175 protein-coding genes, 1 tRNA gene and 1 riboswitch (1 of these 177 running past the window's edge) are annotated in these 189,868 nt (G+C 70.3%); of the genes, 87 read left to right on the top strand and 89 right to left on the bottom strand.

The annotated features are described in order from the left end of the window. Positions 1–272 (top strand): ISAs1 family transposase (locus ACP56T_RS04460; protein ID WP_430910894.1); only part of this gene is annotated, 272 nt, incomplete at its 5' end. Positions 273–494: 222 nt separating this feature from the next. On the opposite strand, the gene ACP56T_RS04455 is transcribed toward ACP56T_RS04460, so the two are convergent. The 8 genes from ACP56T_RS04455 to ACP56T_RS04420 form a co-directional block, all read right to left on the bottom strand. After that, complete coding sequence (locus tag ACP56T_RS04455; protein ID WP_430910919.1) at positions 495–980, bottom strand: F0F1 ATP synthase subunit B family protein; 486 nt, start codon at positions 978–980, stop codon at positions 495–497. 19 nt (positions 981–999) lie between these two features. After that, positions 1,000–1,581 (bottom strand): F0F1 ATP synthase subunit B family protein, encoded by a 582-nt coding sequence (locus ACP56T_RS04450; RefSeq protein WP_430910893.1) that lies wholly within the window; start codon positions 1,579–1,581, stop codon positions 1,000–1,002. A gap of 119 nt (positions 1,582–1,700) precedes the next feature. After that, positions 1,701–1,928 carry a F0F1 ATP synthase subunit C gene (locus ACP56T_RS04445; protein ID WP_007566773.1) on the bottom strand — a complete coding sequence of 76 codons (228 nt, stop codon included), beginning with the start codon at positions 1,926–1,928 and terminating at the stop codon, positions 1,701–1,703. 68 nt (positions 1,929–1,996) lie between these two features. Then, positions 1,997–2,782, bottom strand: a complete 786-nt coding sequence (locus ACP56T_RS04440) for a F0F1 ATP synthase subunit A (protein ID WP_430910892.1) — start codon at positions 2,780–2,782, stop codon at positions 1,997–1,999. A gap of 71 nt (positions 2,783–2,853) precedes the next feature. Next, complete coding sequence (locus ACP56T_RS04435) at positions 2,854–3,252, bottom strand: AtpZ/AtpI family protein (protein ID WP_430910891.1); 399 nt, start codon at positions 3,250–3,252, stop codon at positions 2,854–2,856. Positions 3,253–3,449: 197 nt separating this feature from the next. Continuing rightward, on the bottom strand, positions 3,450–4,103 hold the full coding sequence (locus ACP56T_RS04430) for a DsbA family protein (protein ID WP_430910890.1): 654 nt from the start codon (positions 4,101–4,103) through the stop codon (positions 3,450–3,452). 103 nt (positions 4,104–4,206) lie between these two features. After that, complete coding sequence (locus ACP56T_RS04425) at positions 4,207–4,683, bottom strand: DUF721 domain-containing protein (protein WP_430910889.1); 477 nt, start codon at positions 4,681–4,683, stop codon at positions 4,207–4,209. A gap of 70 nt (positions 4,684–4,753) precedes the next feature. Next, positions 4,754–5,044, bottom strand: coding sequence for a TM2 domain-containing protein (locus ACP56T_RS04420; RefSeq protein WP_430910888.1), 291 nt, complete (start codon positions 5,042–5,044; stop codon positions 4,754–4,756). Positions 5,045–5,184: 140 nt separating this feature from the next. Between ACP56T_RS04420 and mutY the strand changes: the two genes are divergently transcribed. Beyond that, positions 5,185–6,480 carry an A/G-specific adenine glycosylase gene (gene mutY, locus ACP56T_RS04415; protein ID WP_430910918.1) on the top strand — a complete coding sequence of 432 codons (1,296 nt, stop codon included), beginning with the start codon at positions 5,185–5,187 and terminating at the stop codon, positions 6,478–6,480. A gap of 12 nt (positions 6,481–6,492) precedes the next feature. On the opposite strand, the gene ACP56T_RS04410 is transcribed toward mutY, so the two are convergent. Then, on the bottom strand, positions 6,493–7,686 hold the full coding sequence (locus ACP56T_RS04410) for a site-specific DNA-methyltransferase (protein WP_430910887.1): 1,194 nt from the start codon (positions 7,684–7,686) through the stop codon (positions 6,493–6,495). A 605-nt stretch (positions 7,687–8,291) separates the two neighbouring features. Between ACP56T_RS04410 and ACP56T_RS04405 the strand changes: the two genes are divergently transcribed. The 6 genes from ACP56T_RS04405 (at position 8,292) to ACP56T_RS04380 (ending at position 13,839) form a co-directional block, all read left to right on the top strand. Beyond that, positions 8,292–8,645: a septal ring lytic transglycosylase RlpA family protein gene (locus ACP56T_RS04405; protein ID WP_430910886.1), complete on the top strand. Its 354-nt coding sequence runs from the start codon at positions 8,292–8,294 to the stop codon at positions 8,643–8,645. An 89-nt stretch (positions 8,646–8,734) separates the two neighbouring features. Further along, entirely contained in the window at positions 8,735–9,049 is a 315-nt protein-coding gene (locus ACP56T_RS04400; protein ID WP_430910885.1) for a polyhydroxyalkanoic acid system family protein, read from the top strand. Between the two features lie 79 nt (positions 9,050–9,128). After that, positions 9,129–9,362: a hypothetical protein gene (locus tag ACP56T_RS04395; protein WP_430910884.1), complete on the top strand. Its 234-nt coding sequence runs from the start codon at positions 9,129–9,131 to the stop codon at positions 9,360–9,362. 57 nt (positions 9,363–9,419) lie between these two features. Next, complete coding sequence (locus tag ACP56T_RS04390) at positions 9,420–11,243, top strand: ABC-F family ATP-binding cassette domain-containing protein (RefSeq protein ID WP_430910883.1); 1,824 nt, start codon at positions 9,420–9,422, stop codon at positions 11,241–11,243. Positions 11,244–11,315: 72 nt separating this feature from the next. Beyond that, positions 11,316–13,460 carry a hypothetical protein gene (locus ACP56T_RS04385; protein ID WP_430910882.1) on the top strand — a complete coding sequence of 715 codons (2,145 nt, stop codon included), beginning with the start codon at positions 11,316–11,318 and terminating at the stop codon, positions 13,458–13,460. Positions 13,461–13,545: 85 nt separating this feature from the next. Further along, positions 13,546–13,839 (top strand): hypothetical protein, encoded by a 294-nt coding sequence (locus tag ACP56T_RS04380; protein ID WP_430910881.1) that lies wholly within the window; start codon positions 13,546–13,548, stop codon positions 13,837–13,839. 1 nt (position 13,840) lies between these two features. Here ACP56T_RS04380 and ACP56T_RS04375 read toward each other — a convergent pair whose 3' ends face one another. Further along, complete coding sequence (locus tag ACP56T_RS04375) at positions 13,841–16,150, bottom strand: lytic transglycosylase domain-containing protein (protein ID WP_430910880.1); 2,310 nt, start codon at positions 16,148–16,150, stop codon at positions 13,841–13,843. 150 nt (positions 16,151–16,300) lie between these two features. Here ACP56T_RS04375 and dapA point away from each other — a divergent pair, with 150 nt between their 5' ends. The 3 genes from dapA (at position 16,301) to ACP56T_RS04360 (ending at position 18,353) form a co-directional block, all read left to right on the top strand. Beyond that, complete coding sequence (dapA, locus tag ACP56T_RS04370) at positions 16,301–17,200, top strand: 4-hydroxy-tetrahydrodipicolinate synthase (RefSeq protein WP_430910879.1); 900 nt, start codon at positions 16,301–16,303, stop codon at positions 17,198–17,200. Between the two features lie 90 nt (positions 17,201–17,290). After that, positions 17,291–17,764 carry an SsrA-binding protein SmpB gene (smpB, locus tag ACP56T_RS04365; protein WP_430910878.1) on the top strand — a complete coding sequence of 158 codons (474 nt, stop codon included), beginning with the start codon at positions 17,291–17,293 and terminating at the stop codon, positions 17,762–17,764. A gap of 19 nt (positions 17,765–17,783) precedes the next feature. Beyond that, positions 17,784–18,353 carry a peroxiredoxin gene (locus tag ACP56T_RS04360; protein ID WP_430910877.1) on the top strand — a complete coding sequence of 190 codons (570 nt, stop codon included), beginning with the start codon at positions 17,784–17,786 and terminating at the stop codon, positions 18,351–18,353. Positions 18,354–18,360: 7 nt separating this feature from the next. On the opposite strand, the gene ACP56T_RS04355 is transcribed toward ACP56T_RS04360, so the two are convergent. From ACP56T_RS04355 to rpoZ, 4 genes are all read right to left on the bottom strand, one after another. Then, a complete protein-coding gene (locus ACP56T_RS04355; protein WP_430910876.1) occupies positions 18,361–19,020 on the bottom strand; it encodes a LabA-like NYN domain-containing protein in 660 nt (219 codons plus the stop codon). 307 nt (positions 19,021–19,327) lie between these two features. Beyond that, the gene (gene pyrE / locus ACP56T_RS04350; RefSeq protein ID WP_430910875.1) at positions 19,328–19,912 is read right to left on the bottom strand and encodes an orotate phosphoribosyltransferase; all 585 of its coding nucleotides are present in this window, start codon (positions 19,910–19,912) and stop codon (positions 19,328–19,330) included. A gap of 74 nt (positions 19,913–19,986) precedes the next feature. Continuing rightward, entirely contained in the window at positions 19,987–22,248 is a 2,262-nt protein-coding gene (locus tag ACP56T_RS04345) for a RelA/SpoT family protein (RefSeq protein WP_430910874.1), read from the bottom strand. A gap of 249 nt (positions 22,249–22,497) precedes the next feature. Continuing rightward, positions 22,498–22,908: a DNA-directed RNA polymerase subunit omega gene (gene rpoZ / locus ACP56T_RS04340; RefSeq protein ID WP_430910873.1), complete on the bottom strand. Its 411-nt coding sequence runs from the start codon at positions 22,906–22,908 to the stop codon at positions 22,498–22,500. Positions 22,909–23,109: 201 nt separating this feature from the next. Here rpoZ and fabD point away from each other — a divergent pair, with 201 nt between their 5' ends. The 4 genes from fabD (at position 23,110) to fabF (ending at position 26,687) form a co-directional block, all read left to right on the top strand. Continuing rightward, positions 23,110–24,051 carry an ACP S-malonyltransferase gene (gene fabD / locus ACP56T_RS04335; protein WP_430910872.1) on the top strand — a complete coding sequence of 314 codons (942 nt, stop codon included), beginning with the start codon at positions 23,110–23,112 and terminating at the stop codon, positions 24,049–24,051. 15 nt (positions 24,052–24,066) lie between these two features. Then, on the top strand, positions 24,067–24,807 hold the full coding sequence (fabG, locus tag ACP56T_RS04330; protein ID WP_430910871.1) for a 3-oxoacyl-[acyl-carrier-protein] reductase: 741 nt from the start codon (positions 24,067–24,069) through the stop codon (positions 24,805–24,807). A 299-nt stretch (positions 24,808–25,106) separates the two neighbouring features. Next, positions 25,107–25,343, top strand: coding sequence for an acyl carrier protein (locus tag ACP56T_RS04325; protein ID WP_018044468.1), 237 nt, complete (start codon positions 25,107–25,109; stop codon positions 25,341–25,343). Between the two features lie 81 nt (positions 25,344–25,424). Next, positions 25,425–26,687: a beta-ketoacyl-ACP synthase II gene (gene fabF / locus ACP56T_RS04320; RefSeq protein ID WP_430910870.1), complete on the top strand. Its 1,263-nt coding sequence runs from the start codon at positions 25,425–25,427 to the stop codon at positions 26,685–26,687. Positions 26,688–26,771: 84 nt separating this feature from the next. On the opposite strand, the gene ACP56T_RS04315 is transcribed toward fabF, so the two are convergent. Then, complete coding sequence (locus ACP56T_RS04315; protein ID WP_430910869.1) at positions 26,772–27,473, bottom strand: YidB family protein; 702 nt, start codon at positions 27,471–27,473, stop codon at positions 26,772–26,774. A gap of 627 nt (positions 27,474–28,100) precedes the next feature. On the opposite strand from ACP56T_RS04315, the gene ACP56T_RS04310 reads away from it, so the two are divergent. Beyond that, positions 28,101–29,240: an acyltransferase family protein gene (locus ACP56T_RS04310; RefSeq protein ID WP_430910868.1), complete on the top strand. Its 1,140-nt coding sequence runs from the start codon at positions 28,101–28,103 to the stop codon at positions 29,238–29,240. A gap of 21 nt (positions 29,241–29,261) precedes the next feature. Here the strand turns inward: ACP56T_RS04310 and uvrB are convergent, their stop codons facing one another. Continuing rightward, positions 29,262–31,916: an excinuclease ABC subunit UvrB gene (uvrB, locus tag ACP56T_RS04305; RefSeq protein WP_430910867.1), complete on the bottom strand. Its 2,655-nt coding sequence runs from the start codon at positions 31,914–31,916 to the stop codon at positions 29,262–29,264. 132 nt (positions 31,917–32,048) lie between these two features. On the opposite strand from uvrB, the gene ACP56T_RS04300 reads away from it, so the two are divergent. From ACP56T_RS04300 to ACP56T_RS04285, 4 genes are all read left to right on the top strand, one after another. Beyond that, positions 32,049–32,561, top strand: a complete 513-nt coding sequence (locus tag ACP56T_RS04300; RefSeq protein ID WP_430910866.1) for a DUF3617 domain-containing protein — start codon at positions 32,049–32,051, stop codon at positions 32,559–32,561. Positions 32,562–32,614: 53 nt separating this feature from the next. Then, positions 32,615–33,106, top strand: coding sequence for a VOC family protein (locus ACP56T_RS04295; RefSeq protein ID WP_430910865.1), 492 nt, complete (start codon positions 32,615–32,617; stop codon positions 33,104–33,106). Positions 33,107–33,146: 40 nt separating this feature from the next. Next, entirely contained in the window at positions 33,147–33,674 is a 528-nt protein-coding gene (locus ACP56T_RS04290; protein WP_430910863.1) for an ankyrin repeat domain-containing protein, read from the top strand. Positions 33,675–33,759: 85 nt separating this feature from the next. After that, positions 33,760–34,170 (top strand): acyl-CoA thioesterase, encoded by a 411-nt coding sequence (locus ACP56T_RS04285; protein WP_430910862.1) that lies wholly within the window; start codon positions 33,760–33,762, stop codon positions 34,168–34,170. A gap of 4 nt (positions 34,171–34,174) precedes the next feature. Here the strand turns inward: ACP56T_RS04285 and ACP56T_RS04280 are convergent, their stop codons facing one another. Continuing rightward, entirely contained in the window at positions 34,175–35,518 is a 1,344-nt protein-coding gene (locus ACP56T_RS04280; RefSeq protein WP_430910861.1) for an O-antigen ligase family protein, read from the bottom strand. 221 nt (positions 35,519–35,739) lie between these two features. On the opposite strand from ACP56T_RS04280, the gene ACP56T_RS04275 reads away from it, so the two are divergent. Beyond that, positions 35,740–36,864: an endo-1,4-beta-xylanase gene (locus ACP56T_RS04275; RefSeq protein WP_430910860.1), complete on the top strand. Its 1,125-nt coding sequence runs from the start codon at positions 35,740–35,742 to the stop codon at positions 36,862–36,864. Between the two features lie 3 nt (positions 36,865–36,867). Here the strand turns inward: ACP56T_RS04275 and ACP56T_RS04270 are convergent, their stop codons facing one another. Both ACP56T_RS04270 and ACP56T_RS04265 read right to left on the bottom strand, forming a co-directional pair. Further along, entirely contained in the window at positions 36,868–37,773 is a 906-nt protein-coding gene (locus ACP56T_RS04270) for an alpha/beta hydrolase (RefSeq protein WP_430910859.1), read from the bottom strand. Positions 37,774–37,848: 75 nt separating this feature from the next. Beyond that, the gene (locus ACP56T_RS04265) at positions 37,849–38,775 is read right to left on the bottom strand and encodes a lytic transglycosylase domain-containing protein (RefSeq protein WP_430910858.1); all 927 of its coding nucleotides are present in this window, start codon (positions 38,773–38,775) and stop codon (positions 37,849–37,851) included. A 120-nt stretch (positions 38,776–38,895) separates the two neighbouring features. Here ACP56T_RS04265 and ACP56T_RS04260 point away from each other — a divergent pair, with 120 nt between their 5' ends. From ACP56T_RS04260 to ACP56T_RS04250, 3 genes are read left to right on the top strand one after another with little or no spacing between them, the layout of a single operon-like run. Continuing rightward, on the top strand, positions 38,896–40,530 hold the full coding sequence (locus ACP56T_RS04260; protein WP_430910857.1) for an ABC transporter ATP-binding protein: 1,635 nt from the start codon (positions 38,896–38,898) through the stop codon (positions 40,528–40,530). A gap of 5 nt (positions 40,531–40,535) precedes the next feature. Beyond that, positions 40,536–41,759 carry a phosphopentomutase gene (locus ACP56T_RS04255; protein ID WP_430910856.1) on the top strand — a complete coding sequence of 408 codons (1,224 nt, stop codon included), beginning with the start codon at positions 40,536–40,538 and terminating at the stop codon, positions 41,757–41,759. Positions 41,760–41,782: 23 nt separating this feature from the next. Continuing rightward, complete coding sequence (locus tag ACP56T_RS04250; RefSeq protein WP_430910855.1) at positions 41,783–41,968, top strand: DUF1192 domain-containing protein; 186 nt, start codon at positions 41,783–41,785, stop codon at positions 41,966–41,968. Here ACP56T_RS04250 and ACP56T_RS04245 read toward each other — a convergent pair. Continuing rightward, entirely contained in the window at positions 41,965–42,282 is a 318-nt protein-coding gene (locus ACP56T_RS04245; protein ID WP_430910854.1) for a hypothetical protein, read from the bottom strand. The two genes, ACP56T_RS04250 and ACP56T_RS04245, sit on opposite strands and share 4 nt — an antisense overlap. 3 nt (positions 42,283–42,285) lie before the next feature. Further along, complete coding sequence (gene zigA / locus ACP56T_RS04240; RefSeq protein WP_430910853.1) at positions 42,286–43,500, bottom strand: zinc metallochaperone GTPase ZigA; 1,215 nt, start codon at positions 43,498–43,500, stop codon at positions 42,286–42,288. Positions 43,501–43,711: 211 nt separating this feature from the next. On the opposite strand from zigA, the gene ACP56T_RS04235 reads away from it, so the two are divergent. The 5 genes from ACP56T_RS04235 (at position 43,712) to ACP56T_RS04215 (ending at position 47,155) form a co-directional block, all read left to right on the top strand. Further along, entirely contained in the window at positions 43,712–44,338 is a 627-nt protein-coding gene (locus ACP56T_RS04235) for a TetR/AcrR family transcriptional regulator (protein WP_430910852.1), read from the top strand. 89 nt (positions 44,339–44,427) lie between these two features. Beyond that, positions 44,428–44,901 (top strand): DUF2852 domain-containing protein, encoded by a 474-nt coding sequence (locus ACP56T_RS04230; protein ID WP_430910851.1) that lies wholly within the window; start codon positions 44,428–44,430, stop codon positions 44,899–44,901. Positions 44,902–45,034: 133 nt separating this feature from the next. After that, entirely contained in the window at positions 45,035–45,667 is a 633-nt protein-coding gene (gene upp, locus ACP56T_RS04225; protein WP_430910850.1) for a uracil phosphoribosyltransferase, read from the top strand. A gap of 66 nt (positions 45,668–45,733) precedes the next feature. Then, on the top strand, positions 45,734–46,744 hold the full coding sequence (locus ACP56T_RS04220; protein ID WP_430910849.1) for an NAD(P)H-quinone oxidoreductase: 1,011 nt from the start codon (positions 45,734–45,736) through the stop codon (positions 46,742–46,744). Positions 46,745–46,870: 126 nt separating this feature from the next. After that, positions 46,871–47,155, top strand: a complete 285-nt coding sequence (locus ACP56T_RS04215) for a hypothetical protein (RefSeq protein WP_430910848.1) — start codon at positions 46,871–46,873, stop codon at positions 47,153–47,155. A gap of 27 nt (positions 47,156–47,182) precedes the next feature. Here ACP56T_RS04215 and ACP56T_RS04210 read toward each other — a convergent pair whose 3' ends face one another. From ACP56T_RS04210 to ACP56T_RS04180, 7 genes are all read right to left on the bottom strand, one after another. Beyond that, the gene (locus tag ACP56T_RS04210; RefSeq protein WP_430910847.1) at positions 47,183–48,064 is read right to left on the bottom strand and encodes a 3-hydroxybutyryl-CoA dehydrogenase; all 882 of its coding nucleotides are present in this window, start codon (positions 48,062–48,064) and stop codon (positions 47,183–47,185) included. A 161-nt stretch (positions 48,065–48,225) separates the two neighbouring features. Beyond that, positions 48,226–49,176 (bottom strand): electron transfer flavoprotein subunit alpha/FixB family protein, encoded by a 951-nt coding sequence (locus ACP56T_RS04205; RefSeq protein ID WP_430910846.1) that lies wholly within the window; start codon positions 49,174–49,176, stop codon positions 48,226–48,228. Positions 49,177–49,228: 52 nt separating this feature from the next. Then, the gene (locus ACP56T_RS04200; RefSeq protein WP_430910917.1) at positions 49,229–49,978 is read right to left on the bottom strand and encodes an electron transfer flavoprotein subunit beta/FixA family protein; all 750 of its coding nucleotides are present in this window, start codon (positions 49,976–49,978) and stop codon (positions 49,229–49,231) included. Positions 49,979–50,157: 179 nt separating this feature from the next. Then, on the bottom strand, positions 50,158–50,733 hold the full coding sequence (locus tag ACP56T_RS04195) for a cob(I)yrinic acid a,c-diamide adenosyltransferase (protein ID WP_430910845.1): 576 nt from the start codon (positions 50,731–50,733) through the stop codon (positions 50,158–50,160). A gap of 109 nt (positions 50,734–50,842) precedes the next feature. Beyond that, positions 50,843–51,478 carry an acyloxyacyl hydrolase gene (locus ACP56T_RS04190; protein ID WP_430910844.1) on the bottom strand — a complete coding sequence of 212 codons (636 nt, stop codon included), beginning with the start codon at positions 51,476–51,478 and terminating at the stop codon, positions 50,843–50,845. A gap of 156 nt (positions 51,479–51,634) precedes the next feature. After that, positions 51,635–51,820 (bottom strand): twin transmembrane helix small protein, encoded by a 186-nt coding sequence (locus tag ACP56T_RS04185; RefSeq protein ID WP_430910843.1) that lies wholly within the window; start codon positions 51,818–51,820, stop codon positions 51,635–51,637. An 81-nt stretch (positions 51,821–51,901) separates the two neighbouring features. After that, entirely contained in the window at positions 51,902–54,538 is a 2,637-nt protein-coding gene (locus ACP56T_RS04180) for a TIGR02302 family protein (protein WP_430910842.1), read from the bottom strand. A gap of 169 nt (positions 54,539–54,707) precedes the next feature. Here ACP56T_RS04180 and ACP56T_RS04175 point away from each other — a divergent pair, with 169 nt between their 5' ends. Further along, positions 54,708–55,757 (top strand): threonine aldolase family protein, encoded by a 1,050-nt coding sequence (locus ACP56T_RS04175; protein WP_430910841.1) that lies wholly within the window; start codon positions 54,708–54,710, stop codon positions 55,755–55,757. A gap of 128 nt (positions 55,758–55,885) precedes the next feature. Further along, entirely contained in the window at positions 55,886–56,719 is an 834-nt protein-coding gene (locus tag ACP56T_RS04170; RefSeq protein ID WP_430910840.1) for a DUF6270 domain-containing protein, read from the top strand. A gap of 85 nt (positions 56,720–56,804) precedes the next feature. On the opposite strand, the gene lysA is transcribed toward ACP56T_RS04170, so the two are convergent. The 5 genes from lysA to ACP56T_RS04145 all read right to left on the bottom strand — a co-directional run bounded on the left by lysA (position 56,805) and on the right by ACP56T_RS04145 (position 60,427). Further along, complete coding sequence (lysA, locus tag ACP56T_RS04165) at positions 56,805–58,076, bottom strand: diaminopimelate decarboxylase (RefSeq protein ID WP_430910839.1); 1,272 nt, start codon at positions 58,074–58,076, stop codon at positions 56,805–56,807. A gap of 62 nt (positions 58,077–58,138) precedes the next feature. Then, positions 58,139–58,480 (bottom strand): hypothetical protein, encoded by a 342-nt coding sequence (locus ACP56T_RS04160; protein WP_430910838.1) that lies wholly within the window; start codon positions 58,478–58,480, stop codon positions 58,139–58,141. 128 nt (positions 58,481–58,608) lie between these two features. Next, entirely contained in the window at positions 58,609–58,902 is a 294-nt protein-coding gene (locus tag ACP56T_RS04155; protein WP_430910837.1) for a 3',5'-cyclic-nucleotide phosphodiesterase, read from the bottom strand. A 110-nt stretch (positions 58,903–59,012) separates the two neighbouring features. After that, entirely contained in the window at positions 59,013–59,714 is a 702-nt protein-coding gene (locus tag ACP56T_RS04150) for a hypothetical protein (protein WP_430910836.1), read from the bottom strand. Positions 59,715–59,815: 101 nt separating this feature from the next. After that, positions 59,816–60,427: a DUF1134 domain-containing protein gene (locus ACP56T_RS04145; protein ID WP_430910835.1), complete on the bottom strand. Its 612-nt coding sequence runs from the start codon at positions 60,425–60,427 to the stop codon at positions 59,816–59,818. A 305-nt stretch (positions 60,428–60,732) separates the two neighbouring features. On the opposite strand from ACP56T_RS04145, the gene ACP56T_RS04140 reads away from it, so the two are divergent. Continuing rightward, positions 60,733–61,128: a YHS domain-containing (seleno)protein gene (locus tag ACP56T_RS04140; RefSeq protein ID WP_430910834.1), complete on the top strand. Its 396-nt coding sequence runs from the start codon at positions 60,733–60,735 to the stop codon at positions 61,126–61,128. On the opposite strand, the gene ACP56T_RS04135 is transcribed toward ACP56T_RS04140, so the two are convergent. After that, the gene (locus tag ACP56T_RS04135) at positions 61,129–61,971 is read right to left on the bottom strand and encodes a 3'(2'),5'-bisphosphate nucleotidase CysQ family protein (RefSeq protein WP_430910833.1); all 843 of its coding nucleotides are present in this window, start codon (positions 61,969–61,971) and stop codon (positions 61,129–61,131) included. It lies immediately after the preceding gene. A 172-nt stretch (positions 61,972–62,143) separates the two neighbouring features. Between ACP56T_RS04135 and chpT the strand changes: the two genes are divergently transcribed. The 6 genes from chpT to ACP56T_RS04105 all read left to right on the top strand — a co-directional run bounded on the left by chpT (position 62,144) and on the right by ACP56T_RS04105 (position 68,672). Beyond that, a complete protein-coding gene (gene chpT / locus ACP56T_RS04130; protein ID WP_430910832.1) occupies positions 62,144–62,824 on the top strand; it encodes a histidine phosphotransferase ChpT in 681 nt (226 codons plus the stop codon). Between the two features lie 118 nt (positions 62,825–62,942). Beyond that, the gene (locus ACP56T_RS04125) at positions 62,943–65,609 is read left to right on the top strand and encodes a hybrid sensor histidine kinase/response regulator (protein ID WP_430910831.1); all 2,667 of its coding nucleotides are present in this window, start codon (positions 62,943–62,945) and stop codon (positions 65,607–65,609) included. A gap of 26 nt (positions 65,610–65,635) precedes the next feature. Then, positions 65,636–66,124 (top strand): chemotaxis protein CheW, encoded by a 489-nt coding sequence (locus ACP56T_RS04120; protein WP_430910830.1) that lies wholly within the window; start codon positions 65,636–65,638, stop codon positions 66,122–66,124. 23 nt (positions 66,125–66,147) lie between these two features. After that, the gene (locus tag ACP56T_RS04115; protein ID WP_430910829.1) at positions 66,148–66,531 is read left to right on the top strand and encodes a response regulator; all 384 of its coding nucleotides are present in this window, start codon (positions 66,148–66,150) and stop codon (positions 66,529–66,531) included. Between the two features lie 111 nt (positions 66,532–66,642). After that, complete coding sequence (locus tag ACP56T_RS04110; protein WP_430910828.1) at positions 66,643–67,797, top strand: protein-glutamate methylesterase/protein-glutamine glutaminase; 1,155 nt, start codon at positions 66,643–66,645, stop codon at positions 67,795–67,797. Continuing rightward, positions 67,794–68,672 (top strand): CheR family methyltransferase, encoded by an 879-nt coding sequence (locus ACP56T_RS04105; protein WP_430910827.1) that lies wholly within the window; start codon positions 67,794–67,796, stop codon positions 68,670–68,672. Before ACP56T_RS04110 ends, ACP56T_RS04105 begins: the two co-directional genes overlap by 4 nt. A gap of 224 nt (positions 68,673–68,896) precedes the next feature. Here the strand turns inward: ACP56T_RS04105 and ctrA are convergent, their stop codons facing one another. Further along, positions 68,897–69,598 carry a response regulator transcription factor CtrA gene (gene ctrA, locus ACP56T_RS04100; protein ID WP_238274571.1) on the bottom strand — a complete coding sequence of 234 codons (702 nt, stop codon included), beginning with the start codon at positions 69,596–69,598 and terminating at the stop codon, positions 68,897–68,899. A gap of 432 nt (positions 69,599–70,030) precedes the next feature. On the opposite strand from ctrA, the gene fliI reads away from it, so the two are divergent. From fliI to ACP56T_RS04085, 3 genes are all read left to right on the top strand, one after another. Further along, on the top strand, positions 70,031–71,386 hold the full coding sequence (fliI, locus tag ACP56T_RS04095; RefSeq protein ID WP_430910826.1) for a flagellar protein export ATPase FliI: 1,356 nt from the start codon (positions 70,031–70,033) through the stop codon (positions 71,384–71,386). A gap of 61 nt (positions 71,387–71,447) precedes the next feature. Then, positions 71,448–71,855, top strand: a complete 408-nt coding sequence (gene fliJ / locus ACP56T_RS04090; protein ID WP_430910825.1) for a flagellar export protein FliJ — start codon at positions 71,448–71,450, stop codon at positions 71,853–71,855. Between the two features lie 178 nt (positions 71,856–72,033). Then, positions 72,034–73,104, top strand: a complete 1,071-nt coding sequence (locus ACP56T_RS04085; RefSeq protein ID WP_430910824.1) for a lysylphosphatidylglycerol synthase domain-containing protein — start codon at positions 72,034–72,036, stop codon at positions 73,102–73,104. Between the two features lie 282 nt (positions 73,105–73,386). On the opposite strand, the gene ACP56T_RS04080 is transcribed toward ACP56T_RS04085, so the two are convergent. The 4 genes from ACP56T_RS04080 to ACP56T_RS04065 form a co-directional block, all read right to left on the bottom strand. Further along, complete coding sequence (locus ACP56T_RS04080) at positions 73,387–75,591, bottom strand: 3-hydroxyacyl-CoA dehydrogenase NAD-binding domain-containing protein (RefSeq protein WP_430910823.1); 2,205 nt, start codon at positions 75,589–75,591, stop codon at positions 73,387–73,389. A gap of 39 nt (positions 75,592–75,630) precedes the next feature. Continuing rightward, positions 75,631–76,113, bottom strand: coding sequence for a hypothetical protein (locus ACP56T_RS04075; RefSeq protein WP_430910822.1), 483 nt, complete (start codon positions 76,111–76,113; stop codon positions 75,631–75,633). Positions 76,114–76,217: 104 nt separating this feature from the next. Next, a complete protein-coding gene (locus ACP56T_RS04070; protein WP_430910821.1) occupies positions 76,218–77,426 on the bottom strand; it encodes an acetyl-CoA C-acetyltransferase in 1,209 nt (402 codons plus the stop codon). A gap of 241 nt (positions 77,427–77,667) precedes the next feature. Then, entirely contained in the window at positions 77,668–79,461 is a 1,794-nt protein-coding gene (locus ACP56T_RS04065) for an acyl-CoA dehydrogenase C-terminal domain-containing protein (RefSeq protein WP_430910820.1), read from the bottom strand. Positions 79,462–79,756: 295 nt separating this feature from the next. On the opposite strand from ACP56T_RS04065, the gene ACP56T_RS04060 reads away from it, so the two are divergent. Together ACP56T_RS04060 and ACP56T_RS04055 are read left to right on the top strand one after the other, a co-directional pair. Continuing rightward, positions 79,757–83,059, top strand: a complete 3,303-nt coding sequence (locus ACP56T_RS04060) for an SEL1-like repeat protein (protein ID WP_430910819.1) — start codon at positions 79,757–79,759, stop codon at positions 83,057–83,059. Between the two features lie 111 nt (positions 83,060–83,170). Further along, positions 83,171–83,608: a DUF3429 domain-containing protein gene (locus tag ACP56T_RS04055; protein WP_430910818.1), complete on the top strand. Its 438-nt coding sequence runs from the start codon at positions 83,171–83,173 to the stop codon at positions 83,606–83,608. Between the two features lie 6 nt (positions 83,609–83,614). Here ACP56T_RS04055 and pdeM read toward each other — a convergent pair whose 3' ends face one another. The 3 genes from pdeM to ACP56T_RS04040 are packed head-to-tail and all read right to left on the bottom strand — an operon-like array spanning position 83,615 to position 87,944. Beyond that, positions 83,615–84,328 (bottom strand): ligase-associated DNA damage response endonuclease PdeM, encoded by a 714-nt coding sequence (pdeM, locus tag ACP56T_RS04050; RefSeq protein WP_430910916.1) that lies wholly within the window; start codon positions 84,326–84,328, stop codon positions 83,615–83,617. Between the two features lie 32 nt (positions 84,329–84,360). Next, positions 84,361–86,985 (bottom strand): ligase-associated DNA damage response DEXH box helicase, encoded by a 2,625-nt coding sequence (locus ACP56T_RS04045; RefSeq protein WP_430910915.1) that lies wholly within the window; start codon positions 86,983–86,985, stop codon positions 84,361–84,363. Continuing rightward, positions 86,982–87,944, bottom strand: coding sequence for an alpha/beta hydrolase (locus tag ACP56T_RS04040; RefSeq protein WP_430910817.1), 963 nt, complete (start codon positions 87,942–87,944; stop codon positions 86,982–86,984). The genes ACP56T_RS04045 and ACP56T_RS04040 overlap by 4 nt, the downstream gene beginning before the upstream one ends. Before the next feature lie 278 nt (positions 87,945–88,222). On the opposite strand from ACP56T_RS04040, the gene ACP56T_RS04035 reads away from it, so the two are divergent. Together ACP56T_RS04035 and ACP56T_RS04030 are read left to right on the top strand one after the other, a co-directional pair. Next, positions 88,223–88,573, top strand: a complete 351-nt coding sequence (locus ACP56T_RS04035; protein ID WP_430910816.1) for a DUF6460 domain-containing protein — start codon at positions 88,223–88,225, stop codon at positions 88,571–88,573. Between the two features lie 72 nt (positions 88,574–88,645). Continuing rightward, complete coding sequence (locus ACP56T_RS04030) at positions 88,646–90,025, top strand: MATE family efflux transporter (protein ID WP_430910815.1); 1,380 nt, start codon at positions 88,646–88,648, stop codon at positions 90,023–90,025. A 27-nt stretch (positions 90,026–90,052) separates the two neighbouring features. Here ACP56T_RS04030 and ACP56T_RS04025 read toward each other — a convergent pair whose 3' ends face one another. Both ACP56T_RS04025 and ACP56T_RS04020 read right to left on the bottom strand, forming a co-directional pair. Continuing rightward, a complete protein-coding gene (locus ACP56T_RS04025) occupies positions 90,053–90,412 on the bottom strand; it encodes a hypothetical protein (protein ID WP_430910814.1) in 360 nt (119 codons plus the stop codon). Between the two features lie 77 nt (positions 90,413–90,489). Next, positions 90,490–90,879, bottom strand: a complete 390-nt coding sequence (locus tag ACP56T_RS04020; RefSeq protein WP_430910914.1) for a tautomerase family protein — start codon at positions 90,877–90,879, stop codon at positions 90,490–90,492. 202 nt (positions 90,880–91,081) lie between these two features. Between ACP56T_RS04020 and ACP56T_RS04015 the strand changes: the two genes are divergently transcribed. Then, positions 91,082–91,966 (top strand): HpcH/HpaI aldolase/citrate lyase family protein, encoded by an 885-nt coding sequence (locus ACP56T_RS04015; RefSeq protein WP_430910813.1) that lies wholly within the window; start codon positions 91,082–91,084, stop codon positions 91,964–91,966. Positions 91,967–92,017: 51 nt separating this feature from the next. On the opposite strand, the gene ACP56T_RS04010 is transcribed toward ACP56T_RS04015, so the two are convergent. The 3 genes from ACP56T_RS04010 to ACP56T_RS04000 all read right to left on the bottom strand — a co-directional run bounded on the left by ACP56T_RS04010 (position 92,018) and on the right by ACP56T_RS04000 (position 93,871). Next, on the bottom strand, positions 92,018–92,323 hold the full coding sequence (locus ACP56T_RS04010; RefSeq protein WP_430910812.1) for a GCG_CRPN prefix-to-repeats domain-containing protein: 306 nt from the start codon (positions 92,321–92,323) through the stop codon (positions 92,018–92,020). Positions 92,324–92,453: 130 nt separating this feature from the next. Continuing rightward, positions 92,454–93,527: a quinone-dependent dihydroorotate dehydrogenase gene (locus tag ACP56T_RS04005; protein WP_430910811.1), complete on the bottom strand. Its 1,074-nt coding sequence runs from the start codon at positions 93,525–93,527 to the stop codon at positions 92,454–92,456. Then, on the bottom strand, positions 93,524–93,871 hold the full coding sequence (locus tag ACP56T_RS04000) for a DUF952 domain-containing protein (RefSeq protein ID WP_430910810.1): 348 nt from the start codon (positions 93,869–93,871) through the stop codon (positions 93,524–93,526). Before ACP56T_RS04000 ends, ACP56T_RS04005 begins: the two co-directional genes overlap by 4 nt. A 278-nt stretch (positions 93,872–94,149) precedes the next feature. Between ACP56T_RS04000 and ACP56T_RS03995 the strand changes: the two genes are divergently transcribed. The 3 genes from ACP56T_RS03995 to ACP56T_RS03985 all read left to right on the top strand — a co-directional run bounded on the left by ACP56T_RS03995 (position 94,150) and on the right by ACP56T_RS03985 (position 97,200). Continuing rightward, complete coding sequence (locus ACP56T_RS03995) at positions 94,150–94,782, top strand: S24 family peptidase (protein ID WP_430910809.1); 633 nt, start codon at positions 94,150–94,152, stop codon at positions 94,780–94,782. 85 nt (positions 94,783–94,867) lie between these two features. Beyond that, positions 94,868–95,959 carry an ATP-binding protein gene (locus tag ACP56T_RS03990; RefSeq protein ID WP_430910808.1) on the top strand — a complete coding sequence of 364 codons (1,092 nt, stop codon included), beginning with the start codon at positions 94,868–94,870 and terminating at the stop codon, positions 95,957–95,959. Positions 95,960–96,180: 221 nt separating this feature from the next. After that, complete coding sequence (locus tag ACP56T_RS03985; RefSeq protein ID WP_430910807.1) at positions 96,181–97,200, top strand: TIM44-like domain-containing protein; 1,020 nt, start codon at positions 96,181–96,183, stop codon at positions 97,198–97,200. Between the two features lie 37 nt (positions 97,201–97,237). Here the strand turns inward: ACP56T_RS03985 and rsmA are convergent, their stop codons facing one another. The 5 genes from rsmA to lptF all read right to left on the bottom strand — a co-directional run bounded on the left by rsmA (position 97,238) and on the right by lptF (position 104,187). Further along, positions 97,238–98,104: a 16S rRNA (adenine(1518)-N(6)/adenine(1519)-N(6))-dimethyltransferase RsmA gene (gene rsmA, locus ACP56T_RS03980; protein ID WP_430910806.1), complete on the bottom strand. Its 867-nt coding sequence runs from the start codon at positions 98,102–98,104 to the stop codon at positions 97,238–97,240. Further along, a complete protein-coding gene (gene pdxA / locus ACP56T_RS03975) occupies positions 98,101–99,228 on the bottom strand; it encodes a 4-hydroxythreonine-4-phosphate dehydrogenase PdxA (protein WP_430910805.1) in 1,128 nt (375 codons plus the stop codon). Before pdxA ends, rsmA begins: the two co-directional genes overlap by 4 nt. 64 nt (positions 99,229–99,292) lie before the next feature. Next, a complete protein-coding gene (locus ACP56T_RS03970; RefSeq protein WP_430910804.1) occupies positions 99,293–101,860 on the bottom strand; it encodes an LPS-assembly protein LptD in 2,568 nt (855 codons plus the stop codon). Between the two features lie 79 nt (positions 101,861–101,939). Beyond that, positions 101,940–103,028 carry an LPS export ABC transporter permease LptG gene (gene lptG / locus ACP56T_RS03965; RefSeq protein WP_430910803.1) on the bottom strand — a complete coding sequence of 363 codons (1,089 nt, stop codon included), beginning with the start codon at positions 103,026–103,028 and terminating at the stop codon, positions 101,940–101,942. Positions 103,029–103,041: 13 nt separating this feature from the next. Then, a complete protein-coding gene (lptF, locus tag ACP56T_RS03960; RefSeq protein WP_430910802.1) occupies positions 103,042–104,187 on the bottom strand; it encodes an LPS export ABC transporter permease LptF in 1,146 nt (381 codons plus the stop codon). 189 nt (positions 104,188–104,376) lie between these two features. Here lptF and ACP56T_RS03955 point away from each other — a divergent pair, with 189 nt between their 5' ends. The 4 genes from ACP56T_RS03955 (at position 104,377) to msrP (ending at position 109,398) form a co-directional block, all read left to right on the top strand. Continuing rightward, positions 104,377–105,873, top strand: coding sequence for a leucyl aminopeptidase (locus ACP56T_RS03955; RefSeq protein ID WP_430910801.1), 1,497 nt, complete (start codon positions 104,377–104,379; stop codon positions 105,871–105,873). Between the two features lie 15 nt (positions 105,874–105,888). Further along, on the top strand, positions 105,889–106,587 hold the full coding sequence (locus ACP56T_RS03950; protein ID WP_430910800.1) for a hypothetical protein: 699 nt from the start codon (positions 105,889–105,891) through the stop codon (positions 106,585–106,587). Positions 106,588–106,675: 88 nt separating this feature from the next. Beyond that, the gene (locus ACP56T_RS03945; protein ID WP_430910799.1) at positions 106,676–108,370 is read left to right on the top strand and encodes an AMP-binding protein; all 1,695 of its coding nucleotides are present in this window, start codon (positions 106,676–106,678) and stop codon (positions 108,368–108,370) included. 74 nt (positions 108,371–108,444) lie between these two features. Beyond that, a complete protein-coding gene (gene msrP, locus ACP56T_RS03940; RefSeq protein WP_430910798.1) occupies positions 108,445–109,398 on the top strand; it encodes a protein-methionine-sulfoxide reductase catalytic subunit MsrP in 954 nt (317 codons plus the stop codon). Between the two features lie 47 nt (positions 109,399–109,445). Here the strand turns inward: msrP and ACP56T_RS03935 are convergent, their stop codons facing one another. The 7 genes from ACP56T_RS03935 to carB all read right to left on the bottom strand — a co-directional run bounded on the left by ACP56T_RS03935 (position 109,446) and on the right by carB (position 117,553). After that, positions 109,446–109,778 (bottom strand): hypothetical protein, encoded by a 333-nt coding sequence (locus tag ACP56T_RS03935; RefSeq protein WP_430910797.1) that lies wholly within the window; start codon positions 109,776–109,778, stop codon positions 109,446–109,448. A gap of 114 nt (positions 109,779–109,892) precedes the next feature. Beyond that, complete coding sequence (locus tag ACP56T_RS03930) at positions 109,893–110,783, bottom strand: LysR family transcriptional regulator (RefSeq protein WP_430910796.1); 891 nt, start codon at positions 110,781–110,783, stop codon at positions 109,893–109,895. Positions 110,784–110,906: 123 nt separating this feature from the next. Continuing rightward, entirely contained in the window at positions 110,907–111,884 is a 978-nt protein-coding gene (gene trxB / locus ACP56T_RS03925; RefSeq protein ID WP_430910795.1) for a thioredoxin-disulfide reductase, read from the bottom strand. Between the two features lie 24 nt (positions 111,885–111,908). Next, entirely contained in the window at positions 111,909–112,940 is a 1,032-nt protein-coding gene (locus tag ACP56T_RS03920; RefSeq protein ID WP_430910794.1) for a mitochondrial fission ELM1 family protein, read from the bottom strand. A 2-nt stretch (positions 112,941–112,942) separates the two neighbouring features. Further along, complete coding sequence (locus tag ACP56T_RS03915) at positions 112,943–113,464, bottom strand: hypothetical protein (protein WP_430910793.1); 522 nt, start codon at positions 113,462–113,464, stop codon at positions 112,943–112,945. Between the two features lie 26 nt (positions 113,465–113,490). Beyond that, positions 113,491–113,964, bottom strand: a complete 474-nt coding sequence (gene greA, locus ACP56T_RS03910) for a transcription elongation factor GreA (protein ID WP_430910913.1) — start codon at positions 113,962–113,964, stop codon at positions 113,491–113,493. A 115-nt stretch (positions 113,965–114,079) separates the two neighbouring features. Continuing rightward, positions 114,080–117,553: a carbamoyl-phosphate synthase large subunit gene (gene carB, locus ACP56T_RS03905; protein WP_430910792.1), complete on the bottom strand. Its 3,474-nt coding sequence runs from the start codon at positions 117,551–117,553 to the stop codon at positions 114,080–114,082. A gap of 294 nt (positions 117,554–117,847) precedes the next feature. Between carB and ACP56T_RS03900 the strand changes: the two genes are divergently transcribed. Continuing rightward, positions 117,848–118,294 (top strand): pseudoazurin, encoded by a 447-nt coding sequence (locus tag ACP56T_RS03900; RefSeq protein WP_430910791.1) that lies wholly within the window; start codon positions 117,848–117,850, stop codon positions 118,292–118,294. 46 nt (positions 118,295–118,340) lie between these two features. Here ACP56T_RS03900 and ACP56T_RS03895 read toward each other — a convergent pair whose 3' ends face one another. Then, positions 118,341–118,718 (bottom strand): hypothetical protein, encoded by a 378-nt coding sequence (locus ACP56T_RS03895; RefSeq protein ID WP_430910790.1) that lies wholly within the window; start codon positions 118,716–118,718, stop codon positions 118,341–118,343. A gap of 119 nt (positions 118,719–118,837) precedes the next feature. Next, on the bottom strand, positions 118,838–120,061 hold the full coding sequence (gene carA, locus ACP56T_RS03890; protein ID WP_430910789.1) for a glutamine-hydrolyzing carbamoyl-phosphate synthase small subunit: 1,224 nt from the start codon (positions 120,059–120,061) through the stop codon (positions 118,838–118,840). Between the two features lie 178 nt (positions 120,062–120,239). On the opposite strand from carA, the gene ACP56T_RS03885 reads away from it, so the two are divergent. The 8 genes from ACP56T_RS03885 to ACP56T_RS03850 all read left to right on the top strand — a co-directional run bounded on the left by ACP56T_RS03885 (position 120,240) and on the right by ACP56T_RS03850 (position 129,659). Next, positions 120,240–120,701: a GatB/YqeY domain-containing protein gene (locus ACP56T_RS03885; protein WP_430910788.1), complete on the top strand. Its 462-nt coding sequence runs from the start codon at positions 120,240–120,242 to the stop codon at positions 120,699–120,701. 139 nt (positions 120,702–120,840) lie between these two features. After that, entirely contained in the window at positions 120,841–122,739 is a 1,899-nt protein-coding gene (gene dnaG, locus ACP56T_RS03880) for a DNA primase (RefSeq protein ID WP_430910787.1), read from the top strand. Between the two features lie 197 nt (positions 122,740–122,936). Further along, positions 122,937–124,940 carry an RNA polymerase sigma factor RpoD gene (gene rpoD, locus ACP56T_RS03875; RefSeq protein ID WP_430910786.1) on the top strand — a complete coding sequence of 668 codons (2,004 nt, stop codon included), beginning with the start codon at positions 122,937–122,939 and terminating at the stop codon, positions 124,938–124,940. Positions 124,941–125,272: 332 nt separating this feature from the next. Then, on the top strand, positions 125,273–126,577 hold the full coding sequence (locus ACP56T_RS03870; protein ID WP_430910785.1) for an adenylate/guanylate cyclase domain-containing protein: 1,305 nt from the start codon (positions 125,273–125,275) through the stop codon (positions 126,575–126,577). 12 nt (positions 126,578–126,589) lie between these two features. Then, positions 126,590–126,719: riboswitch (TPP riboswitch) on the top strand. Between the two features lie 66 nt (positions 126,720–126,785). Continuing rightward, positions 126,786–128,012: a glycine oxidase ThiO gene (thiO, locus tag ACP56T_RS03865; protein ID WP_430910784.1), complete on the top strand. Its 1,227-nt coding sequence runs from the start codon at positions 126,786–126,788 to the stop codon at positions 128,010–128,012. Beyond that, on the top strand, positions 128,009–128,221 hold the full coding sequence (gene thiS, locus ACP56T_RS03860) for a sulfur carrier protein ThiS (RefSeq protein WP_430910783.1): 213 nt from the start codon (positions 128,009–128,011) through the stop codon (positions 128,219–128,221). The genes thiO and thiS overlap by 4 nt, the downstream gene beginning before the upstream one ends. A gap of 5 nt (positions 128,222–128,226) precedes the next feature. Then, complete coding sequence (gene thiG, locus ACP56T_RS03855) at positions 128,227–129,027, top strand: thiazole synthase (protein ID WP_430910782.1); 801 nt, start codon at positions 128,227–128,229, stop codon at positions 129,025–129,027. Further along, positions 129,024–129,659, top strand: a complete 636-nt coding sequence (locus tag ACP56T_RS03850) for a thiamine phosphate synthase (protein WP_430910781.1) — start codon at positions 129,024–129,026, stop codon at positions 129,657–129,659. The genes thiG and ACP56T_RS03850 overlap by 4 nt, the downstream gene beginning before the upstream one ends. A 231-nt stretch (positions 129,660–129,890) precedes the next feature. Here the strand turns inward: ACP56T_RS03850 and coaE are convergent, their stop codons facing one another. The 8 genes from coaE to map all read right to left on the bottom strand — a co-directional run bounded on the left by coaE (position 129,891) and on the right by map (position 137,309). Further along, positions 129,891–130,502 carry a dephospho-CoA kinase gene (gene coaE / locus ACP56T_RS03845; RefSeq protein WP_430910780.1) on the bottom strand — a complete coding sequence of 204 codons (612 nt, stop codon included), beginning with the start codon at positions 130,500–130,502 and terminating at the stop codon, positions 129,891–129,893. A gap of 10 nt (positions 130,503–130,512) precedes the next feature. Next, complete coding sequence (locus tag ACP56T_RS03840; protein WP_430910779.1) at positions 130,513–131,379, bottom strand: shikimate dehydrogenase; 867 nt, start codon at positions 131,377–131,379, stop codon at positions 130,513–130,515. A gap of 20 nt (positions 131,380–131,399) precedes the next feature. Continuing rightward, positions 131,400–132,146: a proteasome-type protease gene (locus ACP56T_RS03835; protein WP_430910778.1), complete on the bottom strand. Its 747-nt coding sequence runs from the start codon at positions 132,144–132,146 to the stop codon at positions 131,400–131,402. Between the two features lie 101 nt (positions 132,147–132,247). Beyond that, the gene (locus tag ACP56T_RS03830; RefSeq protein WP_430910777.1) at positions 132,248–133,075 is read right to left on the bottom strand and encodes a transglutaminase family protein; all 828 of its coding nucleotides are present in this window, start codon (positions 133,073–133,075) and stop codon (positions 132,248–132,250) included. Positions 133,076–133,114: 39 nt separating this feature from the next. Then, complete coding sequence (locus ACP56T_RS03825) at positions 133,115–134,059, bottom strand: alpha-E domain-containing protein (protein WP_430910776.1); 945 nt, start codon at positions 134,057–134,059, stop codon at positions 133,115–133,117. Between the two features lie 76 nt (positions 134,060–134,135). Beyond that, a complete protein-coding gene (locus ACP56T_RS03820; protein WP_430910775.1) occupies positions 134,136–135,575 on the bottom strand; it encodes a circularly permuted type 2 ATP-grasp protein in 1,440 nt (479 codons plus the stop codon). A 132-nt stretch (positions 135,576–135,707) separates the two neighbouring features. Then, entirely contained in the window at positions 135,708–136,424 is a 717-nt protein-coding gene (radC, locus tag ACP56T_RS03815; RefSeq protein ID WP_430910774.1) for a RadC family protein, read from the bottom strand. Positions 136,425–136,466: 42 nt separating this feature from the next. Next, positions 136,467–137,309, bottom strand: coding sequence for a type I methionyl aminopeptidase (gene map, locus ACP56T_RS03810; RefSeq protein WP_430910773.1), 843 nt, complete (start codon positions 137,307–137,309; stop codon positions 136,467–136,469). A 233-nt stretch (positions 137,310–137,542) separates the two neighbouring features. Between map and ACP56T_RS03805 the strand changes: the two genes are divergently transcribed. From ACP56T_RS03805 to eda, 7 genes are all read left to right on the top strand, one after another. Next, entirely contained in the window at positions 137,543–137,797 is a 255-nt protein-coding gene (locus ACP56T_RS03805) for a zinc-finger domain-containing protein (protein ID WP_430910772.1), read from the top strand. A 31-nt stretch (positions 137,798–137,828) separates the two neighbouring features. Continuing rightward, complete coding sequence (locus tag ACP56T_RS03800; RefSeq protein ID WP_430910771.1) at positions 137,829–139,016, top strand: FAD-dependent oxidoreductase; 1,188 nt, start codon at positions 137,829–137,831, stop codon at positions 139,014–139,016. Positions 139,017–139,050: 34 nt separating this feature from the next. Next, a tRNA-Leu gene (locus ACP56T_RS03795) sits at positions 139,051–139,137 on the top strand. A 15-nt stretch (positions 139,138–139,152) separates the two neighbouring features. Further along, on the top strand, positions 139,153–139,881 hold the full coding sequence (locus ACP56T_RS03790) for a sulfite exporter TauE/SafE family protein (RefSeq protein WP_430910770.1): 729 nt from the start codon (positions 139,153–139,155) through the stop codon (positions 139,879–139,881). 101 nt (positions 139,882–139,982) lie between these two features. Further along, positions 139,983–141,104: a type II asparaginase gene (locus ACP56T_RS03785; RefSeq protein WP_430910769.1), complete on the top strand. Its 1,122-nt coding sequence runs from the start codon at positions 139,983–139,985 to the stop codon at positions 141,102–141,104. Between the two features lie 156 nt (positions 141,105–141,260). Continuing rightward, a complete protein-coding gene (gene edd, locus ACP56T_RS03780; RefSeq protein ID WP_430910768.1) occupies positions 141,261–143,084 on the top strand; it encodes a phosphogluconate dehydratase in 1,824 nt (607 codons plus the stop codon). Between the two features lie 37 nt (positions 143,085–143,121). After that, a complete protein-coding gene (gene eda / locus ACP56T_RS03775; RefSeq protein ID WP_430910767.1) occupies positions 143,122–143,739 on the top strand; it encodes a bifunctional 4-hydroxy-2-oxoglutarate aldolase/2-dehydro-3-deoxy-phosphogluconate aldolase in 618 nt (205 codons plus the stop codon). A gap of 68 nt (positions 143,740–143,807) precedes the next feature. Here the strand turns inward: eda and ACP56T_RS03770 are convergent, their stop codons facing one another. The 3 genes from ACP56T_RS03770 to ACP56T_RS03760 form a co-directional block, all read right to left on the bottom strand. Next, positions 143,808–144,104: a hypothetical protein gene (locus ACP56T_RS03770; RefSeq protein ID WP_430910766.1), complete on the bottom strand. Its 297-nt coding sequence runs from the start codon at positions 144,102–144,104 to the stop codon at positions 143,808–143,810. Between the two features lie 219 nt (positions 144,105–144,323). Continuing rightward, positions 144,324–146,438 (bottom strand): ABC transporter ATP-binding protein/permease, encoded by a 2,115-nt coding sequence (locus ACP56T_RS03765; protein ID WP_430910765.1) that lies wholly within the window; start codon positions 146,436–146,438, stop codon positions 144,324–144,326. Positions 146,439–146,618: 180 nt separating this feature from the next. Then, positions 146,619–146,918: a hypothetical protein gene (locus ACP56T_RS03760; protein ID WP_430910764.1), complete on the bottom strand. Its 300-nt coding sequence runs from the start codon at positions 146,916–146,918 to the stop codon at positions 146,619–146,621. Positions 146,919–147,184: 266 nt separating this feature from the next. On the opposite strand from ACP56T_RS03760, the gene ACP56T_RS03755 reads away from it, so the two are divergent. Then, positions 147,185–147,817 (top strand): 2OG-Fe(II) oxygenase family protein, encoded by a 633-nt coding sequence (locus tag ACP56T_RS03755; protein WP_430910763.1) that lies wholly within the window; start codon positions 147,185–147,187, stop codon positions 147,815–147,817. A gap of 22 nt (positions 147,818–147,839) precedes the next feature. Further along, a complete protein-coding gene (locus ACP56T_RS03750) occupies positions 147,840–148,586 on the top strand; it encodes a peptidase inhibitor family I36 protein (RefSeq protein ID WP_430910762.1) in 747 nt (248 codons plus the stop codon). A gap of 223 nt (positions 148,587–148,809) precedes the next feature. Here ACP56T_RS03750 and ACP56T_RS03745 read toward each other — a convergent pair whose 3' ends face one another. From ACP56T_RS03745 to groES, 3 genes are all read right to left on the bottom strand, one after another. Continuing rightward, positions 148,810–149,586: a Stf0 family sulfotransferase gene (locus tag ACP56T_RS03745; RefSeq protein WP_430910761.1), complete on the bottom strand. Its 777-nt coding sequence runs from the start codon at positions 149,584–149,586 to the stop codon at positions 148,810–148,812. A gap of 108 nt (positions 149,587–149,694) precedes the next feature. Next, positions 149,695–151,335, bottom strand: a complete 1,641-nt coding sequence (gene groL, locus ACP56T_RS03740; protein WP_430910760.1) for a chaperonin GroEL — start codon at positions 151,333–151,335, stop codon at positions 149,695–149,697. 89 nt (positions 151,336–151,424) lie between these two features. Further along, entirely contained in the window at positions 151,425–151,712 is a 288-nt protein-coding gene (gene groES / locus ACP56T_RS03735; protein ID WP_430910759.1) for a co-chaperone GroES, read from the bottom strand. 166 nt (positions 151,713–151,878) lie between these two features. On the opposite strand from groES, the gene ACP56T_RS03730 reads away from it, so the two are divergent. Next, entirely contained in the window at positions 151,879–152,877 is a 999-nt protein-coding gene (locus ACP56T_RS03730; protein WP_430910758.1) for a magnesium transporter CorA family protein, read from the top strand. Between the two features lie 6 nt (positions 152,878–152,883). On the opposite strand, the gene ACP56T_RS03725 is transcribed toward ACP56T_RS03730, so the two are convergent. Continuing rightward, positions 152,884–153,780: a DUF6492 family protein gene (locus tag ACP56T_RS03725; RefSeq protein WP_430910757.1), complete on the bottom strand. Its 897-nt coding sequence runs from the start codon at positions 153,778–153,780 to the stop codon at positions 152,884–152,886. A gap of 380 nt (positions 153,781–154,160) precedes the next feature. Between ACP56T_RS03725 and ACP56T_RS03720 the strand changes: the two genes are divergently transcribed. Then, a complete protein-coding gene (locus ACP56T_RS03720; RefSeq protein WP_430910756.1) occupies positions 154,161–155,732 on the top strand; it encodes a glycosyl hydrolase family 28-related protein in 1,572 nt (523 codons plus the stop codon). Between the two features lie 12 nt (positions 155,733–155,744). Here the strand turns inward: ACP56T_RS03720 and glyS are convergent, their stop codons facing one another. The 3 genes from glyS to ACP56T_RS03705 form a co-directional block, all read right to left on the bottom strand. After that, positions 155,745–157,994: a glycine--tRNA ligase subunit beta gene (gene glyS, locus ACP56T_RS03715; RefSeq protein ID WP_430910912.1), complete on the bottom strand. Its 2,250-nt coding sequence runs from the start codon at positions 157,992–157,994 to the stop codon at positions 155,745–155,747. A gap of 222 nt (positions 157,995–158,216) precedes the next feature. Further along, positions 158,217–158,654, bottom strand: coding sequence for a DUF3828 domain-containing protein (locus ACP56T_RS03710; protein ID WP_430910755.1), 438 nt, complete (start codon positions 158,652–158,654; stop codon positions 158,217–158,219). 11 nt (positions 158,655–158,665) lie between these two features. After that, a complete protein-coding gene (locus ACP56T_RS03705) occupies positions 158,666–159,601 on the bottom strand; it encodes a glycine--tRNA ligase subunit alpha (protein ID WP_430910754.1) in 936 nt (311 codons plus the stop codon). 224 nt (positions 159,602–159,825) lie between these two features. Between ACP56T_RS03705 and ACP56T_RS03700 the strand changes: the two genes are divergently transcribed. Continuing rightward, on the top strand, positions 159,826–160,065 hold the full coding sequence (locus tag ACP56T_RS03700) for a hypothetical protein (RefSeq protein WP_430910753.1): 240 nt from the start codon (positions 159,826–159,828) through the stop codon (positions 160,063–160,065). 1 nt (position 160,066) lies between these two features. Here ACP56T_RS03700 and ACP56T_RS03695 read toward each other — a convergent pair whose 3' ends face one another. Continuing rightward, positions 160,067–160,924 (bottom strand): S49 family peptidase, encoded by an 858-nt coding sequence (locus ACP56T_RS03695; protein WP_430910752.1) that lies wholly within the window; start codon positions 160,922–160,924, stop codon positions 160,067–160,069. Positions 160,925–161,121: 197 nt separating this feature from the next. Between ACP56T_RS03695 and ACP56T_RS03690 the strand changes: the two genes are divergently transcribed. Continuing rightward, positions 161,122–161,400 carry a hypothetical protein gene (locus ACP56T_RS03690; protein ID WP_430910751.1) on the top strand — a complete coding sequence of 93 codons (279 nt, stop codon included), beginning with the start codon at positions 161,122–161,124 and terminating at the stop codon, positions 161,398–161,400. A gap of 53 nt (positions 161,401–161,453) precedes the next feature. Here ACP56T_RS03690 and ACP56T_RS03685 read toward each other — a convergent pair whose 3' ends face one another. Further along, positions 161,454–162,200 carry a tRNA1(Val) (adenine(37)-N6)-methyltransferase gene (locus ACP56T_RS03685; protein ID WP_430910750.1) on the bottom strand — a complete coding sequence of 249 codons (747 nt, stop codon included), beginning with the start codon at positions 162,198–162,200 and terminating at the stop codon, positions 161,454–161,456. Then, positions 162,193–162,417: a putative signal transducing protein gene (locus ACP56T_RS03680; RefSeq protein WP_430910749.1), complete on the bottom strand. Its 225-nt coding sequence runs from the start codon at positions 162,415–162,417 to the stop codon at positions 162,193–162,195. The genes ACP56T_RS03685 and ACP56T_RS03680 overlap by 8 nt, the downstream gene beginning before the upstream one ends. Positions 162,418–162,596: 179 nt before the next feature. Between ACP56T_RS03680 and ACP56T_RS03675 the strand changes: the two genes are divergently transcribed. Beyond that, positions 162,597–163,619 (top strand): polyprenyl synthetase family protein, encoded by a 1,023-nt coding sequence (locus ACP56T_RS03675; RefSeq protein ID WP_430910748.1) that lies wholly within the window; start codon positions 162,597–162,599, stop codon positions 163,617–163,619. 41 nt (positions 163,620–163,660) lie between these two features. Here the strand turns inward: ACP56T_RS03675 and ACP56T_RS03670 are convergent, their stop codons facing one another. From ACP56T_RS03670 to ACP56T_RS03660, 3 genes are all read right to left on the bottom strand, one after another. After that, the gene (locus tag ACP56T_RS03670; RefSeq protein ID WP_430910911.1) at positions 163,661–164,536 is read right to left on the bottom strand and encodes a 4-(cytidine 5'-diphospho)-2-C-methyl-D-erythritol kinase; all 876 of its coding nucleotides are present in this window, start codon (positions 164,534–164,536) and stop codon (positions 163,661–163,663) included. Between the two features lie 95 nt (positions 164,537–164,631). After that, positions 164,632–166,506 (bottom strand): tetratricopeptide repeat protein, encoded by a 1,875-nt coding sequence (locus ACP56T_RS03665; protein WP_430910747.1) that lies wholly within the window; start codon positions 166,504–166,506, stop codon positions 164,632–164,634. Between the two features lie 148 nt (positions 166,507–166,654). Next, on the bottom strand, positions 166,655–168,328 hold the full coding sequence (locus ACP56T_RS03660) for an electron transfer flavoprotein-ubiquinone oxidoreductase (protein ID WP_430910746.1): 1,674 nt from the start codon (positions 168,326–168,328) through the stop codon (positions 166,655–166,657). A gap of 178 nt (positions 168,329–168,506) precedes the next feature. Between ACP56T_RS03660 and ACP56T_RS03655 the strand changes: the two genes are divergently transcribed. Both ACP56T_RS03655 and ypfJ read left to right on the top strand, forming a co-directional pair. After that, positions 168,507–169,376, top strand: a complete 870-nt coding sequence (locus tag ACP56T_RS03655; RefSeq protein ID WP_430910745.1) for a uracil-DNA glycosylase — start codon at positions 168,507–168,509, stop codon at positions 169,374–169,376. A gap of 87 nt (positions 169,377–169,463) precedes the next feature. Beyond that, positions 169,464–170,366, top strand: coding sequence for a KPN_02809 family neutral zinc metallopeptidase (gene ypfJ / locus ACP56T_RS03650; RefSeq protein WP_430910744.1), 903 nt, complete (start codon positions 169,464–169,466; stop codon positions 170,364–170,366). Positions 170,367–170,375: 9 nt separating this feature from the next. Here ypfJ and ACP56T_RS03645 read toward each other — a convergent pair whose 3' ends face one another. Beyond that, entirely contained in the window at positions 170,376–171,623 is a 1,248-nt protein-coding gene (locus tag ACP56T_RS03645; RefSeq protein ID WP_430910743.1) for a molybdopterin molybdotransferase MoeA, read from the bottom strand. Positions 171,624–171,843: 220 nt separating this feature from the next. On the opposite strand from ACP56T_RS03645, the gene ACP56T_RS03640 reads away from it, so the two are divergent. From ACP56T_RS03640 to ACP56T_RS03620, 5 genes are all read left to right on the top strand, one after another. Continuing rightward, entirely contained in the window at positions 171,844–173,502 is a 1,659-nt protein-coding gene (locus ACP56T_RS03640; RefSeq protein WP_430910742.1) for a caspase family protein, read from the top strand. A 257-nt stretch (positions 173,503–173,759) separates the two neighbouring features. After that, the gene (locus ACP56T_RS03635) at positions 173,760–174,392 is read left to right on the top strand and encodes an OmpA family protein (protein WP_430910741.1); all 633 of its coding nucleotides are present in this window, start codon (positions 173,760–173,762) and stop codon (positions 174,390–174,392) included. Between the two features lie 197 nt (positions 174,393–174,589). Beyond that, positions 174,590–175,609 (top strand): efflux RND transporter periplasmic adaptor subunit, encoded by a 1,020-nt coding sequence (locus tag ACP56T_RS03630; RefSeq protein WP_430910740.1) that lies wholly within the window; start codon positions 174,590–174,592, stop codon positions 175,607–175,609. Beyond that, positions 175,609–178,743: an efflux RND transporter permease subunit gene (locus ACP56T_RS03625; protein ID WP_430910739.1), complete on the top strand. Its 3,135-nt coding sequence runs from the start codon at positions 175,609–175,611 to the stop codon at positions 178,741–178,743. The genes ACP56T_RS03630 and ACP56T_RS03625 overlap by 1 nt, the downstream gene beginning before the upstream one ends. Before the next feature lie 78 nt (positions 178,744–178,821). Continuing rightward, entirely contained in the window at positions 178,822–179,166 is a 345-nt protein-coding gene (locus ACP56T_RS03620) for a hypothetical protein (protein ID WP_430910738.1), read from the top strand. A 9-nt stretch (positions 179,167–179,175) separates the two neighbouring features. On the opposite strand, the gene ACP56T_RS03615 is transcribed toward ACP56T_RS03620, so the two are convergent. Further along, entirely contained in the window at positions 179,176–183,348 is a 4,173-nt protein-coding gene (locus ACP56T_RS03615) for a glycosyltransferase (protein WP_430910737.1), read from the bottom strand. A gap of 158 nt (positions 183,349–183,506) precedes the next feature. Then, positions 183,507–184,778, bottom strand: a complete 1,272-nt coding sequence (locus tag ACP56T_RS03610; protein WP_430910736.1) for a glycosyltransferase — start codon at positions 184,776–184,778, stop codon at positions 183,507–183,509. Between the two features lie 216 nt (positions 184,779–184,994). On the opposite strand from ACP56T_RS03610, the gene ACP56T_RS03605 reads away from it, so the two are divergent. From ACP56T_RS03605 to ACP56T_RS03590, 4 genes are read left to right on the top strand one after another with little or no spacing between them, the layout of a single operon-like run. Then, a complete protein-coding gene (locus tag ACP56T_RS03605; RefSeq protein WP_430910735.1) occupies positions 184,995–185,198 on the top strand; it encodes a hypothetical protein in 204 nt (67 codons plus the stop codon). A gap of 48 nt (positions 185,199–185,246) precedes the next feature. Further along, on the top strand, positions 185,247–185,462 hold the full coding sequence (locus ACP56T_RS03600) for a ferredoxin (RefSeq protein WP_430910734.1): 216 nt from the start codon (positions 185,247–185,249) through the stop codon (positions 185,460–185,462). Further along, a complete protein-coding gene (locus tag ACP56T_RS03595) occupies positions 185,459–186,763 on the top strand; it encodes an NAD(P)/FAD-dependent oxidoreductase (protein WP_430910733.1) in 1,305 nt (434 codons plus the stop codon). Before ACP56T_RS03600 ends, ACP56T_RS03595 begins: the two co-directional genes overlap by 4 nt. Positions 186,764–186,768: 5 nt before the next feature. Continuing rightward, positions 186,769–188,007 (top strand): cytochrome P450, encoded by a 1,239-nt coding sequence (locus ACP56T_RS03590; protein ID WP_430910732.1) that lies wholly within the window; start codon positions 186,769–186,771, stop codon positions 188,005–188,007. A 244-nt stretch (positions 188,008–188,251) separates the two neighbouring features. Here ACP56T_RS03590 and ACP56T_RS03585 read toward each other — a convergent pair whose 3' ends face one another. Further along, positions 188,252–189,868, bottom strand: the 3' portion of a protein-coding gene (locus ACP56T_RS03585; RefSeq protein ID WP_430910731.1) for a patatin-like phospholipase family protein. It continues 117 nt past the right edge of the window; the window shows 1,617 of its 1,734 coding nt (coding positions 118–1,734); its start codon lies beyond the right edge, outside the window — the gene reads right to left on this strand; its stop codon occupies positions 188,252–188,254.

Genomic DNA, 189,868 nt, shown 5'->3' with positions numbered 1-189,868 from the left:
TCTCGCGCCAGCTCACGCCAAGCCGGCTCGCGATGCTGGTTCGCGCGCATTGGGGGATCGAGAACCACCTCCACTGGACGCTGGACGTCGTCTTCCACGAGGACGATGCGCGATCGAGAAAGAACTATGGCCCGGAGAATCTCGCCCTGCTCCGCCGCCTCGCGCGCAACATCTTGGAGTCACACCCGTCCGACCTGCCCATCCGCAAGAAGATGAAGCACGCCGCGTGGAGCAAAGACTATCTCTTCAATCTCTTTACTCATGTGCGATAGCCCTGCCTTTGCGGGGGAGGGTGGGCCTCGCGTCAGCGAGGGTCGGGAGAGGGGAGCGACATATCCGGAAAGGGCGCGCCCCTCTCCCGACCCGCTTCGCGGGCCACCCTCTCCCGCAGAGGGGAGAGGGAGAAAGAGCGCTGCCGGAAACCGTATGAAACGAAGAAGGCCGCCCCCGTTGAGGGGCGGCCTTTGGCTTGAACGCGGAAAGAAGCGTGGTCTTCAGCGCGCCAAGCGGTTGCGGACCTCGCCCAGGCTCGACCGGACCAGGTTTTGGGCGGCGTCGCCCTGCATGCGCTCGCGCAGGATGGTCTCGGAGACCTTGACCGCTGCCTCGGCGGCGGCGGCGCGAACCTGGGCGGCGGCCTGGACCTCGGCCTGGGCGATCTTGGTCTCGGCCGCCTTGGTGCGACGGGCGATGAAGTCGTCGAGGCGCTTGTGGCCCTCGGCGGCGATGCGCTCGGCCTCCTCGCGGGCGCTGGCCACGATGGCCTCCGCCTCGCGCTCGGCCTCCGTCTGGCGGCGCTTGTAGTCGGCGAGCACGGCGGCGGCCTCCTCGCGCAGGCGGCGCGCCTCGTCGAGCTCGTGGCGCACGCGCTTGGCGCGGCCGTCGAGGCCCTTGGTCATCGCGCCGAAGCCGCCGACCTTCCAGACGATCGCCATGAACACGACGAACGCGACGGCGACCCAGAATTCCGCTGTCATCAACATTGTTCGGCGGTCCCTGTCAGTGCGCGGTCGCGGCGCTGTCGAGCGCGCGGTCGAGGGAGGCCTGGTCCGGGGCGTGTCCCGTCAGGCGTTCGACGATGGCGGAGGCCGTGTCGGAGGCGATGCCGCGCACGTTGCCCATGGCCTCTGCTGTGCGGGCGCGAATGGTCGCCTCGGAGGCCGCGATCTTCTCGTTGAGCTGCGTCTCGAGGGCCTTGCGCTTGGTCTCGGCCTCGGAGGAGAGCGCGTTGCGGGTGCCCTGCGCGATCTCGCGGGCCTTGGCCTGCGCGTCGGCGAGGGACTTCTCGTAGGCGGCGCCGGCAGCGTCGGCCTCGGCCTTCATCCGCTGGGCCTCGTCGAGGTCCGCGGAGAGGCGGTTGGCGCGGTCGTGCAGGATCGACTGGATGCGCGGCAGCGCGATCTTGTCCATCAGGTAGTAGAGCAGGCCGAAGGCGAGGGCGAGCCAGATCAGCTGCGAGAGAAAGGTGTGGGTTTCGAAGGGCGGGAAGGCGCTGCCATGCGGGGCGGCCTGCTGGGTATGGGCGCCCGCGTGCATGTCCGCGGCCGGCTTCGGGTGCGGGGGGGGATTGGGCTGCGCCATGACCTCGTCCGGTTCGATCCAGAAAGACGGAGCGCCCCATCGCATGAGGGGCGCATCCGGTACGCTCGCTCAGGCCGCCGGCTTCCACTGTGGGAAGCGCGGCGACGGTGTCCGAAAGATCAGACGGCGAAGAGCAGCAGCAGCGCGATCAGCAGCGAGAAGATGCCGAGCGCCTCGGTGAGGGCGAAGCCCAGGAGCAGCGTGGCGCGCTGGCCGTCGGCGGCCGACGGGTTGCGGAGGGCACCGGCGAGGAACTGGCCGAAGAGGTTGCCAAGGCCGATACCCGCGCCCGCCATGCCGAGGCAGGCGAGGCCGGCGCCGATGTACTTCGCAGCGACGGGATCCATGTCTTACTCCTGATCAGTTCTTCTATCGACGTGTCGAGTGTCGGTGGGATGGAGCCGGCCGCCAGTGGTCAGTGGCCGGGGTGAAGGGCATCGTTGAGGTAGATCGCCGTCAACGTCGCGAAGACGTAGGCCTGAAGGGCCGCCACCAGGAACTCCAGGGCGGTCAGCGCGATGGTGAGGACAAGCGGCAGGGGCGATAGCACGCTCCAGGCGCCCGCGGAAAGCAGGCCCACCACGAAGAAGGCGAAGATCTTCATGGCGATGTGGCCGGCGAGCACGTTCGCGAAGAGACGCACCGAGAGGCTGATCGGACGCGAGATGAACGAGATCACCTCGATCGGCACCAGCAGCGCCAGCAGCGGCTTCGGCACGCCCGACGGCACGAACAGGCCGAAGAAATGCGTGCCGTGCTTCATCACGCCGTAGACCACCACGACGCTGATGACGAGGAAGGCGAGCCCGAAGGTCACGATGAGATGGCTCGTCACCGCGAAGGCGTAGGGGATCATGCCGAACAGGTTGAGCACCAGCACGAACATGAACAGCGAGAACACCAGCGGCATGAAGCGCTTGCCGGAATCCCCGGTGGCCTGGTGCAGCGTGTCGGCGATGAACTCGTAGAAGATCTCGGCGAGCGACTGGAGCCGGCCCGGCACGATCGAGCGGCCCGAGGTGGCCACGATGGTGAGCAGCGCGATCACCGCCACGGCGGCGAACATGTACAGCGCCGACTGCGTGAAGGCGATCTCCTGGTGGCCGATATGCCCGAACGGCAGGATCGACTTCAGCTCGAACTGATGGATCGGGTCCGGTCGCAGGGCGACCGAATGCGCCGGGTCGATGTTGCCCGCCATACCTGCTTTCGCCCCTCAAGCCCGCGCCGGTCCCGACCGGGGTTCCGCCCCGGTGCCGCCGCGCTCCAAAACTAGTCCCCTCGTGGCTCCTGGCCGTCTCCCCCGGAGCGGGACCGGCTGAAGCCGGACAACCGCATCACGTTGTAGACGCCCGTGACGAAGCCCAGCATCAGGAACACGATCAGCCCCCACGGCTTGGTGCCGAGGAAATGGTCGAAGATCCAGCCGAGGATTCCCCCCGCGGCGACGCCCGCGACGAACTCCGTGGAGATCGTCATGGCTTGCCCGAGCGGGGATGGCCCTCCAGCCGGCCCGGAACGCGACGAAGGACCGGGAGGGGCCTTGGGCCGCTTCCGTTCGATCTGCGTTTCGAGACGTCTGAGCCTCGCGGAGAGATCGCTATCCGGGGCCGCCCGACCGTCGCCTCGTCCGCCGTCTGCTCCGTCCTCGCCAGATCCGTTCGAACCCACGGCGAAAACTCACATTTCGGAGAGAGGAACCGGCCCGAATGCCCCCTTCAAGCGCGGCGCACCATAGTTTCGCCCCCCTTGGGTGTCAAGGCGGGCGAAATTGCCATCAAGTCCTTGTCGAACAATAAGAATTCCAATTCCGGGCCGGCGTCTCCGCCGCTTCTTTCCAAGGTGCTTTCGGAGCCGCCCCGCCGGGGTCAGGCGCCGAGGATCGGCTTGATGATCTTTTCCATGCCCTCGAGCGTCATCTCGCCCTTGTAGCGCTCGCCGTTGATGAAGAACGTCGGCGTCGAATCGACGTTGAAGGTGTCGAGCCCGCGCTGCTTCACGGCATTGACGCCCTCGTAGAGCTTCTTGTCCTTGAGGCAGGCCTCGAACTTCTCCTTCGAGAAGCCGGCCTGCCGCAGGAGCTGCTCCATGGCGTCGACGGGCGATTGCGGCTTCTGCACATAGGCCCAGGCTGGCTGCTGGTCGAAGAGCAGGTCGGTGATGGGGAAGTATTTCGCGTCGCCGTCGCAGCGCGCCAGCATGAAGGCGGCGGTGGCCAGCGGGTCGAGGGGGAACTCGCGCAGGGTGAAGCGCACCTTGCCGGTGTCGATGTAGCGGCTGCGCAGCTCCGGCCAGGTGAACTTGTGGAAGGCCGCGCAATGCGAGCAGGTCATCGAGGCGTATTCGATGATCGTCACCTTGGCGTCGGCGGGTCCGAGCCAGACGTCGCCGAGCGGGCCGGGCTCCATCAGGCCGGCGACGGCCTGACTCTGTGCCAGCGCCGACACCGACAGCTTCGGCAGGACCAGGGCCGCGCCGAGCGCGAGGCCGGTGGCTTTGAGTGCGTCGCGCCGCGTGATCATGGTCTGTCCGAGCTCCGGTGGCGTCCGTGTCGATATCGGAGCGTGCGGTAGGATCAAGGGCGCCGTGTGGCAAGCGCAGCGGAGGCCCGCGCGCGGCTTTGCCTCAGCGATCCTGCGTCGCGACGGCGATTCCAAGCCGGTCGAGGGCGTCGCGCAGGCGCTCGTCCTCGATCCGCGCGACGGCGAGCGCGATGCCGCCGCGCCGGGCGGGATCGAGCGGAACCGGCTGCGGCCGCCTCGGCGCGCGCGAGATCCGATCCTGCTGGAGCACGATCCGGCCGATGCAGGCCCAGCCGTAATAGGCGTTCACCCGCTCCACGAGCACGGGGGCGAGATGCTGGAGATCGAGGGCGAAGGCGCTCTCCACCCGCACCACGAGGGTGCCGGGCTGGGAACGACCCTCCTCGCCGCGCCGCCGCTTCGGCCATTCGAGCTTGGAGGGGCGGGAATGGCGCGCGAGCCGCTCGCCGACGATGCCGTCCCAGGCCGCCAGGATATCCGTCGAGGCGAAGCCCTGCGCCGCGAAGGCGGGCCCGACGCAGGACTCGATCAGTTCGGCGAGCGGCTTGATCCGCGCCATGTCAGCAAGTCCCCGAAGCGCTCACGCTCCACCATAGCGCGGCCGATGGCATCGCGGGAGGCCGTTCCGCTCAGGCGCCCCCCGCCGCGATGGCGGCCTGCGTGAGCCGGTCCCGGATCTCGGCCTGCCTCGCCCGGACCATGCCGGGGATGAGGAAGAGATCGACGAGGATCCAGACGAAGCCGATCAGCACGAGGTAGGAGAGGATCTGGAGGATCGCCGTGCCGGGGCGTCCGAGATAGAAGCGGTGCGCCGCGACGATGCCGAGGAAGAACCACAGCACGTAGGCGACGGCGACGCTCGGACCGTCATTGGCGACGCGGGTCTCGATCAGGATCCGGTCCTGGGTCGTCAGCGTCATCGCGAAGGTCCGTTCATGAGATTGCGCTTGGCTAGCACGCTGGAGCGGGGCCGGTCGAGCGAGAACCGTTCGCCAATTGTTCGCAAGCCGCCTGCGAAGCCTTGGAGGCGCCGGAGCGTACGGCTATGACCGGCTCCAGCATGGCAGCGCCCGAGCCTCCGAAAACCCCGCCGCGGGCCGCCGACCTCCTCGCCTGGTACGACCGGCATCGCCGGGTGCTGCCGTGGCGGGCGCTGCCGGGGGAGCGGCCCGATCCCTACCGGGTCTGGCTCTCCGAGGTGATGCTCCAGCAGACCACCATCGCGGCGGTGAAGCCTTACTTCGAGCGCTTTCTCGCGCGCTTTCCGGATGTCGCCGCGCTCGCCGATGCGCCCGAGGAGCAGGTGATGTCGGCCTGGGCCGGTCTCGGCTACTATTCCCGCGCCCGCAACCTCCATGCCTGCGCCAGGGCGGTGGCGGCGGCCGGCGCCTTTCCCGACACGGCCGAGGGCCTGCGCAAGCTGCCGGGGATCGGCGCCTATACGGCGGGCGCCATCGCCGCCATTGCCTTCGACCGGCGGGAGGCCGCCGTCGACGGCAATGTCGAGCGGGTGGCGACGCGGGTCTTCGCCATCGAGGAGCCTCTGCCGGGGAGCCGCCCGGCGATTCGCGCCCTGGTGCAGGATCTCGTCCCCGCCGACAGGCCCGGCGATTTCGCGCAAGGCCTGATGGATCTGGGCTCCACGATCTGCACGCCGAAGCGTCCGGCCTGCGCCCTCTGCCCCTGGATGTCGCCCTGCGCGGCACGGGCGCGCGGCCTCCAGGAGACGTTTCCGAGGAAGCTCAAGAAGGAGAAAGGCATTCTGCGCCGTGGCGCGGCCTTCGTCGCGATCCGCGCCGGGGACGAGGCGCTGCTGCTGCGGACCCGGCCGGCCTCGGGCCTCCTCGGCGCCATGGCCGAGCCGCCGACGAGCGAGTGGACGGTCGATTACGATCCGGCCATGGCGCTCCTCGACGCGCCGCTCGACGCGCGATGGAAGCGGCTGCCGGGCATCGTGCGCCACGTCTTCACGCATTTCCCGCTGGAAATGACGGTTTTTTCCGCCCGCGTCGGCGCTTCGACGCAGCCGCCGGACGGCATGCGATTCACGGCGCCGGGCGAGCTCGATTCGGAGCCGCTGCCGGGGGTGATGAGGAAGGTGCTGGCGCACGCCCTCGACCCGAAGCCCGAGGCGCCGAAACGCGGGCGGCCGAGAAAGCCGCCGGAGCCGGCCCCTCTCCTGGCCGCCACCGAGGACATGGCCGAGGCGCAGCCGGTGTTCCGCCCGGTTCCGAAACCGGCCCCTCGCGTGGTCGCCAGGATACCGGAGTCGGACGAGCCGGAGCCTGCCGCGCCGGCTCCCAAAGCGACACGGCGGAAGGCGTCCACCGCCCCCCGCCGCCCGTCGCGTCGCTAAATCGGCAAAAAATCAGCCGGCCGTGCCCATCTGCGCCCGCATGGAGGCGCGGAAGCTGTCGATCACGACCCGCTGGCCGCCGCGCTCGGCGTGCCAGAACTCCCAGCCGTTGCAGGCCGGCAGGCCCTGCACGAGGGCGCCGATCTTGTGGATCGAGCCCATGGCGGGCCCGGCCATCAGGGTGCCGTCGGGGCGCACCACCGCCTGGAAGCGGCCGCGCGCGTCGCTGAGCGTCTCGCCGGCGCGCACATGGCCCGCCTCGATGACGCTGAGGAAGGGCACGCGCGGCTCGGCGCGCTTGGCCGGGGCCAGCATCAGGGCGGCCTGCGAGATCGGCTCGACCGCGTCGATGCGGGCGCGCGCCGCCTCGGCGTAGACCGTCTCGCGCTCGATGCCGATGAAGCGGCGGCCGAGCCGGCGGGCGACGGCGCCGGTGGTGCCGGTGCCGAAGAACGGGTCGAGGATCACGTCGCCGGGATTGGTCGCGGACAGGATGGTGCGCGCGAGCAGCGCCTCGGGCTTCTGGGTCGGGTGGACCTTCTGGCCGTCCTCGCCCTTCAGGCGCTCGTCCCCCGTGCAGAGGGGGATGAACCAGTCCGAGCGCATCTGGAGGTCCTCGTTACCCCCTTTGAGCGCCTCGTAATGGAAGGTGTAGCCCTTCGAGTCGGCCGAGCGGGAGGCCCAGATCAGCGTCTCGTGGGCGTTGGTGAAGCGCTTGCCGCGGAAGTTCGGCATCGGGTTGGCCTTGCGCCAGACGATGTCGTTGAGGATCCAGAAACCAAGATCCTGGAGCGCGGACCCGACGCGGAAGATGTTGTGGTACGAGCCGATGACCCACAGGGTGGCGTTCGGCTTCATCACCCGGCGGGCGGCGGCGAGCCATTCGCGGGTGAAGGAATCGTAGGTCTCGAAGCTGGCGAACCGGTCCCAGGCGTCGTCGACCGCATCGACACGGCTCTGGTCGGGGCGCAGCAGCGAGCCCTCACCGAGCTGGAGGTTGTAGGGCGGATCGGCGAAGACGCAGTCGACGCTGGCCGGCGGCAGGGCGTTCATCGCCGCGATGCAGTCGCCGACGAGGACCTCGTCGAGGGGGAGGCGCTGGGAGACGGGGGTGGGACCCATCCGTGGCGCCGACGCGACCCGCCCGGTACGCGAGACAAGTTTCCGGGAGGTGGCGCCGGCGGCCACGGTACGCAGGGAAGCCATGGCGAACTCGGTTACGCGACTGACCGGCAGACCATGGGGCCGTTAGGGTAAAGGTCGGGTTGAGCGTTTCAGGAAATTGCGTCTCAGTTTGGGGCTGCAATTTTTGCCTAGTCGCGCCCTTACTCTTGCATTCCTCCCGTCGCGCCAACGGCTAAGTCGTTGCCGCCGCGTGCTTTGTCTTGGTCGTCCTAACGCTATGCTTGGCCGCTGTCCGAGAGCGGCGAACTATTCGTGCCGTTCTCGCAAGATGACGATCCCCCGCGCCTCGATTGCCCACGGTTTCGCGCGTCGGTGCCCCGAATGCCCCCGGTTCCCTGCGGCGGGCGGGAGGCTGGGTTTCGCTGAGCGCAGGTCTGGGCCCCCGCGGCCCGGCAAAGCTTAGCCGTCTCGATCACTTGCGGTTTCTGACATCGCAAGTCGTCAGCTTAGAACCGCGAGACAAACGCCCGGTTCGATTTCTATCGCAATACATCTCCACATTCGTGGCGATCGCGCCCGTCGATATGCGGATCAGACAGGCTCGCGGCCAGTCGAACATCGCGTCTCATTTCGGCCGTCATCGGCTTCATTTTCCGCGGCCCTCGACAACAACTCAGGGAATGCGAATGAACTCGAAGACCGTCCGCCGGAATGCAGCACTCGCCATTGGTTCGATCGCCGCCGTCACCGCCTTGTCCGCCCCCGCCTCCGCCGGCGGCAACGCCTCCTGGTACGCCAGCGGCCACCGCACCGCGAGCGGAGAGCGCTTCAATCCGAACGGTTTGACCGCCGCCCACCGCAGCCTGCCCTTCGGCACCCGCGTGCTGGTCCAGAACAAGAGCAACGGCCGCTCCGTGGTGGTGCGCATCAACGATCGCGGGCCTTTCGTGCACGGCCGGGTGATCGATCTCGCGCGCGGCTCGGCCCGCGCCATCGGCATGACCGGCACCAGCTACGTCTCGCTTCAAGTGATGCGCTGATCGCGCGGGGTCGCGCCCGGCCGGCGTTGTCCGCTGCCCGACCCGACCCCATCTCGGGGAACGAACCTCACGGAGATCGTTCCGCCCCGATGGCCAAGCCCCTGATCGTCGAACTGCCCCACGAACTCGGCCAGGCCGAGGCGAAGCGGCGCATCGAATCCGGTGTCGATCAGGGGCGGGCCCTGCTCGCCAAGAGCGGCGTCACCATCGGAAATCTCGCCTGGACCGGGGACCGGCTCGACTTCGCCCTCTCGGCGCTCACGCAGAGCGTCGACGGCTCCATCGATGTCGGTCCCCAGAGCGTGCGCATCGAGGTGCGCCTGCCGCTGCTGCTCGCGCTGTTCGCCGAGAAGGTGAAGAAGTCGCTCGGCAAGGAGGGCACCCTGCTCCTCACCAAGAAGTAGCGGGCCTCCGCCAGGAACCGGGCCGCCGCACGCTCCGTTGGCTGGAAAAGCTCCCGCCATGAAACGAGCAGCGCACGCCATGTCCAATCCCGGCCCGATCCCCGAGATTCCTGTCCCCGAGACGCCGCTCCCGGAGACTCCTCGCGAGGCGCCGGACAGCCCGCAGGTTCCCCCTCCGGCGCCCGGCCCCGAGATTCCCGACAATTCTCCTTCCGAGTCGCCCGGCGGCCAGCCGACCGAGATCCCCGTGAACGATCCCGGCGCTCCCATCGAGACGCCGTCCCCCACGGGACCCGCCAATCCGACGATGTGAGCCGGGGCGGCCGGCCGTGAGTTGTTCTGAGCGGCCGCTCTGCCATAAGCACGGCCCATGGCCGCCCCCCCGCTACTGACCCTTCAGGACGTCGCCCTCACTTTCGGCGGCACCCCGCTCATCGAACGGGCGGAGTTCGCCGTCTCCCCCGGCGAGCGCACCTGCCTCGTCGGCCGCAACGGCTCGGGCAAATCCACGCTGATGCGCATCGCCGCCGGGCTGATGGAGCCCGATCGCGGCACCCGCTTCGTGCAGCCGGGGACGACGATGCGCTATCTCGCGCAGGAGCCGGATTTCTCCGGCTTCGCCACGACGCTCGCCTTCGTCGAATCGGGGCTGGCGGCGGACGGCAGCGAATCGCACCGCGCCCGCTATCTCCTCGAAAGCCTGGGGCTCACCGGAGAGGAAAACCCCGAAAAGCTCTCCGGCGGGGAAGGGCGGCGCGCGGCGCTCGCCCAGGCGCTCGCCCCCGAGCCCGACATTCTGCTGCTGGACGAGCCCACCAACCATCTCGACCTGCCGGCCATCGAGTGGCTGGAGACGGAGTTGCGCAACACCCGCGCCGCGCTCGTCCTCATCAGCCACGACCGGCGCTTCCTCTCGGCCCTGTCGCGGACCACGATCTGGCTCGACCGCGGCGTCACCCGCCGGATCGAGCAGGGCTTCTCGCAGTTCGAGGCGTGGCGCGACGCCTTCTTCGAGGAGGAGGAGCGCGACCTGCACAAGCTCGACCGCAAGATCGCGGCGGAGGAGCACTGGCTGCGCTACGGCGTCACCGCGCGGCGCAAGCGCAACGTCCGGCGGCTCGGCAACCTGCACGACCTGCGCCGGCAGGCCCGCGAGACGCGGCGCCCGCTGGGGAGCGCCACCATGACCTCGACGGAGGCCGAATCGTCGGGCGCCCTCGTGGTCGAGGCGCGCGCCGTCTCCAAGGCCTATGGCGAGCGCAGGATCGTGGACCGGCTGTCGCTGCGCGTCATGCGCGGGGACCGGCTCGGCATCGTGGGCGCCAACGGCGCGGGCAAGACGACGCTGGTCAACCTGCTCACCGGCAAGTCCGACCCCGATTCGGGCGCCGTCGTGCTCGGCACGAACCTCAAGCTGATGCTGCTCGACCAGGCCCGCGCCGTGCTGGAGCCCACCATGACGGTGAGCGACGTGCTCACGGGCGGACGCGGCGACCACGTCATGGTCGGCGGCCAGAGCCGGCACGTCGTCGGCTATCTCAAGGACTTCCTGTTCGCCCCCGAGCAGGCCCGCACCCCGGTGAGCGTGCTCTCGGGCGGCGAGCGCAACCGCCTGCTCATCGCCCGCGCCCTGGCGCAGCCGGCCAATCTCCTCGTCCTCGACGAGCCCACCAACGATCTCGACCTCGAGACCCTCGACCTCTTGCAGGAGATGCTCGGCGACTATGCCGGCACGCTGATCCTGGTCAGCCACGATCGCGACTTCCTCGACCGAGTGGTCGGCAGCGTGCTCGTCAGCGAGGGGGAGGGCCGCTGGATCGAGTATGCCGGGGGCTATTCGGACATGCTGACCCAGCGCGGGCAGGGCGTGCAGGCGCGCACCGTGGCCGGCGCCGCGAAGCCCGCCTCCGGCGCGGCCAAGCCCAAGCCCGCCGCCGAGCCGCCGCCGGCCCGCAACCGCCTCGGCTTCAAGGAGCAGCACGAGCTCAAGACGCTGCCCGAGCGCATGGGCAAGCTCGAGACGGCCATCGCCAAGCTCCGCGTCGTCCTCGACGATGCCGATCTCTACGCCCGCGATCCGGCCCGCTTCGAGAAGGCGTCCGCCATGCTCGCCCAGGCCGAGACCGAGCTGTCGGCCTGCGAGGAGCGCTGGCTCACCCTCGAGATGCTGCGCGAGGACGGTCCGGCGGCGTGAGGCGGACATCAAGATGCCGTGAAACCGGCGCTTCCTGACCATCCCCGAACGGCCGTGCCGACGAGTTCCTCCGTGCTTTCGCGCCTGCGCCCTCTCACCGGCCCCCGCTACGGCTGGCTCGCCGGGCTTCCCGTCCTGGCGCTGGTCTGGGTGGGCGCGGCCTCGTTCGCGGCGCCCTCCGTCGAGCAGGCCCTGGAGAGCGCGGGCGCGCGGATCGGCGCCGAGGCGTCGGCGGGCAGCCCCGAGCCCTGGCTCAGGGTCTCCGCCTTCGGCCGCGACCTGATCGCCAAGGGCGAGGCACCGGGGCCGGCCCAGGAGGACGCGGCGTTGCGGCGGCTCGCCGCCCTGTCCGGCCCCCGGCTGATCCGCTCCGAGGTGTCGTTGATCGGGGAGGCGTCGCCCTTCGTCTGGACCGCGACGCGCGGCGGCGGCGACGCCATCGCGCTCTCCGGGAGCCGTCCCGCCGAGATCGGCCGCGCCGCGCTCGCCGCCCTCGTCACCGCCGACCTGCCGGCGACGACGCGGCTCTCCGACGAGGCGAAGGCCGCGCGCGGCGCGCCGCCCGGCTTTCCGGCGGCGGCCGCCTTCTCGCTCGCCCGCCTGCGCGAACTCGCCAAGGGCGGCACCGCGACGCTCACCGGCAGCGTCATCGAGATCAAGGGTGAGGCGTTGAGCGTCGCCGCCTACGACGCGCTGCGCACCGCCTTCGCCGAGCCGCCGCGCGGCTACAGCTTCGGGCGCCTGGAGATCCTGCCGCCGACCGTCGCCGATGCCCGCTTCGGGGTCGAGCGCCGTCCCGACGGCGGGCTGGTGCTGACGGGGCACGTCCCCACCGAGGCGGCCCGCGCCGGCATCCGCGCGGTGGCCGCCGAGACGGCGGAGGGCGCGTTCGTCGACGACCGCACGCAGACGGCGCGGGGCCTGCCGGCCGCCGTCGACGCGGATGCCCTTGCCCGTTTCAGCCTCCGCCTCGCCGGGCTGCTGCGGCAGGGCGAGGTCCGGTTCGCGGACGGGCGCGTCTCCGTCTCCGGCGACGCCCTCGATTCCCAGGCCCGCGAGGAGATCGCCGGGCTGCTGCGCGATGCGCGGCCGGCGGGGGTCGGGGCGGGGAGCGTCGCGGTCGGCGCCTCGCCGCTCTCGCCCTACAAGGTCGCCATCCGCCGCGAGGCGGATGCCGTGGTGCTGACCGGGCATCTGCCGGATGCCGCCGCGCGCGAGCGGCTGCTCGCCGCCCTGCGACCGCGCTTCTTCCGCGAGCGCATCGTGGACCGCACCCGCCTCGCCGAGGGCGCGCCGGCCGGTCTCGCCGAGGCGCTGGAAGCGGCGGTGCCGTCGCTGGCGACGCTGGCCTCCGGGGAGGTCGCCGTCGCCGATTCCGTGCTTACGCTGTCGGGCGAGAGCCTCTACCGCCAGAGCGCGCAGCGCCTGACCGACTCGCTTCCCCGCGCCCTTCCCCCCGCCTGGACGGGGCGCGTCACCGTCCAGGCGCCCGGCGCGCCTTCGCAGTCCGACGCGGAGACCTGCCGCAGCCGCTTCGCCTCGGAGACGGCCAGGCCCCTGGTCTTCGAACCCGGCAGCGCGCTTCTGAAGACGGGCTTCTATCCGCAGCTCGACGCCCTGGCCGCGCTGGTGAAGGCATGTCCCGGTCTGCGCATCGCCGTCAGCGGCCATGTCGATCCGCCCGGCACCAAGCCGAAGCCCGCCACGGACCCCGCCGTCCCGCAGACGGCATCGATCGCCAAGAACGCGGCTTCCAAGAACGCGGCCGCCAGGAATGGCGCGGCCAAGAGTGCCGTCGCCAAGAACACGGTCACGAAGAGCGTCGCCAAGGATGCCGCGCCTGGCAAGGCGCCCGCCCCGAACGCCTCGAAGGACGCCAAGCCCGGCGCGAAACCCGGCCCGTCGAAGAAACCGGAGACCGCCGCGAAGGCCGCGGCCGCGCATGGCACCGTCGCGACGAACGCCGTCGCCCCGGTGCCGCCCGCGACGACCGATGGCGCCGGGACGGCCGCTCCGGCCGAGGACAAGGCCGAGACCAAGGCGGCCGCGACGGTGGCGTCCTCCGACCTCGCCGCGCCGGAACCCGATCTCGCGCGGCAGCGGGCGCTCGCGATCCTCGACTATCTGCTCGCCGCCGGCGTTCCCCTCGACCGGATCGTTGTCGGCGAGGCGAGCCGGCCGGCGGCGCTGGGCATCGGCTTCGAGCCGCGCCCGTGAGGACGACGAGAAAGACGACCACGAGAAAGACGGTGGCGGAACAAGCCGCGCCGACGCTCACTCGGACGGGAACCGGCCTCGCATCATGATCCTGCTGCTGACCTTTCTGTGGCCGGGGCTCGCCGGGGCCGTGGCGCTCGGGCTCGGCGCGGGCCGGCTCTCCGGCCTGCCGCGCGGCGCCGTGGCCCCGGCGATCCTCACCGTCGCCGTGGCGGTCCTGTGGGGCGCGGCGCTGTCCGGGGTCGTGCCGGGGCGGGCCGGGCTATGGGTCGAGAGCGCGGCCCTGATGCTGCCTGCCTATCTCGCCGGCTGCCTCGCGGGGGCCCTCGTCGGGCGGATCTCGCGCCGCAAGCCCGAGCCGGCCGCCGTCGGAGGGTAGCTCAGCGCGCGCCCCGGTGGAGATCGCCGTCGATGAGCAGCGCGCTCGTCGCGTCGAGGCGGTTCCGGTAGACTTGAAGGTTCTCCATCACCCGCTGCACGTAGTTGCGCGTCTCGGTGAAGGGGATGCGCTCGACCCAGTCGACCGGGTCGACATCGGCCTTGCGCGGGTCTCCGTAGGCGTCGATCCACTTCTTCACGTTGCCGCCGCCCGCGTTGTAGGAGGCGAAGGCGAGGATGTAGGAGCCCTTCCAGTCCTCCATCAGCTCGCCGAGATGGGCCTGGCCGAGGCGGGCGTTGTAGGCGGGGTCGCTCGTCAGCCGGTCCTGGTCGTAGGAGGCGCTGACGCGGCGCGCCGTGCGCTGGGCGGTGGCCGGCATCATCTGCATGAGCCCGCGCGCGCCGACGCCGGACTGGGCGCGGGGATCGAACTGGCTCTCCTGCCGGGCGATGGCGAAGACCATGGCCCGCTCCACCAGCGGCACCGCCGAGAACGCCTCGAAGGCCGGGATGCCGATGGTCGGATAGGCATGCGCGTCCAGCGGCAGGCCGCGCTGCACGGCGAGCTTGCCGACCGCGACGAGGGCGCGCGCGTCCTTCATCTCGGTGGCGAGGTCGCCGAGCGCCTGCAACTCGGCCGGATTGGTGAGCTTCTGCGCCGTGTCGATGTAGAGCGGCAGCGCCAGCTCCTTGAGCGACGCCTCTCCGAGCAGGCGCAGCGCCCGCACGCAGAGCCGGCCCTCGAACGCCTTTCGCGAGGCCGCGTCGAGCTCGGAGGGGCTGCGCAGGGGCAGGTCCTTCTGCCCGAGCTTGGCGCGGGCGAGCTGGCCGTAATAGGCGATGGGTTGCAGCGCCGCCTTCTCGTAGAAACCGCGCGCCCGATCCGTCTCGCCCGCCGCCTCCGCCGCCCGGCCGCGCCAATAGGCGGCCCGCGCCAGCGAGATCGGCGTCTCGGCGATGGCCAGCGCGCGGTCGAAATGGGCGGTGGCGACGGCCGGTTCGTTCGTGAAGCGCAGCGCGATCCAGCCGGCGTGGAACTCGGCCTCGATGCGCTTCTCCACCGTGCGGGCGCTGTGGGCGTCGGCGACCGTATAGGCGGTCCTGGCGTCGCCGAGGTCGAGGAGCTTGCGGGCGACGATCCGGCGCTCGACCCACCATTCGTCGCCGTCGACCAGGACCTCGCCGTTCGAGGGTGCCGTGGCGAGCACGGCCGCCGCCTCGGCGGGCTTGTCGGCGCGGCGCAGGTATTGGGCCCGCGAGAAGATGTAGGACGAGTCGTTGCGCAGGCTCGGCGGCACGGCGGCGAGCGCGGCGGCGGCGCCCGAGCTCTTGTCCTCGACGGCGCGGCGGGCGCGCACCAGGGTGGCGTAGCCCCCGCCGGCATAGGAGGCGGCGCGACCGGCGGTCTCCCAGTCCTCCTTCAGGAGCGCGCGCTCCATGCGGAAGCGGTGGTCGATCCGGGTCAGCACGCCGGGGAAGGCATCCGTGACCTTGGCCTCCAGCGATCGTCCGAAGGTCTCTGCGCGCCAGAGGTCGCGCACGAGATCGGCGGCGTCGGCGTCGAGTCCCTCCGCCTTGAAGGCCAGCGCCAGGGCGAACTTGCCCGGCGCGCTCGCGGGCTTCGAGGCGCCGAAATAGGCGCGCACCACCGCCGGGGACTTGCGCTCGCTGAGCAGCGCCTCCTCGGCCCGCCGCCGCAGCATCGGACCGGCCGGCCAGTCGGGATTGGCGCGGGCGAAGGCGACGGTGCGCTCGAAACCGATGCCGGCCCCGGCCCGGATCGCCAGCCATTCGAGCAGCGCCTTCGCGGCCGGGTCGCCGAAGCCGTCGCGCAGGCGGTCGCCGTCCGCGACCTTGCCCTTGCGGTAGAAATCGATGGCCTGCCGCAGCAGCGTGACGTCGGTGTCGCCGGAGCGGGCGGCGCGGGCGGGGTCCGGCACCTCGGGGATCGGCGCCGGAGGCGTCGCCGACAGGCCCGGCGCCGGGAAGGCGATGGGCGTCTCGGGATCGGCGGAGGCATAGGCGGAAGCGCGCAGCGGCATCGCCGCATCGTCCCTGCCCTCGACGGCCTTGCTCTCGGACGCCTTCGATTCGTCGATCTTCGCGTCGCCGGCGGCCGGCTCGGGCCGGGTCGGGAGAGCGACGGCCTTCGCCGCCTCGGAGGTCGCGGCCAGGATCGGCGCCGCCGGAGCGCCCGCGTCGCCCGAGGGGGCGGCGAGGCTCACGCCGGCGGTGAGCAGGAGGGCGGAGGCTGCGAGCTTCGCGTGGCCGAGGGGCACCATGACTTTCGTCGTCCCGAGCGGATTCGACATGCGTTAAGCTCCGCCCGACATCGTTAAGAAGCGATTAACCGTGCCGGCTTCGCGTTTGCGCGGCGCTGTGGGAAGCCCTATGTCTCGCCCGCCGCACGCGACGGACCGCCGGACAGCCGGCACGCGAGAAGACCCGCCGGGACCAAGACGATGACCGATACGCACGCGCGACGCCTCAGAGGCTCGATGACCGCGCTGGTGACGCCGTTCCGCGACGGCGCCCTGGACGAGGCCGCCTTCACCGCCTTCGTGGACTGGCAGATCGCGCAGGGCACGCACGGTCTCGTCCCCGTCGGCACCACGGGCGAGAGCCCGACGGTCAGCCATGCCGAGCACGACCGCGTGGTCGCGCTCTGCGTGAAGGCCGCGGCCGGCCGGGTGCCGGTGATCGCCGGCGCCGGCTCGAACTCGACCGCCGAGGCTGTCGAGCGCGCACGTCATGCGGAGGAGGCCGGCGCGGACGCGGTGCTCATCGTCACGCCGTATTACAACAAGCCGACGCAGGCCGGCCTGTACGCCCACTTCAAGGCCGTCAACGACGCCATCGGCATTCCGGTCATCATCTACAACATTCCCGGCCGCTCGGTGATCGACATGAGCGTCGACACCATGAGGCGCCTCTACGAACTCAAGAACATCGTCGGCGTGAAGGACGCCACGGCCAAGATCGACCGTGTCAGCCTCCAGCGCCAGGTTCTGGGAGAAGGCTTCATCCAGCTTTCGGGCGAAGATGCGACGGCGCTCGGCTTCAATGCCCAGGGCGGCGTCGGCTGCATCTCCGTGGTCTCGAACGTGGCGCCCCGGCTCTGCGCCGACCTCCAGGAGGCGACGCTGAAGGGCGACTACGCCAAGGCGCTCGAGATCCAGGACCGGCTCTTCCCGCTCCAGACCACGCTCTTCCTCGAGACCAACCCCTCGCCGGTGAAATACGCGCTGGCGCGGCTCGGCCTGATGAGCGAGGAGGTGCGCCTGCCGCTCCTTCCCGTGGGTGACGAGACCCGCGCGGCGGTGGACGCGGCGCTCCGCCATGCCGGCCTGATCGAGGCCTGACACCCCCGCGTCTCGCCGGAATGGGCGAGCGTCACCATATCGACATGACGAGAGCGGGCGCATCGGGCGCCCGCCACAGCCGGCGTAGCGATGGCCCCGAAACCCGATCCGTCCCGCCGCGTCGTCGCCGACAACCGCGCCGCCCGCTACCACTACGCCATCGAGGACACGCTCGAGGCCGGCATCGCGCTCACCGGCACCGAGGTGAAGTCGCTGCGCGGCGGCAAGGCGACCATCGGCGAGTCCTATGCCGGGCCCTCCGGCAACGACATGATGCTGTTCAACGCCTATATCCCGGAATACCTGGAGGCGAACCGCTTCAACCACGACACCAAGCGTCCGCGCCGGCTGCTCCTGCACCGCAAGCAGATCGACAAGCTCATCGGCGCGACCCAGCGCCAGGGCTACACGGTGATCCCGCTGAAGATCTACTTCAACGATCGCGGCCGGGCGAAGGTCGAGCTCGGCCTCGGCAAGGGCAAGCAGCTTCACGACAAGCGCGAGACCAGCAAGCAGCGCGACTGGGACCGCGACCGCGCCCGCATCCTGCGTGACAAGGGCTGAGCCCGGAGGGAGGAAGAGAATGCAGCCGACCTATACGGACCTGCCCGCCGATCTTCCGGTACCCGTTGACGACGGCGCCGCCGCCCATCTCGCCGGACGCCGCCTGCCGGACGTGTCCCTCGCCGCCACCGATGGAAGCCGCGTGTCGCTGGCCCGCCTGACGGGGCGCACGGTGGCCTATGCCTATCCGCGCACCGGCGAGCCGGGCCAGCCGAACCTCGTGCCCGACTGGGACGCGATCCCCGGAGCCAGGGGCTGCACCCCGCAATCCTGCGGTTTCCGCGATCACCATGCCGATCTGAGGGCGCGCGGCGTCGCCCATCTCCACGGGCTGTCGACCCAGACCAGCGTCTACCAGAAGGAGGCGGCCGAGCGGCTGCACCTGCCCTTCACACTGCTGGCCGATCCGCATCTCGCCTTCGCCAAGGCGGCGGGGCTGCCAACCTTCGAGGCCGCCGGGCTGACCCTGCTGCGCCGGCTGACCCTGGTGATCGACGACGGTGTCGTCACCAAGGTGTTCTATCCGGTCTTCCCGCCCGACAGGAGCGCGGACGAGGTCATCGCCTGGCTCGACGGCGCGGGCGCCTGAGCGGCGCTCAATCCCCGGCGGGTTCGTCCGCCGCGCTGGACTGGCGGATGCCGTAGCGGCTTTCCAGGGCCGGGCCCGGCCGTGCCGCCGGGCGGTCGTCGCGGTTCCGCCCGCCATCGGCGGAGCTGCGCTGGGGGCGTTCGCCGGGCTCGCGGCCGATCTTCGAGCCGAGATGGACGAGGTCGATGAACTCGTCGGCCTGCCGGCGCAGATCGTCGGCGATCATGGCCGGCTGCGTCTGGATGGTGGAGACCACGCTCACGCGCACGCCCTTGCGCTGCATCGCCTCGACCAGGGACCTGAAGTCGCCGTCGCCGGAGAACAGCACCATGTGGTCGATATGCGGGGCGAGCTCGAGCGCGTCGATGGCGAGCTCGATGTCCATGTTGCCCTTCACCTTGCGGCGCCCGGCGGAGTCCGTGAACTCCTTGGCGGGCTTCGTCACCACCCGGTAGCCGTTGTAGTCAAGCCAGTCGACCAGCGGCCGGATCGAGGAGTATTCCTGATCCTCGATCATGGCCGTGTAGTAGAACGCACGCATCAGGAAATCCCTGGACTGGAACTCCTTCAGCAAGCGCTTGTAATCGATGTCGAAGCCGAGGGCCTTCGTAGTCGCGTAGAGGTTCGCGCCGTCGATGAAGAGCGCGCTGCGCTGGCGAAATGTCATGTTCGTGATCCGAATCCGGTTGGGACAGGCTGGAACGACGCGGGCCGCGCGTGGCGCATCGCATCGCTCATCGTGTCAAAAAAGATAACGTGAAGTTGATTTCATAAAACGGAACGAAGAAATTCGGCACTCGATCCGTGCCTTGTCGCAGACAATCCGCTTTTCAGTATGTTTCCCGGCCGGCGAAGATCTTCGCGACCGTGCGAATGTCTTGGGTACGGGTGCGGCGCCTGTCAAGCAGGACGCCGGATCCCGCCGCGCCGATGCGAATCGCGGCGGCAGAATATTCCGCGCGATCCGAGCGGTTTCAGCCGATCGCCCGGCTGCCCGGCTTCACCGGCGGGATCGCCGCGAGTTCCGGCGGCAATGCGTCGGCCGGGTAGGCGGGGATGTCGAGGCTCACGAGGGAGAGGAGCGGCAGGCCAATCTCGCCGCGCCCGCCCGAGCGGTCGATGAGGCAGGCCGCGCCGATCACCTCGCCCGGCTCGTCCTTCAGCGCCGCGAGGCATTCGCGCGCCGACAGCCCCGTGGTGACGATGTCCTCGACGATCACCGCTCGGGTGCCGGCCGGGATGCTGAAGCCTCGCCGCAGGGAGAACGGGCCGCCGGGGTCGCGCTCCACGAAGATCGCCCTGGCGCCGAGATGCCGGGCGGTCTCGTAGCCCGGCACGATGCCGCCGATGGCCGGCGAGACCACGATGTCGATCTTGCCGAAGCGCTCCTCGATGACGCGGGCGAGCTGGCGGCAGAGCCGCTCGGTGCGGGCCGGCTCGGAGAAGATCGCCATCTTCTGGAGGAAGACCGGCGAGCGCAGGCCGGAGCTGAGGATGAAATGCCCCTGGAGCAGGGCGCCGGCGTCGCGGAATTCGTCGAGCACCTGATCGGGCGTCATGATGTCCTCGTCCGCGTCGGGGGATGCCGGCCGCTTCTGGCAAAGCGAGCCGGCTCAGGCAAGGGCGCGGGAGCCTATCCCGTGATGCGGTCGACCCGGCTCACCGCGCGCTTGGCCCGCAATTCCTGCACGATGGCTGTGAGATGCTGGAGATCCCAGACCGCGAGGTCGATGACGATATCGGTGAAGTCGGCCGTGCGGCGCTTCATCGAGACGTTGTCGATGTTGCCGTCGTGGTCGGCGATCACCTGGGCGATCTGGGCCAGCGTTCCGGGCTCGTTGATCGATTGCAGGGCGAGGCGCGCCGGGAAGCGCTCCGTCGAGCCGGCCTCCACCTCCCAGCGCACGTCGAGCCAGCGCGCCGGCTCGTTGTCGAACGCCGCCAGCGCCTGCGACTGGATCGGATAGATGGTCACGCCGATTCCCGGCGTCAGGATGCCGACGATGCGGTCTCCCGGCACCGCGCCGCCGTTCGGCGCGAAGCTCACCGGCAGGTCGCCGTCGAGGCCCCGGATCGGGATCGCTGCCGGATCGGAGCCGTCGGCGGAGGCGGGCGTCCCGGCCGCCTGGGCGCCCGGAAACGTGATCCGCATGGTCTGGTCCTTCGAGCGGCTGAGCCGTCCGGCGCCGTTGAGCGGCATGGCCGAGGTGGTGCCGGGGCTGCCCGTGCGGCGCTCGTCCTTGTAGTCGGGATAGACCGCCTTCACGACGTCGCCCGAGAACATCTCGCCGCGCCCCACGGCCGCGAACACGTCGTCGGTGGAGAGGCGGGCGAGACGCGGCAGGGCCGCCCGCAGCTTGTCCTCGGTGAAGCTCTTGGCCGCCCGCTCGAAGGCGCGGTCGAGGATCTGGCGGCCGAGCCCGGCATATTGCCGGCGCACCGCCGAGCGCGTCGCCCGGCGGATGGCCGAGCGCGCCTTGCCGGTGACGACGAGGGATTCCCAGGCTGCCGGCGGCGACTGCCCGTCCGAGCGGGCGATCTCCACCTCGTCGCCGTTGGTCAGTTCGTGGAGCAGCGGCGCCATGCGGCCGTTGATCTTGGCGCCCACCGCCGTATTGCCGACATCGGTGTGCACGGCATAGGCGAAGTCGATGGGCGTCGCCCCGCGCGGCAGGGCGATGAGCCGGCCCTTCGGAGTGAAGCAGAACACCTGGTCCTGGAACAGCTCGAGCTTGGTGTGCTCCAGGAACTCTTCCGGCGAGTCGCCCTCGGCCAGCAGCTCGATGGTCCGGCGCAGCCACTGGTAGGCGCCGCTCTCGGTGGCCAGCCGCGGATGCACGCCGCCGGGATCGTCGCGCTTGGCCGATTCCTTGTAATGGGCGTGCGCCGCGATGCCGTATTCGGCGATCTCGTCCATCGCCTCGGTGCGGATCTGGAGCTCGACGCGCTGGCTCTTCGGCCCGATCACCGTGGTGTGGATCGAGCGGTAGTCGTTCTGCTTCGGGGTCGAGATGTAGTCCTTGTAGCGCCCCGGAACCATCGGCCAGGTGGTGTGGACCACGCCGAGCGCCGCGTAGCACGCGTCCGTCGAATCGACGACGATACGGAACCCGAAGATATCGGAGAGCTGCTCAAAGGCGACGGATTTGCGCTCCATCTTCGACCAGATCGAGAAGGGCCGCTTGCGCCGTCCCGTGACCGCCGCCGCAATCCCGCGCGCGGCGAGCTTGGCGGTGAGGTCGTTCTCAATGCTCTCCACCAGCCGCTCGGATTTCAGCGAGAGATCGGCCAGCCGCTGGGTGATGGTCTTGTAGATCTCGGGCTTCATGTTGCGGAAGGCGAGGTCTTCCAGCTCGTCGCGCAACTCCTGCATGCCCATGCGGCCGGCGAGCGGCGCGTAGATGTCGAGGGTCTCCTGGCCGATGCGCTCGCGCTTCTCCGGGATCATGTGGTGGAGCGTGCGCATGTTGTGCAGGCGGTCGGCGAGCTTGACGAGCAGCACGCGCACGTCCGCCGCCACGGCGAGCAGCAGCTTGCGGAAATTCTCGCCCTGCGCCGCGCGCTTCGAGACGAGATCGAGCTTCTTCAGCTTGGTCAGCCCGTCGACCAGCGCCCCGATCTCCGGCCCGAAGATCGCGCCGATCTCGTCCAGCGTCGCGGAGGTGTCCTCCACCGTATCGTGGAGTACGGCGGCGATGATGGTGGCGTCGTCGAGCCGGAGATCGGTGAGGATCGCGGCGACTTCGAGGGGGTGGGCGAAGAACGGATCGCCCGAGGCGCGCTTCTGCGTGCCGTGGGCGCGCATGGCGTAGACATAGGCGCGGTTCAGGAGGTCCTCGTTCGCGGCCGGGTTGTAGCGCTTGACCCGTTCCACGAGCTCGTACTGGCGCATCATCCGCCGGTTGACCCTTCCTGACGCGAACCCGCGGCTCCCGGTCTCCGTACCGGACGGCCGTCCGGGGTCACGCGCGAGCCTTTAGGAATCGAAGTGTCCCGCATCGGGCGGGCGAGCGCCAGACCCGCATCGCCGCAGCGACGCGAATTCCGGCGTTTCGGGGGCCCGAAGGGCGGTCGAACGAGAACGGGCCGCCCCTCCGGGCGGCCCGCGCGTCGTCCGTTCGCGGCCTCGACGGGCGCGGAGGGCTCAGTCGCCCTCGTCGTCGGTCTCCACCGGGGGAGCGAGGTTCTCGAGGCCCCGGAGCAGGTCCTCTTCGCTCATGCGGTCGAACTGCACGGCGCCGTCGTCGCTGGAGGACTGCGGCGCCACGGCGGCGGCGGCCGGCGAGCTGGAGAGCAGCGGCACGGTCTCGGCCTCGGGCTCGTCGACCTCGACGTATTTCTGCATCGAGTGGATGAGCTGTTCCTTGAGGTCGTCGGCGGTGATGGTCTCGTCGCCGATCTCGCGGAGCGCCACCACGGGGTTCTTGTCGCGGTCGCGGTCCACCGTGAGGGGAGCGCCGGCGGCGAGCAGGCGCGCGCGGTGGCTAGCGAGCAGAACCAGCTCGAAGCGGTTCTCGACCTTCTCGATGCAATCTTCGACGGTAACGCGAGCCATGCGCGGCGGCTCCTCTGACGCGAAAAAAACGAAATATCCGGATGCGAGCGGGTTCTTACACCGCCCGTCGCCCTGCAACAAGCTTTTCGCCTCGCCGCCCTGCGCGGGTGCTGCGGCGCATTGTTGACACCCACCGCCTTGCGGTGCGACTGCCGCGCCCTCTTTCCCAAGCGGCAGGACGCGGAACACGCGGTAGGGGCCATGACGCGCGCACTCCTCTTTCCCGGACAGGGCAGCCAGGCCGTCGGCATGGGCAAGGCGCTGGCGGACGCGTTCCCCCAGGCGCGCGCGGTGTTCGACGAGGTCGACGCGGCGCTCTCGCAGAACCTCTCGCGGCTGATGTTCGAGGGGCCCGTCGAGGAACTGACCCTCACCGCCAACGCCCAGCCCGCGCTGATGGCCGCGAGCCTCGCCGTGGTCCGGGTGCTCGAGGCCGAGCGCGGTCTCGACATCGCCCGCGACGTGGCCTTCCTCGCCGGTCATTCGCTCGGCGAATATTCGGCGCTCGCCGCCGCCGGCACCTTCTCGATCGGCGACGCGGCGCGGCTCCTGAGGATTCGCGGCGAGGCCATGCAGCGGGCCGTCGCCCCCGGCGAGGGCGCCATGGCGGCGCTGATCGGGGCCGAGGTCGAGGTCGCGGCGGGCATCGCCGGGGAGGCGGCCGAGGGCGCCGTGCTCGACGTGGCCAACGACAACGGCGCCGGTCAGGTCGTCGTCTCCGGGGAGCGCGCCGCCGTGGAGCGCGCGGTCGGCCTCGCGCAGACGCGCGGGATCAAGCGCGCGGTGATGCTCAACGTCTCCGCGCCGTTCCATTGCCGCCTGATGGCGCCGGCGGCCGACGCCATGCGCGAAGCGCTCCAGTCCGTCGCCATGACGGCGCCGCGCGTGCCGGTCTACGCCAACGTGCTCGCCGCCCCGATCAGCGATCCCACCGCCATCCGCGAGGCCCTGGTCGAGCAAGTGACGGGCACGGTGCGCTGGCGCGAGAGCGTCGCGGCGATGGCTGGGGCCGGCGTCGACACGTTCTACGAGGTCGGCTCTGGCAAGGTGCTCAGCGGGCTGGTGAAGCGGATCGCGGCGGGAGCGGCCTGCACCCCCGTCGGCACGCCCGACGACGTGGCCGCGTTACCGGCGCTCGCCTGACGAAAAGGACCGCCCATGTTCGATCTCACCGGCAAAAAAGCCCTCGTCACCGGCGCCACCGGGGGCCTCGGCGGCGCCATAGCCAAGGCTCTGCACGCGCAGGGCGCCTCCGTGGCGCTCTCCGGCACGCGGGTCGAGGCCCTGGAGGCGCTCGCCGCCGAGCTCGGCTCGGAGCGCGTCCATGTGGTCGCCACCAACCTCGCCGAGAAGGAGGCCGTGGAAGCCCTGGTGCCGGCGGCGGAGGCCGCGCTCGGCGGGCTCGACATCCTCGTGAACAATGCCGGCATCACCCGCGACAACCTCTTCATGCGCATGAAGGACGACGAGTGGGACGCGGTGATCGCGGTCAACCTCACCGCCGCCTTCCGCCTGTCGCGGGCCGCCGTGAAGGGCATGATGCGCCGCCGGCACGGGCGCATCGTCAATATCGGCTCCGTGGTCGGTACCACGGGCAATCCGGGGCAGGGCAACTACGCCGCCGCCAAGGCCGGCCTCGTGGGGCTGACCAAGGCCCTCGCGGCGGAGGTCGCCTCCCGCCAGATCACGGTGAATTGCATCGCGCCGGGCTTCATCACCTCCCCGATGACGGACGAGCTGAACGAGAAGCAGCGCGAGGGCATCCTCGGCCGCGTGCCCGCCGGCCGGCTCGGCCAGGGCGCCGAGGTGGCGGCGGCGGCGGTCTATCTCGCCTCCGACGAGGCGGCCTACGTCACCGGCCACACCCTCCACGTCAACGGCGGCATGGCCATGGTCTGAGCCGCCGCGACAGGGCGGCCGCGAACCGTCAATCGCCTCTCGCGCCTCGCGAAACCGCTCGCTGAACGCTTTGTGAACCGGCTCTCGCCAGCGCCGGAACCCTGTGTTAACAACCCGCGGCAGTCGGGCAGGGGGGTTGACGGTTCAGCGGGGCGCGGCGTCCAAGACGGCATGTCGAGGACGCGCTTCAAGACACCCGGACGGATACCGGCCGAACCCGGTCCACGAGGACCGGCGGCGACGAGCAGCCACGGCGCCATCACACTCAAACGCTTAAAGACCAACGAGGACGGACAACGATGAGCGATATCGCTGAGCGCGTGAAGAAGATCGTCGTCGAGCACCTGGGCGTCGAGCCCGAGAAGGTGGTCGAGGGCGCGAACTTCATCGATGATCTCGGCGCCGACAGCCTCGACACGGTCGAGCTCGTGATGGCGTTCGAGGAGGAATTCAACGTCGAGATCCCCGACGACGCGGCCGAGACGATCCAGACGGTCGGCGATGCCGTGAAGTTCCTCGAGAAGAACTCCGCGTAAGAGTTTTTCGGCGGCGCCGGCGGGGCCAATCGCCCCCGGCGTCGTTATTCGTTTTGGACAGGGAAGTTTCGGGATAGCACGATGCGTCGGGTGGTGGTCACGGGTCTCGGTATGGTCACGCCGCTCGGCAGCGGGGTCGAGCACACCTGGAGCCGGCTGGTTGCCGGGGACAGCGGTGCGGCGACCGTCCGGGGTTTCGAGAGCGACGATCTCGCCTGCCGCATCGCCTGCCAGATCCCGCTCGGCGACGGCTCCGACGGCACCTTCGATCCCGACACGTGGATGGAGGCGAAGGAGCAGCGCAAGGTCGACCCCTTCATCGTCTACGCGATGGCGGCGGCGGGACAGGCCCTCGACGATGCGAACTGGCACCCGACTGCTTACGAGGACCAGTGCGCCTCCGGCGTGCTGATCGGCTCCGGCATCGGCGGCATCGGCGGCATCTACGACGCCTCCGTCACGCTCCACGAGAAGGGGCCGCGCCGGATCTCGCCCTTCTTCATTCCCGGCCGCATCATCAACCTCGCCTCCGGGCAGGTCTCTATCGCGCATGGGCTGAAAGGCCCGAACAACGCCGTCGTCACCGCCTGCTCCACGGGCGCGCACGCCATCGGCGACGCCTCCCGCCTGATCGCGCTGGGCGACGCGGACGTGATGGTCGCGGGCGGGGCCGAATCGCCGGTGAACCGGCTTTCGCTCGCCGGCTTCGCGGCTTGCCGGGCGCTCTCCACGGGCTTCAACGACCAGCCGACCCGCGCCTCGCGCCCCTACGACAAGGACCGCGACGGCTTCGTCATGGGCGAGGGCGCCGGCATCGTCGTGCTGGAGGAATACGAGCACGCCAAGGCGCGCGGCGCGAAGATTTATGCCGAGATCGTCGGATACGGCCTCTCGGGCGACGCCTATCACATCACCTCGCCCGCCCCGGACGGGGACGGCGCCTTCCGCAGCATGAGCGCCGCCGTGAAGCGGGCCGGCATCACCCCCGGCGACATCGACTACATCAATGCGCACGGCACCTCGACGCCCATGGGCGACGAGCTGGAGCTGAAGGCCGTCGAGCGCCTGCTCGGCGACGCCGCCCCGAAGGTGTCGATGTCCTCGACCAAGTCCGCCATCGGGCACCTCCTCGGCGCCGCCGGCTCGGTGGAGGCGATCTTCTCGATCCTCGCCATCCGCGACGGCATCATTCCGCCGACGCTCAACCTCGACAACCCTTCCGTCGAGACGAAGATCGACCTCACGCCCCACGAGGCGAAGCGCAAGCGGGTGGATATCGCCCTGTCGAACTCCTTCGGCTTCGGCGGCACCAACGCGTCGCTGGTGATGCGCCGGGTGGACTGAACCGCCCTTCGATCGAAAGCGGTCGACAGGAAGCCCCGGCGCCGGCGCCGGGGCTTCGTCGTATCTGGCGCGGTTTTCGGCGACCTACCAGCCCCGGCGCTCGCTCTCGTCCGGGGCGCGACCGTGCGGCGTCAGCTTGTCGACGACCTCCGGGAGGATCTGGGCGAGCTGGGTCGCGAGGGTATCGCGGTCCATGCCGGTCTGGCGCTCCAGGGCGTCGAGGGTGTCCGCTCCGAGGGCGGCGGCGAGCTGGTTCGGCTGGACGGGCCGGTTGCCGCCATGCCCGATCCAGGAGCCGATGACGTCGCCGAGGCCGCTCTGCTGAAAGCGCTCCACGAGTCCGTCGAGCCCACCGAGATCGGAAGCGCCGGGCTCCTCCTGCCCGGCATTGCGCGCATAGGAACCGGCGCCGCCCGAATCGGGCGCCGCTCCGCCCGGCCCGTCGAGCATCCCGGAGAGGTCGCCGAATTCACCACTGTCCGCCCGCCCCGGAGCGCGGTCCTGACCGCCGCCATACTGGTCGAAACCGCCCATGTCGCCGTCGTCGCGGGGCTCGGGACGCAGGCCGCCCCCCGCGCGTCCGCCTGGCTCGGGTTGGGGCACCGACCGCTGGCCTCCGCCCCGCCCGAAGATGTCGCCGAAGCCGCCGCTCATGCCCTTGGCCAGGAGCAGCATCAGGAGCGCCTTGACCAGGGGCGACATGCCGGACGAGCCGGAGCGCGAACCGCCGCCCCCGCCGAGAACCTGTCCCACCACGCCGCCGATGACGGATTCGAGCAACCCCATGACGCGATCTCCCCGCGCGCTTGCCGCGCTGCGGCGCATCAACGGCCGTCGCGGCCGCCGGGTTGCGCCGGGGCTATACGATACGTGCTGCGCGCGCGTTCAGGAACGGCGTTCGGCCGAAATCGGATCGGTGCTCGGAGATGCCGCATCGAGATGCGCGCCGATCACGGCAGCGGCTGGCTCGGCGGTCGCGGGCCTCTGGGCATCCGTCCCGACGAACCCTGCCGCGAAGGCCGAGACCGCCAGCCCGCCGATGAACAGCGCGGTGACGCCGGCTCCCGCCCGAGGTCTGGAGCGGATGGATCGGGACATGGCTTTGCGGGCTGGCGCTGGGCGAGATGGCGCGAACGTCATCGGGGCCGCTCTTTGCTCTTGAATCTTCGGGGGCGAGGACAGTGCCTCTGATTGCAGGGAAAAAGCCGGAAAGGGTCGCCGGGTTCCATCGTCGCAAGGGGACGGATGCCGTTCGGTAAGCCTAACGACCGAAACGAGGGGAGGCCTCGGTGTCTGAGTAGTCCATACATGCTTTGTCGATGAGTGCCGGTGTACCCTTGTGACGAATACTGTAATGCTCCGTAAAGCATGGCGCCGTCCTCGATGTACGACCCCAGCACGCGAATTGCCGCCTTGCCCCACCCCAAGGTGGAGGCTCTCGACGCGCTGACCTCGCTGCGGTTCCTCGCGGCGGCCTATGTCGTCGCCTTCCACTACGACCGTTACTTCTTCGCTGCTGCGCCGCGCCTCGACGCGGTGCTGCTGGGTTTTTCCGGGGTGACGTTCTTCTTCGTGCTGTCGGGCTTCATCCTGGCCTACAACTATCGCGCGGTGGACTTCGCCGCTCCGCGGGCGAAATCGCGGTTCTACCTGGCGCGGGTGGCGCGGATCGCGCCGGTGTTCCTGCTGGCTCTGGCGGTTCATCTGCCGTGGTTCGTCGGCTGGGTGCTCAAGACGCCCCAGCCGTTGCAGGGGCTGATGGCCTCGGGCGCGGTGCTCGCCCCGCTCGGGCTGCATGCCTGGGTGCCGGGGGCGGCCTGCTCCCTCGACTGCCCGAGCTGGTCGATCTCGGTGGAGATGTTCTTCTACGCGCTGTTCCCGGTCCTGCTGCCCCTGGTGCTGCGCAGCCCCCTGCGCGTCGCGCTCGCGACGCTGGGGCTGTGGGCGATGCTCACGGCGCTCGCGACGATGCTGTGGACCGGCTATGGCGGCGGCGTCTCGCTCATCGAGCCCGAAGCGGGCGGGCTCGTGCCGGTGCTGCTGGCGCAGTTCATCAAGTATTTCCCGCTGATGCACCTGCCGGAGTTCGTGGCCGGCCTGCTCCTCTTCGCGTTCTGGCGGCAGGTGCGGATTCCGGTCTGGGCGCTTCTGGCGGCCTTCGCCGTGGCCGGAGCGATCCTGCTCGCGAGCTTCCACGCGGTGCCGCCGGCAGTGCTGCATAACGGCCTGACGGTGATCGCGTGGGCGCCGCTGATCCTGGCCGGGGCGGCGATGCGCGGCGGCCCGCTCTGCGCGCGACCGCTGATCTTCCTCGGCAAGATCTCATTCGCGCTCTACCTGCTGCACATCCCCGTCTACGCGATGGTGAACACCCTCGACCGGGCCGTGCTGAAGGGCGCTCTCGTGGATCATCCCTGGCTCGGCATCGGGCTCACCAGCCTCGCCGCGCTGGCGGCGGCGGCGGCGGCCCATCTCCTCGTCGAGGAGCCGGCGCGCAAGCTGATCCTGCGCGGCGGATGGCGTGTTCCGCGCCTGCCGTCCTCGGTTCTCTGAGGAGCGGCCTTCTCGGCGGCGCTACCGCCCCCCCTTGCCCGAGCCGCGTCCCTTGTATTTCGGGCGCTGACCGCCGAGCCCCTGCGTCGAGCGCGGCTTAGGCCGCTCCTGCCAGACCGGGGCCGCGCCGCCCACCGGCAACTCGCGGTCCGTCCCCGGCCCCATGTTGTCGAGGGTCGGTTTGGAGATGCGGCTTCCCGAAGCGCGGGGGGCCTTCTCGCCGAAGCGTCCGGCGCCGCGCTCGACATCGCCCTGCCGGGCCATGGGATCGTCGGCGACCAGCAGCTCCGTCGCCTGGAGGCGCTTGAGTTCGTCGCGCAGGCGCGCGGCCTCCTCGAAATCGAGATCGGCGGCCGCCGCGCGCATGCGCTTTTCGAGATCGGCCATCACGGCCTTGAGGTTGTGGCCGACGGTCGCCGCATTCTTGGCGAGGCCGGTATCGACGCGGACATGGTCGCGCTCGAACACGCTGTCGAGGATGTCAGCGATGCCGCGCTTTACGCTCTGGGGCGTGATGCCGTGCTCCGTGTTGTAGGCGACCTGCTTCTGGCGGCGGCGCTCGGTCTCCGCCATCGCCCGCTCCATGGAGCCGGTGATGTTGTCCGCGTAGAGGATGCAGCGGGCATCCGCGTTGCGGGCGGCGCGGCCGATGGTCTGGATCAGCGAGGTCTCGGAGCGCAGGAAGCCCTCCTTGTCGGCATCGAGAATGGCGACCAGCGCACATTCGGGGATGTCGAGCCCCTCGCGCAGAAGGTTGATGCCGATCAGCACGTCGAAGGCGCCGAGCCGCAGGTCGCGGATGATCTCGATGCGCTCCAGCGTGTCGATGTCCGAGTGCATGTAGCGCACGCGCACGCCGTTCTCGTGGAGGTACTCGGTGAGGTCCTCGGCCATGCGCTTCGTCAGGGTGGTGACGAGGGTGCGGTAGCCGGCCTGCGCCACCTCGCGGACCTCGCCGAGCAGGTCGTCCACTTGCGAGCGGGCCGGGCGCACCTCGATCACCGGATCGATCAGGCCGGTGGGGCGGATGACCTGCTCGGCGAAGACGCCGGCCGTGCGCTCCATCTCCCACTTGCCGGGGGTCGCCGAGACATGGACGGACTGGGGCCGCATGGCGTCCCATTCCTCGAAGCGCAGGGGGCGGTTGTCGAGGCAGGAGGGCAGGCGGAAGCCGTATTCGGCCAGCGTCGCCTTGCGGCGGAAGTCGCCCCGGTACATGCCGCCGATCTGCGGTACGGTGACGTGGCTCTCGTCGGTGAAGACGAGGGCGTTGTCCGGCAGGTACTCGAACAGGGTCGGCGGCGGCTCGCCGGGCTTGCGGCCCGTGAGATAGCGCGAGTAGTTCTCGATGCCGTTGCAGGCCCCCGTGGCCTCGATCATCTCGATGTCGAAGGTGCAGCGCTGCTCCAGGCGCTGCGCCTCGATCAGGCGGCCCATCTTGGTCAGCTCGTCGACGCGCAGCTTCAGCTCGGTCTTGATGCCCTTGATCGCCTGCTGGAGGGTCGGGCGCGGCGTGACGTAGTGCGAGTTGGCGTAGACCTTCACGAACTTGAGCTCGTTGATCTTCTTGCCGGTCAGCGGATCGAACTCGACGATGGCTTCGACCTCGTCGCCGAACAGGCCGATGCGCCAGCCGCGATCCTCCAGGTGGGCGGGCCAGAGTTCGATGGAATCGCCGCGCACCCGGAAGGTGCCGCGCGCGAAATCGGACTGGATGCGCTTGTACTGGAGCGCCACCAGATCGGCGATGAGCTGGCGCTGCTCGATCTTCTCGCCGAGGCTCACGGTGAAGGACATCGCCGTGTAGGTCTCGACCGAGCCGATGCCGTAGATGCACGACACCGAGGCGACGATGATGACGTCGTCGCGCTCCAACAGGGCGCGCGTCGCCGAGTGGCGCATGCGGTCGATCTGCTCGTTGATGGAGCTTTCCTTCTCGATGAAGGTGTCCGAGCGCGGGACGTAGGCCTCCGGCTGGTAGTAGTCGTAGTAGGAGACGAAATACTCCACCGCATTGTCGGGGAAGAAGCTCTTGAACTCCCCGTAGAGCTGCGCGGCCAGCGTCTTGTTGGGGGCCAGGATCAGGGCCGGGCGCTGCGTCTCCTCGATGACCTTCGCCATCGTGAAGGTCTTGCCCGAGCCGGTGACGCCGAGCAGCACCTGATCGCGCTCCGCCTGGCTCACGCCGGCCACCAGCTCGGCGATGGCGGTCGGCTGGTCGCCGGCGGGGGTGAAGTCGGACGCGAGCCGGAACGGGACGCCGCCCTCCGATTTCTGCGGCCGCTCCGGCCGGTGCGGCACCCAGGTCTGCCCGTTCTTGAACAGCGGGTTGCCTTCGGTCAGCAGCCGCTCCAGCGCCTGCATGGTGGCGGACACGCCTTCCGTGGCCACGGAGGGCGCATCGTCCTCCGCAGCCTCGGCCGGCGCGGGGGCGTCCTCGGGGGCGCTCAGGCCGAGGGCCTGGGCCAGGCGCGGATCGACCTCGACGGCATCGCTGACCGCGTAGCCCGCTTGCGGGGCTTCCGCGAAACCGGACGACCGGCCGCCCTTGGCCGGCTTCGGCCGCTCGCGGTTGAGCGCGGGGTTGAGCAGCGCGGCGAGATGCTCGTCGAGCGGCTTCAACTCGGGCTTCTCGGCCTTTCCCGAGGCGGGGCGGGGCTTTTTCGGACTCGGCATGGGCAAGATATGGCCGCTTCCGCGCCTCCCGCAAAGGGTTGTCGGGCCGGCGGAAGCTTGTCCGGCCCGGCGGGCCGGGTTAGCCCTCCGCCCCGCCGGGCGCTCCCCCGGCCGAATCGGAAAGGGTGTCTCATGCTCCGATCGTTCGCTCGCCTGAGCCTCTCCATCGCCCTGACGGCCGGCGCCTCCGGCATCGCCCTCGGCGAGGACAGCCTGCCGCCGCGCAAATCCGGTCTCTGGGAATCGAAGGTGACCTCGGAGGGCGGCGACTCGACGGTCCGCCAATGCATCGACGAGAAGACCGACACGCTCGCCCAATCCGGCATGGCCGGGGCCGCGACCTGCTCCAAGAAGACCCTCACCAAGACGAGCGCCGGCTACGAGACCGAGAGCGACTGCAAGATCGGCCCGATCTCGGCCTCTGGAAAGGGGCTCATCTCCGGCGATTTCGAGAGCAAGATCCGGGTCGAGACCACCAGCGTCCTGTCCGGCCTGCCGAGCCAGAAGGAGCCGGTGACGCGCAAGATGGTCATCGAGACGCGCTGGGTCGGTCCCTGCGAGAAGGGCCAGAGCCCCGGCGACATCATCCTGCCGGGCGGCAAGATCGTGAAGATGCCGGGCGGCGCGCCGACCCCCGCCAAGTAGGCACCCCGCCCATTGGGCACGAGGACAAGTAGGCACAAGGACGGGAGGCGGGCATGGACGATCCGATCCATCCTGAGACCCGCATCGGCCATGTCCACCTCAAGGTGGCGGAGATCGATCGGGCTCTTGGGTTCTATTGCGGCGTGCTCGGCTTCGCGCTGATGCAGCGGCTGGGGACACAAGCCGCCTTCGTCTCGGCGGGCGGCTACCATCACCATATCGGGCTCAACACCTGGGAGAGCGCCGGAGGGCGCCCGCCCGCGCCCGGCACCACGGGCCTCTATCACCTCGCCATCCTCTATCCGACACGCGCGGCGCTGGCCGATGCCCTGCTGCGGCTCGACGCGGCGGGCATTCCCCTCGACGGCGCCAGCGACCACGGCGTCAGCGAGGCGCTCTACCTGCGCGACCCCGACGGCAACGGGGTCGAGCTCTACCGCGACCGGCCGCGGGAGGACTGGCCGCGCGACGCCGACGGCGACCTCGTCATGGTGACGCGCCGGCTCGATCTGGCGGATCTGCGCCGGGCCGCGTCTTTACCCTGAGCCGGCCAGCCCCAGATTCGGCGCCAATCGAGGAGCCGCGATGACCGAGCCGACGCTGCCGACCCTGGACGACGAGACCCTGGCCTTCGCCGGCCGGGTCTTCCAGTTCGCCCGCATGGGCCATGCGGCGGAGCTCGCGGAGCTGTTCGGCCAGGGCCTGCCGGCCAACCTGCGCAACGACAAGGGCGACAGCCTGCTGATGCTGGCCGCCTATAACGGCCAGTGGGAGGCGGCGCGCGTGATCCTGGAGGCCGGCGGCGATCCCGAGCTCGCCAACGATCGCGGCCAGACGCCGCTTGCCGGGGCGGCCTTCAAGGGTGACATCGACATCGCCAGCCTGCTGCTCGCGAAAGGCGCTGCCGTGGACGGCACGGGCGACGGCAGCCGCACGGCGCTGATGACGGCGGCGATGTTCAACCGCACCGAGATGGTGGCGCTGCTTTTGGAGCACGGCGCCGATCCGTCCCTGCGCGACGCCGCCGGCCAGAGCGCGGCGGACATGGCCCGCGCGATGAACGCGCCGGACACGCCGGCCCAGCTCGACGCGGCCGAGAAGGCGCGCGGCTGAGAGCGACGAAAAAAGACGGATCGACGCACGCGCGGCACGCTCATGGCATAGGAGGCCCCGACGCAACCTGTGAGCGGCGAATGCCATGAACGACGACAGCGCCCCGAGGATCCCGGCCGAGTCCGGCGTCTGCGACACGCCGGTGATCCGTACGATCGCCATGCCGGCCGATACCAACCCGGCCGGCGACATCTTCGGCGGCTGGCTGATGGCGCAGATGGACCTCGCGGCGGGCAACATCGCGGCCCGGCGCTCGCGCGGGCGCTGCGCTACCATCTCGGTCGAGGCGATGACCTTCCACAGCCCGGTCTTCGTCGGCGACGAGGTCAGCCTCTACGGCTGGATCCTGAAGACCGGCCGCACGTCGCTGCGCATCCAAGTCGAGGTCTGGCGGCGGGAGCGGGAGAGCGAGGAGACCAGGAAGGTCACGTCCGGCATCTTCACCTTCGTCGCCATCGGCGCCGACCGGCGGCCGCGCCCGCTGCCGGAGCTGTAGCGGTTCAGCCCGCGATCGTGCGGTGGCGCGCCCTCAGCCTCAGGCCGAAGACGGCGAGGATGAACAGGCACCAGGGCGGGCTGTTCGGGCTGTAGAGGGTCGATTCGAACGAGGCCGCCGTCAGCCCGAACATCCACAGGCGCAGGAAGAGCATCGTCGCCGGGTCGATGCGGGTGGAGGGCGCGGCGCGGTTCAGGTCGCGCAGCGGCATCAGCGCGAAGGCGATCAGCGTGAGGGCGAGACCCGGCAGGCCGGTGACGAGGGCGGTGTCGAGGAAGGCGTTGTGGCCGTGGTCGGCGGTGTTGACCCAGCTGTTCTCGGCGGCGCCTCCGTACATCGTCCGCTCGGTCCGCCAGAAGGCGCCGTAGCCCCAGCCGGTGATCGGTCGCTCGGCGATCTTGTCCGCGGCGAAGTCCCAGATCTCGGTGCGGCCGGTGAAGGAGGTGTCGGGCAGGACGCGCCCCACCGTCTCCTGGATCGCGGGCACGAAGGCGGAGCCGAGGGTCGCCACCGAGAGCAGCAGGACCGGGCCGAGCAGGATCGCCGCGCGCGCCAGCGGCCCGGTGACGAAGCGGCACAGGCTCGTCGCGCCGAGCACCATGGGCAGCAGCATGATCGAGGTCTTCGACATCGTGGCGGCGAGGAAGACGCCCGCGCCGATGGCCACGGTCCAGCCGAGGATCCGCTCGCCCGCCCCCGCCGCGAACAGCCCGGCGATGACGAGCATCGCCATCACGCCGCCGGCCTCGTTCTTGTGGGCGAAGATGCCCCGCCACAGGCCGTTATGCTCGGGCTCGTTCAGCAGGTCGAAGGCGTTGTGGATCGCGAGATTCGGCACGAGGGCCACGGCGAGATAGGACGAGCCGACGAGGATCAGCGCCGCACCGCCCATGGTCAGCGCGAATTGCCGGACCGAGCGCATCAGCACCAGCACGCCTGCCGCGAGCATCGCCACGATGGCGAGCAGCACGGCCCGGCGCATCGAGAGCAGCGGGTCGGCGGAGGTCAGCAGCGTCGCCCCGAGCCAGCCGGCGCAGGCGATCAGCGGCCATGCCAGGAGCGGGCGCAGCCGCTCGATCCCGAGCCGCCGCAGCGCCCAGCCCATCGCCAGCGCGAGCCCGATGAACAGCACCTGCGTCGTGGTGTTGCCGCTCTCCCAGGCGTCGAGATGGCCCGGATCGCTGAGATCGGTGAGCGGCGTGTGGTTCCAGAAGGCCAGCAGGCAGGCCCCGCCGAGGGCCATGCGCAGCCCGTCCGGGATATCGCGCGAGATATCGTGCTTGTCGCCGGAGCGGGTTTCGGCGCGCACGGCATAGTCGGCAGCCGAAGACACGGGGAGCAGCCTCATCGATCGATCGTCGAGGACTATAGCGCGGAAACGAATTTTCCGTTGCGCGGAAGATATCGCTGACGAGGACTCTCTGCCCGTAAGGTTGACGGCGCCGGACGCAGCCGTTCGTTCGCGGTCCCGCAAGGTCTGGTGCGCTAGATGTCTCCGGGGACGAAGCGGGGCTCGCACGCGGCGGACCCGTTCACGGCTCGGGCAGACGCATGGCGAAGGGATCGGCCGTGGTTTCATCGCTGAGCCGCCGGGAGCTCCTCTCGGTCGCGGCGGCGTCCTTCGCCGTGGGCCCGGCATCCGCCTTCGCAGCCGACGCGCTCGCGGCGGCGGCGGCGCGGGTCGGCGTCGCCTACGGCAGCGCGGCGGTCTACCCGTTCCTCGCGCGCGATGCCGGCTACCGCCGGGCGCTGCTGCGCGAGTGCGCGATGCTCGTCTGCGAGAACGCCAACAAGATGGACGCCGTTCTGCCGCGTCCCGATCTCGTGACCTACGAGGGCGCCGATGCGACCCTCGCGCTCGCCGCCGCCGGCGGGATGCGCATGCGCGGCCACACCCTCGTCTGGCACGAGGCCATCCCCGACTGGGTGCGCCCGCGCATCGCCGGTCCGGGAGCCGAGAGCTTCCTGCGCCAATGGATCCGGTCCGCCGCCGGGCGTTACCGGGGCCGGTTCGAGGCCTGGGACGTGGTCAACGAGATCGTCGCGCCGGAGGAGGGCAGGGCGGACGGCCTGCGCCGCTCCCCCTGGCTCGCCGCGCTGGGGCCTCGCTACATCGATCTCGCCTTCGCGATCCTCGACGAGGTCGACCCCTCCGCCGCCGGCGTCTGGAACGAGAACGACTGCGAGCAGGCCGCCCCCTGGATGGACGCGCGCCGGAGCCTCGTCCTGCAGACCCTGGAGGGGCTGAAGCGCCGGGGCGTGCCGATCCGCCGCTTCGGGATGCAGGCGCATCTCTACAGCACGTTTCCGCTCGATCAGGAGAAGCTGCGCGCCTTCCTCAGGGAAATCGCCGGGATGGGGCTCGCCATCGAGATCACCGAGCTCGACGTGGACGACCGGGCCTTTCCCGCCGATATCGCGGCCCGCGACCGGGGCGTGGCCGATCTCGGCCGCCGTTTCCTCGACGTGGTGCTGGACGAGCCGGCCGTGCTCAACGTCGTGACCTGGAACCTCACCGATCGCGGCACCTGGCTGAACGCGTCGCCGATCCGCCGCCGCCCGGACGGCCTGCCGCAACGGGCGCTGCCCCTCGACGACGCGTTCCGCCCGAAGCCTCTCCGGGAGGCGATGAAGCGCGCCTTCGAGGGGGCGCCGGACCATTCCAAGGCACGGGCCGCGCTGCGGAAGACCTGAGGATCAGCGATGGCGCGCGAGGCTGCGCGCCCGCTGCATGGTCCGGCCCCGGATGAAGGCCGCCATCTCGGCGAGCTCCGGCGCCTTCGAGCGGAACGTCACCGAGAGCGCGAGCAGCGTGTCGGTGTGGTCGAGGCCCGGATAGATCCGCTCCTGCACGGGGATGTTGGCGGCCCGCAGCTTCGCGGCGAGGCTCTGGGTGTTGCGCGGCCGCACGACCGTGTCGGCCTCCCCGGTGGCGAGGAAGGCGGGCGGCGAGTGCGGCCCGGCGAAGGCGACGGGCTGGGTCGCCGTCTTGTCCGGCGCCTGTCCGAACACTTTCACGGTGGTGTCGGTGTCGAGCGGCAGGAAGTCGTAGGGACCCGAGAGCCCCGCCACCGCGCGCACGACCTTCGGATCGACGCCGGCCGCGCGCAGATAGCGCGGGTCGAGCCCCAGCATCACCGCGTTGTAGGCGCCGGCCGAATGGCCCGCCAGCACGATGCGGCTGGGATCGCCGCCGAAGCGGGCGATGTTGGCGTGGACCCAGGCCACCGCCGCCGCGCCGTCCTCGAGGAAGCCCGGAAAGGCGACCTCGGGATGGAGCCGGTAGTCCGGCAGCACGGTCACGAAGCCCTGGGCGGCCAGCGCGTGCCCGACGAAGGCGTAGTCCTCCTTGGCGCCGGAGGACCACGAGCCGCCGTAGAAGAACACCACCACTGGGGCCGCCTCGGGCATCGCGTCGGGGGCGTAGACGTCGAGGCGCTGGCGCGGGTTCGCCCCGAAGGGCTGGTTGCGCAGGACCTGCCGCCCGCCGCCGTCGCGGGGGCCGATGGCGTCGAACAGCCCCAGGGGCGAGCAGCCGGACATCCCGACGGCGCCGAGCACGAGGCAGGCGAAGCTGGCGAGGGCCGTGAGGAAGCGTGTCATTCCGGTCCGGGACGAGCCGCGAGGCAGCGTGAGATCGCACGCACCTCGGGGCGGTTTCATGACGAGGATGCGGCTTTACGTTCGCAGCACGATGCAGGCGCCCCCCACGGCCCTGATCCTGTTGCAGAGCGCGTCGCCCGCCTGCCGGCTCTGGGCCGGGATGCGGACGCGGTAGAAGGCGCGGGTGCCGCGAAACCTGAGGCGCGTCCCGACGATCATCGGGCGCACCTCGCCGATCACGCTGGCATAGCGCGAGCGGGCCTGGGAGAAACTGCGCAGCGCCAGCGCCTTCGAGAAGTTGCCCGCGAGCTGGATGCCCCAGGGCGCCGCCGGCCCTTCGTTGAGCCCCAGGGCGAAGCGGTCTCCGCGCGACGGGATGCGCAGCGCCGCCGTCACCTGGAGGCAGGTCTGCGGCCCTTCCGCCGCCGGCTCGGGCTTCTCGGCCCTGGTCTCGGCGGGTTTCTCGGGCGCCTTGTCCTTGCCGTTGCCGCCTTCGGGAGGGCCGATCTCAACCCCGCCGCCGGGACGCCAATCCTCGGCGAGGCGGCCGGTGATGCCGTAGACGTAGTTGCGGGTCTCCGCCGGCAGCCCGCCCGATCCGGCGAGCCAGTTCGAGACCCGTGTCGGGCCGCCGTTATAGGCCGCCGCCGCCAGCCCGAGATTGCCGAACTGGCGCTTCAGGTCGGCGAGCAGATGCGCCGCGTGCGGGATCGCCTGCTCGGGATCGAAGGGATCGAGGAGCCCGCGCTCGCGTGCCGTGCCCGGCATGAACTGGGCGACGCCCTGCGCGCCCGCCGGGCTGACGACGCCGACCTTGAAGCTGCTCTCGCGCCAGATCAGCCGGGTCAGGAACGGCACCGGCAGCGCGTGGGTGCGCGCCGAGCCCTCGATCAGCCGGCAGAGCGCCTGCTCCACGGTCTCTCCGGCGCCGTCCGAGGGCGCGGCGTCCGCCGCCGTCGCGAGCAGGAGGGCAGCGAGTGCCGGAAGAGCGAAGCGGATCACGCCGCGCTTCTAGCGCCCGGCGCGTGCGCTGCAAACACTCCGATCGGCCATTCGCCGCCGGGGATCGCCCGCGCTATAACGAGGCCGCCCGGCGCGCCGCCGGGGCCAGCCCGGTTGCCGATGACCGAACCGCTCCTGTCCGTCGAGGACCTCTCCGTCGTGTTCCGCTCGCGAGACGGCGACACCACGGCCGTCGACCGGGTGAGCTTTTCCATCGCGCCCGGCGAGACGGTGGCGCTGGTGGGCGAATCCGGCTCGGGCAAGTCGGTGACGGCGCTCTCGATCCTGCGCCTCCTCGATGGCGCGGCGCATCATCCGGGCGGACGCATCGTCTTCAAGGGCCGCGATCTCCTGAGCCTGCCAGAGCGCGACATGCGCAAGGTGCGCGGCGCCGACATCACCATGGTTTTTCAGGAGCCGATGACCTCGCTGAACCCGCTGCACACCATCCAGCGGCAGATCGGCGAGGTGCTGGCGCTGCATCGCGGGCTCTCGGGCAAAAAGGCGCGGGCGCGCATCCTCGAACTGCTCGACCTCGTCGGCCTGCGCGACGCCGAGCGGCGCATGGGCGCCTATCCGCACGAGCTTTCCGGCGGCCAGCGCCAGCGCGTGATGATCGCCATGGCGCTCGCCTGCGAGCCCGACCTTCTGGTCGCCGACGAGCCGACCACCGCCCTCGATGTCACCGTGCAGGCGCAGATCCTGTCGCTGCTGGCCGATCTCCAGGCGCGACTCGGCATGGCGATGCTGTTCATCACCCACGATCTCGGCATCGTGCAACGGATCGCCTCGCGCGTTTGCGTGATGCTCAAAGGTCGGATCGTCGAGGCAGGGCCGGTGGCGGAAGTCTTCGCCCGGCCGCAGCACTCCTACACGCAGCGCCTCATCGCCTCCGAGCCGGAGGGGCGCGGCAACCCCGTCGCCGGCGATGCGCCGTTCCTGGTGGAGGCAGGACCGCTCAAGGTCTGGTTCCCGATCAAGGAAGGATTGTTGCGGAGGACCACCGGCCATGTCCGCGCCGTCGACGGGGTGAGCCTCCGCATCCGCGAGGGCGAGACCATCGGGGTCGTCGGCGAATCGGGCTCCGGCAAGACCACGCTGGGGCTGGCCCTGCTGCGCCTGACCGGATCGGAGGGGCGGATCGTCTTCCTCGGCCGTGAGATCGAGGGCTACGGCGCCGCCGCCATGCGGCCGCTCCGCAAGGACATGCAGGTGGTCTTCCAGGACCCCTACGGCTCGCTCTCGCCGCGCATGTCGGTGGCCGACATCGTCGCCGAGGGGCTGGTGGTGCAGGGCGAGATTCGCTCGAACGCCGAGCGCCGGGCCGTGGTGGCGCAGGCGCTCGTCGATGTCGGGCTCGATCCGGCAACCATGGACCGCTACCCGCACGAGTTCTCCGGCGGCCAGCGCCAGCGCATCGCCATCGCGCGGGCCATGGTGCTCAAGCCCCGCTTCGTCGTGCTCGACGAGCCGACCTCGGCGCTCGACCGCTCGGTGCAGGCCCAGATCGTGACGCTGCTGCGCCGTCTCCAGGCCGAACGGAAGCTCGCCTATCTGTTCATCAGCCACGACCTCAAGGTGGTGCGCGCCCTGGCGAACTACGTCATCGTCATGCAGAACGGGCAGGTGGTGGAGGAGGGGCCGGCCGAGCGCATCTTCGCCGAGCCGGTGACGCCTTATACCCGCGAGCTGTTCGCCGCCGCCTTCGCCCTGAAGGCCGAGACGGTGGCCGACAAAGAGCCCGAGACGGTCTGACCACGATGGCGCGGGTTCTCCTCATCGTCCTCGATTCCGTCGGCATCGGCGGCGCGCCGGATGCGGGTCGCTACGGCGATGCCGGCGCGGACACCCTCGGCCATATCGCCGAGCGCTGCGCCGAAGGAGCCGGCGACAGGGCCGGCCTGCGCTCGGGGCCCCTGCGCCTGCCGCATCTCGCGGCCCTCGGCATCGGCCTCGCCGCGGAGGGCGCGACCGGCCGGATCCCGTCGGGGCTCGCGCCGGAGGGCGCGCCGCGCGGCGCCCATGGCCATGCCGTCGAGACGGCGGCGGGCAAGGACACCCCCTCGGGCCATTGGGAGATCACCGGCCTGCCCATGCGGGAGGACTGGGGCCATTTTCCCGACACGCGGCCGGCCTTCCCGGCGGAACTGGTGGCGGCGCTGGTCGCGGAGGGCGGTCTTCCCGGCATCCTCGGCGACCGCCACGCCTCGGGCACCGCCGTCATCGAGGAGCTGGGGGCCGAGCACGTCCGCACGGGAAAGCCCATCTGCTACACCTCAGCCGACAGCGTCTTCCAGATCGCCGCCCACGAAGAGGCGTTCGGGTTGGAGCGGCTATACGGGCTCTGCCGCACGGCCCGCGCCCTGTGCGACGCCTATCGGATCGGCCGCGTCATCGCGCGGCCCTTCACCGGCTCGGCGGAAACCGGCTTCCGGCGCACCGGCAACCGCAAGGACTTTTCCGTGGCGCCCCCCGGCGACACCCTGCTCGACATCGCCGGGCGCGAGGGACGGGCGGTGGTGAGCGTCGGCAAGATCGGCGACATCTTCGCGCACCGCGCCACCGGCCGCGAGATCAAGCCCTCCGGCAATGCCGCCTGCCTCGATGCGGCGCTCGCCGCCTTCCGCGACCTGCCCGAGGGCGGCCTCGTCTTCCTCAACCTCGTGGATTTCGACACCGAGCACGGGCACCGCCGCGACGTGCCGGGCTACGCCGCCGAGCTCGAAGCCTTCGACGCGCGCGTCCCGGAGATCGAGGCGCTGCTGCGCGTGGGCGACCTCTGCATCGTCACCGCCGACCACGGCAACGACCCGACCTGGACCGGCACCGAGCATACCCGCGAGCAGGTGCCGATCCTCGCCTTCGGGCCCGGCATCGCGGCGGAGGATATCGGCCGGCGCGAGACCTTTGCCGATATCGGCGCCACGGTGGCGCGCCACCTCGGACTGCCCGCGCTCAGTGCGGGCGTATCGTGGTGGGCCTGACGCGCGGAGGGAGAGACGCCCGCATGGACGAGGACATCTGGCGGCCGAAGCGCGCCGTCCACGAGATCGGCCAGAAGCTCGACGATCTGTCCGTCGACGACATCGACTCGCGTATCGCCGCCCTTCGCGAGGAGATCGCGCGGCTGGAGCAGGCCCGCGAGGCCAAGCGCGCCGCCCTCGACGCAGCCGGCTCGATCTTCAAGCGTTAAGGAGGCGGCGCCTCGACGGTGCCCGCCGCCCGCCGCAGCCGCTCGTCTTCCGCCAGCAGCGCGAGATCGTCCGGGCCGATCAGGTCCATGGTCTTGCGGATGCGGAAGGCGCGGGTCGGCTCGGCGGCGCGCATCACCAGCACCACCGTCTCCATGTCGGGACAATCGGGGTCGGGACAGGCGATCTCGTTGAGATGCACGGATTCGTCCTCACCCAGGGCGAGCGCCGCGCCGAGATCGGCCTTGAGCCGGCCGGACAGCGCCGCCTTCTCCGACGAGCGCGCCCGCCACGCTTTCAGGCTGACGAAGGCCATGCCTCAGGCGGCGTCCCGTTGCCAGGCCGGGAACGGATCCGGCAGGCCCGCGAAGGCCGCCGGCTCGAAGCGCTTGGTCGGCACCGATCCGACGAGGCATGCGTCGAGCGCCGCCGTGATCGCGGCCTGGTCGAGCCCGGTGCCGATGAAGACCAGCTCCTGCCGGCGGTCGCCCCAGACCTCGCTCCACACGCTCGCCATGCGCTCCTTGAACTCCTCGTGCTCGGGCCAGCGGCCGCGCGGGACCGCGCTCCACCAATAGCCCATCGCGCTGACGCGGGCGACGGCGCCGGCCAGCGAGAACTCGCCGACCCAGTTCGGCCGCGTCGCCAGCCAGAAATGGCCCTTGGCGCGGATCAGCCCCGGCCAGGTCCGGTTGATGAAGGCGTTGAACCGCTCGGGATGGAAGGGCCGCCGCGCCCGGTAGACGAAAGAGCCGATGCCGTATTCCTCGGTCTCGGGCACATGCTCGTGGGCGCCGTAGAGCTCCTTGAACCAGAGCGGGTGCTCCTGCGCCTTCTCCTCGCTGAAGCGGCCGGTATCGAGCACGGCGTCCAGCGGCACGCGGCCGTGGCTCGCCTCGATGATGGCGGCGTCGGCGTTCAGCCCGCGCACGACGCTGCGGACCAGGGCGAGCTCTTCGGCCGACACGTCGGCGGCCTTGTTGACCACCACCACGTCGGCGAACTCGATCTGCTCCACGAGGAGATCGACGAGGGTCCGCGTGTCCTCGGCGCCCGCCGTCTCGCCACGGTCGCGCAGGAAGGCGTTGGAGCCGTAGTCGCGCAGCAGGTTCACCGCGTCGACCACCGTCACCATGGTGTCGAGCCGCGCCACGTCCGATAGGGAGGCGCCGTCCTCGTCGCGGAAGGAGAAGGTGCTCGCCACCGGCAGCGGCTCGGCGATGCCGGTCCCCTCGATCAGCAGGTAATCGAAGCGGCCTTCCTCGGAGAGCCTGCGAACCTCGGCGAGGAGGTCGTCGCGCAGGGTGCAGCAGATGCAGCCGTTGGTCATCTCCACCAGGGTCTCGTCGGTGCGCGACAGCCCGGCGCCGCCCTCGCGCACGAGGTTCGCGTCGATGTTCACCTCGCTCATGTCGTTGACGATCACCGCCACGCGCCGGCCCTCGCGGTTGTTGAGGACGTGGTTGAGCAGCGTCGTCTTGCCCGCGCCGAGGAAGCCGGACAGCACGGTGACGGGCAGGCGGGTATCGTTCACGGGGACCGGCTCCAGATTATGAATGTAATAACATTACATATCTCTGTGCCGCCGCCGTCAAGCTCCGAGGGCCGAGGTCGCGACCCCGGCTGTCGACAAGTCGACATTCGCCGCGCCGCTCATCGGCGGTATGCTAGAAAGGCGGGGCGCGGACGAAACCAACCCGGTCCCTCGCCCGTCAACGCTGGCGCGGCGTCGTGAGGAGCAGAGCGTGCGACCCTGGCGGGAAGGTCCCGGAGACCGTCGAAGCTACCACCACGGCAACCTCAAGGAGGCGCTGATCGAGGCGGCGCGCCGCTTCATCGCCGAGCGCGGCGTCGGCGGCTTCACCCTCGTGGACGCGGCCCGTCTCGTCGGGGTCACGCCCGCCGCGCTCTACCGCCATTTCCGGGGACGGGAGGCGCTGCTCGAGGAGGTCGCGGGCCGGGGCTTCGCGGATCTCGCCGAGCGGCTCTCCCGCGCCCTGACCTCCAAGGGGACGCCGCTGGAGCGCTTCACCCGGATGGGGGAGGCGTATCTCGCCTTCGCCGAGGAGGAGCCGGGCTATTACGCGGCGATCTTCGATACCCGCTGCGGAACCGCCGCCGCGCCGCCGGGGGGCCGGCCGGGACCGTTCGACCTGCTGGTGGAAGCCCTGCAATCGACCTTTCCCGATGGGTTCGGCGGCATCGATCCGCGCTTCATCGCGCTCGAGGTCTGGGCCCTCTCGCACGGTCTCGCGACGCTGGCGGCGGCGGGCCAGCTCCCGAAGGGGCCGGGCGTTCCCGACAAGTACGAGCTGTTGCGCGCGGGCGTGCTGGCCCTCGTCCACGGGGCAGGGGCCGCCCCGCGAAGGTGAGCCGGCGCGATCATGGTGAACGGGCCCTTGAAAGCGCCTCGAGGCATCCGCATGTGAATGACGTTCACATAACCCCGGAGCCGTGAACCGTGAGCATTTCCTCCTCTTCTCCCTGGACCGGCGGCAAGGCATGCCGCTCCGGCCCCTTTCCCCGGCGCTCGCTGGAGATCGGCGCCATCGTCGTGAGCTTCGTCTACTGGTGGCCGCTGGGTCTCGCCCTCGTCGCCTGGAAGGTGGCGGACTACCCGGCGCTCTCCGAACTGCGCGGCCTCGCCCAGCGCGCCGCCGCGAACTGGACCAACAGCGATGCCGGACGCCCGGCCTCGCGCTTCGCCCGTGCCTTCGAGGCGGCCGGCAAGGGCGGCGTCACCGGCAACTGGGCCTTCGACGAGTACCGCAAGGCCGAGCTCGACCGCCTGGACGCGCAGCGCCGCGCCCTCCAGGAGGAGAGCCGCGCCTTCGCCGAGTTCGTCGAGGAGCTGAAGCGGGCCAAGGACCGCGAGCAGTTCGATGCCTTCATGGCCAAGCGCCGCGGGCAGGATGGCGGCGGCACCGCCGTCTGACGGCACTCGGCCTTGCGACACGACAAGGGGCTTCCCGCCGCGAGGTGGGGAGCCCTTCTTGCATGCGCTGCCCCGGACGCGCCGGCCTGCTATGGATGGCCGCGAGCGGGATCTTCGTGGCGAGGGAGCGGGCATGGCGGCGTCGGTGACGGTGGTGGGGCATCCCCTGGTGCAGCACAAGCTGACGCTGCTGCGCGACCGCGAGCGGTCGACCCAGGGCTTCCGCCAGCTCCTCAACGAGATCGGGATGCTGCTGGCCTACGAGGTCACGCGCGACCTGCCCCTCGAACCCGTGACGATCGAGACGCCGATCCAGCCGATGGAGGGGCGTCAGATCCAGGGGAAGAAGCTGGTGCTCGCGCCGATCCTGCGCGCAGGCGTCGGCTTCCTCGACGGGATGCTGTCGCTGGTGCCCTCGGCCCGCGTCGCGCATGTGGGCATCTATCGCGATCCGGCCTCGCTGGAGGCGGTGGAATACTACTTCAAGGCGCCCTCGGACCTCGCCGACCGCACCGTGCTGGTGCTCGACCCCATGCTCGCCACCGCGAACTCGGCGGTCGCCGCCATCCAGCGTCTGAAGGAGCGCGGCGCGCGCGACCTGCGCTTCGTCTGCCTGCTCGCCGCCCCGGAGGGGATCGCGCGGTTGCAGGCGGCCCATCCCGAGGTGCCGATCTGGACGGCCGCGGTCGACAGCCATCTCAACGACCACGGCTACATCGTGCCGGGCTTAGGGGACGCCGGAGACCGCATGTACGGCACCCGCTGAACGGAGGAAGCCCTTGCCAACAAGGGGCCGGGCCGCAACTAGGGTCTCGACAAGGAGAGACGCCCGATGCCCGCCACGCTGCCCGAGACCATGCGCCGGATCCGTATCGACGGAGCCGGCGGACCGGAGGTGCTCAAGATCGAGACGGCGCCGCTCCCCGTGGCGGGGCCGGGCCAGGTCCTGATCGAGGTGGTCGCCGCGGGGGTGAACCGCCCCGACGTGATGCAGCGCCAGGGCAACTACCCGCCGCCGAAGGGCGCCACCGAGATCCCCGGCCTCGAGATTTCGGGCCGCGTCGTGGCGCTCGGCGAGGGCGTGACCGCGCCGGCCGTCGGCGATGAGGTCTGCGCCCTCGTCATCAGCGGCGGCTATGCGGAATTCGCTCTCGCCGAGGCCGCGCAGTGCCTGCCGCGCCCGAAGCCGCTCTCGCTGGCGGATGCCGGCGGCCTGCCGGAGACCTTCTTCACGGTCTATTCGACGGTGATCCAGCGCGGCCGCCTGCAAAAGGGCGAGACCTTCCTCGTCCATGGCGGATCGAGCGGCATCGGCTCGACGGCGATCCAGATCGCCAAGCGCCACGGCGCGCGGGTGCTGGCGACGGCGGGGTCGGCCGAGAAATGCCGCTTCTGCGAGGAGCTCGGTGCGGATGCCGCCATCAACTACAAGGAGGCGGATTTTGCCGAGGAGGTGAAGCGCCTCACCGAGGGCAGGGGCGTCGACGTGATCCTCGACATGATCGGGGCGAGCTATCTCCAGCGGAACATCGCCTCGCTCGCCGTCGAGGGCCGGCTGGTGCTGATCGCGCTGATGGGCGGCTACAAGGCCGAGACCGTCAACATCACCCCGATCATGCTCAAGCGCCTGACCTTCACAGGCGCGACGCTCCGCGCCCGCCCCAACGCCGACAAGGCGCGGATCGCCGAAGGGCTGCGGCGCGATGTCTGGCCCGATCTCGATGCGGGCGCGATCCGTCCCGTCATCCACGCGACCTTCCCCCTGGAGGAGGCCGGCAAGGCCCATGCGCTCATGGAGACGAGCGCCCATTCGGGCAAGATCCTGCTGCTCACGGGCCGCTGACGGTCCTTCTCGCCGGACAACAACGCCAGGAACATCCCGTCGATTCCTGGCGTTCCACCCTCGAACCGGCTTCGCGCCGAACGCGGATCGGCCCCGCTCACGGGGCCAGGCGACACGAGGGACACCATGGCGGAACGTCTACCGGAAACCGATGCGCGCCAGGGCGCCAAGGGCAAGCCGATGCTCTACGTCCTGCTCGCGAGCCTGCTGCTGATCGCGGTGGCCGCGGCCGGGCTCCTCACCTGGAACGGCGCCAAGTCGCCGAACGACTACGCGGCGAAGAGCACCGATGCCATGCGCCAGGAGACCACCGGCTCGGTCACGGGGAGCAAGACCACGGCGCCGGCCGCCACGGGCGCGACCGGCAACCCGCAATCGCCCCCGCCGGCTTCCGACAAGCCGAACCCTTAAGAGGGACACCGCCGTTCCGGCTCGCCCTCAGCGGGTCGGAACGGGGTGCTCGCCGCGATAGTCGTAGAAGCCGCGCTTGGTCTTGCGGCCGAGCCAGCCGGCCTCGACGTATTTCACCAAGAGCGGGCAGGGGCGGTACTTCGAATCGGCCAGCCCCTCGTAAAGTACCTGCATGACGGAGAGGCAGGTATCGAGGCCGATGAAATCGGCGAGCTGAAGCGGGCCCATCGGATGGTTGGCGCCGAGCTTCATCGCTGTGTCGATGGATTCCACCGATCCGACGCCCTCGTAGAGCGTATAGATCGCCTCGTTGATCATCGGCAGCAGGATGCGGTTGACGATGAAGGCCGGAAAATCCTCCGACATCGTCGAGATCTTGCCGAGCTTGGCGATGAACGCCTTGGCCGACTCGTAGGTCGGGTCTTCCGTGGCGATGCCCCGGATCAGCTCCACGAGCTGCATCACCGGCACCGGGTTCATGAAATGGATGCCGATGAAGCGCTCCGGCCGGTCCGTCGAGGCGGCGAGCCGCGTGATCGAGATCGAGGACGTGTTCGTCGCGACCAGCGTGTCCGGCCTGAGCTGCGGACAGAGCGCGGAGAAGATCTGGCGCTTGGTGCCTTCGTCCTCGGTGGCGGCCTCGATCACGAGATCGCAGGGGGCGAGGTCCGCGAAGGTGGCGGCCGCAGCGATCCGGTCCCGCGCGCCGCGCCGCTGCGCCTCGTCGATGGTGCCCTTGGAGACCTGCCGGGCGAGGTTGCCGTCGATCGTGGCGAGCCCCGAATGCAGGCGCTCCGTCTCGCGGTCGTTCAGCAGGACGTCGAGGCCCGCCATGGCGCAGACATGAGCGATGCCGCTGCCCATCTGACCCGCGCCGATGATCCCGACCGTCTTGATGTCGATTCCCATCTGCTCAACCCGCGCCCCACGGCGGCCGGCGGGGCCGCCAAGATCTGTTCACGACGCCACGCCGCGTACCGGCGAAAGAAACGCCGGTTCAGACTTCTAGACCATTCCCGCGCGGCGGTGCAGCCCTCCCGCCGCGCGCGATACGGCCTTTGAGAGCAGATTCAGCCCTTCGCCTTGGCGAGTTCGGCCTGAAGCTCGGGCACGATCTGGAAGAGGTCGCCGACGAGGCCGTAATCCGCCACCTGGAAGATCGGCGCGTCCTCGTCCTTGTTGATGGCGACGATGACCTTCGAATCCTTCATGCCGGCGAGATGCTGGATCGCCCCGGAGATGCCCACCGCCACGTAGAGGTCGGGGGCCACGACCTTGCCGGTCTGGCCGACCTGCCAGTCGTTCGGGGCGTAGCCCGCGTCCACCGCCGCGCGCGAGGCGCCGACGCCCGCGCCGAAGGCGTCGGCCAGGGGCTCGATGACTTCCTTGAACTTGTCGGAAGAGCCGAGCGCGCGTCCGCCGGAGACGATGATCTTGGCCGAGGCCAGCTCCGGCCGGTCGGACTTGGCGATCTCCTCGCCCTTGAAGGACGCGCCGGCGGCATCGGGAGCCGCCGCCGAGACCGCTTCCACGGACACCGCCGCCCCGCCTTCGCCGGTCGCCTTGAAGGCGGCGATGCGCACGGTGACGACCTTCTTGGCGTCGCCCGCCTGGACGGTCTGGATGGCGTTGCCGGCGTAGATCGGCCGCTCGAAGGTGTCGGGGGAGACGACCTTGATGATGTCGGAGACCTGCGCCACGTCGAGGAGCGCGGCGACGCGCGGCAGGATGTTCTTGCCGGTGGTCGAGGCCGAGGCGACGATGGCGTCGTAGGGGCCGGCGAGGGACACGATCAGCGCCGCCGTGGTCTCGGGCATGAAGTGGTCGTAGGCGGCGTCCTCGGCCAGCAGCACCTTCTCGATGCCGTCGAGCTTGGCGGCCGCCTCGGCGGCGGCCTGTGAGCCGGCGCCGACCACGAGCCCGTGCACCGGGGCGCCGAGATCCTTGGCGGCGGTCAGCGCCTTGAGGGTGGCGTCCTTCACCGTCGTCTTGTCGTGCTCGATGAGCAGGAGGGTGGTCATCGTCAAAAATCCTGAGCGGGCGTCGCGAGGGAGGCGGTCGGCGGTCGCGGGGTCAGATGACCCCGGCCTCGCCCTTCAGCTTCTGCACCAATTCGGCCGGAGAGCCGACCTTGATGCCGGCGCTGCGGCCCGGCGGCTCCGTGGTCTTGAGGACCTTGAGGCGGGGGGCCACGTCGACGCCCAGCGCGTCGGGGGCCAGCTCCTCGAGGGGCTTCTTCTTCGCCTTCATGATGTTGGGGAGCGAGGCGTAGCGCGGCTCGTTGAGGCGCAGGTCCGTCGTCACGATCGCGGGCAGCTTGAGGCCGACCGTCTGGAGGCCGCCGTCGACCTCGCGGGTGACGGCGATCTCGCCCTCGCCGAACGCGATCTTGTAGGCGAAGGTGCCCTGCGGCCAGCCGAGCAGCGCGCCGAGCATCTGGCCGGTCTGGTTGGAATCGTCGTCGATCGCCTGCTTGCCGAGGATGACGAGCTGCGGGCTCTCCTTCTCGACCACGGCCTTGAGAATCTTGGCGACGGCGAGCGGCTCGCAGTTCACGTCGGTCTTCACCAGGATCGCGCGGTCCGCGCCCATGGCGAGCGCCGTGCGCAGGGTCTCCTGGGCCTGCTGCGGGCCGATGGAGACGGCGACGATCTCGCTGACCTTGCCCTTCTCCTTCAGGCGGATCGCCTCCTCGACGGCGATCTCGTCGAAGGGGTTCATCGACATCTTGACGTTGGCCAGTTCGACACCCGAGCCGTCCGCCTTGACGCGGATCTTGACGTTGTAGTCGACGACCCGCTTGACGGGCACCAGTACCTTCATGGCGGTCACGATCCTCCGCGGGAAACCATCGACCGCGCCGCGCCGCGCGGGCACGGCGTCTTGGGGGAGAGCTGCGGTCGATCAGGCCCCGAAATCCAGGGCGGCGGACCGTAACGGCCACATTTCCGCCTTGTCAACGCGAGGTGTCGGACGAAAAAGTTCATATGTCAACAGTTTAGTTATGAACGGTTCTTGCCGGGCACCCAGAGCACGTCGCCAGCGCCGTTTCCGTTGGCGGCGCGGCTCGCCACGAACAGGAAGTCCGACAGCCGGTTGAGATACTGCAACGCCGCCGGCGAGACGCTCTCGCCCTCCACCTGGGAGAGTTCCACTGCGAGGCGCTCGGCCCGCCGCGACACGGTGCGGGCGAGGTGCAGCGCCACCGCCGCCGGCGAGCCGCCGGGCAGGACGAAGGATTTCAGCGGCGGGATCGGGGCGTTGAGCGTGTCGATGTCGGATTCGAGCCGCTTCACCTGGGCCGCGACGATGCGCAGCGGCTCGTAGGCCGGCGGCTCGGGCCCTTCCGGCGTGGCGAGGTCGGCGCCGAGATCGAAGAGGTCGTTCTGGATCGCCGCCAGCATGGCGTCGAGGGCCGGCTCGGCATGAAGCCGCGCGAGCCCGACGCAGGCGTTGGTCTCGTCGACGGTGCCGTAGGTCTCGACCCGCAGATCGGTCTTCGAGCGCCGCTCGCCATTGGCGAGCGCCGTCGTGCCCTTGTCGCCGGTGCGGGTATAGATGCGATTGAGCGTGACCACGGGTTCTTCCAGGCTGCCGGCGGGAGCCCAACCCTGGAGAAAACCCGGCCGTCCGGCAAGACGGACCGGAAGACGCGGCGGCGCGAAGGCGGCCCCGCGTGCCGTTGCGTCAGAAGGTGTAGCCGAGCTTGCCGCCGTAGTTCGTCAGGCCGCGATTATTCGCGCAGAGGCCGGCATTCGACATGTGCTCGACGGTGGCCATCACGCTCCAGTGGTCGGTGATGCGGAAGCCGAGGGCCGCCGCTTCCCGGAACATCGGCGAGCAGCCGAGCGTGTTGAAGCCGTAGGGCGTCTGCGCCTTGGGGCCGGTATAGCCGTTATGGGCGACGCCGCCGAAGAAGCCGTCGAGGAAGACGCGGCGGCCCAGGGTCTCGGGGAAGAGATCCACCGACCAGGTGGCGCCGAGATAGGCGTAGCTGGTGCGGCCGCCGGTGTTGTAGCTGCCGCCCACCGTCGCGCGCGGCACGAAGGCCTGCCAGAACGGATCGGAGCTGACGAGCGGCTTCGAGAACAGGATCTCGCCGTTGATGTTCTCCTTGGAGAAGCCGCGCGCCTTGCCCTCGGCGCTGCCGGGGTCCTGCACGGCGCCGCCGAGGCGGATCTCGGAGAAGATGTTCCAGGTGGGCGTCGGCGCCATGTAGACCGCCGGCGGCACGGTGGTGCGCGGCAGGTCGGCGGCGCCGGCGGCGGTCGCCATGCCGAGCGCGGCCAGGCCGGCGAAAAGGCGTGTCGTGATGGCGTGCATGCGGCGCGTGTTCCGTGACAACCTCACATGCCTAGCATGGGGCCGCACCGCCCGAGAGATCGCGCGCTCCGCAGGGCCGGGAAAATCATCCCTTCGCCGCGCGATAGCGGTCCGGTGCGGCGCTCCCGCAACACCCGGATTTCCGCCCCCGGACCGTCAGGCCGAGCGCCACCAGACCACGCCCATGATGACGAGGATCGCCACGAACTGGAGCAGCACGCGCAGCCGCATGAGCCGCTGCGACAGGTTCGCGCTGCCGCCGCGCATCATGTTGGCGAGCCCGAACAGGAGCACGAGCGCCACCGCGAGGCAGGCGAGGAGGACGAGGGTATCGGCGGACATGGGACCGGCTTTCGGACGCGTATCGGAATGAGCCGCATCCTATAGCCGGCCGGGGCCGCCGGCATCAGGGACGGCGGTCGATCAATTGCGGCGCAGCAGCCGCTCGAAATAATCGAGCTCCTCGCGCGGGCGGCTCGGGTCGCCGAGCTTGCGGCGCAGCTCCTCCATGATGCGGCGGGCCCGCTGCACGGCGGATTCCTCGGCGCCCGGCACCTTCACGCGGCCGTCCGAGGTGTCCCGGCCCCTGGTCGGGCGGCCGAGGGGATCGTCGTCGCGGTTGCCGGCCTGTCCCTGCTGGCCGGGCTGCTGGCCCTGCTGGTCGCCCTGGCTCTCGCCTTCGCCCTCGGCCATCTCCTGCGCCTGCTTGGCCATGCCCTCGGCGCCCTTCTTGAGCCCTTCGAGGGCGCGTCCCTGCGCGTCCACGGCGTCGCCCTCGCGGCCCTCGCGGAGCGCCTGCTCGGCCTCCTTCATGGCGTCCTCGGCATCGGCGAGGCCCTGCTCGCCCTGCGCGCCGTTCTCCTTCATCCGGCGTTCGAGGTCCTCGAGGCGGCGGCGCAACGCCTGCTGGCGCTCGCCCGTGCCGCCCTCGGCTTGGTCCTGGCCGCGGCCGCCCTTGCCCTGCTTCTGGCCGCCCTGCTGCTGCTCGCCGCCTTGGCCCTGCTGCTGCTCCTGGCCGCCCTTCGGCTGGCCGCCCTGGCCCTGCTGCTTCTGCGGGCGGCCCTGCGGACGCGGCTTGCCCTGCTGGCCCTGCTTGTCCTGGCCTTCCTTGAAGGTGTCGTCGCGCAGGGCCTGCTGGTCGCGGGCCATCTGGTCGAGCTCCTTCATCTGCTTCTGCATCTGGCGGGCGGTCTCGCCGCTCTTGCCGCCCTGCTCGGCGCTCTGGAGATTCTCGAGGATGTTGCGCAGCTCCTCCATCAGGCGCTGCGCCTCCGCCGTGTCGCCGCGCTTCATCGCCTCGGCCATGTCCTGGAGCATCTTCTCCAACTGATCCGGGGTGACGGTCTTGGCGCCCTTCTGGTTCTGGCCCTGCGGCCGCTCGCCCTGCTGGCGGGGATCCTGATTCTGACGCTGGGCGAACTCCTTCATGAAGCGCTCCAGCGCCTGCTTCAGGTCCTGGGTCAGGCGCTTGATCTCGTCGTCCGAGGCGTTGCGGTCGATGGCCTCCTTGAGCCTGTCCTGCGCCTGGCGAAGCTGCTTCTCCGCATCGGAGAGATCGCCGTCCTCGATCTTGAGCGCCATCTCCCAGAGCAGATCGGCAACGCCGGTGAGGGCCTCGTCGTCGCGGGCCGCGCGCAGGCGCCGCGCGGCGGCCTTGAGCCCGAGGAAGACGCCCGGCTGCGGCGTGAAGATGTCCGGCGCGATGAGCAGGGCGTCGAGCGCGGTCTGGACCCGCTGGCGGCTCTCGTCGGGGCCCGTGACGAGCCGGCGGCGCTCCTCGGCGAGGGCGCGCGCCAGCGGATCCTTGAAGGGCCGCGCCGGCAGGGTCATCTCGACGGTCTTGGTGCGGCCCTCCTGTCCGGCCTCGTCCTTGACCACGATGGTGAAGCGCACCCGCGCGCCCGACCACGGGTTCTCGGTGAGGTCCACGAGGGTCTTGGTGTCGGTCTCGCCGCTCGAATCCGAGGGCAGCGCCAGGGAGATCCTGGGCGGGGGCGCGAGCGAGCGCCCGCCCTTGAGGGGCTCGACCAGCCCTTCGGCGGAGGCGATGCCGTAATCGTCCTTGGCGCGGTAGGTGAGGTTGAAGGTGCCGCGCCCGTTCACCTCGGGGCCGCCGACGCTTCTCACCTCGGGCGGGGTGTCGGGAATCGCCTCGACGGTCAGCCGCTGCGTCTTCCCCGCCGTGGCGACGGACAGTTCGGCGATGGGGCCGACGATTTGGAAGCGGTCCTCGCGCAGGTCCGGCCGCGCCTCCTTGCCGGGCAGGGGCTTGAGGCCGGGATTGGGGGTCAGGACGGCCTCGCCCTCGCCGGCGACGCGGATGATAAGCTGCGCGTTCACCGGCGCCCGCAGGCGCTGCTCCGTGCCGTTCAAAGCCACGATGAGCGGCGGCATGCGCGTGTAGAGCGGCGGGTCGATCCAGCCGTCGACGCGGAAGCTGGGGCCGGCGGCGGGCGGCTCGCGCCAGTCGAAGGCGCTCGTCACCCGCGAGCGCCACTCCGAGCCCGCCGCGAACAGGCTCGCGACCGTCGCCAGGATCAGCGCGGCGCGTAGCGCGTAGGGGTCGTGCCGGGGCATCATCGGGCGCGGCCGTCCGACCCGCAGGCGGCTCACGGCGTCCGCCGCGCGCTTCTGGTGGAGCGCCCAGAGCGCGCGCGTGGCGGGATCCTCCGTGCCGACGGCCAGGGTGTCCTCCACGGCGGAGGCCGGATCGTGCAGCGGCGCGCCGCCGCGCTCGGCGGCCTCCCGGTCGATGCGGGCGAGGGACGCGCGCCGGCCGGGCCGCCTCAGGCGCAGCAGCGGGACGAGGGTGGCGAGCAGCAGCACGGCGAAGGCGGCGAGCCCCGCCATCCGCCAGACGGGCGCGAGATCGAGCCAGAGGCCGAGCCAGGAGGCGGCGAGGAAGGCGAGCAAGACGGCGAGCGGCCGCCAGAGCAGCGGCCACGCCGTCTCCCAGAGGCCGGCGGCGGCGGCCCGCGCCACCAGACGGTCGAGCCGGACCTTCGCCGGGTTCGTGGCCTCTCCGTCCGTGCCGCCCGCCTTGGGTGTCTGCCTGCTCACGCCGTCGGTCGCCCCGCTCGCGCAGAATTCGGTCTTCCAAGTCCCGAGGCTAGCACGGTGCCCGTGGCGGGCCGCCGGGTCAAATCGGCCCAGGAGGGAAGCCGTGGGCGCAACCTGTGCAGGGGCCCCGGCAGGCCCATTTGACACGCAACGGCATGACGGACCGCGCATGATGACGAGCGACGCCCAGCAATTCGCCAGCGACAACTATTCCGGCATCTGCCCGGAGGCGTTCTCGGCCATGGAGGCGGCCAATCGCGGGCACGCGGCGGCCTATGGCGAGGATGTCTGGACCGCGCGCGCCGCCGACAGCCTGCGGCGCCTGTTCGAGACGCCCTGCGAGGTGTTCTTCGCCTTCAACGGCACGGCGGCGAACTCGCTGGCGCTGGCCTCGCTCTGCCAGTCCTATCACAGCGTCATCTGCGCCGACGCCGCCCATGTGGAGACGGACGAATGCGGCGCGCCGGAGTTCTTCTCCAACGGCTCGAAGCTCCTGACCGTGCGCACGCAAAGCGGCAAGCTCGACCCGGCGGCGATCCGCGCCACGGCGACGGCGCGCAGCGACATCCATTTCCCGAAATGCCGGGTCGTCACCATCACGCAGCCGACCGAGACGGGGCAAGTCTACAGCCTCGACGAGATCCGGGCGATCGCCGCGACCTGCCGGGTGCTGGGCTTGAGCCTGCACATGGACGGCTCGCGCTTCGCCAATGCCTGCGCCAGCCTCGGATGCAGCCCGGCCGACATGACCTGGCGGGCAGGGGTCGACGTGCTCTGCTTCGGCGGCACCAAGAACGGCATGCATGCGGGCGAGGCGGTGCTGTTCTTCGATCCGAGCCTCGCCGTCGATTTCGGCTATCGCTGCAAGCAGGCGGGGCAGCTCGCCTCGAAGATGCGCTTTCTCGCTGCGCCCTGGGTCGGGATGCTGGAGGGCGGAGCCTGGCTCAGCAACGCCGAGCACGCCAACGCCTGCGCCCGAGATTTCGCCGAGGCGGTGGCGGGACTGCCGGGAATCGAGCCGATCTTCCCCGTCGAGGCGAACGCGGTGTTCCTGCGCATGCCGCCCGCCGCCATGGAGGCCCTGCGCGAGCGCGGCTGGCGCTTCTACACCTTCATCGGCGGGGGCGCCCGCTTCATGTTCGGCTGGGACGCCCTGCCGGAGCGGGTGGCCGAGCTGGTACGCGACCTGCACGAGATCGGCGCGCCCCGCGCCGCCTGATCCGGGATCGGCGCTCGGCGCGGCCGATACCGTCATCCCGCGTCGATGTTCCGGCCCTACACGGTCGGACGCACCATCGACCGGAACGGCGGCAGCGGCTCCGTTCGAGGATCGGACCCAAGGCTGGAATGTCTCGGATCAAGATCGCGATTCTCGGGAGTTGCGTCACGCGTGACGCCTTCCTGCTGCCGCGCGGCAAAGCGTACCGAATACCGGCCTATGTCGCGCGCACGTCCTTTGTCAGCCTCACTTCGCCACCGGTGCCCTTGGCCGAGGGGACGATCCAGGCGCCGCACCGGTTCGACGTGAACTGTATCCGGCACGACTTCGAGAAGACCGCCATCGACACGATCCTCTCGAGCGCGCCCGATTATCTCATCCTCGATTTCATCGACGAACGGTTCGATCTGATGAAGATCCAGGACTCGATGATCACCGATTCTCGATATCAGAAGGATTTTGGCGTCCTCAACAACAACCATTTCGTCGTCGAGGGTGTCGTTCCGCGTTCCGATCCGGCAACGACGGAGCTTTGGAAGCAGAGCTGCACGGCGATCATCGAAACGCTCCTGTCGCGCCTGAAGCCGGAGCAGATCATTCTGCACAGGTGCCGTCTGGCGTTGGAGTATCAATCGGCAGGCGAGCGCAAGACATTTTCCGGCTATCATGCCAAGTTGACCGAGACCTTCAATCCGATCTTCCAGGAATACGAGGCTTTCTTCCTGTCGCAGCTTCCGGGCTGCCGGACGATCAGGGTGACGGACGATCTCGTCGTCGGCGACGACGATCACCGCTGGAAGCTCCAGCCATTTCACTATGTGCCGGCCTATTACGAAGCGTTCCTCGATCGGCTCGTCGCGATCACCGGAGACGGGGGCGTGTCCGGCAAGCTGGGTCGGCTGGCCGGAGAGTTGGCTCTACGCTTCTCGGCGCTGGGCAGCACATTGGGCCTGACACGATGACACGCGAGCACGACGGTCGGCTCGCAGGGCCGGGCCGAGACTGTCGGACCGCACTTCTTTTCGAGACGGGCCGCGCTCCCCCGGCCTAACCGCCGAGCCAGTGCGGCACGCGGTCGAGGCCGATCAGCTCGTCGTAGGTCTGGCGCGGGCGCACCAGGGCGCTGGCCGCGCCCTTCACCAGCACCTCCGGCACGAGGCGCCGGCTGTTGTAGGTGCCCGCCTGAACCGCTCCGTAGGCGCCGGCCGTCATCACCGCGAGGAGATCGCCGGGGGCGGGCTCGGGCATCTCGCGGTTGAGCGCGAGGTAATCGCCGCTCTCGCAGACCGGGCCGACCACGTCCGCCACGATGCGCGGCGCGTCCTCCGCCGGCTCCGCGACCGGACGCAGGGCATGGAACGCCTCGTAGAGGGTCGGGCGGATGAGGTCGTTCATGGCCGCGTCCACGATGACGAAGACGCGCCCCTCGGAGCGCTTCACGTAGATCACCCGCGTCACCAGGATGCCGGCGTTGCCGGCGATCATGCGGCCGATCTCGAAGACCGGGCGCAGGCCGAGCCCCGAGAAATGCGGGCGCAGCACCGCCGCCAGCGCCGCCGGGTCCGGCGGCGGGGCGTTGTCGTCGCGATAGGGGATGCCGAGGCCGCCGCCGAAATCGATGTGGCGGAGCGCGTGCCCGTCGGCGATCAGCTCGCCCGCGAGCCCGGCGAGCAGCCTGGCGGCGGATTCGAAGGGCGCGAGGTCGGTGATCTGGCTGCCGATATGCGCGTCGACGCCGTGGACGGACAGGCCCGGCATCCGCGCCGCCTCCGCATAGACGGCGCGCGCCCGGCTGATCGGGATGCCGAACTTGTTCTCGTACTTGCCCGTCGAGATCTTGGCGTGGGTGCCGGCGTCGACGTCCGGGTTCACGCGGATCGAGACCGGCGCCGCGATGCCCAGGCTCGTCGCCACCTCCGACAAAGCCGCAAGCTCCGGCTCGCTCTCGACGTTGAAGCAGTAGATGCCGGCCTTCAGAGCGGCGGCCATCTCGTCGCGGGTCTTGCCGACGCCGGAGAAGACGATGCGCCGCGCCTCGACGCCGGCCCTCAGCGCCCGGATCAGCTCGCCTTCGGAGACGATGTCCATGCCCGCGCCGAGCCGGGCGAGGGTGGCGAGCACGCCCTGGTTCGAGTTCGCCTTCATGGCGAAGCAGACCAGCGCGTCGTCCCCGGCGAAGGCCTCCGCGAAGACGCGGTAGTGCCGCTCCAGGGTGGCGCTGGAATAGCAGTAGAACGGCGTGCCCACCTCGTCCGCGAGGCGCGACAGATCGACGTCCTCCGCGTGCAGGCGTCCGTCGCGGTAATGGAAATGATGCATCGTCAGGCCTGGAGGATTTCAGGTCGCCCGCGCGGATGACGGCGCCGGCCCCCCAGCGCCTATCACAGCAGCGGATCGAGGATGAAGCTCTGCTTCGGGATGGTGTAGCCGCGCTTGGCCCCTCGGGCCGTCTCCACGGGGGCGGCCCCGGAGGCGGGCGAGACGGCGGTCGGCGACAGCTCGTCCCCGGCGCTCACGGCCGCCTGATCGGAGACCGCCTCGCCCCCCGTCCCCACGGTGGAGGGCAGGGCGCGCGTGGCGGAGGGGCCGGTGGCGGAGGTCTTTGTCGGCGCGTTCGGCGGCTCCAGGGCGCCGCGACGGCCGCAGGCCGAGGCCGAGATCACCAGGGGCAGCAGCAGGGCCGCCGCCAGGATCCGGGGGGCGGGGAAACGCTTCGTCTTCACGGCGGCGGAGCCCATCTCGACAGGAACGCGCCCTCGCGAGCGGGGAGGGCGGGGCACCTTAGCCGTTGAGGGCGGGGGAGGCGAGCGCCCCCGCGCAACAGCCTCGCGGCAACCGGCCCCCTGGGCCGTCAGCCCTTCTTCTTGGCATCGGCCGCCTTGGCGTCGTTGGCCTTCTCGTAGGCGTCGATGGCGCGGCGGCAGTTCTCGGTGAGCTTGGTCCAGTTCTTCTGGAAGCAGGCGTCGGTGGCCGGGTCCTCGGGGGCGAGGTTGCCGCAATAGGTCAGGTAGTCCCCGGTGCAGTACTTCTTCAGGGTCTCGTTGCCGCGCTTGGTCTGGGGGGCCGGGTCGGCGGAGGCGGACGTGCCGGCGGCGAACGCGGCGAGGCCGGCGGCGAGCACGAGGGACGTCAGCTGAAGGGACATGAAAGATCGTTCCGTCTTCGAAAGAGGGGATATGGCTTCCCGATGATGCCTCGGCGTGGTCGAAACAAGGCGGGCGCCGGAAGCCGTCCTTAAGCCCGCCCGCCTGACTTTCAGGTGAGCGCCTTCATCGGGAACGCGGCCGCCGAAGGCAGACGTTCGCGCCCGGTCAATGCATCCGCGACCTCGCCGATGCGGCGGCGAAGCTCAGCGTTCTCGCTCCGCATCTCGGCCGCCGCCGCCTCTCGTGCTCCGGCGAGCGCCGTCTCGGCGGCGGCGAGCCGCTCGCTCAGGGCGTCCCGTTCCGCCTGGAGACCGGCGGTCTCCCCGGCGGCGGCCGATGCGGCCTTCCGCTCCGCGCGCATCTCGACGAGGGCGTCGAGCAGATCGGCATGGGCCTCTTCCAGCGCCGTGAGGGTGGAGGCCGCCGTGGAGCCGTCCGAGAGGGCCGTGTCGCGCTCGCCCTCGACGCGGGCGATGGTGGCCTTGTCGGTGGCGATCACCGCGTCCCGCGCCCCGAGGTCGCGGGTCAGGGCGGCGACCTCCATGGTGCGCGCGCCGATGGCGGCGAGGTCCTTGTGGCGGCCGGCCACCGCCGTCTCGACCTTGCGCTCCAGCCGGCGCTGCTCGACGGCGAAGACGGCGCGCAGGTGGTCGCGCTCGGCCACGATCTCGCGCGGCGAGAGCGGCAGCATCGCCTCCACCCGGCGGCGGGCGAGGCGGGCGGCCCGCGCGTTCAGGGTCGGCAGGAACAGCAGGGCGCACAGGCTGGCGGCGAGGAAGCCCAGCGCGAAGATCATCACCGTCTCGATCACGCCGTACCGCCGTCCCTCGCTGTCGGGGCTTTCGCCGCAAGGCCAAGGGTCCCTTTAACCCATCTCCTGGCCGAAGAGGCAATCGCCGGAGGGCAAGAAGCTCAGAAGGGATTCCAGGTCGGCCGGGCGGTGAACTTGAGATAGCCGATATTGATCCCGAGCCGGGCGCCGACGCCGGTCCTGATCGGCACCACGACGATGCCGTCGGAGGTCACGGCGGTCATGCCGAAGCCGCCGACGAAATAGGCGGAGCCGTCGAGGCCCCCGAAACGCCGGTAGAGATCCTTCACGCTGGAGAGGTTGTAGACCAGCATCATGGTGCGGTCGCCGTCGCCGCCGACGTCGAAGCCGAGCGAGGGGCCCTGCCAGTAGACCCGGCGCTGGCCGGCGTTGCGGGTGTAGAGCGTGCCCTCGCCATAGCGCAGGCCGCCGACGATGGCGCCGGAGGCTTCCTGGCCGAGGATGTAGCCGTTGGGCTCGCCCCAGCGGCGCGTCGCCTCCTGGACGGTGATGGCGAGCCCCCGCGACATCGTGCCGAAGAAGCGATGGCCGGAATCGACGATCTCGGAGGGGCTGAAGGAGGCGGGATTGCCGGGATCGCCGCGCGAGGGCAGCTCGGAGGCGCCGCCGAGCATCAGCGAGCCGGCGATGGCGGCGGCGGCCAGGAAACCGGCGTTGAGCGCGCGGCGCGACGGGGCGGGGGCCTTCGACATGCGTCCTCCTCGGCGGCGGTGCCGCCCCGTGGGGCCCGCCGGAGCGCCGTGGCGCTGCCCTCGGGCTTCCTTGCGCCATTTCGCCCGACGATTGCGGCGAAACCGGTCTCGGGCCGATCGTTCGGCCGCGCGGCGCGGACTTGGCGGCTTGCCGCGGGTTGCGCCCTCGGGCGTGTTGGGTTCGAACCGGACGCGTGCCGGAACGCGGGATCCCGCGATTCGGCGAACATCGCCCGGACGGTCGCAGGATGTGGTTAACGCGCCGTAAATTCGTCGTCCTCGCCGCCGCCGCGACAGGGCCCGCCATGGCCGGGGTCCCCACCGTCGACCTCCTCGCGCTCCGTGGGTTCGACGCGGTGAGCTACCATCTGCCGAACGGCCCGAAGGCGGGCCGCGCGGAGCACGAGGTCTCCTGGCGGGGGCGGGTCTGGCGGTTCCTCGGGCCCGCGAACCGCGAGATCTTCCGGCGCGATCCCGAAGCCTACGCCCCCCGGCTCGGCGGCTTCGACCCCGTCGGCGTGGCCGAGGGGCGGCTGGTCGAGACCGATCCGCTGGTCTTCGCCGTGGCCGCCGGTCGGCTCTACCTGTTCCGCGACGCGGGGCGCCGCGAGCGCGCCGCCGTCGAGGCCGCCCTCCTCGGGGAGGCGGAGGCGCGCTGGCCCGGCCTGAGCGGGCTGACCGACGGCCTTCCGCCGGGCTGATCAGGCCGTGGCCTGGGGCCGGACCATCGGCCCGCGATCGGGCAGGGCGACGCGGCCGGCATAGCGCCGGTCCCCATAGGCCGCGAAGGGGCCGTTGCGGTAGGAAAGGGCGTGGCGCCCGTAGACCAGGGGCCGCCCGCCGGGCGCCAGCACGCAGCCGCCCGCCGCCGTGAGGACATGGTCCCCGGCCGCCGTGTCCCATTCCATGGTCGGGCCGCAGCGCACGTAGATGTCGGCCTCTCCGGCCGCGATGAGGCAGAACTTGAGGGCCGAGGCGGTCGGCCGCCTGGCATGGACGGGCAGGCCGCCGAGGCAGGCGTCGGTCTCGCGGTCGCCGTGGCGGTTGCTGACCAGGGCGACGAGCCCGTCCGCCGGCGCCTCGCGGACATGGATCGGCGCGGGCGAGAGCGGCCGGTCGTCGCGGACGGCCGCTTCGCGGGCGGTCTCGCCCGCGTACCAGACGCGGTTCAGGCCGGGGGCCGCGAGCGCCGCCGCGACGGGACGGTTGCCCTCGATGAGGCCGATATTGACCGAATATTCCGGGCTGCCGGCGAGGAAGTCGCGCGTGCCGTCGAGGGGATCGACCAGGAAGAACAACTCGGCCGGCTCGCGGTCGTGGCTCGATTCCTCCGCCACCACCGGGATGCCCGGATAGAGGCGCGCGAGCGCGGCGAGGATCAGCGCCTCGGCCTGCGTGTCGGCGATGCTCGCGGGCGAGCCGTCCGGCTTGAGCACATGCGCGCAGTCCGTCCGATGATGTCCGCGCAGGATTCCGCCGGCCTCGCACGCGATCTCCGCGAGGCTCGCGGCGATGCGGTCCCGCTCCGCTGCCGAGAGTGTCATGCAGCCGTCATGCCCGAGCCCTTTCGCGATGTCGACCGATCGCGCGGGAACGGGGCCGCTTTTCAAAGCGGGACGCGCCGTCTATCCGTGGCCGAATCCATCGGCCGGAGATCGCCAACCGGACATGGGCCCTCGACTTCCATCCCCGTCGACGCCTTGCGCGGAGCGCGCCATGACCACAGTGACCCTCGATTCCCTCGATCTGTCGGCGCTGCTCTGCTCGCGCGTCTGCCATGACGTGATCAGCCCGGTCGGCGCCATCGTGAACGGGCTCGAGGTGCTGGAGGACGATTCCGATGCCTCCATGCGCGAGTTCGCCCTCGACCTGATCCGCAAGAGCGCCAGGACCGCCTCCGCCCGGCTCCAGTTCGCGCGCATCGCCTTCGGGGCGGCGGGCTCGGCCGGCTCCTCCATCGACCTCGCAGACGCCGAGAAGGTCTCGCGCGGGATGTTCGCCGACGAGAAGACGCAGCTCACTTGGAGCGCGCCGCAGGCCCTGTTCCCGAAGAACAAGGTCAAGCTGCTCCTCAACCTCGTGATGATCGCCACCAACGCGATCCCGCGCGGCGGCCTCCTCGACGTCGTGGTCGAAGGCACCGCCGAGGCCGCGACGATGACCATCAAGGCCAAGGGCGGCTATGCCCGCATCCCGCCTCATGTCGAGGATCTGATCGCCGGCCGCTCCGAGGGCGGCGTCGACGCCCACGGCATCCTCGCCTACTACGCGGGCCTCGTCGCGCGGGCGGCGGGCATGGGCGTCACCCTCTCCATCGAGGGCGACACGGTGACGATCGCGGCCGCCCCCGAGACGCCGGCCGCCGGCGCGGAGACCTCGGAGACGGCGCTCGCCTGAGGGGCGGTGACTTCACTTCGGGATTCACCAAAACAGATCCGCTCAACGCTTCACTAACCTATCGCAGTCATCTTTGCGTCTGCACGAACGTGTCGTGCTGCGTGAACGAGTACCGTCGATGGACGATCTGCTGCGTGAATTTCTGACCGAGAGCGGAGAGCACCTCGATACGGTCGACACCGAGCTCGTGAGGTTCGAGCAGGATCCGAACAACCAGCGGATCCTGAGCAACATCTTCCGGCTCGTTCACACCATCAAGGGCACCTGCGGGTTCCTCGGCCTGCCGCGCCTCGAAGCGCTGGCGCATGCCGCCGAGACCCTGATGGGCAAGTTCCGCGACGGCCTGCCGGCGACCTCGGCGAGCGTCACCCTGATCCTCTCGACCCTCGACCGCCTGAAGGCGATCCTGGCCGATCTCGAGGCCACCGGCGCCGAGCCGGCCGGATCGGACGAGGACCTGATCGGCGCCCTCGAGCGCATGGCCGAGGCGCCCCCCGAGGCGGCGGCGCCCAAGCCCGAGATCGTGCTGCCGGCCCCCGTCGAGCGCGAGTTGAAGCCCGGCGAGGTCTCTCTCGACGACCTGGAGCGCGCCTTCAACGAGGCGCCCGGCCCGGACGACTTCCCGGCGCCCGTGATGGAGGCCGCCGCCCCGCCGCCTCCGCCCGTCGTCGAGGCGCCCGTTCAGCACAAGGCGCCCGCCGCCGAATCCGCGCCGGCCTCGGGGGAGGGCGAGGGCGGTGCGCTGGCGAAGGTCCAGACCATCCGCGTCAACGTCGACACCCTCGAACACCTGATGACCATGGTGTCCGAGCTGGTGCTGACGCGCAATCAGCTCCTCGAGATCGCCCGCAAGCACGACGACACCAGCTTCAAGGTGCCGTTGCAGCGCCTGAGCCACGTCACCGCCGAGTTGCAGGAAGGCGTGATGAAGACGCGCATGCAGCCCATCGGCAGCGCCTGGCAGAAGCTGCCGCGCGTGGTGCGCGACCCCTCGGCCGAACTCGGCAAGCAGATCGACCTCGTGATGGTCGGCGCCGAGACCGAGCTCGACCGTCAGGTGCTGGACCTCATCAAGGACCCGCTCACCCACATGGTCCGCAACTCGGCCGATCACGGCCTGGAGCCGACCTCGGAGCGCGTCGCCGCCGGCAAGCCCGGACGCGGCACCATCCGCCTCGCCGCCTATCACGAGGGCGGCACGATCACGATCGAGATCGCCGACGACGGGCGCGGCCTCAACCTGCCGGTGATCCGCAAGAAGGCGGTCGAGCGCGGCGTCGCGACGGCGGCCGAGATCGAGAAGATGAGCGACGCGCAGGTCGCGAAGTTCATCTTCCATCCCGGCTTCTCGACGGCCAAGGTCATCACCTCGGTGTCCGGCCGCGGCGTCGGCATGGACGTGGTCAAGACCAATATCGAGACCATCGGCGGCATCATCGACATCAACACCGAGCTCGGGCGCGGCACCACCTTCACCATCAAGATCCCGCTCACCCTCGCCATCGTCGCCGCCCTGATCGTGCGGGCCGGCGCGCAGCGCTTCGCCGTGCCGCAGGTGGCCGTCCTCGAACTGGTGCGGGTCGGCGACGGCTCGAGCCAGCGCGTCGAGCGCATCAACGGCTCGCCGGTGCTGCGCCTGCGCGAGCGGCTGCTGCCCATCGTGACCCTGACGGGCTTGCTCGGACAGAGCGGCGACGCCCAGGCTGAGAGCGGCTTCGTGGTGGTGGCCCAGGTCGGACGCCAGCGCTTCGGCATCCTCGTGGACGAGGTCTTCCATACGGAGGAGATCGTCGTGAAGCCGATGTCGACCAAGCTGCGGCACATCCCGCTGTTTGCCGGCAACACCATCCTCGGCGACGGCGCCGTGGTGCTCATCGTCGACCCGAACGGCATCGCCCGGCAGGTCAGCCAGGGCGCCCAGGGCGCCGCCGCCATGGGCGAGGCCGAGACCGAGGAGGCCGCCGCCGGCGACGCCACGGCGACGCTGCTGGTCTTCAAGGGCGGCGTCGGCGCCTACAAGGCGGTCCCGCTCTCGCTGGTCACGCGCCTCGAGGAGGTCGACGCGAGCAAGGTCGAGTGGCTCGGCGGACGGCCGCTCATCCAGTATCGCGGCCGCCTGATGCCGCTGGTGCCCGCCGACAAGGACATCCAGATCCGCACCGAGGGCACCCAGGCGCTGGTGGTCTTCTCGGACGGCGACCGCTCCATGGGCCTCGTGGTCGACGAGATCGTCGACATCGTCGAGGACCGGCTCGACATCGAGATCACCACGGACCGCTCCGACCTCATCGGCTCGGCGGTGCTGCGCGGCCGGGCGACCGACATCATCAACATCGCCCACTTCCTGCCGCTCGCCTACGACGACTGGGCCAAGGGACCGGCCAAGGCCGAGAAGCGCGGCGCGACCCTGCTGCTCGTGGACGATTCCTCGTTCTTCCGCGACATGCTGACCCCGGTCCTCAAGGCCGCCGGCTTCACGGTGCTGGCCGCCGCCAGCGCCGAGCAGGGGCTCGCCATGCTCAAGGCCGACGCCCGCATCGACGTGGTGGTGGCCGATGTCGAGATGCCCGGCCGGGGCGGCCTCGATCTCGTCGCCGACATGCGCGCCGGCGATCCCCGCCTCGCCGGGATGCCGGTGGTCGCCCTGTCGAGCGCCATCGGCAACGACCTGATCGCGCGGGCTCGCGGCCTCGCGGTCGCCGACCTCGTGGCGAAGTTCGACCGGAGCGGCCTGATCGCGGCGCTCTCCGAGATCGGCGGCGCCGACATGGCGCAGGCCGCCTGATCCCACCCATCCGGAGCACGACGCCCATGCAGGCCGCCAACGCCAACGCCTCCCAGGAGGCCGGTGCCACCAACGACTACGTGACCGTCTTCATCGGCGAGACCATGTTCGGGCTCGCCATCGACCGGGTCCACGACGTGTTCATCCCCGCCGGCATCACGCCCGTGCCGCTGGCGCCCCCGGAGATCGTGGGGCTGCTCAACCTGCGCGGACGGGTGGTCACGGCGATCTGCCTGCGCCGCCGGCTCAGCCTGCCGCAGGCCGAGACCGGCACGGGGGGGATGGCCATCGGCCTGGAGCAGGCCGGCGAGACCTTCGCCCTCGTGGTCGACGGGGTCGGCGAGGTGCTCAAGCTCGGCGCCGACACCCACGAGCCGGTGCCGATCAACCTCGACGCCCGCTGGCGCGGCGTGGCGCTCGGCGTCCACCGCCTCGACGGACGCCTGCTCGTCATCCTCGACATCGACGCCGTGCTGGCCTTCGCGACGGACGGATCCGTCGCCAGCGCCGCCTGATCCCGGCCAGAGAGACAGAGACCATGCAGACCTGCCTCATCGTCGACGATTCTGCCGTCATCCGTAAGGTCGCCCGCCGGATCATGGAGGGCCTCGGGCTGACGGTCAGCGAGGCGGAGGACGGCGTGAAGGCCCTCGCGCTCTGCGCGCAGGCCATGCCGGACGCCGTTCTGCTCGACTGGAACATGCCCAACATGGACGGCTACGCCGTGCTCAAGGCGCTGCGCCAGTCGCCGGACGGCCACCGTCCCAAGGTCCTGTTCTGCACCACGGAGAACGATGTCGGCGCCATCGCCCGCGCGCTGCATGCGGGCGCGGACGAGTACATCATGAAGCCCTTCGACCGCGACATCCTGCGCGACAAGCTGGAGCAGGTCGGCCTCGCGCGCGAGGCCGACGCCGCCTGATCCGGCCGCAAGGCCCAAGGGTCGGGCGTCCTCGGCGCCCGGCCCGTTCGACCGCGACACCGGCGGCCGTTCCATAGCGGTGGCATTTCCAGAAAAAGAAAGTCGAGACAGATGCTGGCCGCCCCCGTCATGCCCACCCACGACGCCGGATCGGCCAGCCGAATCCGCGTGCTGATCGCCGACGATTCCGCGGTGGTGAGGGGCCTCGTGGCCCGCTGGATCGGGGATGCCGGCTTCACCGTGGTGGGCACCGCCGCCAACGGCCGCCTCGCCATCGAGATGATGGCGCGCCAGGACCCCGACGTGGTGCTGCTCGACATCGACATGCCCGAGCTCGACGGCACGCAGGCGCTGCCGCGCATCCTCGCGATCAGCCCCGGCGTGCAGGTCGTGATGATGTCGACCCTGACGACGCGCAACGCCGACATCTCCCTGAAATGCCTGGCGCTCGGCGCCGTCGACTACATCGCCAAGCCCGAGAGCAATCGCGGCGTCACCACCTCCGACGCGTTCCGCAACGAGCTCGTCGAGCGCGTGCGCACCTTGGGAAGCGCGCGCGGCGCCAGGCGCGCTCCGGCGCCGGTCTCCGCGCTGGCCCCCCGCCCCGGAACGCCCGCTCCCGCGCCCGTCTCGCGCCTCTCCGGCGCCACCACCCTGCGGCCCAAGCCCCGCACCGTGACGCCCCCGAAGGTGCTGCTGATCGGCTCCTCGACGGGCGGCCCGCGCGCCGTGGGCGAGGTTCTGGAGAAGATCGGCGCGGCGACCCTGCGGCGGATCCCGACCCTGATCGTCCAGCACATGCCGCCGGTGTTCACGGCGGTGTTCGCCGAGCATCTCGGCGCCCGCACCGGCATTCCCGCCGCCGAGGGCAAGGCCGAGGAGCGCCTGGTGCCCGGACGCATCTACGTGGCGCCGGGAGGCCGCCACATGAAGCTCGCGGGAGGCCGCGAGCCGGTGATCCGCCTCGACGACGGGCCGCCCGTGAATTTCTGCCGCCCGGCCGTCGACGTGCTCTTCAACGACGCGGCCGCCCTGTACGGCCCGGCCACCCTCTCCGTGATCCTGACCGGCATGGGCTCGGACGGCACCAACGGCGTGCGCTCGCTCGGCGACGCCGGCGGCATGGTCCTCGTCCAGGACGAGGCGACGAGCACCGTCTGGGGCATGCCGGGCAGCGCCGCGAAGGCGGGCCTCGCCCACGCCATCCTGCCGCTCGGCGAGATCGGCGCGGCCCTGCGCTCCCTCATCGGCGGAGGCGCAGCATGACCGATCTCGATTTCGACTTCATCCGCACCTACCTGAAGCAGCGCTCCGGCCTCGCGCTCACGCACGAGAAGCGCTACCTCGTGGAGAGCCGCCTCGGGCCCGTCTGCAAGCGCTTCAACCTCGCCTCGCTGAGCGACCTCGTGGGGGCGCTGCGGCTCTCCCGCGACACCGCCATGGAGCGGGCCGTGGTCGAGGCGATGACCACCAACGAGACCTTCTTCTTCCGCGACCGGGTGCCGTTCGACCTCTTCCGCGACGTGCTGCTGCCGCAGGCGATCCAGCGCAAGGCGGCCCAGCGGCGCCTGCGCATCTGGTGCGCCGCCTCCTCCACGGGGCAGGAGCCGTATTCCCTTGCCATGCTGGTGCAGGAGGCCGCTCCCAGGCTCTCCGGCTGGCAGGTCGAGATCGTGGCCACCGACCTCTCCACCGAGGTTCTGGAGAAGGCCAAGCTCGGGCTCTACAGCCATTTCGAGGCGCAGCGCGGGCTGCCGGTCCAACTCCTGCTGAAATACTTCGCCCAGGTCGGCGAGCAGTGGCAGATCTCCCCTGCGATCCGGCAGATGGTCGGCTACCGGCAGCTCAACCTGCTGCACGGGTTCGAGGCGCTCGGCGCCTTCGACATCATCTTCTGCCGCAACGTGCTGATCTATTTCGACGCCCCGACCAAGGCCGACATCCTCGGCCGGCTCGCCGCGAGCCTCCAGCCCGGCGGCGCGCTGCTGCTCGGCGCCGCCGAGACGGTGATCGGGCTCACCGACAAGCTCGTGCCGAACCCCGATCATCGCGGGCTCTACGTCCACGGCCAGTCCGGGACGGTCGCCGCCGGCGCCGCTCCGGCGACCGTTCCTCCGCTGCGGGCGGTCGGCTTCCGCTGATCCCGTCGCCGGCCACGCGCCGGCCGGTCCTTCCTCCAAGCCGACTCCGCTTCCTCCGCCGGGCGCGCCCTTCTCCTCAAAGGCGCGCCCGGTGCGTTTTGCGGGGGCCGCCACCCGGACCGTCACGCGGGGACTTTTCCATCTGCGCCGCCCAGCAAAAAGCCCCGCCGAAGCGGGGCCGATGCAGTCGCGAAGGCTGGGGGGAGGGGAGTGCGCCGGGCGGCTCAGACCGCCATGCGCTCCTCGCCTTCGACCGGCTCGCGGAGCACGTAGCCGCGTCCCCACACGGTCTCAATGTAGTTCTTGCCCTGGGAGGCGTTGGCGAGCTTCTTGCGCAGCTTGCAGATGAACACGTCGATGATCTTGAGCTCCGGCTCGTCCATGCCGCCGTAGAGATGGTTCAGGAACATCTCCTTGGTGAGGGTGGTGCCCTTCCGCAGCGAGAGGAGCTCCAGCATCTGGTACTCCTTGCCGGTGAGGTGGACGCGCGATCCCGCGACCTCGACGGTCTTCTGATCGAGGTTCACGATCAGGTCGCCGGTGGTGATGACGGACTGGGCGTGGCCCTTCGAGCGGCGCACGATCGCGTGGATGCGGGCGACGAGCTCGTCCTTGTGGAAGGGCTTGGTGAGGTAGTCGTCGGCGCCAAAGCCGAGGCCCTTCACCTTGTCCTCGATGCCGGCGAGGCCGGACAGGATCAGGATCGGGGTCTTCACCTTCGCCACGCGAAGGCTGCGCAGAACCTCGTAGCCCGACATGTCGGGAAGGTTCAGGTCGAGCAGGATGATGTCGTAGTCGTAGAGCTTGCCGAGATCGACGCCCTCCTCACCGAGATCGGTGGTGTAGGTGTTGAAGTTCTCGGACTTGAGCATCAACTCGATGCTCTGCGCCGTGGCGCTGTCGTCCTCGATCAGAAGTACGCGCATCGTCGATCCCCAGCCCAGCTCAGCGCGACCGTGTCTGCGTTCGGACACGTCCTGCCCGTCGCCCGCCACCGGCCTGTGGACGGACGTCCTTTCGTCATTGACGTGAAACGCTATGCGTTAATCGTTAACAAAACCTGATTCTCGTCCGCAAGCGCTCGTTTCGATTTTCGTGGTCGCGGAGGGTAATTTGTCGGCTGTCCGGGAGTTCCGGATCGGTCCGCGCGCCCCTGCCGCGCCGCTGTCCCGACGCAAGTGCCTCAACCGACTCGATCCGCTCCGTCCCGCCGCGGAGTGTTGCTCGAATGCAATACTCCTCCGGCGATTTGAAGCGGGGTGGAAGACCCCCGCTCCGGTCCGACGAAACGGCCCGCTGTCGGCCTGTTCGGGGCAGTGTTAAGGAGCCCGGTAAACGAAACGTTGAGAGGCGCGTCGATGTCCGACGATCGGCCGGGTTTCGCGGGCATAAGCCTCGGCTCCGCCCTGGCGGCCCTCGAACGCGTCTCGACGCTCGAGACCTACGGGCGGGTGGTGGCCATTCGCGGCCTGCTGGTGGAGGTCGCGGGGCCGGTCTCGGCCATGCGGCTCGGCGGGCGTCTCGACATCGAGGGCGCCGGCAAGGCGGGCCTCGTGCCCTGCGAGATCATCGGCTTCTCGGGGGACCGGGCGCTCGCCATGCCCTTCGGCTCCCTGGAGGGGGTGCGGCGCGGTTGTCCCGCCTTCGTGCGCGACGAGGCGGCCGGCGCCATCCGCCCGTCGTCCGGCTGGCTCGGGCGGGTCGTCGACGCGCTGGGAAGGCCCGTGGACGGGCTCGGGCCGCTGCCCCAGGGCCCGGACATCTACCCGCTGCGGGCGGACCCGCCGCCGGCCCATGCGCGCCGCCGCGTCGGCGCGCCGCTCGATCTCGGCATCCGCTGCATCAACACCTTCCTGACCATGTGCGCCGGGCAGCGCATGGGTATCTTCGCGGGCTCGGGCGTCGGAAAGTCCGTGCTGCTCTCGATGCTGGCGCGCTACACGGCGGCGGACGTGGCGGTGATCGGCCTCGTCGGCGAGCGCGGCCGCGAGGTGCAGGAGTTCCTACAGGACGATCTCGGTGCCGCGGGCCTCGCCCGCTCCGTGGTGATCGTGGCGACCTCCGACGAGCCGGCGCTCATGCGCCGCAACGCGGCTTATGTGACCCTCAGCGTCGCCGAGCATTTTCGCGATCAGGGCGCCAAGGTGCTGTGCATGATCGACTCGATCACGCGCTTCGCCATGGCCCAGCGCGACATCGGGCTCGCGGCGGGCGAGCCGCCCACCGCCAAGGGCTACACGCCGACGGTGTTCAGCGAGCTGCCGCGCCTGCTGGAGCGGGCCGGCCCAGGCGTAGGGGAGGGGACGATCTCGGCCCTGTTCACGGTGCTGGTCGAAGGCGACGACCACAACGAGCCGGTGGCGGACGCCGTGCGCGGCATCCTCGACGGCCATATCGTCATGGAGCGGGCCATCGCCGAGCGCGGGCGCTATCCGGCCATCAACGTGCTGCGCTCGGTCTCGCGCACCATGCCGCGCTCCTGCGATCCGGGCTTCCTGCCGGTGGTGCGGCGCGCCCGGCGGGTGCTCTCGACCTATGCCGACATGGAGGAGCTGATCCGTCTCGGCGCCTACCGGGCCGGCGCCTCGCCCGAGGTCGACGAGGCGGTGGCGCTGATGCCCGATCTGGAGGCTTTTCTCGGGCAGGGTAAGGAAGAAGCAACCTCCATCGGCGAGGGTTACGCACGGCTCGCCTCGATCGTGGGCGGTCCGTGAGCGGCTCCTCGGGCGTAGAAGACCCCGCGGGGCGCGCCTGTTGCGTGGAGTGTGCGTTCCCATGAAATCGCGAGACACGCTGATCCGGCTGCGGCGCTTCCAGGTCGACGAGAAGCGTCGCCGGGTGACGCAGATCGAGATGATGATGGCCGACTTCAACCGGATGGCCACCGAGCTCGACCGCGAGGTGACGCACGAGGAGAGCCGCGCCGGCATCACCGACGTCGCCCATTTCGCCTACCCGACCTATGCCCGCGCTGCCGCCACGCGCCGAGACAACATGCGCCAGTCCGCCGCCGCCCTCGAAGGGCAGCTCGCCGAGGCCAAGGCCGAGTTGGGCGAGGCGTTCGAGGAGCTCAAGAAGGTCGAGATCCTCGAGGATCGCGAGCGCGGCGCCGAACGCGCGGCGGAAGCCGCCCGCGAGCAGGCCGCCATGGACGGCATCGGGCTCTCGCGCGCCCGCGCCTGATCCTCGAAAGGCTGTCCTCCGCCGAATCCGAACTCTCCTGCCGCGGCGAGGCGCCACGGCACGAAACCGTCATGATCGCCTGACAAGACGCCCCCCACCGGGGCCGCAGGGGCTCGCTTGCGGTTCGCGCGGGCGTGGCGCATCAGAGGGGCCCGATCCGCAGGCGCGTCCCGTATCCATGAAGAAGATCAGCGAATTCCTCTGGCCGCTCGTCGGCCTCGCCGCGGTCGTGATCTCCGGATACTTCCTCTACCAGGAGCTGAAGACCACCTCGCTCTCGGCGATCTGGGCGGCGATCCAGGCGATCCCGCCGCACCGCATCCTGCTGGCCGCCCTCTCGACGCTGGTCGCCTACGCGGCACTCGCCTGGTACGACCGCATCGCCCTGATGCATCTCGGCGTGCGCCACATCTCGTGGTTCTTCGTCTCGGTCTGCTCCTTCACCACCTACGCGCTCTCGCACAATATCGGCGCCTCGGTGTTCTCGGGGGCGCTGGTGCGCTACCGGGCCTATACCGCCAAGGGCCTGAGCGCCGCGCAGGTCGCCGTGCTGGTGGCGCTGTGCTCCTTCACCTTCTTCCTCGGCACGGTGCTGCTCGGCGGCATCGTGCTGGTGATCGACCCGCAGCTTCTCTCCCGCCTCGAAGGCCGGCTGCCGGGCTTCCTCACCGATCCGAAGACCGCGCTTGTGGTCGGCTGCGGCATGCTCGGCTTCGTGGCGCTCTACGTGGTCGGCTCGATCCTGCACATGCGGCCGCTGACGATCCGGTCGTTCAAGCTCGAATATCCGCGTCCGGCGATCATGGGGCGCCAGCTTCTCGCCGCGCCGCTGGAGCTGCTGGGTGCCGCCGGCATCCTCTACTTCGCCCTGCCGGAGGGCATGAACCCCGGCTTCATTCCGGTGCTGGCGATCTTCCTCGCCTCGTTCTCGGTGGCGCTCGCCTCGCACGCGCCGGGCGGGCTCGGCGTGTTCGAGATCGTCTTCATCACGGCGATGCAGATCACCGACGCGGCCCAGAAGGACGCCATCATCGCGGCGGTGATCGTCTTCCGGATCTTCTACTTCTGGATCCCGGCGGTGATCTCGGTGATCGTCGTGCTGCTCTACGAGCGCGGTCGGCTGGCGAACGCCATCGGCGGAGCCGCCGTGGTGCCCAGCTCCGTGCCGGACGCGCCTGTGGTGGCGCCGGGTGTCGAGCACATGGACCCGCACCGCATCGAGGAACGGCTCGAGGAGAAGGCCGTCTGATAGCCGTTTCCGGTCGGGGCGTTCGGCTACGCGCGCCTTCCCTCCCCCCTCTGCGGGGGAGGGTGGCCCTTGCGTCAGCGAGGGTCGGGTGAGGGGAGCGACCTTTCCGGATGCGGCGCTCTCCTCACCCGACCCGCTTCGCGGGCCACCCTCTCCCGCAGAGGGGAGAGGGAGAAGGAGCGACAATCGATCAAATCGTCTCGCCACCTCTGCCGGCAAAACGAAAAAAAGCCGCCCGATCGGGCGGCCTTTCTCGTTCGCGGATGCTCGAAGCCGCCTTCCTCAGGCCGCCTTCGCGCGGGCGGCGTCGCCGTAGAAGCTGCCGCCCCGCTCGGCCATGTCGAGGAGGTTCTGCGGCACGGCGAAACGCTCGCCATGCTTGGCCTCCAGGTCGCGGGCAATCTCAACGAAGCGCTTGGCGCCCATGAAATCGATATAGGACAGCACGCCCCCGGTGAACGGCGCGAAGCCGAAGCCGAGGATCGAGCCGACATCCGCCTCGCGCGGGTCGGTCACGACGCCCTCGCCCACGGTGCGGGCGGCTTCCAGCGCCTGCACCACGAGGAAACGGTGCTTCAGCTCGGCGACGTCGATCCCGTCGGGGTCGAGATGGGTCGGCTGCATCTCCTTGAGGCCGGGCCAGATGCGCTTCGACGCACCTTCCGGGTAGTCGTAGAAGCCCTTGCGGTTCTTGCGGCCGAGCCGGCCCTGGCCCTCGACCATCTCCTCCAGGAGCGCCTTCTGGCCGCCGTCGACCGCGCCGGCGCCGAGCTGCGCCTCCGTGGCCCTGGCGATCTTGAGGCCGAGATCGAGCGCGACCTCGTCGTTGAGCGAGAGCGGACCCACCGGCATGCCGGCCATCTTGGCCACCGTCTCGATCATGGTGGCGGGCACGCCCTCCAAGAACATCTTGTGGCCTTCTAGCAGGTAGGCCGTGACGCAGCGGTTGGCGAAGAAGCCGCGCGAGTCGTTGACGACGATGGGCGTCTTCCTGATCGCCCGCACGTAGTCGAGCGCCACCGCCACGGCGCGGTCGCCGGTGGCCTGTCCCCTGATGATCTCGACGAGCATCATCTTCTCGACCGGCGAGAAGAAGTGGATGCCGACGAACTGCTCCGGCCGCCCGGACGCCTTGGCGAGGCCGGTGATCGGCAGGGTCGAGGTGTTGGAGGCGAAGACCGTCTCCGGCGAGATCACGGCCTCGACCTTGGCGATGACCTCGGCCTTCACCTTCGGATCCTCGAACACCGCCTCGACCACGAGGTCGCAGGAGGCGAGGTCCGCGTAGTCGGCGCTCGCGGTGATGCGGGCGAGGAGCGCGTCGCGGTCGGCGGTCTTGGCGCGGCCCTTGTTGATCTGGTTGGTGACGAGGGTGTGCGCGTAGGACTTGCCCTTCTCGGCCGCCTCGACCGACTGGTCGACGAGCACCACCTCCATGCCGGCATTGGCAGTGACATAGGCGACGCCCGCGCCCATGAAGCCGGCGCCGACGACGCCGACCTTGCGGATGCTCGTCTGCGGCACGTCCTTCGGGCGGCGCGCGCCCTTGTTCAGCTCGCCCATGGAGAGGAACAGCGTCCGGATCATCGCGGCCGCCTCGCTCGTGCGCAGGATATGCGCGAAGTAGCGGCTCTCGACCTTGAGGCCGAGATCCATGGGAAGCTGGAGACCCTCGTAGACCGCGTGCAGGATGGCCTTGGCGGCCGGGTAGTTGTCATGCGTCTCGCGGCGGTAGATGGCGTTGGCCGGGGGCCAGATCATCATGCCGGCGGGCGAGTAGACCTTGCCCGAGGGGGCCTTGAACTTCGGCACGTCCCAGGGCGCCACCGCCGAGCCGCCGCCGAGGATCCAGGCCTTCGCCTTCGCGACGATCTCGGCCTTGGGGGCGACCTCGTGGACGAGGCCCATGTTCTTCGCCATCAGCGGGCGGAGCTGCTCGCCCTTGAACAGCATCTGAAGGGCATCGCCCGTCTGCATCAGGCGTGCGACGCGCTGCGTGCCGCCGCCGCCGGGGAAGAGCCCGACCTTGATCTCCGGCAGGCCGACGCGGGTCTTGTCGTCGTCCGACAGCACCCGGTGGTGGCAGGACAGGGCCAGCTCGAAGGCGCCGCCGAGGCAGAGGCCGCTCACCGCCGCCGCGAAGGGCTTGCCGCAGGTCTCCAGCTTGCGGAAGACCAGCGACAGGCGCCGCGAGCCGTCGAAGAGATGGGTCATCGCCGCCTCCTCGCCCTTCTCGCGCTTGAGCCGGGCGAACTCGCCGCCGAGGCTCTGGAGCATGGTGAGGTCGGCGCCGGCGGAGAAGTTGTCCTTCCCCGAGACGATGACGCAGCCCTTGATCGCGGGATCGGCGACGACCGCGTCGACGATGCGCTCGAGCTCGTCCATCACCTCCATGGAGATGACGTTCATGGAGCGGCCGGGCATGTCCCAGGTCGCCAGCGCGATCCCGTCCGTGTCGGTCTCGAAGCGGAAATTCGTCAGGTTCATCGCTGGTCCTCGGGGTTGGGCCGGCCGTCCGTCGCGCGCTCAGCGCGCGGGCACGGGGGGAGCGCCGGCCTTGCTCGGATCGTCGCCGGCGGCGGCGAGGGTGAGCAGGTTGATGAGCTGGGTCACGGAGTTCTGGGAAATCGCCGTCACCGTCGAGGACGGGTCGGCGTTCAGCGTCTGGAACTTCTGGTAGGTCTTGTCGTCATAGATTTCGTTGAGATGCTTCAGCTCGTCGAGGCTGAACTTGTCGGCGTATTCCTTCGACAGGCCGTCGATCATCAGCGTGCGCTGCTTGTCGAACTCGGCATTGGCCTGCTTGCGGACCTCCTCCGCCTTGGCGTCGGGCATCGAGGCGATGGTCTTCGACAGGGCGACCGAGAATCCGCTCTCGAGGTTCTTGATCACGGTCTTGCCGACGAGGGTCTTGGCCTGGGCCGTGCGGTCGGCGGCGTCGTCCGCGCGGGCGGCGAGAGGGGCGGCGAGGGCGGCGGTCAGGCAGAGGGCGGCGAACAAGCGGGCCATTGCGGCGTGTCTCCCGGTTTCGTTCTTGGGTTCGACCGCGCCCGTCGGGGCGCGGCCGGGCCGCCTCTATCAGTGTTCCCAGGCCATTGGGAGGCCGCGCCCCCTCACACCCGCTCGATGACTGTGGCGGTGCCCATGCCGGCGCCGATGCAGAGCGTCACCAGGGCGCGCTCCTTGCCGGTGCGCTCCAGCTCGTCGAGCACGGTGCCGAGGATCATCGCGCCGGTGGCGCCGAGCGGGTGCCCCATGGCGATGGCGCCGCCGTTGACGTTCACCTTCGCCGGGTCGAGGTCGAAGGCCTGCTGGAAGCGCAGCACCACCGAGGCGAAGGCCTCGTTGATCTCGAACAGGTCGATATCCGACAGCTGCATGCCGGCGCGGGCCAGGACCTTGCGGGTGACGTCGACGGGGCCGGTGAGCATCAGCGCCGGGTCCGAGCCGATATTGGCGAAGGCGCGGATGCGGGCGCGGGGCTTCAGCCCGGCCGCCGATCCGGCCTCCTTCGAGCCGATCAGCACGGCCGCCGCGCCGTCCACGATGCCCGACGAGTTGCCGGCGTGGTGGACGTGGTTCACCGCCTCGACATCCGGGTGCGCGTCGACGGCGACGGCGTCGAAGCCGCCCATCTGGCCCATCTGGACGAAGGATGCCTTGAGCTGGCCGAGGGACTGCATGTCGGTCGAGGGCCGCATGTGCTCGTCGCGGTCGAGCAGCGTCAGGCCGTTGATGTCCTTCACGGGCACGACGGAGTTCTTGAACAGGCCCTGCTCCCAGGACTTCGCCGAGCGGGTCTGCGACTGCACCGCGTAGGCGTCGCAATCGTCGCGGGTGAAGCCGTACTTGGTGGCGATCAGGTCGGCCGAGACGCCCTGCGGCATGAAGTAGGACTTCACCGCGATGGCCGGATCGACGGGCCAGGCGCCGCCCGAGGCGCCGAGCCCCACGCGGCTCATGGATTCGACGCCGCCGCCCACGGTCATGTCGTGCTGGCCTGCCATCACCTGCGCCGCGGCGAAGTTGATGGCGTCGAGACCGGAGGCGCAGAAGCGGTTGATCTGGATGCCAGGCACATGGTCGCCGTAATCGGCTACCAGCGCGGCGGCGCGGGCGATGTCGCCGCCGGCCTCGCCGACCGGATCGACGCAGCCGAGCACCACGTCGTCGACGCGCCGGGTGTCGAGCCCGTTGCGGTCCTTCAGGGCGCGCAGCGCCACCTCGGCGAGCCGCAGGGCCGTGACCTCGTGCAGGGACCCGTCCGGCTTGCCGCGCCCGCGCGGGGTGCGGACGTGATCGTAGATGTAGGCCTCAGGCATGTGCGTTTCCTTGTTCCCTCGTCGATGGAGCGGGATCCCCTCTCCCCTCTGCGGGAGAGGGTGGCCCTCGCCTCGGCGAGGGTCGGGAGAGGGGAGCGCCGTATCCGGAGAGGGCGTTCCCCTCTCCCGCCCGCTCCGCGGGCACCCTCCCCACACTCAAGCCGGGTATACCCGACTTGAGAACCAAGTTTGCACATCTCAGGCAAGCCCGAGATATGACGGGCGGAGGGCCGGTATCGTCTCAGAACGCGTCGGCGGCGAGCGCCATGGTCGCGTCCGAACCGGTCTTGATCCGGGCGAGCCGCAGGGCGGTCTCGGGCAGCATCCGCTCCATGTAAAAGCGGCCGGTGACGAGCTTGGCCTCCATGGCGGCGAGGTCGCCCTCGCCGGACGCCTTCTTGGCGTTGGCCGCCTTGGCGATCCGGCCCCACATGTAGCCCATCGCGACGAGGCCGAGGAGATGCATGTAGTCGGTGGCGCCGGCGCCGGCGTTGTCGGGCTTAGCCATCGCGTTCTGCATGAGCCACATGGTCGCCGCCTGGAGGTCGTTGAGCCCGGCCTGAAGCGGGGCGGCGAAGCCCTTGAGGGCCTCGTCCTCGGCGTTGTCCTTGATGAAGGTCTGCACCTCGCCGAGGAAGCCCATCATCGCCCGGCCGCCGTCCTTGGGCAGCTTGCGGCCGATGAGGTCCATGGCCTGCACGCCGTTGGCGCCCTCGTAGATCATGGCGATGCGGGCATCGCGCACGAACTGCGACATGCCCCATTCCTCGATGTAGCCGTGGCCGCCGAACATCTGCTGGGCCTCGACGGCGTTGGCGAAGCCCCGGTCGGTGAAGACGCCCTTCACCACCGGCGTCATCAGGCCGAGGAGGTCGTCGGCCGCCTGCCGCTCCTTGGCGTCGGGGGAGCGGTGGGCGATGTCGGACTGGAGTGCGGTCCAGAGCATCAGCGCGCGGGCGGATTCGTTGAAGGCGCGGATGGTCATCAGGGTGCGGCGCACGTCCGGGTGGACGATGATCGGGTCGGCGGACTTCGCCGGCTCCTTGGCGCCGGTGAGCGCCCGGCCCTGGAGCCGGTCCTTCGCGTAGGCGACGGCGTTCTGGTAGGCGACCTCGGACTGGCCGAGACCCTGCACGCCCACCGCCAGGCGGGCCTCGTTCATCATCACGAACATGGCGTTGAGGCCGCGATTCGCCTCGCCGACGAGCCAGCCCTTGGCCCCGTCGTAGTTCATCACGCAGGTCGAGTTCCCGTGGATGCCCATCTTGTGCTCGATGGAGCCGCAGGAGACGGCGTTGCGCTCGCCCACGGAGCCGTCCGCGTTCACCAGGAACTTCGGCACCACGAAGAGCGAGATGCCCTTGGTGCCGGCCGGCGCGCCCTCGATGCGGGCGATGACGAGGTGGACGATGTTCTCGGAGAGGTCGTGCTCGCCCGCCGAGATGAAGATCTTGGTGCCGGTGAGGCTGTAGGAGCCGTCGCCGTTCGGGACCGCCTTGGTCTTGAGGAGCCCGAGATCCGTGCCGCAATGGGGCTCGGTGAGGTTCATGGTGCCGGTCCAGGTGCCGGCAACCATCTTCGGCAGGTAGATGGCCTTCTGCTCCTCGGAGGCGTGCACCAGCAGCGCCGCCACGGCGCCCTGCGTCAGGCCCGGATACATGCTGAGCGCGAGATTGGCGCCTGAGGAGAACTCCTGGATCGCGGTGCTGAGCGTCAGCGGCAGGCCCTGGCCGCCGAACTCCTCGGGGACGGAGAGGCCCATCCAGCCGCCCTCGGCGAAGGCGTCGTAGCCGGCCTTGAAGCCCTTCGGCGTCGTCACCGATCCGTCGGCGTTGCGGGTGCAGCCTTCGGCGTCGCCGACCCGGTTCAGCGGCGCCAGCACGTTGCCGGCGAGCTTGGCGCCTTCCGACAGCACCGCCTCGACCACGTCGGGCGACGCGTCGGAGAAGCCAGGCAGGTTGTCGCGGTTGTGGAAGCCGAGCACGTCGTTCAGCAGGAACAGCACGTCCTCGACCGGGGCGCGATAGCTCGGCATCGTCTTCTTCCTCCGCCTGCGGCCGCCGGATCTTGGATGTCCGCGGCCGGCGACTCTCGATAGTTCATATATAAACTATCATGCGCGCGCCACGCAAGACCCCACGCCGGGGATCTTCGCGAATCCCGCCGGCCGTGGGGCTCCCGATTTGGGGCAGCCCTTAACCCGCCGTTTACCAAGAAAGTTAATGGTCGACCGAACCGATCCGGTTTGTCGTTTCAGGTCGGGGCCTTCGGGCCTTTCCCAAAAGGCAGATCGGACCGGGCGACGGAAGCCGCTGCCCCCAGGTCCGATCATGCGCCGTACCGCGACCCCGAGCCTCGAAGCCCTCGACCCGGACGTGCTCGCCGCCGCCCGCGACGTGGCGCGCCGCGCCGGCATCCCGGTGGAGAGCTGGATCGCCTCCGTGCTGCCCACCGAGGGGCGCCGGGCAGGGGATGCGAAGGCCGCCCCGCGCCGCCGCAAGCCGGCCGCCCAGGAGCCCGCGCCGCAGGTCGATGTGCACGCGCCGCAGGCCGATTCGCCCGCGCCGCCGGCCGCCGGGCAGCAGCTCGACCATATCCTCGACGCGCTCATCCAGCGCCTCGACACCATCGACCGCGCCATCGCCACCGAGCGCGAGACCGCCCAGGAGGAGGCCAGCCGCCGCATCGAGAGCCTGGAGGCGCGGATCAGCGACGTGCTCGATTCGCGGGCGACACCCGTCCGGCAGGTGAGCGACCGGCTCGGCGAGATCGAGCGCCGGATGAGCGAACTCGGGGAGCAGTTCGCCGCCTCGCGCCCGCCGGGCCGCCGGGGCCGCGCCGCCATGGAGGAGGTCCGCGAGGCCGTCGAGGAGATCCGCCAGCGCCGCCGCGAGATCGAGGGCGCGAGCCCGCCCGCGCAAGCTCCCGCGCCCGCCCACGACCCGGTGGCCGCCATGCGCCGCGACCTCGCGCGCCGGCTCGACGCCGCCGTCGAGGAGGAATCGAAGCCGTCCTCGTCCGCCGCCATCGCCGAACTCCGGCAGGAGATCGGGCGCCTGCGCGAATCCGTGGGGTCCCTGGCCACGGGCCGGGACGTCGGCGCCCTCGAACAGGCGATGCTGGCGCTGGCCGGCGACGTGAAGCGCGCCCAGCAGCCCGCCGACCTCGCCGCCATCGCCGAGCCCATCGAGGCGATCCGCGCCCAGGTCGAGCGCCTTGCCGGGGACGTGTCCGACAATGTCTACGCGCGGGTGGCCGGCGAGTTCGAGCGCGTCGCGGGGCGCATCGACGCCGCCATGGCGGGCGGGGCCGGCGGCTCCGTCGATGCCGAGGCGGTGCGCGCGCTGTTCGGCGAGCTCGAGGAGATCCGCCACGTCACGGCGGCGCTGGCGGGCCCCGAGCGCATCCAGGGGCTGGTCCAGGCCGTCCAGGCCGTGAGCGGCCAGATCGAGGGCCTGCGCGTCAGCTTCGGCGCCGCGGATTCCGGCGTGGCCCAGCTCCGGCCCCTGCTGGAGGAGATCCGCGCCGGTCTCGACGCCCGCCGTCCGCAGGACGTGACGGAAGAGTTCAAGGCCATCCAGAAGCGGCTCGACGCCCTCCAGAGCGCCGGGACCGGCATGGACGCGGCCGAATCGAGCGCCATCATCGGCCGCATCGACGCGCTTGCGGAGAAGGTCGAGCGCGTCGGCGGCGAGGGCCTGCGCCAGCCGTCCGCCGCCGGCGAGTTCGCCTCCATCCAGGCCATGCTGGGCAGCCTCGCCGAGAAGGTCGACACGGTCGGCCGGCGCGCCGGCGCGGGGGAGGGGCTCGACGCCCTGGAGCGGCAGGTCCTGGCCATCGCCAGCCGCCTCGATTCCCGTGGCGCCGATCCGGCCATCGCCGGGCTCGAGCGCACCATGACCGACCTGATGGGCCAGGTCGCCGCCCTTCGCGACGAGACCGCTACGGTCACGGCCGTGGAACGGGCCGCCCGCACGGCCGTCGCCGACAGCAGCGGCGAGACCCCCGAGCTCGGGCTGCTGCGGGCGGGCCTCGCCGACCTCCAGGCCCGTCAGACGGCCTCCGACGATCGCATGCACGCCACCCTCGAAGGGGTGCGCAGCTCCATCGACCGGCTGGTCTTCCGCCTCGGCGAGCCGGGCGAGATGCCGCGTCCCCTGCCGGACGCCCCCTCCCTCGACGAGCGGCTGCTGTCCTCCACCGGCATGCCGTCGCCGCGCGCCCGCGCCGCCGAGCGTCATGAGGCGCCCCGCGCCCCGGCCTCCCTCCAAGCCTCTTTGCAAGCCTCCCTCCAGGCATCCTTGCCGGAGGCCGGGCGGATGACCGACGAATTGCTGGAGCCCGGCGCCAGCCGGCCCCAGCGCAGCCGCATCTCTGCTCCGTCGACGCAGGACGGCGAGGCGGCCGAAGGGGCGGCCGACATCAAGACGAGCTTCATCGCCGCCGCGCGCCGCGCCGCCCAAGCCGCGCATGCCGAGGTCGCGCAGGAGGCCGCCGAGGCGGCCGCGCGGACGGACAAGCCCCGCTCCCCCCGCAAGGGCCTCCTGGCCGAGCTTCCCGAACAGGCGGCGGCCCAGCGTAGCCCCGGCCTGCGCGCCACCATCGAGAAGCGCCGCAAGCCGCTGCTCCTCGGGCTCGCCGCCGTGGTGCTGATTCTCGGCGCGCTCCAGGCGCTCACCATGAGCTCCGACCCGGCGCCGATCCCCGCGCCCCGGCCGCCGATGGCGGATGTGCGCGCGCCCGCTCCGGCCCCCGCCATGGAGGCGCCGCGTCCGGCCCCGGTCGATCCGCAGACCACGCAGGCCATCGGCGAGCGGGCCCCGCCGAGCGTGGCGCCGTCCGCGCCTGCGCCCGCACCTGCTCCGGCGAAGAGCGCCCTGCCGCGCGTCTCCAACATGCAGACGCTGGCCGGCGACCTCGCCGGACTGCCCGCCGGCATGTCCGCCCTGAAGCAGTCCGCCCTCGACGGCGACGGCGCCGCCGTCTTCGAGCTCGCCGTGCGCGAGGCGGACGGACGCGGCATGCCGCGCGATCTCGCCGTCGCCGCCAAGCTCTACGAGAAGCTCGCCTCCGAAGGCTACGCTCCGGCGCAGTACCGCCTCGCCGGCCAGTACGAGAAGGGCTCCGGCGTGGTCCGCGACCTCGCCCAGGCGAAGCTCTGGTACGCCCGCGCGGCCGAGCAGGGCCACGCCCGCTCCATGCACAACCTCGCGGTGATCTACGCCGAGAATCCCGGCCCCTCGGGCAAGCCGGATTTCGCCTCCGCCGGATCATGGTTCCGGCAGGCCGCCGAGCACGGCGTGCGCGACAGCCAGTACAACCTCGCGGTGCTCTACGCCCGCGGCCTCGGCGTCGGACAGGACCTCGTGCAGTCCTATGCCTGGTTCTCCGCCGCCGCCACGCAGGGCGACACGGAGGCGGGCAAGAAGCGCGACGACGTGGCGACCAAGCTCGGCCCCGACGATCTCGCCAAGGCCCGCACCATCGCGGCGAACTACAAGCCCCGCAAGCTCGACGCCGCCGTCAACGAGCCGCCCGCGCCCAAGGAGGCGCCCTCGGCCGCGATGACCCTCCTCGGCGCGCCGACGCCGGGCACCGTGTCGCAGGGTTTCGTCCCGCCCGCGAAGCGCTGACCGCGCCTCCCGAGCCGGCAAGGCGGCATTGACGCGGGCGCCCGCTTGCGGGAACGCTCGGTGCCGGATGGCGTCCGGTGACGGGATTGCGCCGCGCCGAGGGGAGGAGCCATGCCCCGCGGGTCACAGGTGCCGGTGGGCGCCGTTCTCCTCGGCGTCGCCGGGCTGGTTCCCTTCGTCGGCTTCTCGGTGCTTGCCGTGAGTGGCAGCGACGGCGGCCTCGGCAGCATCGGCCTGATGCCGCGCACCCTGCTCTCCGCCTATGGCGCGGTGATCGCCTCGTTCCTCGGCGGCATCCGCTGGGGCGCGGCGGCGGCGCGGGGCGGCGGCAATGCCGACTATCTCCTCGCCATCGTGCCCTCGCTGCTGGCCTGGACGGCGCTCGCCGCCCCGGCGCCCTGGGACCTGCGGGTGCTCGGGCTGCTCGTGTTCGCCTGGGGGCTGATCGATCAGGACCTCGCGCGTCGCGGCCTCGTGCCGGTCTGGCTCGGCCGGCTGCGGCTCGGGCTGTCGAGCGTCGCCGGGCTCGCCCTGCTCATCGCGGCGTGAGGACGCTCAGTCGCGTGCCAGCATCGCGCGGCCGATGGCGAAGACGCGGCCGTCGCCGAGGAGATGCGCCGTGAAGCCGCCCGGAAACAGCGGGTCGAAGGCGGGGTTGCGCACGTTGAGCCCGCCCGCATAGGCGCCGAAGGCCGGCATCACGAGGCGGCTGCCGTCCGTGACGAAGCAGCGGCGGCGCACCGCCCGGCCGCGCATGGCGACCTTGCCGCAGGGATGGAGATGGCCGGCGATCTCGCCCTCCGGGGCGCCGGGCAGCGGCTCGTGGCGCAGCGTCAGGCCGCCGATCGCGAGCGTCTCCGCATAGCGCCCGCCGACGCCCTCGTTGACGGCGGCATCGTGGTTGCCGGCGATCCAGACCCAGTCGCGCCCCTCCTGAAGGGCCGCGACGAGGGCTCGGTCGCCCGGCGCCATGCGTTCCGGCCCGCGCGCGTCGTGGAAGGAATCGCCGAGCGCGACGACGCGTGCCGGATCGTGCCGCTGGATCGCCTCGTGCAGGCAGGCGAGCGTCTCGGCGGTGTCGTAGGGCGGCAGGAACTGCCCCGACCGCGCGGCGAAGGCCGAGCCCTTTTCGAGATGCAGGTCGGAGACGATCAGCGTGCGGTGCGCGCCGAGCCAGATGCCGCCGCAGAGATCGAGGGTGAGCGTCTCGCCGGCGAGCGACAGGGTGGTGGGTTTTTGAGTCTTCTCGAGTCTCAGGCCGAGCGCCACGGTCGCGTCCTCAATGAGCGAAGAGGGAGCGTTCACCCCAGCGCCTCTTCGAGAAGCTGCGCCTCGGCCTCGGCCAGAATCTCGTCGGCCCCCTCGCCGTAGACCCGCTCGCGCCCGATCTCGAGCATGACGGATACGGAGAGCGGCGAGACGCGGTCGAGCGCCTTGTGGGTGATTCGCCCCTGGATGCGCTCAAGCATCACACCGAGGCGCCTCACGTCGAGGAGTCCGGTTGCCGCATCCTGGCGCGCGGCGCGCAGGAGCAGGTGGTCGGGCTGGTGCTTGCGCAGCACGTCGTAGATCAGGTCCGTCGACATCGTGACCTGCCGGCCGGTCTTCTTCTGCCCCGGATAGCGCCGCTCGATCAGCCCGGCGATGACCGCGCATTGCCGGAAGGTGCGCTTCATCATGGCGCTCTCGTCGAGCCACGCTTCGAGATCGTCGCCGAGCATGTCCTGCGCGAACAGGCCCGCCAGGAAGCCGGGCTCCCGGCCGATGCGCTCGGACAGGTCGCGGGTGGTCCAGATGGCGATGCCGTAATCGTTGGCGGCAAAGCCCAGCGGGCGCAGGCCCGCCCGTTCGAGCCGGCGCGTGAGCAGCATGCCCAGCGTCTGGTGCGCCAGCCGGCCCTCGAAGGGAAAGGCGGTGAGGTAGTAGCGGTTTCCCCTCGGGAAGGTCTCCACGAGGAGGTCGCGCTCCCCCGGCAGCACCGAGCGGCGGCGCTGCTGAACCAGATAGTCGGAGAGCTGCCCCGGCAGCCGGCCCCACGCGAACGGGTCGGCGATGATGGCGCGCACACGCGCGGCGAGGAAGGTCGAGAGCGGGAACTTCGCGCCCGCATAGGAGGGGATCGCCGGATCGGTGCCGGGACCGGCCCGCGTCGCCAGCGCCTCGTCCTCGAACAGGCCCTCGAAGCGCAGCACCTCGCCCGCGAACAGGAAGGTGTCGCCGGGGCTCAGGGTCTCGGCGAAATCCTCCTCGACCTCGCCCAGCACCCGGCCGGTCTTCGGAAGCGCGGTGCCGGGCTTGCCGCGAAGGGAGCGCGCGAGCCGCACCTTCACCCGCGTCGCCTCGACGATGGTGCCGACATTCATGCGGTATTGCTGTGCCGTGCGCGCATCGCGGACGCGCCAGAGCCCGTCCGGCCCGCGCAGGATCTTGGCGAAGCGCTCGTAGGCGCGCAGCGCGTAGCCGCCCGTCGCCACGTAGTCGACGACCTGCTCGAAATCCTCCCAGGACAGGGCCGCATAGGGCGCCGCCGAGACGATCTCCTCGTGGAGCGACACCGGATCGAAGGCATCGGCGCAGGCCATGCCGAGGACGTGCTGGGCGAGCACGTCGAGCGCGCCGATACGGGCGTCGGGGGTGTCCTGCGCCGCCTCCTCGACGGCATCGAGGGCGGCGCGGCATTCGAGCATCTCGAAGCGGTTGCCGGGCACCAGCACCGCCTTCGAGGGCTCGTCCATGCGGTGGTTGGCGCGGCCGATGCGCTGCATGATGCGGCTCGCGCCCTTCGGCGCGCCGACATTCACGACGAGATCGACGTCGCCCCAGTCGATGCCGAGATCGAGGGTCGCGGTGCAGACGATGGCGCGCAGCCTCCCCTCGGCCATGGCCGCCTCGACCCTGCGCCGCTGGCCGGCATCGAGCGAGCCGTGATGGAGCGCGATGGGCAGGCTGTCGTCGTTGATCTTCCAGAGCTCCTGGAAGGTGTATTCCGCCTGGAGCCGCGTGTTGACGAAGACCAGCACCATGCGGTGCTCCCGGATCAGCGCGTAGATCGCCGGCATCGACTGCCAGGCGGTGTGGCCCGAGAGCGGCAGCGTCTTGCCGATCTCCAGCATGGACAGGTCGGGCCGGGCGCCGCCCTTCACCACCACGAGGTCGGCCATGGGGGGCGCGGATTCCCTCCCCCTTGCGGGGAGGGGTAGGGGTGGGGGTGGTGCCGAGAAAGCCAGCGCGGTGCCTTCTGCTCCACCCCCACCTCCGGCTCCTCCCCGCAAGGGGGAGGAGGGGGGGGCCGACAGTGCCCGCTGCGGCACGAGGTACTTCCGCAACTCGTCCGGCTCGCGCACCGTCGCGGAGAGGCCGATGGCGGTCAGTCCGGGGCTCAGCCGGTGCAGGCGCGCCACGGCGAGCGCGAGCAGGTCTCCGCGCTTCGAGGTCACGAGGGCGTGGAGCTCGTCGAGGATCAGGCAGCGTAGGGAGCCGAAGAGGTCCGCCGCCTGACGGTTGGCGATGAGCAGCGAAAGCTGCTCGGGCGTGGTCAGCAGGATATCGGGCGGGCGCTCCACCTGGCGGGTGCGCTTGTGGGCCGGGGTGTCGCCGGTGCGGGTCTCGACGCGGATCGGCAGGCCCATCTCGGCGATGGGCGTGTCGAGATTGCGCGCGATGTCGACGGCCAGCGCCTTCAGCGGCGACACGTAGAGCGTGTGCAGGCCCTTCGCCCGCGTCGGACCTTGCGAGAGCGAGACGAGGCTCGGCAGGAAGCCGGCCAGCGTCTTGCCGGCCCCTGTCGGGGCGACGAGCAACGCCGAGCGTCCGGCGCCGGCGATGCGCAGCAGGTCGAGCTGATGGGCCCTCGGCGTCCAGCCGCGCGAGGCGAACCATTGCGTGAAGCGCGGCGGCAGGCCGCCGCCTTCCGGCTCGGCGCTCAGGCGAGGGCCGTGAGGAAGCGGTCGATGAGTTCGAGCGCCCGTTCGCTCATCGAGCCGGGATAGCGGACGAAGACGTGGCAGCCGCCGGGATAGATGGCGGTGTGGCCGCCATTCCCGGCCGCCGCCCAGCGGGAGGACATGAAGAGCGTGTCGTCGAGGAGCGGATCGGCGGTGCCCACCGTGAACAGGGCCGGCGGCAGCCCCTTCAACTCCGCATAGATGGGCGAGACGTCGGGCCGGCGCCGATCGGTTCCGTGGCGGACGTAATCGTCGGCGAAGCGCGTCAGGTCGGTGGTGTTCACCACCAGCCGCTCCTCGCCCCAGTTGCGCACGCTCGGCGTCAGGCCGAGATCGTAGAACCCGGCATTGAGGTTGGCGCCCCGGAAGGCGCGGGTCAGGCCGTGGCGGTCGCGCAGGCGCAGCAGCACCATCACGGCGAGATGCGCGCCCACCGATTCGCCGCCGATGGTGAGCGCCGAGACGCCGAGCTGCGCCTTGCCGGGGCCAGCGAGCCACACCGCCGCCGCCTCGCAATCCTCCAGCGCCGCCGGATAGGGATGCTCGGGGGCGAGACGGTACTCCACGGAGAGGCAGACGAAGCCGCAGGAATCGGCGATGCGCTCCAGCCACGGATCCTGCTCGTCGGCCGAGCCCCAGACCCAGCCGCCGCGGTGGATGTGCAGATACGCGCCCCGCACCGGACGGCCCGGCGGGAGGAGCGGGCGTATCACGCGCAGGGCCAGCGGTCCGCCGGGACCGTCGATGGTCATGGTCTCGGCACGCGCGCTGCGCGGCATCGCGGGGGAGGCCTGGGTGCCGCGCCGCCGCCGCGCCCGCACCTCGGCGATCGGCAGCGACCAGGGATCCTCCTGCGCCGCATGCGCCGCGACGATCTCGGCGTTGAGCTGCTTCGTCTCGGAATCGATCATTCCCGGATCGAAGAGGGCGTGGTCGATCATGGCTCCGTCCGTTCCGAGACACTTTTTCCGATCGCTGCGGATACGGCGCAAGATGGCTGCCGGTCCATGCCGCCTCGGGTGTCAGGTTGTGCACATTTCACGGTCGTCACGCCCCCGTTTCCGGCAGCGATGCCGAGCTTGGACCGCGATGCCATCGCGGCAAGCGGCACGGAACGGCGTAACGCGGGAAGCCGCGTCGGGTTTCGCGCGGGTGTGACGCGTCCGTCACGCTTCCGCCCGGTTCAGGCGCTTCCAAGGCGGCACGAGAGGACACGAGCATGATCGTCGAGAACGACCCGCGCCGCCAGGCACCCCACGGCGAGCGCAGCTATGGCGGGCCCCTTTCCTTCGACGTCCGGTCCCGAGGGGGCGCCCTGCGCCGGTTCCTCGGCGGCTCCCCGGCCGCCGTCTTCATGCGGCTCCTGTTCCTGTCGGTCCTCGTCGGCGCCACCATGGCGATGTTCGGGCTGACGCCGGAACGTCTGTTCTGGCACGCCTACGACACCGTCCGCGCGCTGATCGATCTCGGCTTCTCGACCTTCCACGATTTCGGCCGCTGGATCATCGCCGGGGCGCTGGTGGTGGTGCCGCTGTGGCTGATCTCGCGGCTCTTCGCGGTCTCGCGCTGACCGCCGACGCAACCGTGCCCCCGCGGATCGGCGCTTCACAGGGCCGGCCGCCGGTGTAAGCGGTCCGGTATCATGATGACGACCGGCGACGAGCGAGCGATCCCCACCCATCGGCGCGTGCTGGCGCTGGCGCTGCCGATGACGCTCGCCAACGTGACGACGCCGCTGCTCGGCTTCGTCGGCGCCAGCGTCGTCGGCCGGCTCGGCGACGCGGCGCTGCTCGGCGCCATCGCCCTCGGCGCCGTGATCTTCGACGCGATCTTCTGGTCCTTCGGCTCGCTGCGCATGGCCACCGCCGGGCTCACCGCGCAGGCGGCGGGCGCGCGCGATTCGGCCGAGGTCGACCGCACCCTCGCCCGCGCGCTCGCCGCCGGTGGGCTCGCCGGGCTGGCGCTCGTGGTCCTGCAATGGCCGATCGGCTGGCTGGCCTTCGCGGTGGCCGGCGCCAGCCCGGCGGTGACGGCGGGGCTCGCGACCTATTTCCACATCCGCATCTTCGCCTCGCCCTTCACGCTCGCGAACTACGCCGTGCTCGGCTCGGTGCTCGGGCGTGGGCGCACCGATCTCGGGCTGCTGCTCCAGGTCGCGATCAACCTCGCCAACATCGCGTTGACGCTGTTCCTTGTGCTCGGGCTCGGCTGGAGCCTCGCGGGGGCCGCGCTCTCGGCGGTGACGGCGGAAGCCTTCGGGCTCGGCCTCGGCCTGCTGCTCCTGCGCCGTCTCGGCTCGCGGCCGTTCTCGGTGGCGTGGGCGGAGATCCTCGACGGGCCCGCGATGAAGCGGACCCTCGCCGTCAATGTCGACGTGATCGTGCGGACCCTGGCGCTGGTCTCGGCCATCGTACTGTTCTCGGCGCTCGGCGCGCGCTTCGGCGATGCCATCCTCGCGGCGAACGCCGTCCTCTGGAATCTCTTCCTGATCGGCGGGTTCTTCCTCGACGGCTTCGCCACCGCCGCCGAGACCCTGTGCGGGCAGGCGGTGGGCGCGCGCGACGAGGCGGGCTTCCGCCGCGCCGTGCATCTGAGCCTCGGCTGGTGCCTCGCCTTCGGAATCGGGGTGAGCGCGCTCGCCTATGCCGGCGGCGGCCTGTTCATCGACGCGGTGACGACGAGCGCCGAGGTCCGCGAGGTCGCCCGCCGCTATCTCGCCCCGGCGGCGCTGGCGCCCTTCGTGGCGGCGCTGCCCTTCGCCTTCGACGGCATCTATGTCGGCGCCACCTGGACGCGGGCCATGCGCAACCTGATGCTCGCCGCGCTCCTCGCCTACGGCATGGTGCTGGCCTTCGTCCGCTGGTCGGATCTCGGCAATGGCGGGTTGTGGGCGGCCTTCCTGTTCTTCCTCGCCGCGCGGGGAATCGGGCAGGCGATCGCCTATCCGGGAGAGGCCCGCAGGACGTTTCCGGTATCGGCGGACCGGGGCGGCTTCGAGGTCGCGGCCGCCGAGCGGCGCTGAGCGTCCGGGCTCAGTGCCGGGTCGGGCTCAGTGCGGGTCTTGCCAGGGTGTGCCGGTCGCGCCCGTGGCGGTGGGGCCGCTCCGTGCCGGCTCGCCGCCGCGCTGCGCGACGCGCACGGGTGCCTGCGCGGGTCTCGGAGACGCTGCGGCCTGACGCCGGTGGCGCGCGGCGCGGGTGTAGCGTCTGCGCGGGGCGCGGGCCCGTTCGGTCGAGGAGCCGACCACGCCGCCGACCACAGCGCCGACGACGGCTCCGATCGGGCCTCCGACGAGGGCCCCCGCCACCGCGCCGCTGCCGACGCCGACCACCGTGTTGTCGGCCGCGACGGCGAGGTTCGGCGCGCTCAGCGCCGTGGCCAGCATCAGGCCGAAAAGGGCATGTCTCATGTCGTTTCGTCCTCCGTCCGGCGCCCGCCTTGGCCGTCAACCGTGACGAAAGGGGGGCGCCGGGTTCGGAGGACGCGCTACAGCTCGCCGGTGAGGAACTGCGCCCGGCCGTGTCCGAAGGACCAGTCCTCGTCGGTGTTCTCCACCGTGGAGACCATCACGTCGGCCGGCGCGATGCCGCAGGCCGCCTCCAGCTTCTCGGTCAGCAGGCGGTAGAACAGCTCCTTCTTCTCCTTGCCGCGCGGGCGGGTGGTCATCTGCACCACCACGACGTTCTTCGTGCGCGGGATGTCGAGCCCGGTGTCCTCGACGATCATGCGCGAGGGCTTGTACTCGCTGACGATCTGATAGCGGTCGCCGGGGGGCACCTTGAAGGCTTCCAGCATCGCCTCGTGGGCGGCGTCGAGGAGTGTCTTGAGTTCGGCGTCGGTGCGCCCTTCGATGAGGTGGAAGCGGAGGAGCGGCATGAGCTTCGCTTGATGTCCCTGGAGGATGGCGGGGGCGCACAAGTCGAACATCGCCCATCGGCGCGTCCGACCTTGCATCACGACCGTCGACCCTGCACAGGGCCGGTGTCAAACGGTGCAGTTTCTTGCATATGCGCGGCTCCCCGCTCTGGCTTGTGCGGTGCGGTGGGCTAGGTTCGCGCCGAGTCACAGGGAGTGCGACATGTCCGATCTCCGTCTTCGCCGAAGCGTCCTCTACATGCCCGGCTCGAATCTGCGGGCGCTGGAGAAGGCGAAGACGCTGGCCGCGGACTGCCTGATCCTCGACCTCGAGGACGCCGTCGGCCCCGAGGAGAAGGAGCTGGCGCGCCAACAGGTCTGCGCGGCGGTGAAGGGCGGCGGCTACGGCGACCGCGAGCTCGTCATCCGCGTCAACGGCCCCCAGACGCCCTGGGGCGAGTCCGACCTGCGCGCCGCCATCGAGGCGCGGCCGGACGCCATCCTGATGCCGAAGGTGTCCTCGCCCGCCGTGCTGGAGAGCATCGCCGACCATCTCGAGGCCCTCGACGCCCCGGAGGGCATCGCCATCTGGGCGATGATCGAGACCCCCGCCGCCATCCTCAATATCCAGGAGATCGCCAAGGCCCGGCGCGACCGGCGCTCGCGGCTGACCTGCTTCGTGCTCGGCACCAACGATCTCGCCAAGGACACCTGGGCCCAGCTCGTGCCCGGCCGTGTGCCGATGCTGCCCTGGATCATGTTCACGCTGGCCGCCGCCCGCGCCGAGGGGCTGACCATCCTCGACGGCGTCTGGAACGACATCTCCGACGTCGAGGGCTGCCGCGTCGAGTGCCGTCAAGCCCGCGACCTCGGCTTCGACGGCAAGACCCTGATCCATCCCAACCAGATCGAGCCGGCCAATACCTGCTTCGCGCCCACGGAGGAGGAGGTGCGCCGCGCCCGCCTCGTGATCGATGCCTTCGACCAGCCCGAGAACGCCAAGCGCGGCGCCATCAAGGTCGAGGGCCGCATGTACGAGCGCCAGCATATCGGCATGGCCAAGCGCGCCGTGACCTGGTCCGAGGCCATCGCCGCCAAGGGGCAGTAGCGGGAACCGCCGCCCGGCGGCCGGGAACGAGACCGGCCGCCGGTTCCCGTGTCACCAGCGGTGATGCCAGCCGCCGTGATGCCACCCGGCATGACGCCAGCCGCCGCCCCAATGGCGGTGCCAGCCGGCATGATGGTGCCATCCGCCCCAACGGCGGTGCCATCCGCCATGCCAGCGGGGTCCGTAGAAGGCCGGGCGGTAGCCGTGGAAGCGCGGTCCGTAGAGGTTCGGGCGGCAATAGCCGTAGAACCCGCGATGGAAACCGGGTCCGCAGCCGTCGCGGGCCTCGGCGCTGCCCGCCGTGCCGGCGAGCGTGCCGAGGGCGAGGAGGGCGGCTCCCGCAAGCTTCAAGCGCATGATCGACTCCTTTCCGAGAAAGATCGCCGCCCGTGCGGCGTCATCGGAAATGCCGAGCCCGAAGCATCCGTTTCAAGATGACGGGAATTTCATGTTTCCCATCCTGTCCGTCGTCTTGCGGATGGACGGATCACGACTTCGAGAGCGCCGCCGCATCCCTGCCGACTGCCTCGCGCAGGCTCGATAGACCTTCCGCCGTCAAGCGCGAGACGAGGCCCCGCTTGATCTCGTCCACGAGCCCCGGCCCGGCATAGACGAGCGCCGAATAGAGCTGCACGAGGCTCGCCCCGGCGCGGATCTTGGTCCAGGCGGCCTCGGCCGAATCGATCCCGCCCACGCCGATCAGCGGGATCCTGCCGCCGACCCGCAGGTGGGTCTCGGCCAGCAGCCGGGTCGCCGGGCCGAAGAGCGGGCGGCCGGAGAGGCCGCCGGTCTCGCCGGCCAATGCCGTCTCCCGGAGCGAGGCCGGCCGGGCGATGGTGGTGTTCGAGACGACGAGCGCCGCGACCCCGCGCGCCAGCACCGTGGCGCAGATCGCATCGAGGGTGTCCAGGGTGATGTCGGGGGCGATCTTCAGCAGGATAGGCGTTGCCGTGCCGGCCTCGTCGCGGGCCGCCGCGACGCGGGCGAGCAACGCGTCGAGGAAGGCTTCCCCTTGCAGGTCGCGCAACCCCGGTGTGTTGGGGGAGGAGACGTTGACGGTGATGAAATCCGCCAGCGGCGCCAGCCTGCGGGCGCAGGCGGCGTAGTCGGCGAGGCGGTCGGCCGCCTCCTTGTTGGCGCCGATATTGACCCCGACGATCCCGCCGCGATGCCGCCTTGCGGCGAGACGGCCCGCGACCACGTCGAGCCCCTCGCTGTTGAGGCCGAAGCGGTTGATGACCGCCCCGTCGCGCGGCAGCCGGAACACGCGCGGCTTCGGATTGCCCGGCTGCGGCAGCGGCACCACGCCGCCCACCTCGACGAAACCGAAGCCGAGCCCGAGGAGCGCGTCCGGCACCACGGCGCCCTTGTCGAATCCGGCGGCGAGCCCGACCGGGTTCGGGAAGCGCAGGCCGAGCAGGTCGACGGCGAGACAGGGATCGTCGGCGCCGGGCCGCGCGGGCGGCAGCAGGGAGAGCCCGCGCAGGGTCAGGCCGTGGGCGGTTTCCGCGTCGACGGCGTGCAGCAGGGGCCGCACCAGCGGGAAGAGCGCGCCGATCACGCCGCGACCTCCGCCGGGAAGGCGTGCCGCCCGTCGTCCGACAGGGGCAGGTCGCGGACCCAGGCCACCGCCGAGAGCGGCAACGGGCCGTAGAGATGGGGGAAGAGATCGCCCCCCCGCGACGGCTCGTGGCGCAGGGCCTCCCCGAGCGCCGCCTCGTCCACCGCGACGAGCAGGAGGTCGGCCTGCCCGGCGAAATGCCGGGCGGCGGTCTCGGGCGCCTGGGCGGCGGTGGAGAGGTGGATGAAGCCGTCGGCATGATCCACGGGCGAGCCGGAAAAGCCTCCGGCCTCCTCGGCTTCGGCCCACAGGGCCTTGGGGCAGATCTTGTAGAGGAGGGGCATGGCGGCGGGTCCCGGACTGCCGGGTTGCGATAGGGCCCCCGCGCGGCGGCCGCAACCGCGCCCGGCGCCGGCTTTCGCCAAGCGGCCCGCCACGGCCGCCTCCCTGGCGGAGATGGATTTCCGAACGCCCCGTCGAGGACCGCCGATTTTCTTCGCCGAAGGGCGGCCAGAGGCCCCTCGAAGGGGCGGCGCTCGATTGCCTTCGCCGGCGTCTAGTTCTACTTTCCTACGCGTAGGCCGTCCGTCTTAGGCGGCCTCGCGCCTTGCCCGAGACCGTCATGCTGTCCCACGAGCAGATCTGGACCGCGATCGACCGTCTGGCCGAACGCCACGGCTTCTCCCCGTCGGGACTCGCGCGCCGCGCCGGGCTCGACGCGACGAGCTTCAACCGTTCGAAGCGGATCGGGCCGGACGGGCGCAAGCGCTGGCCCTCCACGGAATCGGTCTCGAAGGTGCTGGCCGCCACCAACGCCACGCTCGACGATTTCCTGCGCCTGATCGAGCCGCGCGAGAGCGCGCCGCGCATGACGATTCCCCTCGTCGGCATGACCCAGGCGGGGTCCGGCCGGCTGTTCACGGACGAGGGCATGCCCGCCGGTGGCCCCGGCTGGGAGGAGATCGAGTTTCCCGATCTCGGCGAGGACCGGGCCTTCGCCCTCGAGGTGCAGGGCGATTCGATGCAGCCGCTCTATCGCGACGGCGACATCCTCATCGTCTCGCCCTCGGCGGACCTGCGCAAGGGCGACCGCGTCGTCGTGCGGCTGCGGGAGGGCGAGGTGCTCGCCAAGGAATTGAAGCGGCGCACCGCCCGCACCATCGAGCTCGTCTCGCTCAACCCGGCCCACGAGGACCGCGTCATCGGCGTCGCCGAGATTGCCTGGATCGCGCGGGTGATGTGGGTGCGCCAATAGGGCGCCAGCTTGGCCGGCCGGGCGGATGGGTCTATCGATTCCCGCGCCGGCTCCTTTCCGCCGGGCAGCATCCGACGATGGTGCGATGGCCGAGCCCGCAGCGGACCGCCCCGATCCGACCCCGTCGACGCGCGCCGCCGTGTCCGTCGATCCGGCGCATAAGGCCGTGCTCGACGCCTGCGCCGTGCCGGCCTTCCTCGCCGATCCGGCGCGGGAGGGGGCGCCGCTGGTCTATGCCAACCCGGCGCTGCTCGCGCTCACCGGCCATGCCGCCGAGGACCTGATCGGGCAGGGCATCCGCCAGGCGATCGCCGCGGAGCGGACCGGCAGCGGCGACGGCGAGTTCCTGGCCCGCCGCAAGGGGGGCGCCAGCTTCTGGGCCGCGCTGACGACGGCTCCCGTTGCCGGCACCGGCCTCGTCCTCGGGCAGATCGTCGACGTCACCCGGCGCCGGGACGCCGAGGGCGCGCTCACCCTGTCCCGGCAGCGCGAGGCGCTCGGCCTCCTCACCAACAGCGTCGCGCACGAGTTCAACAACTTCCTCCAGATCCTCATCGGCTATATCGACGGGCTGAAGCGTCGGCTCGGCGGCACGCCCGATCCCTTCATCCAGCGCGCCGTGCTGCGCTCGACGGATGCCGCCGAACGCGCGGCGATCCTGACGCGCCAGCTCCTCGCGTTCTCCCGCCGGATCGCGCCGGACGTGCGCCCGGTGGATCTCGATTCGCTGGTGGCCGAGATCGCGGAGCGCCTCGCGCCGTCCCTGCCGGCCGGCGTGCGGCTCGACATCCATGCGACCCCCGGCCTGCCGCCCGCGCTCAGCAACCCGACCCAGGTCGAGCTGGCCCTGTCCCACATCGTCGCCAATGCCTGCGAGGCGATGCAGGGCGGCGGCACCCTGACGCTCGCCACCTGCCGGATCGACGGCGGCGACCGCGCCGCGCAGGCCCATCCGCAGGGGGCCGTCGGCATCGTCGTCACCGATACCGGCTCGGGGATGTCGCCGGAGATGCTGGCCCGCGCGCTCGCGCCCTTCGCCACCAGCCGGGAGGCCGGGCGCGGCGCCGGTCTCGCCATCGTCCACGGGCTGATGAAGCGCCAGAACGGCACCATCGCCCTCGACAGCCGGCCGGGCGAGGGCACCAGCGTGAGGCTGATCTTTCCGGCGGCGGCCTAGATCCGCATCCGATCGCCTTGCGACGCATTGCGTCTCCAGGCCCTCGTCTCGCCGCGCGCTCTCGCGCCGAACCGGCATCCACTTCGGCGGAGCGCGCTCTGGCCATCGGCGATACAGAGCGGAAACCTTTCCGGAAGGATGGACTAAAACGCCCGCTGGCGCGTCACCATATGGACGGAGCGGATTGCTCCGCGACGTGTTCATTCTTCAGGGGCCAACAGATGTCGACCTCCACCACCCGACGCAGACGCGGTGCCGCCGTCCTGGCGCTCGCAGCGACGCTGACGGTTCTGGCGCCCATCACCCTGGTATCTTCGGCCGAAGCCCGGCCGGGCGGCGGCGGCAGCTTCGGCTCGCGCGGCAGCAAGACCTTCAACGCGCCCTCGGCCACCACCACGGCGCCGAGCGCCGCGCCGATCCAGCGCAGCCAGACGCCCCAGCCGGGCCCCGGCATGGGCAATCCCGGCATGCAGGCTCCGGCGGCCCAGGGCCGACGCTTCGGCGGCGGCTTCTTCGCCGGCCTGCTCGGCGCGGGCCTGCTCGGCGCGCTGCTCGGCGGCGGGTTCTTCGGCGGGCTCGGCGGAATCGCCTCCTTCCTCGGCCTGCTGCTCCAGGTCGGCCTCGTCGTCCTGCTGGTCTCCTTCGCCGTGCGCTGGTTCCGCCGGCGCCAGGGCGAGCCTGCGGCGGCGGGCGCGGCTCCCTATGCCCGCACCCAGACGGGCGGCGGCAACGGCCCCAGCGGCGGCGGTCTCGGTGGAGGTCTCGGCGGCGGCTTGGGCGGCATGGGCTTCGGCGGCGGATCGCCGGCCGGCGCCGCGCCCCGTCCTGTGCAGACGCGGTCCGTGAAGGTCGCGCCGGAGGATTTCAACGCCTTCGAGCGCCTGCTCGGCAAGGTGCAGGACGCCTTCTCGCGCGAGGACATGAGCGACCTGCGCGTGCTCGCGACGCCCGAGATGGCGGGCTATTTCGAGGAGGAGCTGCGCGACAACGCCGCCCGCGGCATCGTCAACCGGATCTCGGACGTGAAGCTCTTGCAGGGCGACCTTTCGGAAGCCTGGGCCGAAGGTGATCTCGAATACGCCACGGTGGCGATGCGCTACGCGCTCAACGATGCCAAGCTCGACCGCAAGACGAACCGCGTGGTCGAGAACGAGCCGGCGGAGGCCGTCGAGCTCTGGACCTTCGTGCGCGGCCAGGGCCACGACTGGACCCTCTCCGCGATCCAGCAGACCGGGCGCTAAACCGCCCGCAGTCCTATCGACAGGAGCGCCGGCCCGCCTAACGCGGGCCGGCTTTTTTCTGCTCGTCCAGGGCGTTGGCGAGCGCCACGAAGCCCTCGACCGGAACTTCCTCCGCCCGCGCCGTCTCGGCGATCCCGACGCTGCCGAGGGCCGGCACGGGGTCGAGGAAAAGCCCCTTCAGGCTCTGGCGCAGCATCTTGCGGCGCTGGCCGAAGGCGGCGCGCGTCACAGCCTCTAGGGCACCGATCCGGCAGGGCAGGGGGGCGGCGCGCGGCACCAGCCGCACCATGCTCGACGTCACCTTCGGCGGCGGCACGAAGGCCGAGGGCGCCACGTCGAACAGGATATCCGCTTCCGTCCGCCAGCCGCAGAGCACCCCGAGCCGGCCGTAATCGGCCCGCTCCTCGGGCGTCGCGACGATGCGCTCGGCGACCTCCCGCTGGAACATCAGCGTCAGCGACTCCCACCAGGGCGGCCAGGCATCGCCGTCGAGCCAGTTCGTCAGCAGCACCGTGCCGACATTGTAGGGGAGGTTGGCCACCACCCGCGCCGGGCCGTCGCCGAGGAGCGGGCGCGGATCGAAGGCGAGCGCATCGGCGTCGACCACCTCCAGGCGGCCCGGATAATGCGCGGCGATCTCGGCCAGCGCCGGCAGGGCGCGGGGATCGCGCTCGATGGCGACGACGCGCCGGGCGCCCTCCGCCAGCAGCGCCCGCGTGAGGCCGCCCGGACCGGGGCCGACCTCGACCACCGTCACGCCCTCCAGCGGCCCGGAGGCGCGCGCGATGCGGCCCGTGAGGTTGAGGTCGTAGAGGAAGTTCTGGCCGAGCGCCTTCTTCGGCTCGAGGCCGTGGCGCGCCACCACATCGCGCAGGGGCGGCAGGCCGTCTGGGCTGAGGCTCACAGCTCGTCGGTCGCGTCGAAATGGGTCGGGCGCGCCGGCCGGGGCCGGTTGGCATAGGCGCTGATCGGGATCACCTCGGCGGTCGCCGGCCGCGCCTCGCGGGCCGCGACGTTGCGCGCCAGCCGGTCGGCGAGGCGGATCGCGGCGATCAGGCTGTCGGGCCGGGCCACACCCTTGCCGGCGATGTCGAAGGCGGTGCCGTGATCGGGGGAGGTGCGGATGAAGGGCAGCCCCAGGGTGACGTTGACGCCCTCGTCGAAGGCGATGGTCTTGATCGGGATCAGGGCCTGATCGTGGGTCGGCGCGAGCGCCACGTCGTAGGTGGCGCGGGCGCGGGCGTGAAAGAGCGTGTCGGCCGGCAGCGGGCCCCGGATGTCGATCCCTTCCGCGCGCAGCATGTCGACGGCGGGCGCCAGCACGTCGCGGTCCTCGGTGCCCATGGTGCCGGCCTCGCCCGCATGCGGGTTGAGCCCGGCCAGAACGAGGCGGGGCCGCTCGATGCCGAAGCGCTCGGCGAGGTCGCGGGCGACGATGCGGGTGGTGCGCTCCACCAGATCGCGGGTCAGCAGGCGCGGCACTTCCGCGAGCGGGACATGGATGGTGACGGGCACCACCGCGAGATCCTCGCTCCAGATCATCATCACCGGCAGGGGCGGCGTCGCGCCGGGTGGGACGGAGAGGGCGGCCAGGAACTCGGTATGGCCGGGATGGGCGAAGCCCACCGAAGTCAGCACGTATTTCGCGATCGGGTTGGTGACGATCGCCGAAGCGCGGCCCGCCCGCACGAATCCCACGGCGGCGGTGATCGATTCGATGGTCGCGCCGGCATGCGCCGGGTCCGGCCGGGCGGGCTCGGCCGCGACGGGTGCGCCGCTCGGCAGAGGCACGACGGGCAGCGCGCGGGAAAACACCTCCGCCGCCGTCTCGGGATCGACGGCCGCCACGGGCACCGGAAGGCCGAGGCGTTCGGCGGTACGCTCGACGAAATCGGGGTCCGCCACGAGGAAGAACGGCGGCAGCCGGGTCTGCCCGATCCGCGCGCGCCACGCGGCGAGCGCCAGTTCGGGGCCGATGCCGGCGGGGTCGCCAAGGGTCAGGGCGAGGGGAGGGAGGTCGATGTCCATCGGCCTCATCTGGCCCAACTCGGCGGCCGGACTCAACCCGCCGCGACGCGCGCGTCCGGCGGGATCAGCGGATGGCCGAGATGCCGTCCGCCGTGGTCGCCTCGCCGACGTTCTGGCGCAGGTTCGCCTCGCCCAGCGTCTTCAGCTCGATCCGCAGCAGCACGGTCTGGTTGCGCTCGCGTACGCCGATCGCGGTGGCGATGGGCGAGACGATGTAGTTGAGCGAGACCGTGTTGCACTCGTCCTGATAGCCGACGCCGAAGCTCATGCCCGACAGGTAGAAGCGGCCGGGGTTCTGGTAGATCGGCGCAATGCCCACGGGATTGGCGAGATAGGCGTTGAAGGCGTCCGCGTAGACGTTGCGGGTGTCGAGATAGTGGGTGAGGTCCACGAGCGCCGAGCCGGTGACGAACCAGTTCGGCGTCACGTTGTAGGTGCCGGCGATGGTCACACCCTCGCGGCGATGGGCGAAGCCGAGGAGCGGCTGCGCCTCGTAGTACGAATAGAAGGCCGAGAGCGACAGCGGCAGGAACGGCGCGAAGCGCGCCGTCACGCCCGACTCGAAGCGGTTGACCTTGAAATCCGCCTGATCGAACCGGGCGCGGGTGATGAAGCTGATGTTCTGGTTCGGCGAGACCTGGAAGCGGCCGACGAAATCCGACCGGCGGTTCTCGAGCCCCGATTCGAGGCCGACATTGGCGATGTCGCCCCGCCGGAACGAGTTCACGCCCGCGACCTGGACCGACTCGCCGAAGAGCACGTTCGTGTACCAGCCGGCGGGGGTGACGACGGAGTACTGGCCGCCGAGATTGGCGCGCACGCCGCCCTCGACTCGGTCGTAGCCGGAGAACTTGTCCCACTCGAACAGCGAGGTGTCGTCGAAGACGAGGCTCTGCGCGTCCTCGTTCGGCAGGCGGCCGATGCGGGTCTCGGAGGGCCGCGCGACCACCTGCGCGATGGGCTCCAGCGTGTGCACGCCGAACTGCCCGAAATTGCCGACGAAGGGATAGCGGTAGTCGAGCCCGATGGCCGGCATCACCCGGCCCGAGGCGCCGTCCGCGACGTTGGCGATCGTGGGTACCAAGCCGTTCTGATAGTTGGAAAAGCTGGGGTTCACGAAGAACGCGTCGGTGCGCAGATACGCGAACGGCGTGAACATCTGCCCCGACGACGAATCGATGAAGGTGCGCCGCCAGGAGAGGTTGGCGGAAGCGCGCGTGTCCGTCCCAGCCAGCCCGCGGATCAGGCAGGAGGCCCGGTTGAAGGTCGTGCAGGTCTCGTAGAGCGGATAGCTGACGCCGTTGACGCTCGGGCTGAACAGGTAGCTGCCGGTGCGCGGCAGGCCCTGGAAATCCGTCGCCTGACGGGTGAGGCTGGTGATGTTGGCCTCGAAGCGCACCTCGCCGCCGAGCGCGCCCGGCCCGTTGATGCGCTTGTCATAGTCGATCACCGGGGCGACGATGGGCTGCTCCTTCTGCCAGTCGAAGCTCGACAGGCCCTTGAAGTAGTAGCCCCGCGCCTCGAACCAGGAGCGGTCGCCCTGGCCGATCAGGTAGCCGGTGGAGACCGCCTCGCGGAAATAGTCCGTGGTGATGTTCTGGTTGCGGATCCGGTAGTTGTCGAGGAACCACTTGTCGGTGACGCCGACCACGTCCCAGCCGGTGCGCCAGCGGTCGTTGATGTAGAAGCGGCCCTTCGATTCGATGGAGCCGCGGAAGTCGCGGTCGCCCGCGCCCAGCGGGCCCGGCAGGAAGGCGGAGGGCGTCGTCTGGAAGATGCCGGACAGGCGCAGGTTGTAGGAGCCGGTCTCCAGCCGGTGCCGGAACTCGCCCTGCCCGAGCACGCCCTGGCGGCTGAGGAAGGCCGGCGAGAGGGTCAGGTCGTAGTTCGGGGCGAGGTTGAAGAAATACGGCACCGAGGCGCCGGTGCCGAGCGCCGTCGAGGAGATGAAGCGCGGGGTCAGGAAACCGGACTTGCGCTTCACGGTCGGGTCGGCCGACTCGAAATAGGGCAGGTAGGCCACGGGGATGCCCGCCACCTCGAGGCTCGAATCCTCGAAGTAGATGGTGTGGCTGACGTTGTCGTGGATGATCTTGGCGGCGCGCACCTGCCAGAGCGGCGGCTTCTCGGGATGGTCCTTGCAGGGCTCGCAGGCCGTGTAGGTGCCGTATTCGAAGGTGGTCTGGTCGCCGTTCACGCGCTCGGCGCGCGGGGCTGAGAACCGGGTGCGGACGGTCTCGCCCTTCTGCTCGACGGTCTGCTGGATGCGAAGCGCGTCGATGAAGCCGTTCTTGAAGTCGTCCGTCAGCTCCATCCTGTCGCCGGTGACGACGGCGCCGTCCTGGTCGGTCAGGCGCACGTTGCCCTCGGCGAAGACGCGCGAGGAGGCGCGGTCGTAGCGCACGCTGTCGGCCTGGAGGGTGCGCGGGCCGTAATGCAGCTCGGCGTTGCCGCGCGCGGTGACGGTGTTCTTGTCGTTGTCGTAGATCAGCTCGTCCGCCTCGACGAGAAGCTTGTCGCCGGGCTTGCCGGCGATTCCCTGGCCGGCCTTCGCGAATCCCTGGGCAAGACTCGGCGTCGCCGTCGCGAGGGGCGCGACGACCAGGGCCAGCGCCAGAAATCCGGCGGCCATCGCTATGTCGGCGACCCTACGCAACGCGTGTCCCAGCTCCTGCCACGGTTCGATCCTCGTCCTGCCCGGCCCCCGAGCCTCAGCCGTCCTCCTGGTATAGAAGCGTGAGCGTACCGAGAAGACTCCCTACCACGGCCGGGAACCACGCGGCCACCGGCGGCGAGACGATCCCCGAGGCCCCGAGACCCTCCATCAACTGCCGGACGACGTAGAGCGCGAACCCCGCAGCCACCCCGCCGAGCACCAGCTTTCCCACTCCACCAAAGCGGAAAAACCGTAAGGAAACGGTTGCCGCCACGAGGACCATGGCCATGAAGAGCACCGGCCTCGCCAGGAGCACATCATACTGGAGTCGGTAGCGGGTGGCATCCAAGCCGGCCCTCTCCTGGCGCGCGATGGTCTCGGGAAGTTGCCAGAAAGGCACAGATTCCGGGGGGGTGAAGCGCTGCCGGATCTGGCCCGGATCGAGGGTCGAGGCGATGAGGTAGGTGTCGAAGCTCTCGGGCGGGGAGCCGGGCACGAGCAGGCGCGTGTCGGTCAGCTCCCAGTAGCCGTCATGGAGCTTGGCCCGCGCCGCCTCGATCTGCGAGACGAAGAGGCCGGCGTCGTCGAAGGTGAAGACCGAGACGCCGGCGAGCGTCGTCGTGCCCTCGATGGCGGTCTCGGCGCGGATGATCGCCTGCCCGTCGAGGCTCTTCTGGCGGATCCAGAGGTCCTTGCCGGAACTGGCCTTGGTGGCCTTGGCGAAGATCCTCGCCTCGATCTCGGTGGAGCGCTGCTTCAGCACCGCCGAGAGGGGGTTGTAGGCCCCCACCGTCACCGCCCCGACGAGCAGCGCCACGAACAGGCCGGGCTGGAGGAACTGCCAAGCCGAGATGCCGGCGGCGCGCGCCACCACCAGCTCGAGCTTGCGGGACAGCTGGAGCAGGGTCGCCATCGAGCCGAACAGCACGGCGAAGGGCAGCACGGCTTCCGCGACGGCAGGGGTGCGGTAGAGGGAGAGCTGCGCCATCAGCCCGGTCGTCGCCCCCTCCGCCTCGCCGGCACGGCGCAGCAGCTCGACGAAATCGAGCGTGTAGACCAGCGTGAAAACGGTCACGAACACGCCGAGGATGGTGCGCACGAAGCGCATGGCGAAGTAGCGCCCGAGGGTCGGCCCGATCAGCACGGCGGCGCGCCCCTCAAGCCGGCTGCGGAGGGCGGCGGCGGAAGGAACGCGCGAGGCGCTCCCGCCAGGCCCGCACCGCCCGCCCGTGGAAGATCAGCAGCGAGGACAGCCCGATGGCGATCAGCGGCACCGCGTAGACGGCGGCGACCGCCCCCTGGCTGCGCGCGGCGGCGCTCGTCGCGGCGAATCCCGCCACGCGCAAGACCACCACGGCGAGCACCGCTCCGGCCACCGCGAGTCCCCGGCCCTGGCGCGTGGTGCGCGGATCGCCCAAAGCGGCGAAGGCGATGAAGGCGAGCGCCAGCGGATAGAGCCAGATCGAGAGCCGGTCGTGCAGCTCGGCCCGGAAGCGCCCCTTCTGGAGCTGGAAATAGCCCTCCGTCCGGTCGGGGAAGAGGAGTTGCAGGGTCGAGCGCTCGCGCGGCTTGTAGACCACGTCGGAATCCGGCGGCGCGAAGGCGGCCAGGTCGATGGTGTAGCGCTCGAAGGTCAGGATCGAGGAATCGCGGCTGTCCTTCTGCTGCTGGTGGACGCTGCCGTTCTCCAGGGCGAGATAGCTCTGGCCCTCGACCTCCACCGCCTGCCCGCGCTCGGCGAGGTAGACCTTGGTCTTCCCGGCCTCGCGGCGGTCCTGGATGAACAGGCCGAGCAGCGTCCCGTTCTGCCCGCGCTCGCGGAAGTGGAAGGTGATGCCGTTGTCGAGCGTCGTGAACTGGCCCTCCTTGACCACGTTCGCGATGAAGTCGCCGCGCACCCGCGTGATGACGTCGCGCAGCTCCTGGAAGCTCGCCGGCATCACTTGGATCACCAGGAAGGCGAGCACCAGGCTCACCGCCATGGCGAGCGTCAGGAAGGGGCGGAAGATGCTGCGCGGGGTCATGCCGGCCGCCGACATCACGATCAGCTCGGAATCGCCGTTGAGCTTGTTCAGCGCGTAGACCACCGCGATGAACAGCGCGACGGGGGCGATCACCACCACCAGCGTCGGCAGCGACAGCCCGGTGATGAACAGGAAGATCAGGATCGTCTGGCCCTTGGCCGTGATGAGGTCGAGCTCGCGCAGGGCCTGCGTCACCCAGATCGTGCCCGTCAGCCCGACGAGGCAGGCGAGGAAGGCCGAGAGCGCGATGCGGAAGATATAGCGCTCGATCTGCGTCATCGGGTTCCGGGCAAGGACTGCGGGGTCGCCCCCGCACCCACGTCGATAGGCCCCGACACGCCCGAACTGGGGCGGTTTTAAGGGCGCGGCGGTCGCGTTGCGTTCTGCGCCTCAGGGGCTACACAGGAAAGGTCGCGCGGGCCACAGGACCCGCCGAAGACCAGTCCCACACCACGGAAAGCGCAAGGCATGGCGGACGGCATCACCATCACCTTCGGGCCTCAGCGTCCGGGGGGCGCCGGCGATCTCGTCGTGTTCGTCGGCGACGACCTCGCGCTCGGCGAGGCGGCCCGGCGCATCCTCGGCCGCGAGGGCGTGGACCTCGTGGCGCGCGCCGCCGGAAGCGAGCGGTTCAAGGGCCGCTCGCTCTCCGCCCTGAGCCTGCCGGCGCCGGCGGGCGTCGAGGCGTCGCGGCTCGTGGTGGTCGGGCTCGGCTCGGACAAGGACCGCGCCAAGATCGACTGGCCGGCGCTCGGCGGCTTCACCGCCGGCAAGGTCTCCGGCCGCCAGGCGCGGGTGGTGCTCGACTGGCCGGGCATCGGCGGCTCGGCGAAGGAGACGGCGGAGTTCGCCCTCGGGGCGCGCCTGCGCGCCTACGGCTTCGACCGCTACAAGTCGGCCAAGAAGGCCGACGCCGAGGAGAGCGCCGTTACCGCGCTGGAGATCCTGGTCGCCGATCCCGCCGCCGCCGAGGCCGCCGCCGCCGCGACGACGGCCGTGGCCGAGGGCGTGGTGATCGCCCGCGACCTCATCAACGAGCCGCCGAACGTGCTCTTCCCCGAGGAGTTCGCGCGCCGTGCCTCCGAGCTGACGAAGCTCGGCGTCGAGGTCGAGGTGCTCGACCTCGCAAAGCTGCGCGAGATCGGCATGGGCGCGCTGCTCGCCGTGGCGCAGGGCTCCGCCCGCGAGCCGCGCGTGGTCATCATGCGCTGGAACGGCGGCGAGGCGTCCGAGGCGCCGGTGGCCCTCGTCGGCAAGGGCGTCGTCTTCGATTCCGGCGGCATCTCCATCAAGTCGGCCGGCGGCATGGAGGACATGAAGGGCGATATGGGCGGGGCAGCCGCCGTCGTCGGCACGCTGCACGCGCTCGCCTCCCGCAAGGCCAAGGCGAATGTCGTCGGCGCCATCGGCATCGTCGAGAACATGCCGGACGGCGCCTCCTATCGGCCTTCCGACATCGTCACCTCCCTGTCTGGCCAGACCATCGAGGTCATCAACACGGACGCGGAAGGCCGGCTCGTGCTCGCAGACGTGCTCTGGCACGTCCAGAAGACCTATTCGCCCAAGCTGATGATCGATCTCGCCACGCTGACCGGCGCGATCATCGTCGCGCTCGGCCAGGACATCGCCGGGCTCTTCTCCAACGACGACGAGCTCGCCGCCAGGATCGCGGCGGCGGGCGAGCTGACCGGCGAGAAGGTCTGGCGGATGCCGCTCATCCCGGCCTTCGACAAGGCCATCGAGTCGAAATTCGCGGACATGAAGAACACCGGCGGCCGCCACGGGGGCGCGGCCACCGCCGCCGCCTTCATCAAGCGCTACGTCAACGACCTGCCCTGGGCCCATCTCGACATCGCGGGCGTCGGCATGTCGTCGAGCCCGAGCGAGATCAACCGGAGCTGGGGCGCCGGCTGGGGCGTGCGCCTGCTCGACCGCTTCGTGCGCGACAATCACGAGGCGAAGTAGCGCGGGCGGCGGGCGGTGGTCCTGTCACGGATCGTTACGGCGGCCGCGCCCCTCGTCGCGGTCCTGGCCGTGCTCGCGCTCGTCGCGGCGACGGGGTTCAGCCAGCGCACCGGCCTGCCGGCCGGGCTCGACGAGCGCTTCTACGGCTTCTTCCTCGACCGCTATCCGCTCTATGCGGCGGCCATCGTCTACGCCCTGGCGAGACTGCTGAGCGTCGCTCTCGCGCCGGGGCGCGCCTCCGTGGCGCGGCGTATCGCCGGCTGCGCGTTCGGCGTGGCGCTGGTGCTCGCCCTCAGCCTGCATCCGACCTTCGGCGGCATCGTCCTGCGCTCCGGTTTCGCCACGGGTGGGATCGCCTTCCTTCAGAAGGCGCCGATGTGGGCGGCCTACGGTCTCGGCGCGGCGGCGGCGGCCTTCAGCTACGGCGCGGCGCTCGGGGCTGGGGCATTCGCCACGGCCGGCGGACTGCCGGCCGGCCGGACTCGGTGGCGGCGGCTGCTCGCGGCGGGGGGACGCGCGATCCTGCGCCTCGCGGCCCTGTGGTTCGCCTTCCTCGTCCTGGGCCTCGCCCGCGACGCCGGCATCGGAGCATGGCCGCGACAGGCGATGAGCGGGGCCGGTTTCGCCGTCGCAGCCGGGCTGAGCCTCTGCGCCTTCCTCCCGCATGCGATCCTGGTGGGAATCGGAGGACCGCCTGTAACATCCCGATCTTGATCTCTAGGATGCGATCCCGCTACCCCGGTCGACGGGGAGGCAAGAACAGGATGTGGCAGATCATGCCGCACCGTCAGGGAGGATCGTCGTGATCCAGGATTACAGAGCGCCCCGGCCGTGGCTGGCGGATTATCCGCCGGGCGTGCCCCAAGACATCGACGTCGATTCCCTCGGCACCCTGGCCGATCTGTTCGAGACCAGTACCGCCGCCTTCGCCGACCGGCAGGCCATCACCTGCTTCGGCTCGTCCCTGACCTACCGGCAGCTCGGCGCGGATGCCCGCGCGGTGGCGGCGTGGCTCGCGGCGCAGGGGATCGGCAAGGGCGACCGCGTCGCGATCATGATGCCGAACGTGCCGGCCTATCCGATCGCGCTGTTCGGAGTGCTGGCGGCGGGCTGCACCGTGGTCAACGTCAACCCGCTCTATACCCCGCGCGAGCTTGCCGCGCAGCTTTCCGATTCGGGCGCCAAGGCGCTGTTCGTACTGGAGAATTTTGCGCACACGGCCGCCGCGTCGCTCACCGGCCTGCCGCTGGAGCGCATCGTCGTCGCCGCCCCCGGCGACGGGCTCCGGCTGAAGGGCCGCCTGATCACGCTGGCCTCGCGCCATCTCAAGAAGGCGGTGCCCGCCTACGCGCTTCCGCCGGCCCTCGTCACCCGCTTCGATGCCGTCGTCGGCGCCGGCCGCAAGCTGCCGAAGCCGAAGGTGTCCGTCACGCAGGACGATATCGCCTTCCTGCAATATACCGGCGGTACCACGGGCATCGCCAAGGGCGCGATGCTGACCCACCGCAACATCATGGCCAACGTGGTCCAGAGCCAGGTCTGGTTCAACGCCACGGATACCGAGATCCGGCGCACCATGGTGACGGCGCTGCCGCTCTACCACATCTTCGCGCTCACCTGCTGCTTCTTCTTCTTCATGCGCATCGGCGGCACCTGCCTGCTGATCCCGAACCCGCGCGACTGCGACGGCTTCGTCAAGACGCTGGCCGGATCGCGCTTCACCCATTTCGCCGGGGTGAACACGCTCTTCAACATGCTGGTGAACCACCCGAAGATCGGCACCGTCGACTTCTCGAAGATCGATTACGTCGTGGCGGGCGGCATGGCCGTGCAGAAGGCCGTCGCGACGCGCTGGCAGGAGGTGACGGGGCACGTCATCATCGAGGGCTACGGTCTCTCGGAGACCTCGCCGGTGGTCTGCGTGAACCCCTACCGGCTGAAGGCATGGTCGGGCACCATCGGCTTCCCCCTCTCCTCGACCGAGGTCTCGATCCGCGATGCGGACGGGATGCCGGTCCCGCTCGGGGCGGCAGGGGAGATCTGCGTGAAGGGCCCGCAGGTGATGAAGGGCTACTGGAAGCGCCCTGACGAGACCGCGAAGGCGACCACGGCGGACGGCTTCTTCCGCACCGGCGACGTGGCGGTGATGGCGCCCGACGGGCAGGTCCGCATCGTCGACCGGATGAAGGACATGATCATCGTCTCGGGGTTCAACGTCTACCCGAACGAGGTCGAGGATGTGCTCGCCTGCCATCCCGGCATCCTCGAATGCGCCGTGGTGGGGGCGCCCTCGGTGGAGACCGGCGAGACGGTGGTGGCCCACATCGTCCTGAAGGACAAGAGCGTGACCGCCGAGGCGATTCGCCTCCACGCGCGCGAGCAGCTCACGGCCTACAAGGTGCCCCGGAAGGTGATCTTCCACGACGCCTTGCCGAAGACCAATGTGGGCAAGGTCCTGCGGCGGCTCCTGCGCGACGGGGAAACCCCGGCGGCCTGAGCGGCGTAACCCGGCAGCGCCTTTCGCCGAAAGGCATGCCGGGGCGGCATCGCGGCCCGATCGAGGAGACGACCATGCTCATCAAGCCGCGCCGCGCCTGGGACATGCCCGAGCGCCTCGCCACGCCGGAAGACGTCTTCCTCTACCGGCGCGCCCTGCTCGGGGCCGCCGGCGGCCTGATCGCGGGAAGCCTGCTCGGGCGAGGCCCGGCCCTCGCGGCGGCGGAGACGGGATCTGCCTATCCGGCGCCCCGCAACGGTGCCTACACCCTCGACCGGCCGGTGACGCCGGAGGCGTCCAGCGGCGCCTATAACAACTTCTACGAGTTCGGCACCTCGAAGACCGTGCTGCCGGCAGCCGACGCCCTCAAGACCCGGCCCTGGACCGTCAGGATCGACGGGCTGGTGGAGAAGCCCTTCGAGATCGGCGTCGACGATCTCGTGAGGAAGATGGGGCTCGAGGAGCGGCTCTATCGGCACCGTTGCGTCGAGGCGTGGTCCATGGCGGTGCCCTGGACCGGGTTCCCGCTCGCGAAGCTGGTGGCGCTGGCCAACCCCGCCTCGGGGGCGAGATACATCCGGTTCGAGACCTTCCTCGACAAGGCCGTGGCGCCGGGGCAGCGGCAGTTCTTCTATCCCTGGCCCTATGTCGAGGGGTTGACCCTGGAGGAGGCCGGCAACGATCTCGCCTTCATGGTCACCGGCGTCTACGGCAAGCCGCTGCCGAACCAGTTCGGCGCGCCGATCCGCCTCGCCGTGCCGTGGAAATACGGGTTCAAGTCGGCCAAGTCGCTGACGCGGATCTCCTTCGTGGCCGAGCGCCCGAAGACCTTCTGGGAAGGGCTGCAAGCCTCCGAGTACGGTTTCTGGGCCAACGTGAACCCGGCGGTGCCGCATCCGCGCTGGAGCCAGGCGAGCGAGCGCGTGCTCGGCACCGACAACCGCGTGCCGACCCTGATCTACAACGGTTATGGCGAGCAGGTCGCCGGTCTCTACAAGGGGCTGGAGAAGGAGCGGCTGTTCGTCTGACCCCGATCCGGCGCCGGGGTTCTCCCACCGGCGTTACTCTGGGCGGACTACTTGGGCAGGACGAGGCCCGGAACCACCTTGCCGTCCGGTCCGAACAGCTCGGTCGCGCGCTTGCAGCTCGCCGGGATGTCCTGGCGATAGGCGTCGAGATAGGAGCGGGCCTTCAGCATCAGCTCGCCCTGATCGAGATCGGTCAGGGTGACGCCCATGCTGCCGATCACGTCCTTGAAGCGCTCGGGGTCCGTGCGAAGCGCGTCGCAGGAGACATTCACGAAGCCCACCAGCCCGGCGATCTTGGCGGCGTTGTTCTTCTTGCTGTCGAGGTTTCCCGCCGGTTTCTCCTGGGCAAGCGGCTGAGCCGATACCTCGCACGCAGTCACGCAGCACAAAGCCATCAGCGCAAGTCTTACGAAATTCATAGAATCCACCCTGTCGGATCGTTTTTTGACGCAGCGGCTGTGCCGGATGTCGGGCCGACGCCGTTTTGCGCGCCCTCAATACGTCCAGCGTTGGGCCTTGGACACCAGGAAATCGCGGAACGCCTGCACGCGGGCGACCGAGCGCATCTCCTCGGCATAGACGAGATAGCTCTCCAGGCTCGGCATCTCGCTTTCGCGCAGCACCTGGACGAGGTTCGAGGTGCCGTCGAGCGCATAGTCCGGCAGGATGCCGATGCCGGCCCCGCTCTCCATGGCGCGCTGGAGCGCGGCGATGTTGTTGACGGTGAAGTGGATCGGCCGGCGGTCGCCGGCCTCGCGCCCGACGCTGGCGAGCCAATGCGTCGCCAGCAGGTAGGACGGCTCGTTGCCGCCGAAGGAGACCAGCCGGTGCTCGTCCAGCGAGGCGATGGTGGTCGGCTCGCCGAAGCGCTGCACGTACTCCTTGCTGGCGAAGGCGTGGTAATGGACCGTGAACAACCGCCGCTGGATCAGGTCCGGCTGCGAGGGACGCCGCATGCGGATGGCGATGTCGGCCTCGCGCATGGCGAGATCGAGCTCCTCGTTGGTCAGGATCAGCTCGATGCGCACGTCCGGGTAGAGGTCGAGGAACTCGGCCACCCGCTGCGCGAGCCAGGCCGCGCCGAGCCCCACCGTCGTCGTCACCTTGAGGTCGCCCGTGGGGCGCTCGCTGGTCTCGACGAGGCGGGCCTGGGTGTTCTCGAGCCGCAGCTTCATGTCCCGCGCGGCGCGGAACAGCAGGTCGCCCTGCTCGGTGAGGATCAGGCCGCGGGCGTGGCGGTGGAACAGGGGCGCCTTCAGCTCACGCTCCAGGGCGCTGATCTGGCGGCTCACCGCCGACTGGCTCAACCCGATGTCGTCGCCGGCCTTGGTGAAGCTGCCCGCTTCCGCGACGTTCAGGAAGATCCGGATCTTGTCCCAGTCCACGCCATCGTCTCCCGCCGAGGGATCGGCATCAGCCATGCAGCCGAAGCATAGGGGATCTCTCTTGGAAGCGGGAGTGGCCGAAAGGCAAGACCGGCGGCGAAGAATTTCGCCGCCTTCGACCGGTTATTCCGCCGCGGCCTGCCGGGGGCTCTCGCCGATGTCGAGATTGGCGAGGAACTTCTCCGCCTCCAGCGCGGCCATGCAGCCCATGCCGGCGGCGGTGATCGCCTGGCGGTAGACGTCGTCGGTGACGTCGCCCGCGGCGAAGACCCCCGGAATCTCGGTCTCGGCGGTGCCCGGCTTCACGGCGAGGTAGCCGCCGTGCCGGAAGGGGAGCTGCCCCTCGAACAGGGCCGTGGCGGGGCTATGGCCGATGGCGACAAAGACGCCGTCGGTCCTCAGCTCCTCCACCGCGCCCGTGGCGGTGTCCTTCAGGCGGATATGGGTGACGCTCGGCGCCGGGCTCTCGACGCCGCAGATCTCCTCGACGGTGCGGTGCCAGCGCACGGCGACGTTCGGGTGCTTGAACAGGCGCTCCTGAAGGATGCGCTCCGCCCGGAACTCGCCCCGGCGATGCACCACCGTCACCTTCGCGGCGATGTTGGCGAGGTAGAGCGCCTCCTCGACGGCGGTGTTGCCGCCGCCGACCACCACGACCTCCTTGCCGCGATAGAAGAACCCGTCGCAGGTGGCGCAGGCCGAGACGCCGCCCGCCTGGAACTTCGTCTCGGAGGGAAGCCCGAGCCACTTCGCCTGGGCGCCCGTGGCGATGATGAGCGCGTCGCAGGAATAGGTCTCGCCGGAATCGGCCTCCAGCCGGAAGGGCCGAGCCTTCAGGTCGACCCGCGTGATGTATTCCGAGAGGATCGTGGTGCCGACATGCTCGGCCTGGGCGCGCATCTGCTCCATCAGCCAGGGGCCCTGGATGGCCTCGGCGAAGCCCGGATAGTTCTCGACATCCGTGGTGATGGTGAGCTGGCCGCCGGGCTGGAGGCCCGAGATCAGCAGGGGCTTCACCATGGCGCGGGCGGCGTAGATCGCGGCCGTGTAGCCGGCCGGGCCCGACCCGATGACGATCAGCTTGGCATGGGTATGGGCCATGGCTTCCGGTTTCCTCTGAGGCAGTTAACGCCGCGCGCGATGCGCCCGGTAGGCGTCCGCCAGGGCCTCTGCGACCACGGGCGTGGCGTCGATGGGCTCGTAGGACAGGATTTCGAGCTTTCCAACGAAGGGTTTCAGCGCGCCGCCCATGGCGAGGCCGGCAAACATCCGCCGGTGCCTGATATAGGTGCGCGGCAGGTCGAACAGCAGGACCGGCACGCCGGTGCTCACCGCCTCGCTGACCATGTTGGCGGAATCGGAGGTGACGACCACCGTCTCGGCCAGCGCCAGCATGTCGACATAGGGGTTCGGCTCGGTGCCTCCCTCCCAGAAGAAGCCGCCCGTGTCGGCGACGAGCTGGCGCACGGCGTCGCGCAGCGCCACCGGGGTGCGGCGCGAGACCGTCACCATCAGGCGGCAGCCGCTCCCGGCGAGCTTGCGCAGATCGGCCACCAGCCGGCGCATGTCGGCTTTGCGGTAGCTGAGATGCCGGCTGTCGCCGCCGATCAGCACGGCCACCCGCCGCCCTTCGAGGGCGGTCAGCCGGGGATCGGGCAGGGCGCGGGCGGCGGCGAGCCGCGCGCTCGTGACGAGATGGGGCGCCGTGAGGGTGGTGAAGACGTTGGGCCCGCGCAGGTCGTCGTAATCCGGCACCCAGATGAAGTCCGCGCTGTCGTGCCCGGTGCGCGGATCCTTGAGGAAGGCGGTGAAGGTTTTGCCGCCCGTGGCCTTCCGCACCGCGCGCAGATACGGCACCGAGCGCCGCCCCGATGCGAGCAGGATGTCGGGAAACGGGCCGGCGAGCGCGCCGTCGCGGCGCCTCGGCCCCTGTCGCGGGTCGATCGGCCCCCAGGGCGCCGTCCAGCCGAAGGGACCGGTCGCCGGGATGCGGCGGGTCTCGTAGGCGAGGCCCAGCGTCTCGATGACGCCGACGCACTGGTTCTCGTCGCCGGCCTTGCCGTCGGTCACGATCCAGGCGCGGGCGTGCGGCAGGTCGGGCAGCGCGGGGGCCTGCCCCGGACCCGCGACGGGCCCGGCGGTGTCGCTGTGGCTCATCGTCAGTCCGCCGGGAGCGCCCGGCGCAGCCATTCGGCATAGATGTCGGCGATGGCCGTCACCCGCCGCCGCTCGGAATCGGGATCGTACCAGGCGCCACCGTAGCTCGCCGGCGTCGCCGTAAGCTGCGGATGCCGCGCCAGCACCGCGCCGCCGCGGCCGACGAGCAGCGCTTCGCCGTCGAGATAGTCCGTCTGGCTGCCGCCGCCGCCGAAGCCGCGTCCGCCGCCCTGGCCGCCCGAATAGGGACGCATCGACAGGGATTTCACCACGACGACGAGGGCGGGGCCGCGCCCGCCGATGCGATCGGCGAAGCTGCGCCGGAGGGCGGCCGTCAGATCGGCCCGCAGCGCCTCAGCCTGCGCCCCGCCGCCGAGGGCAAGGAACGGGCGCACGTCGACGCGCAGGTCGGAATAGCCGCCGGCGGCGAGGCTGGCGAAGCTGCCGCCGGCCCGCTCCTGGGCGGAGACGGGTCCGGCGACGAGCGTCAGTCCGAGCAGGCCGGCAAGCCGGAGCGGACGCATGCGAAAAAAGCTCACGGCGCGCCGGATCAGCCGAAGCGGATCCCGACGACCTCGTACGACTTGCCGCCGCCGGGCGTCGTGACCTCGACCGTGTCGCCGACGCTCTTGCCGATCAGCGCCCGCGCGATGGGGGAGGTGATGGAGACGCGGCCCTTGTGCACATCGGCCTCGGGCTCGCCGACGATTTGGTAGGTCTTCTCTTCCTCGGTATCGTCGTCGACGAGCTTCACCGTGGCGCCGAACTTGATCTTGTCGCCCGAGAGCTTGGTCACGTCGATGATCTCGGCGCGCGAGATCATGCTCTCCAGCTCCAGCACCCGCCCCTCGTTGTGGGACTGGGCCTCCTTGGCGGCGTGATACTCGGCGTTCTCGGAGAGGTCGCCATGGGCGCGCGCCTCGGCGATGGCGGCGACGATGCGCTGCCGCTCGACCTGCTGGCGGTGCTTGAGCTCCTCCTCCATGGCAGCGAAGCCGCGCACCGTGATCGGAACCTTGTCTATGCTCATCGTCTCGCGCCACAACGAAGAGGCCCGGCCGGGAACGACGCTGTTCCCTCCGGGCCAGATAAAATGATCCCGAGCCGCGGGGGCTCGAAGCACCCGCTGCTTGTTCGGCTCAGGCCGCGAAATAATCCTGCAAGGCCCGCACCTGAAGGTCGTCTCCGAGATAGGCTCGGATGCCTTCGGCCGCCGCCATCGCGCCGGCTAGAGTGGTGTAGTACGGCACTTTATGCAAGAGGGCCGCCCGCCGCAGCGAGCGCGAGTCTGAGAGCGCGCCCGCCCCCTCGGTGGTGTTGAAGACGAGCTGCACGTCGCCGTTCTTGATGGAATCGACGACGTGCGGGCGGCCTTCCAGCACCTTGTTGATGCGCTGGGCCGGCACCCCGTTCTCCACCAGGAAGCGCTGCGTGCCGCCGGTGGCCAGCACCGTGAAGCCGATCTCGGACAGTGAGCGGATGGCCGGCAGGATGCGATCCTTGTCGGCGTCGCGCACCGAGACGAAGACGGTGCCCTCGCGCGGCACCTGGGTGCCCGAGCCGAGCTGGCTTTTGGCGAAGGCGACGCCGAAGCCCGTGTCGAGGCCGATGACCTCGCCGGTGGAGCGCATCTCGGGCCCGAGCAGCACGTCGACGCCGGGGAAGCGCGCGAAGGGGAACACCGCCTCCTTCACGGCAATGTGAGAGAGGCTCTTCGGCGTCAGCCCGAAATCGGCCAGCGGCTCGCCCGCCATGACGCGGGCCGCGATCTTGGCGATGGGCTCGCCGATGACCTTGGCGACGAAGGGCACCGTGCGCGAGGCGCGCGGGTTCACCTCCAGCACGTAGATGACGCCGTCCTTGATGGCGTACTGGACGTTCATCAGACCGCCGACCTTGAGCGCCAGCGCCATGGCCTTGGTCTGTCGCTCGAGCTCCGCCATGATTTCGGGGGAGAGCGAGCGCGGCGGCAGCGAGCAGGCGGAATCGCCGGAATGGATGCCGGCCTCCTCGATATGCTCCATGATGCCGGCGATGAAGACGTCCTTGCCGTCGCAGACCGCGTCCACGTCGACCTCCACCGCGTCCGACAGGTAGCGGTCGAACAGGAGCGGGTTCTTGCCCAGCACCGTGTTGATCTGGCCGGTCTTGTCGTTGGGGTAGCGGGCCTTGACCTCGGACGGGATCAGGCTCGGCAGGGTATCGAGCAGGTAGTCGGCGAACTGGGTCTCGTCGCGGATGATCGCCATGGCCCGGCCGCCGAGCACATAGCTCGGGCGCACCACGAAGGGCAGGCCGAGATCGGCCGCCACCAGGCGCCCCTGCTCGACGGAATAGGCGATACCGTTCTTCGGCTGCTTCATCCCGAGCTTGTCGAGGAGCCGCTTGAACTGGTCGCGGTCCTCGGCGAGGTCGATGGCGTCGGGGGAGGTGCCGAGGATCGGCACGCCGGCCGCTTCCAGCGCGCGGGCGAGCTTCAGGGGCGTCTGCCCGCCGAACTGCACGATGACGCCGTGGAGCGTGCCGTTCTGCCGCTCGGTCTCGATGATCTCGAGAACGTCTTCTTGAGTCAGCGGCTCGAAATAGAGCCTGTCGGAGGTGTCATAGTCGGTGGAGACCGTCTCCGGGTTGCAGTTGACCATGATGGTCTCATAGCCGGCCTCGGTGAGCGCGAAGCAGGCGTGGCAGCAGCAATAGTCGAACTCGATGCCCTGGCCGATGCGGTTCGGGCCGCCGCCGAGGATGACGACCTTCCTCTTGTCCGACGGCAGCGCCTCGTCGGCCACCGTGCCGGCGAAGGGCGCGACATAGGTCGAGTACATATAGGCGGTGGGCGCCTTGAACTCGGCCGCGCAGGTGTCGATGCGCTTGAACACCGGCCGCACGCCGAGCGACTTGCGAAGCGCCGTCACCTCGTCGTCCTGCTTGCCGGCCAGCACCGCGAGGCGCGCGTCGGAGAAGCCCGCCGCCTTGAGCTGGCGGAAGGCACCGGGCGTGGTCGGCAGGCCGTGGGCCTTCACGCGCTTCTCGAGATCGACGATGGCCTGGAGCTGCTCCAGGAACCACGGGTCGATCTTGCAGGAGGCATGCACCTCCTCGTGGCTGATGCCGAGGCGCAGCGCCTGCCCGACCTTCAGCAGACGGTCCGGCGTCGGCGTGCCGATGGCGGCCTTGATGGCGTTGTGGTCGTCGCCCTTGCCGAGCCCCTCGATCTCGATCTCGTCGAGGCCGGTGAGCCCCGTTTCCAGGGAGCGCAGCGCCTTCTGCAACGATTCCGCGAAGCTGCGGCCGATGGCCATGGCCTCGCCCACCGACTTCATGGCGGTGGTGAGCGTAGGCTCGGCGCCGGGGAACTTCTCGAAGGCGAAGCGCGGGATCTTGGTGACGACGTAGTCGATGGTCGGCTCGAACGAGGCCGGGGTCGCGCCGCCGGTGATGTCGTTGGCGATCTCGTCCAGCGTGTAGCCAACGGCGAGCTTGGCCGCGACCTTGGCGATGGGGAAGCCCGTCGCCTTCGAGGCGAGCGCGGACGAGCGCGAGACGCGCGGGTTCATCTCGATGACGATCATCCGGCCGGTGGCCGGGTCGATGGCGAACTGGACGTTCGAGCCGCCGGTCTCGACGCCGATCTCGCGCAGCACCGCCAGCGAGGCGTCGCGCATGATCTGGTATTCCTTGTCGGTCAGCGTCAGCGCCGGGGCGACGGTGATGGAATCGCCCGTGTGCACGCCCATCGGGTCGACGTTCTCGATGGAGCAGACGATGATGCAGTTGTCCGCCTTGTCGCGGACGACCTCCATCTCGTACTCCTTCCAGCCGAGCACGCTCTCCTCGATCAGGACCTCGTTCGTCGGCGAGGCGTCGATGCCGCGCTCCACGATGTCGAGGAATTCCTCGCGGTTGTAGGCGATGCCGCCGCCGGTGCCGCCCATGGTGAAGGAGGGGCGGATGATCGCCGGCAGGCCGACCTCGGCCAGCGCGATCAGCGCCTGCCCGATGGCGTGCTCGCCGTAGCGCTTGCGCCGCTCGCTCTCGCCCGAGTGCCATTTCTTCTCGAAGGCCGCGAGCGCGGCCGCGCGCTCGGCCGGATCGGCATTGGCCGCCTCGATGCGGGCGACCTCGGCCAGATACTTCTCGCGGTCGGCCTTCTTGGCGCCCGAGGCGTTGGCCAGCGCCGATTTCGGCGTCTCCAGGCCGATCTTGGTCATGGCGTCGCGGAAGAGGTGGCGGTCCTCGGCCTTGTCGATGGCCTCCGCCGTCGCGCCGATCATCTGGACGCCGAACTTGTCGAGCACGCCCATCCTCTGGAGCGAGAGCGCGCAGTTCAGCGCGGTCTGGCCGCCCATGGTCGGCAGGATGGCGTCGGGACGCTCCTTCTCGATGATCTTGGCGACGATCTCCGGCGTGATCGGCTCGACATAGGTCGCGTCCGCCATGTCCGGGTCGGTCATGATGGTCGCGGGGTTCGAGTTCACGAGGACGATCCGGTAGCCCTCCTCGCGCAGCGCCTTGCAGGCCTGGGTGCCGGAATAGTCGAACTCGCAGGCCTGCCCGATGATGATCGGCCCCGCGCCGATGATCAGGATCGAGGTGATGTCGGTGCGCTTGGGCATCGGGCGCCTTGTTCTTGAAGCTCGCGCGCGTCCGCCCCCTCGAAAGCCGCTCCGGCGTGAAGCCGGGCTCTCGAAGGGTGGCGCAGGCGCTCGGATGTTCGTCAGGCCCCGCGTTTACACGCAGCCGACCGGGTTTGAAAGGGCGTGGGCGGGGCGGCCGCCCTACGTCGTCTGGAGATGGAATTATTCCATTTATCAATATTTGCAGCGATATTGATCGTAATTGCAAATATTTGTAGGCAAAAATCGCGACGCCGAGCGTCGTCCATAGTCGAGAATCATTCGAGGAAACGTATGGCCCGTCTCAGAACGCTCCTTGCCGCGACGACCCTTTGCCTGGCCGCCGCAACGCCCGTCCTCGCGGCCGAGGTCACCATGAAGATGCTCAACAGCGGCCCCGGCGGATCGATGGTGTTCGAGCCGTCCTTCGTGAAGATCGCGCCCGGCGACAGCGTGAAGTTCCTGGCCACCGACAAGGGCCACAACGTCGAGACCGTGAAGGGCATGGCGCCGGAGGGCGCGACGCCGATCAAGACCACCGTCGGCAAGGACGAGACCGTCGTCTTCGAGAAGGAGGGCGTCTACGGCGTCAAATGCGCGCCGCACTACATTATGGGGATGGTCGGCGTGATCGTGGTCGGCACCAAGCTCGACAATCTCGAAGCGGCCAAGGCCGTGCAGCACGGCAAGCTCGCCGCCAAGCGCTTCGAGCCGCTCCTGGCCCAGGCCGAGGCGAAGTAGGCGAGGCGCCTCCGCCTTCGGGCCGGAAACGGTTCCGGGGGCGGTGTCAGAGGCCGGCGTAGAGCGCCGCCACCGCGCGGTCGATGGAGAGGTAGAACATCCCGAAGGCCACCACGGCCGCGGCGGCGAATTCGAGCGCGACGTTCCGCAGGGTCTGCGTCCGGCGCAGCACCTCGCGCCCGAAGAACACCGAGACCCAGGCGATGGTGAGCACCGCCGGCATGGCGAACAGGAAGGACCAGGTGCTCTCCACGCGGTCGAGCGCCGCGCCGGGCTCGATCAGGGCGCGGATGTTGCGCACCCAGGGGGCGTAGCAGGCGGCGTAGAGCGCCGTCATCCAGGACAGGCCCACGGCGACGCCGAAATGGAAAGTGAAGATCCGGTGCATCCGCGAGAAGTCGTCGCGCGCGTCGTCGAATGTCATCCGGCAGCCCCGATCCCGACAAGATCCCGCCGGCGCTCGTCGAAGAGGCGTCGCCGTTCGCGGGTGTCGTCGGAATGCAGGCGAATCCTGCGTTTTTTGTGACGCGCCGCCGCGAAGGCTCAGACCGTTTCCGGCTTGCCTTCGCGCATCAGCGCCACGAAGCGCTCGAACAGGTAGTGGCTGTCGCGCGGGCCGGGGGAGGCCTCCGGGTGGTGCTGCACCGAGAAGGCCGGACGGTCTGTGAGGGTCAGTCCGCAATTCGAGCCGTCGAAGAGCGAGACATGGGTCTCCACCGCCGTCGCCGGCAGGCTCTTCGGGTCGACGGCGAAGCCGTGGTTCATCGAGACGATCTCGACCTTGCCGGTGGTCTTGTCCTTCACCGGATGGTTCGCGCCGTGGTGGCCCTGCGGCATCTTCACGGTGCGGCCGCCGAGCGCCAGGCCCATGAGCTGGTGGCCGAGGCAGATGCCGAAGGTCGGCACCTTGGCGTCGAGCAGCGCGCGGATCACCGGCACCGCGTATTCTCCGGTCGCGGCCGGATCGCCGGGTCCGTTCGACAGGAACACGCCGTCGGGCTTGAGCGCCAAAATATCCTCGGCGCTGGTGGTGGCGGGCACGACGGTGACGTCACAGCCGGCCTCGGCGAGGAGCCGCAGGATGTTGCGCTTCACGCCGTAATCGATGGCGACGACCCGGTGGCCGCTGCCGGCGGGCCGGTTGCCGTAGCCGCCCTTCAGCGCCCACACCGTCTGCGACCACTCCGAGCGGTTCCTGCTGGTGACGGGGGGCACGAGGTCGAGCCCTTCCATGGGCGCGAGCGCGGCGGCGCGGCTCTTGAGCGCCTCGCGGTCGAAGTTGCCCTGCGGATCGTTGGCGATGACGGCGTTCGGCATGCCGTGGTCGCGGATCAGCGCGGTGAGGGCGCGGGTGTCGACCCCGGTGATGCCGACGATGCCGCGCGCCTTCAGCCAGGCGTCGAGATGGCTCGACGAGCGCCAGTTCGAGGGCTGGGTCACCGCCGCCGCGATCACGCAGCCGCGCACGCCGGAGGCCGGGGCCGCCTCGAGGCTCTCCAGGTCCTCGTCGTTGGTGCCGACATTGCCGATATGCGGGAAGGTGAAGGTCACGATCTGCCCGGCATAGGACGGGTCCGTCAGGATCTCCTGGTAGCCCGTCATGGCGGTGTTGAAGCAGACCTCGCCGTCCGCCACGCCGGTCTGGCCGATGCCGAAGCCTTCGAGCATCGTGCCGTCGGCGAGCACGAGGAGGGCGGTCGCCACGGGCTCCGACCAGGGAGCGGGCGAGGGCGCGGGGTGCGCGGGGGCGCCTTCGTCTTGCAGCATCGGCTCGATCTCGCTTATGTCCGGCCGGACCCGGCGCGCAGGGCGCGCCTGGGCGGCTCGATGGTTGCGGCGCTCATAGCGAGCGGGCCGCGACAGGGTCAATGTGGCCCCGGTGCCGGTCGGCCTCAACCCGCGCGGCGCGCGGGAGGCCCGAGCGTTTTATGAAACGAGGAATTCCATGTCGCTGCGTGAGCGCCTGACGGCCGAGATGAAGGAGGCCATGAAGGCCGGCGACAAGCCCAAGCTCGGCACCGTCCGCATGATTCTTGCCGCGCTGAAGGAGCGCGACATCGAGGCGCGCGGCGCCGGCAAGGAGCAGATCGGCGAGGAGGACATCCTCTCGCTGCTCCAGAAGATGATCAAGCAGCGCACCGAGACCGCGACCGTCTACGAGCAGGGCGGCCGGCCCGAGCTCGCCGAGACCGAGCGCGCGGAAGCCGCCATCGTCGCCGGCTTCCTGCCGCAGCAGATGGACGAGGCCGAGACCAAGGCCGCCATCGACGCGGCCATCGCCGAGACCGGCGCCGCCGGCCCGAAGGACATGGGCAAGGTCATCGCCGTGCTGAAGGGGAAGTTCGCCGGCCGCATGGATTTCGGCAAAGCCAGCGGGCTGGTGAAGGCGGCCCTCGCCGGCGGCTGACGCGCTCCGGCCACGGATGCGACGGGCATCCGTGGTTCTGCACGCAATCCCGAGGCCGATTCGGGCGAACGCGGAGAGGCGGGACTCCGGGTCGCCCGGCGCGGTATAGTCGGCGGTCAGACGTCGCCGCAGGTCCGTCGTGCGCTACCCGCCCCACATCCTCGAAGAGATCCGCACGCGCCTGCCGGCCTCCGACGTGATCGGCCGCCGCGTCCGGCTGAAGAAGGCGGGCCGCGAGTGGCGCGGACTGTCGCCGTTCAATTCCGAGAAGACGCCGTCCTTCTACGTGAACGACCAGAAGCAGTTCTACCACTGCTTCTCCTCAGGCAAGCACGGCGACGTCTTCACCTTCCTGATGGAGACGGAGGGCTTGAGCTTCCCCGAGGCCGTCGAGCGGCTCGCCGGAGAGGCCGGCGTCTCGCTGCCGGCGCCCTCCGCCGACACGCGGGCCATGGAGAGCAAGCGGCGCGGCGCCATCGAGGTCATGGAGATGGCGGCCGTCTTCTTCGAGGATCAGCTGCGCGGATCCGCCGGGGCGGCGGCGCGCGCCTATCTCGACAAGCGCGGGCTCGGGCCCGAGGTCCAGGCGCGCTTCCGCATGGGCTACGCGCCGCCCGGCCGCTACACCCTGCGCGACCATCTCGCCGCCAAGGACGTCGAGAAGGAGCTGATGGGCGAGCTCGGCCTGCTGGTGTCGGGCGAGGACATCGCCGTCCCCTATGACCGCTTCCGCGACCGCGTCATCTTCCCGATCTGCGACATCCGCGGCCGCGTCATCGCCTTCGGCGGCCGGGCCATGCAGGCGGATGCGAAGGCCAAGTACCTGAACTCGCCCGAGACGCCGCTCTTCCATAAGGGGCTGGGGCTCTACAACATCCATCAGGCCCGCAAGGCCGCGCATGAGCGCGGGACGATCGTCGCCGTCGAGGGCTATGTCGACACCATCGCCATGACGCTGGCGGGGCATCCGAACACGGTCGCCTCCCTCGGCACGGCGCTCACCGAGGAGCAGCTCGCGCTGCTCTGGCGCCATGCCGACGAGCCGATCCTCTGCTTCGACGGCGACAAGGCCGGGCAGCGCGCCGCCTACAAGGCGCTGGACGTGGCGCTGCCGATGCTGGAGCCCGGTAAGTCGCTGCGCTTCGCGCTCCTGCCCGGGGGCCAGGACCCGGACGATCTCCTGCGCTCCGGCGGCTCTTCGGCCGTGAGCAAGGTGCTGGAGGCGGCAAAGCCCCTCGTGGAGCTGCTCTGGACCCGCGCCCTCGAGACCGGATCGGCGGATACGCCCGAGCGCCGCGCCGGGCTCGCGCGCGGGATCCGGGACACGGTCGCCGTGATTCGCGACGAGACCGTGCGGCGCTACTACCGCGACGAGATCGAGGAACGGCTGCGTGGTCTGTCCCCGCGCGCGGCTGCCATGCGTGGCGGTACGGGCGGGGAGGGGGCTTTCCGGCGGCGGCCGAGGCCCGGCGATCCGCCGCCGTCGCCCCGGCTGACGGGGGGGCCGAGCCCGCTGCTCGCGCGCTCCTCCGGCTTCTCGGGCACCGGCAACGTGCGCGAGGCGATGATCGTCGCGAGCCTCCTCGCCCATCCCGATCTCCTCGGCGCGCAGGAGGAGGTGCTGGCCGAACTCGATTTCGAGGATGCCGACGCCGTGGCGCTGCGCTCCTTCCTGCTCGACCGCGCCGCCGAGGGCGACGAAGGGGTGGCGGAGGTTCTGGAGACGCGCCTCGTCCGGGTCGGGCTCGACGGAGCGGCCGCCCGCCTCGCCGCCAGGGTGCGGCCCGGCGACCGCTGGGCGCTCGATCCCTTCGCCGACCCCCTGCGATTGGATGACGCGTTGAGGCAGGCCGTGATCTTGCACCGTAAGGCGGGCGCGCTAAATAGCGAACTCAAGCAGGCCGAGCGGGCATTGGTCGAAGAGGAAACCGAGGCCAATTTCGCGTGGCTCTGCGACGTCAAGGAGCGCTTGGCGGTGATCGCCGGAGCCGAGACCGACGCGGGCTTGCCTGAGTCGACCGACTCGACCAACGACTGAAGCTCGTGCAAAGGCCGGGAGCGGGGTAGCGCGACGGTTACGCGTGCCCGCGTGGTTAACAGTCGGTCAAGCGTCTCGCTTGCATACCGAGGGACAGGAACGGCGCGAGCGGCCCGCTGGGCGGCGACGCGCCAACGGCATTTGCGGCTTCGGGGAAGCGGGTCCCCGTTTCGCCGCCACGAAACAATAGGCTGAGCATGGCGACGAAGGCAACTGAACGGGACGATGCGGACACCGCTCCGGAGCAGCAGACGGATGGCCCGCTGCTCGACCTGACGGATGCCTCGGTCAAGCGGATGGTGAAGCTCGCCAAGAAGCGCGGCTACATCACCTATGAGGAGGTCAACGAGGTCCTGCCGGAGGGGCAGTCGGATCCCGACCAGCTCGAGGACGTGCTCGCCCAGCTCTCCGAGATGGGCATCAACGTCGTCGAGGCCGAGGAGACCGACGAGAACGCCTCCGAGCGTCCGGCGAACGCCGAGGGCGCGGACGACGAGGAAGGCGGCGAGGGGACCGAGGTGGCCGAGGTCGCCCCGGCCCGCGCGGTCGCCGTGCGCGAGACCACCGCCAAGGAGCCCACCGACCGTACCGACGACCCGGTGCGCATGTATCTGCGCGAGATGGGCTCGGTGGAGCTGCTCTCCCGCGAGGGCGAGATCGCCATCGCCAAGCGCATCGAGGCCGGGCGCGAGGCGATGATCGCGGGCCTGTGCGAGAGCCCGCTGACCTTCCAGGCCATCATCATCTGGCGCGACGAGCTGGTGGAGGGCAAGGTCCTCCTGCGCGACATCATCGATCTCGAGGCCACCTATGCGGGCCCCGATGCCAAGAACGCGCCCCAGGTCGCCGCCGACGGCGAGGAATCCGAGGAGGGCGACGAGGCCGAGCCGGCCGCGCCCGAGGGCGGCGACGACGACGACGACATGGAGAACAACGTCTCGCTCGCGGCCATGGAGGCCGAGATCAAGCCGCGCGTGCTCGAGACCTTCGACGCCATCGCCAACAACTACCGCAAGCTGCGCAAGCTCCAGAACGAGGATTCCGACCTCAAGGCGGCCGGTGGCCAGCCGGTGGCCGGCGGCGAGCGCAAGCAGGGCGACCTCAAGGACATCGTCGTCGGCGAGGTGAAGTCGCTGTCGCTCAACAACAACCGCATCGAGGCGCTGGTCGAGCAGCTCTACGACATCAACAAGCGCCTCATCTCCCACGAGGGGCGGCTGATGCGCTACGCCGAGAGCCATGGTGTCGCCCGCGACGAGTTCCTGCGCCACTACCAGGGCTGGGAGCTCGACCCGAACTGGATGGCCCGCGTCGGCACCCTCGGCGGCAAGGGCTGGAAGAACCTCGTCGAGAAGGGCTCAGGAGAGGTCGCGCGCCTGCGCGAGCAGATCCTGACGCTCGCCTCCGAGACCGGCCTCCAGATCGGCGAGTACCGCAAGATCGTCAACATGGTCCAGAAGGGCGAGCGCGAAGCCCGTCAGGCCAAGAAGGAGATGATCGAGGCCAATCTCCGGCTCGTGATCTCCATCGCCAAGAAGTACACCAACCGCGGCTTGCAGTTCCTGGACCTGATCCAGGAGGGCAATATCGGCCTGATGAAGGCCGTCGACAAGTTCGAGTACCGGCGCGGCTACAAGTTCTCGACCTACGCGACCTGGTGGATCCGGCAGGCCATCACCCGCTCCATCGCCGACCAGGCCCGCACCATCCGCATCCCGGTGCACATGATCGAGACGATCAACAAGATCGTCCGTACCTCGCGCCAGATGCTGCACGAGATCGGCCGCGAGCCGACCCCGGAGGAGCTGGCCGAGAAGCTGGCCATGCCTTTGGAGAAGGTCCGGAAGGTCCTCAAGATCGCCAAGGAGCCGATTTCCCTGGAGACGCCCATCGGCGACGAGGAGGATTCGCATCTCGGCGACTTCATCGAGGACAAGAACGTCGTCCTGCCCATCGACGCGGCGATCCAGAGCAATCTGCGCGAGACGACGACGCGCGTTCTCGCCTCGCTGACGCCGCGCGAGGAGCGTGTGCTGCGCATGCGCTTCGGCATCGGCATGAACACCGACCACACCCTCGAGGAGGTCGGCCAGCAATTCTCGGTGACGCGCGAGCGCATCCGCCAGATCGAGGCGAAGGCGCTGCGCAAGCTCAAGCATCCCTCGCGCAGCCGCAAGCTGAGGAGCTTCCTCGACAACTGAGATGACGCGGCCGGCCCGAATCCGGACCGGCCGCAACCGTTCTCTGTGTCCTGGCCGTCGGACTCCATCGCGATACTCTCGAGGCGGCCGGGCGATGTCTCGCGCTCCATGGCGCACCCGGTCCGTTCGTGGCGTTGTCCGCCGGTCGCCGTTCGGTTGCCGGCATTGCTTTCGGCCCGCCGCGACGTCCGGTCGGAACATAAGTGGAACGCCTGCGGAGAATCGGCTACCGTCGAACGACTCGACCGAAATCGTCCCCGGAGGCCGCCGCTCGTCACGATCCTCATCGTCCCGATCCTTGCCTCCCGGTTCCCCGCACCCATCTTGGCCATATGCTCCACAGAGGCTCAAAAACGCCCCAGCCTCCGACCGCCGACGCCGACGGCTCGGAGGCCGACGACGTTCCCTTCGGGCTGCTTCAGGAATGCGTCGCGATCCGCGACTGGATGCTGAGCGAGGGCGTTCGCCTGGAGAAGGCGGACGACCTGCTGGCCGGGCTCGCGGAGCGGCTGAACCGGGTCGACGTGCCGGTCGACCGGGCGAGCACCGCCATCGACACCCTGCATTCGGAATATTCCGGCGTCGGCCGGTTCTGGACCCGCGAGGGCGGCACCACCGTGCGGCTGTTTCCGCATGGCGAAGCCTCCGACAGGGCCTATCGCGAGAGCCCGTTCTTCACGGTCCACGAGACGGGGCAGTGGCTGATCCTCGACCTCGCGGAGACCCCGGACGATACCTATGCGGTCATCCCGGAGCTGAAGGCCGGCGGCTACACGCATTACATCGTCGCGCCGGTGATCTTCACCCACGGCAACAAGAACGGCATCACCTTCGCCACCCGCGCCGAGGACGGATTCCGCGACGAGGACATCGCCATCCTGCGCTTCATCATGCCGACGCTGGCGGCGGTGATGGAGATGCGCATCGTCAACAAGCAGCTCGACCATGTGCTGCGCATCTATGTCGGCGACGAGCCGCACAAGGCGATCCTCTCCGGCGCGATCCGCCGGGGGCATGTCCAGCGCATCCGCTCGGCGATCTTCTTCGCCGACATGCGCGACTACACCCGCACCACCGCCGTGATGACGCCGGAGGAGGCGGTGGACCTCCTGAACATCTTCTTCGACTGCCTCGTCCCGGCGATCGAGCGGGAGGGCGGCGAGGTGCTGAAATATCTCGGCGACGGACTGCTCGCGATTTTCCGCGAGACCGGGGATGATCTCGGCGGCGCCGCCAAGGGCGCGCTGACGGCGGCGCAGGCCGCCCTCGCGGCGCTGGACGAGGCGAACGAGCTCGGCCGCTTCGAGTCGCCGGTGGCAGCGGGCATCGCCCTCCATCACGGGGAGGCCGCCTACGGCAATGTCGGCTCGGGGGCGCGGCTCGACTTCACCGTCATCGGCCGCGACGTGAACCTCGCGAGCCGGCTGGCGCAGCTCAACCGGCGGCTCGGCGAGCCGCTGCTGATGTCGAAGCCCTTCGTGGACTTCCTCTGGGACGACCCGGAGCCGCTGGGCGAGCACATGCTCGACGGGTTCGACGAGGCGATCGGCGTCTTCCGGCCGGCGCGCCGGCCGAAGAAGGGCGCGCGCCGGCCGCGTCCCGGCGCCGGCTCCGGGGTTGACCGGGTGCCCGCTTAGGGCCACATCTCTGCGTGTTCCAGGGAGATCCCCGACAAGGGGCTGAGAAACCGCTGGGCGCGACGGTCTTGTCGCGCGGCGCGGAAATCCTTCGAACCTGATCCGGTTCACACCGGCGTAGGGATTGGACCGGGGCCGTTCGAGGCCCGCAGCATCCTCGAAGAGGGCTGAAGGAACCGATCCCTGCGGGCCACCGCGGAGGAGTTCCTTGGTTTCCGTCGATTTTCCCGGCACCGGCGGCCCGATCGGGCTGCGCCGCGTCTCCGCCTCGACCGCCCCCCGATCCGCGCTGCCGCAGCGGGCGGACGTGGTCGTGATCGGCGCGGGGCTGATCGGCCTGTCCGTGGCGTGGACGCTCGCCGGGCGGGGCCTGTCCGTGGCCGTGATCGAGCGCGAGAGCGTGGGGGCAGGCGCCAGCCTCGCGGCGACGGGGATGCTCGCGCCGGCCGCCGAGCACGAGCCGGGCTCCGACCTGCTGCTGCCGCTCGCCATCGAAAGCCTGCACCGCTGGCCGGCGTTTCGCGATGCGCTTCAGGCGGCCTCCGGCATCGGCATCGACTATCGCGAGGACGGCACCCTGGTGCTCGCCATCGGGCGCGACGAGGTCGAGCGGCTGCGCTTCCGCCACGATCTCCAGCGCCGCTCCGGCGTCGCGGCGGAGTGGCTGAGCGGGGAGGCCGTGCGCCGGCGCGAGCCGATGCTGCGGCCCTCCGTCACCGCCGGCATCCTCTGCCCGCTCGATCATCAGGTCGATCCGCGCCTGGTGATGGCGGCTCTCGACGCCGCCTGCCGCTCGGCGGGCGTCGCGGTGGTCGAGGGCTGTGCGGTCGAGGGGCTCGATTGGGCGGGAGGCCGGGTCTGCGGCGTGCGTACCGCTTCCGGCCCGGTGGCCGCCGGGATCGTGATTGTCGCCTCGGGAGCCTGGAGCGGCGAGGGTGGTCTGCTACCGGAGCATCTGGCGCTGCCGGTGCGTCCCCTCAGGGGCCAATCGCTGGCGCTGCGCACCACGCGGCACACGGGAACGCTCACGGGCATGGTCTGGACCGAGCAGGTCCATATCGCTCCGAAATCGGACGGGCATCTCATCGTCGGCGCCACGGTGGAGGATTGCGGCTTCCGGCCGGGCGTCACCGCCGGCGGCCTCTACGCTCTGCTCGAAGGCGCGCGACGGGTGCTGCCGGGCATCGAGGAGATGGAGGTGGAGGCCGTGTGGAGCGGCTACCGGCCGACCTCCGACGACGACGCCCCGATCATCGAGGCGCTGGCGCCCGGTCTCGTCGCCGCCACCGGGCATCACCGCAACGGCTATCTGCTGGCACCGATCACCGCCGATGCGGTCGCCGAGCTCGTCACCACGGGCGCGCTGCCGGACATGGCGAGACCCTTCTCACGCGCCCGTTTCGGCGGGCAGGGGAGCTTGAGGGCATCGGCATGAAGCTCACCGTCAACGGCGCCCCCCGCGAGAGCGAGGCCGCCGATATCGAAGCCCTGTTCCGCATCGAGGCCGAGGAGACCGGCATCGAGAGCCCACAGGGCATCGCCATCGCGCTCAACGGGCGCGTCGTCCGCCGCAGGGACTGGCCGCAGACGCCGGTGAGCGAGGGCGACCGCATCGAGATCGTGCGCGCCATGCAGGGAGGTTGAGAGCCATGAACGACACCGTCACGCCCCTTCGCGCTCCGGACGACGACGCCCTCGTCATCGCCGGCATCCGCTTGTCCTCGCGGTTGTTCATCGGCACCGCCGGCTATCCGAGCCAGGCGATCATGCGCGATGCGGTCGCCGCCTCCGGCGCCGAGGTCGTCACCGCCTCGATCCGCCGGGTCTCGCTCCAGGGCCACGGCTCGGACACCGTGCAGATGCTGAAGGGCAGGCGCTTCCTGCCCAACACAGCCGGCTGCGAGACGGCGCGCGACGCGATCATGACCGCCGAGCTCGCCCGCGAGGCCCTCGACACCACCTGGATCAAGGTCGAGGTCATCGGCGACCGCGAGACGCTCTATCCCGACGCCGCCGAGCTGATCGCCGCCTGCCGGCATCTCGTGGACGACGGCTTCACCGTGCTGCCCTATTGCAATGATGACCCCATCGTCTGCCAGCGGCTCGCCGATATCGGCTGCGCGGCGGTGATGCCCATGGGCTCGCTGATCGGCTCGGGCATGGGCGTCGCCAACCCGGCCAATCTCGAGCTGATCTGCCGCCGCGCCGAGGTGCCGGTGATCGTCGATGCCGGCATAGGCACGGCTTCCGATGCGGTCATCGCCATGGAGCTCGGCGCCTCCGGCTGCCTGCTCAACACGGCGGTGGCCAAGGCCGACGATCCGGTGCGGATGGCCCGCGCCATGCGCCACGCGGTGGAGGCGGGACGCCACGCCCATCTCGCCGGGCGCATCCCGCGACGGGGCCGGGCCGAGCCGTCGAGCCCGCAGCTCGGGCTGGTGGGATCGTGAGGCTGCCCTCGCCGCTGCTCGTCGTCACCGATCGGCACGCGGGGAAGGCCGATCTCGTGGACACCCTGCGCGCGGTGCTCGATGCCGGCGCGCGCTGGATCTGGTTCCGCGACAAGGACATGGAGCCCGCCCGGCGCCTCGCGCTCGGGGAGGCCGTGGCGGTCTGCGTCCGGCATGCCGGCGGCAGGCTGACGGTCGGCGGCGACACGGAGCTCGCGGTGGCGCTCGGCGCCGACGGGGTCCATCTCCCCGGCGGGTCGGGTGCGCCCGCCGTCGAGGCCGCGCGCCGCCTGTTGCCGGAAGCAGCCCTCGTCGGCATCTCAGCGCATGGTCCCTCGGACATCGCGGCGGCCGCCGCCGCAGGTGCGGATTACGCGACGCTCAGCCCCGTCTTCGAGACCGCGAGCAAGCCGGGCTACGGTCCGGCCCTCGGGGTCGAGGGCCTGCGCGCCGCTTCGGCTCTCGGCCTTCCGGTGATCGCGCTCGGGGGAATCACCTCTGGGACCATCGCGCCCTGCATGGCGGCGGGCGCGGCTGGCGTCGCGGTGATGGGCGAGCTGATGCGGGCGGCCGACCCGAAAGCCACGGCCCGCGCCTGCCTCGCCGCCCTCGAGGGTCGGCCGGCCGATTAATACGGTTTCCGGTCGATGCGTTCGGCCCCGTCCGGCTCCCCTCTCCCCCCTGCGGGAGAGGGTGGCCCGCGAAGCGGGTCGGGTGAGGGGAGCGACAGTGCCGGATAGCGCGCGCTCCCCTCTCCCGACCCTCGCTGACGCGAGGCCCACCCTCCCCCGCAAAGGGGGGAGGGAGACACGCGTGGCCGAACGCATCACGGAGAACCGGGACCCACTTCTCCTGGATAGACTCTAACGAAGCGCGTCCCGCAGGTCGTCCAGGATCGCCCGGACCTGCGCTTCCGCGTGCGGGACGCCCTGGCCGGTGTCGATGACGTAATCGGCGCGGGCGCGCTTCTCCGCGTCGGGGATCTGCCGGGCGAGGATCGCGTCGAGGAGCGCCGGGCTCATGCCGTCCCGCGACAACACGCGCGCCCGCTGGACCTCGGCGGGGGCGCTGACCACGGCGACCCTGTCGCAGTCCCTGTCGCTGCCGGTCTCGTAGAGCAAAGGGATGTCCAGCACGACCACGGGGGTCTCTCCGTGCTCCGCGAGGAAGCGCCGGCGCGTCTCGCCGACGCGCGGATGGACGATGGCGTCGAGTTCGGCGAGCTTGTCCGGGTCGGCGGTGACGACGGCGCGCAGCGCGCTCCGGTCCACCGCGCCGTCCGGCGCGAGCACCCCCGGAAAGGCCGCATCCAGCAGCCCCGCCACCTCGCCGCCGGCCCGGTAGAGATCGGCCACGGCCGCATCCGCGTCGTGGACCGGAACCCCGAGGTCGCGGAAGATCGCGGCCGTCGTGGACTTGCCCATGCCGATGGAGCCGGTGAGCCCGAGGATCAGGGGGGAGGGGCGGGGCGGCATCGGCCGGCGCTCAGGATCGTAAGGTTGCAAGCACCGCCCGGCGCAGGGCGTCGGTCACGGCGGGCCGCACGCCGAACCACGCCTCGAAGCCCGGAACGGCCTGATGCAGCAGCATGCCGAGCCCGTCCGCGGTGCGCAGGCCGAGCGCCCTGGCGCGCGCGAGCAGGGCCGTCTCCAAGGGGGCGTAGACGACGTCGGCCACCACCGCCTCGCCGGGCAGCGGCGCGATGTCGAGATCGAGGGGCGCCTGCCCGGTCATCCCCAGAGGCGTAGTGTTGACGAGATAGGTCGTTTCCGGGAGCAGGGCGCCGATCCCGTCCCAGCCGATCGGCCGGATGCGCGCGGGATCGATGGCGGCAAGCTCCCGGCCGCGCTCCAGGTTGCGGTTGGCGACGAGGACGGTGCCGATGCCGGCATCGAGCAGCGCCACCGCCACCGCCCGCGCCGTGCCCCCGGCCCCCAGCACCACCGCCTGCCCGGAGAGGGGGGCGTCGGGCGCGAGCCCCTTGCTCTCGCGCAGGTTCGCGATGAAGCCGGCCGCATCGGTGTTGTCGCCACGGACGCGGCCGTCCTCGGAGACGACGAGGGTGTTCACGGCGCCGATGCGCCGGGCGGTCTCGCTCAGGTCGTCGGCGAGCCGGAAGGCGGCCTCCTTGTGCGGGATCGTGACGTTGCCGCCGGCATGGCGACCCTCCCGTAGGCCCGCGAAGAAAGCGGGGAAATCGGCGGGCGCCACGTCGATCCGCTCGTAGCTGCCCTCGATCCCGTGCTCCGCGAGCCAGTGCCCGTGGATGACGGGGGAGCGCGAATGGGCGATCGGATGCCCGACGACGAAGGCCCGCTTCACCGCAGGGGTCTCTACCTCTTCGTGCCGCATTTTCTTCGCTCAAAAATGCTCTAGCGCGCCGGGCCGTAGGGCGGGCGCGGAATCGCCTTGTGGGCCGCGCGCAAGGCCGCCGACCAGCGCTCGCGCAGGTCGTGAAAGTAAGGGTCGCCCGCCTCGATGCGGTGGTCGACCTCGAGGGTCAGCGCGTTGCGGCGCGCCACGGCGATGTCGATGGGCAGCCCCACCCCGAGATTCGAGCGCATGGTCGAATCCATCGAGACGAGCCCGACCTTCAGGGCCTCGTAGAGGTCGGTCTCGAACTTCACCGCGCGGTCGAGGATCGGCTTGCCGTATTTGTGCTCGCCGATCTGGAGATAGGGTGCGTCCTTGCTGCACTCGATGAAGTTGCCGGCCGAATAGATCAGGAACAGCCGCATGGGCTCGTCGCCGATCTGGCCACCGAACAGGAAGCTGACCTCGAAGCGCAGGTTGGCCGCCTCGAAACCGGGCCGCTCTATGGAGCGGACCTGGCGGATGGCGCGGCCCACGGTCTGCGCCGCCTGGAACATGGTCGTCGCCTCGACGAGCTTCTGCGGAGGGCCCCCCTCCGGCCCCTCGACGCCCTCGGCGAGCAGGCTGAGCACCGACTGCGTCACAGAGAGGTTGCCGGCGGAGGCGAGCATCATCACGCGCTCGCCCGGCACCGAGAAGTTGTGGAGCTTGCGATAGGTGGAGATGTCGTCGAGCCCGGCATTGGTGCGGGTGTCGGCGATCATCAGGAGCCCGTCCTCGACGAGGACTCCGACGCAGTAGGTCATGACGTCTGCTTTCCTGGCGGCGGGCTCGGCGGGAGGCGAGGTTCCCTAGCGCGAACCAGCATCCGCCGCGCTCGAAACCGCTCCCGCGATCCGCTGGCGGATCACTGTTGCGTGGCGGTCTGTGCTTGCTCCACCCGCAGCGTCACGTCCAGCGTTTCGGTGCCTCCGCCGGTGCGGCTTCCCCGGATCGGCGCGGCGCCGAGATAGTCGAGCCCCGCCGCGACGCGGATATAGGCTTCCGTGGTGGCACATTCGTGGACCGGGTCGAACCCGACCCAGCCAAGATCGGGCACCAGCGCCTCGGCCCAGCCGTGGCCGGCCTCGTGCTCGGCCTCTCCGTCCTCCCGGCGGTGGTAGCCGGACACGTAGCGCGCCGGGATGCCGATATGGCGCGCGGCGGCGATGAAGACATGGGCGATGTCCTGGCAGACGCCCTGCTTGGCCTCGAAGGCCCTCGCGGCATCGGTCGCGGTGCTCGCCGGGCCGCCGACGAAGGCCATGTGCCCGTGCACCGCCGAGAGCAGGCGGTGGAGACAGGGCAGGGGGGCGCGGTCGCCCGCCTCCGCCACGCCGAGGGCGAATTCCTGGATGCCGGTGCTCGGCAGCGTCAGGTCGCTCTCGCGCAGGTAGAACAGGTCCGGCAGGCGCTCGACGGCGCCGCGCACGATGCCGTGGGTCTCGTTGGTGTCGACCTCGCCGGTCACGCGGATGACCAGCGCGTCCGAGGCCACGTCCGGCGTGAACCAGTGGACCACGTTGCCGAACCCGTCCTCGCGCTCGGTCAGCCGCCCGTCCACGGAGGGCTCGATCCGCCAGCGGCGGACATACTGCCCGTCATGGTCGCGCGGCGTCAGCCGCAGCACCTGGATCAGGCCGCGGGCCGGCTGCTCGTAGGAATAGATCGTCTCGTGAACGACGCGGATGCGCATGGGCGGCCCCGATTCGCGGCGGGTGTCAGACCGGATGTGTCAGACCAGATACTGCGTCGCGATCGCTTCGCCGACTCGATTGTTCTCCGCGATGAAGGCTTCCACGAACTCGTGCAGCCCCGACAGGAAGATGCGGTCGATGTCCTCGCTCTCCAGCCGCGCGAGCAGGTTGCTGGCTAGCCGCTGGCTCGGGCCCCGGCGCCCGTAGGCGTCTGCGATCAGGTCGAGATGCTCCACGAGCACGCCGTAGCAGTTCGCGAAGGAGCGCGGCATCTGCCGGTTGAGGATGAGGAGGTCCGCCACCAGCAGCGGCTTCACGCTCTCCCGGTAGACCCAGTGATAGGCGTTGAAGGCCGAGACCTCGCGCAGGATCGTCGTCCACTGGAAGTAGTCGAGGCTGCCGCCGACCTTCTCGGTGTCCGGCAGCAGGATCTGGTACTTCACGTCGAGGATGCGCGCGGTGTTGTCGGCCCGCTCGATCGCCGTGCCGAGGCGCGTGAACCAGTAGGTGTCGTTCCGCAGCATCGTCCGGTAGGCCGAGCCGTCGAAGGTGAGGGAGATGCCCTTCACCCAGTCGAGGAAGCGGGAGAACTCCTCGCGGTTGAGGTCGCGGCCCTCGTAGTTGCGCAGCTCCAGCCAGGCGCCGTTGATCGTGTCCCACATCTCGGTGGTGAGCGCCGTGCGCACGCTGCGGGCGTTCTCGCGGGCGGTCTCGATGCAGGAGCGGATCGAGGAGACGTTGTGCGGGCTGAAGGCGAGGAAGTTGCAGACCGTATCGGCGTTGACCGCGTCGTAATGCTGCTTGAACACCGTCTCGTCGCCGGCCGAGGCCAGCGCCGAATCCCACTCGTTGGTCTCGCCGCCGCCGTAGCTCGTCGGCAGCGAGGCGAGACGATGGGCGGCATCGAGGATGCGCGCGACGAACTCGGCCCGCTCGACGTAGCGTGAGAGCCAGTAGAGGTTGTCTGCGGTCCGGGAGAGCATGGGCTTCCGTGGTCTGGTCTGGCCGGCTCGAGCGCCGGGAGAAATGGATCGCGGTGTTCGGGAGGCGTCGGCGCCGTCAGGCGTCGAGCACCCAGGTGTCCTTGGTGCCGCCGCCCTGGCTGGAATTGACCACGAGGGAGCCCTCCTTCAGCGCCACGCGGGTCAGGCCGCCCGGCACGATGCGGATCTGGTCGGCCCCGCAGAGGACGAAGGGCCGCAGGTCGACATGGCGGGGGGCGACCCCCGAGGCGACGAAGGTCGGGCAGGTCGAGAGCGAGAGGGTCGGCTGCGCGATGAAGCCGTCCGGCGCGTGGCGGATGCGGCGCCCGAACTCCTCGATCTCGCGCTTGGTGGCGTGCGGGCCGACGAGCATACCGTAGCCGCCCGAGCCGTTGACCTCCTTCACCACGAGCTCCCCGAGATTGTCCATCACGTAGGAGAAGGCTTCCTTCTCGCGGCAGCGATAGGTCGGCACGTTCTTGAGGATCGGCTCCTCGCCGGTGAAGAACTTCACGATCTCCGGCATGTAGCTGTAGACTGCCTTGTCGTCCGACACGCCGGTGCCGACGGCGTTGGCGAGGGTGACGTTGCCGCGCTCGTAGGCGTTCATGATCCCCGGCACGCCGAGCACCGAATCCGGCTTGAACACCAGTGGATCGAGGAAGTCGTCGTCGAGCCGGCGGTAGACCACGTCGACCCGGCGCGGGCCTTCGGTGGTGCGCATGTAGAGCACGTCGTCCTTGGTGAAGAGGTCGGACGCCTCCACGAGGTCGACGCCGAGCTTGTCCGCCAGGAACGAGTGCTCGTAGAAGGCCGAGTTGTAGCGCCCCGGTGTCAGCAGCGCGACGGTGGGGTCGCGGGTCGCGGTGCTCGGGGCGAGGCTGCGGAGCGTGGCGAGCAGCGCGTCCGGGTAGTTCTCGACCGGCGCGACCCGGTGGCGCGAAAAGAGGTCCGGGAAGAGGCGCAGCATCACCTCGCGGTTCTCGAGCATGTAGGACACCCCCGACGGGATGCGGGCGTTGTCCTCCAGCACGAAGAAGTCGTTCTCGCCGGTGCGCACGATGTCGATGCCGGCGATGTGGACGTAGAGGTTGTGCGGCACCCTGAAGGCGCGCATCTCCATCCGGTAGTGGGCGTTCTTGTAGACGAGATCGGCCGGGATGATGCCGGCCTTGATGCATTCCTGCGCGCCGTAGACGTCGCTGAGGAAGGCGTTGATGGCGGTGACGCGCTGCTTCAGCCCGCGCTCCAGGAAATCCCATTCGGGCTTCGTCAGCACCCGAGGGATGATGTCGAAGGGGATCAGCCGCTCGGTGGAATCGGTCTCGCCATAGACCGCGAAGGTGATGCCGATGCGGCGGAACAGGAGCTCGGCCTGACTGCGGCGGGTGTTGAACTGGTCGGCGGGCGTGGCATCGAGCCACGACTTCAGGGCGGCATAGGCGTCGCGGACCGCGGCGGGATTGGAGGTATCGACCTCGAACCCGGTCATCTCGTCGAACGCCACACCGGCCATCTCGTGCTCCCTTACTGCACAGGCTAAAGGCAAGAGGCGCGCCATGCAAAGGTTGCTGGCCGGCGCCGGAACCGCCTGCTTATTTTCGCGCCACTCGGATACGGACGGCGAGGTTCGGCGCTCGTTCAGCGGTCAAAACAGCTTCAGCGCCTTCATGCTCGCATGCCCGTCCCTGCCGAGGATCACATGGTCGTGCACGGTGATCTTCAAGGGCGCCAGGATCGAGACGACCTCCCGTGTCATGGCGATGTCGGCCCGCGACGGGGCCGGATCGCCGGACGGGTGGTTGTGCGCGAGGATGATCGCGGTGGCCGAGAGCTCGAGCGCGCGGCGCGCGATCTCGCGGGGATAGACCGGCGTATGGTCGACGGTGCCCTGGCCCTGCACCTCGTCCGCGATGAGGTGGTTGCGCTTGTCGAGGAAGAGCACCCGGAACTGCTCGCGCGTCCCGAAGGCCATGGTGACGCGGCAATAGTCGAGCACCGCGTTCCACGAGGCCAGCAGGGGCCGGCCGACGATCTCCCCGCGCGCCAGCCGGCGTCCGGCCGCCTCGATCAGCTTCAGGTCCGCGATCACCGCCGGGCCGATGCCGTCGACCTCGGCGAGCCGCGCCGGCTCGGCGGCGATCGCCTCCGCGAAGCTGCCGAAGCGGGCGATCAGCGCCTTGGCCAGGGGCTTCACGTCCCGGCGCGGGATCGAGCGGAACAGCGTGAGTTCGAGCAGCTCGTAATCGGGCATCGCCTCGGCGCCGCCCTTGGCGAAGCGCTCGCGCAGGCGCTCCCGGTGGCCGACATGATGGGGCGCCTCGACCTCGGCCGATGCGAGTATCGGAACGCCCGGCGCCTCCATCAAAGCATCCGCCGAGGGGCGCCTGGCCACGCGGAGCGCCGCTCAGGAGGCGACGTTCGCGGGCTGGTGCAGGCCCTTGGGCGACACCGTGAAGATCTCCACGCCCGTCTCCGTCACGCCCACCGTGTGCTCGAACTGCGCCGAGAGGGAGCGGTCCCGCGTCACGGCGGTCCAGCCGTCCGCGAGGACCTTCACCGCCGGGCGGCCGAGATTGATCATCGGCTCGACGGTGAAGAGCTGTCCGGGCATCAGCGGCACGTCGTAGCTCGCCTCGACATAGTGCAGGATGGTCGGCGCGTCGTGATAGGTGAGCCCGAGGCCGTGGCCGCAGAAATCGCGCACCACCGAGCAGCGCTCGGCCTCCGCGTAGGTCTGGATGGCGCGGCCGATATCGTTGGTGGAGCCGCCCGGCCGCACCGCCGCGACGCCCCGCATCAGCGCCTCGTAGGTGATCTCGCACAGGCGCGCGGCCTTGCGCGGCACCTCGCCGACGAAGGCCATGCGGCTCGAATCCCCGTGCCAGCCGTCGAGGATCAGGCAGAGGTCGAGATTGACGATGTCGCCCTCGCGCAGGGGCTTGTCGTTGGGGATGCCGTGGCAGACGACGTGGTTGACCGAAGTGCAGATCGATTTCGGATAGCCGCGATAGAACAGCGAGGCCGGGTAGGCGCCGTGGTCCATGGCGAACTCGTAGGCGAGCCTGTCGAGATGCTCGGTGGTCACGCCCGGCGCCGTCGCTTCCATGAGCAGGTCGAGCGCTTCCGCCGTGAGGCGGCCGGCGCGGCGCATCCCCTCGAACGCCTCGGGGCCGTGGATCGGCGGCATCGGTGCGCGGCGTCCGCCTGCGGAACCGTCCTTGGCCGTGGCCTGGTCTTGCTGGGTCATTCGGGGAGCGTGGTGACGAGGGATCGTGCGGGCGAGGGCGCCGACGCGCTGCCCGACGCTCCTTGTAGGGCCGGCGCGCGCGGGCGCCAACCCGCAACACCGCGCGGCGCCCACCTGCAAGCGGCCCCTAGGCTTGCGCCGCGCGACGGGCTAGACGATTCCGCCTCGGAAGGCGCCGGCCCGAGACCCGCATCGCGGGCTCCGGCGGTCGATCACACGGGACCAGGCGAGCGATGGCTGACAAGGCGGTACCGCATTTCCACAACGACCTCGGCGTGGCGGTCATCCATGTGGGCTCGAAGGAGTTCATGTGCATCGGCGCGCTGCCGCCCTTCGACCACCCGCACGTCTTCCTCGACATGGGCGCCGACGAGGAGATCATCTGCCAGTACTGCTCGACGCTCTACCGCTACCGTCCGACGCTGAAGGCCGGCCACGCCGACCCGGAGGCCTGCGTCTGGCACGACACCGCGCTGGCGGCCGAGTAGGCGCGCCGGCTCGGAAGGCGCATCCGCCGCCGTGGCAAGCCTCGACATCGCCATCGTGGGGGCCGGGATCGGCGGCCTGACCGCCGCGCTCGCGCTGAGCGACGCCGGCCATTCCGTGACCCTGATCGAGCGCCGGACCGGCTTCAGCGAGGTCGGCGCCGGGCTCCAGCTCTCGCCGAACGCCAGCCGGGTGCTGGCCTCCCTCGGCCTCGCCGGGGCGCTGCGCCGGGCGGCGTCGGAGCCGCCGGGCGTCGAGGTGCGCCGTCTCGCGGACGGCCGGACGATCGGGGCGGTGGCGCTCGGGAGCAAAGCGCGCGAACGCTTCGGCGCGCCCTATTACGTCATCCACCGCGCCGATCTCCAGACGCTGCTGCTCGACGCCGTGCGCGGCCGCCCCGGCATCCGCCTCATGGTGGGGCGGGAGGTCACGGGCCTGTCCGAGACGGCCGAGTCGGTCACGCTGACGGTGGAGAGCGGCGGCGGCCTGCGCACCGAGACGCTGCGGGCCGATCTCGCCATCGGCGCGGACGGCCTGCGCTCGCGCCTGCGCGGCCATCTCGACGAGCGGCCCATCGCAACGGCCCGCATGGCGGCATGGCGCGCGACCGTGCCGCGCGAGACGGCGCCTCCGGAGCTCCAGGGAGACGCCACCGGCCTCTGGCTCGGCCGGGGCCGGCATGTGGTGCATTATCCGATCCGGGGCGGCGCGTCGCTCAACGTGGTCGCGGTCGTGCCCGAGCGTCAGGGCGACGAGGATTGGGGACGGCTCGGCGAGCCGGCGGTGCTGCGCGCGCAGTTCCGCGACGCCGCCCCGCCGCTCGCCGAGCTGCTGATGCTGCCCGATTCCTGGCTGGTCTGGTCGCTGGCCGAGCGGCCGGTGGCGCGCGTGCTGGCGCGCGGGCGGGTGGCGCTGCTCGGCGACGCCGGGCATCCGGTTCTGCCCTTCCTGGCGCAAGGCGCGGCGCTCGCCATCGAGGATGCGGCCGTGCTCGCCGCCTGTCTCGCCGAAACGGACGTGTCGGCGGCGCTCGCGGCCTACGACAAGGCGCGGCGGCCCCGCGCCACGACGGTGCGCAAGGCGGCCCTCGCCAATGGCCGGACCTACCATGCCGGCGGCCTCGTCGCCTTTTGCCGCGACGCCGCCATGCGCCGCCTCGGCCCCGACGGCATGCGCGAGCGCTACGCCTGGCTCTACGGCTGGACCCCACCCGGCGCTTGATCTGAACCCTTCGGCCGGCTACCGCACCCCGCGAGCGGACGTGGCGGAACCGGTAGACGCACGAGACTTAAAATCTTGCGGCCGCAAGGCCGTGCGGGTTCGAGTCCCGCCGTCCGCACCATCTTCCTGAGCCGGCATGGGTCTCGTCTTCATCCTCGTCGTCGGCTTGGTGGCCGGGGTCGTCAGCGGCATCGTCGGGACGGGCTCGTCGATCATGCTCGTGCCGGTGCTGGCGGCGGTCTACGGCCCCAAGGAGGCCGTGCCGATCATGGCCGTGGCGGCCTTGATCGCGAACGTCTCGCGGGTGCTGGCCTGGTGGCGCGAGGTCGATGGGCGCGCCTTCGCCGCCTATGCGGGAACAGGTGCGCCTGCGGCGGTGCTCGGGGCTCGCACGCTGCTGGTGCTGCCCCCGCGCGCCGTCGACATCGCCATCGGGCTGTTCCTGCTGGCGATGATTCCCGCCCGGCACGCCTTCGCGGCCCGCTTCGTCCGGCTGTCGCTCGCGCAGGTGGCGCTCGCGGGCGCGCTCATCGGCTTCCTCACGGGAATCGTCGTCTCGACGGGGCCGATCTCGGTGCCGGTCTTCGTCGGCTACGGGCTGGCGAAGGGCGCCTTCATCGGCACCGAGGCCGCCGGGTCGCTCGCGGTCTACGCCGCCAAGACCCTGACCTTCCGGGGTTTCGGGGCGCTGCCCGCCGACCTCCTCGCGAAGGGGCTCGTCGTGGGGGGCTCGCTGATGGCCGGCGCCTTCATCGCCAAACCCTTCGTGATGCGCCTCTCCCCGGATCTCTTCCGCCGGGTGATGGACGGCCTGATGCTGGTCTCCGGGCTCGGCATGCTCTGGAGCGCCTGGATCCGGCCGTAGGGGCCGAACCCGGCCCCGAGGTTTTCGGGCGCGCGGCCTTCATCTTGCGTGCGCGCCGTTCCATGATGCCGCACCGCTCACGGATGGATCGCGCACAGCTCATGCTCCACGCCATTGCCGCCCACACGCGCCGCACGCTTCTGCCCCTCCTCGCCGGAATCGCGCTCGTCGCGGCGCCCGTATCCCTCCACGCCCTCGAGGCCCCCCAGCCCGCTGCCCCCGCCGCCGTCGCGGGCAAGGCCAACATCGTCATCCTCGCCACGGGGGGCACCATCGCGGGGGCCGGCGCCGATTCCAGCAACAGCGCCACCTACAAGGCGGCCAAGGTGCCGGTGGACCAGCTGATCGCGGCCGTTCCGGCGATGGCGAACGTCGCCAACGTGCGCGGCGAGCAGGTCTTCCAGATCGCCTCCGAAAGCCTCACCAATGCCGATCTCGTGACGCTGGCCAAGCGGGTCTCGGCGCTGCTCAAGCAGTCCGATGTCGACGGGGTGGTCATCACCCACGGCACGGACACGCTGGAGGAGACCTCCTTCTTCCTCAACCTCGTGGTGCGCAGCGACAAGCCGATCGTGGTGGTCGGCTCGATGCGCCCGTCCACGGCGATCTCGGCGGACGGTCCGCTGAACCTCTACGACGCGGTCGTCACCGCCGCGAGCCCGCGCTCCAAGGGGATGGGCGTGCTCGTGACCATGAACGACGAGATCCAGTCCGGCCGCGACGCCGCCAAGCGCATCAACATCCGTCCCAACGCCTTCGGGAGCCAGTGGGGCGCGCTCGGCATGGTGGTCGAGGGCAAGACCTATTACTTCCGCGCGCCGGTGAAGCGGCGTGGGGTGAGCTCCGAGTTCGACATCGACGCCATCGACACGCTGCCGGAGGTCGCCATCGTTTACGGCTCCGGCAACATGAGCCCGGAACCCTACACCCGCGCGGCCGATGCCGGAGCGAAGGCGATCATCCATGCCGGCACCGGCAACGGCTCGGTGGCCGGCTATCTCGTCGACACCCTTCGCGCGGTGCGCGGCCGGGGCGTGCAGATCATCCGTTCCTCGCGGGTCGCCGACGGCTTCGTCCTGCGCAACGCCGAGCAGCCCGACGACAAGTACGACTGGGTCGTCGCCCACGATCTCAACCCGCAGAAGGCCAAGATCCTCGCGGCGGTGGCGCTGACCAAGACCAACGACCCGAAGGAGCTGCAACGCATCTTCTGGGAATACTGAGAGCGGTCGGAGATGGCGGCGAGGCATGCGCTTCGCCGCCGCCTCCGGCAGGCTGGAAGCTGGATTTGAAAACGTTTACACGACACGTCCCGCGCCGCCGATGCGCGGCCGGGTGATCGGGCGCGGCGGTTCCGTTCCGACGAAAGGATGCGAGGCATGACCGAGATTCATCCCGAGGTCGCGGCCGTCACCGAGCGCGTCGTCGCCCGCTCGAAGGATTCGCGGCGCGCCTATCTCGACCTGATCGAGCGCGAGCGCGAGAGCGGCGTGCACCGGCCGACGCTGGCCTGCGGCAACCTCGCCCACGGCTTCGCCGCATCGGGAGAGGACAAGGCCGCGATCCGCGCCGGGCGGACGATGAATATCGGCATCGTCACCGCCTATAACGACATGCTGTCGGCCCATCAGCCCTATGCGCGCTACCCCGACCAGATCAGGGTCTTCGCCCGCGAGCGCGGAGCGACGGCTCAGGTCGCGGGGGGCACCCCGGCCATGTGCGACGGGGTCACGCAAGGCCAGCTCGGCATGGAATTGTCGCTGTTCTCGCGCGACACCATCGCGCTCTCCACCGCCGTGGCGCTGAGCCACGGCATGTATGACGGCGCGGCGCTGCTCGGCATCTGCGACAAGATCGTGCCGGGGCTGCTGATGGGCGCGCTGCGCTTCGGCCACCTGCCGACGATCCTGATTCCGGCGGGCCCCATGCCCTCCGGCCTCGCCAACAAGGAGAAGCAGCGCATCCGCCAGCTCTATGCCGAGGGCAAGGTGGGCCGCGAGGAGCTGCTCGATTCGGAGGCCGCGTCCTATCACGGGGCGGGCACCTGCACCTTCTACGGCACCGCCAATTCCAACCAGATGATGATGGACGTGATGGGCCTGCACATGCCCGGCGCCTCCTTCATCAACCCCGGCACGAAGCTGCGCCAGGCGGTGACGCGGGCCGCGATCCACCGCCTCACCGAGATCGGCGCCGACGGCAACGACTACCGGCCCCTCGGGCGCTGCATCGATGAGAAGGCCATCGTCAACGCCGTGGTCGGGCTGCTGGCGACGGGCGGTTCGACCAACCACGCCATCCACCTGCCGGCCATCGCGCGGGCGGCGGGCATCGTGCTCGACTGGGAGGATTTCGACCGGCTCTCGGCCGTCGTGCCGCTGATCGCGCGGGTCTATCCGAACGGTCCGGGGGACGTGAACAACTTCCACGCGGCCGGCGGCATCAGCTTCGTCATCGCCAGCCTGATCGATGCCGGGCTCCTGCATGACGACATCCTGACGGTCTCCGGCGCCCGCCTGCGCGACCATGCCCGCGACCCGAGGCTCGAGGGCGAGGAACTGGTCTTCGAGGACGCCCCCGCCGAGAGCCGCGACGAGCAGATGCTGCGGAAGCCGGCGGCCGCGTTCCAGCCGGACGGCGGCATGCGGCTGGTGAAGGGCAATCTCGGTCGCGCCACCTTCAAGACCAGCGCCGTGGACGAGAGCCGCCGCACCGTCGAGGCGCCGGCCCGCGTCTTTTCGGATCAGGACGACGTCATCAAGGCCTTCAAGGCGGGGGAACTGGAGAAGGACGTCATCGTCGTGGTGCGCTTCCAGGGGCCGCGCGCCAACGGCATGCCGGAGCTTCACAAGCTGACCCCGCCGCTCGGCGTCCTCCAGGATCGCGGCCACAAGGTCGCTCTCGTCACGGACGGGCGGATGTCGGGGGCCTCCGGCAAGGTGCCGGCGGCGATCCACCTGAGCCCGGAAGCCCTCGGCGGCGGCATCATCGGCAAGATCCGCGACGGCGATGTTGTCCGGCTCAGCGCCGAGGAGGGGCTGCTCGAAGTCCTCGTGGACGAGGCTGAACTCGCCGCCCGCGAGGAGGCGGTGCAGCCGACGCCGGCCTTCGGCACCGGCCGCGAGCTGTTCGCCTTCATGCGCCAGGGCTGCGATACCGCCGAGCAGGGCGCCTCGGCGCTGCTCGCCGCCGCCGGCCTCTGATCCACCGCCGCGATCGAGAATACGCAGGAGAGCCCGCATGCTGAATATCGACGCCCTGATGCGCTCGGTCACGGTGATCCCGGTCCTCGTGATCGAGGACGCGGCCCATGCCCAGCCCATCGCCGAGGCATTGGTCGCCGGTGGCCTGACGGCCCTCGAAGTCACCCTGCGCACCCCGGCCGCCCTCGATGTGATCCGCGAGATGGCGAAAGTCGAGGGCGCCGTCGTCGGCGCGGGGACGGTGCTCAACCCGCGTGACCTCGACGCCGCCATGGAGGCGGGCGCCACCTTCATCGTGAGCCCCGGCCTGACGGCGCCGCTGACGGAAGCCGCGCTCGATCGCGGCATCGCCTATCTGCCCGGCATCGCCAACTCGGCCGACATCATGCGCGGGCTCGATTTCGGGCTCGACCATTTCAAGTTCTTCCCCGCCGAGGCCGCCGGCGGCATCAAGGCGCTGAAGGCGCTCTCCGGTCCCTTCGGTCAGGTCAGCTTCTGCCCCACGGGCGGGATCACCGAGGCCACCGCCGGGGACTGGCTGGCGCTCAAGCCGGTGCTGTGCGTTGGCGGAAGCTGGGTCGTGCCGTCCGGATCGCCCGATACCGCCGCGATCCGGCGCGCGGCGGAAGCCGCCTCCCGCCTGCGGCCGGTCTGACCTCTCGACACGCGAACGCCCGCCCGGACGGACCGGACGGGCGCTGAATGATCGGGTGCAGTGGGCGATCAGCAGCCGTCGCCCTTGGCTTCCTGCGAGGCCGTCTGCTTGCCCTCGTCCTGCTTCCTGACGTCGGACGGCGAGGTCGCGGCGGCGGAGCCGGCATTGTTCATGGCGCCGACCGTGCCGGGCGACTCGCCCTTGGCGCCGGGGCTCACCTTGGTGGTGGAGCCGGGATCGACGGACGAACTCTTGTTGGTGTTCTTCTCGTTGCCGACCGTGGTGCCGGTGGTGCAGGGCGCGGCCATCGCGGCCGAGCTCATGGCCAGCAGGGCGGCGCCCGCAAGAGCGGTGACGATCTTCATGCGTTCCTCCGTTGGTTGTTGTCGGGAGGAAACGGCATGGTTTGATGGATGTTCCCGAAAACGTGAGCAGTCGAATTGTCGATTGTGTATGTGTTCATACACCATCAAGGCGAAGCTTCGGGTGTTTGCGGCGGCGATGATCTGACAATACCGCGTCGGATGGGATTCATGTCGGGACCGTGCCGGGCGATCCGTCGCGAGACTTCGCCCGCCGATCCGTCACTGAGCCGGCTGAAGCACCGGGATCTCGCGTGGCTCGAAGCGCCCGTCCCCGGCGGCTTTCATGTCGATGCGGCGGTCGTGCAGCGCGTTGAGCGTCAAGCGGTGGCCGATGGAGACGATGGTGGTGCCGGGAAGCCGCTCGCGCAGCATCCGGTAGATCGCCGCCTCGCTCGGCTCGTCGAGGGCCGCGGTGGATTCGTCGAGGAAGAGCCAGTCCGGCTTGGCGAGGAGCGCGCGCGCGATGGCGAGGCGCTGCTGCTCGCCGCCCGAGAGCACGCGGTCCCAGGTCTCGACCTCGTCGAGCTTGGTCGCCAGATGGCCGAGCTGGGCCGCCTCCAGCGCCTCGCGGATGACGGTATCGGGGAACTGGTCCGTGGTGTTCGGGTAGACCACGGCCCCGCGCAGGGTGCCGAGCGGGATGTAGGGCCGCTGCGGCAGCACCAGCGCGGAATGTCCGGCCGGCACGTCGACGCGGCCCTTGCCGAAGGGCCAGATGCCGGCGATGGCGCGGAACAGCGTGGACTTGCCCGATCCCGAGGGGCCGGTGAGCAGGGTCGCGGCGCCCTTGGTCAGCGCGATCCGGTCGGCGGCGACGATCTCGCGGCCGTCGGGCAGGGCGAGCCGCAGGTCGCTGGCCGTGACGTCAGTCTTGGCTTCGTTGCCCTGAACGAGCCCGTAGCCGGCGGCTGACAAAGCTTCCGCCTTGGTCATGGCGCGCTTGAAAGAGGTCAGGCGGTTGGTGTTCGCCTTGTAGGACGCCAGGGTGATGTAGGCGTTGATGAAGAACGACAGCGAGTTCTGGACGTTGCTGAACGCGTCCGAGGTCTGCTGTAGGGTGCCGAGGGTGATCTTCTTGAGGAAGAACGACGGCGCGGCGATCACCAGCGGAAACAGGGCGCTCGTCTGCCGGTAGCTGAAGGTGAAGGCGATCAGCTTGATCTTGCGGAAGATGATGCCGACGTAGTTCGAGATGATCTCGCGATAGAGCGACCACAGCCGTACCGATTCGGCGCGCTCGCCGCGCAGCAGCGCGATCTGCTCGCTGTAGATGCGGTTACGGGCGAGCGAAAAGCGGAAGTCGGCTTCCACCTGCTCCTGGCGGAAATCGAGCCCGATCAGCGGCTTGCCGATGATGTGGGTGAGCCAGGTGCCGACCACCGCATAGGCGATCACCAGCCAGACCAGGAAGCCCGGCACCACCGTGTCGGTGAAGGGCAGCACGAAGTCGCGCGAGAGCGTCCACAGGATGACGATGAAGGAGACGAGCTGCGCCGCCTGCGACAGCAGCTTGATCGAGATCGCCGCCGTCTGCTGGATGAACAGGTTGACGTCGCTCTGGATGCGCTGGTCCGGGTTGTCGGCCTGCTCGCCGGTGAAGGGGATGCGGTAATGCGTGCCCCGGTCGAGCCAACGCTCGAAGAAGCTGCGCGTCAGCCAGGTCCGCCAGCGGATATGGAGGGAGGAATCGACGAAGATGTCGAACATCCCGATGGCGACGTTGAGCACCGCGAGCGGGATGAAGATCCACACCACCTGATACCAGAAGGCATCGGCGTTATATTCCTGAAGCGAGTTGTAGATGTCGCGGTAAAGAAAGTTGAAGCGCAGCGTCAGGGCCACGTCGGCGAAGTTCACGAAGATCGAGAGCGCCACCAGCCGCTGCCCGATCCGGCCTTCCGTGCTGCCGAACCAGCGGAACAGGCCGATCTCCTTGGTCGGCGCGTCGCTGTTGGCGAAATACGGATCGGCGATATGCGTGATCTCGCGGATCGGCTTCAGGTAGGAGATCGCCAGCACGATTGCCGCGAAGACCACGGCGCCGGTGGCCGCGAAGGCCGGGGGCAGGAGCGCCGCCAGCGTCGGCGGCAGAACCCCGGCCGCCGCCAGCGTCTTCGCGCCCGCGAGCAGCAGGTAGCCGATCCCGTAGACCGAGACGAAGACCTTCAGGTAGGCGGAGAGATTGCCGGAGGCCAGCAGGATGCCGGCCATGGCGAGACCCGCCAGCGACACGTAGAGGGGCGGAGAGGGAATCCCCGGCACGATCATCAGAAGCAGGGCGACGGCGCCCGTGATGAGGGCTTGCAGGCCGAGGCCGCCTTTGATCGCTGCCACACGCGTCTCCCGAAAAAGCCCATGCCGCCCGCCGCCGGATCGCGGCCCCGCTCCGGGACAGGAGCACGGACCGTCCGGCAGTGATGGCGCGGCGTGGCGAGATAGTGGCGCGGATGGCCGCTTGTCACGTGAATGATCGGACATGCGCCCGGCGGGGAGGCGCCGGCCGGGCGGCGGGCGCTACTGCCAGTCCCATTCCTCGAAGCCCGGCTCCCGGCAGCGGTAGCCGATCGGGCATTGCGGGTTGTCGCGGGTGGGGACGAAGCGGAGCTCGGCCACCTCCGAGAACTCGCAGACGTTGCGGTCGCGCACGAAGCGCTCGGGCTGGCCCCGGCCGGTGCTGAGCACGGCCGATCCGTCGCGCTTCACGGTCTCGATGGCGTCGGCGCAACTCATGCGTGTGGTGGGAATGCGTGTCTGCCCGCTTGCCGGCATCGCCGTGGCGAGGCCGAGCAGGAGAACGAGGGCGGGCCTTGCCATGGGAAGCGGTGGATGCCTGTGCCGCGGCGAACGGCCAAGCATGGCAGTTTCCTCCGGCGGCGGGAAGGGGCGGGGGCCCTCGGGCGGGAATGGCCGGGGGATGTTGCCGGGGAGACGCTATGCGAGGCCGCCGCCGTGCCCGCGCCGCAATCGGGCCGTTTAGGGGATTCCCCGAACGCAAAGAACCGTTAAGACTTCGTTTCGATGAAAACGGGAGCAGGCGGTCCGCGCGCGTTCGGGCCATGTCATCGTCAGGGATCACTCAGATGTCCGGCCTCTCGATCCTGAATCTCGAGGCGGTGCGCGCCGCGCCTCTCGCACGCCAGCCCTACGCCTATGCCCTCGGCAACGATGTCCTCAACCCCGAGGCGATCGACGAGATCCGCCGCGATTTTCCCGACATCGCCAAGCCCGGTTACCTCACCGTGGACGAGGTGGCGCTGAAGGGCCGCTTCAAGGCCCTGATCGAGGAACTGGAGAGCGACGCGTTTTCCAAGATCATCGGCGACAAGTTCGGGGTCGACCTCGTGTCCTGCCCGCGCCTCACCACGATCATGAAGCGAAGCCAGCCGAAATACGGCTCGATCCACACGGACGGCCCCTCGAAGGTGCTGACGCTCCTCGTCTACATGAACGACGCCTGGGACGCGCCGGCCGCCGGCCGCCTGCGGGTGCTCTACGACGGCAAGAACTACGAGCCCTTCGCCGTCGAGGTGCCCCCCACCATGGGCACGATGTTCGCCTTCCTGCGCGCCGACAATTCCTGGCACGGCCACGAGCCGTTCGAGGGCGAGCGCCGGGTGGTGCAGGTGGCCTGGCTCAAGGATGCCTCCGAGCTGGAGCGCAAGAAGAAGCGCAACCGGACGGCACAGTTCCTGAAAGGCATCTTCGGCCGCTGAGCGGCCGCCGGGGAGGGCGGACATGGCCATGGGCTTGAGCAGCGCGACGATGGATGCGGGAGCCGATCCGGTCTCCGGCGCGCCGTCCTGCGCCTTCCTGCCCGTGACCGTATCCCCCCCGACGCCGCCCGCCGTCCCCGCCCGCAGGCGCTCGCGGCGCGGCATGGCGTTGCTGGTCGTGCTCTCGGCCGGGTGGGGGGCGCTGTTCAGCTACAGCATCGCCTATCTCTCGGACGATCCTCCGGCGCGCTCCGCTCCGGGTCTCGACGGCGGCGTCGCCCTGCGCAACGACCCGGCCGCCTTCCAGATCGCGGCCGATCTCGCCGCCCGTCCGGAGGCCGTGCCGGCCGTGTCGAGGGCGCGGCCCGAGCCCGAGCCCGCCATCCGCCTCGCCGGTCTGAGATCGGGGCCGCAGCTCTCGAAGGCCGAGGCCGATGCCGCCGCCGCGTCGCCCGCGCCGGGGATCGGCGACCGGGCGGAGTTCGTCGGGACATGGGGGCCGACAGGCGCCGCCTGCGGGGCCCGCTCGCGCCGGCGAGGCTACATCCCGGCGACGATCACTGCAGAGGGGGCGCGGGCCGGACGCACCATTTGCAGCTTCCACGACGGCCGCCGCGCCGGAAACGGCTGGCAGATGGCGGCCGATTGCAGCGACCGGGGCCGGCGCTGGTCCTCGCAGGTGCGGCTCGTGGTCGACGGAGACCGGCTCACCTGGACGAGCGGCAAGGGCTCGTCCTCCTATGTCCGCTGCGGGCGCCGGGCCGGCTGATATCGTTTCCGCTTGATCGGTTCGGCAACGCGCGTCTCCCTCCCCCCTTTGCGGGGGAGGGTGGGCCTCGCGTCAGCGAGGGTCGGGAGAGGGGAGCGCGCTATCCGGCACTGTCGCTCCCCTCTCCCGACCCGCTTCGCGGGCCACCCTCTCCCGCAGGGGGGAGAGGGGCGCCGGGCGACACCGAACCGATCGCCCCGAAGCCGTATGAAAATGCCCGCCGCTACAGCGTCCGCGCCAGCATCTCGGCGGGGTCGAGGCTGTTCGGGTCGCCGAGCTCGCGGATGAAACGCTCCCGCCAGGCTTGGCTCGCCTCGTCGCGCTGGACGCGCAGCGCGATTCCGTCCGGATCGATCACCGGGGCGGGATCGACCCCCATCGCGCGGGCGATCCGCTCCACCGCCGGCTGCGGCGCGGCGGCGATGTCCTCGTAGAGCACCTCGATGGGCTCGATCCCGGTACGGGCGAAGAACATCTCCCAGCGCGCGTTGCGCTGGCAGACCTGCGCCACATAGGTGCGGATCGCCTCGCCGTCATAGGCGATCTCTCCCCGTACCGCGTCGGTGGAGCGGAACTGCTGCGACTGGATCGAGCGGACCCAGGAGATCGCCTGTCCCAGCACGTCCCGGCGGCGCAGCCGGACGAAGGTGAGGTTCGGCAGCATCTCGGTCAGGCGCAGATGCGGCGCGACGGTATCGAACAGGCCGGGGAAGAGCTTGAGCGCGTACACGCCGTTGGCGGTGGCGCCCATGGTCAGGATGCGGCCTATCTGATCGCGCGGGTCGTCCGGGTAGGTGGGATCGTCGCGCAGGCGCCGGACCGCGCCGTTGAAATACTCGCGCGGCTGCCCGAGCACCCCCGTGCTGCCCAGAATCTCGCAGAAATAGTTGCTGCCGGAGCGCGGCGCCCCGCACACGGCATAGCCGCGCGTGGCGGCGACGGGAGGCGGCGACGCGGCGGGCTGGCCGCTGCTGCGGAAGAGGCGCGAGAGAAGGCTCATGGAGGTGCCGTTCTAGCGGAACGGTCCGCCTCGCGAACAGCCGCCGGATACGAAAAAGGGGCCGCCTTTCGGCGACCCCCGTTCGTCTCGCGACGAGCGTCGGACCTCTTAGAAGTCCATGCCGCCCATGCCGCCGCCGCCCGGCATGGCCGGGGCTGCGTCCTTCTTCGGCGCGTCGGCGACCATGGCCTCGGTGGTGACGAGGAGGCCGGCCACCGAGGAGGCGTCCTGAAGGGCGGTGCGCACGACCTTGGCCGGGTCGACGATGCCGGCCTGGATCATGTCCACGTACTCTTCGGTCTGGGCGTTGAAGCCGAAGGTCTCGGAGCCCGTGTTGTCGGTGATCTTGCCGACCACGATCGAGCCCTCGACGCCGGCGTTCTCGGCGATCTGGCGGATCGGGGCCTCAAGCGCCTTCAGCACGATCTTGATGCCGGCCTGGACGTCCGGGATGTCGGAGGTCAGCGCGGAGACGGCCTTCTTGGCGCGCAGGAGCGCCGTGCCGCCGCCGGGGACGATGCCTTCCTCGACCGCCGCGCGGGTGGCGTTGAGGGCGTCGTCGACGCGGTCCTTCTTCTCCTTGACCTCGACCTCGGTCGCGCCGCCGACGCGGATCACCGCGACGCCGCCAGCGAGCTTGGCGAGACGCTCCTGGAGCTTCTCACGGTCGTAATCCGAGGTGGTCTCCTCGATCTGGGCCTTGATCTGGCCGACGCGGGCCTCGATGTCGGCCTTCTCGCCGGTGCCGTCGATGATCGTGGTGTTCTCCTTCTCGATGCGCACGCGCTTGGCGCGGCCGAGCATGGGGAGCGTCACGTTCTCGAGCTTGATGCCGAGGTCCTCGGCGATCATCTGGCCCTTGGTGAGGATCGCGATGTCCTCGAGCATCGCCTTGCGGCGGTCGCCGAAGCCCGGAGCCTTCACGGCCGCGACCTTGAGGCCGCCGCGCAGCTTGTTCACGACGAGGGTGGCGAGCGCCTCGCCCTCGATGTCCTCGGCGATGATGACGAGCGGCTTGCCGGTCTGCACCACGGCCTCGAGGACCGGGAGCATCGCCTGGAGCGAGGAGAGCTTCTTCTCGTGGATGAGGATGTAGGGATCCTCGAGCTCGGCGACCATCTTCTCCGCGTTCGTGATGAAGTACGGGGAGAGGTAGCCGCGGTCGAACTGCATGCCCTCGACGACGTCGAGCTCGGTCTCGGCGGTCTTGGCCTCCTCGACGGTGATGACGCCCTCGTTGCCCACCTTCTGCATGGCGTGGGCGATCATCTCGCCGATCTCCTTGTCGCCGTTGGCGGAGATCGTGCCGACCTGGGCGACCTCGTCGGAGGAGGCGACCTTCTTGGCGCGGGCGATGATGTCCTTCACCGCGGCGGCCGTGGCGAGGTCGATGCCGCGCTTCAGGTCCATCGGGTTGATGCCGGCGGCGACGTACTTGGCGCCCTCGCGGACGATCGCCTGGGCGAGCACGGTGGCGGTGGTGGTGCCGTCACCGGCGATGTCGTTGGTCTTCGAGGCCACTTCGCGCACCATCTGGGCGCCCATGTTCTCGAACTTGTCGGCGAGCTCGATCTCCTTGGCGACGGTGACGCCGTCCTTGGTGATGCGGGGAGCGCCGAAGCTCTTCTCGATCACGACGTTGCGGCCCTTGGGGCCGAGCGTCACCTTGACCGCGTCGGCCAGGATGTCGACGCCGCGCAGCATCTTCTCGCGGGCATCGGCGCCGAAACGTACGTCCTTCGCTGCCATCTGCTAGTCCTCTCGAATGTTGGAAACACGCCCCAAGGCAGCCGGAACGGCCGCCTCCAAGAGCCTGGAAGAAAGACGGAAAACCGAGATCAGGCGACGACGCCCATGATGTCGGATTCCTTCATGATCAGGAGGTCCTGACCGTCGATCTTGACCTCGGTGCCGGACCACTTGCCGAACAGCACGCGGTCGCCGGCCTTGACGTCGAGCGCGTTGACGCGACCGTTCTCGTCGCGGGCGCCGGGGCCGACGGCGACGACCTCGCCCTCCTGGGGCTTCTCCTTGGCCGTATCCGGGATGATGATGCCGCCCTTGGTCTTCTCCTCGCCTTCGATGCGACGGACGACGACCCGGTCGTGCAGCGGACGGAACTTCATATCTGCCCTCTTGCTTCGATTCTCTGGATGGCGTTGATGCGCCTGCGACAGGCGCCTCAGCGGCAGTCGTTAGCACTCTCAACTAATGAGTGCCAGCGATGGGGGCGAGGTAGGCGCGCTCGCCGCGCAAGTCAAGACTGCCGCACCCCTTCAGGCGGACCGACGCATGCTGAGCCTTAACGGCCCCGAGGGCGCCATCGCGCATGCGGGCGGCCCGCCCGCCACGGTCTCCGCCGGCACGGTCTGGCTCGACCTCAACGATCCTTCCCCCGAGGAGGCGCGCCTCGTCGAGGAGACGACGGGCATCCGGGTGCCGTCGCGCAAGGCGCTGAGCGAGGTCGAGAGTTCGAGCCGTCTGCGCCGCCTGAAGAACGGGCTCTCGCTCTCGACCCCGATGATCACCTTCGAGCAGGCGGATTCGCAGCTCCGGCCGCTCGGATTCGTGCTGACCAAGGATCACCTCGTCACCATCCGCTTCCACGAGCTGCGCGCCTTCGAGGACGTGAAGACGCGGCTCGCCGACGCGGACGGCCCCGCCGAGACCAGCACGCAGATCTTCCTGCTGCTGATGGAGCAGCTCGTCGACGGCCTCGCCGACGCGCTGGAGGAGATGAGCGGCGACCTCGACACGCTCTCGACGCGCATCTTCGATTTCGACGTCGGTGCCAAGCGCAAGGACCCCTCCGCGCCCTCCTCGCCCCGCCGCCGGGACGTGGCGCTGCGCCGGATCCTGCGCAGCATCGGCCGTCGCGGGAAGGCGCTCGGCAAGATCCGGGCGAGCCTGCTCGGACTGGAGCGGATCATCCCCTACGTGGCGGGCGAGTGCGAGGGCCTGCTCCAAAGCGAGGAGGACGCGCGCTTCGAGACCATCCGCCGCGACATCGCCTCCCTCGACGAGTTCGAGACGCGTCTCTCGGAGAACGTCCAGTTCCTGCTCGACGCGGCGCTGGGCCTCATCAACATCGAGCAGAACAACACCTTCCGGGTGCTCACCGTGGTCTCGGTGGTGGGCATACCGCCGACGCTGGTGGCCTCGATGTACGGCATGAACTTCAAGAACATGCCCGAGCTGAGCTGGGCCTACGGCTATCCCTACGGCCTCGCGCTCATCGTCGTCAGCGCCCTCGCGCCGGTCCTCTATTTCCGGCTCAAGGGCTGGCTGTAGGACGGATCAGACATCCGTCAGGCCGAGCCCCTCGCGGATATGCGTGGCGACGATCTCGGGAGCCACCAGGGTGTTGCTCTGAACGACGGTGAAGAAGCTTTTCGGATCGATGGCCAGGGGCTTGGCCAGCCATGCCGCGAGGGCATCCTTGTCCCACACGCTCGCGCTCGATCCGAGCCGCTTTCCGGCGGCGGCGACCTCCGCTTGGCTGAGATGGTATTTGGCCATCAGGCCGAACCTCTCGGCGAACAGGCAGTACAGGGTGTACTCGGTCCAGCCGTTGTAGCCGTTGGCGTCGGCGACGATGGTGTCGAGGTCGAGAAGGGTCGCGTAGGGGTCCGGTCCGTGGATCGTCGCGAGATACTCCTCCAGCGCCTTGCACACCGCCGTCGAGAAAAGCTGCGGGGTGACGCCCATTCCGGGCCCCGCTCCCGGCGAGGGAAGGCGCAGCACCTCGGCCGAATAGGACCACCAGCGCGGGAACTTCCCGCGGTCGACCCAGTCCGTCAGGGCACGCCCGTTCACGAAGAGAGCGCCGTCGTCGAAGGAGCGCGTGCAGAAAAGATCCGCGTCGAGGACGAGGGCGAAGTCGCCCGCCACGACCTTGTGGACGCTGAGCTTGATCGCCTGCTGCTTCAGCCAGCCCGCCGCCTTCGTCCCGCGCCCGAGATGGGGAACGACCTCGACCTCGTCATGCAGGCTGACCTGAAGGCGAGGATGTCGCCCTTGCAAGATCGGCTCGATCTTCGCGATGTCGTCGCGCGGGCAGATCAAATGGATGGGAAGCTGTCCCGTTCCCGACCAGAACTTTTCCAGGGAGGAAAGCAGCAAACGCAGCCGCTCCAGATCGTCCCCCCGCCCGGCGGGAGCACATTTGACCGGAACAACGACCGAAAACGTCATCGAGCCTCTCACTGAAATACGATCCGAGTGCCGTTCGGCGGCACGGCGTCAGGCGCGTCGATCACGAGATGTCCGGATGCGCCGCCCCGCCGCTCCGAGATTCGCTTCACGAGGAATCACAATTCTTCGGCGATTGTTGCGACGTTCGGCAGAACGCCGACCCTCCCTAGCATCGGCGAGATGAAAATCAACTCGCCGGCGGGACGACGAAATCCGCCGACCGGCGCCCCGTCTTTCCGGCTTTCCGAAAGCGGCTATAAGGCGGCCCGGCGCGCTCCCGTGATGGCCGGAGCGGCTCGGCAGGCGCATCGCAAGGGACCGGCTCGCACATGTCCTCGTCCTGGATGCGTCTCGCGCGCTCGCCTCGAACGCGGCTCCCGATGCCGGCGCTTTGCCTGCTCCTGGCGATGCAGGCGCCGGCCGCGCGGGGCCAGCCGGCCGAGGTCGGCCGCGCTCCCGGAGGCGCGGCGGCAAGCCGGGGGGCGGATTTCGACCTGCGCCGGGACTTCGCCGCGCGGGGCGACGGAAAGTCCGACGACACGAAGGCCCTGCAAGGCTTCCTCGACGCCTGCGTCGCCTCGGGCGGCCGCTGCTTCGCGCCCGCCGGCACCTACACCCATACCGGCCTGACCCTCGACACCACGCGGCGCACCGCCGGCATCGTCATCCAGGGCGCGGGCGCCGGGGCGACGGTGTGGAAGCTGCGTCCCGGCTCCACGGGCCATGCCCTGACGATCGTGGGCAGCGGCGGCTACGGCAACCAGTCGCGCCCGCGCATCGCCGACCTCACCATCGACGGCAGCGGCACCGGCCTCGACGGCATCCACTTCGCCGACCTCAAGCACGACGCCACGGCGCTCGGCGGCTACTATCAGGGCGCGGACCTGCGCGACGTCACCGTGAAGTTCGCCGGGCGCGACGGCGTCTATGTGGGCCTCTCCGTCAATGCCGGGCAGAGCTTCAACCTCTGGGTGGCGCATCCGCGCCGCAACGGCCTGACGATCAACGGCGCCGGCGACTGGCGCTTCCTCAACAGCCAGTTCTACGGAGCGCAGCGCGCGGGCCTGCCGATCACCGGCATCGCCGACAACGGCAGCGGCGCCGCGCGCGTCACCACCTACCGGCCACACGGGCTGGCGAGCGGCACGCTGGTCGATGCCTGGGGCATGAACGGGGTGGCCGGCGCGCGCGGCACCTGGAAGGTGGCCGTGGTCGATGCCAACCACCTCGACCTCCTCGGCAGCCGATTCACCCCCGACTGGATCGACAGCGGCTGGATCGTCCCGATCCTCGACATCGCCGGGGCGGCCAGGAGCCCCGAGGGCGCGGTGCGGATCACCACCGCGCTCCCCCACGGCCAGCAGACGGGGGATCAGGTCTTCGTGCGCGACATGCTCGGCCTGCCGGCCAACGGTCACTGGATCGTCACGGTCGTGGACGAGCGCACGCTCGATCTCCAGAACGCGAAACACATCAGGCCCTATACCGGCGGCGGCACCCTGCGCCCGGCGACCTTCGGCGTGGCGATCACCAGCCCGGCGGCGAACTTCTTCTCGGACTGCACGATCTACAGCAGCATGATCGGCCTGTCCGTGACCTCGAACTCCGGCAACATCGTCAAGTTCTCGGGTGGCGAGATCAACGGCAACTGGATGGGCGGCTTCTCCATCGCCTCGCTGGGATACTATGCGCCCAACGCCATCACCAACGTGGAGCTCGGCGCCAACAGCAACATCAAGGCCGGGGCCTATAGCGACATCCTGCTGATGAACACCGGGGCCACCGCGATCGTCGGCAACCAGTTCGTGCTCCAGGGGATGCCGGCGAAGTTCCTGGTGGAGGCGGTGGAGCCCACGGACGGCATCGTCTGGAGCGCCAACGCCTACACCACGCACGAGCGCGCCCCCCCCTTCGCGGCGGCACCCCTCGGCGGGGTGAAGCTGCGGCAGTAGGGGCGCCCGCCCTCAGCCCTCGATGCGCGAGAAATCCGCGACTTCGAGGGTGGCGGCGCGCAGCGCGTTGAGCAGCGCCAGGCGGTTGGCGCGCAGCGCCGGATCGTCGGCGTTCACCGTGACCTTCTCGAAGAAGGCGTCGACGGGCGCGCGCAAGGTCGAGAGCGCTTGCATGGCGCCGGCGAAATCCTCCCGCTCCACCGCAGCCGAGGCGTCGGCACGGGCCTTCGCCAGCGCCTCGAACAGGGCCGTCTCCTCGGCCGAGGCCGCGAGCCCCGGATCGGGCGCGGCCTCGTAGGCGCGGCCGTCCTTCTTCTCTTCGATGCGCAGGATGTTGGCCGCGCGCCGGTAGCCCGCGAGCAGGTTTTTTCCGTCCTCTGTGTCGAGGAACTGCCCGAGCGCCTCGACCCGGCGGACCACCATGAGCAGGTCGTCCTGGCCGGGAAGGGCGAAGACGGCGTCGATCAGATCGTGGCGGGCGCCCTGGTCGCGGAGGTAGACTTTGAGGCGGTCTGCGATGAACGCAAGGAGGTCGACTTCGGCGGGATCCTCGATGATCTGATCGCTAAAGGCCGCTGCGTCTTTTTCCAGATCCCCGGATAGTTGGATCTCGAAGACGAATTTCTGTTTCTGTTCGTAGAAAGCGCTCGGCAGCGCCTCTTCCCGCAAGGGGAGCCTGAGACCGTTCTCAAGGATGAGGCGAATGACGCCGAGCGCCGCGCGGCGTAGCGCGAAAGGGTCTTTGCTGCCTGTCGGTTTCTCGTCGATCGACCAGAACCCTGCCAGCATGTCGAGCTTGTCCGCCAGCGCCACGACCACCGAGACCGGATCGCTGGGCACCCGATCCGAAGGACCGAGCGGCTTGTAATGCTCCTCGATAGCCGCTGCGACGCTGTCGGCCTCGCCTTCCAGGGCCGCATACTTGCGGCCCATGAGCCCCTGCAATTCAGGAAACTCGCCGACCATTTCTGTGACGAGATCGGCTTTCGCGAGCCGCGCGGCGCGCCCAGCCATATCGACATCGACAGCCATGCCGAAGCTGAGCTGAAATGCCAGCCGGCGCGCCAGGATCGTGATCCGTTTGACACGCTCGCCCTGCGTGCCGAGCTTCTCGTGGAAGACGATTGCATCGAGCTTCGGCAGGCGGTCCTCGAGCTTCACCGCCTTGTCGGTCTCCCAGAAGAACTTCGCGTCCGAGAGACGGGCGCGGACCACGCGCTCGTTGCCGGCGGTGATGGCGAGACCGCCGTCGCTGGCCTCCAGGTTCGAGACCAGGATGAAGGCCGGCGCCAGGGCCGTCTCTCCTCCCCCTTGCGGGGAGGAGCCGGAGGTGGGGGTGGTGCCGGAGAGAGCGGGCGCGGTGCCTTCCGCGCGCCCCCCCTCCGACCCGGCCGATGGCCGGGCCACCTCCTCCGCAAGGGGGGAGGGCTTCCTCAGCACGAAGCATTTCTGGTTGGCGCGGATGGTGGCGCGGACCGCCTCGGCCGGTATGTCGAGGAAGCTCTCGTCGAAGGAGCCCATCAGCACGACCGGCCATTCCACGAGGCCCGCGACCTCCTCCAGCAGGCCCTCGTCCTCCACGAGTTCGAGACCGCGCGCGAAGGCGAGGTCGCGGGCGTCGTGCAGGATGATGTCCTTGCGCCGGTCGGCGTCGAGCACGACCTTCGCGCGCTCCAGGGCCGGCACGTAGTCGTCGAAGCGGCGCACCTCGATCGCCTCGGGCGCCAGGAAGCGGTGGCCGTAGGTGGTGGTTCCGGCGACGATGCCGTCGACCTCGAAGGGCACCACGTCCGGCGTCTCGGTCTCCGGCCCGAAGGTCGCGACGATGGATTGCAGCGGGCGCACCCAGCGCAACGCGCCGGGCCTGGCGGAGGCCGCGCCCCAGCGCATCGATTTCGGCCAGGGAAAGCTCTTGACGATCTGCGGCAGGATCTCGGCCAGCACGTCGAGGGTCGGCCGGCCCTCGCGCTCGATCACGGCGAGATGGAACTCGCCCTTCTTCGGATCGGTGACGGTGGTGGCCTGATCGAGGCTCGCCAGCCCGGCGCTCTTCAGGAAGCCCTGGATGGCGGCTTCCGGGGCGCCGACGCGCGGCCCGCGCCGCTCCTCGCGCACCGCCTTCCCGGCGACCGGCAGGCCCGCCACATGCAGCGCCAGCCGGCGGGGCGTCGAGAACGCCTTGGCGCCCTCGTAGAGGAAGCCGCGCTCCACCAGCGCGTCGGTGACGAGCTTCCTCAGATCCTCAGCCGCCTTCCGCTGCATGCGGGCGGGAATCTCTTCGGAGCGCAGTTCGAGGAGGAGGTCGGGCATGGCTCGGTCCGGCGGCCCCGCTGGCGCGAGGGCTTGCGTCTGGCGTTCGACCGGCACCGGGGCCGGGGAGAGGTGCCCGTGTAGAGAGCGGGCGCGGGCGTGTCGAGGAGCCCCGAAGTCTGTCCGGGAGAAGTGGCTTCCGCTTCTCCGTACGGACAGACGCCAGAGCGAGACCTAAGGAAAGGGCGCCGACAGGATCTCGACGAGCCGCCACGTCTCTTTCCGCAAGGAGCGCACGTCGGCGATGAGCCAGACGCCGTTCTCGCGCACCATGTCGTAGCGCAGGTCCTGCGGGCTGAAGTTCTTGAACAGGGCCTGGACCTCGGCCTTCGCCTCGTCCCGGGAGAGCGCCGTCAGCTTCAGGGTCTTCGCCCAGCCGTCCGCCGTGTCCTGGCCGTTGACGTGGAAGGCGAAGCCGAGGCGCCCGACCTCGCCCTTCGCTTGCTTCTGGTCGCGCTCGTAGAGCGTGCGCAGGCGCTTGGCATAGAAGCGGACGGCGTTGATGTCGTCCTTGGCGTAGAAGGCGCGCACCGTCTCGACCGGATCGGTCGCCGACTGGGCCATGGCCGGCGCGCTGGCGAGCAGGAGGAGACAGGCGAGAAGGCTGCGCATCGCGGTGGTCCTCATGCGGCCAGGCCGGCCCCGCCGCCCTCCGTCCTCAGCCATGCGGCGCCGCAAGCCTTGGCGAGCTCGCGCACCCGCAGGATGTAGCTCTGCCGCTCGGTCACGGAGATGACCCCGCGCGCGTCGAGCAGGTTGAAGACGTGGCTCGCCTTGATGCACTGGTCGTAGGCCGGCTGGGCCATGCGGTGGCGCTCGCCCTCGCCGGCATCGCCCGCGGCGAGGTAGCTGCGGCAGGCGGCTTCCGCGTCGGTGAACTGGCGGAACAGCATCGCGGTGTCGGCGGCCTCGAAGTTGTGGCGCGAGTATTCCTGCTCGGCCTGGAGGAAGACGTCGCCGTAGCTGACCTTCTCGTCGCCCGCGCCGCCGTTGAAGTTCAGGTCGTAGACGTTCTCGACGCCCTGCACGTACATGGCGAGCCGTTCCAGCCCGTAGGTGAGCTCCCCCGCCACCGGCGCGCACTCGAACCCGGCGACCTGCTGGAAATAGGTGAACTGGCTCACCTCCATGCCGTCGCACCAGCATTCCCAACCGAGGCCCCAGGCGCCGAGCGTCGGGCTCTCCCAGTCGTCCTCGACGAAGCGGATGTCGTGGAGCTTGAGGTCGACGCCGATGGCGGCGAGCGATTCGAGATAGAGCTCCTGAAGGTTCGGCGGGTTCGGCTTCAGGATCACCTGGAACTGGTAATAGTGCTGGAGCCGGTTGGGGTTCTCGCCGTAGCGGCCGTCCTTGGGGCGGCGGGAGGGCTGCACATAGGCGGCCTTCCAGGGCTTCGGCCCGAGGGCGCGCAGGGTCGTGGCCGGATGGAAGGTCCCGGCGCCCACCTCCATGTCGTAGGGCTGGAGGATGACGCAGCCCTTGGCCGCCCAGAAGCGCTGAAGAGTGAGAATCAGCCCCTGGAAGGAGGTTTTGGGCGCGAGGTCGGCGTCGCTCGGCATCGTGTCTGTCGTCCGTGCGGGCGGGATTGGCGGGCGAAATCGGAGGCCGGGAGCGTTTACGGCCGGTCTTCCCGGTGTCAAGCGAGCGTCGGCGTGCGCGGCCGCACCGATTTCTTCCGGCGGGCGCCGCAATTCGGGAACTGCCAAGCCCCCGGCCAAGTTTAGGCAGCAACCAGGGGACAACGCGCCGTTCTCGGACGGCAGACGTTCACGGAAGACCAGTCATGCGCACCGGAATCACTGTTTTCGCCGCCCTCGTCGCCGCCTCGCTCGCCGCCACCCCGCTGGTGATGGGCGCCAGCAACGCGCTCGCCGTCTCCCAGGACGAGTCGGCCGTGCCCGCCCCCGTCACGGTGGTGCCGGTGGAGGTCGCTCCCGTCTCGGCCGCGTCCCAGGCCGAGACCTGCGTCCGCAAGGTGCGGGTGGTCTATAGCGGCTACGGCACGGCCGGCGCCTGCCGCTGAATTAAAGCCCGAAGCGCGCCCAGGCGGCGCGCTCGGCGATGGCGGCGAGGGCGTCGTCCGCCAGCCCGATTCCGCCGGGACCGCCCCGGCGCAGAATGCGGGCGACGAGGGAGCCCTTGGCCTCCGCCACCATGCGCAGGTCGACCTTCTCGCCGAATCGGGCGCGCATGGTCGAGCGCACGTCGCCCAGCGCATCCACGAGCCCGAGCGCCACGGCCTGGCGCCCGGTCCACACAGCGCCGGAAAACAGGTTCTCGCCATCCGTCCTCAGGTTCGGCCGGCGGGACCGGACGAGGCCCGAAAAGACCTCCTGCACGTCGGCCTGGATGAGTTTCAGGCGGGCGACGTCGTCGGGATTCTCGGGGCGGAAGGGGTCGAGCATGGCCTTGGCCTCGCCCTGGGTGTGGACGCGGCGCTCGACGCCGATCTTCTCGATCAGCCTGTCGAAGCCGAATCCGGCGGAGACCACCCCGATGGAGCCGACCACCGAGGTCTCGTCGGCGACGATCTCGTCGGCCGCGCAGGCGATCATGTAGCCGCCGGACGCCGCCACATCCTCCACGAAGGCCACCACCGGCACCGCCTTCTCCTCAGCCAGCGCCCGGATGCGGCGGAAGATGAGATGCGACTGCGCGGGGGAGCCGCCGGGGGAGTTCACGATCACGGCCACCGCCGCCAGCCCCTTCATGCCGAAGGCGCGCTCCAGGCTGCCCGCCACCGTGCCGATGGAGAGCCCCGGCCGCAGCGGCGAGACCGCGCCGATGGCGCCCGAGAGGCGCACCACGGCCACGCGCGGACGCCTCTCGCGGAAGCGGGCGGGCAGCAGCGCGCGGAACGGGGAGGAAGCGGCGGAGGCCATGAGGGAAGGTCTCTCAGCGGTGAGGGAACGGGGCGCAGGTAGGCCCTGAGCGGTCCCGCGCAAGGGAGCGCTCATCATATCTCCGTGGGGATCGAACCGGATGCCTACCTTCGCCGTTGAAGCTCGCCCGGAGTATGTCCGTGGCGGGGCGTTCGCCGCATCCCGCGCCGATCGTCGAGCAGGGAGGAGCACCGAACATGCGTGCGATTCGTTGGATGGTCCTGGCCATCGCCATGCTGGCGGGTATCGCCGGCCTCAGAACCACGGCGGAGGCGGCCCCGCTGCCGGTCCCGTCGGCCGTGGTGGCGCAGACGGAGGCCGGACAGGGGGCCGTCGTCGAGAAGGCGTATTGGCGCTACCGGCGCTACTATGGCTACCGCCCTTACTACCGCCGCCATTACTACCGGCCCCGGTACTACGGCTATCGCCGGCACTACTGGCACCGGCCCTATTACCGCCGGCGGTTCTACTACTGAGAGCGACGGCACAGGGGCGTCCGCGAGGAGCGGGCGCCCTTTTTTCGATGCGCCTACGGCTCGCCGGAATGCATCCGGGCCGCTTCCGGCGTGAAGGCGCCGGACGCGTCGTGCAGGACGAGCGGCGCCAGCAGCCGGAACGGCGCCCGGCTTCCCTTGACCGCGCTCACCAGGATCCGGTTCGCCGCCGCGTCGGCGCGCGGGTGGACCGGCCGGACGGCGATGTCGCCGAAGCGGTTGCGCAAGGCGTCGAGGCAGGCCGGCAGGGCATCGGCGCGATGGATCAGGCCGAGCCGGCCTTTCGGCCGCAGGAGATCGGTGCAGGCCCGCAGCCACGCGTCGAGGCCGCCGGCAGGCAGGTGATGGGCCGCCGCCCGCAGCGGATCGGGCGACGGGCGGGCTCCGCCCTCCTCGAAGAAGGGCGGATTCGTCAGCACGCAATCGGCCGTCTCCGGCATCAGCCCGGCCGCCCGCCGCGCGGAGGCCGGCGCGAGCAGATCCGCCTCGATCACGCCGACGCGATCCGACACCCCGTTCTCCGCGACGTTCGCCCGCGCCATCTCCGCCGTGCCGGCGTCGCGCTCCAGGAGGCCGACCGTGCAGCCCGGCGCCAGCAGCGCGCAGGCGAGGCCCACGGCCCCCGTCCCGGCACCGGCGTCGCAGACATGCTGTCCGGGGGCGATCGCGAGAAGCCGTGCGAGCAGAACCGCGTCGGTGCCGGCGCGATGGGCGCCGCGCGGCGGCTGGATCAGTCTCAGACGGCCGCCGAGGAAGCCGTCGCCCGGCCGCCCGTCAGGCATCGCGCAGCTCGTGGCCGAGCCCGGCATCGGTGAGCAGGCGCCGGGCCTGCCGCGCATGGTCCTCCGGCACCAGCAGGCGCGGTGCGAAGGCGCCGATGGAGCCTTCCATCAGGCTCATGTGGCTGTCGGCGACGAGGAGGGGAATGTCGGCTCCCTCCAGCAGCGAGCGCGCGAATCCCATCAGGACGACATCGTTGCTGCGGATGAGTTCGACCATCGCCTTCCTTCCGGCCGAGCCTCGCGTCGGGCGGGCGCTTTCGCCGCGTACAGGCTTCCGCCGGGCCGCGCCATATCCACATGCGGGAGCGCCTCGGTTGCGGCATCGCCGAGCCCGTGCGAAGGGGTGCGCCACGCCTTGTGCCACGGAAAGCAACGGTCTGTTGGAGGCTTGCGAGCTTGGGTGTCGTGATTCCGATCGATGAGGGCCGCTCCGACCCGGAAGCGAGCCTGAACGACCTCGTGGCCCTGGTTGCCGGCGACATGCACCGGGTCAACGCGATGATCCTGTCGCGCACCGGCTCCGACGTGGCGATGATCCCCGAGGTGGCGAACCACCTGATCGCGTCCGGCGGCAAGCGCCTGCGCCCGATCCTGACCCTCGCCACCGCCGATCTCTGCGGCTACGGCGCCGGCGAGGGCGCCGTGAAGCTCGCGGCCAGCGTCGAGTTCATGCACACCGCGACCCTCCTCCACGACGACGTGGTGGACGAGAGCGACATGCGGCGCGGGCGGGTCGCGGCGCGGATCAAGTGGGGCAACGAGGCGAGCGTCCTCGTGGGCGACTTCCTGCTCGGCCAGGCTTTTCGCATGATGGTCGAGGTGGGCTCTCTGCGCGCCCTCGACATCCTCTCGGCCGCCGCCACGGTGATCGCCGAGGGCGAGGTGATGCAGCTCACCGCCGCCAAGAACACCGAGACCAGCGAGGACGAGTATCTCGCCGTCATCCGCGCCAAGACGGCCGAACTCTTCGCCGCCGCCTGCGAGGTGGGGCCGGTTCTGTCGGATCGTCCGCGCGCCGAGCAGGCCGCCTGCCGCTCCTACGGCATGAATCTCGGCATCGCCTTCCAGCTCATCGACGACGTGCTCGACTACGGTGGCACCAGCGCGAGCCTCGGCAAGAACGTCGGCGACGATTTCCGCGAGGGCAAGATCACCCTGCCCATCGTGCTCTCGTTCCGGCGCGGCAGCGACGAGGAGCGGACCTTCTGGCGCCGCACCCTCGAGCAGGGGCAGGTGGAGGAGGGCGACCTCGATACCGCCCGCGCCATCCTGCGCCGCCACCGCGCCCTGGAGGACACCGTGGAGCGCGCCCGCCATTACGGCGCCATGGCCCGCGACGCGCTGGCGCTTTTCCCCAACGGTCCGATGAAGTCGGCCCTGTTGCAGGTGGTGGATTTCTGCATCGCGCGGGCGCACTGAGCCGCCCGCCGTCTATCCGGGATCCGCTTCTCGGCCAGCCTCTATCGCATCATCGTCGCGGCCACCCACCAGCCGGGCATCGCCGCCCCGATCGCGTGAGCCGCGAGCGCCGCCTGGGTCCGGTGGCCGAAGATCGCGAACACGGTCGCGCCCGAGCCCGACATCCGCGCCAGCCGGCAGCCGGCCTGGGCGCGCAGGGCCCCCAGCGCCTCGCCGATCACCGGGGCGACGGTGAGGGCAGGGGCTTCGAGGTCGTTGCGGGCCGGGCCGATGGCGGCGACGAGCGCGTTCGGCCGACTCTCCTCGGCGATCGCGGGATGGGCCGCGCCCGGCAGCCGCTCGCCGACGCCGAGCCCGAGCGCCTTGAACACGGGGGCGGTCGGCACCGGCACGCCGGGGTTGATGAGAACGGCCGGCAGCGGCGCCAGGCGCAGCGCCGGACCGATCGCTTCTCCCGCACCCTTCATCATCCGCGCGCGCGGATCGAGGCAGACGGGAACGTCGGCGCCTGTGGCGCGGGCGGCGGCGACCACGGCCGGATGGTCGAGGCCCAGGCCGTTCGCCTGCGCCAGCAGCCTGAGCGCGGCGGCGGCGTCCGACGAGCCGCCGCCGATGCCCGCCGCCACCGGCAGGCGCTTGGTCAGATGGAAATGCCCGAGCCGCAATCCCGATACCGATGCCGCGAGATGGCGGGCGGCGCGCAGCACGAGGTTGTCGTCGGCGGGGCCGGCGGGGCCCGCCGTGGGGCCGTCGACCGACAGAGACAGCGCCTCCCCCGGAGCGAGGCTCAGCGCGTCGCTCACCCCGGCGAAGGCCACGAGGCTCTCCAACTCGTGATAGCCGTCCGACGGGCGCCGTCCGAGGACGTGGAGGGTCAGGTTGATCTTGGCCGGAGCGCGGGCGGCGAGGGCTTGCACGGTCATGACGCTCGGGCAGGATCACTCACGGAGAAAGCCGCCGCGACGGATGCGCGGCGGCTCGACGACGATAGCGGCGGACGAGAAGGACGAGCCTAGCCGCCGGTCTTCTTCTTGTCAGCGGCGCCGGGCGGCTCGTTCGGGGCGGGGGCGCCCTTCGGCAGCTCCGGGTTTTCCGGGTTGTGCGGCGCCGCCACGGGGGCCGGCGGGTTCTCGGCGGTGGCGGTCGGCTTGTCGAGCTCGGGCAGGCCGTTCTTCAGCTTGTCGTTGATCTTGGCGAGATCGTCCGGCTCGGGGTTGAGGTCCTTGGCGTGCTGCCACTGGAACTTGCCCTCGAGGCGCCGGCCCGCGCGCCAATAGGCGTCGCCGAGATGGTCGTTGATGGTCGGGTCGCCGGGCTTCAGCTCGATGGCCTTCTCCAGCTCGCGCAGGGCCTCGTCCCAGCGGCCGAGGCGGAAATAGGCCCAGCCTAAGCTGTCGATGATCATGCCGTCGCGCGGGCTGGCATCGACGGCCTGCTTCAGCATCTTGAAGGCCTCGTCGATATTCATGTTCTGGTCGACCCAGGAATAGGCGAGGTAGTTCAGCACTTGGGCGCGGGCGCCGGGCTGGCTCGCGGGCACCAGTTCGAGCGCCTTCTTGAGGTCGGCTTCGGCCTTCGGCCACTGCTTGGCGCGCTCGTAAGCGGTGCCGCGGAAGTAGTAGGTCGTCCAGTAGTTGGCCTGCGGGCGGTTGCCGATGAGGGCGATGGCCTTGGTGTAGGTCTCGGCCGCCTCCTCGTACTTCTTGCGCGAGCGCTGCACGTTGCCGAGCGCCGTCACCACGTCGATATTGTCGGGATGCGCCTTCATGGCGGCGTCGAGATGCGCCAGCGCCTCGTCGCCCTTGCCCATCTGCTCGAGGTTGAGGCCGATCTGGATGTCGGCGTTGAGCTTGAGGGGCGAGCTCGCCGGGATCAGCGCGTAGGCCTCGTTCGCCTTCTCGGGCTGCTTCATCCGGTCGAGGGTGTCGGCCAGCGTCAGCCGGCCGAGCCCGTGCTCGGGGGTGAGGTAGAGGGCAAGCCGCAGGTAGACGATCGCCGGAAGCTCGTCGCCCTGCGTCGAGCCGGCAGAGCCGAGCCCGTAGAGCACCTCCGCCGCGCCTTCCTGCGCGGTGTTGACCAGGCGCCCGAGCGGCTTGCCGTCCTTCAGCTTGTCGAGGGCGTCGCGCACGATGGGGTGGCGCGGCACCAGGTTGTCGAACTCGGTATAGGCCTGGATCGCGAGATCGGTGCGGCCCATCTGCGCTTCCTGGCGCGCATAGGCGTCGACGATGCGCAGCGTGTTGTGGTCGGCCTCGTAGGCCGTCTTGAGGCGGCGCTCGGCCTCGGCCTGATCCCCGACGACGCTGGCGATGAGGCCGGCGTGATAGTCGCGGAAGGTGTTGTAGTAGCGCTCGCCCTTGAGCCTCGAGATGGTCTCCAGCGCGCGCTTGCCGTCCCCGGCGCCGGCATAGGCCCAGGCGGTCAGGAGCGTCGCGGTGAGGTCGGCCGCCGCGCCCCGGCCGCTCTTGGTGAAGTTCTGGCGGGCGGCGGCCCATTGGCCGGCCTTGATCTGGCGCACGCCCAGCGCGAGCTGCGCGAGCCCGTTGGCGCCGTCCTTGGAGGAGAGCCGCTCGGCCGCGCGGAAGGCGTCGGGCAGGGACCCGTCCGCGAGCAGCGAGACGAAGGCGCGCTCCAGCAGCTCGGCGTTGCGCGGGTCGCCCTTCACGGCCTCCTTGTAGAAGCTCGCGGCGGCGGCGGTGTCGCGCGAGGCGCCGGCGATGTAGGCCGAGAGGAAGTTGCCTTCGAGGGACTCCGCCGGCTCGTACTCGCTGAAGGGCGGCGATTCCTGCGTCTGCATGGCGCGGGCGGCCACGGCGAGCGCGAGGCTCGAGACCAGCGCGAGGGCGAGCGCGGGCGCGGCGCGGCGGGCGGCGTTTCGGTTTCTCACCAGTGACGGCTCCTGCACGGTCCCGCTGTCCGGCCCTTTCGACGACCGGGCCGGTTCGGCGGCGGACACTAAACCTTCCCGCCATGCCCGCAAGGCGAAAGGATGACGCCATGCGGACGGGCGCCGGGGGAGGCCCGGCGCGCCGTTCTCACATGTTCGGGTAGTTGGGCCCGCCCGGACCCTCGGGCGTCTCCCAGTTGATGTTCTGGTTCGGGTCCTTGATGTCGCAGGTCTTGCAGTGGACGCAGTTCTGCGCGTTGATCTGGTAGCGCACGCCGTCTCCGGCGCTCGCGTCCTCCACCCATTCGTAGACGCCCGCCGGGCAGTAGCGCGCCGAGGGACCGCCGAAGACGTCGTGCTCCGAAGCCTTCTGAAGGCCCATGTCCCGCACCTTGAGATGGGCCGGCTGGTCCTCCTCGTGGTTGGTGTTCGAGAGATAGACCGAGGAGAGCCGGTCGAAGGTGAGCTTGCCGTCTGGCTTCGGGTAGACGATGGGCGTCACCTCGGCGATCGGCTTGGTGCAGGCATGGTCCGGCTTGCCATGCCCGAGCGTCCCGAAGAGGGAGGCGTTCAGCAGCGAATGCGCCCACATGTCGACGCCGCCCAAGCCCACGCCGACGAGAGTGCCGTATTTCGACCAGAGCGGCTTGACGTTGCGCACGCGCTTGAGATCGTGGCCGATGGCGCTGCCGCGCCAGCCGTTCTCGTAGTCGGACAGCTCGTCGCCCTGGCGCCCCGCCTTGAGCGCGGCGGCGATGGCGTCGGCCGCCTGGATGCCGGAGAGCACCGCGTTGTGCGAGCCCTTGATGCGCGGCACGTTGACGAAGCCGGCGGAGTCGCCGACGAGGCAGCCGCCGGGGAAGACGAGCTTCGGCACCGACTGCCAGCCGCCCTCCATGATGGCCCGCGCCCCGTAGCCGATGCGCTTGGCCCCCTCGAAGACCTCGCGGATCATCGGATGGGTCTTGAAGCGCTGGAACTCCTCGAAGGGCGACAGCGTCGGGTTCTCGTAGTTCAGATGCGTGACGAAGCCCACCGAGAGCAGGTTGTCGTCGAAATGGTAGAGCCAGGAGCCGCCGCCGGTCTTGTTCGAGAGCGGCCAGCCCATGGTGTGGCGCACGAGGCCCGGCTCGAACCTCTCGGGCTTGATCTGCCAGAGCTCCTTGACGCCGAGGCCGTATTTCTGGTGGTCGCTGTTCGCGTTCAGCCTGAAGCGGTCGACCAACGTCTTGGTGAGCGAGCCGCGCGCGCCCTCGCCGAAGACCGTGTACTTGCCGCGCAGCTCCATGCCGCGGGTGAAGTCGTCGCGCGGCTCGCCGGACCTGGCGATGCCGAGATCGCCCGTGGCGATGCCGACGACGGCGCCGGCCTCGTCGTAGAGCACCTCAGCCGCCGGGAAGCCCGGATAGATCTCGACGCCGAGCGCCTCGGCCTTGGCGCCGAGATACTTCGTCACGTTCGAGAGCGAGCCGACGAAATTGCCGTGGTTGCTCATGAATTTGGGGAAGGCGAAGTTCGGCAGCGAGAGGCCGCTGTTCTTCGTCAGGAACAGGAACTCGTCCTGCTCGACCGCCGTCTTCAGGGGCCGCTCGGGATCGTCGCGCCACTCGGGGACCAGGGCGTCGAGGCCCGAGGGGTCGATGACCGCCCCGGACAGGATGTGGGCGCCCACCTCCGAGCCCTTCTCGACGACCACGACGTTGACTTCCTCGCCGCTCTCGGCCGCGATCTGCTTCAGGCGGATGGCCGTGGCGAGGCCCGCCGGCCCGGCGCCGACGATCACCACGTCGAAATCCATCCCCTCGCGTTCGGGCAACGCCATCCGGCTTCCTCCATCGCGGCCGGCGCTTCGGCGCTCGACCCGGTCTTCACGAATTCCCCTTGCGTTCCTCAACCCATTCCAAGGTAGGAAGGCAAGCGCTTATGGCGATTCAGGCGTGGTCGACCATGACGCGAGGATATTCGTTGTTCGCAACCGGCCCGAACACCGGATCGATCCCATGACCTCGGATCCCATGACCTCGACCGCCGATGCCCGGCGCGACCTGATCGCCCATCTCGACTTCCATACGGAAGCAGGCGTCGACCTCGCCCTCGACGAGGTGCCGCATGACCGCTTCGAGGAGGCGGACGCCCCCGAGGAGGCGCCGGCTCCGCTCCGGCGGCCTCCGCCGCCCGCTCCCCCGCCACCGCAGCCGCGCGAGATCCGCGCCCCGGCCGCCCCGACCTTCGGACGGTCGGCGGCCGCCCGGCCCGAGGAGGCGGCGGGCTCGGCCCGCGCCCGCGCCGCCGACGCGCGAAGCCTGGAGGAACTCGAGGCGCTGCTGCGCGAGTTCGACGGCTGCCCCTTGCGCTTCACCGCCAAGAACCTCGTCTTCGCCGACGGCAATCCGGCGGCGCGGGTGATGTTCGTCGGCGAGGCGCCCGGCGCCGACGAGGACCGCATCGGCAAGCCCTTCATGGGCCGCTCGGGGCAGTTGCTCGACCGGATGATGGCCGCCATCGGCCTCGACCGGACGGGGGCCTACATCGCCAATATCGTGCCCTGGCGTCCGCCGGGAAACCGCAATCCGACCCCGCAGGAGGTGGCGGTCTGCCGGCCCTTCGTGGAGCGGCAGATCGCCCTCGCCGATCCCGACATCCTGGTCTGCCTCGGCAGCCCGGCGACGCAGGCGCTCACCGGCACGAAGGACGGCATCCTCAAGGCGCGCGGGCGCTTCTATCCCTATAAGCTGCCGGACCGCGAGATCAGGCTTCTCGCGACGCTGCATCCCGCCTATCTCCTGCGACAGCCCGTGCAGAAGCGGCTGGCCTGGCGCGATTTCCGGCTGCTGCGCGCCACTCTCGACGGGACAACACGGTCGGCCTGACGTCGCGCGGGGTGGAACCGCCGCGCTTGGCCTGCCATTACATGCGGCAACACGCCGACGCGGACGGCGGATCAGGGATACGGGCCGATGCGCTGGGACGATTTTCGCAGTTCCGACAACGTCGAGGACCGGCGCGGCGAAGGCGGCGGGGGCATGGGCTTTCCCGGCGGCGGCGCCGGGGGGCTCGGCATCGGCACCATCGTCATCCTGTGCATCATCGGCTGGGTGACGGGCATCAACCCGGCGATCCTCATCGGCGGGGCCGAGCAGATGAGCGGCGGCGGCCGCCAGCGCGAGGAGCGCGTCGATCCGCAGACCCAGTCGCGCCGGGGCGCGCCGCCCAAGGATCAGGCCGGACAGTTCGCGGCCAAGATCCTCGGCAACACCGAGGACGTCTGGAGCACGGTGCTGCCGAACCAGACGGGCAAGCAGTACACGCCGACGACGATGGTGCTCTACACCAGCGGCACCCGCAGCGGCTGCGGATCGGCCCAGGCCGCGATGGGGCCGTTCTACTGCCCGCTCGACAAGAAGATCTATCTCGACACGTCGTTCTTCCAGGAGATGGCTCAGAAGTTCGACGTGCGCGGCGACTTCGCCTATGCCTACGTCATCGCCCACGAGGTCGGCCACCATGTCCAGGACGTGCTCGGCATCCTCGGCAAGGTGCAGTCGCGCCAGCAGGCCGCCGGCCGCACCGACGCGAACCGCCTGTCCGTGCGCGTCGAGCTGATGGCCGACTGCCTCGCCGGCGTCTGGGCAAAGAACTCGAACGACAAGTACAACGCCATCGACGAGAGCGACGTGCGCGAGGCCGTGAAGGCGGCCTCGGCCATCGGCGACGACAAGCTCCAGCAGCAAGCCCAGGGCTACGTCGTGCCCGACAGCTTCACCCACGGCTCGTCCGAGCAGCGGGTGCGCTGGTTCATGACCGGCTTCAAGAGCGGCCAGACGCGCTCCTGCGACACCTTCCGCGCCGCCGGAAACTGAGCCCGCCCCTCACCAGAGCAGGGCGTGGGGGTAGAAGCGCACGATTCCGCCGGGCGCCGCCCCGGCGGAATCGTCCGGCAGCTCCGCCAGCCCGTCGCTGCCGGCGAGGGAGGTGAGGGCGCCGGAATGGGGCAGCTTCACCGCCTCCGGCATGCCGTCCGCTCCCGGCCGCAGGGTGACGCGGACATATTCGCGGCGGCCGGGCTTCTTGCGGTGTGCGAAGGCCGTCCTGACCACGATCCCCGGCGGCGGCTCGTGAACGGCGCCCCCGAGGCGCGCGAGCAGCGGCCGGACCACGAAGAGCAGGGTGACATAGGCGGCGGCGGGGTTGCCCGGCAGACCGACGAAGGGCGTATCGGCGACGGAGCCCATGGTCACCGGCCGTCCGGGCTTGATCGCGAGGCGCCAGAACGTCAGGCGCCCGCCCGCCTCCACCGCCGCCTTCACATGGTCCTCCTCGCCGACGGAGACGCCGCCGGAGGTCAGGATCAGATCGTGCCCCTGGGCCGCCTCGGCGAGGCGCCGGGCGATCAGGCCGCCCTCGTCGGGCAGGATGCCGAGATCGTCCACCTCGGCCCCGAGCCGGCGCAGCAGCGCGGCGATGAGCAGGCGGTTGCAGTCGTAAATCATGCCCGGCCGCAGCGCCGCCCCCGGCTCGGCCAGCTCGCTGCCGGTGGAGAACAGGGCAACGCGCAGGCGCCGGCGGACGCTCAGAGCGGCATGCCCGGTGGCGGCCGCGAGCGCCAGGTCCGTCGGCCGCAGCCGCCGTCCGGCCGCGATCACCGGAACCCCGCGCGCCGCGTCCTCGCCGGCGAGGCGGCGATTGGCGCCCGGCCGCAACCCTCCGGGCAGCACGACGCGCTCGCCGTCGCGGCGGACATCCTCCTGCATGAACACCGTGTCGGCGCCCGCCGGCATCGGCGCGCCCGTGAAGATGCGCACCGCCGCCCCGTCCGGGATGGCCGCGATCTCCGTGGCGCCGGCCGGCACGCGCCCGCGCACGGGCAGCACCGTCTCCCCGCTCCCGGCGAGGTCGGCGAAGCGCACGGCGTAGCCGTCGACGGCGGAATTGTCGAAGGGCGGCAGGTCGATGCCGGCGGCCACCTCCCCGGCGGCGACGCGGCCGTCGCATTCGGCGAGCGGCAGCGTCTCGACGCCGGCCAGCACCGGCATGCGCTCGCGGATCAGATCCGCCACCGCCTCGACGGAGAGGGCCGGCCGGCCATGGGCGAAGCAGTCGTCGGTGATCTGCGCCATGCGGGTCCCGTCCGAAATCCCCGTCCGCCGCACGATGGTGCCGGGCAAGGCGTCCTGCCAGCAGCGCGGGATCGGGGCAAGACGCGCCCGGCCATCTCGCGCATGATGGAAATCCCGCTCCCGATCGGAGCGACGGCCCACTGTAGAGTAGCCGCATGCTATTGCCCGCACGGACGGGCAACGGGTATCACGCGCTCGTGCGACATACGTCGGGGATGACATGCGTATCGCTCGTTGCGTTGGACTGATCCTCGTCGCTCTCGCGGCCCCGATGCTGTCGGCGACGGCAAGTCTCGCCGCCCCGGCCCGCGCGGCGCTCGTCGTCGGCAACGCCGCCTATCCCGACAGCGACATGGTGCTCGCGACGCCCGCGAGCGACGCCAAGGCGGTGGCCGACGCGCTGAGGAAGCGCGGCTTCGCCGTGGAGGCGGGCGAGAACCTCAACCGCGAGGCGATGCAGGCGGCGGTGGACCGCTTCCTGCGCAGCATCGAGCCCGGCTCCGTGGCGCTGGTGTATTTCGGCGGCTACGGCATCCAGGTCGGCCGCAAGAACTACCTCATTCCCGTCGACGGCCGGATCTGGACGGAGGCCGACGTGCTGCGCGACGGCGTCTCCGTCGACGCGCTCCTCGACGGCATGGCCAAGCGCAACGCGGACGCGCGGGTGATCGTCCTCGACGCCTCGCGCCGCAATCCCTTCGAGCGGCGCTTCCGCAGCTTCTCCATGGGGCTTGCCGCGACCCCGGCGGCTCCGGGCACGCTGAGCCTGTTCTCGGCGGCGACGGGCAGCGTCGCGAACGACGGAGGAGGGCAGGGCGGATTCGGCACCGAGGTCGCGCGCCAGATCGGAACGGGCGACGCCAGCGCGGAGCAGGCCTTCGGCGCCGTGCGCGACGCCGTGGCCAGGGACAGCCGCAACCAGCAGCTCCCGGCCCTGGTCTCCGGCCTGGAGACGCCGTTCTCCTTCGATCCGGCGGCGCAGCCGAAGGCCGTGGCCAAGGCGCCACCGCCGAAGCCTCCGGTCGAGGAGCCCAAGCGCCCCGCCGAGGACCCGAAGCCTCCGAAGGTCGTGGCGGCGCCCCCGCCCGTCGAGCCGCCGCCGGTGGTCAAGGCCCCGGAACCGCCGCCCGCTCCGCCGGTCGACAAGGCCGAGGTCCCTCCGCGCAAGGAGGAGCCGTCGGGCACGTCGGTCTCGCAGGTGGTCAAGGACTTCGACAGCGCCAGCCTCGTCAACACGCGCAAGTCCTTCGAGGACTTCCTCGGCAAGCACGCCACCGGCCCGCTCGCCGACCGCGCCCGCAAGGAGCTGCGCCGCCTGGACGACGAGAAGCCCGTCGCGGCCGATCCCGTGAAGCCGCCGCTGAAGGCCCAGTATTCGGCGGTGGAACTGCAACGGAAGACCGAGCTCGACGGCCGCATCGCCAACGATCCGCGCGACGAGGGCGCCTATTACGAGCGCGGGCAGTTCTACGCCCAGCGCGGGGAGGTGAAGCTCGCCATCGCCGATTTCGACCAGTCGATCCGGCTCAACCCCAGCAACCCGGAGGCGTACAACAACCGCTGCTGGATGCGCGCCATCGACAACGATCTGCCCAGGGCGCTCGACGATTGCGGCGAGGCGCTCAAGCTGCGGCCGAACTTCGTCGATGCCCTCGACAGCCGGGGGCTGGTGCATCTCAAGCAGGGTTCCATGCGCCTCGCCATCGCCGATTACGACGCGGCCTTGCGCGTCGACCCCTCCCATAGCTCGGCCCTCTACGGGCGCGGCGTCGCCAGGATGCGCCTCGGGGAGAGCGCTCAAGGCCGCAAGGACCTCGCCGGAGCCCTGAAGCTCAACCCAACCATCGACAAGGACTTCGAACTCGTCGGCATCCGCTGAGGGGGCGACTCGGGGGGAGGCGGGCAGGCCCCGTCGATCCCGAAAAGCGGCCGGCGAGAGTGGCCGGACAGTGCGGAGACCATGCGAAGACAGGCGTTGGGGCAGTCCTCGGCGTTCAGCGCGTGCTCAACCGCACGCAAAACCATGTCGAATGCTTGGGAAGGCCGTTGATCGCAAATCAGCGGCATGTGAAGAAAGTTTGCGACACGAGGTGACCTGCTTATCCGATCACCTGCACATCCCAAGAGGAGGTTCACATGTCCCGCTTCTCGGTTAACGCCCACCGAATGTTACTGTCCGGCGCGGCCGCCGTTCTTCTTCTCGCCCAGCCCGTCTTCGCCGAGGATGTTTCCGAAAGCTCGATCCTCAAGGCGCTGACCCCGGCCAAGACCCGCAGCCTTTCCATCGGCGCGCCGCAACCCCAGGTCAGCCCGGCCGAGGCCAGCTTCGTCGACTCGGTGCGCAACAAGAATAGCCGTTCGCTCTCCACCGGCGAGCGCACCAGGCTCCAGATGGTCGCCGAGACCAAGCCGAACATCGATCTCGCCATGGAGTTCGACTACAACTCCGACGTCCTGAAGGGGAAGGCGCTCGAGACCGCCAACGCGCTCGGCAAGGCCCTGACCAGCCCCGACTTGCAGGGCCAGACCTTCATGATTGCCGGCCACACCGACGCCAAGGGTGGCGACGAGCTCAACCAGAAGCTTTCCGAGCGCCGGGCCGAGGCGGTGAAGCGCTTCCTGGTGACGACCTACCAGATCCCGGCCGCCAATCTCATCAGCGTCGGCTACGGCAAGCAGCGCCTGAAGAACACGAGCGATCCCTTCGCCGCCGAGAACAGGCGCGTCCAGGCGGTGAATATGCTGCAGGTGAAGACAGCGGGGCGTTGACGCGCCTCGCCCGGATACCGGAAATGAGCGGCGCGGCCCGTCGACTCGAAAGGGTCGCCGGCCGCGCGGGGCCGTAGCGCCTGCCTTCCAGGCGCGCGGCGGGCCGTTCGCGTCTGGCGCGGCCGGCATCGGACGGGACCACCGGGCTTCCGGGTGCCCCGCGAAAACGACAACGGGGTCGGGCGAGCCGGGGGGCCATGAGACACCATGTGAGCGAGCGCCGCCTCAGCAGGCGCAGCGTCGCGGCGGCCCTTGCCGGCGCCGGGATCGGCCTCGCGGTACTCGGCACGATCCGTCCCTGGCCGGCCAGAGCCGAGAGCACCGCTGAAGGCACCACCGTCGCCAGCGTGCGCGCCGGGTCGGCCTGCCTCAAGGAGCAGGTGCGCATCACCGGCTTCGCCATGGCCCGCGAGGAGAGCGGCGCCAGCCTGCCCCTCGACGGCTATCGCATCACGGACATCCTCGTCACCGAGGGCGACAAGGTCGCCGCCGATCAGGAGATCCTGAAAGCCGTGCGCCAGGGGGACGATTCCGGCATGGCCGCCCGCCCGCCGGGTCCGCCCTCGCTCAGCCTGCGCGCGCCCATCGCGGGCCGCGTCACCCGCATCAACGCCCGCGTCGGCATGCTCTCGGGGATGCCCTCCGGCCCCGGCATGGGCGCGGCGGCCATGGGCAGTGGCATGGGCTCCGGCATGCAGGCGGCCGGGATGCCCCCCGAGCCGATGATCCGCATCATGGGCGATTCCGGCATCGACCTCATGGTCGACGTGCCGAGCCCCTACGTGACCAAGCTGCGCATCGGCTCCGCCGCGCGGATCCTGCGCGAGGACGGCACCGAGCTTAAGGCCAGCGTCCGCGTTCCGGTGACGGAGGTGGATCCGGGCTCGCAGCTCGGCCGGGCCCGGCTCGGGGTCGAGGCGGGAACGGCGCTGCGTCCGGGCCAGTTCGCCAGCGCCATCGTCGAGACGGCGCGCGACTGCGCCCTCGCCGTGCCGCGCTCGGCGGTCTCCTACCAGAACGGCTCGCCCACGGTGCAGGTCCTGCGCGGCACCACGGTGGAGACGCGCAGCGTCCGCACCGGCCTCTTCGACGAGAGTACCATCCAGATCCGCGAAGGGCTCTCGGACGGCGAGCCGGTGGTCGCCAATGCGGGCACGGCGCTCCGCTCCGGCGACAAGGTCACGCCGGTCATCACGGACGGGACACGGAATCGCTGATGTCGGTCAACGTCTCCTCGCTGGCGATCAAGAACCCGCTCCCGTCGATCGTCTTCTCGGTCATCCTGCTGGCGCTCGGGTGGTCGAGCTTCATGCGGCTGCCGGTCACGCGGCTGCCGAACGCCGACATCCCGCTGATCTCCGTCGTGGTGCCGCAGTTCGGCGCGGCGCCCGCCGAGATCGAGGCCCAGGTGACGAAGACCGTCGAGGACGGCGTCTCCGGCGTCGAGGGCGTGCGCCACATCTCCTCGTCCGTGACGGACGGGCTCTCCGTCACCACCATCGCCTTCCGGCTCGAGACCAACACCGACAGGGCGCTCAACGACGTCAAGGACGCGGTGACGCGGGTGCGGGCCAACCTGCCCCAGGGCGCCGAGGAGCCGCTGATCCAGCGCGTCGACGTCGTCGGCCTGCCGATCCTGACCTACGCGGCCTCCGCCGCCGGCAAGAGCCCGGAGCAGATCTCCTGGTTCATGGAGAACACCGTCAAGCGCTCGCTCCAGGACGTGAAGGGCGTGGCGCAGGTGGAGATCATCGGCGGCGTGAGCCGCGAGGTGCTCGTCTCCCTCGATCCGGACCGGCTCCAGGCCTTCGGGCTCACCGCCTTCGACGTGAGCCGGCGCCTGCGCGGCACCAACGTCACGGTGACGGGCGGGCGCGCCGAGATCGGCGGCCGCGACCAGGCGATCCGCACGCTCGCCTCGGCCAAGAGCCTCCAGGAGCTGGCCGGCGTGATGATCGCGCTTCCCACCGGTGGCGAGGTGCGGCTGGAAGACCTCGGCCTCGTCACCGACACCATCGGCGACAGGCGCAACTTCGCCCGGCTCAACGGTGAGCCCACCGTGGCCGTGGGCATCAAGCGCGCCAACGGCGCCAGCGACGTGGTGGTGGCCAAAGCCATCGAGAAGCGCGTCGAGACGCTGCGCGCCGAGAACCCGGAATTCGACCTCAAGCTCATCGACACCTCCGTCGACTTCACCCTCGGCAACTACGAGGCCGCGATCCACACCTTGTTCGAGGGCGCCTTCCTCGCCGTGGTGATCGTCTTTCTGTTCCTGCGGGATCTGAGGGCGACGGTGATCGTCGCGGTCTCGCTGCCGCTGTCGATCTTCCCGGCCTTCTGGGCGATGGACATGCTCGGGTTCTCGCTGAACCTCGTGAGCTTCCTCGCCATCACGCTCTCCACCGGCATCCTCGTCGACGATTCCATCGTCGAGATCGAGAACATCGTCCGGCACATGCGGATGGGGAAATCCGCCAAGGAGGCGGCCATGGAGGCCGCCGACGAGATCGGGCTCGCGGTCATCGCCATCTCGCTGACCATCATCGCGATCTTCGCGCCGGCGAGCTTCATGTCCGGCATCGCCGGGCAGTTCTTCAAGCAGTTCGGCATCACGGTGGCGGTGCAGGTGTTCTTCTCGCTGCTCGCCGCGCGCTTCGTCACGCCGATGCTGGCCGCCTACCTGATGAAGCCGCACAAGGCCGAGGAGAAGCCGCCGGGGCCGGTGCTGCGGGCCTATACGCGGCTCGTCACCGTCTCGGTGCGCCACTACTTCATCACGGTGCTGATCGGGCTCGGCTTCTTCGCCGCCTCCATCGCCTCCATCGCGCTGCTCTCGAAGGGCTTCCTGCCGGCGCAGGACACCTCCCGCTCGGTGATGGCGCTGGAGCTGCCGCCGGGCTCGCAGCTCTCCGACACCGAGAAGGTGACGGAGGACATCGTCGGCGTGATCCGCGGCCTGCCCGAGGTGAAGAGCGTCTTCGTGGATGGCGGCCGGGTGCCGCGCGAGCCGAGCGAGGTGCGCCGCGCCTCGCTCATCATCAACTACACCGGCAAGGGCGAGCGCTCGATCAAGCAGATCGACCTCGAGCGCGAGATCGGCAAGCGCCTGCGCGAGGTGCCCGATATCCGCTTCTACTTCGTGGACGAGAACGGGCTGCGGGCCATCTCGCTCGTGGTGCGCGGCACCGATCCACGGCAGGTCGCCAACGTCGCCAACGAGCTCGCCGGCCAGATGCGGCGCCTGCCCACCGTGGCGAACGTCATCTCCGGCACCACCCTCGACCGGCCGGAACTCCAGATCCGGCCCCATCTCGACCTCGCCGCGCGCCTCGGCGTCGCGCCGACGCAGCTCGCCGAGACCATCCGCGTCGCCACCATCGGCGATGTCGGGCCGGCGCTGGCGAAGTTCGACCTCGGCGACCGCCAGATCCCGATCCGGGTGCAGCTCGACGACCGCGCGCGCGTCAACCGGCAGGTGCTGGAGCAGTTGCGCGTGCCGAAGGGGGGAGGGGGCTCGATCCCGCTCTCGGCCATCGCCTCGCTCGATTTCCAGCAGGGTCCCACCAACATCAGCCGCTACGACCGCCAGCGTCAGGCCACCGTCGCCTGCGACCTCGTCGGGACGGCAGCCCTCGGCGACGTATTGAAGGACATCGACGCGCTGCCGGTGATGAAGTCCCTGCCCAAGGGCGTCACCATCAGCCAGTCCGGCGATGCCGAGAGCCTGAACGAGCTCTCGGAGGGCTTCGCCCAGGCCATGAGCGCCGGCCTGATGATGGTCTACGCGGTGCTGGTGCTGCTCTTCGGCAGCCTGCTCCAGCCCATCACCATCCTGTTCTCGCTGCCGCTCTCGCTCGGCGGCGCGGTGCTGGCCCTGATGATCTCGGGCAAGCAGCTCACCACGCCGGTCTGGATCGGCATCCTGATGCTGATGGGCATCGTCACCAAGAACGCGATCATGCTGGTCGACTTCGCCGTCGAATCGATCCGGCACGGCATGGCGCGCGACGAGGCCATCATCGATGCCGGCCGCAAGCGGGCGCGCCCCATCGTCATGACCACCATCGCCATGGTGGCCGGCATGCTGCCCTCGGCGCTGGCCTTCGGCATCGGCGGCGAGTTCCGCTCGCCCATGGCCATCGCGGTGATCGGCGGGCTGATCTTCTCGACGCTGCTGTCGCTCGTGTTCGTGCCGGCGGTGTTCGTGCTGATCTCGGTGATCTCCGAGCGGTTCCTGCTGGCGGGCGGCTGGATCGCCGGCCTCCTGAAGCGCCGCGGGAAAACGGCCCGGCCCGCCGCGACGAGCGACGCTCAGGTGCCCGCCGGCACCGATGCGGGCGCGCCGACGTGAGATGAAGAAAGGGTGAACGGCAGGGCCGGAGATCCGGCCCGTGCCACGCCCCCCTGTCAGTCCCCAGCGGTGATCGCCATGAAGTTCGTGTCCTCCCTCCCGGCCCTCGCCATCGCGCTGTGCGCCACCGCAGCCACGGCGGAGGTGACGAGCATGCAGCGCGCGGCCTGCACGCCGGACGTGTTCCGCCTGTGCTCGTCCGACGTCCCCAATGTCGGCAAGATCACCGCCTGCCTGCGCCGCGAGCGCGGCAGCCTCAGCCCGTCCTGCCGCAGCGTGATGGACGAGGCCGACAAGCCGGCGGCGCGCGTCGCCACCCGCTCCCTCGTGCAGCGCTCGGAATGGTGCCGCTTCGACCGCGCCGAGGCCGCCTCCAAGAGCCTGTGGCGCGACTGGTGCGGCGACGCCTCCTGGACCGATTGAGCCTCCGCCTCAGCGCAGGGCCGGATCGATCTTCGGCACCTGCGGTTCGGCGATGATGGCGCGCAGATGCGCGGCGAAGCGGTCCATCGAGAAATCCGTGGAGCGCGCGCGGGCCGAGTCCCGCAAGGCCCGGACGTCCTCCTCGCGAATGTCCATGAGCGCCAGGGTCTTGTCGCGCAGCTCCTCCGCATCCGACACCAGGAAGCCGTCGCGCCCGTCGCGGATGATCTCGCCGGGGCCGCCGTGGCGCAGGGTGATCGGGATCGCCCCGGCGCTCATCGCCTCGCCGACGGTGATGCCGAAATGCTCGAACCGCTCGGGCATGCGCTTCACGTCGTCCTTGGCGCCGGTCATGTGCCAATAGACCGAGGCGCCCCGGTAGAGGTCGTGGATCTCCTCCGCCGTCGCGTTGACGTGGAAGCTCACCGGCAGGTCCTGGGCCGCCCGATGCAGCGAGGTCAGGTAGGCCCGGTCCGCGCTCGCATCCCCCAGCGACCCGGCGAGGTGGAGTTCGACCGGCCGGCTCGTCGCGGCGACGAGCTCGCGGAAGGCCTCGACCATGGTGTCCTGGCGCTTGCAGTGGCCGCCGAGCGTGAAGCGGCCGACATTGACGATGCGGAACGGCTCGCCCGCCCCGCGCTCGCGCTCCGGCATGGACGCAAGCTGAGGGGACGAGACCTGGGGGATCGCCGGGCAGAGGATATGGACCGGCGGCAGCGTCAGCCCGAGCCGCGCGGCCGCCTCGTCGACGTGCTCGGCGACGAAGCGCGAATACACCATCATCGCGTCGTAGCCGCGCAGGTTGCCCCAGTGCTGCGCATAGGTGCCGGGCGGCATCGAGAACGGAAACTGGCAGAGGAAGATGTTGAGGCGTCCCATGCCCGGCACGGCGGGCAGAACCTCGTTCGACATGCAGACGAACACGTCGAAGAACTCGGCGGGCGCGTGCTTGCGCTGACGGATGGTGACGTGATCGAGGGGCAGCTCCAGCTCGCGGGCCAGGGTCGCGAGACGGATCGCGCTGTAGTGGTCCGCCGTCAGCAGCGTGCAGTCGTAGTCCTCGCGCAGAGCGGCCGCGAGCGACAGCAGGTAGCGCTCGCCGCCACCCGGCGTGAGCGGGTAGGGCGAGAACAGGCCGATCCGCTTGGTCCGAACCTCGGCCCTCGGCGGCGGCGGGGCGGCGGCGAATTCCGGCAGCAGCCTGCGCTCCACGCTGCCATCGGAGCGGCCCTGTAGGAACCGGCTCCACCGGGCGATGAACTTCACCCGGTTGATCTGGGTCAGGCCGTCCATGCGCAGCCCGAGATTCCGGTCTCCCGCCGTCTGGTGCTCCAGGTGGATCACCTCGGAGGTCGGGACATAGACCGTGCGCTCGCCGACGAGGCGCAGCTTCATGCAGAGATCGACATCCTCGTAATAGGCCGGATCCCAGCACAGATCGTAGCCGAGCACGCGCCGGAAGCTCTCCGCGCGCATGGCGAGGGTCGCCGCCGAGCAGTAATCGACGATCATCGGCTCGTTGAAGAGCGGGTCTCGGGGGTTCAACCCCTTGCCGCGCTGCACCGGCGTGCCGCAGGGGCTGATGGTGGCCCCCGCCTCCTGGAGCCTGCCGTCGGCATAGAGGAACTTCGGCCCCGCCGCGCCGATCTCCGGATCGGACTCGATCGCGTCGATCAGCGGCTCGAGCCAGCCTTCGGTGACGAAGGCGTCGTTGTTGAGGAACACGAGGTATTCGCCGCGCGCCACCTCGACACCGAGATTGTTGCCCTCGCCGAACCCGACGTTGCGGTCCGAGCGGACGATGCGGGCGCCGGCCGCGTATCGGCACAGGACCGAGAACTCGTCCCAGTTGCTGCCGTTGTCGACGACCACGACCTCCGAGCGGGCCATGTCCGTGTGCAGCGCCAGGAAATGGAGGCACTGGAGCGTCAGGAGGGTCTTGTTGAGGTTCAGGATGACGAACGAGTATCGCGGCGTCGCCGGCTCGGCCTTCTGCGCCTGCCGAGCCATCAGCCCGGACAGGAAGGCGGTATAGGGGTCGACCTTCGGATCGAGTTCCGCCAGTCGGCGGAACAGTGCCGGATCGAAGCTTCGGTGCGGTTTCCGGCCTTCGCGCCAGCCGAAGGAGAGGTAGTGCAGAACCGGCGTGGTCGGTGTGCCGGCTTGGCTGTCCGGGCGCACGAACTGATTGTTGTAATAGCCCACATCGAAGAGGGGCGATGTCGGCACGTTCTCCAGGTGCCCGAAACGAATGTAATGCGCCAGCGGGTGCAGGCCGACCGCCAGAACGTCCGGCCGGAGGTCGTGATAATAGGCGATGTCGAGCAGAGGATGGGTAGGGCGGTAGCGATACTGTCCCGTCGTCGCGAAATGCCAAAGAGGATCGACGGCGACATCCTCGGGGCCGGCCGCCAGATAATAGGCCGTGTCGAAGAGCGGATGCGGGTTGAGCCCCTCCTTCCACCCCGTCGTCCGGTAATGCGAGACGAAATCGCCTTCGGCTACGACCCAGCCCCGGTCGGCGAGCTGAACCGCGTAGTAGTCCGTATCGAGCAGCGACGCGTAGAAATCCGCGTGCTCCGAGCCCGGCAAGACGTCCGGGGGCGATGTCGGGGTGTGCTCCGCGCGCCCGTAACGAATGTAATGCACCAGCGGGTGCAGGCCGGCGGCCAGAACGTCCGGCCGGCGGGCGTGGTAATAGGCGATGTCGAGCTGCGGATGGGTCGGCCGATAGCGGACCTGGCCCGTGGTCGCGAAATGCAACAGGGGATCGCCGTCGACCTCCTCGGGTCCGGCCGCCAGATAATGGGCCGTGTCGAAGAGCGGATGGGGGTTGAGGCCCTCTTTCCACCCCGTCGTCCGGTAATGCGAGACGAAGTCGTCTTCCGCCACGACCCAACCCCGGTCGGCGAGTTGCGCGGCGTAGTAGTCCTTGTCGAGCAGCGACGCGTAGAAATCCGCGTGATCCGGGCCCGGCACGATGTCCGGTTCGCCGTTCGGGGTCTCTTCGGCGACGGCCGGGGGTGATGTCGGCACCTTCTCCGCCTGTCCGTGACGGATGTAATGGACCAGCGGGTGCAGGCCGGCAGCCAGAACGTCCGGCCGGCGAGCGTGGTAATAGGCGATGTCGAGCTGCGGATGGGTCGGCCGATAGCTGACCTGTCCCGTGGTCGCGAAATGCAAGAAAGGATCGCCGTCGACCTCCTCGGGTCCGGCCGCCAGATAATGGGCCGTGTCGAAGAGCGGATGGGGGTTGAGGCCCTCTTTCCATCCCGTCGTCCGGTAATGCGAAACGAAGTCGCCTTCCGTCACGACCCAACCCCGGTCGGCGAGTTGCGCGGCGTAGTAGTCCGTATCGAGAAGCGACGCGTAGAGGTCCTCGTGCTCGTCCTCCGGCCCAGTGTCCGCTTCGCCGTTTGAGACCTCCTCGGCGGCCGGGGGCGATGTCGGCACCTTCTCCGCCTGTCCGTGACGGATGTAATGCACCAGCGGGTGCAGGCCGGCGGCCAGAACGTCCGGCCGGCGGGCGTGATAATAGGCGATGTCGAGTTGCGGATGGGTCGGCCGATAGCTGACCTGTCCCGTGGTCGCGAAATGCAAAAGGGGGTCGCCGTCGACCTCCTCGGGGCCGGCCGCCAGATAATAGGCCGTGTCGAACAGCGGATGCGGGTTGAGGCCGTCCTTCCACCCCGTCGTCCGGTAATGCGAGACGAAGTCGCCTTCCGCCACCTCGCCCCGGTCGGCGAGCTGGGCGGCGTAGTAGTCCCTGTCGAGCAGAGACGCGCAGAGGTCCTCGTGCTCGTCCTCCGGCGTGGGGGCCGGCGCGGGGTCCGAGGTCTCTTCGGCCACGGGCAGGCTCAAGCCGGGCACGGCCAGGGGCGTGCTCGACAAGTCGTGTCCGGTGACGATCTCGATGACGCGAACCGCCTGTCGATCGGTGTCGGACAGGCTCGGCGGGATCGCGATCTGGAAGCCGTAGCGACCGTCGCCGAGTCCGATGGCGAGAAGGTCGGAGCGAAACCGGTCGGCCAGGCCCGATGCGACCGTGCGCTCGCCCACCCGCAGTTCGACCCCGGTTCGCTTCTGCGGACAGGCGCGGTTCATCACCCAGCCGTCGATATGCGTCGCGGTCACGATGTCGACGCTGCCGCGGATTCCGCGCGTACCGGGCAGTCTGAACATCGTCCTCGCCATGAAGTCCGGGCACTCCGAGCCGTGCGAAAGGCGCCTTTTAGAGTGTCGCGGAGCACAACGGAAATACATCCTTCGCGTCCCCTCGTCGCGCGGGAGAGGGAAGGATCGACCTTCCGGTTCCGCAGGCGGGGATCAGGCGAGGCGCGTCAGCCGGTTTTGCGGGGGCGCACGCCGTCGATCAAGCCGAGGATTTCTCGCCGCGTGTCGTAGCGCGCGAACTCCCGTGCCATCTCGGCGGCGCGTTCGCGGAAGCGCGGCTCGTCGAGCACGGTGGCGATGGTCTCGTGCAGGGCCTCGCGGGTCGGCTCGCTGGCGGCGAGGTTCAGCCCCACACCGGCCCAGGCGATGCGGGCGCCGATCTCGGCCTTGTCCTCGGTGACGCCGGCCGAGACGATGGGCACGCCGGCCTCCAGCGCCATCGACACGCTGCCGTAGCCGCCGTTGGTGACGAAGACGTCGACCTTGGGCAGCAGGTCGCCGAAGGGCAGGAAGGTCGAGACCCGCGCGTTTCGCGGCAGGGGCGCCCGCAGCGATTCCAACGGACGGCCCCCTGTGGTGGCGATGACGAGGAGATCGTCCCGGTCGGCGAGGGCGCTCAGGGTCGGCTCGATCAGCTCGTCGAAGTTCTGGTTGGCAAGCGTGCCCTGGGTGACGAGCACGACGCGGCGGTGGCCGTCGATCTCGTCCCACCACTCCGGCAGCGGCATGGTTCCGACGGGCGGCGGCAGCGCGCCGACGAAGCGCACATGCGGCGGCAGCGCGCCGTAATCGTACTCGAAGGACGGGACGGTGAACTGCGCGAAGGCGTCCGGCAGGATCACGATGGAGTGGGGCAGGGAGGCCGGCAGTCCCGGCAGGCCCTCCTTCGCCAGCAGGGCGTCGGCATAGGCCCGCACCGGATTCGTGAAGCCCGCGTCGACCTGCGCCGCCATTGCCGCATAGCGCTCGCCCTCGGCCGCATCGGCGGCCGGCGGCAGGCCGAAGCCGACCGGGGCATGGTCCGGCCTGTCGTGGAAGAGGAAGCTCACGTTGCACAAGACGATCGGGGGCCGCTCACCGTCCCCGAGAAGCAGGGGCAGAACACCCAGGAACAGGCTCCCCGCGACGATCGCGTCCGGCCGCTCGGCCGCGATCAGGTCGCGCAGGGTCTGCGCCTGGTCCGGCATGCCGTCGAGGAAGCGGCGCTCGAACTCGTGACGGTAGCGCTCCGGGCCGGCCGGCAGGTCGGTGTCGCGGTATTCCGGGTTCCCCTTCGAGACATAGGGCAGGAACCGGAAGCCGGCCTTCTCGATCCTGGCGCGGAAGGGCTCCGTGCAGGTCATGACGATGTCGTCGCCGCGCTCTGCCGCGAGCCGCGCAATGGCGAGCAGCGGGTTGAGATGCCCGGTCAGCGGCGTGGCGGCGAAGAGCAGCTTCATCGGACAATCTCCGGTCGATCGGCGGGCCGCATCCGGCGTCGGGAAGGGCCTGTCTGTTTCGCACTGCGATATGGAGCGTTACGGCGCGGCCGCCATGCGCGTCTCGCATGGCCGGCTCCGTAACCTCCCGGCCCGCGAGCCGAATGGACGGCGTTGCCCTGGCCATGCGGGCCGGTGCCCCTACCTGCCGCCGAGATCGAGCCGAGCATGACCGCCATGGATTCACACCTCGCACGCCGCACTGCACCCGGCCCGCGCGCCGCGCTCCGTCCGGGCTCGCGCCGGGCCGGTCCCGCCGCATGGATGGCGGCATCGGCGGCGACGCTGCTGCTCGTCGTACTGACGGGGTTGCCCGCGCGCTCGGTCCCGAACCTGCTTCCGCAGCCCGAGGACCGGCACGGTCCGCATATCGGGATGTGACGGCGGATCCCGCCTCGGACCGAAACCTCTCACGGAAGGGTCAGCGCCTTGCGCGTCGTCGTCGATCTCAACCGCTGCCAGGGCTACGCGCAGTGCTGCTACGCCGCGCCCGACCATTTCACCCTGCGCGGCCATGAAATCCTGTTCTACGACCCGGCGCCCCCCGACGAGCGGCGCGGGGAGATCGAGCGGGCCGTCCAGGCCTGCCCCGTGCGCGCGATCAGCATCGACGCGCCCGACGCCGACGAGCGGGCCGAGCCGTGAGCGCGGCGTCCGAACCGCGCGGGCATGTCGTCGTCGGCGCCTCGCTCGCCGGCCTGCGGGGGGCGGAGGCCCTGCGCGCGGGCGGCTATGACGGCCCCCTGACGATCGTCGGCGACGAGCCCTACGCTCCCTACGACCGTCCTCCGCTGTCGAAGCATGTGCTGGCGGGCGAGCTTTCGGCCGATGCCACCGCTCTGCCCCGGTTCCTGCCGCTGAAGGCGACGTGGCGGCTCGGGCAGGCCGCGACGGGGCTCGACCGGGCCGCCCGCGCGATCCGCCTCGCGGACGGAACGGCGGTCCCCTACGACAAGCTGCTCATCGCGACGGGTGCGCGGGCCAGGCCCTGGCCGGACGGGGAGGGCGCGCGGCTGCGCGGCGTCTTCACCGTTCGCGGCCGGGACGACGCGGCGGCGTTGCGCGAGGCGCTGGCGGCGGGACCGAGGCGCGTGCTCGTCGTCGGGGCGGGCTTCATCGGCTGCGAGGCCGCCTCCTGCTGCCGCGACCTCGGCCTTGCCGTCACCCTCGTCGATCCGAACCCGACGCCGCTCGCCCGCGTGCTCGGCACCGTCGTGGGCGGCCTGATCGCCAGTCGGATGACGGCGGCGGGCGTCGATGTCCGGCCCGGCACCAAGGTGAGCGCCCTCGAAAGCGACGCGGAGGGCCATGTGCGGCGCGCCCGGCTCTCGGACGGCGGCACGGTCGAGGCGGACGTGGTGATCGCGGCGCTCGGCGCGGTGCGCGACACCGGCTGGCTCGCCGGGAGCGGATTGCTCGCCGATGCCGGCGGCATCACCACCGACGGCGCCTGCCGCGTGCTCACGCGGGACGGGACGCCGGCCGAGGGCATCTATGCCGCCGGGGACGTGGCGCGCTGGCCGATCCCCCTCTATGGCGGCCGGCTCGTCGCGCTGGAGCATTGGGGCAACGCCGTCGAGCAGGCGGGACAGGCCGCGCGCAACATGCTCTCCGGACCGGGCGAGCAGGTCGCCTACGCCCATCTGCCGGCCTTCTGGTCGAGCCAGTTCGGCGTGAACGTCAAGGCCGTGGGGCTGGCGGATGGCGCCGACAGCCTCGCCGTGGTCCAGGGCTCGCGCGCCTCGGGCCGCTTCCTCGCGGTCTACGGACGTGCCGGGAGGACCATCGCGGCGGTGTCCTTCGATCAGGCCCGCTGGCTGCCCTCCTATGCGGAACGAATCGCTGCCGGCGCGCCGTTCCCGCCGATCCTCGACGCCACCGACCAGCCGCGCATCGAGACCCCGCCGCCCGGCTTCCCGCCGCCGCGCGCGACCGCGAAGGAGTGAGCGCCATGGCCGACGACACCCTGTTCGCGCAGGCGACGGAGCAGGCGAACCGCGCGAACCCGTATCCGCTCTACGCGAAGCTGCGGGAGACGCCGGTCTCGCGCCAGGCCGACGGCAAATACGTGGTGAGCACCCACGCGGCGATCCGCGGACTGCTCTTCGACCCGCGCCTCAGCTCCGAGGACCTGCCGCCCTCGCACCGCCCGCATACCGGCAACCCGCTGAAGGACTGGATCCTCAACCCGATCAAGAACCACATCACCAACACCCACCGGCCGCTGATCTTCCGCGACCCGCCGGATCACGATTCCCTGCGCGCCTTCGTCATGGAGCAGTTCACGGTGGCGCGCGTGCGGGCGCAGCACGCAAGCGTCGCGCGCCTCGTGGACGACCTGCTCGACAGGCTGCGCGGCCGCGACAGGATCTGCCTCGTGAGCGACTTCTCCTATCCGCTGCCGGTGGCGGTGATCTGCGACCTGATCGGCGTGCCGGAGGAGGACGAGCCGCAGTTCCAGGCCTGGGCGACGCAGCTCGCCACCGCCCTCGAGCCGGACGTGCGCCACGGCGAGGAGAGCCGCGCGGCGATCGTCGCCGCCTTCGACGCCATCTCCGCCTACATGCGCGCGCTCATCAAGGAGAAGCGCCGTCATCCCACCGACGACATGCTGAGCGGCATCATCCACGCCAAGGGCGCCAACGGCTCCGGCATGGGCGAGTTCGACCTGATCTCGACGGCGATCCTGCTGCTGGTCGCCGGCCACGAGACCACCGTGAACCTCATCACCAACGGCATGCTCACCCTGCTGCGACATCCCGACGAGCTGGAGCGGCTGAAGGCCGACCCGGAGCGCGCCCCGCGACTCATCGAGGAGGTGCTGCGCTACGATCCGCCGGTGCATTTCCGGACGCGCCGGGCGTTGGGCGACATCGAGATCGGCGGCACCACCATCCCGAAGGACGCGAACGTGGTGCTGCTCTTCGCCGCCGGCAGCCGCGACCCGGCGCGCTTCACCGATCCCGACCGCTTCGACCCGGACCGGAGCGGCAACGAGCATTTCGGCTTCGGCGGCGGCCTGCATTACTGCATGGGCGCCCCGCTGGCCCGGATCGAGGCGGAGATCGCCCTGGTAGCGCTCTGCCGGCGGATGGTCTCGCCGCGCCTGATTCAGGACCCGCCCTATCGTCCCGGCGCCTCCCTGCGCGGCCCGGAGCAACTGGAGATCGGCATCGCGGGCATCCGGTAGTCGCGATGCCGGAGCGGATGCGGCTCTGACACCATTTCAGGTCGATGCGCTCGGCGTTCCCGCGTTTCCCTCTCCCCTCCGCGGGAGAGGGTGGCCCGCGAAGCGGGTCGGGAGAGGGGAGCGACGTTGCCGGAGAGGGCGTTCCCCTCTCCCGACCCTCGTTGACGCGAGGGCCACCCTCCCCCGCAGAGGGGGGAGGGAAGACGCGCGTGGTCGGCCCCATCGACTGGCCACCGCATAACGGTCAGGAGCCCTCGCTCCAGGCCCGGAGCGTGCCGGCCTCGATGCGTTCGACGGCGTGGCGGTAGCCGATGCCGGCGATGCGCTCCCAGGAGCGCCAGTCCCTCAGGTCGATGCCGGCGAGCGGCGGGCGCATCACCGCCGTCGCGTGCTCTCGCGACATCGCCGCCTGCGCGTCGCTCGACACCGTGGCGGCCCGCAGCAGAAGCTGCGCGATGCCCGGCGTCGCCTCCGATGCGCCGAGCAGGCGGCGCACCACACGCCCCTGCCAGGAGCGCATCGGCATCCGCTCGAAAGCGAGATCGCTACCGACATCCACGGCGAGCACCGGGCCGCGCTCCTGCCCGGCCAGCAGGTCGGCGGGGAGGTTGTTCATGGTGCCGCCATCCACGAGCACGCCTTCCTCCGCCATCACCGGAGGCAGCAGGCCGGGAATGGCGATGCTGGCCCGCAAGGCCGTCGCGAGATCGCCCTCGCGATGGACCATGGCGGCGCCGGTGGTGAGGTTGGCGGAGACGCACAGGAAGGGCAGCCACAGGCCCTCGACCCGGACCTCGCCGAAATGGCGGCGCAGGCGCTCGTCCACCTTGGTCCCCCGCGTCAGGGAGAGGACGGGCAGGGTGTAATCGTTGATGGGTGAGCTCGACACGAAGGCGTCGAACACATGGCCGCTGATCTCGTCGGCGCTCCAGCCCATGGCGACGCTCGCCCCGACCACCGCGCCGATACTGGTGCCGCCGACGAAATCCACCGGATGGCCCGCCTCCTCCAGCGCCCGCAGCACGCCGATATGCGCGAAGCCCCGCGCGCCGCCGCCGCTGAGCACCAGCCCCCGCGCCCGGCCGCTCACCAGCCGCGCGAGACGCGCATGGTCGGCGGCACGCCCGATCCGCACCTGATGGCGCATGGCGACGGGCAGGGCGTCGATGCCGGGAGCGGCCGGTCTCGCGCCATGGGCGGAGGCCTCCTGCGCGACGACGAGGTCGCAGCGGCGCCAGCCATCGGGAGAGTCGAGATCGAGTTCCCCCGACCTCTCCAGCGGCGGCTGCCCGGCGGCGGCGAGCAGCAGGACATGGTCCGCCCGGCGCAGGCAGAGCCGGCTCCAGGGGCAGTCCGGGTCGACGGCGGCGTAGACGACCCGCTCGTGCCCGGTCTCGTAGGCATGGAACCAGGTCTCGTCGGCGTTGTCCGGCCAGTCCGGCAGGAAGCCGGTGCGGCCGCCGAGCGCGTCGGCCAGGGTGGCCCCGAAGGCCCGCGCGTCGACGCCTCCCGTGACCGCGATCACCGCGAAGGTCATCGGCGCATGCATCACCGGCCGCCCTCCGCCGAGGGAGCGCAGGCGGTCGGCCAGGAGCCGCGCGAAATACAGCATCGCGGCGGGATGGCGCATGGCGAGGTCGTCGAAGCACGCCCTGCCGAGCCGCAGCAGCAGCGCGTCGCGCAGGACCGTCGCCGTGGCCGAGCGGGGGGCGTCGGAGAGCAGCGCCACCTCGCCGACCGTGTCGGGCGGCCGCAGGCGGGCGATGCGGCGGACGGCGCCCGTGTCCGGGTCGCGGCTCGCCACGCCGACGCTGCCCGAGACGATGACGTAGAGCCCGTCCGCCCGATCCCCCTGCCGGAA

The sequence above is a fragment of the Methylobacterium endophyticum genome, assembly GCF_050591105.1.
Classification (GTDB): Bacteria; Pseudomonadota; Alphaproteobacteria; order Rhizobiales; family Beijerinckiaceae; genus Methylobacterium.
This window is presented reverse-complemented; position numbering and strand designations above follow the sequence as displayed.

Coding starts and splice junctions, on each gene's coding strand:
- ACP56T_RS03695 (WP_430910752.1), bottom strand. CDS start 160,924: ATGGCCTCCGCCGCTTCCTCCCCGTTCCGCGCGCTGCTGCCCGCCCGC.
- ACP56T_RS04315 (WP_430910869.1), bottom strand. CDS start 27,473: ATGGGGTTGCTCGAATCCGTCATCGGCGGCGTGGTGGGACAGGTTCTC.
- ACP56T_RS03885 (WP_430910788.1), top strand. CDS start 120,240: ATGTCGCTGCGTGAGCGCCTGACGGCCGAGATGAAGGAGGCCATGAAG.
- ACP56T_RS03970 (WP_430910804.1), bottom strand. CDS start 101,860: ATGGCCGCCGGATTTCTGGCGCTGGCCCTGGTCGTCGCGCCCCTCGCG.
- ACP56T_RS03680 (WP_430910749.1), bottom strand. CDS start 162,417: ATGGTCGAACTCATCCGCAGCAACGATGTCGTCCTGATGGGATTCGCG.
- ACP56T_RS04430 (WP_430910890.1), bottom strand. CDS start 4,103: ATGATCACGCGGCGCGACGCACTCAAAGCCACCGGCCTCGCGCTCGGC.
- ACP56T_RS03685 (WP_430910750.1), bottom strand. CDS start 162,200: ATGCCTGACGGGCGGCCGGGCGACGGCTTCCTCGGCGGCCGTCTGAGA.
- thiS (WP_430910783.1), top strand. CDS start 128,009: ATGAAGCTCACCGTCAACGGCGCCCCCCGCGAGAGCGAGGCCGCCGAT.
- map (WP_430910773.1), bottom strand. CDS start 137,309: ATGACCCAGCAAGACCAGGCCACGGCCAAGGACGGTTCCGCAGGCGGA.
- ACP56T_RS03915 (WP_430910793.1), bottom strand. CDS start 113,464: ATGCGTCCGCTCCGGCTTGCCGGCCTGCTCGGACTGACGCTCGTCGCC.
- ACP56T_RS04135 (WP_430910833.1), bottom strand. CDS start 61,971: ATGACACTCTCGGCAGCGGAGCGGGACCGCATCGCCGCGAGCCTCGCG.
- ACP56T_RS03625 (WP_430910739.1), top strand. CDS start 175,609: ATGTCGGTCAACGTCTCCTCGCTGGCGATCAAGAACCCGCTCCCGTCG.
- ACP56T_RS04065 (WP_430910820.1), bottom strand. CDS start 79,461: ATGCCGAGCTATCGCGCCCCGGTCGAGGACGTGCTGTTCCTGCTGAAC.
- ACP56T_RS03770 (WP_430910766.1), bottom strand. CDS start 144,104: ATGAAGATCGTCACCGCTCTTGCGGGCGCCGCCCTGCTGGCCATGAGC.
- uvrB (WP_430910867.1), bottom strand. CDS start 31,916: ATGCCGAGTCCGAAAAAGCCCCGCCCCGCCTCGGGAAAGGCCGAGAAG.
- rpoZ (WP_430910873.1), bottom strand. CDS start 22,908: ATGGCTCGCGTTACCGTCGAAGATTGCATCGAGAAGGTCGAGAACCGC.
- ACP56T_RS04120 (WP_430910830.1), top strand. CDS start 65,636: ATGCAGGCCGCCAACGCCAACGCCTCCCAGGAGGCCGGTGCCACCAAC.
- chpT (WP_430910832.1), top strand. CDS start 62,144: ATGACCACAGTGACCCTCGATTCCCTCGATCTGTCGGCGCTGCTCTGC.
- ACP56T_RS03955 (WP_430910801.1), top strand. CDS start 104,377: ATGGCGGACGGCATCACCATCACCTTCGGGCCTCAGCGTCCGGGGGGC.
- fabD (WP_430910872.1), top strand. CDS start 23,110: ATGACGCGCGCACTCCTCTTTCCCGGACAGGGCAGCCAGGCCGTCGGC.
- ACP56T_RS04140 (WP_430910834.1), top strand. CDS start 60,733: ATGGCCGGGGTCCCCACCGTCGACCTCCTCGCGCTCCGTGGGTTCGAC.
- ACP56T_RS03760 (WP_430910764.1), bottom strand. CDS start 146,918: ATGGCAAGGCCCGCCCTCGTTCTCCTGCTCGGCCTCGCCACGGCGATG.
- ACP56T_RS04175 (WP_430910841.1), top strand. CDS start 54,708: ATGATGACGAGCGACGCCCAGCAATTCGCCAGCGACAACTATTCCGGC.
- ACP56T_RS04360 (WP_430910877.1), top strand. CDS start 17,784: ATGCAGCCGACCTATACGGACCTGCCCGCCGATCTTCCGGTACCCGTT.
- ACP56T_RS03640 (WP_430910742.1), top strand. CDS start 171,844: ATGCGTATCGCTCGTTGCGTTGGACTGATCCTCGTCGCTCTCGCGGCC.
- ACP56T_RS04025 (WP_430910814.1), bottom strand. CDS start 90,412: ATGAGACATGCCCTTTTCGGCCTGATGCTGGCCACGGCGCTGAGCGCG.
- ACP56T_RS04445 (WP_007566773.1), bottom strand. CDS start 1,928: ATGGATCCCGTCGCTGCGAAGTACATCGGCGCCGGCCTCGCCTGCCTC.
- thiG (WP_430910782.1), top strand. CDS start 128,227: ATGAACGACACCGTCACGCCCCTTCGCGCTCCGGACGACGACGCCCTC.
- ACP56T_RS03710 (WP_430910755.1), bottom strand. CDS start 158,654: ATGCGCAGCCTTCTCGCCTGTCTCCTCCTGCTCGCCAGCGCGCCGGCC.
- carA (WP_430910789.1), bottom strand. CDS start 120,061: ATGCTGCAAGACGAAGGCGCCCCCGCGCACCCCGCGCCCTCGCCCGCT.
- pdxA (WP_430910805.1), bottom strand. CDS start 99,228: ATGGACATCGACCTCCCTCCCCTCGCCCTGACCCTTGGCGACCCCGCC.
- ACP56T_RS04410 (WP_430910887.1), bottom strand. CDS start 7,686: ATGGCTTCCCTGCGTACCGTGGCCGCCGGCGCCACCTCCCGGAAACTT.
- ctrA (WP_238274571.1), bottom strand. CDS start 69,598: ATGCGCGTACTTCTGATCGAGGACGACAGCGCCACGGCGCAGAGCATC.
- upp (WP_430910850.1), top strand. CDS start 45,035: ATGGCGGCGTCGGTGACGGTGGTGGGGCATCCCCTGGTGCAGCACAAG.
- ACP56T_RS03690 (WP_430910751.1), top strand. CDS start 161,122: ATGCGTGCGATTCGTTGGATGGTCCTGGCCATCGCCATGCTGGCGGGT.
- ACP56T_RS04280 (WP_430910861.1), bottom strand. CDS start 35,518: ATGAGGCTGCTCCCCGTGTCTTCGGCTGCCGACTATGCCGTGCGCGCC.
- ACP56T_RS04035 (WP_430910816.1), top strand. CDS start 88,223: ATGATCGTCGAGAACGACCCGCGCCGCCAGGCACCCCACGGCGAGCGC.
- ACP56T_RS03995 (WP_430910809.1), top strand. CDS start 94,150: ATGCTGTCCCACGAGCAGATCTGGACCGCGATCGACCGTCTGGCCGAA.
- ACP56T_RS04290 (WP_430910863.1), top strand. CDS start 33,147: ATGACCGAGCCGACGCTGCCGACCCTGGACGACGAGACCCTGGCCTTC.
- ACP56T_RS04105 (WP_430910827.1), top strand. CDS start 67,794: ATGACCGATCTCGATTTCGACTTCATCCGCACCTACCTGAAGCAGCGC.
- ACP56T_RS04215 (WP_430910848.1), top strand. CDS start 46,871: ATGGCGGAACGTCTACCGGAAACCGATGCGCGCCAGGGCGCCAAGGGC.
- ACP56T_RS04270 (WP_430910859.1), bottom strand. CDS start 37,773: ATGACACGCTTCCTCACGGCCCTCGCCAGCTTCGCCTGCCTCGTGCTC.
- ACP56T_RS04115 (WP_430910829.1), top strand. CDS start 66,148: ATGCAGACCTGCCTCATCGTCGACGATTCTGCCGTCATCCGTAAGGTC.
- ACP56T_RS03700 (WP_430910753.1), top strand. CDS start 159,826: ATGCGCACCGGAATCACTGTTTTCGCCGCCCTCGTCGCCGCCTCGCTC.
- ACP56T_RS04250 (WP_430910855.1), top strand. CDS start 41,783: ATGGACGAGGACATCTGGCGGCCGAAGCGCGCCGTCCACGAGATCGGC.
- ACP56T_RS03645 (WP_430910743.1), bottom strand. CDS start 171,623: ATGGCGCAGATCACCGACGACTGCTTCGCCCATGGCCGGCCGGCCCTC.
- ACP56T_RS04190 (WP_430910844.1), bottom strand. CDS start 51,478: ATGCACGCCATCACGACACGCCTTTTCGCCGGCCTGGCCGCGCTCGGC.
- ACP56T_RS04440 (WP_430910892.1), bottom strand. CDS start 2,782: ATGGCGGGCAACATCGACCCGGCGCATTCGGTCGCCCTGCGACCGGAC.
- ACP56T_RS04420 (WP_430910888.1), bottom strand. CDS start 5,044: ATGACGCTGACGACCCAGGACCGGATCCTGATCGAGACCCGCGTCGCC.
- ACP56T_RS03805 (WP_430910772.1), top strand. CDS start 137,543: ATGGCTGACAAGGCGGTACCGCATTTCCACAACGACCTCGGCGTGGCG.
- ACP56T_RS03870 (WP_430910785.1), top strand. CDS start 125,273: ATGCTCCACAGAGGCTCAAAAACGCCCCAGCCTCCGACCGCCGACGCC.
- ACP56T_RS04425 (WP_430910889.1), bottom strand. CDS start 4,683: ATGGCGCGGATCAAGCCGCTCGCCGAACTGATCGAGTCCTGCGTCGGG.
- ACP56T_RS04395 (WP_430910884.1), top strand. CDS start 9,129: ATGTCCAATCCCGGCCCGATCCCCGAGATTCCTGTCCCCGAGACGCCG.
- ACP56T_RS04145 (WP_430910835.1), bottom strand. CDS start 60,427: ATGTCGAAGGCCCCCGCCCCGTCGCGCCGCGCGCTCAACGCCGGTTTC.
- ACP56T_RS03725 (WP_430910757.1), bottom strand. CDS start 153,780: ATGACGTTTTCGGTCGTTGTTCCGGTCAAATGTGCTCCCGCCGGGCGG.
- ACP56T_RS04085 (WP_430910824.1), top strand. CDS start 72,034: ATGAAGAAGATCAGCGAATTCCTCTGGCCGCTCGTCGGCCTCGCCGCG.
- ACP56T_RS04020 (WP_430910914.1), bottom strand. CDS start 90,879: ATGCCGCTCCTCCGCTTCCACCTCATCGAAGGGCGCACCGACGCCGAA.
- ACP56T_RS04185 (WP_430910843.1), bottom strand. CDS start 51,820: ATGTCCGCCGATACCCTCGTCCTCCTCGCCTGCCTCGCGGTGGCGCTC.
- rpoD (WP_430910786.1), top strand. CDS start 122,937: ATGGCGACGAAGGCAACTGAACGGGACGATGCGGACACCGCTCCGGAG.
- radC (WP_430910774.1), bottom strand. CDS start 136,424: ATGGAGGCGCCGGGCGTTCCGATACTCGCATCGGCCGAGGTCGAGGCG.
- ACP56T_RS04255 (WP_430910856.1), top strand. CDS start 40,536: ATGGCGCGGGTTCTCCTCATCGTCCTCGATTCCGTCGGCATCGGCGGC.
- ACP56T_RS03790 (WP_430910770.1), top strand. CDS start 139,153: ATGGGTCTCGTCTTCATCCTCGTCGTCGGCTTGGTGGCCGGGGTCGTC.
- ACP56T_RS04285 (WP_430910862.1), top strand. CDS start 33,760: ATGAACGACGACAGCGCCCCGAGGATCCCGGCCGAGTCCGGCGTCTGC.
- ACP56T_RS04380 (WP_430910881.1), top strand. CDS start 13,546: ATGATCCTGCTGCTGACCTTTCTGTGGCCGGGGCTCGCCGGGGCCGTG.
- fliJ (WP_430910825.1), top strand. CDS start 71,448: ATGAAATCGCGAGACACGCTGATCCGGCTGCGGCGCTTCCAGGTCGAC.
- carB (WP_430910792.1), bottom strand. CDS start 117,553: ATGCCCAAGCGCACCGACATCACCTCGATCCTGATCATCGGCGCGGGG.
- ACP56T_RS04080 (WP_430910823.1), bottom strand. CDS start 75,591: ATGAACCTGACGAATTTCCGCTTCGAGACCGACACGGACGGGATCGCG.
- ACP56T_RS03655 (WP_430910745.1), top strand. CDS start 168,507: ATGACCTCGGATCCCATGACCTCGACCGCCGATGCCCGGCGCGACCTG.
- ACP56T_RS04375 (WP_430910880.1), bottom strand. CDS start 16,150: ATGTCGAATCCGCTCGGGACGACGAAAGTCATGGTGCCCCTCGGCCAC.
- ACP56T_RS04300 (WP_430910866.1), top strand. CDS start 32,049: ATGCTCCGATCGTTCGCTCGCCTGAGCCTCTCCATCGCCCTGACGGCC.
- ACP56T_RS04220 (WP_430910849.1), top strand. CDS start 45,734: ATGCCCGCCACGCTGCCCGAGACCATGCGCCGGATCCGTATCGACGGA.
- fabF (WP_430910870.1), top strand. CDS start 25,425: ATGCGTCGGGTGGTGGTCACGGGTCTCGGTATGGTCACGCCGCTCGGC.
- lysA (WP_430910839.1), bottom strand. CDS start 58,076: ATGCATCATTTCCATTACCGCGACGGACGCCTGCACGCGGAGGACGTC.
- ACP56T_RS03840 (WP_430910779.1), bottom strand. CDS start 131,379: ATGCGGCACGAAGAGGTAGAGACCCCTGCGGTGAAGCGGGCCTTCGTC.
- ACP56T_RS04260 (WP_430910857.1), top strand. CDS start 38,896: ATGACCGAACCGCTCCTGTCCGTCGAGGACCTCTCCGTCGTGTTCCGC.
- ACP56T_RS04110 (WP_430910828.1), top strand. CDS start 66,643: ATGCTGGCCGCCCCCGTCATGCCCACCCACGACGCCGGATCGGCCAGC.
- groL (WP_430910760.1), bottom strand. CDS start 151,335: ATGGCAGCGAAGGACGTACGTTTCGGCGCCGATGCCCGCGAGAAGATG.
- lptF (WP_430910802.1), bottom strand. CDS start 104,187: ATGACGCAGATCGAGCGCTATATCTTCCGCATCGCGCTCTCGGCCTTC.
- ACP56T_RS03830 (WP_430910777.1), bottom strand. CDS start 133,075: ATGCGCATCCGCGTCGTTCACGAGACGATCTATTCCTACGAGCAGCCG.
- ACP56T_RS04355 (WP_430910876.1), bottom strand. CDS start 19,020: ATGACATTTCGCCAGCGCAGCGCGCTCTTCATCGACGGCGCGAACCTC.
- ACP56T_RS03590 (WP_430910732.1), top strand. CDS start 186,769: ATGGCCGACGACACCCTGTTCGCGCAGGCGACGGAGCAGGCGAACCGC.
- ACP56T_RS04295 (WP_430910865.1), top strand. CDS start 32,615: ATGGACGATCCGATCCATCCTGAGACCCGCATCGGCCATGTCCACCTC.
- ACP56T_RS04000 (WP_430910810.1), bottom strand. CDS start 93,871: ATGCCCCTCCTCTACAAGATCTGCCCCAAGGCCCTGTGGGCCGAAGCC.
- ACP56T_RS04070 (WP_430910821.1), bottom strand. CDS start 77,426: ATGCCTGAGGCCTACATCTACGATCACGTCCGCACCCCGCGCGGGCGC.
- dapA (WP_430910879.1), top strand. CDS start 16,301: ATGACCGATACGCACGCGCGACGCCTCAGAGGCTCGATGACCGCGCTG.
- ACP56T_RS04155 (WP_430910837.1), bottom strand. CDS start 58,902: ATGTCCCTTCAGCTGACGTCCCTCGTGCTCGCCGCCGGCCTCGCCGCG.
- ACP56T_RS04390 (WP_430910883.1), top strand. CDS start 9,420: ATGGCCGCCCCCCCGCTACTGACCCTTCAGGACGTCGCCCTCACTTTC.
- ACP56T_RS03705 (WP_430910754.1), bottom strand. CDS start 159,601: ATGCCGAGCGACGCCGACCTCGCGCCCAAAACCTCCTTCCAGGGGCTG.
- ACP56T_RS03615 (WP_430910737.1), bottom strand. CDS start 183,348: ATGTTCAGACTGCCCGGTACGCGCGGAATCCGCGGCAGCGTCGACATC.
- ACP56T_RS03720 (WP_430910756.1), top strand. CDS start 154,161: ATGCCGGCGCTTTGCCTGCTCCTGGCGATGCAGGCGCCGGCCGCGCGG.
- ACP56T_RS03820 (WP_430910775.1), bottom strand. CDS start 135,575: ATGGCCGGTGTGGCGTTCGACGAGATGACCGGGTTCGAGGTCGATACC.
- ACP56T_RS03750 (WP_430910762.1), top strand. CDS start 147,840: ATGGCCATGGGCTTGAGCAGCGCGACGATGGATGCGGGAGCCGATCCG.
- ACP56T_RS04325 (WP_018044468.1), top strand. CDS start 25,107: ATGAGCGATATCGCTGAGCGCGTGAAGAAGATCGTCGTCGAGCACCTG.
- ACP56T_RS04075 (WP_430910822.1), bottom strand. CDS start 76,113: ATGGCCCGCTTGTTCGCCGCCCTCTGCCTGACCGCCGCCCTCGCCGCC.
- ypfJ (WP_430910744.1), top strand. CDS start 169,464: ATGCGCTGGGACGATTTTCGCAGTTCCGACAACGTCGAGGACCGGCGC.
- ACP56T_RS04205 (WP_430910846.1), bottom strand. CDS start 49,176: ATGACCACCCTCCTGCTCATCGAGCACGACAAGACGACGGTGAAGGAC.
- groES (WP_430910759.1), bottom strand. CDS start 151,712: ATGAAGTTCCGTCCGCTGCACGACCGGGTCGTCGTCCGTCGCATCGAA.
- ACP56T_RS04060 (WP_430910819.1), top strand. CDS start 79,757: ATGCGCCGTACCGCGACCCCGAGCCTCGAAGCCCTCGACCCGGACGTG.
- ACP56T_RS04055 (WP_430910818.1), top strand. CDS start 83,171: ATGCCCCGCGGGTCACAGGTGCCGGTGGGCGCCGTTCTCCTCGGCGTC.
- eda (WP_430910767.1), top strand. CDS start 143,122: ATGCTGAATATCGACGCCCTGATGCGCTCGGTCACGGTGATCCCGGTC.
- ACP56T_RS03620 (WP_430910738.1), top strand. CDS start 178,822: ATGAAGTTCGTGTCCTCCCTCCCGGCCCTCGCCATCGCGCTGTGCGCC.
- ACP56T_RS04010 (WP_430910812.1), bottom strand. CDS start 92,323: ATGCGCTTGAAGCTTGCGGGAGCCGCCCTCCTCGCCCTCGGCACGCTC.
- ACP56T_RS03900 (WP_430910791.1), top strand. CDS start 117,848: ATGGCCCGTCTCAGAACGCTCCTTGCCGCGACGACCCTTTGCCTGGCC.
- ACP56T_RS03605 (WP_430910735.1), top strand. CDS start 184,995: ATGGATTCACACCTCGCACGCCGCACTGCACCCGGCCCGCGCGCCGCG.
- ACP56T_RS03660 (WP_430910746.1), bottom strand. CDS start 168,328: ATGGCGTTGCCCGAACGCGAGGGGATGGATTTCGACGTGGTGATCGTC.
- ACP56T_RS04450 (WP_430910893.1), bottom strand. CDS start 1,581: ATGGCGCAGCCCAATCCCCCCCCGCACCCGAAGCCGGCCGCGGACATG.
- ACP56T_RS03785 (WP_430910769.1), top strand. CDS start 139,983: ATGCTCCACGCCATTGCCGCCCACACGCGCCGCACGCTTCTGCCCCTC.
- ACP56T_RS04345 (WP_430910874.1), bottom strand. CDS start 22,248: ATGATGCGCCAGTACGAGCTCGTGGAACGGGTCAAGCGCTACAACCCG.
- ACP56T_RS03730 (WP_430910758.1), top strand. CDS start 151,879: ATGCTGAGCCTTAACGGCCCCGAGGGCGCCATCGCGCATGCGGGCGGC.
- pyrE (WP_430910875.1), bottom strand. CDS start 19,912: ATGACGCCCGATCAGGTGCTCGACGAATTCCGCGACGCCGGCGCCCTG.
- ACP56T_RS03745 (WP_430910761.1), bottom strand. CDS start 149,586: ATGAGCCTTCTCTCGCGCCTCTTCCGCAGCAGCGGCCAGCCCGCCGCG.
- ACP56T_RS04170 (WP_430910840.1), top strand. CDS start 55,886: ATGTCTCGGATCAAGATCGCGATTCTCGGGAGTTGCGTCACGCGTGAC.
- ACP56T_RS03630 (WP_430910740.1), top strand. CDS start 174,590: ATGAGACACCATGTGAGCGAGCGCCGCCTCAGCAGGCGCAGCGTCGCG.
- ACP56T_RS03635 (WP_430910741.1), top strand. CDS start 173,760: ATGTCCCGCTTCTCGGTTAACGCCCACCGAATGTTACTGTCCGGCGCG.
- ACP56T_RS04245 (WP_430910854.1), bottom strand. CDS start 42,282: ATGGCCTTCGTCAGCCTGAAAGCGTGGCGGGCGCGCTCGTCGGAGAAG.
- fliI (WP_430910826.1), top strand. CDS start 70,031: ATGTCCGACGATCGGCCGGGTTTCGCGGGCATAAGCCTCGGCTCCGCC.
- ACP56T_RS03895 (WP_430910790.1), bottom strand. CDS start 118,718: ATGACATTCGACGACGCGCGCGACGACTTCTCGCGGATGCACCGGATC.
- ACP56T_RS03835 (WP_430910778.1), bottom strand. CDS start 132,146: ATGACCTACTGCGTCGGAGTCCTCGTCGAGGACGGGCTCCTGATGATC.
- ACP56T_RS04125 (WP_430910831.1), top strand. CDS start 62,943: ATGGACGATCTGCTGCGTGAATTTCTGACCGAGAGCGGAGAGCACCTC.
- glyS (WP_430910912.1), bottom strand. CDS start 157,994: ATGCAGCGGAAGGCGGCTGAGGATCTGAGGAAGCTCGTCACCGACGCG.
- ACP56T_RS03610 (WP_430910736.1), bottom strand. CDS start 184,778: ATGAAGCTGCTCTTCGCCGCCACGCCGCTGACCGGGCATCTCAACCCG.
- ACP56T_RS03985 (WP_430910807.1), top strand. CDS start 96,181: ATGTCGACCTCCACCACCCGACGCAGACGCGGTGCCGCCGTCCTGGCG.
- ACP56T_RS03755 (WP_430910763.1), top strand. CDS start 147,185: ATGTCCGGCCTCTCGATCCTGAATCTCGAGGCGGTGCGCGCCGCGCCT.
- mutY (WP_430910918.1), top strand. CDS start 5,185: ATGGCAGCGCCCGAGCCTCCGAAAACCCCGCCGCGGGCCGCCGACCTC.
- coaE (WP_430910780.1), bottom strand. CDS start 130,502: ATGCCGCCCCGCCCCTCCCCCCTGATCCTCGGGCTCACCGGCTCCATC.
- ACP56T_RS04030 (WP_430910815.1), top strand. CDS start 88,646: ATGATGACGACCGGCGACGAGCGAGCGATCCCCACCCATCGGCGCGTG.
- ACP56T_RS04400 (WP_430910885.1), top strand. CDS start 8,735: ATGGCCAAGCCCCTGATCGTCGAACTGCCCCACGAACTCGGCCAGGCC.
- ACP56T_RS03920 (WP_430910794.1), bottom strand. CDS start 112,940: ATGAGCCACAGCGACACCGCCGGGCCCGTCGCGGGTCCGGGGCAGGCC.
- ACP56T_RS04210 (WP_430910847.1), bottom strand. CDS start 48,064: ATGGGAATCGACATCAAGACGGTCGGGATCATCGGCGCGGGTCAGATG.
- ACP56T_RS04040 (WP_430910817.1), bottom strand. CDS start 87,944: ATGATCGACCACGCCCTCTTCGATCCGGGAATGATCGATTCCGAGACG.
- ACP56T_RS04015 (WP_430910813.1), top strand. CDS start 91,082: ATGTCCGATCTCCGTCTTCGCCGAAGCGTCCTCTACATGCCCGGCTCG.
- ACP56T_RS03825 (WP_430910776.1), bottom strand. CDS start 134,059: ATGCTCTCCCGGACCGCAGACAACCTCTACTGGCTCTCACGCTACGTC.
- edd (WP_430910768.1), top strand. CDS start 141,261: ATGACCGAGATTCATCCCGAGGTCGCGGCCGTCACCGAGCGCGTCGTC.
- ACP56T_RS03990 (WP_430910808.1), top strand. CDS start 94,868: ATGGCCGAGCCCGCAGCGGACCGCCCCGATCCGACCCCGTCGACGCGC.
- smpB (WP_430910878.1), top strand. CDS start 17,291: ATGGCCCCGAAACCCGATCCGTCCCGCCGCGTCGTCGCCGACAACCGC.
- trxB (WP_430910795.1), bottom strand. CDS start 111,884: ATGGCCCATACCCATGCCAAGCTGATCGTCATCGGGTCGGGCCCGGCC.
- ACP56T_RS04200 (WP_430910917.1), bottom strand. CDS start 49,978: ATGAAGGTACTGGTGCCCGTCAAGCGGGTCGTCGACTACAACGTCAAG.
- msrP (WP_430910798.1), top strand. CDS start 108,445: ATGCTCATCAAGCCGCGCCGCGCCTGGGACATGCCCGAGCGCCTCGCC.
- fabG (WP_430910871.1), top strand. CDS start 24,067: ATGTTCGATCTCACCGGCAAAAAAGCCCTCGTCACCGGCGCCACCGGG.
- ACP56T_RS04405 (WP_430910886.1), top strand. CDS start 8,292: ATGAACTCGAAGACCGTCCGCCGGAATGCAGCACTCGCCATTGGTTCG.